Annotated in this window: 203 protein-coding genes, 8 tRNA genes, 3 rRNA genes, 1 pseudogene and 1 riboswitch (2 of these 216 running past the window's edge); of the genes and pseudogenes, 136 read left to right on the top strand and 79 right to left on the bottom strand. The window is 40.7% G+C overall.

What is annotated here, in order from left to right; genetic code table 11:
* Positions 1-237, top strand: partial view of a DUF1049 domain-containing protein gene (locus CKV81_RS07100; protein WP_095071854.1) — the 3' portion only. It extends 87 nt beyond the left edge of the window; 237 of the gene's 324 nt are visible here — the last part of the coding sequence; its start codon lies beyond the left edge, outside the window; its stop codon occupies positions 235-237.
* A 33-nt stretch (positions 238-270) separates the two neighbouring features.
* On the opposite strand, the gene CKV81_RS07095 is transcribed toward CKV81_RS07100, so the two are convergent.
* The 9 genes from CKV81_RS07095 to lon all read right to left on the bottom strand — a co-directional run bounded on the left by CKV81_RS07095 (position 271) and on the right by lon (position 10,913).
* Complete coding sequence (locus CKV81_RS07095) at positions 271-897, bottom strand: outer membrane beta-barrel protein (protein WP_095071852.1); 627 nt, start codon at positions 895-897, stop codon at positions 271-273.
* The gene (locus tag CKV81_RS07090; RefSeq protein ID WP_095071850.1) at positions 881-1,699 is read right to left on the bottom strand and encodes an ABC transporter ATP-binding protein; all 819 of its coding nucleotides are present in this window, start codon (positions 1,697-1,699) and stop codon (positions 881-883) included. Before CKV81_RS07090 ends, CKV81_RS07095 begins: the two co-directional genes overlap by 17 nt.
* The gene (locus CKV81_RS07085) at positions 1,699-2,451 is read right to left on the bottom strand and encodes an MlaE family ABC transporter permease (RefSeq protein WP_095071848.1); all 753 of its coding nucleotides are present in this window, start codon (positions 2,449-2,451) and stop codon (positions 1,699-1,701) included. Before CKV81_RS07085 ends, CKV81_RS07090 begins: the two co-directional genes overlap by 1 nt.
* Positions 2,452-2,488: 37 nt before the next feature.
* The gene (locus tag CKV81_RS07080; protein WP_095071846.1) at positions 2,489-3,853 is read right to left on the bottom strand and encodes an exopolysaccharide biosynthesis polyprenyl glycosylphosphotransferase; all 1,365 of its coding nucleotides are present in this window, start codon (positions 3,851-3,853) and stop codon (positions 2,489-2,491) included.
* Between the two features lie 9 nt (positions 3,854-3,862).
* A complete protein-coding gene (locus tag CKV81_RS07075; RefSeq protein WP_095071844.1) occupies positions 3,863-4,495 on the bottom strand; it encodes a 7-carboxy-7-deazaguanine synthase QueE in 633 nt (210 codons plus the stop codon).
* Positions 4,495-5,379 (bottom strand): bifunctional methylenetetrahydrofolate dehydrogenase/methenyltetrahydrofolate cyclohydrolase FolD, encoded by an 885-nt coding sequence (folD, locus tag CKV81_RS07070; protein ID WP_095071842.1) that lies wholly within the window; start codon positions 5,377-5,379, stop codon positions 4,495-4,497. The genes CKV81_RS07075 and folD overlap by 1 nt, the downstream gene beginning before the upstream one ends.
* A gap of 40 nt (positions 5,380-5,419) precedes the next feature.
* Positions 5,420-7,060: a glucose-6-phosphate isomerase gene (pgi, locus tag CKV81_RS07065; RefSeq protein WP_095071840.1), complete on the bottom strand. Its 1,641-nt coding sequence runs from the start codon at positions 7,058-7,060 to the stop codon at positions 5,420-5,422.
* 135 nt (positions 7,061-7,195) lie between these two features.
* Positions 7,196-8,083 carry a DUF4349 domain-containing protein gene (locus CKV81_RS07060; RefSeq protein ID WP_095071838.1) on the bottom strand — a complete coding sequence of 296 codons (888 nt, stop codon included), beginning with the start codon at positions 8,081-8,083 and terminating at the stop codon, positions 7,196-7,198.
* 424 nt (positions 8,084-8,507) lie between these two features.
* Entirely contained in the window at positions 8,508-10,913 is a 2,406-nt protein-coding gene (gene lon / locus CKV81_RS07055) for an endopeptidase La (RefSeq protein ID WP_095071836.1), read from the bottom strand.
* A gap of 265 nt (positions 10,914-11,178) precedes the next feature.
* Between lon and CKV81_RS07050 the strand changes: the two genes are divergently transcribed.
* The 11 genes from CKV81_RS07050 to serS all read left to right on the top strand — a co-directional run bounded on the left by CKV81_RS07050 (position 11,179) and on the right by serS (position 23,885).
* The gene (locus tag CKV81_RS07050) at positions 11,179-13,326 is read left to right on the top strand and encodes a peptidylprolyl isomerase (protein ID WP_095071834.1); all 2,148 of its coding nucleotides are present in this window, start codon (positions 11,179-11,181) and stop codon (positions 13,324-13,326) included.
* A 128-nt stretch (positions 13,327-13,454) separates the two neighbouring features.
* Complete coding sequence (locus tag CKV81_RS07045) at positions 13,455-14,402, top strand: MlaD family protein (RefSeq protein WP_095071832.1); 948 nt, start codon at positions 13,455-13,457, stop codon at positions 14,400-14,402.
* Between the two features lie 14 nt (positions 14,403-14,416).
* Positions 14,417-15,751, top strand: coding sequence for a (Fe-S)-binding protein (locus CKV81_RS07040; protein WP_095071831.1), 1,335 nt, complete (start codon positions 14,417-14,419; stop codon positions 15,749-15,751).
* Positions 15,752-15,761: 10 nt separating this feature from the next.
* The gene (locus CKV81_RS07035; protein WP_095071829.1) at positions 15,762-16,382 is read left to right on the top strand and encodes a hypothetical protein; all 621 of its coding nucleotides are present in this window, start codon (positions 15,762-15,764) and stop codon (positions 16,380-16,382) included.
* Positions 16,372-17,151 (top strand): (Fe-S)-binding protein, encoded by a 780-nt coding sequence (locus CKV81_RS07030; RefSeq protein WP_095071827.1) that lies wholly within the window; start codon positions 16,372-16,374, stop codon positions 17,149-17,151. The genes CKV81_RS07035 and CKV81_RS07030 overlap by 11 nt, the downstream gene beginning before the upstream one ends.
* Before the next feature lie 57 nt (positions 17,152-17,208).
* Positions 17,209-17,700 carry a hypothetical protein gene (locus CKV81_RS07025; protein ID WP_095071825.1) on the top strand — a complete coding sequence of 164 codons (492 nt, stop codon included), beginning with the start codon at positions 17,209-17,211 and terminating at the stop codon, positions 17,698-17,700.
* 77 nt (positions 17,701-17,777) lie between these two features.
* Positions 17,778-18,908 carry a glycosyltransferase gene (locus CKV81_RS07020; protein ID WP_095071823.1) on the top strand — a complete coding sequence of 377 codons (1,131 nt, stop codon included), beginning with the start codon at positions 17,778-17,780 and terminating at the stop codon, positions 18,906-18,908.
* A complete protein-coding gene (locus tag CKV81_RS07015) occupies positions 18,905-20,173 on the top strand; it encodes an oligosaccharide flippase family protein (RefSeq protein WP_095071821.1) in 1,269 nt (422 codons plus the stop codon). The genes CKV81_RS07020 and CKV81_RS07015 overlap by 4 nt, the downstream gene beginning before the upstream one ends.
* Positions 20,174-20,235: 62 nt before the next feature.
* Positions 20,236-22,035 (top strand): asparagine synthase (glutamine-hydrolyzing), encoded by a 1,800-nt coding sequence (gene asnB / locus CKV81_RS07010; protein WP_258453842.1) that lies wholly within the window; start codon positions 20,236-20,238, stop codon positions 22,033-22,035.
* A gap of 17 nt (positions 22,036-22,052) precedes the next feature.
* The gene (locus CKV81_RS07005) at positions 22,053-22,544 is read left to right on the top strand and encodes a hypothetical protein (protein ID WP_095071817.1); all 492 of its coding nucleotides are present in this window, start codon (positions 22,053-22,055) and stop codon (positions 22,542-22,544) included.
* A 69-nt stretch (positions 22,545-22,613) separates the two neighbouring features.
* Positions 22,614-23,885: a serine--tRNA ligase gene (serS, locus tag CKV81_RS07000; RefSeq protein WP_095071815.1), complete on the top strand. Its 1,272-nt coding sequence runs from the start codon at positions 22,614-22,616 to the stop codon at positions 23,883-23,885.
* Positions 23,886-24,031: 146 nt separating this feature from the next.
* On the opposite strand, the gene CKV81_RS06995 is transcribed toward serS, so the two are convergent.
* From CKV81_RS06995 to CKV81_RS06955, 9 genes are all read right to left on the bottom strand, one after another.
* Positions 24,032-24,829, bottom strand: a complete 798-nt coding sequence (locus CKV81_RS06995) for a hypothetical protein (protein ID WP_095071813.1) — start codon at positions 24,827-24,829, stop codon at positions 24,032-24,034.
* Between the two features lie 78 nt (positions 24,830-24,907).
* The gene (locus CKV81_RS06990) at positions 24,908-25,651 is read right to left on the bottom strand and encodes a sulfite exporter TauE/SafE family protein (protein ID WP_095071811.1); all 744 of its coding nucleotides are present in this window, start codon (positions 25,649-25,651) and stop codon (positions 24,908-24,910) included.
* Positions 25,642-26,097, bottom strand: coding sequence for a FixH family protein (locus CKV81_RS06985; RefSeq protein WP_095071809.1), 456 nt, complete (start codon positions 26,095-26,097; stop codon positions 25,642-25,644). The genes CKV81_RS06990 and CKV81_RS06985 overlap by 10 nt, the downstream gene beginning before the upstream one ends.
* A gap of 4 nt (positions 26,098-26,101) precedes the next feature.
* Positions 26,102-27,559, bottom strand: a complete 1,458-nt coding sequence (gene ccoG / locus CKV81_RS06980) for a cytochrome c oxidase accessory protein CcoG (protein ID WP_095071807.1) — start codon at positions 27,557-27,559, stop codon at positions 26,102-26,104.
* A 155-nt stretch (positions 27,560-27,714) separates the two neighbouring features.
* Positions 27,715-28,593, bottom strand: coding sequence for a c-type cytochrome (locus CKV81_RS06975; RefSeq protein ID WP_095071805.1), 879 nt, complete (start codon positions 28,591-28,593; stop codon positions 27,715-27,717).
* A gap of 13 nt (positions 28,594-28,606) precedes the next feature.
* Positions 28,607-28,717: a cbb3-type cytochrome oxidase subunit 3 gene (locus CKV81_RS13695; protein WP_407641684.1), complete on the bottom strand. Its 111-nt coding sequence runs from the start codon at positions 28,715-28,717 to the stop codon at positions 28,607-28,609.
* Positions 28,718-28,825: 108 nt separating this feature from the next.
* Positions 28,826-31,087 carry a cytochrome-c oxidase, cbb3-type subunit I gene (gene ccoN, locus CKV81_RS06965; protein ID WP_095071801.1) on the bottom strand — a complete coding sequence of 754 codons (2,262 nt, stop codon included), beginning with the start codon at positions 31,085-31,087 and terminating at the stop codon, positions 28,826-28,828.
* Positions 31,088-31,094: 7 nt separating this feature from the next.
* Positions 31,095-31,286, bottom strand: a complete 192-nt coding sequence (gene ccoS, locus CKV81_RS06960) for a cbb3-type cytochrome oxidase assembly protein CcoS (RefSeq protein WP_095071800.1) — start codon at positions 31,284-31,286, stop codon at positions 31,095-31,097.
* Between the two features lie 111 nt (positions 31,287-31,397).
* A complete protein-coding gene (locus CKV81_RS06955; RefSeq protein ID WP_095071799.1) occupies positions 31,398-33,785 on the bottom strand; it encodes a heavy metal translocating P-type ATPase in 2,388 nt (795 codons plus the stop codon).
* Positions 33,786-33,877: 92 nt separating this feature from the next.
* Between CKV81_RS06955 and CKV81_RS06950 the strand changes: the two genes are divergently transcribed.
* From CKV81_RS06950 to CKV81_RS06930, 5 genes are all read left to right on the top strand, one after another.
* Complete coding sequence (locus CKV81_RS06950; RefSeq protein WP_095071797.1) at positions 33,878-34,591, top strand: Crp/Fnr family transcriptional regulator; 714 nt, start codon at positions 33,878-33,880, stop codon at positions 34,589-34,591.
* 89 nt (positions 34,592-34,680) lie between these two features.
* Positions 34,681-35,496, top strand: a complete 816-nt coding sequence (panB, locus tag CKV81_RS06945; protein ID WP_095071795.1) for a 3-methyl-2-oxobutanoate hydroxymethyltransferase — start codon at positions 34,681-34,683, stop codon at positions 35,494-35,496.
* Entirely contained in the window at positions 35,496-35,822 is a 327-nt protein-coding gene (locus tag CKV81_RS06940; protein WP_095071793.1) for a hypothetical protein, read from the top strand. The genes panB and CKV81_RS06940 overlap by 1 nt, the downstream gene beginning before the upstream one ends.
* Positions 35,823-35,884: 62 nt before the next feature.
* Positions 35,885-36,658, top strand: coding sequence for a sulfite exporter TauE/SafE family protein (locus CKV81_RS06935; protein ID WP_095071791.1), 774 nt, complete (start codon positions 35,885-35,887; stop codon positions 36,656-36,658).
* 3 nt (positions 36,659-36,661) lie between these two features.
* A complete protein-coding gene (locus tag CKV81_RS06930; protein WP_095071790.1) occupies positions 36,662-37,363 on the top strand; it encodes an RluA family pseudouridine synthase in 702 nt (233 codons plus the stop codon).
* Positions 37,364-37,484: 121 nt separating this feature from the next.
* Here CKV81_RS06930 and CKV81_RS06925 read toward each other — a convergent pair whose 3' ends face one another.
* Positions 37,485-39,602 carry an outer membrane beta-barrel protein gene (locus tag CKV81_RS06925; protein ID WP_095071789.1) on the bottom strand — a complete coding sequence of 706 codons (2,118 nt, stop codon included), beginning with the start codon at positions 39,600-39,602 and terminating at the stop codon, positions 37,485-37,487.
* Positions 39,603-39,756: 154 nt separating this feature from the next.
* Positions 39,757-42,030: an aconitate hydratase gene (locus CKV81_RS06920; protein ID WP_095071786.1), complete on the bottom strand. Its 2,274-nt coding sequence runs from the start codon at positions 42,028-42,030 to the stop codon at positions 39,757-39,759.
* A gap of 174 nt (positions 42,031-42,204) precedes the next feature.
* On the opposite strand from CKV81_RS06920, the gene CKV81_RS06915 reads away from it, so the two are divergent.
* From CKV81_RS06915 to CKV81_RS06880, 8 genes are all read left to right on the top strand, one after another.
* Entirely contained in the window at positions 42,205-42,960 is a 756-nt protein-coding gene (locus CKV81_RS06915; protein ID WP_095071784.1) for a WG repeat-containing protein, read from the top strand.
* Between the two features lie 221 nt (positions 42,961-43,181).
* Entirely contained in the window at positions 43,182-45,284 is a 2,103-nt protein-coding gene (locus CKV81_RS06910) for a TonB-dependent receptor (protein WP_095071782.1), read from the top strand.
* Between the two features lie 105 nt (positions 45,285-45,389).
* Positions 45,390-46,175, top strand: coding sequence for an HU domain-containing protein (locus CKV81_RS06905; RefSeq protein WP_095071780.1), 786 nt, complete (start codon positions 45,390-45,392; stop codon positions 46,173-46,175).
* Entirely contained in the window at positions 46,142-46,657 is a 516-nt protein-coding gene (locus tag CKV81_RS06900) for an acyl-CoA thioesterase (RefSeq protein WP_095071778.1), read from the top strand. Before CKV81_RS06905 ends, CKV81_RS06900 begins: the two co-directional genes overlap by 34 nt.
* A 2-nt stretch (positions 46,658-46,659) precedes the next feature.
* Complete coding sequence (locus CKV81_RS06895; RefSeq protein WP_095071776.1) at positions 46,660-47,589, top strand: NAD(P)-dependent oxidoreductase; 930 nt, start codon at positions 46,660-46,662, stop codon at positions 47,587-47,589.
* Positions 47,590-47,667: 78 nt separating this feature from the next.
* Positions 47,668-48,933, top strand: a complete 1,266-nt coding sequence (locus CKV81_RS06890) for a serine hydrolase domain-containing protein (RefSeq protein ID WP_095071774.1) — start codon at positions 47,668-47,670, stop codon at positions 48,931-48,933.
* Positions 48,934-48,959: 26 nt separating this feature from the next.
* Complete coding sequence (locus tag CKV81_RS06885) at positions 48,960-50,630, top strand: Ig-like domain-containing domain (RefSeq protein WP_095071772.1); 1,671 nt, start codon at positions 48,960-48,962, stop codon at positions 50,628-50,630.
* Between the two features lie 2 nt (positions 50,631-50,632).
* Positions 50,633-51,091: a heme-binding domain-containing protein gene (locus CKV81_RS06880; RefSeq protein ID WP_095071770.1), complete on the top strand. Its 459-nt coding sequence runs from the start codon at positions 50,633-50,635 to the stop codon at positions 51,089-51,091.
* Here CKV81_RS06880 and CKV81_RS06875 read toward each other — a convergent pair.
* Genes CKV81_RS06875 through CKV81_RS06860 form a run of 4 tightly spaced genes read right to left on the bottom strand, consistent with a single transcriptional unit; the run spans position 51,085 to position 53,786 of the window.
* Positions 51,085-51,603, bottom strand: coding sequence for an NUDIX hydrolase (locus CKV81_RS06875; RefSeq protein ID WP_095071768.1), 519 nt, complete (start codon positions 51,601-51,603; stop codon positions 51,085-51,087). The genes CKV81_RS06880 and CKV81_RS06875 overlap by 7 nt on opposite strands.
* Positions 51,604-51,659: 56 nt before the next feature.
* Positions 51,660-52,559 carry a site-specific tyrosine recombinase XerD gene (gene xerD / locus CKV81_RS06870; protein ID WP_095071766.1) on the bottom strand — a complete coding sequence of 300 codons (900 nt, stop codon included), beginning with the start codon at positions 52,557-52,559 and terminating at the stop codon, positions 51,660-51,662.
* 15 nt (positions 52,560-52,574) lie between these two features.
* Entirely contained in the window at positions 52,575-52,964 is a 390-nt protein-coding gene (locus CKV81_RS06865; protein ID WP_239285904.1) for a deoxycytidylate deaminase, read from the bottom strand.
* A gap of 51 nt (positions 52,965-53,015) precedes the next feature.
* A complete protein-coding gene (locus tag CKV81_RS06860) occupies positions 53,016-53,786 on the bottom strand; it encodes an enoyl-CoA hydratase-related protein (protein WP_095071762.1) in 771 nt (256 codons plus the stop codon).
* Between the two features lie 179 nt (positions 53,787-53,965).
* Between CKV81_RS06860 and CKV81_RS06855 the strand changes: the two genes are divergently transcribed.
* From CKV81_RS06855 to CKV81_RS06835, 5 genes are all read left to right on the top strand, one after another.
* Positions 53,966-54,913: a hydrogen peroxide-inducible genes activator gene (locus tag CKV81_RS06855; protein WP_095071759.1), complete on the top strand. Its 948-nt coding sequence runs from the start codon at positions 53,966-53,968 to the stop codon at positions 54,911-54,913.
* A 248-nt stretch (positions 54,914-55,161) separates the two neighbouring features.
* Positions 55,162-56,442 (top strand): methionine adenosyltransferase, encoded by a 1,281-nt coding sequence (gene metK / locus CKV81_RS06850; protein ID WP_095071757.1) that lies wholly within the window; start codon positions 55,162-55,164, stop codon positions 56,440-56,442.
* 108 nt (positions 56,443-56,550) lie between these two features.
* Entirely contained in the window at positions 56,551-57,045 is a 495-nt protein-coding gene (locus tag CKV81_RS06845; protein ID WP_095071755.1) for a hypothetical protein, read from the top strand.
* A gap of 177 nt (positions 57,046-57,222) precedes the next feature.
* Positions 57,223-57,813 carry an RNA polymerase sigma factor gene (locus tag CKV81_RS06840; protein ID WP_095074334.1) on the top strand — a complete coding sequence of 197 codons (591 nt, stop codon included), beginning with the start codon at positions 57,223-57,225 and terminating at the stop codon, positions 57,811-57,813.
* A 201-nt stretch (positions 57,814-58,014) separates the two neighbouring features.
* Positions 58,015-58,707: a YjjG family noncanonical pyrimidine nucleotidase gene (locus CKV81_RS06835; protein WP_095071752.1), complete on the top strand. Its 693-nt coding sequence runs from the start codon at positions 58,015-58,017 to the stop codon at positions 58,705-58,707.
* Between the two features lie 102 nt (positions 58,708-58,809).
* Here CKV81_RS06835 and trpS read toward each other — a convergent pair whose 3' ends face one another.
* The 7 genes from trpS to CKV81_RS06800 all read right to left on the bottom strand — a co-directional run bounded on the left by trpS (position 58,810) and on the right by CKV81_RS06800 (position 65,877).
* Positions 58,810-59,778, bottom strand: coding sequence for a tryptophan--tRNA ligase (gene trpS / locus CKV81_RS06830; protein ID WP_095071750.1), 969 nt, complete (start codon positions 59,776-59,778; stop codon positions 58,810-58,812).
* Between the two features lie 96 nt (positions 59,779-59,874).
* The gene (locus tag CKV81_RS06825; protein WP_258453832.1) at positions 59,875-60,207 is read right to left on the bottom strand and encodes a HepT-like ribonuclease domain-containing protein; all 333 of its coding nucleotides are present in this window, start codon (positions 60,205-60,207) and stop codon (positions 59,875-59,877) included.
* 7 nt (positions 60,208-60,214) lie between these two features.
* Complete coding sequence (locus CKV81_RS06820; RefSeq protein WP_095071743.1) at positions 60,215-60,514, bottom strand: nucleotidyltransferase family protein; 300 nt, start codon at positions 60,512-60,514, stop codon at positions 60,215-60,217.
* Positions 60,515-60,606: 92 nt separating this feature from the next.
* The gene (locus CKV81_RS06815; protein WP_095074332.1) at positions 60,607-61,248 is read right to left on the bottom strand and encodes a lipoprotein signal peptidase; all 642 of its coding nucleotides are present in this window, start codon (positions 61,246-61,248) and stop codon (positions 60,607-60,609) included.
* 90 nt (positions 61,249-61,338) lie between these two features.
* Complete coding sequence (locus CKV81_RS06810; RefSeq protein WP_095071739.1) at positions 61,339-61,719, bottom strand: TraR/DksA family transcriptional regulator; 381 nt, start codon at positions 61,717-61,719, stop codon at positions 61,339-61,341.
* A 75-nt stretch (positions 61,720-61,794) separates the two neighbouring features.
* Positions 61,795-65,274 carry an isoleucine--tRNA ligase gene (gene ileS, locus CKV81_RS06805; RefSeq protein WP_095071737.1) on the bottom strand — a complete coding sequence of 1,160 codons (3,480 nt, stop codon included), beginning with the start codon at positions 65,272-65,274 and terminating at the stop codon, positions 61,795-61,797.
* 114 nt (positions 65,275-65,388) lie between these two features.
* Entirely contained in the window at positions 65,389-65,877 is a 489-nt protein-coding gene (locus tag CKV81_RS06800; RefSeq protein ID WP_095071734.1) for a DUF2062 domain-containing protein, read from the bottom strand.
* Positions 65,878-66,140: 263 nt separating this feature from the next.
* Here CKV81_RS06800 and topA point away from each other — a divergent pair, with 263 nt between their 5' ends.
* The 21 genes from topA (at position 66,141) to rrf (ending at position 90,981) form a co-directional block, all read left to right on the top strand.
* On the top strand, positions 66,141-68,678 hold the full coding sequence (gene topA, locus CKV81_RS06795; protein WP_095071732.1) for a type I DNA topoisomerase: 2,538 nt from the start codon (positions 66,141-66,143) through the stop codon (positions 68,676-68,678).
* Between the two features lie 99 nt (positions 68,679-68,777).
* A complete protein-coding gene (locus CKV81_RS06790; RefSeq protein ID WP_095071731.1) occupies positions 68,778-69,860 on the top strand; it encodes a formimidoylglutamase in 1,083 nt (360 codons plus the stop codon).
* Positions 69,861-70,847 carry a glycosyltransferase family 2 protein gene (locus CKV81_RS06785; RefSeq protein ID WP_095071729.1) on the top strand — a complete coding sequence of 329 codons (987 nt, stop codon included), beginning with the start codon at positions 69,861-69,863 and terminating at the stop codon, positions 70,845-70,847. It abuts the gene before it with no gap.
* A 16-nt stretch (positions 70,848-70,863) separates the two neighbouring features.
* Entirely contained in the window at positions 70,864-71,994 is a 1,131-nt protein-coding gene (locus CKV81_RS06780) for an EpsG family protein (protein WP_095071728.1), read from the top strand.
* Between the two features lie 3 nt (positions 71,995-71,997).
* The gene (locus CKV81_RS06775; protein WP_095071726.1) at positions 71,998-73,110 is read left to right on the top strand and encodes a glycosyltransferase family 4 protein; all 1,113 of its coding nucleotides are present in this window, start codon (positions 71,998-72,000) and stop codon (positions 73,108-73,110) included.
* 31 nt (positions 73,111-73,141) lie between these two features.
* Positions 73,142-73,996, top strand: coding sequence for a polysaccharide biosynthesis/export family protein (locus CKV81_RS06770; protein WP_095071724.1), 855 nt, complete (start codon positions 73,142-73,144; stop codon positions 73,994-73,996).
* Between the two features lie 3 nt (positions 73,997-73,999).
* Positions 74,000-76,486, top strand: coding sequence for an exopolysaccharide transport family protein (locus CKV81_RS06765; RefSeq protein ID WP_095071723.1), 2,487 nt, complete (start codon positions 74,000-74,002; stop codon positions 76,484-76,486).
* A gap of 169 nt (positions 76,487-76,655) precedes the next feature.
* A complete protein-coding gene (gene porG, locus CKV81_RS06760) occupies positions 76,656-77,573 on the top strand; it encodes a type IX secretion system protein PorG (RefSeq protein ID WP_309300009.1) in 918 nt (305 codons plus the stop codon).
* Positions 77,574-77,578: 5 nt separating this feature from the next.
* Positions 77,579-78,322 carry a polyprenyl diphosphate synthase gene (gene uppS, locus CKV81_RS06755; RefSeq protein WP_095071721.1) on the top strand — a complete coding sequence of 248 codons (744 nt, stop codon included), beginning with the start codon at positions 77,579-77,581 and terminating at the stop codon, positions 78,320-78,322.
* A gap of 33 nt (positions 78,323-78,355) precedes the next feature.
* Positions 78,356-80,902 carry a BamA/OMP85 family outer membrane protein gene (locus CKV81_RS06750; protein WP_095071719.1) on the top strand — a complete coding sequence of 849 codons (2,547 nt, stop codon included), beginning with the start codon at positions 78,356-78,358 and terminating at the stop codon, positions 80,900-80,902.
* Positions 80,903-80,914: 12 nt separating this feature from the next.
* On the top strand, positions 80,915-81,436 hold the full coding sequence (locus CKV81_RS06745; protein WP_095071717.1) for an OmpH family outer membrane protein: 522 nt from the start codon (positions 80,915-80,917) through the stop codon (positions 81,434-81,436).
* A 78-nt stretch (positions 81,437-81,514) separates the two neighbouring features.
* Positions 81,515-82,015, top strand: a complete 501-nt coding sequence (locus CKV81_RS06740) for an OmpH family outer membrane protein (RefSeq protein WP_095071715.1) — start codon at positions 81,515-81,517, stop codon at positions 82,013-82,015.
* 62 nt (positions 82,016-82,077) lie between these two features.
* Positions 82,078-82,566 (top strand): acyl-CoA thioesterase, encoded by a 489-nt coding sequence (locus tag CKV81_RS06735; protein WP_095071709.1) that lies wholly within the window; start codon positions 82,078-82,080, stop codon positions 82,564-82,566.
* The gene (rfbD, locus tag CKV81_RS06730; protein WP_095071706.1) at positions 82,563-83,429 is read left to right on the top strand and encodes a dTDP-4-dehydrorhamnose reductase; all 867 of its coding nucleotides are present in this window, start codon (positions 82,563-82,565) and stop codon (positions 83,427-83,429) included. The genes CKV81_RS06735 and rfbD overlap by 4 nt, the downstream gene beginning before the upstream one ends.
* On the top strand, positions 83,426-84,085 hold the full coding sequence (locus tag CKV81_RS06725; protein WP_095071704.1) for a hypothetical protein: 660 nt from the start codon (positions 83,426-83,428) through the stop codon (positions 84,083-84,085). The genes rfbD and CKV81_RS06725 overlap by 4 nt, the downstream gene beginning before the upstream one ends.
* Positions 84,086-84,405: 320 nt before the next feature.
* Positions 84,406-85,395: an IS110 family RNA-guided transposase gene (locus CKV81_RS06720; protein WP_095071656.1), complete on the top strand. Its 990-nt coding sequence runs from the start codon at positions 84,406-84,408 to the stop codon at positions 85,393-85,395.
* Between the two features lie 461 nt (positions 85,396-85,856).
* Positions 85,857-87,373 (top strand): 16S ribosomal RNA (locus tag CKV81_RS06715).
* Positions 87,374-87,567: 194 nt separating this feature from the next.
* Positions 87,568-87,641, top strand: a tRNA-Ile gene (locus tag CKV81_RS06710).
* Positions 87,642-87,731: 90 nt separating this feature from the next.
* Positions 87,732-87,805: transfer RNA gene (locus CKV81_RS06705), tRNA-Ala, on the top strand.
* A 160-nt stretch (positions 87,806-87,965) separates the two neighbouring features.
* Positions 87,966-90,711, top strand: a 23S ribosomal RNA gene (locus tag CKV81_RS06700).
* Between the two features lie 162 nt (positions 90,712-90,873).
* Positions 90,874-90,981 (top strand): 5S ribosomal RNA (gene rrf, locus CKV81_RS06695).
* Together the 16S, 23S and 5S rRNA genes with 2 tRNA genes alongside form the textbook arrangement of a ribosomal RNA operon.
* A gap of 533 nt (positions 90,982-91,514) precedes the next feature.
* Here the strand turns inward: rrf and CKV81_RS06690 are convergent.
* The 5 genes from CKV81_RS06690 to CKV81_RS06670 all read right to left on the bottom strand — a co-directional run bounded on the left by CKV81_RS06690 (position 91,515) and on the right by CKV81_RS06670 (position 97,057).
* On the bottom strand, positions 91,515-93,059 hold the full coding sequence (locus CKV81_RS06690; protein WP_258453824.1) for a BamA/TamA family outer membrane protein: 1,545 nt from the start codon (positions 93,057-93,059) through the stop codon (positions 91,515-91,517).
* A 90-nt stretch (positions 93,060-93,149) separates the two neighbouring features.
* The gene (locus CKV81_RS06685; protein ID WP_095071698.1) at positions 93,150-93,944 is read right to left on the bottom strand and encodes an SDR family oxidoreductase; all 795 of its coding nucleotides are present in this window, start codon (positions 93,942-93,944) and stop codon (positions 93,150-93,152) included.
* Positions 93,945-93,950: 6 nt separating this feature from the next.
* Positions 93,951-95,180: a 3-phosphoshikimate 1-carboxyvinyltransferase gene (locus CKV81_RS06680; protein ID WP_095071696.1), complete on the bottom strand. Its 1,230-nt coding sequence runs from the start codon at positions 95,178-95,180 to the stop codon at positions 93,951-93,953.
* Between the two features lie 33 nt (positions 95,181-95,213).
* A complete protein-coding gene (locus tag CKV81_RS06675) occupies positions 95,214-95,543 on the bottom strand; it encodes a nucleotide pyrophosphohydrolase (protein WP_095071693.1) in 330 nt (109 codons plus the stop codon).
* 122 nt (positions 95,544-95,665) lie between these two features.
* Entirely contained in the window at positions 95,666-97,057 is a 1,392-nt protein-coding gene (locus CKV81_RS06670) for a hypothetical protein (protein ID WP_095071691.1), read from the bottom strand.
* 178 nt (positions 97,058-97,235) lie between these two features.
* On the opposite strand from CKV81_RS06670, the gene CKV81_RS06665 reads away from it, so the two are divergent.
* The gene (locus CKV81_RS06665) at positions 97,236-97,487 is read left to right on the top strand and encodes a type B 50S ribosomal protein L31 (RefSeq protein ID WP_002662609.1); all 252 of its coding nucleotides are present in this window, start codon (positions 97,236-97,238) and stop codon (positions 97,485-97,487) included.
* Positions 97,488-97,536: 49 nt separating this feature from the next.
* Here the strand turns inward: CKV81_RS06665 and CKV81_RS06660 are convergent, their stop codons facing one another.
* The gene (locus CKV81_RS06660; RefSeq protein WP_095071687.1) at positions 97,537-98,754 is read right to left on the bottom strand and encodes a DUF2142 domain-containing protein; all 1,218 of its coding nucleotides are present in this window, start codon (positions 98,752-98,754) and stop codon (positions 97,537-97,539) included.
* 122 nt (positions 98,755-98,876) lie between these two features.
* Between CKV81_RS06660 and CKV81_RS06655 the strand changes: the two genes are divergently transcribed.
* The 7 genes from CKV81_RS06655 (at position 98,877) to CKV81_RS06625 (ending at position 105,280) form a co-directional block, all read left to right on the top strand.
* Positions 98,877-100,040, top strand: a complete 1,164-nt coding sequence (locus CKV81_RS06655; RefSeq protein ID WP_095071685.1) for a GlmU family protein — start codon at positions 98,877-98,879, stop codon at positions 100,038-100,040.
* Between the two features lie 110 nt (positions 100,041-100,150).
* Positions 100,151-100,660: an RNA polymerase sigma factor gene (locus CKV81_RS06650; protein ID WP_095074327.1), complete on the top strand. Its 510-nt coding sequence runs from the start codon at positions 100,151-100,153 to the stop codon at positions 100,658-100,660.
* Entirely contained in the window at positions 100,635-101,315 is a 681-nt protein-coding gene (locus CKV81_RS06645) for a hypothetical protein (protein WP_095071683.1), read from the top strand. Before CKV81_RS06650 ends, CKV81_RS06645 begins: the two co-directional genes overlap by 26 nt.
* Positions 101,316-101,328: 13 nt before the next feature.
* A complete protein-coding gene (locus CKV81_RS06640; protein ID WP_095071680.1) occupies positions 101,329-102,600 on the top strand; it encodes a DUF4252 domain-containing protein in 1,272 nt (423 codons plus the stop codon).
* A 13-nt stretch (positions 102,601-102,613) separates the two neighbouring features.
* The gene (locus CKV81_RS06635; protein ID WP_095071678.1) at positions 102,614-103,135 is read left to right on the top strand and encodes a DUF4252 domain-containing protein; all 522 of its coding nucleotides are present in this window, start codon (positions 102,614-102,616) and stop codon (positions 103,133-103,135) included.
* A gap of 189 nt (positions 103,136-103,324) precedes the next feature.
* On the top strand, positions 103,325-104,785 hold the full coding sequence (guaB, locus tag CKV81_RS06630) for an IMP dehydrogenase (protein WP_095071676.1): 1,461 nt from the start codon (positions 103,325-103,327) through the stop codon (positions 104,783-104,785).
* Positions 104,786-104,851: 66 nt separating this feature from the next.
* Positions 104,852-105,280, top strand: a complete 429-nt coding sequence (locus CKV81_RS06625) for a DUF6759 domain-containing protein (protein ID WP_157727385.1) — start codon at positions 104,852-104,854, stop codon at positions 105,278-105,280.
* Positions 105,281-105,333: 53 nt separating this feature from the next.
* On the opposite strand, the gene CKV81_RS06620 is transcribed toward CKV81_RS06625, so the two are convergent.
* Positions 105,334-106,437, bottom strand: coding sequence for a DUF4407 domain-containing protein (locus CKV81_RS06620; RefSeq protein WP_095071672.1), 1,104 nt, complete (start codon positions 106,435-106,437; stop codon positions 105,334-105,336).
* 155 nt (positions 106,438-106,592) lie between these two features.
* Positions 106,593-107,150 (bottom strand): crossover junction endodeoxyribonuclease RuvC, encoded by a 558-nt coding sequence (gene ruvC, locus CKV81_RS06615; protein WP_095071669.1) that lies wholly within the window; start codon positions 107,148-107,150, stop codon positions 106,593-106,595.
* A gap of 112 nt (positions 107,151-107,262) precedes the next feature.
* On the opposite strand from ruvC, the gene CKV81_RS06610 reads away from it, so the two are divergent.
* The 3 genes from CKV81_RS06610 (at position 107,263) to CKV81_RS06600 (ending at position 109,059) form a co-directional block, all read left to right on the top strand.
* Positions 107,263-107,586: a PadR family transcriptional regulator gene (locus tag CKV81_RS06610; RefSeq protein WP_095071667.1), complete on the top strand. Its 324-nt coding sequence runs from the start codon at positions 107,263-107,265 to the stop codon at positions 107,584-107,586.
* A 68-nt stretch (positions 107,587-107,654) separates the two neighbouring features.
* Entirely contained in the window at positions 107,655-108,302 is a 648-nt protein-coding gene (locus tag CKV81_RS06605; protein ID WP_169842771.1) for a hypothetical protein, read from the top strand.
* 43 nt (positions 108,303-108,345) lie between these two features.
* Complete coding sequence (locus CKV81_RS06600; protein WP_095071662.1) at positions 108,346-109,059, top strand: hypothetical protein; 714 nt, start codon at positions 108,346-108,348, stop codon at positions 109,057-109,059.
* A gap of 40 nt (positions 109,060-109,099) precedes the next feature.
* Here the strand turns inward: CKV81_RS06600 and CKV81_RS06595 are convergent, their stop codons facing one another.
* Positions 109,100-110,218 (bottom strand): serine hydrolase domain-containing protein, encoded by a 1,119-nt coding sequence (locus CKV81_RS06595; protein WP_258453811.1) that lies wholly within the window; start codon positions 110,216-110,218, stop codon positions 109,100-109,102.
* 78 nt (positions 110,219-110,296) lie between these two features.
* Between CKV81_RS06595 and CKV81_RS06590 the strand changes: the two genes are divergently transcribed.
* From CKV81_RS06590 to CKV81_RS06580, 3 genes are all read left to right on the top strand, one after another.
* A complete protein-coding gene (locus CKV81_RS06590; RefSeq protein WP_095071660.1) occupies positions 110,297-111,226 on the top strand; it encodes an MBL fold metallo-hydrolase in 930 nt (309 codons plus the stop codon).
* Between the two features lie 11 nt (positions 111,227-111,237).
* On the top strand, positions 111,238-111,564 hold the full coding sequence (locus tag CKV81_RS06585; RefSeq protein ID WP_095071658.1) for a four-helix bundle copper-binding protein: 327 nt from the start codon (positions 111,238-111,240) through the stop codon (positions 111,562-111,564).
* A gap of 309 nt (positions 111,565-111,873) precedes the next feature.
* Entirely contained in the window at positions 111,874-112,863 is a 990-nt protein-coding gene (locus CKV81_RS06580; protein ID WP_095071656.1) for an IS110 family RNA-guided transposase, read from the top strand.
* Between the two features lie 136 nt (positions 112,864-112,999).
* Here the strand turns inward: CKV81_RS06580 and CKV81_RS06575 are convergent, their stop codons facing one another.
* Entirely contained in the window at positions 113,000-116,380 is a 3,381-nt protein-coding gene (locus CKV81_RS06575; protein ID WP_095074322.1) for a methylmalonyl-CoA mutase family protein, read from the bottom strand.
* Between the two features lie 104 nt (positions 116,381-116,484).
* Entirely contained in the window at positions 116,485-116,874 is a 390-nt protein-coding gene (locus CKV81_RS06570) for a hypothetical protein (RefSeq protein WP_095071654.1), read from the bottom strand.
* Positions 116,875-116,934: 60 nt separating this feature from the next.
* On the opposite strand from CKV81_RS06570, the gene CKV81_RS06565 reads away from it, so the two are divergent.
* The 6 genes from CKV81_RS06565 to CKV81_RS06540 all read left to right on the top strand — a co-directional run bounded on the left by CKV81_RS06565 (position 116,935) and on the right by CKV81_RS06540 (position 121,361).
* Positions 116,935-117,267 (top strand): hypothetical protein, encoded by a 333-nt coding sequence (locus CKV81_RS06565; protein WP_095071652.1) that lies wholly within the window; start codon positions 116,935-116,937, stop codon positions 117,265-117,267.
* A gap of 201 nt (positions 117,268-117,468) precedes the next feature.
* Complete coding sequence (gene rplM, locus CKV81_RS06560) at positions 117,469-117,924, top strand: 50S ribosomal protein L13 (protein WP_095074320.1); 456 nt, start codon at positions 117,469-117,471, stop codon at positions 117,922-117,924.
* A gap of 5 nt (positions 117,925-117,929) precedes the next feature.
* On the top strand, positions 117,930-118,316 hold the full coding sequence (gene rpsI, locus CKV81_RS06555) for a 30S ribosomal protein S9 (RefSeq protein WP_095071650.1): 387 nt from the start codon (positions 117,930-117,932) through the stop codon (positions 118,314-118,316).
* A gap of 181 nt (positions 118,317-118,497) precedes the next feature.
* Positions 118,498-119,262 carry a 30S ribosomal protein S2 gene (gene rpsB, locus CKV81_RS06550; RefSeq protein WP_095071648.1) on the top strand — a complete coding sequence of 255 codons (765 nt, stop codon included), beginning with the start codon at positions 118,498-118,500 and terminating at the stop codon, positions 119,260-119,262.
* Positions 119,263-119,474: 212 nt separating this feature from the next.
* Positions 119,475-119,654 carry a hypothetical protein gene (locus CKV81_RS06545; RefSeq protein ID WP_095071646.1) on the top strand — a complete coding sequence of 60 codons (180 nt, stop codon included), beginning with the start codon at positions 119,475-119,477 and terminating at the stop codon, positions 119,652-119,654.
* A 185-nt stretch (positions 119,655-119,839) separates the two neighbouring features.
* A riboswitch (SAM riboswitch) is annotated at positions 119,840-119,944 on the top strand.
* A 127-nt stretch (positions 119,945-120,071) separates the two neighbouring features.
* A complete protein-coding gene (locus CKV81_RS06540) occupies positions 120,072-121,361 on the top strand; it encodes an O-acetylhomoserine aminocarboxypropyltransferase/cysteine synthase family protein (RefSeq protein WP_095071644.1) in 1,290 nt (429 codons plus the stop codon).
* A 57-nt stretch (positions 121,362-121,418) separates the two neighbouring features.
* On the opposite strand, the gene CKV81_RS06535 is transcribed toward CKV81_RS06540, so the two are convergent.
* The 4 genes from CKV81_RS06535 to tsf all read right to left on the bottom strand — a co-directional run bounded on the left by CKV81_RS06535 (position 121,419) and on the right by tsf (position 127,215).
* Positions 121,419-122,773, bottom strand: a protein-coding gene (locus tag CKV81_RS06535) for an IS3 family transposase (protein WP_095071642.1) whose coding sequence is annotated in 2 segments (ribosomal slippage) — positions 121,419-122,299 and positions 122,299-122,773 — 1,356 coding nt in all. Because the reading frame shifts where the segments join, the coding sequence is not laid out codon by codon here.
* A 62-nt stretch (positions 122,774-122,835) separates the two neighbouring features.
* Positions 122,836-123,513, bottom strand: coding sequence for a tRNA (guanosine(46)-N7)-methyltransferase TrmB (gene trmB / locus CKV81_RS06530; RefSeq protein ID WP_095071640.1), 678 nt, complete (start codon positions 123,511-123,513; stop codon positions 122,836-122,838).
* Between the two features lie 77 nt (positions 123,514-123,590).
* On the bottom strand, positions 123,591-126,305 hold the full coding sequence (locus CKV81_RS06525; protein ID WP_095071638.1) for a T9SS type B sorting domain-containing protein: 2,715 nt from the start codon (positions 126,303-126,305) through the stop codon (positions 123,591-123,593).
* 88 nt (positions 126,306-126,393) lie between these two features.
* Positions 126,394-127,215 (bottom strand): translation elongation factor Ts, encoded by an 822-nt coding sequence (gene tsf, locus CKV81_RS06520; RefSeq protein WP_095071634.1) that lies wholly within the window; start codon positions 127,213-127,215, stop codon positions 126,394-126,396.
* A gap of 136 nt (positions 127,216-127,351) precedes the next feature.
* On the opposite strand from tsf, the gene CKV81_RS06515 reads away from it, so the two are divergent.
* The gene (locus tag CKV81_RS06515; protein ID WP_095071632.1) at positions 127,352-127,918 is read left to right on the top strand and encodes a DUF6759 domain-containing protein; all 567 of its coding nucleotides are present in this window, start codon (positions 127,352-127,354) and stop codon (positions 127,916-127,918) included.
* A 53-nt stretch (positions 127,919-127,971) separates the two neighbouring features.
* Here CKV81_RS06515 and CKV81_RS06510 read toward each other — a convergent pair whose 3' ends face one another.
* From CKV81_RS06510 to CKV81_RS06500, 3 genes are all read right to left on the bottom strand, one after another.
* Positions 127,972-128,928 (bottom strand): acetyl-CoA carboxylase carboxyltransferase subunit alpha, encoded by a 957-nt coding sequence (locus CKV81_RS06510; protein ID WP_095071630.1) that lies wholly within the window; start codon positions 128,926-128,928, stop codon positions 127,972-127,974.
* Positions 128,929-128,974: 46 nt separating this feature from the next.
* Positions 128,975-130,486, bottom strand: coding sequence for a glutamate--tRNA ligase (gltX, locus tag CKV81_RS06505; protein WP_095071627.1), 1,512 nt, complete (start codon positions 130,484-130,486; stop codon positions 128,975-128,977).
* Between the two features lie 70 nt (positions 130,487-130,556).
* Entirely contained in the window at positions 130,557-131,351 is a 795-nt protein-coding gene (locus CKV81_RS06500; RefSeq protein WP_095071625.1) for a glycosyltransferase family 2 protein, read from the bottom strand.
* Between the two features lie 51 nt (positions 131,352-131,402).
* Here CKV81_RS06500 and CKV81_RS06495 point away from each other — a divergent pair, with 51 nt between their 5' ends.
* A complete protein-coding gene (locus CKV81_RS06495; RefSeq protein WP_095071623.1) occupies positions 131,403-132,563 on the top strand; it encodes a glycosyltransferase in 1,161 nt (386 codons plus the stop codon).
* Here CKV81_RS06495 and CKV81_RS06490 read toward each other — a convergent pair.
* The 7 genes from CKV81_RS06490 to pdxA form a co-directional block, all read right to left on the bottom strand.
* Complete coding sequence (locus CKV81_RS06490) at positions 132,553-133,584, bottom strand: hypothetical protein (RefSeq protein WP_095071618.1); 1,032 nt, start codon at positions 133,582-133,584, stop codon at positions 132,553-132,555. The genes CKV81_RS06495 and CKV81_RS06490 overlap by 11 nt on opposite strands.
* Before the next feature lie 7 nt (positions 133,585-133,591).
* Positions 133,592-134,842, bottom strand: a complete 1,251-nt coding sequence (gene rocD, locus CKV81_RS06485) for an ornithine--oxo-acid transaminase (protein ID WP_095071616.1) — start codon at positions 134,840-134,842, stop codon at positions 133,592-133,594.
* Positions 134,843-134,915: 73 nt separating this feature from the next.
* Positions 134,916-136,268 (bottom strand): acetyl-CoA carboxylase biotin carboxylase subunit, encoded by a 1,353-nt coding sequence (gene accC / locus CKV81_RS06480; RefSeq protein ID WP_095071614.1) that lies wholly within the window; start codon positions 136,266-136,268, stop codon positions 134,916-134,918.
* A 93-nt stretch (positions 136,269-136,361) separates the two neighbouring features.
* Positions 136,362-136,850, bottom strand: a complete 489-nt coding sequence (gene accB, locus CKV81_RS06475; RefSeq protein WP_095071612.1) for an acetyl-CoA carboxylase biotin carboxyl carrier protein — start codon at positions 136,848-136,850, stop codon at positions 136,362-136,364.
* 111 nt (positions 136,851-136,961) lie between these two features.
* A complete protein-coding gene (gene rpmF, locus CKV81_RS06470; RefSeq protein ID WP_095071610.1) occupies positions 136,962-137,165 on the bottom strand; it encodes a 50S ribosomal protein L32 in 204 nt (67 codons plus the stop codon).
* Between the two features lie 65 nt (positions 137,166-137,230).
* A complete protein-coding gene (locus CKV81_RS06465) occupies positions 137,231-137,758 on the bottom strand; it encodes a YceD family protein (protein WP_095071608.1) in 528 nt (175 codons plus the stop codon).
* Positions 137,759-137,857: 99 nt separating this feature from the next.
* A complete protein-coding gene (gene pdxA, locus CKV81_RS06460; protein WP_095071606.1) occupies positions 137,858-138,946 on the bottom strand; it encodes a 4-hydroxythreonine-4-phosphate dehydrogenase PdxA in 1,089 nt (362 codons plus the stop codon).
* 57 nt (positions 138,947-139,003) lie between these two features.
* Between pdxA and CKV81_RS06455 the strand changes: the two genes are divergently transcribed.
* Genes CKV81_RS06455 through CKV81_RS06445 form a run of 3 tightly spaced genes read left to right on the top strand, consistent with a single transcriptional unit; the run spans position 139,004 to position 141,742 of the window.
* Positions 139,004-139,606: a riboflavin synthase gene (locus CKV81_RS06455; RefSeq protein ID WP_095071604.1), complete on the top strand. Its 603-nt coding sequence runs from the start codon at positions 139,004-139,006 to the stop codon at positions 139,604-139,606.
* Positions 139,590-141,047, top strand: a complete 1,458-nt coding sequence (locus tag CKV81_RS06450; protein ID WP_095071602.1) for a sensor histidine kinase — start codon at positions 139,590-139,592, stop codon at positions 141,045-141,047. Before CKV81_RS06455 ends, CKV81_RS06450 begins: the two co-directional genes overlap by 17 nt.
* Positions 141,047-141,742 carry a tRNA1(Val) (adenine(37)-N6)-methyltransferase gene (locus CKV81_RS06445; protein WP_095071600.1) on the top strand — a complete coding sequence of 232 codons (696 nt, stop codon included), beginning with the start codon at positions 141,047-141,049 and terminating at the stop codon, positions 141,740-141,742. Before CKV81_RS06450 ends, CKV81_RS06445 begins: the two co-directional genes overlap by 1 nt.
* 47 nt (positions 141,743-141,789) lie before the next feature.
* Here the strand turns inward: CKV81_RS06445 and CKV81_RS06440 are convergent, their stop codons facing one another.
* Positions 141,790-142,500 carry a cell division ATP-binding protein FtsE gene (locus tag CKV81_RS06440; RefSeq protein WP_095071598.1) on the bottom strand — a complete coding sequence of 237 codons (711 nt, stop codon included), beginning with the start codon at positions 142,498-142,500 and terminating at the stop codon, positions 141,790-141,792.
* Between the two features lie 139 nt (positions 142,501-142,639).
* Positions 142,640-142,798 (bottom strand): 50S ribosomal protein L34, encoded by a 159-nt coding sequence (gene rpmH, locus CKV81_RS06435; protein ID WP_040997588.1) that lies wholly within the window; start codon positions 142,796-142,798, stop codon positions 142,640-142,642.
* Between the two features lie 387 nt (positions 142,799-143,185).
* Here rpmH and CKV81_RS06430 point away from each other — a divergent pair, with 387 nt between their 5' ends.
* Together CKV81_RS06430 and CKV81_RS06425 are read left to right on the top strand one after the other, a co-directional pair.
* The gene (locus CKV81_RS06430; protein WP_095071596.1) at positions 143,186-144,193 is read left to right on the top strand and encodes a DHH family phosphoesterase; all 1,008 of its coding nucleotides are present in this window, start codon (positions 143,186-143,188) and stop codon (positions 144,191-144,193) included.
* An 11-nt stretch (positions 144,194-144,204) separates the two neighbouring features.
* The gene (locus CKV81_RS06425; RefSeq protein ID WP_095071594.1) at positions 144,205-144,738 is read left to right on the top strand and encodes a hypothetical protein; all 534 of its coding nucleotides are present in this window, start codon (positions 144,205-144,207) and stop codon (positions 144,736-144,738) included.
* 91 nt (positions 144,739-144,829) lie between these two features.
* Here the strand turns inward: CKV81_RS06425 and CKV81_RS06420 are convergent, their stop codons facing one another.
* The 5 genes from CKV81_RS06420 to tilS form a co-directional block, all read right to left on the bottom strand.
* Positions 144,830-145,612: an alpha/beta fold hydrolase gene (locus CKV81_RS06420; RefSeq protein WP_095071592.1), complete on the bottom strand. Its 783-nt coding sequence runs from the start codon at positions 145,610-145,612 to the stop codon at positions 144,830-144,832.
* 15 nt (positions 145,613-145,627) lie between these two features.
* Positions 145,628-146,176 (bottom strand): hypothetical protein, encoded by a 549-nt coding sequence (locus tag CKV81_RS06415; RefSeq protein WP_157727383.1) that lies wholly within the window; start codon positions 146,174-146,176, stop codon positions 145,628-145,630.
* Between the two features lie 68 nt (positions 146,177-146,244).
* Positions 146,245-146,751 carry a hypothetical protein gene (locus CKV81_RS06410; RefSeq protein ID WP_095071588.1) on the bottom strand — a complete coding sequence of 169 codons (507 nt, stop codon included), beginning with the start codon at positions 146,749-146,751 and terminating at the stop codon, positions 146,245-146,247.
* A 76-nt stretch (positions 146,752-146,827) separates the two neighbouring features.
* The gene (locus tag CKV81_RS06405) at positions 146,828-148,906 is read right to left on the bottom strand and encodes a thioredoxin family protein (protein ID WP_095071584.1); all 2,079 of its coding nucleotides are present in this window, start codon (positions 148,904-148,906) and stop codon (positions 146,828-146,830) included.
* A gap of 36 nt (positions 148,907-148,942) precedes the next feature.
* Positions 148,943-149,851 (bottom strand): tRNA lysidine(34) synthetase TilS, encoded by a 909-nt coding sequence (tilS, locus tag CKV81_RS06400; protein ID WP_157727382.1) that lies wholly within the window; start codon positions 149,849-149,851, stop codon positions 148,943-148,945.
* A 130-nt stretch (positions 149,852-149,981) separates the two neighbouring features.
* On the opposite strand from tilS, the gene CKV81_RS06395 reads away from it, so the two are divergent.
* From CKV81_RS06395 to CKV81_RS06380, 4 genes are all read left to right on the top strand, one after another.
* A complete protein-coding gene (locus CKV81_RS06395) occupies positions 149,982-150,818 on the top strand; it encodes an OmpA/MotB family protein (RefSeq protein WP_095074318.1) in 837 nt (278 codons plus the stop codon).
* Between the two features lie 101 nt (positions 150,819-150,919).
* Complete coding sequence (locus tag CKV81_RS06390) at positions 150,920-151,567, top strand: O-methyltransferase (RefSeq protein WP_095071578.1); 648 nt, start codon at positions 150,920-150,922, stop codon at positions 151,565-151,567.
* Between the two features lie 34 nt (positions 151,568-151,601).
* Complete coding sequence (locus tag CKV81_RS06385; RefSeq protein WP_095071576.1) at positions 151,602-152,324, top strand: C40 family peptidase; 723 nt, start codon at positions 151,602-151,604, stop codon at positions 152,322-152,324.
* Positions 152,325-152,333: 9 nt separating this feature from the next.
* On the top strand, positions 152,334-153,593 hold the full coding sequence (locus CKV81_RS06380; protein ID WP_095071574.1) for a 3-deoxy-D-manno-octulosonic acid transferase: 1,260 nt from the start codon (positions 152,334-152,336) through the stop codon (positions 153,591-153,593).
* Here the strand turns inward: CKV81_RS06380 and CKV81_RS06375 are convergent.
* On the bottom strand, positions 153,586-154,338 hold the full coding sequence (locus tag CKV81_RS06375; protein ID WP_095071572.1) for a glycosyltransferase family 2 protein: 753 nt from the start codon (positions 154,336-154,338) through the stop codon (positions 153,586-153,588). The genes CKV81_RS06380 and CKV81_RS06375 overlap by 8 nt on opposite strands.
* Before the next feature lie 122 nt (positions 154,339-154,460).
* Here CKV81_RS06375 and leuS point away from each other — a divergent pair, with 122 nt between their 5' ends.
* The 9 genes from leuS (at position 154,461) to CKV81_RS06325 (ending at position 164,254) form a co-directional block, all read left to right on the top strand.
* On the top strand, positions 154,461-157,265 hold the full coding sequence (gene leuS / locus CKV81_RS06370) for a leucine--tRNA ligase (RefSeq protein WP_095071571.1): 2,805 nt from the start codon (positions 154,461-154,463) through the stop codon (positions 157,263-157,265).
* 257 nt (positions 157,266-157,522) lie between these two features.
* A complete protein-coding gene (locus CKV81_RS06365; RefSeq protein ID WP_095071569.1) occupies positions 157,523-158,392 on the top strand; it encodes a MotA/TolQ/ExbB proton channel family protein in 870 nt (289 codons plus the stop codon).
* A gap of 60 nt (positions 158,393-158,452) precedes the next feature.
* The gene (locus tag CKV81_RS06360; protein WP_095071567.1) at positions 158,453-159,061 is read left to right on the top strand and encodes a biopolymer transporter ExbD; all 609 of its coding nucleotides are present in this window, start codon (positions 158,453-158,455) and stop codon (positions 159,059-159,061) included.
* Between the two features lie 8 nt (positions 159,062-159,069).
* Positions 159,070-159,639 carry an ExbD/TolR family protein gene (locus CKV81_RS06355; RefSeq protein WP_095071566.1) on the top strand — a complete coding sequence of 190 codons (570 nt, stop codon included), beginning with the start codon at positions 159,070-159,072 and terminating at the stop codon, positions 159,637-159,639.
* A gap of 18 nt (positions 159,640-159,657) precedes the next feature.
* Positions 159,658-160,500, top strand: coding sequence for an energy transducer TonB (locus CKV81_RS06350; protein WP_095071564.1), 843 nt, complete (start codon positions 159,658-159,660; stop codon positions 160,498-160,500).
* Between the two features lie 246 nt (positions 160,501-160,746).
* A complete protein-coding gene (locus CKV81_RS06340) occupies positions 160,747-161,622 on the top strand; it encodes a PstS family phosphate ABC transporter substrate-binding protein (RefSeq protein WP_095071560.1) in 876 nt (291 codons plus the stop codon).
* 71 nt (positions 161,623-161,693) lie between these two features.
* Positions 161,694-163,361 carry a tetratricopeptide repeat protein gene (locus CKV81_RS06335; RefSeq protein WP_095071558.1) on the top strand — a complete coding sequence of 556 codons (1,668 nt, stop codon included), beginning with the start codon at positions 161,694-161,696 and terminating at the stop codon, positions 163,359-163,361.
* Positions 163,362-163,424: 63 nt separating this feature from the next.
* On the top strand, positions 163,425-164,144 hold the full coding sequence (gene bshB1, locus CKV81_RS06330; protein ID WP_095071556.1) for a bacillithiol biosynthesis deacetylase BshB1: 720 nt from the start codon (positions 163,425-163,427) through the stop codon (positions 164,142-164,144).
* A 36-nt stretch (positions 164,145-164,180) separates the two neighbouring features.
* Positions 164,181-164,254: transfer RNA gene (locus CKV81_RS06325), tRNA-His, on the top strand.
* 222 nt (positions 164,255-164,476) lie between these two features.
* Here CKV81_RS06325 and CKV81_RS06320 read toward each other — a convergent pair.
* Together CKV81_RS06320 and CKV81_RS06315 are read right to left on the bottom strand one after the other, a co-directional pair.
* Positions 164,477-164,812, bottom strand: a complete 336-nt coding sequence (locus CKV81_RS06320; RefSeq protein WP_095071554.1) for a DUF3276 family protein — start codon at positions 164,810-164,812, stop codon at positions 164,477-164,479.
* Between the two features lie 116 nt (positions 164,813-164,928).
* Positions 164,929-166,590: an ABC transporter ATP-binding protein gene (locus tag CKV81_RS06315; RefSeq protein ID WP_095071552.1), complete on the bottom strand. Its 1,662-nt coding sequence runs from the start codon at positions 166,588-166,590 to the stop codon at positions 164,929-164,931.
* Between the two features lie 155 nt (positions 166,591-166,745).
* On the opposite strand from CKV81_RS06315, the gene CKV81_RS06310 reads away from it, so the two are divergent.
* The 3 genes from CKV81_RS06310 to yajC are packed head-to-tail and all read left to right on the top strand — an operon-like array spanning position 166,746 to position 168,501.
* The gene (locus CKV81_RS06310; protein WP_095071549.1) at positions 166,746-167,654 is read left to right on the top strand and encodes a transcription antitermination protein NusB; all 909 of its coding nucleotides are present in this window, start codon (positions 166,746-166,748) and stop codon (positions 167,652-167,654) included.
* A gap of 4 nt (positions 167,655-167,658) precedes the next feature.
* Positions 167,659-168,171: a DUF1573 domain-containing protein gene (locus CKV81_RS06305; RefSeq protein WP_095071547.1), complete on the top strand. Its 513-nt coding sequence runs from the start codon at positions 167,659-167,661 to the stop codon at positions 168,169-168,171.
* Between the two features lie 6 nt (positions 168,172-168,177).
* On the top strand, positions 168,178-168,501 hold the full coding sequence (yajC, locus tag CKV81_RS06300; RefSeq protein WP_095071545.1) for a preprotein translocase subunit YajC: 324 nt from the start codon (positions 168,178-168,180) through the stop codon (positions 168,499-168,501).
* A gap of 69 nt (positions 168,502-168,570) precedes the next feature.
* Here the strand turns inward: yajC and CKV81_RS06295 are convergent, their stop codons facing one another.
* Together CKV81_RS06295 and CKV81_RS06290 are read right to left on the bottom strand one after the other, a co-directional pair.
* Positions 168,571-169,227: a DUF937 domain-containing protein gene (locus CKV81_RS06295; protein WP_095071543.1), complete on the bottom strand. Its 657-nt coding sequence runs from the start codon at positions 169,225-169,227 to the stop codon at positions 168,571-168,573.
* Positions 169,228-169,315: 88 nt separating this feature from the next.
* Complete coding sequence (locus CKV81_RS06290; RefSeq protein ID WP_095071541.1) at positions 169,316-169,825, bottom strand: DUF2480 family protein; 510 nt, start codon at positions 169,823-169,825, stop codon at positions 169,316-169,318.
* A 115-nt stretch (positions 169,826-169,940) separates the two neighbouring features.
* Here CKV81_RS06290 and lpxB point away from each other — a divergent pair, with 115 nt between their 5' ends.
* The 15 genes from lpxB (at position 169,941) to CKV81_RS06215 (ending at position 193,105) form a co-directional block, all read left to right on the top strand.
* Positions 169,941-171,050, top strand: coding sequence for a lipid-A-disaccharide synthase (lpxB, locus tag CKV81_RS06285; RefSeq protein ID WP_095071539.1), 1,110 nt, complete (start codon positions 169,941-169,943; stop codon positions 171,048-171,050).
* A 48-nt stretch (positions 171,051-171,098) separates the two neighbouring features.
* Positions 171,099-172,874, top strand: coding sequence for a ComEC/Rec2 family competence protein (locus CKV81_RS06280; RefSeq protein WP_095071537.1), 1,776 nt, complete (start codon positions 171,099-171,101; stop codon positions 172,872-172,874).
* Between the two features lie 570 nt (positions 172,875-173,444).
* A complete protein-coding gene (locus CKV81_RS13350) occupies positions 173,445-173,648 on the top strand; it encodes a hypothetical protein (protein ID WP_157727381.1) in 204 nt (67 codons plus the stop codon).
* A gap of 140 nt (positions 173,649-173,788) precedes the next feature.
* On the top strand, positions 173,789-178,222 hold the full coding sequence (locus CKV81_RS06270; protein WP_095071533.1) for a S8 family serine peptidase: 4,434 nt from the start codon (positions 173,789-173,791) through the stop codon (positions 178,220-178,222).
* 207 nt (positions 178,223-178,429) lie between these two features.
* Positions 178,430-179,101, top strand: coding sequence for a succinate dehydrogenase cytochrome b subunit (locus tag CKV81_RS06265; protein ID WP_095071531.1), 672 nt, complete (start codon positions 178,430-178,432; stop codon positions 179,099-179,101).
* A gap of 55 nt (positions 179,102-179,156) precedes the next feature.
* Positions 179,157-181,169, top strand: coding sequence for a fumarate reductase/succinate dehydrogenase flavoprotein subunit (locus tag CKV81_RS06260; RefSeq protein ID WP_095071529.1), 2,013 nt, complete (start codon positions 179,157-179,159; stop codon positions 181,167-181,169).
* Between the two features lies 1 nt (position 181,170).
* Positions 181,171-181,770 (top strand): hypothetical protein, encoded by a 600-nt coding sequence (locus CKV81_RS06255; protein WP_095071527.1) that lies wholly within the window; start codon positions 181,171-181,173, stop codon positions 181,768-181,770.
* Between the two features lie 21 nt (positions 181,771-181,791).
* Positions 181,792-182,559 (top strand): succinate dehydrogenase/fumarate reductase iron-sulfur subunit, encoded by a 768-nt coding sequence (locus CKV81_RS06250; RefSeq protein ID WP_095071525.1) that lies wholly within the window; start codon positions 181,792-181,794, stop codon positions 182,557-182,559.
* 149 nt (positions 182,560-182,708) lie between these two features.
* Positions 182,709-184,280: a TlpA family protein disulfide reductase gene (locus tag CKV81_RS06245; RefSeq protein ID WP_095071523.1), complete on the top strand. Its 1,572-nt coding sequence runs from the start codon at positions 182,709-182,711 to the stop codon at positions 184,278-184,280.
* 76 nt (positions 184,281-184,356) lie between these two features.
* Positions 184,357-184,671, top strand: a complete 315-nt coding sequence (locus CKV81_RS06240; RefSeq protein ID WP_095071521.1) for a hypothetical protein — start codon at positions 184,357-184,359, stop codon at positions 184,669-184,671.
* A complete protein-coding gene (gene rlmD, locus CKV81_RS06235; protein ID WP_095071519.1) occupies positions 184,672-186,081 on the top strand; it encodes a 23S rRNA (uracil(1939)-C(5))-methyltransferase RlmD in 1,410 nt (469 codons plus the stop codon).
* 84 nt (positions 186,082-186,165) lie between these two features.
* On the top strand, positions 186,166-188,679 hold the full coding sequence (locus CKV81_RS06230; RefSeq protein ID WP_095071517.1) for a zinc-dependent metalloprotease: 2,514 nt from the start codon (positions 186,166-186,168) through the stop codon (positions 188,677-188,679).
* A 58-nt stretch (positions 188,680-188,737) separates the two neighbouring features.
* Positions 188,738-189,208, top strand: a complete 471-nt coding sequence (locus CKV81_RS06225) for a DUF6452 family protein (RefSeq protein WP_095071515.1) — start codon at positions 188,738-188,740, stop codon at positions 189,206-189,208.
* Entirely contained in the window at positions 189,174-189,830 is a 657-nt protein-coding gene (locus CKV81_RS06220; RefSeq protein WP_095071513.1) for a DUF6048 family protein, read from the top strand. Before CKV81_RS06225 ends, CKV81_RS06220 begins: the two co-directional genes overlap by 35 nt.
* A gap of 350 nt (positions 189,831-190,180) precedes the next feature.
* On the top strand, positions 190,181-193,105 hold the full coding sequence (locus CKV81_RS06215) for a reprolysin-like metallopeptidase (protein ID WP_095071511.1): 2,925 nt from the start codon (positions 190,181-190,183) through the stop codon (positions 193,103-193,105).
* A gap of 28 nt (positions 193,106-193,133) precedes the next feature.
* Here CKV81_RS06215 and coaE read toward each other — a convergent pair whose 3' ends face one another.
* The 3 genes from coaE to ruvB form a co-directional block, all read right to left on the bottom strand.
* Positions 193,134-193,775: a dephospho-CoA kinase gene (gene coaE, locus CKV81_RS06210; RefSeq protein ID WP_095071509.1), complete on the bottom strand. Its 642-nt coding sequence runs from the start codon at positions 193,773-193,775 to the stop codon at positions 193,134-193,136.
* Between the two features lie 106 nt (positions 193,776-193,881).
* Positions 193,882-194,748, bottom strand: coding sequence for an MBL fold metallo-hydrolase (locus CKV81_RS06205; RefSeq protein ID WP_095071506.1), 867 nt, complete (start codon positions 194,746-194,748; stop codon positions 193,882-193,884).
* A 317-nt stretch (positions 194,749-195,065) separates the two neighbouring features.
* Complete coding sequence (ruvB, locus tag CKV81_RS06200) at positions 195,066-196,088, bottom strand: Holliday junction branch migration DNA helicase RuvB (RefSeq protein ID WP_095071504.1); 1,023 nt, start codon at positions 196,086-196,088, stop codon at positions 195,066-195,068.
* A 174-nt stretch (positions 196,089-196,262) separates the two neighbouring features.
* Between ruvB and hutI the strand changes: the two genes are divergently transcribed.
* The 3 genes from hutI (at position 196,263) to CKV81_RS06185 (ending at position 199,806) form a co-directional block, all read left to right on the top strand.
* Complete coding sequence (gene hutI / locus CKV81_RS06195) at positions 196,263-197,510, top strand: imidazolonepropionase (protein ID WP_095071502.1); 1,248 nt, start codon at positions 196,263-196,265, stop codon at positions 197,508-197,510.
* The gene (gene hutG, locus CKV81_RS06190; RefSeq protein WP_258454580.1) at positions 197,482-198,432 is read left to right on the top strand and encodes a formimidoylglutamase; all 951 of its coding nucleotides are present in this window, start codon (positions 197,482-197,484) and stop codon (positions 198,430-198,432) included. Before hutI ends, hutG begins: the two co-directional genes overlap by 29 nt.
* 78 nt (positions 198,433-198,510) lie before the next feature.
* Positions 198,511-199,806 (top strand): aldehyde dehydrogenase family protein, encoded by a 1,296-nt coding sequence (locus tag CKV81_RS06185; protein ID WP_095074312.1) that lies wholly within the window; start codon positions 198,511-198,513, stop codon positions 199,804-199,806.
* 54 nt (positions 199,807-199,860) lie between these two features.
* On the opposite strand, the gene pyk is transcribed toward CKV81_RS06185, so the two are convergent.
* From pyk to CKV81_RS06160, 5 genes are read right to left on the bottom strand one after another with little or no spacing between them, the layout of a single operon-like run.
* Positions 199,861-201,306 (bottom strand): pyruvate kinase, encoded by a 1,446-nt coding sequence (gene pyk, locus CKV81_RS06180; protein WP_095071500.1) that lies wholly within the window; start codon positions 201,304-201,306, stop codon positions 199,861-199,863.
* Positions 201,299-201,769 (bottom strand): IPExxxVDY family protein, encoded by a 471-nt coding sequence (locus tag CKV81_RS06175; RefSeq protein ID WP_095071498.1) that lies wholly within the window; start codon positions 201,767-201,769, stop codon positions 201,299-201,301. The genes pyk and CKV81_RS06175 overlap by 8 nt, the downstream gene beginning before the upstream one ends.
* Positions 201,744-202,505, bottom strand: coding sequence for a ribonuclease III (rnc, locus tag CKV81_RS06170; protein ID WP_095071496.1), 762 nt, complete (start codon positions 202,503-202,505; stop codon positions 201,744-201,746). The genes CKV81_RS06175 and rnc overlap by 26 nt, the downstream gene beginning before the upstream one ends.
* 10 nt (positions 202,506-202,515) lie before the next feature.
* Entirely contained in the window at positions 202,516-203,760 is a 1,245-nt protein-coding gene (gene fabF / locus CKV81_RS06165; RefSeq protein WP_095071494.1) for a beta-ketoacyl-ACP synthase II, read from the bottom strand.
* 26 nt (positions 203,761-203,786) lie between these two features.
* The gene (locus tag CKV81_RS06160) at positions 203,787-204,026 is read right to left on the bottom strand and encodes an acyl carrier protein (RefSeq protein WP_002976354.1); all 240 of its coding nucleotides are present in this window, start codon (positions 204,024-204,026) and stop codon (positions 203,787-203,789) included.
* Positions 204,027-204,211: 185 nt separating this feature from the next.
* Between CKV81_RS06160 and folE the strand changes: the two genes are divergently transcribed.
* The 8 genes from folE to CKV81_RS06120 all read left to right on the top strand — a co-directional run bounded on the left by folE (position 204,212) and on the right by CKV81_RS06120 (position 213,551).
* Positions 204,212-204,874, top strand: coding sequence for a GTP cyclohydrolase I FolE (folE, locus tag CKV81_RS06155; protein ID WP_095071492.1), 663 nt, complete (start codon positions 204,212-204,214; stop codon positions 204,872-204,874).
* A gap of 94 nt (positions 204,875-204,968) precedes the next feature.
* The gene (cysS, locus tag CKV81_RS06150; RefSeq protein ID WP_095071490.1) at positions 204,969-206,462 is read left to right on the top strand and encodes a cysteine--tRNA ligase; all 1,494 of its coding nucleotides are present in this window, start codon (positions 204,969-204,971) and stop codon (positions 206,460-206,462) included.
* A 163-nt stretch (positions 206,463-206,625) separates the two neighbouring features.
* Positions 206,626-209,283, top strand: a complete 2,658-nt coding sequence (locus tag CKV81_RS06145; RefSeq protein ID WP_095071488.1) for a 4-alpha-glucanotransferase — start codon at positions 206,626-206,628, stop codon at positions 209,281-209,283.
* A gap of 155 nt (positions 209,284-209,438) precedes the next feature.
* The gene (locus CKV81_RS06140; protein ID WP_095071487.1) at positions 209,439-210,494 is read left to right on the top strand and encodes a hypothetical protein; all 1,056 of its coding nucleotides are present in this window, start codon (positions 209,439-209,441) and stop codon (positions 210,492-210,494) included.
* Positions 210,495-210,644: 150 nt separating this feature from the next.
* A complete protein-coding gene (locus CKV81_RS06135) occupies positions 210,645-211,031 on the top strand; it encodes a hypothetical protein (RefSeq protein ID WP_095071486.1) in 387 nt (128 codons plus the stop codon).
* A 286-nt stretch (positions 211,032-211,317) separates the two neighbouring features.
* Positions 211,318-212,307: a glycosyltransferase family protein gene (locus tag CKV81_RS06130; RefSeq protein WP_095071484.1), complete on the top strand. Its 990-nt coding sequence runs from the start codon at positions 211,318-211,320 to the stop codon at positions 212,305-212,307.
* Positions 212,308-212,394: 87 nt separating this feature from the next.
* Complete coding sequence (locus CKV81_RS06125) at positions 212,395-212,889, top strand: hypothetical protein (RefSeq protein WP_157727380.1); 495 nt, start codon at positions 212,395-212,397, stop codon at positions 212,887-212,889.
* Positions 212,890-213,041: 152 nt separating this feature from the next.
* Positions 213,042-213,551, top strand: a complete 510-nt coding sequence (locus CKV81_RS06120; RefSeq protein ID WP_095071482.1) for a ferritin — start codon at positions 213,042-213,044, stop codon at positions 213,549-213,551.
* Positions 213,552-213,582: 31 nt separating this feature from the next.
* On the opposite strand, the gene CKV81_RS06115 is transcribed toward CKV81_RS06120, so the two are convergent.
* Complete coding sequence (locus CKV81_RS06115) at positions 213,583-216,738, bottom strand: UvrD-helicase domain-containing protein (protein ID WP_095071480.1); 3,156 nt, start codon at positions 216,736-216,738, stop codon at positions 213,583-213,585.
* 201 nt (positions 216,739-216,939) lie between these two features.
* On the opposite strand from CKV81_RS06115, the gene rpsU reads away from it, so the two are divergent.
* From rpsU to nusG, 11 genes are all read left to right on the top strand, one after another.
* Entirely contained in the window at positions 216,940-217,137 is a 198-nt protein-coding gene (gene rpsU / locus CKV81_RS06110; protein ID WP_095071478.1) for a 30S ribosomal protein S21, read from the top strand.
* Between the two features lie 74 nt (positions 217,138-217,211).
* Complete coding sequence (locus CKV81_RS06105) at positions 217,212-218,120, top strand: tyrosine-type recombinase/integrase (RefSeq protein ID WP_095074307.1); 909 nt, start codon at positions 217,212-217,214, stop codon at positions 218,118-218,120.
* Positions 218,121-218,142: 22 nt separating this feature from the next.
* The gene (locus CKV81_RS06100) at positions 218,143-218,433 is read left to right on the top strand and encodes an HPF/RaiA family ribosome-associated protein (protein ID WP_095071476.1); all 291 of its coding nucleotides are present in this window, start codon (positions 218,143-218,145) and stop codon (positions 218,431-218,433) included.
* A gap of 101 nt (positions 218,434-218,534) precedes the next feature.
* Positions 218,535-218,608: transfer RNA gene (locus tag CKV81_RS06095), tRNA-Thr, on the top strand.
* A gap of 14 nt (positions 218,609-218,622) precedes the next feature.
* A tRNA-Tyr gene (locus tag CKV81_RS06090) sits at positions 218,623-218,703 on the top strand.
* 66 nt (positions 218,704-218,769) lie between these two features.
* Positions 218,770-218,842 (top strand) — tRNA-Gly (locus CKV81_RS06085).
* A 45-nt stretch (positions 218,843-218,887) separates the two neighbouring features.
* Positions 218,888-218,959: transfer RNA gene (locus CKV81_RS06080), tRNA-Thr, on the top strand.
* 311 nt (positions 218,960-219,270) lie between these two features.
* The gene (gene tuf, locus CKV81_RS06075; protein ID WP_095071474.1) at positions 219,271-220,458 is read left to right on the top strand and encodes an elongation factor Tu; all 1,188 of its coding nucleotides are present in this window, start codon (positions 219,271-219,273) and stop codon (positions 220,456-220,458) included.
* A 51-nt stretch (positions 220,459-220,509) separates the two neighbouring features.
* A tRNA-Trp gene (locus CKV81_RS06070) sits at positions 220,510-220,580 on the top strand.
* Between the two features lie 12 nt (positions 220,581-220,592).
* Positions 220,593-220,799, top strand: coding sequence for a preprotein translocase subunit SecE (secE, locus tag CKV81_RS06065; protein WP_095071472.1), 207 nt, complete (start codon positions 220,593-220,595; stop codon positions 220,797-220,799).
* 15 nt (positions 220,800-220,814) lie between these two features.
* Positions 220,815-221,357: a transcription termination/antitermination protein NusG gene (gene nusG / locus CKV81_RS06060; RefSeq protein ID WP_095071470.1), complete on the top strand. Its 543-nt coding sequence runs from the start codon at positions 220,815-220,817 to the stop codon at positions 221,355-221,357.
* A 74-nt stretch (positions 221,358-221,431) separates the two neighbouring features.
* Here nusG and CKV81_RS13585 read toward each other — a convergent pair.
* A pseudogene (locus CKV81_RS13585) lies at positions 221,432-221,566 on the bottom strand (aquaporin); the annotation flags it as partial.
* 78 nt (positions 221,567-221,644) lie between these two features.
* On the opposite strand from CKV81_RS13585, the gene CKV81_RS06050 reads away from it, so the two are divergent.
* The 4 genes from CKV81_RS06050 to CKV81_RS06035 all read left to right on the top strand — a co-directional run bounded on the left by CKV81_RS06050 (position 221,645) and on the right by CKV81_RS06035 (position 227,527).
* Positions 221,645-222,388, top strand: coding sequence for a DUF4230 domain-containing protein (locus CKV81_RS06050; RefSeq protein ID WP_095071468.1), 744 nt, complete (start codon positions 221,645-221,647; stop codon positions 222,386-222,388).
* A 218-nt stretch (positions 222,389-222,606) separates the two neighbouring features.
* Positions 222,607-224,577 carry an ATP-binding cassette domain-containing protein gene (locus CKV81_RS06045; protein ID WP_095071466.1) on the top strand — a complete coding sequence of 657 codons (1,971 nt, stop codon included), beginning with the start codon at positions 222,607-222,609 and terminating at the stop codon, positions 224,575-224,577.
* 20 nt (positions 224,578-224,597) lie between these two features.
* Complete coding sequence (locus CKV81_RS06040; RefSeq protein ID WP_095071464.1) at positions 224,598-225,326, top strand: phosphatase PAP2 family protein; 729 nt, start codon at positions 224,598-224,600, stop codon at positions 225,324-225,326.
* A gap of 62 nt (positions 225,327-225,388) precedes the next feature.
* Positions 225,389-227,527, top strand: a complete 2,139-nt coding sequence (locus tag CKV81_RS06035; RefSeq protein WP_095071462.1) for a S9 family peptidase — start codon at positions 225,389-225,391, stop codon at positions 227,525-227,527.
* A gap of 347 nt (positions 227,528-227,874) precedes the next feature.
* Here CKV81_RS06035 and CKV81_RS06025 read toward each other — a convergent pair whose 3' ends face one another.
* Complete coding sequence (locus tag CKV81_RS06025) at positions 227,875-230,022, bottom strand: M3 family metallopeptidase (protein WP_095071457.1); 2,148 nt, start codon at positions 230,020-230,022, stop codon at positions 227,875-227,877.
* A 79-nt stretch (positions 230,023-230,101) separates the two neighbouring features.
* Here CKV81_RS06025 and CKV81_RS06020 point away from each other — a divergent pair, with 79 nt between their 5' ends.
* Positions 230,102-230,686 carry the 5' portion of a head GIN domain-containing protein gene (locus CKV81_RS06020; RefSeq protein WP_095071455.1) on the top strand. 225 nt of this gene lie beyond the right edge of the window, so the window shows 585 of its 810 coding nt (coding positions 1-585); it begins with the start codon at positions 230,102-230,104; its stop codon lies beyond the right edge, outside the window.

The following is a 230,686-nucleotide window of genomic DNA, read 5'->3' as shown; positions in this document are numbered from 1 at the left end:
ATTAAACTTTCGCATATTATGGGCATTATGGCGGGAGTTGGCCTAGGGCTGATACTTGGAAGTATGGTTGGTTATGTAAGCAAAGGCAGCGCAATAAAAGCTGAGCAAAAAAGAAGGGAATTTAAACAGTTGCAGAAAGAAAAAGAAGAACTGGAAAGACAGGCCGCTGAACTTGCCCGTCAGAATGAAGCTGCTGCAAAGGCGCTTCCTAAAAATGACAATACCCAGAATTATTAGTTCCGGGTATTTTTTAATTAATTCAAATTATTTTTAAAATTCGTAACCTAAACCTAAGATCAGTAAACCTGGCCTGTTGTCATATTTTACTGTGTAGGTTTCGCCCATTACATTTTTGTTGATGAAGTCTCTCTGATCCTTTGTGAAAGCTCCTTCATAACGGGCGTTTATGATAAGCTGCTTTAGCTTCGCCTGCGCTCCGAACTGGTAACCGAGGGTGAAGTCATTCTTAGCATTCTCCTTGAAACCATTGTACTGATTGTCTGCGCTTAGGTTATAACTCGCCACCGGCCCGACAAATATTCCCAAAGTTTCACCAAGCACATTTTTACCTACCAAAACGGGCATATCTACACGGTTGCTTTTTGCCTCAATTTTTGTGTTTGTGGTTGGATCCGTAAATTCATTTTTAAAAGTTGTGTAATAAAGTTCGGGCATTAGGAAGAACGAAGTTGGCAAATCAACTTTTACCGATATACCGAGGTTATATCCTACGCTGTTTTTTCCTTTCTGGTCATAAGTGTTCTGCCCGCTGGCTTTAATGTCCTTCCATGAAGGTGAAGATGACGGAAACAGCATATTTGCCCTGCCCGAAACTGAAACCTGTGCTGCTAAAATTCCCGCGATGCCGATTGCAGCGGTACTAAATATCTTTTTCATTTTGATCTTGTTTAGTAATAATATTTTCGATTGATGTCTTGTCTGTTTGCAAAAAGTATTCCCTTAACTCTTTGAACAGTTCGGAAGAATAAACGAAATCTATCAGGTTTTTATTGCGGGCGGTGATCACCTTGTCCTTGTCGCCTTCCCATTCCAGCAGTCCGTTTCTAAGATAGATGATTTTTTCACCAATCGTCATCACCGAATTCATATCGTGGGTATTGATAATCGTGGTGGTGTTGTATTCCTTGGTGATTTCCAGGATCAGGTCATCAATAACGTTGGAAGTATATGGATCGAGCCCGGAGTTCGGTTCATCACAAAAAAGATATTTCGGATTATTTACAATAGCCCGAGCAATGGCAACACGCTTTTGCATACCACCGGAAATTTCTGAAGGATATTTTTTGCCTGCTTTTTCCAGGTGCACACGGCCCATTACTTCCATAGCCCGCCTTTTTTTCTCCCTGAAAGTTAAATTGGTAAACATATCAAGGGGAAATGTTATATTTTCTTCAACAGTCAGCGAGTCGAAAAGGGCACTTCCCTGGAATACGGTTCCGATTTCTGAACGAAGCGTTTGTTTCTCGTCGCGGCCCATTTTCATAATATCCCTGCCGTCAAAAAGAATAGTTCCGCTGGTAGGTTCGTGTACGTTGAGCAATGATTTCAGGAATACGGTCTTACCCGAACCGCTCTGCCCGATGATGAGGTTCACCTTTCCGGTATCGAATGTGGTGGTGATGCCCTTTAGGACTTCTACATTGTCAAAGCTTTTTTTCAGATCTTTTACCTCTATCATCAGCTTAAAATCATTTGAGTTAAAATTAATTCTGAAATAATAATAAATACCATCGTCCAAACTACGGCTTGCGTACTTGCACGTCCCACTTCGAGAGATCCGCCTTTCACGTTATAGCCAAAATACGATGGAACTGTAGCGATAATGAAGGCAAAAACAATCGTTTTCACAAAAGCATAGGTGAAGAAAAGCGTTGGCATATACATCTGAACACCGGTTATGTAATCTGCAGAGGTCCAGTTTCCTGTAATTTCACCGGCTAAGTATCCTCCGAAAATCCCAACGACAATACTCAAAGCAATAAGCAAAGGATTGAAAATCACGCAGGCTAAAATTTTAGGCAAAATCAAAAAATTGGAAGAGTTTACGCCCATAATGTCCAGTGCGTCAATCTGTTCAGAAACCCTCATTGTTCCGATACTGGATGCAATGTATGAACCTACTTTACCTGCAAGGATCAAACTGATAATGGTTGGAGCAAATTCCAGGACCAAAACCGCTTTTGTTGCATAACCCACGAAAGTTGTAGGGATCGGGAAACTTGAGGCGCTGAAGTTATTATACATCTGAATTGCAACTACCGCCCCCACGAAAACAGAAGTAAAGACAACAAGCCCGAACGAATTCACCCCCAGGTCATTGATTTCCCGCATAAACAGTTTCCAGAACACATTGGCTTTTTGCGGACTTCTGATGGCTTTTCCCATGAGGATAAAATATTCGCCTAAAGCCGTAAGAAACTTTCTTATCATACTGCGAAAATAGTATTATTATTTCAATTATTTTTTATCAGTGGGCATTTTTATCGCCTTCAACAAGCAGGACAAGGGTTTTAAAAATGATAACCAAATCCAGCATGAAACTCCAGTTTTTCACGTAAAATGAATCCGCAAGTACCCGCCTTTTCATCTCCAAATCCATATTGCCTTTGTCACCACGAAGCCCGTTAACTTGCGCCAAACCGGTAATTCCAGGCTTCACAAGGCTTCGTAGGGCATACCGCCTTATTTTTGGTTTATACAAATTATCTACCAAAATCATATGCGGCCGCGGCCCAACCACAGACATGTCGCCTAATAACACATTAAAAAACTGCGGCATTTCATCCAAACTGGTTTTTCGGAGGATTTTTCCAATTTTGGTAATTCGCCTGTCATTCTTTGCAGTAGTTTTGGTAGCAGAATCACCATTCACATACATTGTTCTGAATTTGAAGCAGTTAAAAACTCTGTCATGGAAGCCATATCTTTTCTGAATGAAAAATACCGGGCCTTTACTGTCGCTCTTTATAAGCAGGGCTAAGATCGGAAACAACCAAATTCCAACGCCCGCTAAAACCAAGACTGAGAATATAATGTCAAAAATCCGCTTTAAAACTGAATTTGTATAAGATTCTAAGGGAAATTTGATTGGCAAAAGAATCGGTTGCGACTGGATGTAGCTTAAATTATAGGAGAAAAACTCATTTTGGATGCTGTTCGGGATTAAGGATATTTTTACTTTATGAGCTTCAGCTTCTTCAAAGATTTTTGTTTCTAAATTGCTGGGCAGGTGATTTTGGGATGAGATAAAAATTGTGTGGATTCCGTTTTTAATCCAAAACTCTTTTAATTCGTCAACATCAATTTTATCAAGCTGATAATCAAAAATTTTGTATCCGTAATCTTTACGTTCCGAAATGATTGCTTTTAAAACGTCCACCGATGAGTCCTGGCTCAGGAACATGATATTCCTTACATTTAAACCTTTAGAGCGGATGTATTTTAAGAAGAAAAAAATCAGTGATTTTAGAAAAAGCAGCAGGAAGAACAGGATTGCCACGATAATAGACCTTTCTTCTTTCAGAACATCGTTTTCCAAAATTCGTGAGAATAATAGAAAAACCGCTGAGAAGATAAATATTTGTGCAAAAACCTTTTGGAGATAAGTGGTATAGGTGGTGTTTCTCGGCACATAATATATTTGAGTTTTACTGCTCAGGAGCAACCAAAAGACAACCAGAAGAAAAACCGAAATCAGATTTTTTTCCTGATTTACCAAATCTAATACCGGATTTTTCCGGAGGTAAAAAAACAGCAAAACTGCAGCCACAACCGCGATGTCTAAAAGAATCACGGCAGTTTTAAAATACCGGGAGTACCGCAGTTTTTGCATGGATTAGATTTACGGAATATTCAAATATTTATGGGTTTGCACAGATGCCTGCCATTTCGGGTTGGCAAGAATGAAATCGGTGATTTTGGGGTACATCGCATCACGTTTGCTCCATTCGCTTTGGAGGTAAAGTTTACAGTTTTCAGACACCTTTGCGGCCTGTTCTTCCGCAAACTGGAAATCGTGGTTATTGAAAATAATCACCTTCAGTTCCTGCGCTTTTGAATAAATTTCATCTAAAGGCAGTCCGGTTTTTTTGGGGGAAAGCGTAATCCAGTCCAACTGGCCGCTCATGGGGTATGCTCCGGAAGTTTCGATATGAATTTGGCAGCCCAGTTCCTTTAATTTTGAGGTTAAAACATCCAGATTCCACATTAGCGGTTCGCCGCCGGTCAGCACGATGGTTTTGCAGTAGCTTGCTGCAGTTTCTGCAACCTCTTCCACATCCATCAGCGGGTGCAGGTCCGGGTTCCAGCTTTCTTTCACATCACACCAGTGGCAGCCCACATCGCAGCCGCCAAGCCTTATGAAGTAGGCGGCTTTTCCGGTATGGGCACCTTCTCCCTGTATGGTATAAAAATGCTCCATCACCGGGAGTATTTTTCCTTCTTTTAATAAAATATCCTGTTCTTCTTTTGTCATTAATCTTTATAAATGGTATGTTTATAAGCCAGCAGCGTGTTTTTCATCAGCATGGCTCGCGTCATTGGGCCTACACCTCCAGGTACCGGCGTGATCCAGCTTGCTTTTTCGGCGCAGCTGTCGAAATCTACGTCGCCTGCAAGATGGTAGCCCTTTTCTGAATCATCATCAATTCTTGTTATTCCCACATCGATCACTACTGCACCTTCTTTAATCATATCCCCTTTCAGGAAATGAGGGTCTCCCAAAGCGGTGATCACGATGTCAGCAGCTTTTGTAAACTCTTCAATATGAGGTGTATAGCTATGTGTTAAAGTTACGGTTGAATTTCCCGGGAAATCTTTCCTGCCCATCAAAATACTCATCGGCCTGCCTACGATACGGCTTCTGCCAATGATTACGCAGTGTTTTCCTTTGGTTTCAAGATTATATCTTTCCAAAAGAGTTAAGATTCCAAAAGGAGTTGCCGGGAGGAATGTGCTCATCTCCAGTGCCATACGTCCGAAGTTTTCAGGATGAAAGCCATCCACGTCCTTATGCGGGTTTATTGCCATAATTACCTTTTCCTGATCCATCTGTTTTGGTAAAGGCAACTGCACGATGAAGCCGTCAATTTCCGGATCATCATTCAGCTCGGCAATTTTTTCTAAAAGTTCAGCTTCGGAAACCGTACTTGGCATCTTGATCAGTGACGATTTGAAACCAACTTCAGCACAGTCTTTCACTTTGCTGTTCACATAAGCTTTGCTGGCGCCGTTGTTTCCTACAAGGATTGCAGCAAGATGTGGCACCCTTTTTCCGGAGGCGATGATTTTGTCTACATCAGCTTTGATTTCATTTTTAATGTCCTGTGAAACTTTCAGTCCGTCTAGAATTTGAGCCATTTTATTTTCTTTTTTTACTTAATCAGATTATACGTTAAAATTACTTATGTTTTTTGAAATAATTGATCAAACCGTTGGTCGAACTGTCGTGCGTGGAAATTTTATCATCCGAAACCAGTTCTGGAAGAATTTTTCCTGCCAAGACTTTCCCCAGCTCCACACCAAACTGGTCGAAACTGAAAATGTTCCAAATGACACCCTGAACAAATATTTTATGCTCATAAAGTGCGATCAGCTGTCCTAATGAGAATGGGGTTAATTCATTGAATAAGAACGAATTGGTCGGTGTATTTCCGTGGAAGACTTTAAAATTTAAAAGCCGTTCTGTTTCTTCTTCAGATTTTCCTGAAGCTTTTAATTCTGCTTCGGCTTCATCTTCAGTTTTTCCGAAAGCCAAGGCTTCTGTCTGTGCGAAGAAATTTGCCAACAGTTTCTCCTGATGATCAGAAACCTGGTTGCAGGATTTTACATAGGCAATGAAATCTGCCGGAATAAGCTCCGTTCCCTGATGTATCAGCTGATAAAAAGCGTGCTGACCGTTAGTTCCTGGCTCCCCCCAGATAATAGGCCCGGTTTCATACTGTACAAATTCACCGTTTCGGTCCACGCATTTTCCATTACTTTCCATGTCACCTTGTTGCAGATAAGCCGCGAAACGGTCAAGATATTGAGAATACGGCAAAATAGCGTAAGTCGGCGAACCGCAGAAATTACGGTACCAGATTCCTAAAAGCCCCATCAAAACAGGAATGTTTTCAGCAAAATCCGCATCTTGGAAATGTTGGTCGGTATCAAAAGCGCCCTTCAGTAAATTTTCAAAGTTTTCGTAGCCAACCGCAAGAACGATACTTAAACCAATCGCACTCCAAAGAGAATATCTTCCACCAACCCAATCCCAGAATTCGAAGATGTTCTCTTCTGCAATTCCGAAGGTTTTAACTGCTTCAATATTAGTTGATAAAGCCACAAAATGCTTTGCTACGTCCTCCTGCTTTCCGGCCTTCAAAAACCAGTCTTTCGCAGAATGTGCGTTGGTCATCGTTTCCTGAGTGGTGAATGTTTTCGAAGCCACAATAAACAGCGTAGTTTCCGGATTTAAGTTTTTCAACACTTCGGCGATGTGGTTTCCGTCCACGTTTGAGACAAAATGAACATTCAGTCTCGTTTTATAATGTTTCAGCGCCGAGACAACCATCACCGGACCGAGGTCTGAGCCGCCGATTCCGATGTTTACGACATCCGTAATTTCTTTTCCAGAAAACCCTTTGTGTTCGCCTGAAATCACTTTTTCGGAGAATGATCTCATCTGCTCCAGAACTTTCTTAATTCCCGGTTTGATGTTTTCGCCGTCAACCAGTATTTCTTTATCCGAAAAATCCCTCAAAGCCGTATGCAGAACTGCTCTTCCTTCGGTTTCATTAATTTTCTCTCCGGAAAACATGGCGGAAATTGCTTCCTTCAACTGGCATTCTTCTGCCAGGTTTATGAGAAGTTCCTTTGTTCTCCCGTCAATTAAATTTTTGGAGTAATCGAAAAGGAAATTCTCTCTTTTTATGGAGAATTCGTCGAAACGGTTCGGATTGTACTGAAATAGTGTGCGTAGGTCAAAATCATTTTTTTCGAAATGGGCATAAAGCTCGCCCCACGCCTTGGTTTGTTCCGGATTTATTTTTGGTAGCATAAATGATTTGAAATTTGAGATTTGAATTTGAGATTGTGAGCATCCTCAATCTTAAATTTTGGCAAATTTACGCAAAATAAAAACCTCCGAAAATCTCGAAGGTTGTCTTTTTATTAAATGTAAGATTATTCATTTTCAGGTTTCTGAAAGACCACTTTTTTTTCTTCTTAAAAAGTAAACCATAAAACCCAGAATTAGCATCAAAGGCCAAATTGTAATTAAGCCCACCAGTAATCTCTGAATGATATAAAATCCTTCCACAAAAGCATTTTTAGCATCGTAAAAGAAAGTGAATTTATATTTATTATCGATGTTTTTGGTATTGGTTACCAGGATTTCGGCTACACGTATTTTGGGTTCTTTGATGTAAATGTCTACGGTACTGTAATTCAGGTCATCAGCAAGGGTGATGTCTGCAATTTGCTGCTGGTTGTGTTGTTCCAGGTTATTTTCGGTGCGGTCTACTTTGTCGCCGCTGTTTTTCATTTTGCCGATAACCTCACCGGTTTTTTCGAGTTTTTGTTTCTCCAGTTGCGCAATTTTCGCATTGTTGGTAACATCTTCCGCCAGAATTGTTCTGGAATTCAGAAACATTTTTTTATCATTAATGCGCGTTAGGAAATCGCCCAGTTTTTCACTCGGAACACGGGCCTGGATCCTGTTTTCGGTTTGATATTTTTTCACCAAAGTTGCTTCGGAATCTGATGTTTCAAAAGTATCTTCCGAAATCACATTGCTGTTAAGTCTGCTCACGGTCACAAATCCGCCCAATTCTTTCAATTGTTTCTCAATAAAAATTGTGGCCTCGTAAACATCTTTAACTTCCATATTAATGTCGGCAGTTTTTACAAATTTCCGGTCAGCAACCTGTTGAGTGGCGGCCATAGAAACACTGTCAGAAACTACGGCGTAATCAGCAGTTGAGGTTTGAACTGCATTCGCAGCAACTTCACCTTTTTTACATGAAAAAACTGCAGAAAGAAGAATGGCGGAAGCGGCCAGCTTTAAATGAATTGATTTCATAACGGTAAATTTTAGGGGTTTTATTGAGTCAAAGTTCCGCTTGAAATTCCTGTAATGCTTGTAAAAGGATTTTTTAGTTCTTGTAAAGTTTATTTGCAATACAAGTTCCTGATTGTCTTTATTTTGTAAAAAAGAATTGACCTGAATTCACGAGTAGATCTAAATGTTTTACCCGTTTGATAGCAATGTCAGAATGAAAATTACGGTTTTAAGATATTATGTTTTTGAATTTTTGGCTAAAACAATGATTTCCACTTCGGGAGCAGCGAAATCTTCGGATATTTTAATTTCCTGGGTTTTTTCTTTTTTATGAAACGGCGATTCAAAAAAGTTTTATCAAATACCTTAAAGATTGCATGATAAAAAAACATTGCCAAAATTTGAAACTTTGGCAATGTGGTATTCTTTTGTATAATTATAAAAATTAATTCTCAATCGCTAAATCAATCACGTCGCTCATCCTTTTTACATAGCTGATTTTCAGATTCTTCAGATAATCTTTTTTTATTTTTTCGACATCCATTCTGTTCGCGTCGCACAAGATTACTTCTTTAATCCCGGCTCTGGTGGCGGCCAAAAGTTTTTCCTTGATTCCGCCTACAGGAAGCACTTTGCCACGCAGTGTGATTTCGCCCGTCATCGCCAAATGCGGTTTTACTTTTTTGTTTTTAAAACTTGAAACCATCGAAGTCAGCATCGCGATTCCGGCAGATGGACCGTCTTTCGGGGTCGCGCCTTCCGGAACGTGAACGTGGATGTTGTGTGTCTCAATATCTTCTTTGGAAATTCCCAAATCTTCGTGTTTCGCCTTGATGTATTCCAAAGCAATTGTTGCAGATTCCTTCATCACGTTTCCGAGATTACCGGTCATCGTAAGGTTTCCTTTTCCGCTGCTTAAGATACTTTCAATAAAAAGGATATCACCGCCAACAGAAGTCCACGCCAAACCGGTTACAACGCCCGGAACCCCAGTGATTTCAGAAAGACTTCGAGGCCTTGGAACACCCAGGATTTCATCAATTTTTTTGACGGAAATTTTTGGGTCATAATCTTTTTCCATTGCGGTTTGCAGCGCAACCCAGCGTGAAATAGCGGCAATTCTTTTGTCTAAAGTCCTTACGCCGCTTTCAGAAGTATGTGCATCGATGATATGTTTCAGTTCGGGATTTCCAAGTTTGAAGGAAGTCCTGTTCAGGCCGTTCTCTTCCTGCTGTTTTTTGATGAGGTGGCGTTTGGCAATTTCGATTTTTTCCTCCAAAGTGTAACCGGCAATTTCAATGATTTCCATCCGGTCCAAAAGCGGTCCCTGAATCGTTGAAAGTGTGTTCGCTGTCGCGATGAACATCACTTTTGAAAGGTCGTAACCCATTTCCAGATAATTGTCGTAAAAAGCGTTATTTTGCTCAGGATCAAGAACCTCTAAAAGTGCCGAACTCGGGTCGCCGTGAATTCCCTGTCCGATTTTGTCAATTTCGTCCAAAACAATTACCGGATTCGAGGTTCCGGATTTTTTGACGGACTGCAAAATTCTTCCGGCCATCGCACCGATATATGTTTTTCTATGGCCGCGAACCTCGCTTTCATCGTGCAAACCACCGAGAGAAACCCGAACATATTTCCTGCTCAATGCATCTGCAACAGATTTCCCCAGCGACGTTTTTCCAACTCCTGGAGGGCCTACCAAACACAAAATGGGAGATTTCATGTTGTTTTTGAGTTTCAGCACGGCCATATGTTCCAAAATTCTTTTTTTGATGTCCTCAAGACCAAAATGTGCTTTGTCCAGCACTTTTTCAGCTTTTACGATATCAAAAGTGTCTTTTGAATAATTTCCCCACGGCAAATCTGTGAAGAAATCCAGGTAATTGCGCTGAACATTGTAATCCGGGGAATTCGGATGCTGCCTTTGCAAGCGGGCAAGTTCTTTTTCAAAATGGTCCTGAACTTCCGTCGTCCAATGTAGTTTTTTGGCTTTTTCACGCAGTTCGTCGGCATCACTTTCGGCACCGCCGCCCAATTCTTCCTGAATGGTTTTCATCTGCTGATTCAGGAAATACTCGCGTTGCTGTTTATCTAAATCCTTGGAAGTTTTCTGATGAATCTGGTCGCGCAGCTGAAGTTTCCTGAAATCGTCGTGCATCAGTTCGTAGCATTTCTGGGCGCGTTTCATCAAGCTTTTTTCTTCGAGTAAATTTTGTTTTTGAAGTGAAGAAAAGTTGGCGTTGGTACAGATGAAATTCAGCAGATCCTCATTATTGCCCATATTGTTTATGGCAAAGTTGGCCGCATTCGGGATGTTGGGATCCAGCTTGATGATTTTCAATGCTAAATCCTTGATGTTTTCCAAAAGCGCTTCGTATTCGTCCCTGTTTTTGGTTCCGGAATCCTTCAATGTATCGATTTCAGCAGTAAAATAAGGTGAAGAGCTGACGAATTTTTTGGTTTTAAACCTTTGAATTCCTTTGGTTATGGCTGTGATATTTCCTTCCGGTAAAACAATGATTTTTACAATTCGCGCGAGTGTACCCACTTTAAAAAGATCATTTTCCTCCGGATTTTCAACATTTGAATTTTTCTGGCTGATGATGCCTATGATATTATTGTTTTTCTGCGCTTCTTCGAGCAGTTTTTTACTTTGTTCGCGGCCCGCAGTAATCGGTATCACCACATTAGGGAACATCACCATATTTCTTACAGGCAAAATTGGAAACACCTTTTGTGTATCGCTCTGCTGTTTATCCTCTGTGTCAGATAAGTTTAATTCCTCAGCTACAATACTGAATTCTGCATCCAGCATTTCTCCTAAATCAATATCTTCAAATTCAATCATAATATATTAATGACAGAATGTCATTTTTTAAGTTAAGAAAACAAGAGATACAACACAGAAAAAGTGTGATATTCCCCGTAAACATTTGTTTTAATTAAAACTTTTCTCAATTCCTGTGCCAAGGGGAAATGCGTTTATTTATCTGACAAAATTACCTTAAACCGACTGTCTTAGCCCCATGCGGTGGATTAAAAAAATATTGAAATCTTTTCTTAATATGTTAAAAATGTGTATTTTCGCAGACTGATAAAAAAGATAACAGATAATGGCGATTTTAGGGGAAATTAGAAAGAGATCCTGGTTAATGGTTGGTGTGATTGCGTTGGCGCTTTTGGCGTTTCTTGTAAATCCGGACACATTTGATCAGGTTTTCGGTAAAAATCCAAATATTTTAGGAAAGGTTAATGGTGAGGAAATTACCAGGGATGAATATAATGATCAGCTTTTTATTCTTCAGCAACAGGCGCAACAGCAGGGACAGCCTACAGCAGGCCTTGAAGAACAGGCGTGGCAGATGATGGTGCAGAGCAAACTCATCAAGCAGCAGTTTGAGAAAATGGGCCTGAAAATGACGGATGATTTCTTTTGGAGCCAACTGCAGTACGACCCAATGTTTGCCCAGAATCCACAATATTTTGACGAAAAAGGAAATTTCAAACTTCAGGAAGTAAGAAAATTTTACGAAGGACTAGAAGGCAGCGGAAACGTACAGGAATACAACCAATGGCTGAAAACCAAACGATCCATCGAATACAGGATGATGGCAAGACAGCTTTTTGCCAATGTTTCTTCCGGAATTACAGTTAGCAAGAAAGAGGCGGAAGAAATGATGAGGCAGAGAGACCAGGTTGCCGATATCGATTATGTTAAAGTGGATTATGCTGCTTTTTTAGCAAAAAATCCGGTAAAAGTAACTACTGAAGATCTTGCGGCGTACATCAAACAACGTCCGCATACTTTCAAGGGACAGGCAAGCAGAAACATTGGTTTGGTTTATTTCCCGGCAACTCCAAGTGCACAGGACGATGCCAAAGCACAGGCTGAACTTAATAAACTGTTCACCCAGGGAACTGATGCGAGCGGTGGCAAAGAGAACTTCCAGAATACAACCAACGACTCTATGTTCGTTACTCTGAATTCTGATTTGCCATTCAATCCAATGTACTTCAAAAAAGAACAGCTTCCGCAAACCATTGCAGATAAAGTGGCTGCAGCGCCTCTGGGCCAGGTTTTCGGACCTTATAAAGAGCAGAATTTTTACGTAGTGTCTAAACTTTTGGATAAGAAAACCTCAGATTCTACACTCTCCAGACATATCCTTATTGCTTACAAAGACAGTCCGGCGGGACAGGGCGTTACCAGATCAAAAGATCAGGCCAAAAAATTAGCCGATTCGATCGGGGCAGTGGTAAAGGCAAATCCTGCAAAATTCACGGAGTTCCTTAATCTTTCTAATGATCCGGGTTCAGCGGCACAAGGCGGGAGTTTGGGGTGGACTACACCTGAAACACCATTCGTGCCTGAATTCTTAGCTTACCTGAACAGCAACCCTAAAGGTGCGACAGGTGTTGTGGAAACGCAGTTCGGTTATCACATCATCAATATTCAGGATAAAAAAGCCGGAGCGATGGGCTATAAAGTAGCCAACCTTGTTAAGGCGATAAAACCTTCAGAAGCAACTGAAAACGTGATTGATAAAAATGCGAGAAGATTCATCCAGCAAACGCAGGGTAAATCCTTCAACGATTTTGCAAATATTGCTAAGAAAGGAAATTATCAGTTTTCAAATCCAAAAAATGTTAAGCGTTTCGACGGGCAGCTGCAGGGACTTGGGACGGATAAAGATGAAGCAATCATTGCATGGGCATTTGATAAGAAAAGAGAAAAAGGAGATTCTGAATTTTTTGTTGTGGAAGGTACCGGCGACAGAATTGTGGCTTACCTGAACGGCAAACAGGACGAAGGACTTGTAGATCCGGAATCTGTGAGAGATCAGTTGGAGCCGGTTGTAAAAAATCAGTTGGCAGCTAAGAAAATTGCTGAAAAAATAACGGCTGCGAAAGCCACTTCGCTGGATGCGGTTGCAAACCTTTTCGGAACACAAAAACAGTCCGGACAGGTAAATCTTCTTAGCCCTGCATTGGGTATGGCGATGGAACCCAAAGTTGCCGGAGCAGCGTTTGGCGTTCAGAAAGGTAAAATGTCAAATCCTGTAGAAGGGATGACCGGAGTTTATGTTTTGGTTAAAAAATCTGAAACTGTAAACAAGCAGCCGGGTGATGTGAAGCAGATTTCTGAAGCTATTGCCGCACAAAACGCACAGATGTTTGGCCAGCAACTGATGAAGAGCCTGCAGGATAATGCAGACATCAAAGATTACAGAATTGAAGTGTGGAACAAAACTGCACAGTAAAATATTGTAAATAATTTATGAAAAGCGGCAGGATTTTTGCCGCTTTTTGCATTGCTACAACGGTTTAATTTATATAGCCTTTACGTATATTTGTTATATATTTGTGTAATAAAATCATATTTTTTAAAGTGAAGTTTTCTAAAGAAATAAAAGCAGGTGCCATTGCGGTAATATCCATCATAGGTTTTGTAATTCTTTTTCAGTTTATGAAGGGGAAAAGCCTTTTTACGACCGATAATATTTTCTACGCAAAGTACGATAACGTAGAAGGTCTGGAGCCTTCCAGTCCAGTCTCGATCAATGGATTAAAGGTTGGTCATGTTGATAAGATTATACCGATTACGGATAAAAGCGGTAAAATCCATTTTGTACTCAAAGTTCTTGTGGATGACGCTTTTGAATTCTCAAAAAAATCTCAGATTGAAATTTTCGAACCGGGATTGATGTCGGGAAAACAGGTTAGAGTAAATTTGGCATATGGTGGAGAAATGGCTAAAGACGGCGACACGCTTGCCGGAAGCTACAGGGAGTCGATGATGAACAATATTTCATCTCAGGTTGGCCCGGTGAAGGATCAGTTGCAGGAAGTTTTGAAAAGAGCAGATTCACTGATGCTTAATGTCAATGCTATTACCGATGCTCAAAATCAGGCGCAGATCCGGGCATTGCTGGCGAGCTTAAACAGGACTGTCTCGTCGTTCGAGAGTACTTCTCAACAGACAAACCGTTTGCTTGCAAACAACGATCCAAGAATTCAGCAGATGTTGGATAATGCCAATCTCGCGACCATAAGTGCCAGGACTGCGATTGATAAATATGGAAGAGTAGCAGAACAGGTAGATGTTCAAAAGCTGAACAATACCATCGATAAGTTGAGCCTCACTTCTGATAAGCTTAATAATGTTATTTCTGGAATACAAAATGGTGAAGGTTCTCTTGGTAAATTGGCAAAAGATGAACAACTTTACCAAAACCTAAATGAAACATCAGCCAATCTCAATGAGCTGGTGAAAGATATGAAGGCCAACCCGAAACGATACGTCAATTTCTCAGTTTTCGGTAAAAACAGTAAATAAAAATCATAATCATAATGCAGTATATCGACAATATTCTTTTTGTTGTTCTGCTTGTTGCAGGTATAGGGCTTTTTGTAAAAAGTTTAAAGGAAATCTACCGGAATATCAAACTCGGTAAAGAGATCAACCGGTCCGACCGTCGCAGCGAACGCTGGGCTATGATGACGAGTGTAGCTCTTGGGCAAAGTAAAATGGGTGCCAGGCCAATTGCCGGAATGCTGCACGTTTTTGTGTATGTGGGTTTCGTGATCATCAATATTGAACTTCTAGAAATCATTGTTGACGGTATTTTCGGGACGCACCGGTTTTTAGCTTCAGTTCTGGGGGAAACGCTTTATAAGGCATTTACGGCGACGCTTGAAATTTTGGCACTTTTAGTTGTTATTGCGGTTGTTATTTTCTTTATCCGACGAAATTTTTACGGTGTTAAAAGGCTCACCATGAAAGAACTCTTCGGCTGGCCTAAAAATGATGCCAACTGGATTTTAGTGATCGAATTTGCCCTCATGGCCGCCTTCTTCACAATGAATTCAGCTGATTTACTGTTGCAGCGTGCAGGTGTCTTTCCGGCACACGGTTATTTCCCAATCAGTCAAGCGGCGTTTGCACCGGTCATGGATTGGTTCAACTTCGGAACGCCATTTTTACAGTTTACAGAAAGAGCTGCGTGGTGGTTCCACATCGCGGGAATTCTGTTCTTCATGAATTACCTTTATTATTCAAAACATTTGCACATCATATTCGCTTTCCCAAACACCTGGTACGCGAAGCTTCAGCCTAAAGGAGAACTTAATAATCTGGAGTCTGTAACGAAGGAAATTAAGCTGATGATGGATCCTAACGCTGATCCTTACGCTGCCCCGGCAGATGCAGATCCCAATGCAGTTCCGGAAAAATTTGGCGCAAATGATATTTTTGATCTGAACCAGGTTCAGCTTCTCAATGCTTACACCTGTACTGAATGTGGACGGTGTACTTCGGTTTGTCCGGCAAATATTACAGGCAAAAAGCTTTCTCCGCGTAAAATTATGATGGACACCAGAGACAGGATTGAAGAAGTGGGCAGAAACATCAACAAAAACGGGAAATTCGTCGATGACGGCAAAAAACTTCTCGATGATCATATCAGTCGTGAAGAATTGCGCGCGTGTACCACTTGTAATGCCTGTACGGAAGCTTGTCCGGTTTTAATTGATCCGCTTTCCATCATTGTTGATTTGAGAAGATATATGATTATGGAGGAATCATCTATGCCACACGAATGGCAGCTGATGCTCAACAATATTGAAAACAATGCCGCACCGTGGCAGTATAATCAGAACGACCGCCTGAATTGGGCAAACGATTAATACATAAAAGATGAAAAAATTCCTTTTATTTTTCAGTTTATTTTTTTCGGCTGTTGTTTTCGCACAATCGCCTGAGCAAAAGCAGATTCTGAAAGAAACACAGTCTTTCATGACATTTTTGGAACAGAAAAACTATGATAAGATTCTGGAAATGTCTCATCCGGCACTTACGGAAAAGTTTGAAAAACAAATGATGATTGATGGTTTCAAAATGATTTTTGAAGGCAATGACCAGTTTAGTATGAAACTAAATCCAATCGCTGACAGTGCTTACAAAGTTTCGGATGTTTATAAAGACGGTACTTCGCAATATGCGTTCGTTTCATTCCCGATGAATATGGAGATGACTTTTAAAAACCAGAAATTTGATGCTGACACCAAAAAAATGATGGTGAATATGATGGAAGTGCAGGGGATGAAGGCAAAATTCGTAAACGATTCCACGCTCAATATCAGCAAACTGGCACTTACGGTAGCCCTAAAAGACCAATCCACAAATAACCAGTGGAAATATATCAACCATGATGAGAATAACCCTTTCTATACAACGATAGTTCCCGTGGAAATCATCAAGAGTGCGAAAAGTTATTACTCAGATTTACTACTAAAACAGAAGGAAAATGCAAATTAAAACGATGGCAGAATATGCTGCCGAAGGAAAATCGCCGGAAGTACTTTTCTGGGTGGGCTGTGCAGGAAGTTTTGATGACCGTGCCAAGAAAATTACCCGCGCCTTTTGCAAAATCTTAAATAAAATAGGTGTTGAATTCGCGGTTCTGGGACAGGAAGAAAGCTGCACCGGCGACCCGGCAAAACGAGCCGGAAACGAATTTGTCTTCCAAATGATGGCCCACACAAACATCGAAGTCCTAAATGCTTACGAGATAAAGAAAATAGTGACGGCGTGTCCGCACTGCTTCAATACGCTGAAAAATGAATATCCCAATTTGGGCGGAAATTATGAGGTGATGCACCACACGCAATTCCTGAAAGAGCTGATGCAGGAAGGAAGACTGAAAATTGAAGGCGGAAAATTCGACGGAAAGAAAATCACCTTCCACGATCCGTGTTACCTCGGCAGAGCCAATGATGAATATGAAGCTCCGAGACAGCTTCTGCAAAAACTGGATGCCGAACTGGTAGAAATGAAACGCTGCAAGCAAAACGGACTTTGCTGCGGTGCCGGCGGTGCCCAAATGTTTAAAGAACCTGAAAAAGGGAACAGGGACATAAACGTCGAAAGAACCGAAGAGGCCTTAGCTGAAAAGCCCAACGTTATCGCAACCGGCTGCCCGTTCTGTATGACGATGATCAGCGACGGTGTGAAGCACTTCAACAAAGAGGGTGAAGTACAGGTGAAAGATATTGCCGAGCTTCTGGCCGAAACTGAAGATTTATAATTAACATCCAATCCTCAGATGTTTGAAATCGAATTCTGACATCTGAAATCTACAAATATGAAAATAGAAGAATCCGAAATAGTAGAAACCAACGATTACAGAGTTTTAATTTATCCAGCATCCAGACCTTTCACATCCAAAGAAAGCAAGGTCATCGCTGAAAAACTGTATGATTTTCTTGGTGGTTGGGCTGCACACGGCAAACCGCTTTCAGCTTCTTTTAAAATAGAAAAAAACCAGTTCATTATCATCGCTGTAGATGAGGAGAAAGAAATGGCATCCGGCTGCTCAATCGATTCCCTTAACGGGTTGATGCGTGAACTGGACTCCGAGTTTCAGTTAGGTTTATTCGACCGGATGAAAGCCAGTTTTGTGGAAAATGGAGAGGTGAAAACCATGAAGCTCCAGGATTTCAGAAATGCGCTCAAAAACGGCGAAATCTCACATGATATCGAGGTTTTCGACTTTTCAAAATCAACTTATGTAGCTTTTCTTTCGGATTTCCTTTTGCCTTTGAGGAGAAGTTGGGCTGGGATTTATGTGGATTAATTTTAAAATACACGAAACCTCCTTTTCAATTAATTAGCAAACATTCTTTTTGGCTTATCTGCGCTATATTTGTATGAATGAACAAAAAGATACTGTTTCTTACCACTTCGCACCATTACGACGATGACCGGATTTTCTATCATCTGGCCAAAGAGCTTGTCGGTAAAGGTTTCACGGTAAAGATTTGCAGTTTATGTTCAGATTTTCAGGGAGAAATCGATGGAATTACGATTGAAGCTTGTACCATTATTGACAAATCTATCGAAGAAAAAAGGCGTTTCTTAGAGGAAATTTGCCAAAATTTCCACCCTCACACCATTATCTGTTCCGAACCCCTTGCGGTTGTTGCTGCAAGTAATTACAAAAAGAAAAGTAAGGTGAATATCGTCTATGATATTACGGAATGGTATCCTTCAAACTCGATGCTCAGTAAGCATAATTTCTTGCTAAGGCCTTTCTATACTTTATTTTACACTTTAATTCAAATTTACGCAGGATTTCTCTCGGACAGGTTTGTTTTCGGGGAGAAAACCAAAAGATTCCCGCTTTCCTATTTATTCTGGTATAAAAAACAGATTATTCTTCCTTATTACCCTTCAAAAAATTATACTCACGAATCATTTGTGCCCTTGCAAAAAGATAAAATATGTTTGGCGTACACTGGACAACTAAGCAAAGAAAAGGGGATTGGCAATTTTTTCAGAGTTTTAAATGAACTGCATAAAATACGACCAGAACTGCAAGTTTCAGCTTTAATTATTGGAAAACCCATCAGCAGTGAGGATGAAGTTTATTTTAAAAAGTTAATAAAAAGTTCTTCTGTAAAGGATATAAAAATATCAGAACCAGTTGATTTCAGAAACTTCACCCAGTCTTTCTCTGAAGCTCATCTCTGTTTTGATTTGCGGGAACTGAATTTTGAAAACCATCATTCACTGCCCATAAAGCTCTTTTATTATATGTCTTCGGCTAAACCGGTGATTTATTCCAGATTAAAAGCTATAAAAGACCATATTAACATTTCCGGTTTTGGTTATCTGGTAAATCCTAAAGATAGCTCTAAAATTTGCAGATACATTATTAACTATATTGAAAATCCAGAACTTTATCAGAAACAAGCACTGAACGCCAGAAGACATTTCGAGAAAAAATGCAACTGGGAGGCAATAAGTCAGGATTTTGTTGATTTTATAAAAATGAGCAGATGAAGACAAAATCTATTTTTCAGACATTTGCTTCGAGGTTACTGATCATGCTGCTCAATTTCGGAATCATCATTTTTTCCACCAACTTTTGGGGCGCTGAAGGTCGGGGAGTTATTGCCCTTGTAGTCGCGGATTTGGCTGTTATCGGTTTTTTTACCAATATCATCGTTGGCAGCAGTATCTCTTATTTTGCAGCAAAGCTTGCCCCGGGTGAAATTCTCACTTATGCTTATATATGGGCGGTTGTGTGCGGAATTTCACTGCCTTTATTTATGCTTTTTAATGAACACAGCAGGGAATATCTGCACTATCTCATTATTCTTTCTGTGCTCATTGCACTTTTTACAGCAAATATCAGTCTTTTTCTCGGTCAAAAGAAGCTTGAAAGATATAATGCATATTCGGCAATGCAGAACATTCTTCATTTCTTGGTAATTGGTATAATGGTTCTTGTTTTTAAATGGGAATCTGTGGAAACTTACTTCAAGGCTCAGATTTTCAGTTATTTAGTTCTGGTGCTGATAATGTTTGCGATTATTTGGCGGGAAATCAAATTCACCCGTCTGAATCTGTCTCAATCTACGGTAAAAAAACTTTTCAGCTATGGCTGGAAAACGCAGCTTAGTGCATTTCTACAGTTTCTTAACTACAGGCTGTCTTTTTATTTTTTAGAGATTTTCAGAGGCGTCGCAAGTGTTGGAGTTTTTTCAGTTAGTGCTGCATTTTCAGAATCGGTTTGGACTGTCAGCCGAAGCCTCGCTCTCGTATTGTACTCAGATGTTGTCAATAATGCCGATCATCATGATTCGGTTGCAAAAACCAAATTTTCAGTGAAACTTTGTTTTCTCGCTACAGTCCTACTCTTAGCGCTGATACTAAGCATCCCCACAAAAATCTATATGCTTATTTTTGGAGAAAGTTTTCATGAGGTAAAAAACGTGATCGTAGTGCTGTCGCCGGGTATCTTGATGATTGCAGTGAGTGACATTATCGGTTATTATTTTGCAGCGACACATCAACTGAAAATTTTAAATATAAAATCGGCTGTTGGCCTGGTAGTTACAGTGTTTTGTGGGCTTTACGCAATTCCCAAATGGGGGTTGATCGGAGCAGGAATCGTAACTTCACTGTCTTATTCGGTGTCCTCGCTTTTACTTTTTTGGAAATTTTATCAAAATGCTTCATTTAAAGGGAGTGATCTTTTTTTTACGCAAAGCGAATTTCAGCAGCTGCTGAATATGGTGAACCAAAAATTATTTAAAAAATAATTATGTGCGGATTTTGTGGTTTTCATTCAAAAGAAATACTGCCTTCAGAAATAATTTTGAAGATGAACCAGGCTATAAAGCACCGCGGTCCTGATGATGAAGGTTATTTCTTTGACGGAAGATCCTTCGCCGGAGAAGAAAGCATGCCTGAAATAAAAGCGACTCAAACCCCATTAGCGGCTAATGCACAGTCATCTTTGGCATTCGGATTTCGCAGGCTCAGCATTATTGAACTTTCAGAAAAAGGCCATCAGCCTATGATTTCTGAAAACGAAAATGTAATTACCTTCAATGGTGAAATCTATAATTTCAAGGAAATAAGGGCTGAACTTGAAGTCTTAGGAGTAGATTTTTTCAGTAACTCAGATACAGAAGTGATTTTGAAAGGTTATGAAGTTTGGGGAACAGATGTTATTGAAAAACTGGACGGTATGTTCAGCTTCTGCCTCTTTGACAAAAGCAATAACAAAATAATTTTTGCCAGAGATCGTGTCGGTCTAAAGCCACTTTTTTACTTTCGAAATGCACACGGACTGTTCTGGGCATCAGAAATTAAATCTCTTTTAAAAAGCGGAAAAATTAAACCGGAAATCAACTGGGAAGGCGTTCAGAGCAACTTTATATATCAAACAACCATAAGCCCGCAGACATGCTTTACGCAAATCTATTCCGTGGAACCGGGAACGTTTACAGTTTATGATTTGGATACCGAAAAATTTAGGTTTGACAAATACTATCAGATTCCTGTAAAAACAAAGTCTACTATTACTGAAAAAGTAGCTATTGAAAATGTTGAAAAACTAATAAAAAAGAATGTCCGGCAACAACTTTTCGCGGATGTTCCGGTAATATCTATGATGAGTGGCGGGATTGATTCCACATTAGTTACCATTCTGGCAAAGCAAAATCAGGATTCTTTAAAAGCTTTTACCCTTTCATACCATAATGCAAATGATGAAGTTTCAAATGCTGAACTAACTGCTAAAGAAAACGGAATAAAGCATTTTGTTGAACACATAGATGCTGATGACATTATTAAAAATCTCAAAGAAAATATAGCGCACTTTGAAGAACCGTACCTAGCGATAGAATCACTTCTTAATGCGACTGAGTTCTGCAAAAAGAACGGTTATAAAGTAGTTTTTTCAGGCAACGGCGCCGATGAACTTTTCGGGGGATATATGCATTTAATGAAATTTAAAACCTGGACGAAAATTAGGCGGTTTAGGTTTCTTAGACATTTTATAAAAGGAAACTCCCACAAAACCAAAAAAATAAAAAATTACCTTTCCCTTAAAAATTCACAGGATTTTTTCAGAAATGGGCAGGGTGGAATGAAGCCTTTTGAAATCGAAGAACTTTTTTTACATAAACCACCGGAAATCGGTTCAGCAAAAATTGATACCACCTATCAAAGTTATTTTCTGGAAGATATGTACAGGTCGTTGGCGTCTCATCATGCTTACCGGGACGATTTGAGCGCAATGAAAAACAGTGTAGAGTTCCGTTATCCGTATCTGAGCAATGATTTGATTGAATATGTTGCTCAAATCCCTGAAGAAATCCGATTTAATGGTAAAATCAATAAACCGCTTCTTCGGAAAATTGCCGAAAAATATGTGCCGGCGCAGGTTTTAGTAATGAAGAAAAAAGGGTTTACATTTCCGTTTTTCCAGTGGTATCAGGAAGATCAGCGTTTAAGGAATTTTATAAAAGAACATCTCGAAAGCTTAAAAAAGAGGAATATCCTCAACAACAGCACCATCGAAAAATGGCAAAATAGTATCCACAAACCCGAAGATTTAAACAAGATTTGGCAGCTGGTAACTTTTGAAGTCTGGCAGCAAACCTATTTTGATTAAATATTTATCTTTACGAAATGAAATTTCTGAAACTTTTAGGGCTTCTGATTTTTGTTTTCTCCTGCCGCGGAGAAAGCGTGGATGAGCTGCAAAAAATAGATCAGATTCTGCATATTTACATTAAAAATTCTGCGGGAACAGATCTTTTGAACAACAAAAATACAGAATCGTTTTACAGTGTAGAACTGAAGGATTTGGCTGCAGACCGTGACCGTGTTTCGGTTTCTGCGAACTCCAAAACAGATGGGGACGGTACTAAATTTCTAGAATATATCGCCGGCGCAAACCGTATTCTTCAACCAAATTCTACTGATGCACACCAAATTTATAGATCCGATATCGCGGTGCAGTATAAAACTTCTGATTCCGCTACTGTTGAGGAAGACCGGATGGAAATTTTTTACGATAATACGCCGCAAGTTTTCCAGATAAATTCTGTCATTTATAATAATGTCAAGATATTCCAGAAGGTTGAAGGCCAGCCCAACATCATTACAATCGTGAAATAAATTCGTAAATTTGTATTCTTAAAAAATCGGGCAGCCGTCCGTATTTTCAACTATTTCAAAACCATTACAATGTTACAGGTAAACTTTTTGCGCGAGAATAAAGATCGTGTTTTAGAAGGATTAAACAAAAGAAATTTCAAGCCGGTCAATTTGGTTGATGAAGCCATTGCTGCGGATGATGTAAGAAAAAAAATACAGTTTGAGCTGGATGAGAACCTATCTCAGATGAACAAAATATCCAAGGAAATCGGGCTTTTAATGAAGGAGGGGAAAAAGGAAGAAGCCGACGCTGCAAAAACAAAAACCGCAGAATTCAAAGAAAATTCCCAAACGCTGAAACAGCAGCTGGATGAGATTGAGACCAATCTTCAAAATATTCTTTATCAAATTCCAAACGTGCCTTTCCATTTGGTAAAGGCTGGAGTTTCTGCGGATGATAACGAAATCGTGTACCAGTCCACCGATGTAGAAGGCCTTGGCGAAGGTGCAATTCCACATTGGGAACTCGCAAAAAAATATAATTTAATTGATTTTGAACTGGGCGTGAAAATCGCTGGCGCCGGCTTCCCGGTTTATTTAGGAAAAGGAGCGCGGCTGCAGAGAGCGCTGGTTCAGTATTTTCTGGATAAGAATGTTGATGCCGGCTATATGGAAGTGAATCCGCCACACGTGGTGAATGAGGCTTCCGGTTACGGCACCGGCCAGCTTCCGGATAAGGAAGGGCAGATGTACCACGTCGGATTAGATGATCTTTACCTGATACCTACAGCAGAAGTTCCGGTAACGAATATTTACCGTGATGTCATTTTGGATGAAAAAGATTTGCCTGTAAAAAATACTGCATTTTCACAGTGTTACAGGAGAGAGGCGGGAAGTTACGGCGCTCACGTCCGCGGTTTGAACCGTCTGCACCAGTTCGAAAAAGTAGAAATTGTAAGGATTGAACATCCTGATAATTCCTACGCAGCTCTGGAAGAAATGGTGGAACATGTAAAAGGAATCTTGACAGACTTGGAACTGCCTTTCAGGATTTTAAGACTTTGCGGTGGAGATATGGGTTTCACGTCTGCGATGACTTATGACTTTGAAGTTTGGAGCGCGGCGCAGGAAAAATGGCTTGAAGTAAGTTCAGTTTCCAACTTTGAAACTTTCCAGGCCAACCGTTTGAAGTGCAGATATAAAGGCGGTGAAGGGAAAGCCCAGTTGGTACACACCCTAAACGGTTCTGCAATGGCCTTACCGAGAATCATGGCTGCGCTACTGGAAAACAATCAAACCGAAGAAGGAATCCGAATTCCCGGAAAAATCGCTGAGTATGCGAGATTTGATTTGATTAATTAAAAGTATCTTTAGGTCTAAAATAAAAGAAGCCGTTTCACGACCAGTGAAAACGGCTTTTTTGCGTTTTTTCTCGACCACTTTGTGGAAAGAGTTTTTCGTTAGATTATTATCAGCCGGCATCATCAGGTCTGTGTCAGTATCTTTTTCTATTCTGTAGTAATGATGATTTGCTTATCCTTATTTTTCAGCTTTTTGCCCTCATCCCACAAATCTGCGGTACGCACGTTGATTTTTACCGTGTTTTTGTCCACCTGTTCCACGAAATCGTGCTTTCCTTCAATCGATTTGATTGGTTTTTGGAATTTCAGCGTATTGGTAATATTCACATTAACCATCTTCATCATCCCGACCATTCCGGATGCCATCTGTCTTCCGTAGGCTTCTATAGAGTCCTGCTTGGTTTTTGGCTTTTCACTTTTGCCATCAGGTTTTACTTTCTGTATTTCCTGTAAAGCTTCTGCCACATTGAGTTTTTCGGTGTCAATTGTCAATTTATTCCCGTTCCATTTGGCAAAATCCTGTAAAGGCATTTTTTTCAGATGGCTGTTTTGTGCAAAAAGGCTCATCACCTCTTGAGGCATCAGTTTATCGTATTTTACCGAAACGCCCAACAGTTCACCGTTCGATTTATTCAGCTTCATAAACACTTTTTTCAAAACCTTCGCGGAGTCGGGATTCACTACTACTTTTCCTGTTTTTTGGATGTCGTAGAGGCTCTTCCACTCGGTAGTAAGGTTCTTGAAGTCTTCACCAGCGGTTTTTTTCACCGCATCGGATGCATCACCCATCATGCTCAACAATCCAAGCGTACTGCGGTCCATCAGGACATTCGATTCCATGCTGGTTGCGGAATCTTTGTAGTAAGTTGTTTCGGTATTTACAGAGCAGCTTTGGAGTAAAAGTGCCAAAAAAGCAGCGAACCAAAGCCCGAATTTTTTTGTCATTTTATAAATTTTTAAGGTCACCTTTTAGATTCAAATCTAAGTCCAAAGTTAAAATGACAGAAAAATCGAATTATGTAATTAATGGCAGGTAGAGTGGTTGCCGTTTTGATGTTCTTTCGAATCGTTGTGAATGACCTTCAGGGCCTCTTCTTTCGGAGAAAGGTAAGGAATTCCCAATTCAAGTCCTCTTACAATGAAAAGCCCGCCAAGAATGATCATCAGGAAAGGAATAATTTTTAAAACTCTAATTCTCAAGGCTTGCGTCATCATATTTCCAGCTAAAACCACGGCAAACATAAACGGAAGCGTCCCAAGGCCGAAAAGCGCCATGAAAGTCGCACCTTGCCAGATTCCACCGGCAGCAAGTGAAGCGGTGAGCGCTATATAAACCATTCCGCAAGGGAGAAAACCGTTTAGCAAACCAGTGAGAAAACGCGATTTGTAATCCGACTTCTGCAAAAGTTTGCCGAGAGACATCTTTATTTTGAGTAATATTTTAGAGACTAAAGGAATTTGAGAGGCGAAATCTTTTCCCCCGAAAGAAAATATTGCCATAACAATCAGCAAAGCACCGACGGCTATGGTAAGATATTTTTGTACGCCTGCCATTTCGAAACCTTCTCCTACAATACCGACAAGAGCACCGAGAAGCGCGTAGGTTAAAATACGCCCGAAATTATAAGTTAGGTTTTGCAGATGAAAATTGATGGACTGGCTTTTGGTTAAACCCAGCGACAGTGCGATAGGGCCGCACATTCCGATACAGTGAAATCCGGAGGCGAAGCCCAGACCAATTGCAGAGATGATGAGAGCTATTTCCATATAATATCGTAATCAACCTGGTAAGGTTTTTTGTTTTGTTCCCAATGAATTTTTAACGTGTAAGAACCTGGAAAAAGTACGTTTTTCGGAATGCTGATCGAGTGATCGGCATCCAAAGTCACTTTCTTATCTACATCAAGTTTAGCATCATCTGTACGGAATAGATGAAAATTGACTGTGGAATGATCAATTTTCAGATCTTTTGGAAAATCAATCCTGATCCCGGTTGCTGATTGTGAATACAGTGGTTTCTGGGACAGTGCATCTGCATTATTTTTTGCATTAATCACAGCCTGATAATGCAGTTCCTCCTCATAATAATTGTCTGAAACCATCTCGGCATTCTGCCACCCTCTCGTAAAAATAAATATCATTGAGAGGATGAATATCATGAAGGCGCCGAGAGCTACCAAAACCCCGTGCCCCCAAGTGAATTTTTTAAACATAATTTTAAAACTGAAGTTTGAACGGACCTTCAAAATAAGTTTCAAACGAATCCAGAAGTTTTCCTTTTTCATCGTAAACTCCTATGGTAACGTTCTGTTTTGAAAGTTTTATATCCTTTTCCGGGAAACTTACATTGACTGTACCTTTTGTAATCTGGTCTTTTTTAAGTTTGATTTTATCTGTATCACTGAAGGTGATGGTACCGCGTGCCGGCTCTACAACTTTGATCGTTACAATTTTGTCCTCATTGGTTTTGTTGAGCATGGTATAGTTGTAGATATTAGTGATTTTTCCGTCCTTCACAAAGAATGTGGAACCTGCAGGTTTTATGAATTTAGCTTCCATAGAACCTCTGTTGTAAAGCAAAAAGCCAAGGAAAATAACCAAGGCGGTCAATACTCCGGTATATGCCTTCATTTTCGCCGTAAACTTGAATGGTCTTTCCTGCTCGATCTCGTCTTCCGTGGCGTAACGTATGAGGCCTTTAGGCAGACCAACTTTTTCCATCACTTCGTCGCATACATCTATACATGCGGTACAGTTCACACATTCCAGCTGCTGTCCGTTTCTGATGTCTATTCCGGTAGGACAAACCACGACACACTGGTTACAGTCGATACAGTCGCCTTTTCCAGCAGCTCTTCTGTCTTCTCCTTTTCTCCATTTTGCCCGGTTTTCACCGCGTTTAAAATCGTAATAGACATTGATGGTCTGCTTATCGATGAGTACGCCCTGCAGCCTTCCGTAAGGACAAACGAGCGTGCAAACCTGCTCCCTGAACCATGCGAAAACAAAGTAAAACGCAGCGGTAAATAATATCATCACCAGGAAGTTTGACGGATGGGCAAAAGGTCCTTCCTTCATAATCCTGAAAACTTCTTCGTAACCCACAATATACATAAACATAAAGTGGGTAATGATAAGTGAAACCAGGAGGAATATCGTCCATTTAAGGCCTCGTTTCCAAATCTTTTCTGCGTCCCACGGCTGATTGTCTAGCCTTATCTGCTTGTTTCTGTCACCTTCGATGGCGTATTCTATCTTTCTGAAGATCATCTCCATGAAAATAGTCTGCGGGCAGATCCAGCCACAAAAGATCCTTCCGAAAACCACTGTAAACAAAATGATGAAGACGATGGATGTTATAGCTCCCAGTGCCAGGATAAAGAAATCCTGCGGATAAAACGGCTGCCCAAAAATGTAGAATTCCCTGTCCAGGATATTTAATAACAAAAAAGGATTTCCGTTGATCTTGATAAAGGGAAGAATAAAAAATACTGCCAAGAGAAATATGCTCACCAAAAGTCTGTAATTGGTATACCGGCCTTTCGGTTTTCTTGGGAAAACCCATTTCCGCTTTCCGGACTGGTCCATTGTATTTACGGTATCCCTGAATGTTTCAGGATCTACAACCTGACCTTGGCCTCCCCGAAAGGTAAACTCTTTTTCCTGTTGATCCATTTTTTATATATAGGTTTTAACTTTCACAAATTTAGCGAATTTAATATTGGTACAATGTAACAATTGTGCCGTTAAACTTTAGATCAATATGATATTTAACATAAAAAGCCATTTCAAAGAGATGAAATGGCTTTACCTACTAGTATGATTTTGAATTATTTCTCCCAGTTTGCAGGCGTTCCCTGTGGCGCAGCACCGCCTTCAGCCACCGTGATTGGCTTTTGCTCCTGGTTAATGTGGTAGATGTATGCAGCTACATTCTGGATGTCTTTACCGGTAAGCTGGCCGTTTTTGCCGAAAGCAACCATCGCCGGGTTATTTGGTGAACCGTTCCATACCACGTGGAAAACGTTTTTGAATAAGGTTTTCTCAGGCTGGTTGATCCAGGCGTTATCTGTCAGGTTTGGACCGATACCACCTTTACCGCCATCCATATGGCAGGAAACACAGTTTGTTTTGAAGACAATTTCACCTTCAGCGATGTTGTCTGCTGAGTATTCTGCGGTCTCAATCGTGATTTGTGGAGCAGTTTTTTCGTATTCCGCAATCGAAGCGATCTGTGCTTTGTACTCCTCATCATACTCTTTGAGAGGGTCTCCGAAATCTGTGAATGCATAAGCGAAGAGGTAAACGATACAGTAAGCTACCCCGAACCAGAACAATCCCAGCCACCATTTTGGCAATTGATTATCCAGCTCCATGATTCCGTCAAAACCGTGGTCGATAAGTATGTCTTTCTCTTCCTTAGCAGACTGTTTTTTGAAAGCGCTTTCCCAAAGCGTTCTCAAATATGGTCTTTTTTTGTTTACAAGATATTCTGCTTTTTCTTCAGCGGTCAGTTTCTGGAATTTGTTGTTTTCGATCAAATCTCCAATAGCCCCGTGGATGAGTGCCAGGATGCAGCTGATTACCACTGTTCCCCAGAAAAATGGTGAAGCCAGAAAGGAAGTATTCTGTACAAACATGTAGTATACAACGAATAAAATCACAAGTATAATCAGTATATTAACTACTACAGGTGTTCTTTGTTTCATAATATTTTAATTTTTATAAATTAAATGGTTTTTCATCGTCTTCAAGGGGCGTATGGGCAGCTTCATCGTAATGTTTTTTAGGTTTATTAAAAACATAAATAATTAATCCGATAAAGAAAAGCATGAATATGATCAGGGCAATGGTCTGAAATAGTCCAGTATACTGCTCATTTGATAATATGTCTCTTAGATTTTGAGGTATCATGCCTTTTACAACGCTCCTGATGAATTATTAATTATTACTTGCGGTTTGTACCTGAGTTGTTTTAATGTCGGTACCCAATCTTTGCAGATACGCGATCAAAGCCACAATCTCTTTCTTTTCCAGTTCCCCAGCCGGTCTGTCAGCATAAGCTTTCTTAAGGTCAGCGGCCTCGCTGAAGATTTGTTTCACGATATGTTTCGCCTGATTGTCTGCCCAGGTGTTTGCTGTATCAATTTCAGCTTTAGAATATGGTACATCATAAACGTCCTTCATAAACTGAATTTTAGCAACCATGTTGGATCTGTCCAGATCATTGGAAATCAACCAAGGATATCTTGGCATAATGGAACCTGCAGAAGTAGATCTAGGATTGTACATGTGTTTGTAGTGCCAAGAACTTGGATTTTTACCACCTTCCCTGTGCAAATCTGGTCCGGTTCTCTTTGATCCCCAAAGGAACGGCCTGTCGTATACGAACTCACCTGCTTTAGAATATTGCCCATTTTTACCGTTGAATCTTACAACCTCATCACGGAATGGTCTGATCATTTGTGAGTGGCAGGAATTACATCCTTCTCTGATATAAAGGTCTCTACCTTCAAGTTCAAGCGGAGAATAAGGTTTTACTGCAGAAATGGTAGGTACGTTGTCTTTCACGGTTAGTGTAGGGATAATCTGTACCGCCCCACCAATCGCTACTGCCACAAATGCTAAGATGGAAAGCAGGAATGGCATTCTCTCCAGCCAAAGGTGTGCACCTTCGCCTTCTTTTCTCGCGTTGCCAATATTGGCAAGGGCAGGGGCTTCGGCAGGAACATCTTTTTGGAATGATCCGCTTCTTACCGTTTTTACAACATTGATACACATTAATATGGCACCCGAAATATATAGCGCGCCTCCCACAAATCTCATAATATAATATGGGATGATCGCAGTAACCGTATCCAGCCAGTTTTTCCAAACTAATGTTCCGTCCGGATTAAACTGTTTCCACATTAATCCTTGGGTAAATCCTGCGATATATAAAGGAACTGCGTAGAAAATAATACCTAATGTTCCTAACCAGAAATGCCAGTTGGCAAGTTTGGTTGACCACAGCTTTGTTCTCCACATAACCGGAAGAAGGTAATAGATCATACCGAACGCCATGAAACCGTTCCAGCCTAGCGCTCCGATGTGTACGTGACCAATAACCCAGTCTGTGAAGTGACCGATTTTATTTAAAGTTTTTGTTGCTAACAATGGACCTTCGAAGGTTGCCATACCGTAACATGTAACTGCAACTACGAAGAATTTAAGGATTGGATCTTCTCTTACTTTGTCCCAGGCACCTCTCAGCGTCAAAAGACCGTTAAGCATACCACCCCAGGATGGTGCGATAAGCATGATCGAGAAACCTGTACCCAAAGCCTGTGCCCAAGCCGGAAGTGCAGTATACTGCAGGTGGTGAGGGCCGGCCCAGATGTATACAAAAATCAGAGACCAGAAGTGGATGATTGACAGTTTATAGGAGAACACAGGTCTGTCTGCAGCTTTCGGTAAGAAATAGTACATCAAACCAAGAATTGGCGTAGTAAGTACGAATGCCACCGCGTTGTGGCCGTACCACCACTGTACCAATGCATCTTTCACCCCTGCATAAGCGGAATATGATTTCCAACCGGTGAAGGACAAAGGAACTGCCAGGTTATTGAAGATGTGCAGCATCGCGATCGCAATCCACGTTCCGATGAAGAACCAGATCGCCACATAAAGGTGACGCACTCTTCTTTTGGCGATAGTACCGAACATATTGATACCGAATATCACCCAGATTACAGTAATTAAAATATCAATTGGCCACTCGTGTTCAGCATATTCTTTTGAGGTATTAATCCCCATAAGGAAGGTGATTACCACCGCCACGATCATCAGCTGCCAACCCCAGAAATGGATCCAGGAAAGGGTGTCGCTGAACATTCTGGCTTTCAGCAATCTCTGCATAGAGTAGTATGCTCCGGCAAAGAAACCGTTACATACAAAAGCAAAAATCACCGCACTGGTATGCAGCATACGAATACGGCCAAAGCCAAATGCACCCTGTGAGTTAATTAATCCCTCAATATTGCCGGCTGCCAAACTCTTGATGGTAGGGTCATCAGTTCCTAAAAAGAACTCCGGTAATTCGGGATAGAATAGCATAAGTGCAGCAGTAAGGCCAAGCAAAAATCCTACGACACCGAAAATAACGGTAGCATAAAGAAAAGCTCTTACAATACTGTTGTCATAACTAAACTTTTGTGTTTCCATATATAAATTAATTACTTTTTTCTTTTGATTGTTCCGTCTCGCCGGCGTCTTCGGTTTTTATCTCGTCATCAAAGAGAATCCTTACCGCTGGGGATTCATCGTCTTCAAACTGACCTTTTTTCGCATTGATTATAAAAATAACAAGGAAAACCACCGCTAAAGATACACTGCAAATAATCATTAAGTAGAGTATATCCATGTCTTGGCAAAGTTAATGTTTTAAGAGTTCAAATTTAGACAAAAAATATGATATTCGACAGATTATGTTAAAATTTGTTAATTTAAATCATTTCTAAATTAGCATTGAAAATTACCCATTAATACTGAAATATTTCGTGCTTCTTAACCACGTTGCAACTGTAGTAAACGCAACAACGGTGATTGAACTGATCGGCATCAGGATCGCAGCAAACAGCGGCGACATTTGTCCCATAACAGCATACGTTAAACCAATAATGTTGTAGAGGAAGCTGATGACGAAGGTGATTTTCACAATGGTGATGGCATCTTTACTCAGGTTAATGTATCTGTCAAGCAACGGAATTTTTGCCCCGTTCATAATGACATCGGAAGATGGCGTGAACGAGTTTGTATCATCCGCCACGGCAATTCCCACATTGCTCTGTTTCAGTGCTCCCGCATCGTTCAGGCCGTCGCCAAGCATGGCTACTTTTTCACCTTTGTCCTGGAGGGTTTTTATATAATTCAGTTTGCTTTCCGGATCCTGGTTGAAAGCCATCGCATCGATATGCGGAATTAGCTCCTCAAGCTTTTTTTTCTCAGATTCGTTGTCACCGCTCAGGATATGGATTCTGTATTCATCAAGGTGAGTGAAAAGTTGGCCAAGATTCTCGCGGTACTCATTCTTGAATATGAATTTACCCAAAAATTCTTCATTTTTACTGATATAAACTGCCGTTTCCAGATTTTTGGAAGTCTGGCTGCTGAAGCTTGCCGATCCTATTTTATATTTAGTACCGCGAACTTCGGAAGTATAACCCTTCCCTGGTGTATCAGCGAAGTTTTCTACCGGAAAATATTCATCTTCAACACCAATAAATTCATACAGGGATTTCGAAAGCGGATGGTTTGAGTTTTTAAGTAAAGTTTTGATGTTTTTTAAATCAAATTCCTGAATTTTAGCGCCTTCGTAGGAGATGTTTGATTTTTTTGAATGGGTGATCGTACCGGTTTTATCGAACACCAGGGTGCTCACCTTCGCCAGTTTTTCTATGGTTAAAGTGTCTTTTACATAAAATTTATTTCTGCCCAAAATCCGCATAATGTGGCCAAAAGTGAACGGTGCCGAAAGCGCCAGCGCACAGGGGCAGGCTACGATCAGAATTGCGGAAACCACCTGGAACATTTTTTCAAAGTCGATCCTCGCCCAATAGATTCCGGCCATTAAAGTTATTCCTAAAATAATGAAAGTGAAGTACTTGCTGATGGTATTGGTCAGCGTATCCAATCCGGTTTCGTGTTTTCGGAAAGCTTCCTTGTTCCAGAGCTGAGTCAGATAACTTTGGTCAACATTTTTAATGACCTCAAGTTCGAGGATTGAGCCAATTTGCTTGCCGCCGGCGAAAATTTTGTCACCCGGTTTTTTGCTTACCGCTGCACTTTCCCCTGTGATAAAACTGTTGTCGATATTCCCGTCGCCATTGATCAAAATCGCATCCACCGGGATAATTTCCTGGTTGCGAACCATGATTCTGTCACCAATCTTCAAGTCAGACAGAAGAATATTTTCCTGTTTGCCGTTGAAATCAATTTTAGTTACTGCAATAGGGTAGAAGGATTTGTAGTCGCGGTCGTATGACAGGGCATTGTAAGTCCTTTTCTGGAACGTTTTACCCAAAAGCATGAAAAACAGCAAGCCGCAAAGCGTATCGAAATATCCCGGGCCATAATCGGTCATCACCTCGTAAATACTTCTTCCGTACAAAACCAAAATTCCCAGTACAATAGGTACATCAATGTTTACAATTTTGTTTTTTAACCCGTAAATTGCGGATTTGAAGTAATCTGACGCGGAGTAAAACACAACCGGTGTGGCCAGCAGGAACATGATAAAACGGAAAAGATTCTTGTATTTTTCCATCCAGAAATCGGTGTACCCAAAAAATTCCATCGCGTATTCGGGATAGCTGAAAAACATGCCGTTTCCAAACGCAAATCCTGCCACTGCAAGTTTTATCAGCAGGGATTTATCAAGTTTTTCTTCTTTCCTGTCGGCGGTTTCCAGGCTGATGACGGGTTTGTAGCCCAGATTGGTTAGAAATTTAGCTAATTCGCTTAATTTCAGTTCATTGTGGTTAAATGAAACCTGCAGCGTTTTTTTGGTAAAGTGAACCTGCGAATACTTGATATTTGCATTTAAAGTATGGAGGCTTTCAAGCAGCCAAATGCATGAAGAGCAGTGGATTACGGGTATTTTGAAAGTGATCAGCGTCGTATCTCCTTCAGAAAAATCGGTTATTCTTTCAAAGATTTCCGGCGTGTCGAGATAATCAAACTGTGTGGAACTTTCATCCGGGCGTATTCCCGAATTTTTATTCAGTTCGTAAAAATTGCCCAGATTGTTGATGTTCAGGATCTCGTAAACAGATTTGCAGCCATTGCAGCAGAACTCCTTAGAATCGAAACTTATCCGCTCCTTGCCGATGGTCTGTCCGCAATGAAAACAATTGTCCGCCACTGATTTCTAGATTTTTTGACTTGCAAAATTATAACAAAAAACTTTGAGATTCGGTACAAAAAAGCCTATTTTTGCTGACAAATATCATAAACATGTCTGTAGAAAAACAAGAGCTCATCGAGAAGAATCTGTCGAGAGTTTTTAATGAAAATTACTTTAAAGCTAACCTTTCTACTGAAGATTTCGAAAAATACCAAAGCGTGAAAAAAGACGTTTCCATCCAAAAAGGCGACTATCTTTTTGATGAACACGAAACGGCGCAGGGTGTTTACTTAATCACAAAAGGAACTTTAAAGCTTTCTAAATCAGGTGTGTATGGTAAAGACCAGATTTTAAGATTTATAAAAGAAGGTGATCTGATCGGTTACCGTTCGCTGTTGATTGGGGAAGATTTTCAGGCTAAAGCTGAAGCAATGTCTGACGTGGACGCGAAATTTATTCCAGGCGATTTTTTCCTTCATTTACTGGAAGCTGATTCAAAATTATCCTTCGCGATGCTGCAGAAATTCGCCTATGAACTGGGTGAATCTTCAAATACAATTACGTTCCTTGCACAGAAAACCGTAAGAGAAAGACTGGCAGAAGTTCTCCTGCTTTTGGAACAGAAACTGGGCGCCGATCCGGAAGGTTTCATCAAAATTTCATTAACCAGGGAAGAAATTGCCAATTTAATTGGTACTGCCACCGAAAGCGCCATCCGCCTTATTTCAGAATTCAAGCAGGATCAGCTGATTGAGACAGAGGGCCGCAATATCAAGATCCTGAATCACGAAAAGCTGATGAAGCTGGGACACGTGATCATGTAACTTCTAAAAAAATCAATGATGAATAATTAATCAATTTCAGCGAGCACAAATTATTAATGATTCATCTCTTATTATTCATTTAAAAAACTATGTCTGTACACTCAGAAATCAAGAAAATCACCACCGAGACTTTGCGGAAAATGAAATTCGACAAAGAAAAAATCACGATGCTTACTGCGTACGATTTTACCACCGCGAAAATGGTGGATGCCGGTGGAACAGACGCCATTTTGGTCGGCGATTCGGCAGCAAATGTGATGGCTGGTTTTGAAACGACCTTGCCCATTACTCTGGATCAGATGATTTACCATACACAGTGTGTGGTTCGCGGTGTGAACAGGGCATTGGTGGTTGCAGATTTGCCCTTCGGGACTTATCAGAGCAATTCGGAAAAAGCCCTGGATTCGGCGGTAAGAATGATGAAAGAAGGCGGTGCTCACGCGGTAAAGATCGAAGGCGGCGCAGAGATCGAAGATTCAATACGAAAAATTGTCAACGCCGGAATTCCGGTGATGGGACATTTGGGCTTGACACCGCAGTCCATTTACCAGTTTGGAACATATAAAGTTCGTGCGAAAGAAGATGCAGAAGCGGAAAAATTAATAAAAGACGCCAAACTTTTGGAGGAATTGGGCTGTTTTGCATTGGTGCTGGAAAAAATTCCTGCAGATTTGGCAAAAAAAGTAACCGAAAGCATTTCAATTCCTACGATCGGAATCGGTGCTGGTGCTGATTGTGACGGGCAGGTGCTGGTTTACCACGATATGGTAGGAATGAATAAGGATTTTACGCCAAAGTTTTTAAGAAGGTACCTTGATCTTTACACCGAAATTACCGGAGCCGTTGCCCAGTACGTGAAAGATGTAAAAGAAGTGAATTTCCCAAACGATAAAGAAAGTTACTGATGAAAAATATGCAGACCATACAGGGTATTATTTCTCTGGCGGCGATTATTTGCCTGCTTGCGGGAATGTTCAATGTGTTCACGCCGGAAATCAACGGTTTTCTGTCGCGGAAACTTTTTTATATTCTAATTGGTGTCAGTTTTATCCTGATGGCGCCGTTTATGACCAATAAAAATTTTATTTATCCGATGTATGCGGCTGGGATTTTGTGTGTCGCCGGTGCATTTATTCCTGCGGAAAACCGGTTTTCAGCACTAAAGACCATCGGAATTCTTGCCGGAGTGATTTTGTCCTTTTCCAACAGATCAAGGCAAGTCAACCGATAAATTTTTAAAAATAATTCAGTCCTTTCAAATTTTATTTTTGAAAGGTTTTTAATTCTCAGGAAATGGAAGAAATCATTATCGCAATAGTGGCGCTTCTGGCTTCTGCACTTACATTTTTTTCTGGGTTTGGTTTGGGAACGGTTCTTATGCCGGTTTTTGCGGTTTTCTTTCCCGTCGACCTGGCAATTGCACTTACGGCGATTGTACACTTTCTGAATAATGTTTTTAAATTCTTCCTCACCGGAAAACATGTTGATAAAAGTATTCTGCTTCGGTTCGGTTTGCCGTCAATTGTTGCAGCATTCATTGGGGCTCTGCTTTTGAATTATCTTTCACATTTACAGCCTTTATTCCAGTGGGATTATTCCGGACAAACTTTTGAGATTACGCCAATCAAACTGATTATTGCTTTGCTGCTGATATTTTTTGCCCTGTTTGATATAATTCCAAAGCTAAAGAATATGCATTTCAGCAGGAAATATTTACCAACCGGTGGAGTGATCAGTGGTTTTTTTGGCGGATTATCAGGGCATCAGGGTGCATTGCGTTCAGCATTTCTTATCAGAGCCGGACTTTCAAAAGAAACCTTCATCGCGACAGGGATTGCAATCGCGTGTTTGATTGACATTACAAGATTAAGCGTTTACTCCAAAAATATCCTTGCGGTAAAAGACAGCATCGACTGGAAAATGGTAATCATTGCCACGCTTTCTGCCTTTGCCGGCGCAGTGCTCGGAAGTAAAATCCTGAAAAAAATAACCATTGACACCGTTCAGATGGTGGTTGCAGCTGCATTAATTGTTTTTGCTGTATTTTTGGGTCTTGGAATTATTTGAAAAATGGAAACCCGAACCCAGAAATTTGAAGCATCACAAATTGTTTACGAAGACAATCATCTTTTGGTCATCAACAAAAAAGTTGGACAATTGGTTCAGGGTGATAAAACCGGCGACGAATCTCTTTTGGAGTCCATCAAAAATTTCATCAAAATCCGTGACGAAAAATCGGGAAACGTCTTTCTCGGCCTCGTTCACCGTATCGACAGGCCTACTTCGGGTTTGGTGATTTACGCCAAAACTTCAAAAGCACTGTCACGCCTGACCCAAATGGTGAAAAACCGTGAAATCAAAAAAACATATTGGGCAGTGGTAGCCAAGGAAATGATTCCGCAAAGCCAGCGACTGGTTCATTACCTCAAAAAAAACGAGAAAAACAATAAAGCGGTTGTGTTTCCAAAAGTTACCGAAGGTGCAAAAGAGGCGATCTTAACTTATCAGGTTTTAAAGACTTTAGATCATTATCTTCTCCTTGAAGTTGATCTGGAAACCGGCCGCCATCACCAGATCCGTGCCCAGCTTTCCAAAACCGGGGTTCCGATAAAGGGAGATCTGAAATATGGTGCGCCGCGATCAAACCCCGATGGTGGAATTTCGCTGCACGCCAGAAAACTGGTTTTCGTTCATCCCGTAACTAAGGAGAATATTGAAATCATTGCTCCAGTGCCGAACAACGATGCAGTTTGGAGAGCTTGCGAAGCATAGTAACCGTTCAAATAGAGAATTTAATATGAAGTTTCCATTCACTTCCAAAAAATAATACTTGTTTCGTAATCCAGCCTCTTTTAAACTGAAAAAGTTGGAAAAAAATTCCAACTTTATAATATTACTGATTGTTGTCTTGCGGAAGAATTCCTCCGCTATCATCTTTTTTCTCCTGGTTCAGCATATTCGGTGCTTCTTTGGCGAGTTTGTTTTTAGTCGGAATTTTATAATTTAACGAAAACCCAAAACTACGGCTATCATTTTTATTGCTTAATCTTACATTTGGTGTTTCCACAGAGCGGAAAGCCATTTGCTGACCATTGAAAATATCGTTGGCAAAAACAGAAACGCTCAGTCGGTCTTTCATAAATTTTTTAGATAAAGTTAAATCTACAGAGTTCCCGATTGGTTTTTCTGAAACGAAATAGAAATAACTGGCGTTGGGCTGTATGTAGAAATAATTTGCGGTGAGTTTGATATCTTTCGGCAGGATCAGCTGCGACATCAGATTGAACATCCAAAACGACTTGGTGTCCAGATTTGGGATTACGTGTTTTTGATTCGCGGCGTAGATGTACAGGAAATTAATTTTATCCGGATTGAAATTGAATTTCATAATCTCACTCAGCGGTTTTGTGAAAATCATAAACGGAATCGGCAGCCCCACATTGAAATTCCGGATGTTCATTTCAGGAATATTCATCTGTTTATTGGTAATGATATCGCCGTTTCTTGTTACCATCTGTGCCAACTGATTTTTGGCGTGGCTCACGCTGTAACCTATAAATGCGTAATCGAAGGCAGAGATTTTCGCTTCGTAATTGTCAAAAATAGTAGGCTGCAAATTGGGATTTCCCGTTGAAACAGAATTTGGATTTTGGTAAGTCGTGTTATTTGGATTTAAGGCTGAAATGCTTGGCAAATTGATTTTCTTGTTATAATTCAAAGCAAAATAAACCTGTTTCATAAAGTTGTACTGCACACTGGCATTCGGAAAAAGTTTAAATTTTTTGAATGGTGTTAAGGCCGTATTTCCCGCATATCCGGAAATGTCGTAATCTTCCGCTCTGGTTCCCAACGTGAAATCGAACTGTTTTAGCTTTGCCTGAATTTCAGCGTATGAAGAAGCGGTTTGCCTTTGATAATCAAGGTTTTGTATGCCTTTGCTTGAGGTTTGGAAATTCTGCTTCTCATACAGTCCGCCAAGACTTATTTTGCCCTCATCCAGAATTTTCACGGGTTGGGAATAATCCACCTTGAAGGTAACATTATTCAAATCAGAATCGTTTTGCAGAACATTTTGATTGATATTGAAATTCTGCTGGTCGAAATCGGAATTAGCGCTGGTATAACTCAATTTAAAATCGAGTTTTTTATTCTTGTCGTCGAAGCGTTTTTGATAGGTAGCCACCGCTTCGTTTCTCAAATTTAAAGAATTCGCCAAATCGCTGGACTGGAAAGTATTGCCGTTGTATTTTCCGTGGCTTAAGGTGTAACTGTCATTATTATTGTGGTAAACATCATAATTCAGCAAAAGCCGGTCGTCGTTACCCAGTTCAAAGGTCATTCCTGCTTTGGCGAAATATCCTCGCCTGTAGAAATCGGTAAAGGTGCCGGAAAGGTCATCAATTGTTCCGTTCATCATACCTTCACGATAATTTTGACCGATATTCAGTTGCCATGCAAAAACCTTGTTTCTGGAATTTAAACTCAAGGAGTTATTGGTTCTCTGGCGAAATTTATCATAATTGGTAAAACTGTAATTCCCGGAATAGGTTGCAGTAAGATAATTTCTCGCTGTTTTTGAAGTAATAATATTAAGAATAGCACCGCCTGAAGTTGCCGGAAATTCCGCGCCCGGTTGTGTGATGATTTCGATGCGCTCCACGGCGTTGGCCGGCATTCCTTCCAAAAAGCTATTCAGTTCGTTGCTGGTAATGTTCAGGGGTCTACCGTCCATATATACATCCAGCAGTTTCCCCTGGTACATCATTCCGGCGATGTCGGTAACCACTAATCCCGGAAGTTTCTTCACGCCGTCCATCACCGTTCCACTGTTGAGGTGCGCCTGTTCGGAAAAATCGAAAATGGTACGGTCGGCTTTCTGTTCTACGGCTTTTTTGGTTTTTACAATGGTAACCTCGTCTATTTTGGTTTCTTTTTCTGTGGGTTTTTGTTGTGCAAAATAAAAATTGGCGGACAGAAAAAGTCCTGCTATCAGTAAATGTTTATGCTTCATAATTCTTTATATGCTGCATTAGACAACTGAAAACGGTTTTTGTTACTTTTCAAATAAACATTTAATATATTTTTAACAAAAAAACCGCTCAAAAAGAGCGGTCTGTTTCAGAATCCTTCAGCGATTAGAAATCTTTGAAGAATTGGTTTGCATTTTAGGAATTCTGAGCTTCCTGTGCGATCAGGTTAAGCGCAGATCCTGCTTTAAACCAGCCTATCTGCTGATCGTTATAAGTGTGGTTTGCAAATACGGTATCCTTTGTTCCGTCAGCATGCACGAATTCAAGTGTTAGTGGTTTCCCTGGAGCAAACTGATCAAGATCAAGGAAGTTTACGGTATCATCTTCCTGAATTTTATCATAATCTGCTTTATCGGCAAACGTTAAACCAAGCATTCCCTGTTTTTTCAGGTTCGTTTCGTGGATACGCGCGAAAGATTTTACCAAAACTGCTTTTACACCCAAATGTCTTGGTTCCATTGCGGCATGTTCTCTGGACGAACCTTCACCGTAGTTTTCGTCGCCCACAACAATCGAAGGAATACCGGCTGCCTTGTACGCTCTCTGTACTGTAGGAACTTCGCCGTATTCACCGGTCAGTTGGTTTTTCACTTTATTGGTTTCCATGTTGTAAGCGTTTACGGCGCCGATCAACATATTGTTGGAAATATTATCCAAGTGTCCGCGGTATTTCAGCCAAGGTCCAGCCATAGAAATATGGTCAGTTGTACATTTTCCGAAGGCTTTAATCAAAACTTTTGCACCTTCAATATTTTTGCCGTCCCAAGGTTGGAATGGCTCAAGCAACTGAAGCCTGTCTGAGGTTGGGTTTACAATAACCTGAACGTTACTTCCGTCTTCAGATGGCGCCTGGTAACCGTTGTCATCTACATCAAAACCTTTTTCAGGGAGTTCAGAACCTTTTGGCTCATCCAGTTTTACCTGTTCTCCGTTAGCGTTGGTTAAAGTATCTGTAATTGGATTAAAGTCTAATCTTCCTGAAATCGCAACCGCAGCCACCATTTCCGGAGATGCTACGAAAGCGTGTGTATTTGGGTTACCGTCCGCTCTTTTTGCAAAGTTTCTGTTGAAGGAGTGTATGATGGAGTTTTTCTCGCCTTTTTCTGCACCCTCTCTGTCCCATTGTCCGATGCACGGTCCACAGGCGTTGGTAAAGATTCTTGCGTTTTCAAATTTTCTGAATGAATTAAGGAATCCGTCTCTTTCAGCGGTGAATTTTACCTGCTCAGAACCTGGATTGATTCCTAAAATTGCTTTTGGTTTCACGCCTTTCGCCACAGCATCTTCTACGATAGAAGCCGCTCTTGATAAATCTTCATAAGAGGAATTCGTACAAGAACCGATCAGTGCCCATTCTACGTCCAGAGGCCAGCCGTTTTCTTCAGCCTTGTCACGGAATTCCGCAACAGGTGTCGCCAAGTCCGGTGTAAAAGGTCCGTTTAGATGCGGCGTCAATTCAGACAAATTAATTTCAATAACCTGGTCGAAATACTGTTCAGGGTTTGCATAAACTTCTGCGTCACCCGTTAAATGTTCAGCAATTTGGTCTGCAGCATCCACCACATCCTGTCTTCCGGTTGCAGCCAGATATCTTCTCATAGAATCATCATAACCGAAAGTAGAAGTTGTGGCACCGATTTCTGCACCCATGTTACAGATTGTGCCCTTTCCTGTTGCAGAAAGCGATTGCGCGCCTTCACCAAAATATTCTACGATACAGCCGGTTCCCCCTTTTACGGTAAGGATACCTGCAACTTTAAGAATCACGTCTTTTGCGGAAGTCCAGCCGCTCATTTTTCCGGTTAATTTTACACCGATGAGTTTTGGCATTTTCAGTTCCCAGGCCATTCCGGCCATTACATCCACAGCATCCGCGCCTCCAACTCCGATCGCTACCATTCCCAGGCCTCCTGCATTTACGGTGTGAGAGTCAGTTCCGATCATCATTCCGCCAGGGAAGGCATAGTTTTCTAAAACCACCTGGTGTATAATTCCGGCGCCCGGCTTCCAGAAACCGATTCCGTATTTATCGCAAACTGAACTTAAGAAATTAAAAACTTCTGAATTTTTATTGATACCTTCCTGCAAATCTGCTTCGGCACCTACTCTTGCTTGGATTAAATGGTCTGCGTGAGCGGTGGAGGGTACGGCAACCTTTGCTTTCCCGGCCTGCATAAACTGCAGAAGTGCCATTTGCGCAGTTGCATCCTGCATCGCCACCCTGTCCGGAGCAAAATCTACATAAGAATTTCCTCTTTCGTAAGCCTGTGTTGCATTGCCTTCCCAAAGGTGGGTGTAAAGGATTTTTTCAGCAAGTGTAAGCGGTTTTCCTACCACTTCGCGAGCTTTCGCAATGCGTTCCGGGTAGCGCTCGTACACTTTTTTAATCATATCAATGTCAAAAGTCATATTGTAAAATGTTTTTGATTATATAAATTGGAATTTTCAAATTTACGAAAAATTGCAGATTTTAAGAATGGTTTTCATCAAGTTTATAAATAAATCATATGCTGCAAATCTATTTTCAAAGTCTTAAACTTTTAATTTATTATTTTTGGCAGCGATTTTGAAAAAAGACAACTTATGAAGAAGATTTTGAGCCTATTATTTGCGTTGAGCCTTGTTATCAATATCGGTGCACAAACAAAATATGTCAAGAAGCCCGCGGCAAAGCCTGTGGCTAAAAAAACGGCAGTTCCGAAAGCAAATCCTGATCTTACTAAAGTAAATGATTCAATCCCGGCCCTTATTCCGCAAAAAAAGAATGGGAAATTTGGTTTTATCAATCAGAAAGGCAAAGTGGTCATTCCGCACCAATACAGCAATGTCGGGTTTTACGGTGAGGACTGCAACCTGCTGAATTCAAAGAATGAGAAGGCTAAAAAATATGGTACTGATAAATACGCGTCTGTAAGGCTTAACGGAGTGGACTACAGAATTGACTATACCGGAAAAAGGGTTTACAAATACCAGGATTCTGATTTGGCAAAATGTCCTTTCGAATATAAAAAGCAACTCTTTCATGCCTATAACAGGCAGGGCTACTACGGCGTTATTGAAGATTCCAGGTTTGAAAACGCGGAAGATTACCGCCATTATCAAATTTATCCTCAGTACGAGTACCTTCACATCATGGAGGGCGACGATTTGAAACATCCAATGATCATCGCTTCATACAACAATAAGTTTGGAGTTATTGATATTAATAATAAAGTCGTGATCCCATTCATTTATTCTGACATCAAAAGAAATTTCAGCTGGAAACTAGCGCGCCTTTTCGAAGTGACTACCGACGGAAAAAATTATTTTTATGTGGATGACAAGAATACGGCGTATTAAATAAAAATTTCATATTTTCGCGGTTAGAAAAAAGGGGTGCTGCAGTCGCGGCTGAGATTATACCCAATGAACCTGGAACAGGTAATGCTGTTTAGGGATGCGTTGCAAATGTACCAATCTAAAAATGTAGCAGTCTAACAATGGGTAAACTGTTCCATTGATAAATTGTTACATTAATTTAATCGCCCCTTTTATTCAATTAATTAAAAAAAATTAAAAGAATGAAAGGTTTGTTTTTTTTAGGACTGATCGGTCCTGCAATGCTGTACGCACAGGTACAGAACGACACAATCAGTGAGTCACAGATCGAGGCTATCAATTTCACAAAAAGGTTGCCTGTTTCCAAAGAAATCATCAATGTAGAAAAAGACCTTGGCAAGAAAAACCTTGGCCAGGATTTACCGGTTTTGCTCAAAAACCAAACATCGGTAGTTACGACTTCTGATGCCGGAAATGGCGTTGGTTACACAGGATTCCGCATACGAGGCGTTGGCGGAACTTCAATCAATGTGATGATGAATGGTGTACCTTATAACGATTCGGAATCGCAGGGAACATTCTTCGTTGATGTTCCGGACTTGGCGAGTTCGGCTTCGCAGATCTTAATTCAGAGAGGTGTGGGAACTTCTTCAAACGGTGTTTCCGCGTTTGGCGCCAGTGTAAATGTGATTTCAAAAAACCCTGAAGAAAAATTCTATATAAAATCCGATAACAGCTACGGCTCATTCAATACCTATAAATATTCCGCGGAAGTAGGTTCCGGAAAATTCTGGGACAACAGGCTTTCTCTTATGGGACGTTATACAAAAATCCACTCTGACGGATATATCGACAGGGCTTTTTCAAATTTAGATTCATACAATTTCACGGCTTTGTTTGAAGAAAATAGAACCAAATTGCGTCTGATGGCTTTCGGGGGTAAGGAAAAAACGTATCAGGCGTGGAACGGAATTGATAAAACAACATGGGAAACCAATCCTAAATTCAATAATTCAGGAGCGATTTATGACGCAAACTGGGAAAATATCGTGGATTTCTATGACAATGAAACCGATAACTACACCCAAAAACATTATCAGTTCCTATGGGAACAGAATCTGAACCCAAACTGGAATCTTGAGACAACCCTGCACTATACCGATGGCAAGGGCTATTATGAAAATTACAAGCAGGACGCTAAATTTTCAAAGTATAATTTACCAAATCAGGGAACAGCGACCAGGACAGATTTCATCAGAAAAAAATGGCTCGACAATGATTTCTATGGCGTGGTTTCTACCCTTTACGGTAAACTGAATAATGTGGACCTGAATTTTGGAGCTGTTGGTAACCAATATTTTGGAAGGCATTACGGAAATGTGACGGGCGTTTTCTTTCCCCAGATCCAGGAGCATGAATACTACAGAAACCGCTCGGTAAAAAATGAAGTTGCCGGTTTTGCAAAAGCGATTGTAAAACTGAATGCACTTGAAATTTTCGGCGATTTACAGTTAAGGAATATCAGTTACGATACAAAAATCCTTCAGCAGGGCGATGATGAAGGGTTTGATTTAAATAGAAAATGGACATTTTTCAATCCGAAAGCGGGTGTGAATTATAACATTCCGGCAGGGAAGTTATTTCTGTCCTATGCACAGGCGAGCCGGGAGCCAAACCGTGATGATTTGTTTGCAAACCCGGATATAAAGCCGGAAACACTGCACGATTTCGAAGCTGGAATTGAAAAAAATATCGGCAGCAATTTTTCTCTAGCGGCAAATGCTTATTATATGCACTATGTAAACCAGTTGGTACTGAGCGGAGAAATTAATGATGTTGGAGGTTTCATCCGTACCAATTCCGGTAAATCTTTCCGGACGGGGATCGAGCTTTCAGCACTGGCCAAAGTTTCAAAATTTCTTGAGCTTTCAGGCAATTTAAATTTAAGCAAAAATGAAAATATAGATTTTAGGCAGGAAGGCGCCAATGGTATCGAAAACCTTGGGAACACACCAATTTCTTTTTCGCCAAATACTGTTGCCAATTTATTGGTAAACATCAAGCCATTCAGTAATTTCAGTTTAGGAATTCAGAATCAGTATGTTGGTGAGCAATATCTGGATAACACCAATAATCCTGATTTGAAGCTTAATGATTATTTTCTGACCGACCTTAATGCGCAGTACGACTTGAAGTTAAACAGAACTGATGTAGCTCTTAAACTTTTGGTAAATAATCTTTTCAATCAAAACTACGTGAGCAACGGCTATGTTTGGGAGGGACCCGTTTATTATTCGCAAGCCGGCACAAATTTCTTGTTCGGAATTTCATTGAAATTTAGATAACAGATTAATTCAAGGATGTTAAAAAGAATCACATATCGGAAGCCATCAAACTGATGGCTTTTTGTATTTTGCAGCGTATATTTTTTAGTTAAATTTGCCCACATTATGAATATCGCATCTTACATTGTCGAATATTTAAAGGAAAATCAGCGGGTGGCGGTTCCGGGCTTTGGGGAATTTATTCTTAAAAATTCAAAGGCCGTTGTAGATGAACAGACCAAAAGCATCCTTCCGCCCGCCAAAGAAGTGGCTTTCAATGTAGATTATGAGATTAAAGATTCATATTTGGTTCAGTATATTTCACAAAAATCGGGTACAGGGAACGATGAGGTTCAGTCTCATATCGCAAAACTGACCGATTACTGGAAAAAGCAGCTTGCAGAAAACCATATTCTAAGCATCGAAGGGCTGGGCGAGTTTCATCAGACGGAAAATGATGTAAAGTTTTTGGGGAAAAGAATTGAAAAATCCGCTCCGGATTATTATGGTCTGGAGGAAATTAAACTGCAGAATCTGAAATCGCTACAAAATGCTGCGTCTAATGAAGGTGATTATAAATTCAACAGGTCGCTGCTTTGGATTTTTCTTTTAATCTTGCCAATAACGGGAATTATAGTTCTGGCTTTTACCCAGCGCGAGAGATTATTCGGTAAAAAATCTTTTGATGATTTGTCGGTCACCACTTCCACACACCGCATTACCACTGATTCAGTAAAACTAAAGCAGCAAAAACTGCAGCAGCTGAGAATTGACAGCTTAAAGCAGGACAGCATTACCAAAGATTCTATTGCTAATGCCGCACCTGTTTACAAAAAACCTTCACGAAAATACAGTTCTAAACAATACAATTCCAAAAAATGGCGCAAATCAAAAAAGCGAGCGAATCGTTAACCGTAATGACCAATATTGTTCTGCCGAACGAAACCAACTCGCTTAGAAACCTTTTCGGAGGTGAACTCTTGGCAAAAATGGACCGTTGTGCCTCTATTTCTGCGGCTCGCCACTGTGCAAGAAGAGTTGTTACGGCATCCGTAAACCACGTTTCTTTCAAGCATCCAATTCCTGAAGGCGGAATCGTCGTGTTGGAATCCAAGGTTTCCAGAGCGTTCTCCACTTCAATGGAAGTTTATGTTGATGTGTGGCTCGATGATCCTATTGCGGGTAAAAAAATCCATACCAACGAGGGTATTTACACGTTCGTGGCGGTGGACGAATATAACAAGCCTGTTCCAATTCCGCAGATGGAGCCGGAAACTGAAACTGAAAAATTAAGGTTCGATGCTGCGCAGCGAAGAAAAGAACTCTCCCTCATACTGTCGGGAAGAATGAAACCGCAGGAATCGGTAGAACTCAAAAAACTGTTCTGCGATTAATAATGAAGATCCTGCTGCTCGATAAAAATCATCCCCTGATTAACGCTCAACTTTCCGAAAAAGGCTTTGTGATCGAGGAAGATCATGTTTCAACTTACAGTGAAGTACTTGATAAGATCGGATATTTTGACGGTGTGATCATTCGCAGCCGCATCCCGATTGATGAAAGTTTTCTTTTGAAAGGCAAAAACCTGAGGTTCATTGCAAGAGTAGGGGCCGGGCTTGAAAATATCGATACTGAAAAAGCAAAGCAATTAGGAATATCCATCATCAGCTCACCGGAAGGCAACCGCGATTCTGTGGCAGAACATGTTGTCGGTATGCTGCTGGTTCTCACGAACCGTTTGTTCATTGCTTCCCAGGAGGTTAAAAATGGCATTTGGAATCGGGAAGAAAACCGTGGCGACGAACTTTTAGGCAAAACGTTCGGGATCATCGGCTACGGAAATATGGGTAAAGCTACAGCAAAAAGGCTTTCAGGATTTGGGTTGAAGGTAATTTTTCATGATATTCTTCCCAATCTTTCGGATGAATTTGCAACGCAGGTTTCTTTGGATGAGCTTAAAAATCAGGCAGATATATTAAGTCTTCATATTCCGATTACCGATGATACTTTTCATTTAATCGATGAAAAATTCATTTCAGAAATGAAGAAGGATTTTTACTTTGTGAACACAGCTCGGGGCAAAAATGTGAAAACCAAAGATTTGGTTGAAGCAATAAAATCGGGCAAAATAAAGGGTGCTGCACTGGATGTTTTGGAATTTGAAAAATCATCTTTTGAAAATCTTGATTACCAAAACAGCGATCTGGAATTTCTTTTAAATTCTGAAAAAGTAATTGTTACGCCGCACATCGCAGGCTGGTCTCATCAAAGTAAAGAAAAACTCGCGCAGGTGATTGTTGACAAAATACTGCGTGAGTTTGGTTAGGGTACTGATGACTAAGCCGTATTTATCCTAAATAAAAAATCCCCTATATTGCATAAATTTTTTTTCGAAGTAAAGATTATGAGGAACTTCCTGAGAAGCATCGCCTTCTGTTTTGTGGCTTTATCCATAATTTCCTGCAAAAAAAATGTTTTGCTGTTTCAAAAAGAATCCCAAACGGAACTTCCAAATTTTGGAAATGTAAATTTGGGCGATGTATTTCACTACAAGGAAAACAGGGTGCCCGACCACGATACATTAGAATCCATTCTTCATAATTACTACGAAAATGTTTGGGAAAAAGGTGACCTGTGGGGCGGGCTTTTAGTCGCAAAAGGGGATAAAATCATCTACGAAAATTACCGCGGTTTCGCACAGGACCACAATCAGCAACCTATAACAAAGGACACGCCCTTGCACGTGGCTTCGGTAAGTAAAACCATTACCGCAATGGCAACGCTGAAGCTGGTGGAAGCCGGCCAACTGAACCTGGATGATGATTTGATGAAATTTTTTCCGGGCTTCCCTTACGCCGGTGTTACGGTGAAAAGTCTTCTGAGCCAAAGAAGCGGCCTTCCGAAATACGAATATTTCATCGAGAAAATCACACCGCAGCCTGCTGAACTCTCCAAGAAATTCATTTCCAATCAGGATGTCCTGAACATGCTGATAAAATACAAACCGGAAGCCGCACGCGCGCCAGACACCGGATTTATGTACTGCAATACAAACTATGCACTTCTTGCACTCGTGATCGAGAAAGTTACCAAAACACCTTTTCCGGAAGCGATCAGGCAGATGGTTTTCAGGCCGCTAAAGATGGAACACTCATATATCTTCCAGGAAAAGGATACCGCAACTGCTGCAAAATCATTTTATTTTAAAGGTGCAAAACCACATCCGCTCGACAGGCTTGATTTAATTTACGGTGACAAAAATGTCTATACAACGCCGAGAGATATGTTCAATTTTTCCCGGGCAATGTTTTCTGAAAATTTCTTGAGGAAAGACCTGATGGAAAGGGTTTTTATCCCTTACAGTAACGAAAAACCGGGTATCAATAATTATGGTTTAGGTTTCCGGATGAAGATTTTTGATGAAAACAGCAAACTCACTTTTCACAATGGCTGGTGGCACGGGACAAACTCCGTTTTTGGACATTTACTGCAGTCAAAAGTCACAATTGTGGCCATAGGCAACAAGTTTTCAAGCAGGGTTTATACGGCCTTGGCCCTGTCTGCACTTTTTGAAAATTTCCCTTATGAAGCTGAAAAACTCAACAAAACTCTGGGCATTAAGGACTCCACAAATGCGAAAACTGACACGGTTGACGTTTATGAGGAATAAGTATTAAATTTGTGCAAATTTCCTCGATGAAGAAAGTTTTCCTGCTCCTAATCCTGAACATTATTTTGCTTTCGTGCGCCAGAGTTGGCTCGCCGGTGGGCGGTGCAAAAGATACGGTTGCACCAAAATTTGTTGGCTCAAATATCGATACGGCGAGGATCAATGTTCCGGTTGATACCAAAGAATTAAAGCTTTATTTCGACGAATATATCCAGCTGAAAGACATTCAGAAAAACTTGAATATCTCCCCGCCGATCCGGTACAAGAAGATTCTACCAACTACAATGGGAAACAAATATATCCTGATTCAGTGGGACGAAAACCTCCAGGAAAATACCACTTATAATTTCAATTTCGGAAACGCGATTTCTGATCTTAATGAGGGAAATGTACTTCCGTACTACAATTTTGCTTTTTCCACCGGTGAAAAACTGGACGATCTGTACATCAGCGGTGATGTGATCGACGGTATGGCGAAACCGGCCGCAAATACCGCAACACCAAGTACAGAAAATAAGAAAAATTACGTGGTTGGGCTTTATCAGGAGAAAGATACGATTAATTATTCTCAAAAACCATATTACATCACAAAAGCGGATCCTGACGGATATTTTGAGCTGAATTACCTGTCACCGGGCGAGTACAGAATTTTGGCTTTTGAGGATGAAAACCAGAATTCAGTCTATGAAGCCGGCAAAGAAAACGTGGCGTTTGCAAAAGATAAGATCGATCTGAAATCAAGCATTTCCGGGATGAAGCTCGTGATTTATCCTTCAAAAAAAGCTTTGAAGTATAAAGAAATGAAGGAGGCTACGGGTGGTGCAGTTATGATTTTTGAGGGCCATCCTGCGAAAGTTGATGTAACCGCACTCAGTGAAAAACTGAAGGATTATAAAGTCACTCATAAACCGTATTCAGGCTCCGTAAATATCTGGTTTGATGCAGTGAAACAGGACATCGGTATCAGGCAAAGTGAAAATTTAAAGTTTAAATACAGTGCTGACGGTAAGGAAGGCGAAGCATCTGTTTTTTACAGACTGAATTCTAAAAATGAGATGATTGGTTCATCCGTTGAAAGTAAAATCGCCCCGACGAAAAATTTTGAAATCCTTTGGAATTACCCTGTTCAGAACATTCAGACCGATAAATGGACTTTAAAAATTGACAGTGTGAATACGGTTCCGTTCACTGCGAAAATTTCGGCAGAAAAGCCAAATAAGGTGCAGGTGAGCGGTGATTTTCAAATTGGTAAGAAATATTCACTCACCGTTCCGAAAGAAACCGTGCAGTCTTATTATACCTCGAATCCTAAATCTTATCAGTTCAATTTTGAAATTGACCGCGCAGAGAATTATGGAAGCTTTAATATCATTATCGAAAATAAGCCCGATGCAAAATTCTGGATTCAGTTTCTAAATGAAAAAGGTGATGTTCAGTTCTCTAAATTTTCTGACGAGGCCAGCCACAATTTCAATGAGATAAAACCTGGAAAATATTTGCTGAGGATATTGGTTGACAATAACGGAAACGGGCAGTGGGACGGTGCAGACTTTACAAATAAAACTTTTGCCGAGGATGTATATATATTCCCGAAAGAGATTGAAATCCGCGAACTGTGGCAGAACAAGGAAGTCTGGAATTTGAAATCAAACAGCACGGAAACGCCTGTGTTGAACGCTCCCCCAAACGTAAATTAAAAATGAAAACCTTTCTCAATATTCTCTATTGGTTTTTGATTGCTGTTGCGCTGATCCAGTTCATTCCGGTGGACCGGACGAATAAACCGGTGGATCCGAAAGTGGATTTTGTAAAGGTTTTCAAAACGCCGCAGCATATCACGTCGGTTCTCAGAAAAGCGTGCTACGACTGCCATTCCAATGAAACGGTGTATCCGGATTATGCGTATGTTGCGCCGATTTCGTGGTCCATAAAAAACCACATCAACGAGGGCAGGGAACATCTTAATTTTTCAGAATGGGGAACCTATAACAAGGAATTGAAAAAAGGCATGCTTGAGAATTCTGCCGCGGACCTGAAACAAAACCGGATGCCGCTTGCGGGATACGTGGCGCAACACCCAGAAGCCAGGCTTACGGATGCAGAGAAAAAACGGCTCGTCAATTATTTTGAAGAAATTCTGAAATCAGGAAATTACTGATTTCTGTTCAGGTATTTTTGGAAGAATTTTTTTTGTGAATTAAAAGCGATTTCATTTAAATCGATTTCATTTTCGTAAATCCACGTGATTTCTGAGACTTCACTGATGTCCAGTTTTGCGTCGAATTTTTTATCAACCTGGTATTCAAAGAAAATGTCTAGGGTATTATAATCGATGTCTTTGTATCGGTAAATATTCGGAAGCGTAAGCAGAATCTTCAGGTTTTCAGGGATGATTTCGATGTCAAGTTCCTCTTTCAGCTCACGGGCACAAGCTTCTTCAGCACTTTCTTTAGGATCGGTGAATCCGCCGGCTAAGTCGAGCTTTCCTTTTCCCGGCTGCTGGTTTCTTTTGGTCAGCATGATTTCATTACCGCATCTGATTACGACCGCAACTGCTGCAGCACAGTTGTGATAAAGCACAAAGCTGCACTGGTTGCATGAAAGTTTTTTTTCGCCGTCCCAATTCAGCGTTTCCTCGCCGCATTTTGGGCAAAAGTGAAGTTCATCCATAAAAAAACCATTAAAAATAAAATCCCTAACGGTTTAAATTTACGAAAATTCTGTACTTATTTGTTTCTTGGATGATAATTCAGAATCATGTCACGCAATTCATCCGTTTTCAGATGTGTATAGATCTCTGTTGTTGTGATGCTTGAGTGTCCCAGCATTTCCTGGATATAGCGTAGGTCAGCGCCGTTCTGTAACAGATGTGTTGCAAACGAATGCCGGAATGTGTGCGGCGAAATCTTTTTTTTGATGCCGGCTTTTTCAGTAAGTTCTTTAATGATGATAAAAACAATTACCCGCGACATCGACGAGCCTCTGCTGTTGAGGAAAAGGAAGTCCTCACATTTTTTGTTGATTTTATAATGTGACCTTACGTTCTGGATATAATCTTTCAGTAATTCAGCTGTGTAATCTGCCAGTGGAACGAAACGTACTTTATCGCCCTTGCCTTCCACTTTCAGGAATTTTTCTTTAAAATTAATGTTAGAAATTTTAAGGTCGATAAGCTCTGAAACCCGCAAACCACAGCCGTAGAGAACCTCAATGATGCAGTAGTTCCGCTTGCCCAGATCTGTTCTGCGGTCTGCAGCGGCAACGATTTTTTCTACATCATCATAACTTAACGTGTCTGGGAGATAAAGGCCAAGTTTTGGGCCTTCAAGAAGAACGGCGGGGTTGTCTTCACGCAACTCGTCTTCCGCGAGAAATTTAAAAAAAGCCTTTGCCGATGAGACCCAGCGGGCTTGCGAGCGCTCACTGAATCTTTCTTTGGACAAGCGGAAAAGGTATTCCTGCAAGTGCTCATACGAAATCTCATCCGGGCCAACCTGCAGGTTTTCAACCGCATAATCCCGGATTTTTCTGATGTCCCGAAGGTAAGCATCGACTGTGTTATCGGAAAAATTTCTTTCAAATCTCAGGAAATTTTCAAAATCCCCTATTTTTTCATCCCAGTCCATTTGTGTTATTTTTTTTTATTGTAATTCTTCTCTGGATATTTTTACGATCTCGATATTATGGCCTTTTAAGAATGATATACCTTCGTTATCAGAATATTCATCAATATATACCAGTCTTGAAATTCCGGCCTGCAGGATCAATTTACTGCATTCTTTGCAGGGCGACAGCGTAATGTACAGTGTGGCACCTTTTGCAGATTGGGTGGATGCGGCGAGCTTCAGTATCGCATTGGCCTCTGCATGCAAAACGTACCAGTGGGTTTTGCCTTCTTCATCTTCACACTGATTTTCAAAACCTGAAGGCGTCCCGTTATAACCGTCTGAAATAATCATGCGGTCTTTCACAATCAGTGCGCCCACCTGTTTCCGTTTGCAGTAGGACAGTTTCGCCCATTCCAGGGCCATTTTCAGGTAGGCGATATCAAATTTAGTATAGATCAAAATCTTAATTTCAGTTTAAAATTCAGGTTTCCTTTTCTCTAAAAATGCTGCCACGCCTTCTTTTTTATCTTCAAGCTCGAAAAGTTCTCCAAAAGCTTTGATTTCAGTTTCAAAACCTTCGCTGCTGCCCGAAAGATTCACAGCTTTTATCGCTCTTGAAATTCCCAGCGGTGAATTTTTGGAGATTTGTACTGCCAGTTCCATGGTTTTCGGCAAAAGCTCTTCAAGGGTAAAAACCTCATTCACCAAACCGATTTCTTTTGCTCTGCCTGCCGAGATCATTTTAGCTGAAAAAATAAGTTCATTAGCAAGGCCTTTTCCGACAAGTTTTGGAAGCCTTTGCGTACCGCCATAACCGGGAATTAAACCTAACGTAACCTCTGGAAGTCCCAATTTGGCATTTTCTGAAGCGTATCTTATGTGGCAGCTCATCGCAAGTTCGAGCCCGCCGCCGAGTGCAAAACCGTTTACCGCGGCAATGACCGGCTTGCTCATATTTTCAATTTTGTTAAAAAGCGAATTTTGACCGTTTCTTGCAAGTTCTTCTGCTTTTTCTGAATTAAAATCGCTGAATTCTTTGATATCGGCCCCGGCAACAAAGGATTTTTCACCGCTGCCGGTGAGGATAACCACTCTACAGTTTCCGTCAGTATTCAGTTCATCAAGAGCAGTGCTCAGTTCGCTGATGGTTTGGGCGTTCAGTGCATTCAGGCTTTGTGGCCGGTTGATGGTTACGGTTGCAACTTTGCCCTCGTGCTCAACAATAATATTTTCGAAGTTTGACATTTGAGACGTAAATTATTTTTTATTTTTATGCAAAATAGTAAATTTTAGGATATAAATTAGATAGCAGGTGAATTTAATGTTATTAAAAAAAAGAATATATCGTCTATCAAATTTAGTTAAAAATTATAAGCCTTGTCCAGAAATCCTTTTTTATATTTGTAATAGATAAACTTAATTAAATGAACATTCAGCAATTGGAATATCTTATCGCCGTAGATAAGTTTAAACACTTTGGTAAAGCTGCTCATGCCTGCTTCATTACGCAGCCTACACTCAGCGCGATGATTCAGAAGTTTGAGGAGGAACTGGATGTGAAAGTTTTCGACCGTACAACACACCCGATCAGGACCACCGATGTTGGGGTACAGATTATTGAACAGGCCAAAAAAGTGATTGATTCTATAAACGAGCTGCGCAACAAAGCAGATTTGCTGAATAACGTTCTTGGTGGAAAAATAAATCTGGGGATCATCCCAACAGTTTCAACATACATTTTACCTGCGGAAATTTTTGATTTTCTGAAAAAAAACCCGAAGATCGAGATGAACGTTAAGGAAATTACTACCGAAAATGTGATCAAAGGTTTGAAATCCGGTGAACTGGATGCAGGTATTATTGCAACGCCTTACGATGCTGCAAGCGAGTTTTATCAGGAATTTCTGTTTAATGAAGAGCTGATGATATATACGAGCGATCCAAAATATAAAAAAGACACGTATGTCATTCCTGAAGAGCTCGATGTAGACAAGGTTTGGCTTTTGGAAGAAGGAAACTGCCTGCGCACCCAGTTTGAAAATATATGCAAGCTGAAGGAAAATTCAATGAAACCTAAAAATCTTGAGTTTGTATCGTCCAACATCAACACCCTCATTCAGATGGTGGACAAAGTGGGTGGCATTTCAATCATCCCGGAATTGGCACAGTCGCAGCTCTCCAAAGAGCAGAATGATAAAATCGTGCGCTTCCGCAAACCGTTCCCCTTCAGGGAGATCAGTATCATTTACTACAAGCCGACTTACAAGCAAAAAATTATTGATGAACTTTCCGAGTCCATCAGAAAATCTGTGGAAGGTAAGCTGAATTATAACCGCGAACCGGCTGATTTTGTGAGTATTAGGCCTCAGTAAGTTTCATTGGAATCAATTGGTTTATAAATGAGGTTTAATTGGGTAAAGACTCATTAAAATTTTACTGTTAAAAATCATTTTGATTACAAAAAAATTCTAAGTAAATTTGCACCGAAAATTAGAGGAAAAATTTGTCCTGATTGCAACCTCATTAAAAAATGCTAAAACAGAATTTTCTTTTTAGTTCTTTTTCGCTGCATTCCCGACCGGTTTTTTCAAATTGTTTTACCAAGTAGAAAAGAAATTTTATGCCTTATTTATTTACATCTGAATCCGTTTCAGAAGGACATCCAGACAAAGTTGCCGATCAGATTTCCGATGCATTAATCGATAATTTTTTAGCGTACGATCCCAATTCCAAAGTTGCATGCGAAACGCTTGTAACAACTGGACAGGTGGTTTTGGCTGGTGAAGTAAAATCCAAAACGTACCTTGATGTGCAGTCTATCGCCCGGGAAGTCATCAATAAAATTGGTTATACCAAAGGTGAATATATGTTTGCAGGCGATTCCTGCGGGGTGATTTCGGCTATACACGAACAGTCTCCGGATATTAACCAAGGTGTGGACAGGGTAACGGAAGATGCCGATTTTGAAACAAGAGCTAATGCACAGGGAGCGGGTGACCAGGGGATGATGTTCGGTTACGCAACCAATGAGACGGATAATTATATGCCTTTGGCGCTGGATCTTGCCCACGCAATTCTGAAGGAACTTTCTGCCTTAAGAAGAGAAAATTCTGCAATCCAGTATCTGCGTCCGGATGCGAAATCTCAGGTAACGATTGAATATTCTGATGACCACAAGCCAATCAGAATCGATTCTATCGTGGTTTCTACGCAGCATGATGAGTTTGGTAGCGATGAGGCCATGCTTGCAAAAATCAGAAAAGATATGATCGACATCCTGATCCCAAGAGTGAAAGCGAAGCAGAAACACGAAATTCAACTGCTGTTCAATGACGAGATTAAATACCACATCAACCCAACGGGTAAGTTTGTAATTGGCGGACCGCACGGTGATACCGGCCTTACCGGAAGAAAAATTATTGTTGATACCTATGGTGGAAAAGGTGCTCACGGTGGTGGCGCATTTTCAGGAAAAGATCCGTCAAAAGTTGACCGAAGCGCAGCATACGCAACGAGGCATATTGCTAAAAACTTAGTCGCAGCAGGTGTTGCAGATGAGGTTTTGGTGCAGGTTTCTTACGCCATTGGTGTTGCGGAACCTTGCGGGCTTTATGTCAATACCAACGGCACTGCAAAAGTGGATATGACTGATGGGGAAATCGCCAAGAAAGTTCTGGAAATTTTCGATCTTAGGCCTTACGCCATCGAGAAAAATCTGAAGTTGAGAAATCCGATTTACCAGGAAACTGCAGCTTACGGGCACATGGGTAGAGAACCGTACACAGGAAGCAAAACCTTCAACAAAGGAAAAGATAATGCACTGACCATAGAAAACCTCGAATTCTTCACATGGGAAAAACTGGATAAAGTTGATGAAATACGGTCTAAATTCGGACTTTAATCAATTTTTTTATAAATGAATTACTGCCCTGCTTGTTGAAGTGGGGCAGTTTTTTGTTTCTTACCATAAATGTTTTTTTAACTTTGCCTGGCAACGCAAATCAAAAAAATGAAAAAACAGAGCAGATATATTTTTGTGTTATTTTTAGTGTGTTTGGGAGTATGGTCGAAAGCGCAGTTTACCACGCACAAAATGCTGCATGCAGGATATGTTTATCAAAACCAGAGTTTTGGTGAACTTGGCGGCAGGTTGCTTTTTCTGGAAAATGATGATATGATCTACAGAGTTGGGGCAGCTGCCTTAATGGGTTCTGCAAACGGGGAATTTGCAATAATGCCCAAAGTACAGGGTGATATTTTATTGAATTTTGAAAGAGGAGTCGACTTCTACCATGCTTATTATTTTTTAGGCGGCATTGAGGCAACCAACAAATATTTTGCTCCCAAGGCTGGTGTTACACTGTTTGGAATTATTGATCTGACCGGAGGTTATGCTTTTCCTATGGATAAAAAAGGTATTAACGGAAAGGAATTAAAGGGCTTGAACATCAATTTTACAGTGAATGTTCCCGTTGTATTGCTGAGCGAATTGCTTAAAAAATGAGCAGACATCGCATTTTATTATATTTTGTTAATAAAAGTTAAAATATCAAAAATTTATATATATTTACACTTCCTAAAAAGCTGGTTATCGATTATATAATTACTTATTAAAAACACACTCCGGATCATAAAACTGCAGCACCACGGCTGTAGTGAGACGTGCAAATAAGTAATGGTTATGAACAGTAAATCCGACAGCCTGCTGATTTCGCAATACCAAAATGGTGATGAAAATTCTTTGGACTTCCTGATACAGAGGCACCAGAAAGAACTCTTTTCTTTTATTTATTACAAATTGCTTGATGACGATCTCGCCAATGATGTCTTCCAGGATACATTTATGAAAATAATCGTCACGCTGAAAGAAAAGCGCTACAACGAAGAAGGCAAATTCATTCTTTGGGCAAAAAGAATCGCGCATAACCTGATTATTGACCATTACCGGCTTAAAGCAAAAAATATCAAGGTTTCAGAAACTACGTATGAAAATGAAGAGTTTTCAATTTTTGATTTAATTCGGGAACCATCGGAAAATATTGAGGATCAGTTGGTTTTGCAGCAAATTAACAGCGATTTGGCAAGAATGCTGCAGTATCTTCCCGAAAACCAGCAGGAGGTCATTAAACTGCGTTTTTTTGACGGACTGAGTTTCAAGGACATCGCAGAACAGACCGAAACAAGCATCAATACCACGCTCGGCAGGGTTCGCTATGCCTTAATCAATTTAAGGAAAATAATGGAAGAAAATAATATAGTTTTAACCAGGTAACAATATTTAAAGAGCTATTCCGTTTTAAGGTCAATTACGTTTCGCCTATGAAAAACATTGACTCTTTAAAACAAAAACAGTTGAAACCCAAGAAACAGACCGTGGATTTCATCCTGAATTTTTCAAAAAGTATTGAAGTGGTAATAAGGTTAAACAAACCCTACACGCTTTCGAAAAATTAATTAATTACCTTTGTGCTGTATGATACAGCATATTTTTTTTGACCTGGACAACACGCTTTGGGATCACCGCAGAAATGCCAAACTGGCACTCGAAGACCTGTTCAGGAGAGAGCAAATACGGGAAAAATACAGCCTCACTTTCGAAGAATTTCATAAAGAATATTTTACCGTTAATGAAAATCTGTGGGCGCAAATCCGTGACGGTGCAATTGATAAAGAATACATCCGGAAATTCCGGTTTCACAATACCTTCCTGTTTTTTGGCATTGATGATTTTGAACTTGCGCAGCGTTTTGAAATCAATTTTTTAGATGAAATTGTTTCGTACAATCACCTTGTGGAAGGCGCTTTTGAACTTTTGGAATATTTATCACAGAAGAAATACCGGCTTCATGTGCTGTCCAACGGTTTCCAGGAAGTTACGTACCGGAAATGTGAGCTTTCCGGGATTAAAAATTATTTTGAAACGATTACAAGTGCAGACGAAATCAACATCAGGAAACCGCAGCCTGAAATTTTTGAGTATGCTCTCAATAAATCGGGCACCAAAAAGGCAGAAAGCGTGATCATCGGCGACGACTGGATTGCCGATATCGAAGGCGGCCTCGCATTCGGAATAAAGGCCATTTTCTTTGATGTTTTTAATGACAACTACACCGCAGAGAATGTGAAAACCGTGAAAAAACTTTCTGAGATCCACGAACTTCTTTAAAATAAATTTGCCACCAACACTGATAAAGAATGTGAATTGGTGGCAATCTTTTACTGTCCGCTGATGTAAATCTGTGCTGACTTTTAAAATCTGTGCAAAATTTTACATTCCCAAACTTTCCCGCACTCTTTTCAGGGTTTCGGCGGCAATTTTTCTGGTTTTCTCAGCGCCTTCCGCCAGTTTTGCGTCAAGTTCCGGCAGATTGTTCATGTAGTATTCAAATTTTTCTCTTTCAGTTTTAAACCTTTCAAGAATTAAATTCAGCAGCTCTGTTTTCGCATGGCCGTAACCGAAATTACCGGCAAGATACTTTTGTCTTAAAATTTCAGTCTGTTCAGGCGTTGCAATCAGTTCATATAAAGCAAAAACCTTGTCCGCATCAGGATTTTTAGGATCTTCCAGTGGCGTGGAATCCGTTTCAATTGACATAATCTGTTTTTTCAGCTGCTTTTCCGGCAGGAAAATATTGATGATGTTTCCTCGAGATTTAGACATTTTCTGCCCGTCGGTTCCGGGAACATATTTGGTGTCTTCCTGCAGTTCAGCCTGTGGCAGCACGAAAACTTCTCCCATCTGATGATTGAATCTTGCGCCCATATCACGCGCCATTTCCAGGTGCTGCAGTTGGTCTTTTCCAACCGGTACCACCTCCGCATCGTAAAGCAAAATATCTGCAGCCATCAAAACCGGATAGGTGAAAAGTCCCGCATTCACATCTTCCAGACGGTCGGCTTTATCTTTGAATGAATGTGCCAATGTAAGCCTTTGATAAGGAAAAAAGCAGGACAGATACCACGAAAGTTCACAAACTTCCGGGATGTCGCTTTGTCTGTAGAAATAGGTTTTATCCGTATCCAGCCCGCAAGCCAGCCATGCAGCAGCGATTTCATAGGTGTTTCTTTTCAGTTCTTCCGCATTTTTTATTTGCGTTAAAGAATGCATGTTGGCGATAAATAGAAAAGATTCGTTTTCAGTTTTTTTTGAAAGTTCGATGGCGGGAATAATCGCACCGAGCAAGTTGCCCAAATGCGGCGTCCCGGTAGCCTGTATTCCGGTGAGGATGCGTGACATTAGTTTATTTGAGATTTGAGATTTAAAATTTGAGATTTCAAATATATTGATGTGCAAAAATAGGGAAAAGAAAAACTTCAGACAATTTGCTGAAGTTTAGTTTTGAGTCATTAAATCCTGAATTTCACTTTTCAATTTTGGAAGATGATTAATTAAAACCGCCCAAATATTTTCGTCAGAAACACTGTCGTAAGCGTGAATAACCAAATTCCGTAAACCAATAATTGATTTTGCCTCTGTAATTTTATTAATATAGGCTTCGTCTCTTTTGAGTACCTTCTTTACCGCTTCGCCAATGATTTCAAGATTTCTTTCAACGGCTCTTTTGAGCATTGTGTTTTGTCTGTAACTATTGAATTCCTTCGGAATATTCTGAAAATAACCTTCGATTTCAGCGATTGAATTATCAATATCGATTAGGTATTTCATAACGCGCTCATCCATAAATCAATTCTTTATTTTTATTTATTGAATTGATAAGGAAAGTGTTTTTCAAGGTTTGTACCTCTACAAGATCTACATTTCTGCCGGTTAATCTTTCCAGATTTTCTTTTAGAGAAAGGTAATTTTCGAAATAATGAAACAGATCAATCGGAAGAAATTTAACCAGGAAATCAATATCACTTTCATCGGTAAAGTTTTTGTTCAGAACAGATCCAAAGAGATAAAGTTGGTCTACACTGTGCTGTTGACAAAGTGCTTTTAAATCGTGGATATTGATATTTAGCCGCTTCATTATCACAAAAATAATAAAATTATATAAAAGAAAAACTTCAGGCAGTTTGCTGAAGTTTAGAGTATTTTAAAAATTTCAAAAACGATTTTACCTTAAAAATCCAGCCCATTCGGAAAAGCCTTCTTTCTGAAAATCAAAAGTAAAGCAGCTCCAACTGTAATCGCGGAATCTGCAACATTAAAGATATATTTGAAAAATTCAATGTGTTTTCCGCCGATTAATGGCCAGTTTTCAGGCACGGTCCAGTCTACAAGCGGGAAGTGCAGCATATCGACCACGCAACCTTTCATAAACGAGGAATAACCTTCACCGAAAGGAACCACTTTTGAAACACCGCCATATTCAATCCAGCGGTCAATACTTTCGTCGTAAACTGTTCCGCTGTCGAAAATCATTCCGTAAAACATTCCGTCGATCAGGTTGCCAATGGCCCCGGCAAAAATCATTGCCATTGGAATGATGAGGTAATTGGTGGTTCGGCCTTCTTTCAGCCATTTATTAAAGATGTAAACCATTCCTCCGATCAGGAAAATCCTTACAATCACCAGGAAATATTTACCGATAAGGCCGCCAAAATGGAAGCCGTAAGCCATTCCCGGATTTTCCACGAAAGTCAGTTTAAAGCCCGGAAACACGTCCACGCTTTCACCCAGTTGGAAATGCGTTTTAATATAAAACTTCGAAATTTGGTCGATTAAAAGGATGAGGAGGGTAACGAGCGCTATTTTCTTCATTTTCAGGGTATAATGTAAAATGTACAAGGTACAATGTATCATAAAAACACATCATACATTGTACACTTCACGTTGTACTTTTTTACGTATTTATCTCTGCATATTTTTAGCCTCGATGCTCAGTGTAGCGTGTGGCACTGCCATTAAGCGCTCTTTCGGAATCAGTTTCCCGGTCACGCGGCACACCCCGTAAGTTTTATTTTCAATACGGATGAGTGCGTGCTTCAGGTCGCGCAGGAATTTTTCCTGGCGGCCAGCCAAAATGGCATTCTGTTCCTTGCTCAGAGTTTCGGCGCCTTCCTCAAAGGCTTTGAAGGTGGGGGAAGTATCGTCGGTACCGTTGTTCTGATCATTCAGGAAACTTTCGTTGATGAGCATCAAATCTTTCTCTGCTTTCGCAATTTTCTCCTGTATTACTTTTTTGAATTCCTGCAAATCTGCATCGCTGTATCGCTGTCTTTCTTCTGCCATAATCTTTAGTTTAAGATTCGAAATTTGAGATTTGAGATTCCTTGGACTGGAATATCAGGACTCATTTATCAAACTTCAAATTTTGTTCACATTCACTTTAAATTTCACATCATCAATCTCGATTTCATCAAAAATTGACAGTGAATTTACAACTTCTATTTTATCTGACAATACTTCGGTGGAAATATAACCGGTGTTTTTCAAAATTTCCTGCAAATATGGAGAATCTTCTGTTAACTCAATTTTAATTCTGTCCGTAAGTTCGAAATCTTTGTCCTTTCTTAAATTTTGAATACGGTTAATGAACTCTCTGGCAATACCTTCCGCTTTCAGTTCATCAGTCAGGGTGAGGTCAAGCGCTACAGTGATCTTCCCTTCACTCGTCACCGTCCATCCTGGAATATCTTTTGTTGAAATTTCCACATCCTCAAGCCCGATTTCGTGCCCGGCGACAGTCATTTTGCCGTCTTTTTCAAGATTGGCGATCTGCTCAGAATTCATCGCGCTGATTTCTCCAGCCACCGTCTTCATATCTTTGCCAAGTTTCGCTCCGAGCGATTTGAAGTTCGGCTTGATTTGTTTTACAATCAGATGTGAGGCTTCTTCAGCGTTAATCAATTGAAGTTCTTTCACATTCACTTCCTGCTTGATGAGCTCTGAAACGGCTAAAATCTGTTCCTCAGTTTTCTTGTCCAAAACCGGAATCATCACTTTTTGTAGCGGCTGGCGAACCTTGATATTTTCTTTTTTCCTCAATGAAAATACCATCGAAGTAATGGTTTGTGCCAAATGCGTTTTCTCCACCAAATCCGTATCGATCTTGCTTTCGTCGGCAAGCGGGAAATCGGTTAGATGGACGGAATGCTGCGGTTCTTTGCCTGTTACCGCATTCAAATCCTGGAATAACTGATCCATAAAAAACGGAGCAATCGGAGCGGAAAGTTTCGCAACAGTTTCAAGGCAGGTGTATAGCGTTTGGTAAGCCGAAATTTTGTCGTCGGAGTATTCTCCCTTCCAGAAACGGCGGCGGCAAAGCCTTACATACCAGTTACTTAAATTATCGTTTACGAACGTGTTGATTGCTCTCGCCACTTTCGTTGGTTCGTAATCTTCGTAGAATTCTTTTACTTCTTTGATTAAAAGATTCAGTTCTGAAAGGATCCAACGGTCAATTTCCGGGCGGTTTTCCACGTCTTTTTCTGAATAATTGAAGCCGTCAACATTTGCATAAAGTGCAAAGAAGGAATATGTATTGTAAAGTGTTCCGAAGAATTTCCGGCGGACCTCATCAATTCCCTCAATATCAAACTTTAGATTTTCCCAGGGATTTGCGTTGGAAATCATATACCAACGCGTCGCATCAGGACCGTATTTTGCCAACGTTTCGAACGGATCCACAGCATTTCCCAGTCTTTTCGACATTTTCTGTCCGTTTTTATCCAAAACCAAACCGTTGGAAACCACGTTTTTATACGCCACGGAATCGAAAACCGAAGTCGCAATCGCATGAAGTGTATAAAACCATCCGCGAGTCTGATCCACACCTTCCGCAATGAAATCTGCCGGAAAGGCTTTTTTTGAATCTATAAGTTCCTTGTTTTCAAAAGGATAATGCAGCTGCGCATACGGCATTGAACCGGAATCGAACCACACATCGATCAAGTCTGATTCTCTTTTAATCGGTTTTCCGGACTCTGAAACAAGGATGATTTTGTCGACAATGTTTTTGTGCAGATCAATCTGCGCGTAGTTTTCATCAGACATATTCCCGATTTCAAAAGATTTGAAAGGATTTTCTGACATTACACCTGCCGCAACAGATTTTTCAATTTCATGGTACAATTCCTCAACCGAACCGATGATTTTTTCTTCCTTTAAATCCGGTGATCTCCAGATTGGCAGCGGTATTCCCCAATATCTTGAGCGCGAAAGGTTCCAGTCGTTTACATTTTCAAGCCAGTTTGCAAAACGGCCTTCACCGGTGGATTTTGGCTTCCAGTTGATGGTTTCGTTCAGTTCTACCAAACGCTGTCTTTTCTCCGTCATTTTCACGAACCACGAATCCAGCGGATAGTAAAGTACCGGCTTATCCGTTCTCCAGCAGTGTGGATAACTGTGAACGTATTTCTCAACTTTAAAGGCTTTGTTGTCGGTCTTTAAGAGAATCACCAGTTCTACATCCCAGGATTTTTCGGGTGCGGTTCCCTCGTCGTAATATTCGTTTTTAATGTATTTTCCCGCAAAAATTTCCGGTACATTTTCTCCTTTTAAGAATCTTCCGGTCAAATCCACCAAAGGCACCAAATTATCGTTGGAGTCTTTTACCAACATCGGCGGAATGCCGTTTTCCTGAGCTACACGGTTGTCATCTGCACCAAAGGTCGGCGCGATGTGCACAATGCCGGTACCGTCTTCGGTTGTTACGAAATCTCCGATAATGACGCGGAATGCTTTTTCAGGATTTTCGGCAGGTGAAAACCACGGAATCAGTTGTTCATATTCAGTTCCGGCCAAATCTTCGCCGGTGAATTCTGATAAAATTTGATAAGGAATCGTTTTGTTTTCAGACTGATAATTTTTGAAATCGTCTTCAGTTCCTGCAAAATATTTTTTACCAAAATTTTTCTCCAAAAGCACTTTCGCCAAAATAATATTGATCGGCTCAAAAGTGTACTGGTTGAAAGTTTTCACCAAAACATAGTCGATATCGCGACCAACTGCAAGTGCGGTGTTTGAAGGTAAAGTCCATGGAGTGGTCGTCCAGGCAAGGATGCTCAGATTTGAGATTTCTTTATTTTCAGCATCAAATTCTGCCCAATGAAGCGCGCCGCCACAAGTGTTTGAAGCAATGTCGCAAGCTTCTGAACCGTTTGCGTCAAGTTTATTTTTTAATGCCTCAGAAAGTTTTTTCACTTTAAACTGCGCAACCACCGTTGTATCGCTAACATCACGGTAAGTTCCCGGCTGATTCAGTTCATGTGAAGAAAGTCCGGTTCCGGCTTTCGGCGAATACGGCTGAATGGTGTAACCTTTGTAAAGCAGATTTTTATCGTATAGTTGCTTCAAAAGCCACCAAACCGTTTCCATATATTTCGGTTCGTAGGTGATGTAAGGATCTTCCAAATCCACCCAATATCCGATTTTTTCGGTCAAATCATTCCAAACATCAGTGTAGCGCATTACCGCTTCCCGGCAGGCCTTGTTATAATCTTCAACGGAAATTTTGGTTCCGATGTCTTCTTTGGTGATACCCAATTCCTTTTCAACGCCCAGTTCTATTGGCAAACCGTGCGTATCCCAACCTGCTTTGCGAAACACCTTTTTACCATTTTGCGTTTGGAAACGGCAGAAAATATCCTTGATTGCTCTCGCCATTACGTGGTGAATTCCCGGCATTCCGTTTGCGGAAGGCGGTCCTTCGTAAAACACATATTCCGGCTGTCCTTCGCGGATTTCAACCGATTTTCTGAAGGTATTATTTTCGTTCCAGAATTTGGAAACACCGTCTGCAACGGCGGTTAGATCAAGGTTTTTGTATTCGTTAAACTTCTTCATCGAGTTCAGTTTCTGCTTTAAATTTCAAGAGTGCGAATATAATGAATTTTTGCAGAAAATTCTAATGATTTCTCGGTGGAATTGTTGGTTTTTAAGCAGTTATAAGTTTGAAAATCAGCGCTTTTTTTCAGGGCTAAAATTATTCAGAAAAAAATAGGAAACCGCTCCGAAAAACAGCGCTGAAAGGGTTGCAAGCAGAAAACTCCCAATGACGTACTGTATCAGGTTTTGCTTAATAAAATCGAAATCAAAGGAAGCATTTTCAAAACTTGCACGGTTGCTAACGAACGGCGCACCAACTTTCACGGAAAGGTAAATAATAAAAGGAATCAGCGGCGGGAAAGTAACCTGTGATGCAATGAAAGTCAGCATTTTATTCAGCCGGAAAAAAACCGACAGGGTAATCGCCAAAAAAGAATGGAATCCCCAAAACGGCGAAATCCCGATGAAGATTCCCAATGCAATAGATTTCGCTTTCGTTTTGTTGCTGCCTTCACTCTCCAGAATATTTTCTTTCAGAAAACGTTTCCAGCCTTTGCGGCGGAAATATCTGTAAAAGATTTTTTGGCTGTTGATGCTGTTCTGTATGAAATTTTTCATCATGGCTTCATCAGCAAAAATAACACCTTATTTATATATAGTATGTTAAATGATTTTTAAAAACCTATGTTCTATAAATGCTAATATTTTTAGGTAAACCATCCTTCATCCAGGACGAATTTTGATTAGAAGACTTCATCTGTGTGCATCCTTGGAATCGGTGCGAAATTAATTCTAATACCAAAAACTCCGTGCGCCCGGTGTTTAAAATTCAACAAAAATTTGCACTTTAAAAAAAACCTCTACTTTTGCAAAAAATTTCAAGGATGTCAAAAAATTTAGTGATTGTCGAATCCCCGGCCAAAGCAAAAACCATTCAGAAGTATCTCGGTAAAGATTTCGAGGTGAAGTCCAGTTTCGGACATATCCGCGATTTGCCGAAAAAAGGAATGGGGATTGATCTGGCAACTTTCACTCCGGATTATGAGGTTTCAGCAGATAAAAAGAAACTGGTGACCGAACTGAAAGCCGCGGTAAAAAAGGCCGAAACCGTATGGCTGGCTTCCGATGAAGACCGCGAAGGAGAGGCGATTGCATGGCATTTGGCAGATGAACTGAAACTGAAAGACGAAAATACGAAACGTATTGTTTTCCACGAGATTACGAAAAACGCGATCCTGAAAGCGATAGAAAATCCGAGAAAAATAGACCAGAATCTTGTGAATGCCCAACAGGCGAGAAGAATCCTGGATCGAATCGTAGGCTTTGAAATGTCGCCAGTTCTCTGGAAAAAGGTGAAAACCGGACTTTCCGCGGGAAGGGTGCAGTCGGTCGCGGTAAGACTGGTGGTGGAGCGCGAACAGGAAATCCGTGAGTTCAAACCCACTTCCACATTTAAAATTGAAGGCATTTTCCTGAATGAAACCAAGCAGGAAATTTCTGCGAAACTGAAAGGCGATTTTAAAGAGGAAAACGATGCGGAAGCATTTTTAAATCAGTCAAAAGATACAGAATTCAAAGTCCTGAACGTAGAAACCAAACCTGGAACCCGTTCAGCATCAGCACCTTTTACCACTTCCACACTCCAGCAGGAAGCCTCTTCAAGACTGGGTTATAACGTGACCACGACGATGCGTTTGGCGCAAAGGCTCTACGAAGAAGGTTACATTACTTATATGCGAACCGATTCTGTGAATCTTTCGCAGGAAGCGATCAACGGCGCGAAATCCCAGATTATTTCTGAATTCGGCGAAGAATATTCAAACCCAAGAAAATTTACCACCAAATCCGCATCGGCACAGGAAGCCCACGAAGCCATCCGTCCGACCGATTTTTCGGTGAAAAGTATTGGCGATGTGCAACTCAACAAGTTGTATCAGTTAATATACAGAAGGACCTTGGCTTCGCAGATGAGCAATGCGAAAATTGAGAAAACGGTGATTGAAATCGGAAACTCAAAACTGCCTTATCAGTTTGAAGCGCAGGGTGAGGTAATTGTGTTTGAAGGTTTCCTGAAAGCCTACGGAATCACCAAAAATGAAGATGAGGACGACGAAGAGAACGAAAAACTTTTACCGAAAGTTACAACCGGAGAAATTTTAACCTATAAAAAAATTGAAGCCACCGAAAAATTCACGAAACCAGCCGCAAGATATACCGAAGCCGGTTTGGTAAGGAAACTTGAGGAACTCGGCATTGGAAGGCCTTCTACGTATGCGCCGACCATCCAAACCATCCAAAACCGCGAATATGTGGATAAGCGCGAAATCCTTCCACAGGAGCGCGAAATCGTGAAGATGACTTTAACCAAAGATGTTAAAAAGCAGGTAGTAAACGAAAAATTCGGGGGTGATAAGAATAAATTTGTTCCCACCGATATCGGTGAAGTTGTAAATGAATTCCTGACCAATAATTTCGCTGAAATTCTGGATTACGGATTTACGGCAAAAGTAGAACAGGATTTTGATGACATTGCCAACGGTTCCGAAAAATGGAAAGAAGTTTTGGGCGAGTTCTACAAAGAATTTCATCCAAAAATAGAAGATGTGGAAGAAAATGCAGACCGTGCCACCGGTGAACGTTTGCTCGGAAAAGACCCAAAAACCGGCAAAAATGTTTACGCAAGAATGGGCCGCTACGGTGCGATGATACAGATCGGCGAGCAGGATGATGAGCAGAAAACTTTCGCTTCAATTATGCAGAATCAGAACATCGCAACCATAACTTTGGAGGAAGCGCTGGAACTTTTCAAACTTCCGTTTGATCTGCAGGATTTTGAAGGACAGCCGGTTTCTGTGGCGGTAGGACGTTTCGGACCTTATGTAAAATGGGGCGAAACATTTATCAGCATACCAAGAGGCGAGGATCCGCTTTCGATAAACCAGGAGCGGGCGGAAGAACTTATACGGGAGAAAAAGGCGGCCGATGCCCCGGTTGCCAATTACAAAGGAGAGCCGGTGACCAAAGGGAAAGGGCGTTTTGGGCCTTTCCTGAAATACAGGGATATTTTTGTAAATGTTCCGAAGAAATATGATTTCGATAATCTTTCGCAAAACGATATCAACGAACTGATTGAGGCGAAACTGGAAAAAGAAGCCAACCGCTACATCCAGCAGTGGGAAAAGGAAAAAATTTCCATCGAGAACGGCCGTTGGGGCCCATTCATCAAGTTCGGAAAATCAATGTTCAAGATTCCGAAAAACAAAAAAGACGAAAAATACACCGCCGAAGAACTGAAAGAAGTTTCTTTGGATGAGGTAAAAAAATGGATTACCGCGCAGGATAAAAATGCTTTTGCAGAGAAGAAAAAGCCTGCTGCGAAGAAAAAACCTGCAACAACCCGGAAAACAACAAGCAAAAAATAAATTTTCCGGTTTTGAATTATTAAATTCTGGATAATGAATATGAAAAGGCACGGGTAATTGTGCCTTTTTTGTTATTTTTAAAGCGTAAGAAAAAGAGTTATGAATTTTGAAGACTTTATCATTCCGCCTAAATTTTTAGTTACTGAGAAGTGGCAGCTGGGTTCACATTTTAAGGATGAGTTGCCGGAAGATGGTATCGCATTATTGTGGGTTTCAGATAACAAAGGTGCAGGCGGAAGTGCGGAGGTGCAGGATTTTCACAAGTTTCGACGGGAGCTGTACAAACTTTCGGCGCTGGATTTTGATGTTCCGGTTTACGATTTTGGGGATTTGGTGAGCGGTAAATCGGTGCAGGATACGCACTATATTTTGCAGGAAGTACTTTCTGCATGCCATTATAAACGCACCATCCCGGTAGTAATCGGGGGAAGTAATGATTTTTCTTATTCACTTTTTTCAGCCCTGAATTTTCATCAGAAAGACATCAGTTATACCCAGATTTCAAACGTGGTTTCGCTTTCAAACGAAGGCGAAGAGATCAACGAGAAGAATTTTCTCAGCCGGATTTTTTCATCAAAAAATTTCTCCATAAAGAACTATCACCATTTAGGTTACCAAAAACATTTGAACGAGGCTGACAGCGTTAAACTGATCAAAGAAGTTGAATTCGATGTGGTAAGATTGGCCGAAATGATGAACAGCACAGCGAAAACTGAACCTTACTTCAGGAATGCCAATTTGGTGACTGTAAACTGCGATGCCGTAGAAAGCATGAGTGAGCCATTTTCGTTGCATCCACAGGTGAACGGACTGAACCACAGAGAGATTTGTGCCTATATGAAGGAGGCGGGACTCAGCAGTAAACTGCAGTCAGTAGGGATCTTTAATCTTGATATTGAAACCGATCATGTGCTGAATCACCAGTTGTTGGCACAGATGGTCTGGTATCTTATGGAGGGAATAAATATCCGTAGAAGCCATCCGAAAGAGAAAAAACTGGAAACATTCTGGGTTTTGGTGGATGATTCGGAATATGCTTTTCAAAGAGACACTTTTAGCGGGCTTTGGTATTTCGGAGACAGCGGTAATCTTGAAGATTGCCTTCCGTGTTCCCAGGAAGATTATGACCAGGCGAAGAAAGGTTATCTGAACACACGTTTATTTAATTTTATTAACAGATAAGTGAAAGTTTCTGTTATTGTACCGGTATACAATGTAGAAAAATACCTGCGGAAGTGCCTTGGCTCTCTGGTGTCACAGACGCTGCAGGATATCGAAATTATTGTGGTAAATGACGGAAGCGGTGATCATTCACAGGAAATTATTGATGAATTCAGCGAAAAGTATCCTGAGAAAATCAGAAACTTTACAAAGGAAAACGGTGGGCTGAGTGATGCAAGGAATTACGGGCTGGACCGCGCCACAGGGGAATTTATCGGTTTTGTAGACAGCGACGATTATGTTACCGCAACGATGTTCGGGGAAATGTATGATCTTGCAAAAAAATATAATGCTGAAATGGTTGTCTGCAACCTTCAGAAAGTTGACGAACAGGGAAATGTTACTCAAAAACTCACCCAGATTCCCAATATGCCGGAAATAATTGATCTGAGGAATAATTTCACAGTTTTTTCCGATTTGAGCTATTTTGCCTGCAACAAGATTTTTCGAAAGGAGTTATTTGAGGAGGTCAGATTCAAAAAGGGAATTCATTTTGAAGATATTCAACTCATTCCGCAGCTGCTGCTGAAATGCACCACAATTGCACAAACTCAAAATTACCATTACCAGTATCTCGAACGCACAGATTCTATCACCAAAACACACACGGGAAAGGGCCTCGACATTTTAAATGCTGTGGAGGATGTAGAAAAAGCATTCCACAGTTCAAAATATTCGTATCAAAAGGATGCGCTCAAAGGTTTCCAGATTTTAGAAGGCATCTATACATTTTTGGCTTATTTGGCATTTGTAAAGGATAAGGAATTATTTTATAAAATGTCCCGTAAACTAAAGGATTTCAGAAAAGAAAGAAAAATTTCCACCGCCGAAATTATTTTATACAGAAGGTTTAATAAGAATTATCTTTTATCTTTGCCACTGAAAAAGCAAATTTATTATTTACTCTATTTTTTCGGTCAGGAAAAATTGATTAGGATAATAATATAAAAACACAAATGTTTAAATGCCGGTCCTGCATCCGATTTTCATTGCAATCTTCCTGATTCTTGCAACAGCAAGTTATATAGAGATTTTTAAAACGAAAAAAAAACAGAGCATTTTCCTGTGGGTAGCAGGCATTCTTATTGTTGTTGCCGTGGGCTTCCGTACAGATGTAGGGGCTGACTATCCGGTTTACCGCACCCTTTTTTCGGGATTTGCACTGTATACCTCTTATGGTGATGTTTTAGACAAGGCACTCTTCCAGCCAAATGCTGAGGAAATAGAGTGGATCTTTGTCTTCCTCAATAAAATAATTTTTGATGTAGGGTTACCTTTCTATTTTGTAACTCTGGTAATGGCAATTCTCGCTGTCAGCCTTAAATTTACTTCCATATACGAAAATGTGGAGTTTCCTGCTTTAGCGGCACTTTTCTATTTTATGCCGGTAATGTTTTTCGAAGACAGCGGCCAGATGCGGCAGGGTCTCGGCATTGCAGTAAGTGTTTTTTCTTTTAAATACATCAAAGAGCGGAATTTATGGATGTTCCTGCTATGTATGTATATTGCGCTGGGATTCCATAAAACTTCAATTGTGTTTATTCCGGCGTATTGGCTGGCAAAAATTCCTTTAAACAAGACCAGAATTTTTTGGATTCTGATAATTTCTCTGCTTATTTCACCCTTGGAGCTTTATAAGTTGGGTGGCTCACTGCTCGAGAATGTTACCCCTCAGGACGTGGGCGGTGCGTATACAGGGTATTTGAATGACCGGTACTATGGCAGTGAAGTGGATACAGGGTTGAACGACATTGTGAAATTGTTTTGGATCATTATTCTGATAAGGTATGATAATGAGGGCTGCGAGAAGGTGTGGTATTATGAATATATGCGCAATCTTGCGGTTTTTGGTTTGGCTATGTTCTATTTTTTCAGGACTAATGAGATTTTTGCAGTAAGGCTGCCCGGCGCTTATCTCTTTTTTTTAACAATGTTTTGTCTGCCAAATCTCGTTTATGCCGTGCGTGACAGTTTGAAGAGCATGCTGTATTTGGGCTTTATGACCTATCTAACCATGATGTTTTTCTATTTTGGGCAGGGTACTGCTGACCGTGGGCGCTTCACTGCCGGAAAATATCAAAATGTACTCTGGTAAATTATGGAACGTTTTGATATATTATTAAATGAATTAAATATCCCGGTATTTTACGTAAAGCTTGGATTAGGATTCCTGATTTCATTTCTTATTACATTTTACACGATTCCTACGATTATAAAAATCTCCCATAGAAAAAACCTGATGAATGAACCGGAATTTAGAAGTTCACATCTGCGAAAAATTCCAAATCTTGGCGGGATTGCAATATTCTATTCCATTGCCGTATGTCTTCCGGTGTTTGCTTATGAGCTGTTTGATCTCTACAAATTTTTATCGGCTTCGCTTGTTATTTTGCTGTTCATAGGTGTTATGGATGATATTGTTGTTATGAGAGCTTATAAAAAACTTATCGCTCAGATACTTGTTTCTGCCTTAATTGTAATCGGTTCAGATGTTCGGATCAGGAATCTTTTTGGTGTTTTTGGTATTTATGAACTCAATTACGTCTTCAGCATCCTTTTTAGCATCGTAACTTTCATCATTATAATAAATGCGTTTAATCTTATTGATGGAATTGATGGTTTGGCAGGAAGTTACTCAATGATCTGCAGTGCTCTCTTTGGAATAAGTTACTTCAGGCTTGGCGATTATAATTATCCGCTTGTAATCTTATCAGCAGTTATTGTGGGTGCACTGTTGGCCTTCCTTTATTATAACCTTTCAAACTATCGAAAATACAAGATTTTTATGGGAGACACGGGTTCCATGATTTTAGGTTTTTTGCTGGCTTTTACCGCCATATGTTTCATTGATATTTTTATTGATAAAAAAATGCCTGGTATCCCGCGTTATCATTTAAAGTCCGCTCCTGTAATCGCTGTAGCGATACTTGCGTTACCAATAATTGATACTCTAAATGTAATTATCTTAAGACTTCTGAATAAACAAAGTATTTTTCAGGCAGACCGCAACCACATCCATCATAAATTGCTGGATCTAGGACTAACACACCGCAGGTCAACTTTTTATATTATTTTATATTATCTTTTTATAATAGTTACTGCTTATTTTTGTAGACATATCGATAACAATTTTTTACTAGTTATCATACTTGCCTTAGGCTTTATTGGAGCTTACATTCCCGTGGTGATCAGAAAATTTCGTGGTGTCTAAAAAATGTTATTTTTGTATCCAATTTTAAAAAATGATGAAAAATTTTCAATTCGCACTATTTATTCTCACATCCTTTCTCCTCACATCATGTATGACGACCCGTGATGTGCGTTATATGCAGCCTAATGAGAGCCTTGTGATAAATGAGGAAGGTTTGGTTCCGTACAATATGCAGGAGTACAGAGTGACCAAAAACGATATCTTCCATTTAAATATCATCACGACACCTAAAGGCGATGCAGCGCAATTTTATTCAGCGCTAAATGCACAGCCATCTTCCGGTGGAAGTGGTGTGATAAGTGGCGGATCCTCAGTTGGAAGTGGAAGTGCAAACGGAAATGAAAGATTTTATTTTCAGGGTATCAGGGTCGATTCCAAAGGTGACATCTATGTTTTCGGGATTGGATATTTAAAAGCTGAAGGCAGAACGGTAGAGGATATACAGCAGGAAATTCAAAGCCATGTTGACAAAAATTTTGTCGAAGGGAAATCTGAAGTACGATTGTTTTTGGACGGTATAAAATACTATATACTGGGTGATATTGAGACCACTGGATTGACGGGCGAAAAGAAATCGTACACCAATACGCTGAATATAATGGAGGCCATTGCACAGAACGGTGGGCTTAACAGAACCATTGACAGGAAGAATGTAATGCTCCAAAGACGTTATCCGGAAGGTATAAAGACCGTAAAGCTGGATCTTACGAGAGAAGATGTGATGAACTCGCCTTATTACTGGATCCAAAACGGTGATATCATCTACCTAAACACCCGTAATAAGAGTTTTTACGGGTTTGGTAAAGATCCATTGCAGACCCTTACTACCGGAGTTTCTTTGCTAACTACCGCTATGTCAATCTATTTACTAATCACGAGACTGTAAGAGATGATTCCAGATAAAAATACACCGGGAAAAAACAACCTCGCCGAAAAATACGGGAGTTTCTCCTTATTTGATCCAGAGCATTTTATACGCCGTGTCATAAAGAATTGGTATTGGTTTGTACTGATGGGGTTGTTGGGATATGGCATTTATTATATATACAATAAGTATTATGCACAGCGAATCTACTCCTCCAGCCTTTCATTGAGTATTTCTAAAAATACCGCCAGCTATTTTACACCCAGTCAGTCGATCAATTTTATTTGGGGTCAAGATTCAAACCGGGACGGCGTATATCTTAAAAAGATGATCCTGTCGCGTTCCCACAATGAATATTTGGTAAATAATCTGGATCTTTTTGTAAACTATGCTACAAAGGGCGCAATAAAGCAAACTTATCTGGATAAATACGATTCACCGGTGTTCCTTGTGATTGACCGGACCCACTTACAGCAGGTTAATTTTCCGATTACCCTCATTCCTAAAGGAGCAAATACTTACGAAGTACAGCTCCCCGAAGAAGGGCGAAGCACAAATCTTTACAATTATAACACGGAGGCGTTCGAAAGGATAAATACCTATGCACAGCCAAAGAAAACCAATATTTCAGTCGGCCAATGGTATACCACACCGAATTTTAGGTTTAAACTGGTCAAGAACCCGGTGAAGCCGTCTATTGAATTGGATAACATTATCATTACTTTAAGTACGGTAAACGACGCGGTAAATAGTATAGTCAATAACATCGCAGTTGATTTCGACAAAGAATTGCCTACCATTATGATCATAACCAAAAGAGGTTATAATCTGAACGGCACCGTACAGTTCCTTAATACTACAGTGGACGAACTCATCAAAAAAAGACTTCGCGATCAAAATGTTGTAGATAAGAACACTTCTGAATACCTTGCAGAAAACCTGAAGTCCATCAGAAAGAAATTAGACTCCGCATCCCAAAAGCTTAATCAGGTCAAAATCACAGAAGGATTATTTGATGTAGAAGGTAAAGATGCTAAAACCGTCGAGAAAATTGCCACTTTGGAGGCGAAACGTGCAGACCTGCTTACAAAAGTGAACTCGCTGAATGCGGTAAGAAACTCTTTAGCAACCGCAAATTTAGACCGAATGATCAGTCTGAATGCCGCAGGAATTGAAGATGGAATGTTTAATGCCACAGTAAGTGACTTGAAATCTCTATATGCTAAAAGAAGAGAGCTGGCGCAGATCTATACGCCGAATTCTGAACCAATGCGTGAGATCAACCGACTGATTAATGAAGCCAGTGGAAACTCTCAAAACAGTCTGCGCAGATATTACGCAGGATATTATGATGAAATTAATAAAATAAACCGCGAAATAAGTGCCGCAGAAAACCAGCTGATAAAACTCCCTGAACAGCAGCGCAGATATTTTGACGTAGAAAGAGGTTACAACATCATAGAAAGTACATATAATGCACTACTTACCAAACAGGCAGAAACCGATATGCGCATGCAGACCAGCCGTTCTGACCTGCAGGTTATAGACCCGGCTAAAAATACGGGGCAGGGGCCTATAGCCCCAAATGTGACCAGAGCTAAATATACAATTATCGGGGGGCTTTTGGCTTTACCTCTGTTATTTCTCATTATTGGGGAGCTTTTAGACAACAAGGTCAGGAACATCAGGGAGCTACTCAGCGCTACCAGGATTCCACTTTTGGGTGTCATTGGTAGAAATAATTATGAAAATAACCTCACGGTTTTACATCAGCCCAAATCATCGATCGCAGAAGCGTTCCGTGGTATCAGAGCCAATTTACGATTTCTCTACAATGAAGACGGGACAAGCAAGGTGATACTCGTTACATCCTCTGTAGGCACAGAAGGCAAAACATTTACTTCAATTAATATTGCATCAGTTTTGGCATTGAGTGGGAAGAAAACCATTTTGCTTGGAATGGATCTTAGAAAACCTAAAATTTTCGGTGATTTTAATATAAATAATAAATACGGCATCTCTAATTTTCTTACCGGTGAAGTGAGTATGGAGCAGATAATTAATGAAACTGCCGTTCCTTCTCTTCATGTGGCAACATCAGGCCCAATTCCGCCAAATCCGTCGGAATTGCTTATGAGCCAGAGAAATATCGATTTTATAAACCAGCTGCGCCGCGAATATGATTTTGTTATCTTAGATTCACCACCGGCTGGGTTAGTCGCAGACTCATTTGAGTTGATGAAGCTTGCTGACGCCAATGTGTATGTGGTTCGGCATGAATATACCGAAAAGTATATGCTGAAGATGATCACCGAAAAATACCATAAACACGAGGTTGAAAACTTAGGGCTTGTGTATAATGATTACCTGGTCAATCAGGGATACGGCTATGATTATGGTTATGGCTATGGGTACGGTTATGGTTACTTTGATGAAGATAAAAACTACGAAGAGCCAACTTTGGTGAAACTGAGAAACTGGCTAAGCAAAATTTTCAACAGAAATTCTTAAATAGATTAAAATCCCTCGAAAGAGGGATTTTCTGTTAAGGGAAAAATTTGATTAGAATAAAAAAATAGTTTCGCCGTTTCAGTACTGAAAATTATGGTTTTTTAGTTTTATTTAACTAATTATTAAGAATTTCCCTAATATAAAAATGTTTTATATTTGCACAAATTTTATGGAAAGTTTCACAGCGCATTTCTTGTTTTCAATGAAAAGGATAATCGGTTTATTCCTTTTATTTTTTGGGTTTGCGAATCTTTCTTCCCAGCGCCACGAGATTGGCCTCAAAGCTGGTATGAGCAATCTTGTAGGCGATATTGGCCGCACCAATTACATCCTTCAAAAACCTTTCAACAGAAGCATTTCCGAGCACGGAGTTCCGTTTTATGGCGGCTTGATTTACCGGAGGAATTTCAATCCGTATCAATCTGTCAGATTGGACGTTGGGTTTAGCCATGTGCAGTTTGATGACCGTTATGCGCAGGAAAATTATCGTAAGCAAAGAGGTCTTTTTGGAACCAATTCCGGTGCAGACGCAGATGTGGTTTTCGAATATAATTTTTTGCCGGTAAATAATGAGCAGAAAAGTATGCTTAGCCCTTACGTTTTTGGCGGAATTGGCGCTTTGGTGTATTCGGTAGTGCGGGTAACATTTGATAATAATTTCTATAGGAACGATGCCGGCGAAGCAATTACGCCTACGTCAGCGGGGGATTTTATCCAAACGGCAACCTACGAATCCGGGAAAAAAATTATAATTGCTATACCTTTCGGTGCCGGACTTAAATATAAATTCAATTACAATTGGGCGCTGTCCGGTGAATTTAAATTCAAACCAACTTTTTCTGACGGCATCGATTACAGTATGATTGATGACAAAGATATTCGCCACCGCTATAATAAAGATTTAAAGCAGCCAAATTCCACAAAATCTTTGTTACAGCAGGAACCGTATATAACTCAGGCAAAACTTTGGGCAGAAGAAACCCTGAAAAACAGGACTTACGGAAATACCAACTCAAAAGACTGGGTAAACAGCATGACGCTTGGATTAACGTACTCTTTCGGGAGGCCGCCATGCTACTGTGATTAATAAATATGAAGTCATATAAAGAAGAAATAAATCTGGATAAACTGCCACAGCACGTCGCCATTATTATGGATGGTAACGGCAGGTGGGCAAAGTCGCGTGGCGAAAAAAGGACCTTTGGGCACAGAAACGCTATCAAAGCGGTGAGAAATGCTATCAATGCCTGCAACGAGGTGGGAATCCCATACCTTACACTTTACACGTTTTCGTCAGAAAACTGGAGCCGCCCCGCAGAGGAAGTCAGTGCACTGATGACGCTTCTTTCTGAAACACTCATCATCGAGGCTGAAGAAATTTTTTCAAAAGGGCTCAGGCTGCATGTGATAGGTGATATCGAAAGTTTGCCCGTTTTGGTGCGCGACCAGTTGCTGAACATGGTGGATCTAACAAAAGAACATAAAAACGGCAACCTGATATTAGCCTTAAGTTACGGGTCGCAGAAAGAGATTTTATCAGCTGTAAAGAAAATCAGCGAGAAAGTAAAAAGTGGCGAACTGAATTCAGAAGATATTACAGAAGAAGTTTTTGAACAGCACCTTTATACAAAAGATTACCCACCGGTGGACCTTATGATAAGAACAAGTGGCGAAGTGCGCATCAGTAATTTCCTGCTTTGGCAAATCGCTTATGCAGAACTTCAGTTTTTGGATATATTGTGGCCGGATTTCAGCAAGGATGATTTTTTTAAGTGTATTGTTGATTTCCAGAATAAGGAGCGCCGCTACGGTAAAACCAGCGAGCAGCTTCAGTAGATTATAAATAAGATAAGAACGTATATATAGAAGATGAGATTAAAATTCATACCCATCATCATGTTTGCAGCCTCGGCACATTTTTATGGCCAGGTTACACCACAACAGGGAAATACTCAGGAAAACAAGGCAGTTTATGCAGAAAACCAAACCGGAACCTATTTCCTTAAAGACATCGTGATTGATGGTGTTAAAAAATATTCGCCGGCACAGATTTTAAGGTTTACAGGCCTTAATAAAAATGAACAGGTTGAAATTCCGGGACAGAAAATCAGCAACGCCATCAAAAAACTTTGGGAACAGAATATCTTTTCTGTGGTGGAAGTTTATGTAGAAAGTATCGAAGGTGAACAGGTGGTTCTGAAATTCAGGCTGGAAGATCTGAAAGAACTGGGCGAAATAAAATTAACCGGGAAAGGTGTAAACAAGAGCAAACAGGAAAAATTTGTAAAAGATTATGACCTGAAGCCGGGTAAAAAAATCACCAACGATTTGGTTTCTACACTTAAAACCAAAATTCCGCAGGAGTACGTGAATAAGGGTTATGCAGATGCCAAAATCTCAATTCAGGATAAAGTCAACGCCAATGATCCGAACCTTGTGGACTGGACCATAGATGTGGACAGAGGCAAGCGTATAAAAATCGATTATATCGAGTTTGAAGGCAATGAAAGCGTTTCCGACAGCAAGTTGAGAAAAAAAGGTTTCAAGGATACTAAGCAGAAGCGTTTCGGCATCGGCGGAATTATGAAGCCTTCAAAATTCATCAGGGAAAAATATGAAGATGACAAGCGCAACCTGATCAGCTATTACCAGTCACTTGGATTCAGGGATGCAGCCGTGGTTTCAGATTCTGTTTGGAGAAATAAAAACAACAATTTCGAAATCAATGTAAAACTGAACGAAGGTAAAAAATATTACATTGGTGATATAACCTTTTTAGGAAATACAACTTATTCCACAGAGGTTTTACAGAAACTTTTAGGTTATAAGACCGGCGATATTTATGATGCGGTTGGCTTCAACAAAAAAGTTGGTGAAGACGGCGGTAAGGAAGATGATACCGATATCAAATCCCTTTATCTCAACAACGGATTCCTGTTTTCACAGGTAGTTCCTGTTGAAAAATCTGTTGTTGGCGATTCCATCAATCTTGAAATCAGAATCAACGAAGGCGAAAAAGCAACCTGGAACCGTGTAACGTGGTCGGGTAACACCACCACGCACGACCACGTAATTTTAAGGTCACTTTATACAAGGCCGGGCGATTTATTTTCGAAATCTGAAATCAAGAGAACCTACTTCACGCTTGCCGGTTTGCCGTATTTCGATCCGCAGCAGATCGGGCAGGATGTCGTTCCTCAACCGCAGGATAATACAGTGGATATTCACTGGTCAGTGGTAGAGAAGGGTTCTTCCCAGGTAAATCTTCAGGCTGGTTATGGTGGTAATTCATTCATCGGAACGCTTGGGCTTACCTTCAATAACTTCTCTTTGAGGAATTTCCTTAAATTTAAAGACTTCAAACCTGTTCCGCAGGGTGACGGGCAAACCTTCTCGATTACTGCTCAGGCAGGCCAGAATTTCCAGAATTACGGAATTCAGTTTGTGGAGCCGTGGTTATTTGGCAGCAGACCAACAGCACTGTCCGTGGGCGCGAATTATTCCCGGGTTAAATATAAAGATCAGTATGGTGAAGACATGAAACTTGGTATCTTCTCAGCAAGTGCCGGGCTAAACCGTCAGCTGAGCTGGCCGGATTATTATTTCTCGCTGTACACAGGTGTTCAGTATCAGAGCTATGATTTTAAAAATTATCCGTTCCAGTTTGGTAACACCAGTGAAAGTAACGGATCTGCTAAAAACTTCTCATTCAATATAGGTTTAAGCAGAAACTCGGCAGGGACAAACCCAATTTTCCCGACTTCGGGATCAAATATAGAAGCGTCGCTGAAATTTACACCGCCATATTCTTTATTTAGTAACAAAGATTACTCCACCATGACACCGGTGGAGAAGTACAAGACTATGGAATTCTACAAAGTAAAACTTAAAGCCGATACATACAACTCGATTGTAGGGAAACTTGTTTTGAGAAGTACTGCTGAAATGGGCTTTATGGACGGTTATAACAAAGAACTGGGTGCGCCGCCTTTTGAGCGTTTCTATGTAGGTGGTATCGGTTTATTTGGTGGCAGATATGATGGGCGCGAACTTATTCCTTTAAGAGGTTATGAAAATGCATCACAAACCGGATATACTTTAGGGTCTTCCGACATTACACCTTATGGTGGAGCAACAATTTATAACAGATTCTCCCTGGAACTTAGATATCCAATTTCACTCAATCAAACTGCGAATATTTTCGGTTTAGGTTTTGTGGAAGGTGGTAATGCCTGGAACAGCTGGGGCACATACAACCCTTTCCAGCTGAAGAGATCGGCAGGTGTGGGTATCCGTGTACACATGGCAGCATTTGGATTGATTGGATTTGATTTCGCTTACGGATTTGATAAACCAATTGGCGGTACTGAACCTTCCGGATGGAAAACGCACTTCCTGATGAACCAGTCTTTATAAAATTTAGTTAAGATGAATATTAACAGAATCATTTTATTTCTGGCTTTGGCCCTCTCCAATATGATCTGGGCACAGAAGATCGGAGTTGTAGATACCAATTATATTTTGGGTAAACTTCCCCAGTACAGGGAAGCAGAAAGCAGGCTCAATTCCCAGATCCAAACTTGGGAAAAAGAAATTCAGCAGATGCAGACCGAGTATAATGATAAAAAAGCTGCCTTCGAAAATGAAAAAGTTCTGCTGGTCGGCGATCAGTTGAAGCAAAGAGAGAAAGAAGTTCTGGAGCAGGATGCCAAAATTAAAAGCTTGATCAATGCGCGGTTTGGTACCGACGGGGAAATCAATAAAGCCCGTGCTACACTCACCAAACCCTTTCAGGATTTGATATGGAATGCCATAAAAACTGTATCCGAGAAAAACACATTGGGTATTGTTTTAGATAAAAGCAATAACATCAGCGTACTGTATCTCGACAAAAGATACGATTACACAGACAAAGTGCTGGATCTGCTCCTCAAAAATCAAAATAAGTAAAAATTAATTTAACTTTGCCCAAGTGTGGCAATCAAACAGACAGTAAAAATTTAAAAAGAATAATTTAACCAATCTATTATGAAAAAACTAAGTGTATTATTTGCAGCAGTAATGATGTTTTTAGCTGTAGGAGTTGCAAAAGCTCAAAAAGTGGCATCCCTTGATGTGGCTGCAGTTTTGAACCTAATGCCTGAAAAAAAGAAAGCTGATGATCAGCTTACCGCGCTTTCAAATTCAAAAAGAGCAGAAATCGAGAAACAGATGCAGGCTGCACAGGCTAAGCTAAAACAGTACTCTGAAGAAGCTCCAAAACAAACTCAGCAAGTTAATGAACAAAGAAATGCTGAACTGCAGAAACTTCAGCAACAGATTGAGCAGATGCAGATGGCAGCTCAGAAAGATATCGCTGAAAAAACAGACGCAGCTTTCCTTCCAATCGAGAAAAAATTCAACGATGCTGTAAACAGAGCAGCTAAATCAAACGGTTGGGATTTTGTATTTGATGCCAATGCTTCAGGATTAATCTATAAAGGTGGTCCGGATGCAACAGCAGCCGTTAAAAAAGAATTAGGACTTTAATTTAACGAAGTTTTATAAATCAAAACCATCCTTCATTAGGGTGGTTTTTCTATTTTTGCACCATGACTAAAGAAATATCCACAGTTGTTAAAGTGCGTTTCAGCGACTGCGATCCGATCGGGCATCTGAACAATGTAAAGTATCTGGAATATATGCTCAACGCCCGCGAAGACCATGTAGAAGAGTTTTATGGGTTTACATATGAAGAATATACCCGGAAGACCGGCTGCACCTGGATCACCATTCAGAATGAAATTGCCTACCTGCAGGAAGTTCGCTATAATTCCAGAGTCGTTATTTCCAGCAAAACAATTGAAATTCAGGACAGGATTTCAAAAGTAGAAATCCTGATGAAAAGCGAAGACGGAACTAAGATCTTTGCAGTTTTGTGGATCACGGTCATTTATTTCAATATGAAAACCCGTAAATCCGAGGTTCAACCTCCTGAGACCATTCAGCTTTTTAACAAATATCTTGTCAACCTGGAGCAGAAAGACTTCCAAAGCCGTGTAGAATTTCTTCGCCACCAAAACAAATCCTTAAAATCATGAAAAAAATTCTCGTCACAGGCGGTTACGGACAGTTGGGAAATTGCTTTCAGAAATTATCGTCCGATTTCGCAGACCGGTTCACTTTTGAATTTACAAACTCCGAAGCTTTAGATATTACGGATTCGTTTGCTGTTCTCGATTATTTTGATGATTTCAGACCGGATTTTTGCATCAATACTTCCGCCTACACCGCTGTTGACCTGGCAGAATCTGAACCCGAAAAAGCATTTGCAGTAAATGCTGAGGGCGTAGCAAACCTTGCCGAAGCTTGTAGGGACCATAATGCTGTTCTCATCCACGTTTCCACAGACTATGTTTTCGACGGCGAAACCAATTTGCCTTACGAAGAGGACAACTTTACCAATCCAGCTGGTGTCTATGGAGCTTCCAAAAGAAAGGGCGAAGAACTGGCTCTGGAAATTAATCCCAAAACGGTCATTCTGCGGACATCATGGCTTTATTCAGAATTCAATAAGAATTTTGTGAAAACCATGCTGAACCTTTTTAGCACCAAAGACGAACTCAATATCGTATCAGATCAGCACGGGCAGCCAACCAATGCTAATGATCTTGCCGAAGCTATCATGAAGATCATCGAATCAGAACATAAAACTTACGGCATTTTTCACTTTTCAAACCAACCGGAAACAACCTGGTATGCTTTTGCTACTAAAATAGCTGAGTTTTCAGATTCTAAAATAAAACTTAATCCAATAACAACCGAGCAGTACCCCACACCTGCAAAAAGACCGGCTCGAAGCACGATGTCGCTCGATAAAATAGAGAACATCTATCACATCCAGCCAAAACATTGGGAACACAGTTTGCAGGACTGCATCAATATTTTACAGAACAATAAATGAAAAAATACAGCGCATTAATCCTTATATTTTTGCTGAACGGTCTGTCAGCACAGTATATCACCCTAAGCAAAGCCATAAAAACCAGCGACAACAAAGACCGGTTTTTCTACAGGATTGATCCGGCAACTGCAAACGCTGAATACTTGGGCGAAGTGGAAGTGCAGGGTTTTTCCAACAACGACGCCGAAATTTTCCGTCAAATCTATACTAAAGCAAAAACCATCGGTGCCAACTCTTTTTCACTAAGAAAATCAGAAAATCTTGATGGGCAAATCACGTTCAATCCTGCACACTACTTTCTCGACCTGTATTACACAGCTGATATCCCTCGCCAGGAAAATCTCATTTATGTCATTTCATCGGCTTCCAAACCACAGAACATTAAATTCAATAATAAAACTGTGACTTTGCTGCCTCGCACCTATGTCAGACATTCTTTAACCGAAGGCTTGTCACTGTCAGTGGGCCGCCTGCTTGGCTCCAGGATCACACTTTCGCCCAAGCAAAACCAGCCCGAGCAGTACTTTCAGGTTGTTCCCGCAGGCATCCGTGCAGACCAGTCCGGTCCCGGTGGGCTCAATCTCAAGTCCGGCGATATTATTCTCCTCGAAAAATCTTACGCAGGATTTCTTACCACAATTTATCAGGAGCATTAGTAAATTTTTTTCAGGAGCTTTTTCCCGCTCTACGCTCATACTCCTCGCTCATTCATTCCGCTGGCTCCATTCATTCGCTGTGGGGTAACCGCTGCTATGGTAAGTTTGCACTAGAATAATTAATGAAGTAAATTAGTTGATAATATTAACTAGAAAGAAAAACAGCAGGAGTAAGGCAGACGCTGCGTTGATACTTAAGATATCGCCCCTGATTTTATCCCCCTGCTGTTGTTTTCTTCCAAATCCGGATAGAACATTGTTGGTAAGAACTTTTACCATGATGGATCAGAAGAAAACGTTCTTTCCAAAAAAAAGAATTGATGTCAAATTTATTGAAAAAAGTAATTGGTGTGGACGTTGGGTCCAAATTTTTAACGCTTAGTTTCCTGGACGATGAAAAAGGAGAACAGGTTTTGAATTTGCCAAATAATGAGCGCAGCATTTTGTCGTTTCTGTCTAAAATCTCTCCAAGCGATTATTGTTTTGTGATTGAGGCAACCGGAAACTACAGCAGCCGCCTGCTTCACCTCTCTATAGGAAAAGGATTTGAAAGCAGTCTGATCAACTGTATGTCTGTGAAACATTTTGCAAGGATGAAAAACATCATCACGAAAACCGATGCGGAGGATGCAAAACTGATCAGGAATTACGGAGAGATGTTCCGTCCGGAATTTTATATTCCAAAAACTCAGGATATTGAATATCTGGATCAGGAAATAAAGCTTCTTAATGATCTGGAAGAAGAAAAGCGTCGTTACGCGGTAAAGCTAAAAGCCTTAAGATTCCATTCCGTTGTTAATCCTTCAACAGAGAAACATTATGAAAAACGTTTAAAGCAACTGGAGAAAGAAATCAAGGAAGTTGAGGCCAGATTGCCGCAGTTGCAGGATGAGGAATTTACAGAAACTAAAAACCTGCTGCAGTCTGTATCGGGAATTGGCGAAAAGACGTCACTCCAATTAATGACTGCCACCTCAGGATTTAAAAATTTTCATTCTTCAAAATCTCTGGTAAAGTATTTTGGTCTGGCTCCAAGAATTTACCAATCGGGAAAGAAATCTTATTCACCAGGAAAATGCCGAACTTCAAAAACTTATATCCGAAGTATTCTCTATGTCTGTTCCTGGACGGCGATAAAGCACAACCAAAAATGTAAAGAGCTCTACTTACGGCTGCTTGAGAAGGGCAAGGCAAAAAAACTGGCTCTGATTGCCGTATGCAACAAACTTCTACGAATATGCTTCAGCGTAGTAAAAAACAAAACACCTTTTCAACAGGATTTTCAAAATAAATTAAAAATTTCAACCTGAAAAATTTGCAGATTAACATAGAACATCGGGGCTATTCTAGATTTCACATCTGCAGGCGGTAAAAATTTTTGTAGCTAATTACCAAAAAGTTACATAATTCCCACTAAATTTTTTCAGACAAAATTTGGAAGATTAAGAAAAGTCCGTATCTTTGCAGTCCCAATTCGAGAGAAGGGGAGCGCAGAAGAGGAGTTGATAATTAGAGAAGATGTTTAGGGGATTATACTTTTAAAATTTTTCTTTCTGAAAAGAAAGCAGTTAGATAAAATTTTAAATTTTTTTTCAAAAACATTTGGTCAATTAAAAAATACTTTATACTTTTGCACTCGCAAATCAGACGAAACGACAGAAAGTAGTTTGAAGAGCGGGAAGAGAAACAGATCATTGAAATAAGATATAACAACCAAGTAAGGAAAAAAAACCAAAGCGAAGTCAAACTTTGAGTGGGTCAGAACAAACATACAATGGAGAGTTTGATCCTGGCTCAGGATGAACGCTAGCGGGAGGCCTAACACATGCAAGCCGAGCGGTAGAGTTCCTTCGGGAACTTGAGAGCGGCGTACGGGTGCGGAACACGTGTGCAACCTGCCTTTATCTGGGAGATAGCCCTCCGAAAGGGGGATTAATATTCCATAATATATCAGTTGGCATCAATTGATATTGAAAGCTCCGGCGGATAGAGATGGGCACGCGCAAGATTAGATAGTTGGTGAGGTAACGGCTCACCAAGTCTGCGATCTTTAGGGGGCCTGAGAGGGTGATCCCCCACACTGGTACTGAGACACGGACCAGACTCCTACGGGAGGCAGCAGTGAGGAATATTGGACAATGGGTGCAAGCCTGATCCAGCCATCCCGCGTGAAGGATTAAGGTCCTATGGATTGTAAACTTCTTTTATACAGGGATAAACCTACTTACGTGTAAGTAGCTGAAGGTACTGTATGAATAAGCACCGGCTAACTCCGTGCCAGCAGCCGCGGTAATACGGAGGGTGCAAGCGTTATCCGGATTTATTGGGTTTAAAGGGTCCGTAGGCGGGCTCGTAAGTCAGTGGTGAAAGCCTGCAGCTTAACTGTAGAACTGCCGTTGATACTGCGAGTCTTGAGTAAATTTGAAGTGGCTGGAATAAGTAGTGTAGCGGTGAAATGCATAGATATTACTTAGAACACCAATTGCGAAGGCAGGTCACTAAGATTTAACTGACGCTGATGGACGAAAGCGTGGGGAGCGAACAGGATTAGATACCCTGGTAGTCCACGCCGTAAACGATGCTAACTCGTTTTTGGGTTTTCGGACTCAGAGACCAAGCGAAAGTGATAAGTTAGCCACCTGGGGAGTACGTTCGCAAGAATGAAACTCAAAGGAATTGACGGGGGCCCGCACAAGCGGTGGATTATGTGGTTTAATTCGATGATACGCGAGGAACCTTACCAAGACTTAAATGGGAGTGGACAGGCTTAGAAATAGGCCCTCCTTCGGGCCGCTTCCAAGGTGCTGCATGGTTGTCGTCAGCTCGTGCCGTGAGGTGTTAGGTTAAGTCCTGCAACGAGCGCAACCCCTGTCACTAGTTGCTACCATTCAGTTGAGGACTCTAGTGAGACTGCCTACGCAAGTAGAGAGGAAGGTGGGGATGACGTCAAATCATCACGGCCCTTACGTCTTGGGCCACACACGTAATACAATGGCCGGTACAGAGGGCAGCTACACAGCGATGTGATGCGAATCTCGAAAGCCGGTCTCAGTTCGGATTGGAGTCTGCAACTCGACTCTATGAAGCTGGAATCGCTAGTAATCGCGCATCAGCCATGGCGCGGTGAATACGTTCCCGGGCCTTGTACACACCGCCCGTCAAGCCATGGAAGTCTGGGGTACCTGAAGTCGGTGACCGTAAAAGGAGCTGCCTAGGGTAAAACAGGTAACTAGGGCTAAGTCGTAACAAGGTAGCCGTACCGGAAGGTGCGGCTGGAACATCTCATTTTAGAGACTATACGTCAAAACAAAACAAAAAGAACTTGCTTAAAGTTTTGCTTTGGTTTTTTTTACTCGGTTGTATATTAAAAAATAAAACCCACTAGAAATTAGTACAGGGAAAGAGATACAAGAGCCAAGAGCCAAGAATCAAGACGATAGAGTCTTGTATCTGGAATCTGGAATCTAATTGTCTAAGCAGACAGTCTCGTAGCTCAGCTGGTTAGAGCGCTACACTGATAATGTAGAGGTCGGCAGTTCGAGCCTGCCCGAGACTACTAATTGAACAGATTGGGAGATGCCCGAACCAGGAACCAGGACGGTCTTAAGTCTTGAATCTCGGATCTGGGTTCTCAAAGTCTACTAGAGGGGAATTAGCTCAGCTGGCTAGAGCGCCTGCCTTGCACGCAGGAGGTCAAGGGTTCGACTCCCTTATTCTCCACAGTTTTGGAAGACTGGTTTAAAAGTTACGGACGGAGCCAAAAACAACGTCTGTTCATCAGTTTGAAGAGAAGAAAAAAGATCATTGACATTAACGGTAAAGACATCACAAAGAGAAAACCGAGCACTTTCGAGTGCTTTAGGAAACTAACAAAAATAGGAAAGAAATCGTTAAGGGCGTATGGCGGATGCCTAGGCTTTCAGAGGCGATGAAGGACGTGGTAAGCTGCGAAAAGCTGCGGGGATTGGCACACACGAGTTGATCCGCAGATGTCCGAATGGGGCAACCCGGCTGGTTGAAGGCCAGTCACACCGCAAGGTGAGCAAACCCGGAGAACTGAAACATCTAAGTACCCGGAGGAAAAGAAATCGAAGAGATTCCGTAAGTAGTGGCGAGCGAAAGCGGATTAGCCCAAAAGCTTTTATATGTTTAATAGAACGTTTTGGAAAGAACGGCCATAGAGGGTGATAGCCCCGTATATGAAAGGCATACATAAGTGATAAATGAGTAGGGCGGGACACGTGAAATCCTGTCTGAATATGGGGGGACCATCCTCCAAGGCTAAATACTCCTGAAAGACCGATAGTGAACAAGTACTGTGAAGGAAAGGTGAAAAGCACTTCGAATAGAAGGGTGAAAGAGAACCTGAAACCGTACGCCTACAAGCGGTCGGAGCCCACAAGTTGGGTGACGGCGTGCCTTTTGCATAATGAGCCTACGAGTTAATTTTACTAGCGAGGTTAAGTAATTAAGTTACGGAGCCGAAGCGAAAGCGTGTCTGAATAGGGCGAATAGTTAGTAGGATTAGACGCGAAACCTTGTGATCTACCCATGGGCAGGTTGAAGCTTTGGTAACACAAAGTGGAGGACCGAACCGGTTGACGTTGAAAAGTCTTCGGATGACCTGTGGGTAGGGGTGAAAGGCCAATCAAACTGGGAGATAGCTCGTACTCCCCGAAATGCATTTAGGTGCAGCGTTGCGTTAGTTTATTAGAGGTAGAGCTACTGATTGGATGCGGGGGTTTCATCGCCTACCAATTCCTGACAAACTCCGAATGCTAATAAATGATGCGCAGCAGTGAGGGCATGGGTGCTAAGGTCCATGTCCGAGAGGGAAAGAACCCAGACCAACAGCTAAGGTCCCTAAATATATGCTAAGTTGAAACAACGCGGTTGGACTGCATTGACAGCTAGGATGTTGGCTTGGAAGCAGCCATTCATTTAAAGAGTGCGTAACAGCTCACTAGTCGAGCGGTCCGGCATGGATAATAATCGGGCATAAGCATATTACCGAAGCTATGGCAGTATTTATACTGGGTAGGGGAGCATTCTATCGGCGCAGAAGCAGTACCGCGAGGTATTGTGGAGCTTATAGAAAAGAAAATGTAGGCATAAGTAACGATAAAGGGGGCGAGAAACCCCCTCACCGAAAGACTAAGGTTTCCTCAGCCATGCTAATCAGCTGAGGGTTAGTCGGGGCCTAACGCGAACCCGAAAGGGGTAGTGGATGGACATTAGGTTAATATTCCTAAACTTGCTCTCGTTAAAAGGGGACGGTTCACTGTAGTTGCTGAAGACTGACGGAATAGTCAAGGCCTAGCCTTCGGGCGAAGCTGCTGTAATGAAGGTGGATCCAAGAAAAGCCGAAGAGAAGCAACCCGTACCAAAACCGACACAGGTAGTCGAGGAGAGAATCCTAAGGTGCTCGAGTGAGTCGTGGCTAAGGAACTAGGCAAAATAGTCTCGTAACTTCGGAAGAAGAGACGCCCCGAGCAATCGGGGCCGCAGTGAAGAGGCCCAGGCGACTGTTTATCAAAAACACAGGACTCTGCTAAATCGAAAGATGCTGTATAGGGTCTGACACCTGCCCGGTGCTGGAAGGTTAAGGAAGGCGCTTAGCGTAAGCGAAGGCGTTGACTGAAGCCCCAGTAAACGGCGGCCGTAACTATAACGGTCCTAAGGTAGCGAAATTCCTTGTCGGGTAAGTTCCGACCTGCACGAATGGTGTAACGATCTGGGCACTGTCTCAGCCACGAGCTCGGTGAAATTGTAGTATCGGTGAAGATGCCGATTACCCGCAATGGGACGAAAAGACCCTGTGAACCTTTACTATAACTTCGTATTGACTTTGAGTAAGCAATGTGTAGGATAGGTGGGAGGCTTTGAAGCCGGTACGCCAGTATCGGTGGAGCCGACGTTGAAATACCACCCTTTGCTTACTTGGAGCCTAACTTCTTTAGGAAGGACACTGCGTGGTGGGTAGTTTGACTGGGGTGGTCGCCTCCAAAAGAGTAACGGAGGCTTTCAAAGGTACCCTCAGCACGCTTGGTAACCGTGCGTAGAGTGTAATGGCATAAGGGTGCTTGACTGTGAGACCTACAAGTCGATCAGGTGCGAAAGCAGGACATAGTGATCCGGTGGTTCCGCATGGAAGGGCCATCGCTCATAGGATAAAAGGTACTCCGGGGATAACAGGCTAGTCTCCCCCAAGAGCTCACATCGACGGGGAGGTTCGGCACCTCGATGTCGGCTCGTCACATCCTGGGGCTGGAGAAGGTCCCAAGGGTTGGGCTGTTCGCCCATTAAAGTGGCACGCGAGCTGGGTTCAGAACGTCGTGAGACAGTTCGGTCTCTATCTATTGCGGGCGTTAGATGTTTGAGAGGGCTTGAATCTAGTACGAGAGGACCGATTTGAACAAACCTCTGGTGTATCTGTTGTGCCGCCAGGCGCACCGCAGAGTAGCTATGTTTGGTAAGGATAAGCACTGAAAGCATATAAGTGCGAAACCTGCCTCAAGATGAGACATCTTTTAAGGGTCGTTGGAGATGACGACGTTGATAGGCTACAGGTGTAAAGCTGGTAACAGCATAGCCGAGTAGTACTAATTACCCGTAGATTTATAGCCTATTGGTCCGGCACTCGGAAGTGCAACTCAAGGTTTTTTCTTTGTGAGCGTTTTTATCGATAAATATTGTACGAAGTACAATGTACAATGTACAAAGTATTGATGGTGCATCATAACAAGAATGTACATTATACATTTTACATAGTACAGCAATACAATATTTAGGGTGGTTTTAGCAGAGGGGCTCACCTGTTCCCATTCCGAACACAGAAGTTAAGCCCTCTAGCGCCGATGGTACTGCTAACGCGGGAGAGTAGGTCGCCGCCAGTTTTTTTGAAAAATCCTTCATTCGAAAGAGTGAAGGATTTTTTTGTTTTATACCCAGGGCTTAAAGGAGCCCGAAAGGTTAGGTGGTGTTCGATAAAGTACTGCGAAGGAGGCTTGAATATGATTTTGCCGGTCATCGTTCTAAATAGTTGTTAGCCTATTCACCATTCATCATTCACCATTCATCATTCATCATTTATTGCTCTACCGGGTCCCGCCCGCCCTTATAGCCCCGATGGAAGCGGCATCCTTTTGTGATGAGCAGGGCGAAGAGCAAAAGATACAGCGAACAGCGGGGGGGAAAGAAATGAGAAAGGGCTTCACGAAATGCTCCCAAAAAAGAAACTTATACCTACATAATAAATCGCTATTCTGAAGCCTAATTTTCTTTGGCAAGTATTTCTATCTTATCATTTACTGTTCTTTCTCCAATAAGAACGCTTATTTCTGTCCTTTCAATTGCTGCTCGCTTACCATGTAGAATTTGATTAACTAAACTTCAGGTGATCGCTGTTCATGAAATTTTTAGAGATAAATTAAAACCTCGTAAGAATTCCCCAATGGATTTTTGTATTTCTGAAGGTAAACGGCTCACCAACCTGATTACCGTTTGATATCTGAAAGGACATCAGACCCACCGGCAAAATGAAATTAAAACCGGTACCAAAACTGTAGAATTTAGAATTTGAAAGATTTTTATTATTCACAAATGCATATTGTGCAAAAACATCGAAGAATGCCTGATTACTGATCAGATAGCGGTATTCTGGACCCGCGAAGGCATAGAGCTCTCCCAGTATTGAATTTTCATTAAATCCGCGCAGAGAGTTCCAGCCGCCTATTCTGAAAATTTCATTTTCAGAGAGGGAATTTTTTGCAATATGCGAGGCGGACTCTGCTTTGAGATTGAGATAATGATTTCCTTTTAAATGCAGGTTTTTTTCTCCTGAAATAAAATATCTGAATTGTGTGGCTTTCAGATCGTCCGTCTGGTAATTGGTATTAATAAAATCAGTTTCAGCACGCAGCCATATGTCATTTAAAAACAGATCAATTTCGGTCGGCTTTGTATATTCATACCATATTCCGACGCCTTTTCTGCTGAAATCTTTTGCATTGGTATATAAAGAATCCAGAACCGAAGAAAGTTCAAAATTACCTCTGATCCCAAATTTCTCACGGGAGGAAAGGTGATAATAAATTCCGGGTAATATTTTCACTGTAGCATAATCCGACTCCTGGCGGTAAATGTGGACCTCATTCCGAAAACCTAAGTTGGATTTAAATAAATAGGGGATGTCGGTCAACAGGTCAAAAGTCTGCCCACGGTTCGGATTGCGCTGCCAAAACAGGCTGATGGTTTCAAAACCATTAAATAAATTCCTTAAATTGACATTCAGCGTTCCGTTTAAAGTGAACTTTTCATTTTCGTCATTTCCGAAACCCAAAACACCGTCGAAAGTATTTGATTTTTTCTTTTGGGCAAAAAGATAAATTTCCGTAGAATCTTTTGTGAACAGTGTTTGCGGTGGCTTTTCCAGAGAAATATAAGGATGGTTCTGCAGTTGGCTGTTAATCAATGAAAGATTTTTTTCGCTGTAAACTTGGCCCTTATATTCTTTTTCAAGATTTTTTACAAATCTCGCCGGAAGCTTGTCATAACCTTTGATAACAAACCGGTTAATTTTTCTTTTTTCGGTAGGAATTACTGAAATTTTTACAGAAGGAGATCCGTTTTTTAAACCGTCATACTTAGTTTTAATACGGCTAAAGGAATAGCCTTTTTGAATATATTTCTGATTAATGCTTCGCCTGAGCGAATCCAGGTTTTTGAAATAAAATTCCTTTGGAAGTTTTAAATCTGCGGCAATTGTATCTGAAACTGTAACCCAACCTTCATTGAAATTCTTACCCTTATCAAAATAAATCTCAGTACTATTTTGATTTTGTTTAACAGCTTTAAGTTGTGTGAAGAAATAATTGTTTTGCGAAAGGGAATCCAGAAATTTAACCGCAGATATTGAATCTTTTTTAAGGTAACGCCTGTCATCCTGTACATCGATTAAAACAAATCTTTTCACCTGTGCTGGGAATAAGGCACAAATAAGTAATAAAAGAAATGTGAACCGCAAACTCAATCCCGTACGTTTTATGATTTATTAAACTGAAATTCAATCCAGTTTATTATACTTTTTCATCAGGTTTTCATAGAAATTTTGCGGGAGAAGCCATTTTAAAGGCACGCCGATTTTTTGCCCGAATTTTCCAAAATAATAATGCGCTTTCCAGTTATTTTTTTTGAGAAGGGTTTCAATATACCTGGCCACATCCACAGGTTCCGTACCTTGATCTACATGAGCATTCATCAGCGAATAGACTTTATCAAATACTTTTTTGTAAGGTTCAGAAACTTCGCTTTTTACCCTGTGGTCCGCAATATTGGTTTTTATGTCACCTAAATGCAGTGTACAAACCTGGATATTCCACGGCGAAACTTCATAGCGAACGGCTTCAGTTACCTTATCCAACGCAGATTTGGATGCTGAATAGAATCCACGAAACGGTAAGCCCATTTCTGAACCGATGCTTGAAATATTGATGATCTGCCCGGATTTCTGGTCCCGCATTTTGGGCAAAACCCCAGACATCATTTGCACGGAACCGACCAGATTGAGATTGAAAAGTTTAAGAATTTCGTCCTGAGTAGCATCTTCCACGGGGCCGACCATTCCCATTCCGGCGTTGTTTATCAGGACATCGATACGGTTTTCAGTATTTAAAATTTCAACTATTGCATTCTTTACCTGAGCCTGATCTGTAATATCAGTCGGAACCGTTTTGAAGTGTGGACTTTCCACATTTTTTCTGCTTAAGCCATAAACTTTATGGCCTTTTTTACCGAAATATTCTGCTAAGGCAAAGCCAATTCCGGAAGAAGTACCGGTTATGATGATGGTTTTACTCAATTTGTTTTAATTAATGGGTTCTGTAACTTCATTAAAATCTTCCCAAAATTTTGGATAAGACTTTTCAACCACAGTTTCGTCTTCAATTTCAAGATTCTGGATCAAAGAAAAAGGTGCAAAACTCATCGCCATTCTGTGGTCGTGGTAGGTTTTTATGACAATATTTTCGTCCGGATCGGTGAAATTTACTGATTTTATCGCATCATCAGAAATTTCGGTTTCGCAGCCGATTTTTTTCAACTCATTCTGAAGCGCAAGAAGCCGGTCGGTTTCTTTCACCTTCAAGGTCGCAAGTCCTGTAAGTTCAAACGGAACTTTTAGGGCAGTCGCGGTTACACAAACGGTTTGCGCGATGTCCGGGCAGTCATTCATATTGAGTTTTATACTGTCAGGATAGATAAAGGTCTCCGGAAAAAGACTGATTGTATGTTCCTGGATATCAGTCACTGTATTGACTCCGAAACACTCCCAGTAAATTTCTTTAAGCGCTGAATCGCCTTGGTAGGAGTGGTTATTAAAACTTTTTAAACTAATATTTTTCCTCGAAATTGCGGATAAAGAGTAGAAGTAAGAGGCGGATGACCAGTCGCTTTCAACCACATAATGGAATATATTTGATTTTTTATCGTCAAACGTATGGTTTTTGATCGAAATTCTGTTTCCGGAAAATTCTGTTTCAATGCCGATGATCTTTAAAATTTGTAAAGTCATATCGATGTAGGGCCGTGATGTAATTTTGCCGCTAAGTTCGATATTCAGGCCGTTCGGTAGTTTTGCTCCGATGAAAATTAGTGACGTAATAAACTGGCTGGAAACGTCAGCCGGAATTTTCACATTGCTTTTCACGATGTTTTTCCCTCTGATTTTCAGCGGAGGAAATCCCTTGTTTCCCAGATATTCAATCTCAGCACCCAAATCTCTCAACGCATCAACCAAAAAACCGATTGGGCGCTGTTTCATCCTTTCAGAACCGGTTAAGACAACATCTTTTCCCGGCTGGATCGCAAAATAAGATGTCAGGAAACGCATCGCTGTACCGGCGTGATTGATATCGATGATTTCAGAATCGCTTGCCAGCGCTTCCTGCAAAAGCCTGGTGTCCTGCGAATCCGAAAGATTATTGATTTTCACGTTCTGAAAGAGCGCATTTAGTATGAGCAAGCGGTTCGAGATGCTCTTCGAACCGCAGATTTGTATCGTTTTATTGGCTATGTGAGTTCTTTTTTCTAAAGTCATAAATCAATTCTATGGTTTTACAAAAAGTCAAACCTAATCTTTTAATTTTTCGTTGTTTTGATGGCGTTCCTTGTCGCGCTCGGTTTTCAGCTTCATTTTTTTATCGAAAGCTTCCTGCAAGTCCGTCCCGGTTTGGTTCGCGAGGCATAACGTCACAAAAAGAACATCCGCAAGTTCCTCACCTAAATTTTTAGACTTGTCGCTGTCCTTTTCGCTCTGTTCGCCATATCTGCGGGATATAATGCGTCCCACCTCACCTACTTCTTCAGACAAAATGGCCATATTCGTAAGCTCGTTGAAGTAGCGCACACCAACGGTTTTTATCCATTCATCAACCTGTTTCTGTAGGTTTGTGATTTCCATTTATCTTATTTTTTTTTCGTATTATTTGACTTTAAAAGAAAAAACACCGCCACCATCGTGATGATAAATGGTGCCAATATCAACAGAAGTTCTTGAATTCCCAGTTTCATGGTTTAAAATTTTTATTGATATGCACCAATGGTAGGAGCGGTTGTTCTTGAAATTTTAACAATATCTAATGGGATGCTTTGCGCATACGTCAGTTTTGCCTTTCCTTTTGCCGGCGAATCATTGGCGAGGCGAAGGTTGGTTTTTGCCAGATTGTAATTCAGGAATTTCGGATCCTGATTTTTTATTGAATTCACAATCATTGCGTTACCGTCAAAATTGAAACCGGCATTGTTTCCATATTTAAGCAAGGAAGAATCAATCAAATAAGTAAAGATCTGTCCGGATGTCGGTTTGAAAATCATAGCATTATCCCGGCTCGTATGGATGATTGAATTTTTTATATTCAGTGTCAGTGGCGCCTGTTCTACAGTTCCAGAAGCATTTTTAAATTCATTGGTCGCATAAAGCGCAAGCCCCGGCATTGAGGCGTTTAGACTCCAGTAATTGGTTAAGGTGCAGTGAGTCAAATCAATATTTCCACCTTTAAAAATCCCAAAACTGCTCTCACCGCAGTTGTACATCACCGTATTTATTGCTGTAACTGAGGAATTTACTGCCAAAATCCCGTAATTCTGAAAGGTGTGAATCTGTGTGTTGCGAACGTTTGCGGTACCTTTTACCATTTCAAGCCCGGAAGTTCCACCAAATATTTTAGCATAATTGATATTCGCTGTCGCACCTTCTTCCATTTTAATGCTGTTCCAGTTCACAGGAATTGTGTCGTAACGGGTTTCATTTCTGTCACCACGGAAAATCACTTCTTCATTCAAATCTCCGGAAACATTTAAGGTGGCATTTTTAGAAATTTTCAAGCCGCTGTTTTTGGAAAAATAGATTTTGGTACCTTTTTCTATGTTCAGGGTTTTGCCTTCAGCAAGCGTAAGATCACCGTATATTATTTTTGCTTTATTGCTTTGCCACGTCGTATTTTGAGCAATGATATTTGGGTTGGCCGACGTCTTCACGAAAAACTCGGCATCCTGAACGACAGAAAGCAGTGTCACATGCTGATTGCTGCTGAAATTGATCCGGTCTTCGGCGATGGCTTCTTTAGAATTGGCTATGGGTGCAATTTCAACGAAGATAAAAAGGCTGTCTTTTTTCCGTAGCGGAATATCGGTGAATTCAGTGCCGGATTTCCCGTCGACATTTAATCTGTATGGAGAATTGCTGCCGCCCTGAAGGGAAATTTTAGGGATTTTGATGTCTTTGTCTTCCTGGTTGTAAACTTTCACAGCGTAAGTTTCAGATCTTACCTGATTGTAAACAGTATCCAAAACCAGTGTATCCTGAGAAAATCTAAGTTCTTTAGAAGGTGCGTGGAATGAGATTTCATCCCGGTTGCAACCAGTTATAAAGAGGAACGCCATTAATAGTGAGGCAATAAATATATTTAATTTCATCAAAGGCAGATTAGTATTCAAATTTAACCAATTTTCGGGAATATTATTGTTGTAAAATTTTCTTTATCATAAGTTTGCTGAATTAAAAAATATTATTAATTTTGCAGTCTAAAATTTAGCAGAGGAATATCCATTACTATTTCTGAAGCAAAACTTTAATTTTTTAAATTTTTAAATTATGAAACAAGGAATTCACCCAGAAAATTATAGACTTGTTGTTTTCAAAGATATGAGTAACGACGAGATGTTTCTTTGCAAATCTACTGCAGAAACTAAGGACACTATCGAATACGAAGGAGAAACATACCCATTGATCAAAATGGAGATCTCTTCAACTTCTCACCCGTTCTATACAGGTAAAGTAAAACTTGTGGATACTGCCGGTAGAGTAGACAAATTCATGAACAAGTACAAAAAATTCGCTAAGTAATTTTTTATTTAACTTATATTAAAGCCTTTCAAGTTTTGGAAGGCTTTTTTTATTGTATTAAAACACTCTGTTTCGCCATTACTAATAGGCCTTCCTTTTTATGCTTTTCAAACTTTAAGATTGTAAATCCATATCCCAGTGAGAAAAAAAGTATTAGGATTACAAGGCTTACTTTTTTATTAATCGAAAATTTATCAATTAAAAACTTATAACTAAAACTGAATATGATGGCAATGAATATAAGGGATGGAAATAGAAATCGGCCTTGCGACTGATAATATTTATAACCAAAATAAATCGACAACAAAATATTTATGCCAAGTGTAAAAACCGCAGTTAACAAAAGTAAGCTTCTGTGTTTTTTTAAAATTATTGTAGTTCCTAAAATTAGTCCTAATAAAAGGAGATATGAAAAGGGATATATTATTGGCCGTATATCATTAATGATTCCCGCAACAGCAAAAAATGACCATATCAAAGTATGAACGATGTAACCTAGTGCTTTAGAAAAACTGTCCCAGTTTTCCCCTATTGCATGTGCTTTACTAAATCCTAAAACAGAATCGTACAAAGCTAAGTTCCTTAAAAAGAATACTGCAGAAAGTATTGCTGTAAATAAGCCGATTAAGAGTAATTGATATAAATTTTTGAAATTTCTTTGCTTCACAAATTGTAACAGAAAATAGGCTGTAACAAAAAAGACAATAACAGATGCTGAGTATTTTGTAATGATTGACAAAGTTATCCAAAGGGAAACTGAAAATAGGTCTTTTATTCGATTAAAATTAGAGTGGAGGAGAATATAAAAGGTTACAACACTAACCGGAATAATGAGATTGTCATTATTTATGGAAGAAGAGACAAAAATATAAGTAGGAAGAAGAGACAAAAATATTAAAACAACAGATGTTCGGAAGTCTCCAATCGCAAATTTGTCCAAAACTTTTTTAGAAAAAATGAAAGTAATAATGAATAAAATCACTGAAAAAAAACGAAATAGATAAAACGCTGTAGTAATTGATTTTACATTGAATAAAGATAAAATAATATAATAAAGAGGTGGCTGGTGAAATTCCCAATCTTTTGTCTCGCTTCCCGTTACCGAATAGGCAATTGGGAGATGTTTATTTTCTGAAATATACCGTATATACTTAAAATGAGCCTCTTCATCAGGAGCATAAAACATCGGAATATAAAACAGAGTGAATAACCTAACAAGAATTCCTATAATAAGTAAATAAACAAAGAATAATGAAGAGTTTTTCATCTGGCTATTTTCTAGCTTTAACAAAAATATTAAAACTTTAATTTTACTTTTATAATATGCGATTTTTTTTATTGTATTTTTGAATAACGTTAAACATTGAACTTTTTTAAAACCCTGAATGAATGTTGCAACTCGTTTTTTCAGACGCACAATATTGGGAAGATTTTCTTCCGCTTACGTTTACAAGGCCAACAGCAGAGATGCGCTGCGGAATACTCACATTCGCCGAACGCTGGCAGAAACTTCTAGAAATTCAGGAAATTTCTTTCATTACGGAAGATTACCTTCAGGAGAAATTTAAAAAACCGGAAGGGAAGGAAAGCCTTTTCATCGTTCCGAATTTTCTCCCAACGGAAACAGTTTTGGAGCAGATCAAAAATCTGCATCAGGGCGAAGCGTTGGTTTATGAGAACGAACTTTTGGCTGCGCGAGTGAATATGGAAAGTTTCAGTCTCAACCAGATTGAAAAAATGACCGACATCACCGAGGAACTTCTCTTCTTCAAACAGCCGACCGATTTATTTTCTTATAATGATAAAGCGATTGATTTCGATTTTGAACTTTTGACTAATGGCAGAACTTCACAACCGCTTTCTGAAACCAACGGCCTCCTTGGGAATAAGGAAGATTTGTTTATCGAAGAAGGCGCACAGATTGAATTTTCGACATTAAATACGAAATCCGGAAAAATCTACATCGGAAAAAATGCCGAAGTGATGGAAGGCTGCAACCTTCGGGGGCCGATTGCGCTTTGCGACGATTCTAAATTTAACCTTGGAGCAAAAATTTACGGCGCGACAACCATCGGGCCACATTCCAAAGTTGGTGGCGAGGTGAATAATATCGTGATTTTTGGTTATTCTAATAAAGGCCACGACGGTTTTGTCGGAAATTCTGTAATCGGCGAATGGTGCAATCTTGGCGCAGACACCAATTCATCAAACCTGAAAAACAATTACGCTGAAGTAAAACTGTGGAACTACCGCCTGAAACGGTTTGCCAATACCGGGCTTCAGTTTGCAGGGCTGATCATGGGCGACCATTCAAAAACTGCGATCAACACACAGCTCAACACCGGGACGGTTGCAGGCGTAGCGGCCAATATCTTCAAAAGCGGTTTCCCGCCGAATCTGATTGATAATTTTTCGTGGGGCGGAATGAAAGGCGATGAAAAGTTTAAACTCGAAAAAGCGTATGAAGTGGCAGAAAAAGCCATGGCAAGACGCAAAGTTCCTTTAACAGAGGCTGATAAAGATATTTTGAAGTATATTTACGAAAATTATTGATTTTAATTAAATCATTAAAAAATAATCCGTTAAAAAATTTTAGCGGATTTTTTTATTTCCAGTGTAATATAATTCCGAACTTGGTTGTCTTACCATTAGAAACGAAAACTATGACTCACGAAACTTTCAGGGATACGGTATTTATTCTCAAAGATGAGATGTTCCGTTTTGCAAAAAGATTCGTGATGAGCAGTGATGAAGCCGAAGATGTGGTGCAGGACCTGATGATGAAGTTCTGGCAGACCAGGGAAAAGCTTTCAGAGTATGGCAACCTGAAATCATTTGCCATGAAATGTGTAAAAAATGAATGCCTGAACCGCCTGAAACACGAGGATGTAAAGCTGGGTTTCGCAAATATCCAGCTTCATCAAAGCGAGCTTTATAAACCGGATATCAATAATTTAAAAGATGAAATAATCAAATACATCAGCGAGCTTCCCGAAAAACAGAAAACGGTAATTCACCTGAAAGATGTAGAGGAATATGATGTAAATGAAATCGCAGATATGCTCGAGATGGAAGAAAATGCAGTAAGAGTAAACCTGATGAGGGCAAGGCAAAAAATAAAAGAACGGATCACACAACTGATGAGTTATGAGCAACGACAAATTACAGGATAAATATAACCAAGTCTTCCAGGAAATGAAGGACGAAAAGATGAACTGGGATTTTGAGGACTTTCTGAAGCAGGCTGAAGAGCAAAAAAATGATGGGAAAATAATCCCACTTAAAGCTTTGGAAAAAAAACCAACCATACCGAAATTTTTCTGGTTGGCGGCAAGTATCGCACTTATATTGGGCGTATTTTTCTTAACCAAAACCTTTAATAATAAGCCTTCGGTGGAGGAACAGGATGCTTTCGTGAAAAATCAGATTATGATGCAGAAGCAGGAAGAAGATTTATTGGCTGTAAAGGAAATCAAAAGCCAGGATTCTGTAGCTGCCAGAAAAAAAGATTCCGTCGTACAAAATATATCTGCGGAAAAGGAAGCAGAAGAAGTGATGAATAAGATTCTCTCGAAAAAAAGCCGGATGAAAAAAGCGGTAAGACAAAAATGTGTTTCTGCCGAACCTAAACCAGCGCAGCAAGAAAACACAACCACTCTAAAACAACATAAAACTGAATATCAGGATAATTTCGTGATCATTAATGGCCAGAAAATCGAAAGCGAAAAAGAAGCGATAGATATTGCAAAATACTCCCTGCAAATGCTCTCGAGCCAGGTCTCGAAAACTGTAGCAAAAGCAGAACCTTTAACAGATTTTACAGAGTAAAAAGCTAATTACAATGAAAAAAATATTTATAATCCTCGCCCTTACTTTCAGCTGGTTAACCAAGGTATCAGCCCAGAGAGAGAAACTTTACAGCCTGTTTGACAAATATCAGGAAACCGAAGGCGTCACCAGCATCAAGATTGCAAAACCCATGTTCAGCATGCTGAGCAAACTAGACATTAAAGATGCAGAACTCGACAATATAAAACCGGTGCTCGACAAGATTCAGGGGTTAAGGATTTTGGTGATTGAAAAACCTGAATCCGACTCCATAAACAAGAATGTTTCTAAAGCAATGCTGAATTTCAATTCGCTGCAAAAGGACATTTCAAGTTCATTAAAAAACCTCAATTATGACGAGCTAATGACGGTAAACAGCAAGGACGCAAAAGTAAAATTCTTGGCAGCAGACGCGGCAAACGGGGTTTTGGATAATCTCTTGCTGAGCGTAAACTCCGAAGGAAACCAGGTGCTGATGATGCTTGACGGTAAAATTTCGATGGATGATGTAAATAAACTGGCCAACGAAACGCAGACACCAACCAGAACGGCACCAAAAAATTCTACAGCCACAGGCAGCAGTTCATCTGCAGTTACCGAAGAACAAAGGAATGTTGGGAGATTCAGTGGAATTAAGGTTTCGTCCGGAATTAAACTGAGCTTTACGCAGGGCAATAATCAAAGCGTAAAAGTCATCACCGACAGTGATAAAATGGAATATATAAAAACCGAACTTCAGGGTGATATTCTGAATGTTTATGCCGATGCGCCGAAGGGTAAAAACCTCAATTTCAAGATGATCCAGGTGAAAATTACGGCGCCGGAACTTAGCAAAATTGCGGTGAGTTCAGGAGCAAGCTTTACCACTGAAAATACAGTAAACAGCAGTTTTTTCCAAATTGCGGTGTCCTCCGGTTCGCACATCAGTGCCGAACTCAACACGAAAGGAAAAGTGGAGCTTTCCACCACATCCGGTTCCAACGCAAAACTGAATATGAATGCTAAAACTCTGGAAATGAGTGCAACCAGTGGATCAAATGCGAATTTGGCTGGTGCAATTGACGAAACTTCTTTCCAGGTTTCCAGTGCTTCCAGTGTGAATGCACAGGATCTGATTTCAAAAAATTCTACGGTCAGCGCTTCATCTGCAGCAGATCTTAAAGTGAATGTCAGCGGAAATCTGACGGTTTCAGGCAAATCGGGAGCGACGGTACGGTACAGGGACCATGCGACTGTTCGGCGCAATACAGCGCTTTCAAGCGGAGCCACCGTGAAATCATTCTAAAAAATCAGTAACCTTGAGAAATTTCATAATTATTCCTGTTGCGACTTTGCTTTTGTGTTTGCAGTCTTGTGTTGTGTCTAAGCATCCTAATATGGCGTTTTTCGACAATCCGTACTATGATTATAAAGATGCGAAATTTACCAGCGTGAACGTTCCGATGTGGATTGCGAAGCCTTTTATCAAAAAGGCAGTAATGGAAGAGGAAAACAGCGAAGTTCTGCTTGCGCTCATTAAAAAAATCAGTGATGTGAAGGTTTTAACCATTCAGAATGGTGAACAGAATATGCTTGCAGATTTTTCAAGTTATCTTGCTAAAAATAACTTTCAGGACTGGATGACCGTGAAAAAAGACAGCGAAACCATCAACTTCCAGGCAAAGCAAAATGGAGACGTGATCAGAAAACTGCTTATTACGGTAAAAGCCGGGAACGAGATTGTTTATGTGGATATTAGTGGAAAATTTTCTCCGGAAGATATCTCGGGAATCATCAATTATACTGAAAAGGGAGGTTCAAAAAAGTTTGTTTCCCATTAAATTAAATTCTTTGTTTTTCTGGACCGCCCTTGTCTTTCGGGGCGGTTTTTATTGGCGACAGGCAATTATTCAACATGAAATCGTGCATACGTTGCGAAAATTTACTTTGGAAAAAATTAAATTTCATTAACACAAAAACAAAATTTTCAGATTTAAAATAAATCCTTTAATTTTGCAAAGAAAGTAAAGATGTCTATTCACAACAAAATCGTAGAGACAGCCATCACCTTCGATGACGTGCTTCTAATCCCTTCTTACTCAGAAGTTCTACCGAATCAGGTTTCCCTAAAATCCAGACTTTCAGATAAAATTACCCTTAATGTTCCAATAGTTTCTGCGGCCATGGATACCGTGACCGAAGCAGAAATGGCAATTGCATTAGCCAGAGTAGGCGGTTTGGGTTTCATTCACAAGAATATGCCGGTTGCCGAACAGGCCGCACAGGTGAATAAAGTAAAACGCTCTGAAAACGGCATGATTGCGGATCCGGTTACCCTTTCAAAAGACCATACCTTGGGTGAAGCGAAAGACTTAATGTCGGCTTTCAAGATTTCCGGACTTCCCGTCGTTGATGCAGATAATGTTTTAATCGGAATTATCACCAACCGGGATGTAAAATATCATGAAAACCTTGACATGAAGGTTGAAGATCTGATGACCAGGGAAAATCTGGTGACTTCCGGAAAACATACAACGCTGGAAGATGCCAAGAAAATCCTGCTGGAGAACCGTGTTGAAAAACTTCCGATCGTTGACGACAGTTTTAAACTTGTAGGCCTGATTACGATTAAGGATATTGATAATCAACTCGAATATCCTTTCGCAAACAAAGACGCCCACGGCAGGCTGATCGTTGGTGCGGGTGTTGGCGTGGGCGATGACACTATTGAAAGAGTTACTGCTCTAGTGGAGGCCGGGGTTGACATTATCGCTGTAGATTCAGCTCACGGACATTCCAAGGGTGTGTTGGAAAAAGTAAAAGAAATCAGAACCGCGTTTCCGGATTTGGATATCGTTGGCGGCAATATTGTAACTGCAGATGCTGCAAAAGATTTGATTGAAGCGGGTGCAAATGTGCTCAAAGTCGGCGTAGGGCCAGGCTCCATCTGTACGACCAGAGTGGTAGCCGGTGTTGGTGTACCGCAGCTTTCCGCAATTTATAATGTTTTTGAATATGCTAAAACGAAAAATGTCGCTGTAATCGCTGATGGTGGGATTAAACTTTCCGGAGACATCGTGAAAGCCATTGCCAGTGGGGCAGGAGCTGTGATGCTTGGTTCACTTCTTGCAGGAACCGATGAAGCGCCGGGCGAAGAAATCATTTTTCAGGGTAGAAAATTCAAATCTTATCAGGGAATGGGCAGTTTGGCAGCGATGAAGCGCGGAGGAAAAGAAAGATATTTCCAAAGTGAAGCCAAAAAATTTGTTCCGGAAGGTATAGAAGGCCGAGTTCCGCATAAAGGAAGGCTGGAGGATGTGGTATTCCAGTTAACCGGCGGCATCCGTGCAGGTATGGGTTACTGCGGTGCGAAAGACATTACAGCCCTTCAGAATGACGCAAAAATGGTAATGATTACCGGCTCCGGACTGAAAGAATCGCATCCGCATGATGTAATTATCACCCAGGAGGCGCCGAACTATTCTCTTTAAAATTTCATAAAAAAATATTTCCCAACTTTGTCAGAGATCAAAATCTTTGACAAAGTTTTTTATTTAATGATGAAAAAAATACTTTCTTTTCTTAGTCTTGTTCTGATTTTTTCGTGTCAGACCAATCCTGTAATTTCCAGAGTGCCGGCAAAACAAACTGCTGAACAAATGGAGAAACAGGAATTCGAAATGCTGATGAAGCAGGATTCCATCCATAAGCACCAAACGGCAGCAGAATCATTAGATGTTCTGCTGAATGAAAATCCTGATGACAGGAGGGTTTCCCTCATTATTAATAATAATTCCAACTGTAATATTATCGTCAGGTTTGCCGGCGAAAAATTTTATAACCTCCCGATTTACAGACACAGCAAAAATTTTATTGTGGTTGAAAAAGGGACTTATTCCTTGGGAGCCAATCTCTGCAACGCGAGATATTCCGCAACCAAAACTTTTGATGACAGCTCAACGATGACGCTGACTGAAAATCAGTAAGTTTTTTGCGCCTGATACCTGAGGAAAGAACTGTAGCGACCGGGTTTTTTCAGTTATTGTGAAAATCCATCACCGCTGTCGTTGGTTTTTCGGAGCTGGTCCTTAAAGTCCTCAATCCGCCAATCGGTCGCGGCATTGCCTTTCTCAATTTTTTCCTTCGAATAAAGGCGGAAATCATTTTCGGTTTTTTCGAGGAGATGGTCGTAAGGTCCAACGGTGGAAATCAGTTTTACCAAAACCGGAGAAATTTCCAGGGCGATAAATAATCCCATGATGAACATCGCGGCAGTTGCCATAATTGCGGAGTTTTTCCCCAGTTCGTCCAAAGCCTGAAGGCGAGCGGCAAAACCGTTGAATTTGTCCTCGAAAGTTTCGGTTTTGTTGCGTTCTGTTTCGATATTGGTGTACACTTTTGAGATTTCTTTGACGAGGTATTGCAGGCGCGGCTGCATCTGTTTCTGGTAATTTTCCAGGTCGAGGCGGCGCTGTTCTTTTAATTCAGATTTTCTTTTCGCGTTGGAACCGAAACCCACTTTTCCCGAAGTAAGGCCCGATGGCTTACCTAAAATTTCCTTCTCCAGTTCCACACTTGCCGAATCGTAGGCTTTTTGGTATTCGAGAATTTTCGCATTAATCTGCTTTTTTTCAGTTTCAAAAGGTCCGCTTTGCTGCATAATCCTGTTGTTCATTTCAGCCTGCAGCTGGGTTTTATTTCTTTGAATAATCGTATTCAGCTGTTTATTGACTTCCTTTTCGAAAATTTTGAGTTCCAAGGGTTTAGAAATAATGATTCCAAGAAAAGTGGCCAAAATAAGCCTGGGAATTGCCATCAGAATCTGGTTCCATACCGTGCCGGTTTTTTTGATGGAGGAAACAATGTACCGGTCGAGGTTAAAAATCATCAGTCCCCACAAAACTCCGAATCCTACTGAAATCCAAAGATCCTCGAACACCGTGTACATGGCGTAACCCGCCGAAAGCGTCGCAAATACCGCCGTGAAAAGCACGATGCCGCCAATTCCGGCAAACTTGTTCCATTCACTGGGTGTTTTTCTTAAAATATGGATGTTGGAACCGGAACAAACCATCAGGAATTGCTGAAACCAGTTCATTTTATGATTGACTGGATTTATAGGATTAATTTTTTTCGATTTCATCTTTTCGCAGTTTTTTTTGAGTGTTCTTCTTTACTCTGTTTTCTGTCTACTATTCGTCTTAATAAACGCAACAATGTTACAGATAGTATTAGGTTTTACCAAGTAAAATGGTTGTAATTACTTTACAATTTTTTAATCTGTAAATCAAAGTGTTATTATTTTTTTAACCGGTCCGGATTTTGTTTCAAAAAGCTTTCCCACCCGGAATAAGATTTTTCCGAAACCGCATTTCCGGAATTAAAATAATGGCACACCGCCACCGCCAAACCATCGGACGCATCTAAATATTTCGTGGGAAACTCCCTTAAGTTAAGAAGATTCTGCAGCATTCCGGCGACCTGTTCTTTGCTGGCATTTCCGTTTCCGGTGATGGCCATTTTTACTTTTTTCGGTGAATATTCGGTAATTGGAATGTTTCGGTGAAGTGATGCAGCCATGGCCACACCCTGCGCACGCCCCAGTTTCAACATACTTTGTACATTTTTCCCGTAGAATGGAGCTTCCAGGGCGACTTCATCGGGATGAAACTCATCAATCAGAGCTAAAGTCTTATCAAAAATATATTTGAGTTTGGTCTCGTGATTGGGATATTTTTTAAGAATTAGTTCGTGGATGGAAACCAATTCCATCTTTCCTTTTTTAATAGAAATAAGTCCGTAACCCATTACAGTTGTGCCGGGGTCAATTCCAAGGATGATTTTTTCGGTTTCCATTAGTGCAAAAATAACTGTTGTGTTTCGAAATCTGTCACTAAATTTTTTTTTCTTAAATATTGAATACATAAGAAAATTATGTATACATTTGTAATGCATAAGTAATTTAGGTATGAAAAAAAATGCGCTTTACAAAGGCACACTTCAAAATATTATTCTGAAACTGCTCGCTTCGGAAGTTAAGATGTACGGCTACCAGCTCACGCAGCGCGCCAAAGAACTCACAAAAGGTGAACTGGAAATGACGGAAGGAGCGTTGTATCCGATTCTGCACAAGCTGGAATCCGACGGAATTATTTTCTCCGAAATTCAAAACGTTAACGGGCGCGACAGAAAGTACTATCTGCTCACTGAAAAGGGAAAAAAGCAGCAGAAAACGAAAGAGGCGGAAATGAAAAGTTATATTTTAAACCTTAATTCCATTTTCAATATATGATGACATGGGAACAAAGACAAAGACTGATTAACAGATTAAAGGGCCGGAATTTGCCTCTTGATCTGTTTGTGGAAATTGAAGACCATATGTCTGAACAGATTGATTATAAAATGCATTTCGGCAATAAAAATTTTGATAGTGCATTTGATCAAACATTTGCAGAATGGAGTAGTGAACTTGAAATGAAATCTGTTTTCTGGGCAGGTGAAAAAAGAACGAAAATACATCGCCAAACCATTAACCAAACGCAGAAAAATTTATTCTTACGATCACTGAAGTATTTTGTAATTCCATTTGCAGTATCCATCGCTTTGCTTTTTGTTAATAAAACTTGGGCAGAATATTTTATACTTTTACTTAACTGTTCAGCGCTATTAGCAGGAATCGCGATCACATTTTTTGATTTTAAAACAATAAAATCCACTTATAATTTTTACAATCAAAAAAGAATCAGTTACTTACAAAAAGGTGTTGGGATGATGACAACTTCAATTTTTGTAATTCTGGCTTTTCTTCTAACAAGTTATGAAAACTGGTTCGAAAGACTTTATGTAGGGTTTTCTGAAATGCTTTCTTTTAATATTTCATTTGAAGGTTTTTTTGCTTTTTTAATGCTTTTTGGATATTTTCTTTTAGCCATCAACGGCTTTCTGTATTATTTGGAATACAGAAAAACTATTAAAGTCTTACAACAAAAAACAAATTTGAAACTTTAGAGAATTCTTTCTTTTATTACTGAATGTAATTTATTAGCTGCCGATGACCGAACTTCAACTCACCCAAATCCGCAACTATCTCTTAGAAAAAAAACTTCCCATTGATATTCTGTTAGAAGTTCAGGATCATTTTGTGTCGCAGATTAATGATTTGCAAAAGGAAGAAAATTTGTCTTTCGATGATGCTTTAACAAAGACGAAGAACTCCTGGCAAAATGAACTGAAACCTTATTGGAACGGTGAACTGGATTTGCAGGACAGGAGCAAACTTTTAAGGAACATTAACCGAAATAATTTTTGGAGCCTCACAAAAAAGAGTGTTTGCTATACATTACCGATTATTTTCCTACTTTTTGTCTTATCACAAATAATAGCCTTTACTTATTTTAAGTTTATTTTTGTGATCCTGGTTTTCCCAATGATTTTTATCCCAATAGTAAATTACTTAGTACACCGAAAAAATTTCAATTTATTTAGAAAGTACAATAATTATATTTTGGTTTCTGTACAGGAATATACCATACTTTTCTTTGGTGGTGCTTATTTCTACCTTAGGTTCTTTGCGGAAGGTTTCATCGTTGCGGAACAGTTCCCAATGTTCTTTGTAGCGCCTGATTCAAAAAATTTAATTCTGGGTTTTATTTTTGTGTTTATTTTAATTTTTGCAAGTTTCCTGGCGATTTTTTCTCAAAAAATTTATTTACAGAAAATCCAAAAAGTAAAGCCTTTTTTACAATACCTTAAACCGTCGAACTAAGAATTGCACCCATTGCAACCTGCACCACTTGCATCACTTATTATCTTATCATTTCTTTTCGCAGTTCCACCACCGTACTTTCCACCGCATCCGTAATATCTTTCACCCGGCGGTGCGGAACAAAAATAGATTCTTTGCCTCTGCTTTCATTGGCAAAATTGGATAAAATAACCACTGACGTATTGGTCCCCGGATAATAAATCAGAAGCGACGGCGCGCCCTTCACATAACCGGTGTGGAAATACGCCTCAGGCTTCCCTATGTTCGACATGATGCCGTAGCCGTAGCCCACATTGCCCAGAACATAATGTTCACGAGTCACATAATTTTTCTTAAAGGCGGCTAAGTTTTCAGGTTCCAGTATTTTTCCGCTGTACAGTGCAGCATTCCAGCGGTGCAGATCGTTGATGGTAGATAAAATTCCGCCGGCAGCCGTCCCAATTGATTTTTCTGCCAAACGTTTGGGCATGTTTTCTACTTTTTGGGCATTCTCCAGCGTGCCAATGTTGGCACCTGCCAAATCTGTCCCCTGAAACAATCCTGCGGTGGAAGAATGCTTCATGCCGGCTTTCTGAAAAAGTCCCTTTACGTTCTGATCGAAGGATTTTCCGGAAACTTTCGCCACAATTTCACCCAGATAATTATACCCTTTGTTGGAATAGCTGTAATCGCTTCCGCTTTCAAACTGCAGATTTTCCCCGAAATCATTCAGTCCGGATGTGTGGTTCAGCAGTTGGTGAATGGTCACTTTTTCAAAATTTGGTTTCTGAAAATCGGCTAAATATTTCGAAACTTTATCGTTCACATTCAGTTTTCCCGCTTCCTGCTGAAGGAGGATCAAAACCGCGGTAAACTGCTTGCTCACCGATGCGATTGCAAAAACAGAATTGCTGTCAAGTTTAGATTTTGTTTTAAAATTCTCAAAACCATTTTCCTTTTCATAAATTTTTTCACTATTCTGTTCCACCGAAATCGTTCCGTTAAATTGTGTGCTTGTAAAAACCGAATCCAGTTGATTTTGATAATATAATTTTTGGAAAGCCGTTACTGTAGAATCCACAACAGCATTACGTTCTTTTATTTTTTCAGCTTCGGATTTACAGGAAATATTGAATAATAAGATAAGAAGGAAGGAGAGTTCAAAATTTTTCGGCATCATTAAAGTTTTGATAAAAATAATGAAAAGTAAGAACTGCAGCGAGGTTTTTCTCTGTAAATTAGATGAAAATTTTCTGAAATGAACCGCAAAGATTTTCTTTTCAAAACGGGAATGGCAACTTTCGGACTCGCCCTTGCTCCTAATTTCATGTCCTGCGTTTCTCAAAGAATGCTTTTCCCACCAATGACGCTTTCCGGTGGTGATTTAAAAAATGTAAGAGGAAATATCTCGCGTTACACCAACAAAGGCGGAACCGTTGGAATTTTCGAAATAAAAGATGGTTTTGTGATCGTGGATTCTCAGTTTCCGGACTCCATTCAACCGGTTTTGGACGGAATTTCTTCGAAGAACAAGCCGGTTTTGTATCTCGCGAACACGCATCATCATGGTGATCATACTTCAGGAAATATTTCTTTCAAAAATTTAACAAAAAACGTCGTCGCACACACCAGCGTTCCTGAATTACAGCGAAAAGCGGCCGAAGAAAAGAAAAATTTAGACCAGCAACTCTACGCCAATATTTTATTTGAAAACGAATATAAATTCGATCTAGGAAACGAAAAAGTGACAGGAATTCGTCTTGGAGCGGGACATACTTTCGGCGATGCGGTATATTACTTCGAAAAAGACAATGTCGTTCATATGGGCGATCTGATGTTCATCAATATGATACCTGTTTACAGAACCAAAGACGGCGCAAATTCCTACGGTTGGATTAAAGCGTTGGACCGTGCTATTGCAAAGTTCGACGACGACACATTATTTATATTCGGACACGCCGATAAACCTGAAAACACCGTCGGGACCAAAGAAAACCTCCGTGAGATGAAACAGTTCCTCGAAGCCGCGAACGATTTTGTTAAAGGTAAAATGCTTGCCGGACTTTCAACGGAAGAAATCCTAAAAACCAACCAGTTTATTCCTGGTTTTGCGCACAGAACGTCCCCCGAGCGCTTTTCTGATTTCCTAAACGGCATTCGCGAAGCATTAAGACACCTCAACCTATAAAATATTTTAAAATGAAAAACGAAAATCTGATCCACGCGCTTGGAAAGTGCATCAACGCCTGTAACTACTGCGCTGACGCCTGTCTCGATGAAGACGATGTGAAAATGATGGTAAACTGCATCCGTACCGACCGCGTGTGCGCTGAAATGTGCTCTACAGTCACCCAGGTACTGTCAATGAATTACCCAAATATGAAAGATCTGCTATTGGTGTGCATACGCATTTGCGAAGAATGCGCCACCGAGTGCGAAAAGCACGCGCATCACATGGATCATTGTGCGGAATGCGCCAAAGCCTGTCGTGAGTGCGCCGAAGCCTGCAAAACGTATATGAATTAATTTTTTTAGGAGCCGGGAACCTGCTTTCCACTGCAATCTTTTGCTTTTCCTTATATGGAAGAAAAGCAAAAGGATTTCCGTTGCAATGGTAAGTTTGCACTAGAATAATTAATGAAGTAAATTAGTTGATAATATTAACTAGAAAGAAAAACAGCAGGAGTAAGGCAGACGCTGCGTTGATACTTAAGATATCGCCCCTGATTTTATCCCCCTGCTGTTGTTTTCTTCCAAATCCGGATAGAACATTGTTGGTAAGAACTTTTACCATGATGGATCAGAAGAAAACGTTCTTTCCAAAAAAAAGAATTGATGTCAAATTTATTGAAAAAAGTAATTGGTGTGGACGTTGGGTCCAAATTTTTAACGCTTAGTTTCCTGGACGATGAAAAAGGAGAACAGGTTTTGAATTTGCCAAATAATGAGCGCAGCATTTTGTCGTTTCTGTCTAAAATCTCTCCAAGCGATTATTGTTTTGTGATTGAGGCAACCGGAAACTACAGCAGCCGCCTGCTTCACCTCTCTATAGGAAAAGGATTTGAAAGCAGTCTGATCAACTGTATGTCTGTGAAACATTTTGCAAGGATGAAAAACATCATCACGAAAACCGATGCGGAGGATGCAAAACTGATCAGGAATTACGGAGAGATGTTCCGTCCGGAATTTTATATTCCAAAAACTCAGGATATTGAATATCTGGATCAGGAAATAAAGCTTCTTAATGATCTGGAAGAAGAAAAGCGTCGTTACGCGGTAAAGCTAAAAGCCTTAAGATTCCATTCCGTTGTTAATCCTTCAACAGAGAAACATTATGAAAAACGTTTAAAGCAACTGGAGAAAGAAATCAAGGAAGTTGAGGCCAGATTGCCGCAGTTGCAGGATGAGGAATTTACAGAAACTAAAAACCTGCTGCAGTCTGTATCGGGAATTGGCGAAAAGACGTCACTCCAATTAATGACTGCCACCTCAGGATTTAAAAATTTTCATTCTTCAAAATCTCTGGTAAAGTATTTTGGTCTGGCTCCAAGAATTTACCAATCGGGAAAGAAATCTTATTCACCAGGAAAATGCCGAACTTCAAAAACTTATATCCGAAGTATTCTCTATGTCTGTTCCTGGACGGCGATAAAGCACAACCAAAAATGTAAAGAGCTCTACTTACGGCTGCTTGAGAAGGGCAAGGCAAAAAAACTGGCTCTGATTGCCGTATGCAACAAACTTCTACGAATATGCTTCAGCGTAGTAAAAAACAAAACACCTTTTCAACAGGATTTTCAAAATAAATTAAAAATTTCAACCTGAAAAATTTGCAGATTAACATAGAACATCAGGGCTAGTTTATGATTCCCCTTAAAACAAAATCCCCCGACACTTGGGAGATTCTGTCTTATTCGCTGCATTTTATTCTTTCCTCTCGGCTCTCGGCTCTACAAGCTTGCTACATATTCCTCCTGTACTTGCCGCCCACTTCAAACAGCGCATTGGTAATCTGACCGAGTGAACAGTGTTTTCCGGCTTCCATCATCACTTCGAATAGATTTTGCTGATTGATGGCGGCTTTTTGAAGTTCGGCAAGCATTTCCGCGGATTTGTCGGCGTGAGCCTTTTGGAAATTCTCCAGATTGTGAATCTGCAGCTGCTTTTCTTCTTCGGTGGAGCGGATTACTTCGCCCGGAAGCACCGTCGGTGAACCGTCTTTTCCAAGGAAAGTATTCACGCCGATAATCGGGTACTCGCCGGTATGTTTCAGCCATTCATAGTGCATACTTTCTTCCTGGATTTTCGACCGCTGATACATTGTTTCCATCGCGCCTAAAACACCACCTCGTTCCGTAATTCTGTCAAATTCAGCATAAACGGCTTCTTCCACCAAATCCGTCAGTTCCTCTATGATGAAAGAACCCTGCAGCGGATTTTCGTTTTTCGCCAAACCAAGTTCTTTGTTGATGATCAGCTGAATCGCCATTGCTCTTCGCACGGATTCCTCGGTTGGCGTCGTAATCGCCTCGTCGTAAGCGTTGGTATGAAGGGAGTTGCAGTTGTCATAAATGGCATAAAGTGCCTGAAGCGTCGTTCTGATGTCGTTAAAATCAATTTCCTGCGCGTGAAGGGATCTTCCGGAAGTTTGGATGTGGTATTTCAGCATCTGGGAACGTTCATCAGCGCCATATTTGTACTTCATCGCTTTGGCCCAGATTCTTCTGGCAACGCGGCCAATCACCGCATATTCGGGATCGACGCCGTTGGAGAAAAAGAAGGAAAGGTTCGGTGCAAACGCATTGATATCCATTCCTCTCGACAAATAATATTCCACATAAGTGAAACCGTTTGCCAATGTGAACGCCAACTGAGAAATCGGATTGGCGCCGGCTTCTGCAATGTGATACCCGGAAATGGAAACGGAGTAGAAATTTCTCACTTTTTCTTTGATGAAATATTCCTGAACGTCGCCCATTAATCTCAACGCAAATTCCGTGGAGAAAATACAGGTGTTTTGTGCCTGGTCTTCCTTCAAAATATCGGCCTGAACGGTTCCACGAACGGTGGCGATGGTTTCAGCCTTAATTTTATTGTAAACTTCCGCGTCCAAAACTTCATCACCGGTAATTCCCAACAATTTTAAACCCAAACCGTTGTTGGAAGGCGGCAATTCACCGTTATAGGAAGGTCTTTTTAAACCTTTATCGTCGAATTTTGCTGTTAATCTGGCCTCAACTTTATCCCAAAGATTATTTTCCTCGATGTATTTTTCACAGTTCTGATCGATGGCGGCATTCATAAAAAATGCCAGAATCATCGGCGCCGGTCCGTTAATCGTCATTGAAACAGATGTCAAAGCATTAATCAAATCAAAACCGGAATAGAGTTTTTTGGCATCGTCCAAAGTTGCAATGGAAACTCCGGCGTTACCTATTTTTCCGTAAATATCCGGCGGAAGCGCAGGATCCTGGCCGTAAAGTGTTACCGAATCAAACGCGGTGGACAATCTTTTCGCAGGCATTTCCGCAGAAACGTAGTGAAATCTTCTGTTGGTTCTTTCAGGACCGCCTTCGCCGGCAAACATTCTGGTAGGATCTTCTCCGGTTCGTTTGAAAGGGTAAATTCCGGCGGTATAGGGAAATTCTCCAGGCACATTTTCCTGACTTTTCCAGCGGATGAGGTCGCCCCAATCCTGGAATTTCGGCAAAGCAATTTTTGGAATTTTCAGTCCGGACAGCGATTCTGAAGTGGTGCTTACTTTAATTTCCTTTCCACGTACGAAATAGGAATATGTTTCCTGCTTCATTTCCTCCTTAAACTGATGCCACCCGTGAAGGAATGCGGTATTTTCGTCGGTTAAATCTTTTTTGGTTTTAATGAAGAGTTTTTCCAGTTCTTCGGCGGCCGCAGAATTATTGGCGGTAAAATTTTTAGCACCGTCGAGCATATACAGTTTCTGCGCGATTTTCGCCTGTTCCTCCGAGGTTTGGTCGTAGGCTCTGTTATTTTCCACAATTTCAGAAAGATAACGCACGCGTTTTGGCGGAATCACGGTGGTGTCATCGGAAACATTTTGTTCTTCATATTCATTAAACTTCACAGCGCGGTCGCCCTGGGCTTCTCGCAGGGTGTCATTAACTTTTTGAATTAAAGAATTGTACAATTCCGTCGTTCCCCAATCGTTGAACTGGCTGGCTTTTGTGGAGAAAACCGGCATCTCGTCCAGATTTTGGTCGAAATACTGATGGTTTCTCTGATATTGTTTTTTCACGGCCTGAAGCGCATCCAAAGCACCGCGTTTGTCAGATTTATTTAAAGCAATCAAATCCGCATAATCCAGCATGTCGATTTTTTCCAGCTGTGTGGATGCACCGTATTCCGGCGTCATCACATACATCGAAACATCGGCGATGTCGGTAATTTCTGAACCGCTTTGTCCAATTCCCGAAGTTTCCAAAATAATCACATCCGGTTTGGCGAGTTTCAAAACGTTTAGTGCAGAGTGAATATAGGGCGAAACGGAAACATTATTCTCGCGCGTCGCCATAGAGCGCATATACACACGACTGTCGTTGATGGAATTCATCCGGATTCTGTCTCCCAGCAACGCGCCGCCAGTTTTCTTTTTCGAAGGATCGACAGAGATAATCGCAATTTTTTTATCCGGATTTGCTCGTAAGAATCTGCGGACAATTTCGTCGGTTAAAGATGATTTTCCGGCACCTCCGGTTCCGGTAATTCCGATTATTGGAATTTTTGAATCTTTGGCTTTATCATCAATCGCTTTTACTAAATCTTCTTTTTCATCAGAAAAATTTTCAACCGCAGAAATGACCTGCGCAATAGATTTTGAATCCTCAAAAGAAATTTTGTCCAAATCTTCAACCGTTACGCCAGCGCCAGTTGCAAAGTCAGATTTTTGAACCAAATCATCGATCATGCCCTGCAAACCAAGCTCACGTCCGTCGTCGGGAGAATAAATGCGGTCGATGCCGTATTCCATCAGGTCTTTAATTTCTTCCGGCAAAATAACACCGCCGCCGCCGCCAAAAATTTTGATCTGTGGCGCACCTTTTTCACGCAAAAGGTCATAAATGTATTTAAAATATTCGTTGTGGCCGCCCTGATATGACGTTAGCGCAATAGCATTCGCATCTTCCTGAATTGCGGTATTTACCACTTCTTCCGCAGATTTGTCGTGCCCGAGGTGAATGACTTCGCATCCTGTTCCCTGGATGACACGGCGCATGATATTTATCGCGGCATCGTGCCCGTCGAAAAGTGATGCGGCGGTAACGATTCTTACTTTGTTTTTGGGTTCGTATTTGGAGGTTTCCATAGAAAATTTGGGGAAATTTTTGAAATTTCTCAAAGATAAGAATTTATGAAGTACCTGTCAAATACCCGTGATGCTGCCGTGAATAAGGGAAAAATGTGTGAGAATCACTGTTTTGTGACGCTCCAGGTTCCTGAAATTCCGTTTTGGCTCCAGTTCCCGGTGAACGTTCGGGTCTGGGAAATGAATGAGCCTGTAACTGTAAAGCCACTTTCCCTGGAACTGACCTGATGAAGTGCGGGGCCAATCATGCCACCGTATAAGTTTTCTTCCATTTTAAAGACCGTAGAGTATCGGGTGGCCGTAACGATGTCTTTGGAGTCCACTGTGATTTTTAAAGTTCCGGAATCCTGTCCGGAATAAGTGCCGATGTAAGTACCCGCATATGGCGATGTGTAATTGTCATATTCGATATTATTTGCTATATTTTCAATAAGTGTTTCGCAGGAAACCAAAGACAGCAACAGTAAAAGGAAAACAAATATTCTGCAATACATAATAAGAGTGTTTTCCAAATATACAAATCGTTTACTTTATCTTTGCAAAAATTACAGGCCATGCAGCGAGGTATTCTCTATTTATTTGCCGGAACATTAATCAGCTTCTTACTCAACCATTATATATTGGGTAGCCAGGGGTGGCAAATTGATCTGTACAACGGATTAGCATTTGGTCTGGGATGGGCAATGGCGTATTTTGTGGATCACCCGGAGTGGGCGCTTTCCAGAAAACTGGGGATTTCTTTTATTGGGATTGCTGTAGTTGTTGTTTTAGGATTGCTGCTGTTCAATTTTGAAACGGCGGTGCCTTCCATCATTAAGTTTTCTACTGTTTTTGTGGCTTACTATATGATTGCGAGTTTCAGGGCGAGTAAATCATTAAGAAAATAAGCGTAACCTGAAAATTCATACCTCTTCGTAAATCTCAGTGTAATTTTTTATTAAGGTTAAAAGTTTCGCTCATTTCAGTCAATAATTTGAATTCCAGAATATTTCTGCTTTATCTCTGCAGAAATTTTTTCATTCCGAAAAAAAACCATACCTTTGCACACCCTTATTGGGAAAATTATGTTTAACCGTAAACGAAAAAGTGTGAATACATTAAGTTACAAAACCGTTTCAGCTAACAAAGCTACCGCTAATAAAGAATGGGTTGTGGTAGACGCTGAAGGACAACCATTGGGAAGACTGGCTTCCACGGTTGCGAAGATTTTGAGAGGTAAGCACAAGACGAACTTTACACCACATGTTGACTGTGGCGATAATGTAATCGTTTTGAATGCTGGAAAGATTACTCTTTCAGGAAACAAGTGGGCTGACAAGACTTACATCTGGCATACAGGATATCCTGGCGGGCAAAAGTCGCAGACTGCTGAAGAGCTATTGAAAAAAGATCCTATGAAAGTTTTGGAAAAATCCGTAAAAGGTATGCTTCCGAAGAACAGACTGGGTGCTGCTATCCTTAAGAACCTTTATCTGTATGAAGGTACTGAGCACAAGCACGAAGCTCAACAGCCAAAAACTATTAATGTTAACGAATTTAAATAATTAATATGTCTACAGTTCATAAAATTGGAAGAAGAAAAACTTCAGTAGCAAGAGTTTACGTGAAGCCAGGTTCTGGTAACTTCACCGTAAACGGTAAAGATGCGAAAGAGTACTTCTCTACAGATGTTATGGTTTACAAATTAAACCAGCCTTTCATTTTGACAGAAACTGCAGGGCAGTACGATGTTACCGTAAACGTATTCGGTGGCGGTAATACTGGACAGGCAGAAGCAATCAGACTGGGAGTTTCCAGAGCACTTTGCGAAATCAATGCAGAATTCAGATCAGCACTTAAACCACACGGTTTGCTAACGAGAGACGCAAGAATGGTGGAAAGAAAGAAACCAGGTCAGAAGAAAGCAAGAAAGAGATTCCAGTTCTCTAAACGTTAATTCGAAAGATTCGAGATGCCAGACGCGGGATTCTACACTTTCAGAAATCTTGGTTCTTGGCTCTTGGTTCTATTATCTAATCAAAAAATGCCCCGTTTAGTTTAGCATCCAAACTCTTCTCCCATCTATCGACGAGTTGATTGCAAAAAAGCGGAACGTAAACTAAAAACAAAAAAGAGACATGGCTAAAGCAAATGTTAAAGACCTTTTAGAGGCAGGTGTACACTTCGGTCACATGACCAGAAAGTGGAACCCAAATATGGCTCCATACATTTTTATGGAGAAAAACGGTATTCACATTATCGACTTACATAAAACAGCAGTAAAACTGGACGAAGCTTGCAACGCTTTGGAAAAAATTACTTCTGCAGGCAAAAAAGTTCTTTTCGTAGCTACTAAAAAGCAGGCTAAGGAAGTTGTAGCAAAACACGCTGCAGAACTTAACATGCCTTATATTACTGAAAGATGGCCGGGTGGTATGCTTACCAACTTCGTAACCATCAGAAAAGCGGTAAAGAAAATGAATGCGATCGACAAAATGAAAAAAGACGGGACATTCGAAACTTTATCCAAAAAAGAAAGACTTCAGGTTGACAGACAAAGAGCAAATCTGGAGAAAAACCTTGGATCTATCGCTGACATGGTGAGACTTCCTTCTGCACTTTTTGTAGTGGACATCTTGAGCGAACATATCGCAGTTACTGAAGCTAAAAAATTGGGTATCCCGGTTTTCGCTATCGTAGACACCAACTCGGACCCAAGAAAAGTAGATTACGTCATTCCAGGAAACGATGATGCTTCCAAATCAATCGATATGATTCTTTCTGTAGTATCAGATTCCATCAAGGAAGGACTTTCTCAAAGAAAAGCAGACAAAGAAAAATCTAAAGAAGAAGGCGAAAAAGTAACTGCAGAAGCAGATGCTGATTTCGATACAGAAGCTTAATTTTTTAAGATTTCAATACAATAAAACCGGTTCTCACTATCAGAGCCGGTTTTTTTATTTGTTTTACGTTATTAGCCAGTATTGAGCCTTTGAATCGCTCCCGATTTTTTGCCGCGCTACAGTGCACAATAACAGGCATTAATGTTAACAAAAATTAATATTGTGATTTAAATAAATTTTTTATACATTTGAAACAAGCAAAACTTTTTCATATGAAAACAAAAAACTTTTTCCAATTAGTGCTGCTTGCCCTTACGATCATAGGCTGTACAAGCAGAGAAGATGAAAGTATTTATCATCCAACCGATCCTTTGCGACCAGCGAACAGTGCAGAGCTTAATAATGGCAATCCTACTCCGCCTCCAGGTGGTAGAATACCAAATAATCCATAAAATTAAAATATCTCTAAAAGTCGTCAATTTGGGCGGCTTTTTCCGTCTTCCACTCCCGCTTTTTTATTCCACTTCGTTTCATAAAAAGAGCTCCGTTCAAGCCGGGCCGCGTTTAATTCGCATAAAAATTTGCAAAATCCAAAATCATCCCTATATTTGCATTGTTGAAACGCAAGTTTCAGCGCAGCTTATTCAGAAAGGTGGAGGGACTTGACCCTACGAAACCTTGGCAACCTGCCCAGTGCGGTAAGGTGCCAATTTCAACCCGACAAAGGCGGGAAAAATAAGTCGAAAGTCAGTTTGTAAGGATTTTTTATTCTATAGAACTCTTCCGGCTTGCCGGAGGAGTTTTTTGTTTCCGGCAGGCTTCTGATAAGTTGCTCCCTTTTAATTTTTAATTTTTAAAACAATAAAGAAATGAGCAATTACAGATTTGAAACCCTGCAGGTTCACGCCGGCCACGACGTAGACAAAGACACCAATTCCCGCGCCGTTCCGGTTTACCAAACCACATCCTACACCTTCAACAGTGCGGAACATGCCGCCAATCTTTTCGGGCTGAAAGAATTCGGAAATATCTATACCAGGCTGATGAACCCAACCACCGATGTTTTCGAGAAGCGTATTGCGGCGCTTCACGGCGGCGTTGCGGCTTTGGCGGTTTCTTCCGGCCACGCGGCACAGTTTATCGCGCTTACCAACATTCTGCAACAGGGCGACAATTTTGTGAGTTCGCCGTATCTGTATGGCGGAAGCTTCAACCAGTTTAAAGTAAGTTTAAAAAGGCTGGGCATTGAAGCCCGTTTTTCAAAAGATAATGAGCCTGAAAATTTCGAAACACTGATCGATGAAAATACCAAGGCTCTTTACCTGGAAACCATCGGTAACCCAACACTGAATGTTCCGGATTTTGAGAAAATCGCTGAGGTGGCTAAAAAACACAATATTCCCCTGATCGTGGATAATACATTCGGTGCAGGCGGCTATCTCTTTCCTCCATTAAAACACGGCGCAAATATCGTGGTAGAATCAGCTACAAAGTGGATTGGCGGCCACGGAAGCAGTCTCGGCGGTGTGATTGTTGACGGCGGAAATTTCGACTGGAGCAACGGAAAATTCCCAAGCCTTTCTGAACCAAACGAATCTTACCACGGAATGAAATTTACTGATGTTTTTGGCGTGGGAAGCCCGTTTGGGAACATTGCTTTCATCATCAAGGCGAGGGTAGAAGGTTTGCGTGATTTTGGTTCCTCGATTGCACCTTTCAATTCATTTTTATTAATTCAGGGCTTAGAAACGCTGTCCCTGAGACTCGAAAGAACTGTGGAAAATGCCCATAAACTCGCAGAATATCTTGAGCAGAATGAAAATGTGGAACGCGTCCTTTACCCCGGACTTGAAAGTTTTCCCGGACATGAAACCGCAAAAAAATATTTTAAAAACGGTTTTGGAGGCGTCTTGAATTTTGAAATTAAAGGCGGAAAAGAAGAAGCCATCAAATTTATTGACAAACTAAAACTGGCAAGCCATGTAGCAAATGTGGGCGATGTGAAGACTTTGGTCATAAATCCGGCTTCAACTACGCATGAACAGTTAAGCGACGAGGAAAGATCGGCTGCGGGAATCCAACCGGGACAAATCCGGGTGAGTGTCGGAATAGAGCATATCGACGATATCATTGCAGATTTCGAGCAGGCTTTTGCTTAAAATTTTAAAATGAAGAATCCTGCTGTTTTTAGACTGCACCCAAAAGTTTAGACAAAATTAAACAATATTCTCAAAGGAAAGAGTTCGGTACTGTACCGGACTCTTTCCTTTGAGATTGAGTCTTATTCTATCATTGTTGTAATAGTGAATGTACTTCACTATTTCCATCTTAAGTTCCTGAATGGAACCAAACTTTCTGGTATAAAACATTTCTGATTTTATTGTTCCAAAAAAGTTCTCTATCACCGCATTGTCCAAACAGTTTCCTTTTCTGGACATACTTTGAATAATGCCTTTTTCTTTTAACAAGTTTTGGTAATGTTTCATTTGATACTGCCAACCTTGATCAGAATGTAGAATGATGTTTTGTGTAGATTTTACTTTTCTGAATGATTTCTTTAGCATCCTGATGATTTGGCTGAACACAGGTCTTTCAGATAGGTCAAAACTGACAATTTCACCATTAAATAGATCGATGATTGGAGATAGGTAAAGTTTATTACCCGATACATTAAACTCTGTAACATCGGTTGCCCATTTCTGATTAGGAGCGTCCGATTTGAAATTCCTCTGTAGAACATTGGGCGCAATTTTCCCTTGCTCTCCCTTGTAAGATTTATATTTCTTCACTCGGATAATACTCTTTAAACCTAATATTTTCATAAGTCGTAAAACAGTTTTGTGATTAATCAAAATTCCTTTTTCTTTCAAAAGCAAAGTAATTCTTCTATAGCCCAACCTTCCTTTGTGACGATGATAAATCTGCTTAATCATTTCTTTTATTTCCGCATATTTATCTTTCATTTGAAAGCGTTTTTGATAGTAATAAAAACTGCTTCTTGCCATCGATGTACAATCCAGCAGTACTGCTAAATCAAAGTCCTGCCTTAACTCTTCGATGGCTTTGGATTTTTCCTTTCCTGAATTAAGGCGTCTAACTTTTTTAAAATGGCGTTCTCGGCTTCTAAATAATAAATCCTCTCCAACAGTTCTTCCTCCCTTGTTAAGGGTTTGCCTGTTTTCTTTTTTTTTCGCTTGTAATTACTCATGGTTTTAGGTCTTCCCCTGGGTCTGTTTTCTAAACCTAAAATACCATTTTTTTTGTAATTACGCTGCCAACTAAGAATACTGGACTCCGCAGGAATATTAAACCTTCTCGACGCTTCTTTTAAACTTAAATTCTCTTTCTCAATTACTGATAAAATCTTTAATTTAAAATCTTTTGTGTAATGCCTATTGGAAAGCCGAACAAGTCCTGAAACTCCATAAAGTTCATAAAATTTTATCCATTTACGAACCAATGAACCACAAACTCCAATGCGTTTTCCTAAATCGTCTGTTCCAATGTCACCTTTGTGATATCTCTTTATAGCTTTTAATTTAAAGTCTGCTGAATATTTACTTTTCCCCATAAAAAATGCCCCTAAAAAGTGTCTAACTTTTTGGGGGCAGTCCATTTTCTGCAGGATTTTTTTTATTTAAGTCTAAATTTAATATAAGTAATCGTCTTGCCTTTTGCGGAAAAAAGTTCTTCATAATAGGTACGGACTTCCCGCAGGAGCGGCGTTCCCGGTTCGTACTCCAGGGCTCCGTAAATGTCGTGGTGGGCAGTAATAATTTCGTGTCCGGCTCCCTGAAGGTAGCCTAAAGTGTAACCGTGAAGAAATTCCGAATCTGTTTTCAGGTGGATGATGCCGCCGGGCTTCAGTATTCTTTGGTAACGCGCCAGGAAATCAGGATGTGTAAGGCGGTGCTTTGTCCGGCGGTATTTAATCTGTGGATCCGGGAACGTGATCCAGATTTCATCTACTTCATTTTCAGCAAAGAAGTAATCAACCAGTTCAATTTGCGTACGCAGGAAAGCGGCGTTTTTCAGATTGTTTTCAACCGCTTCTTTGGCACCAAACCAAAATCTTGCACCTTTGATGTCAATACCAATAAAATTTTTTTGTGGAAACGCTTTCGCCAGTCCAACCGTATATTCACCCTTTCCGCAGCCCAGTTCCAGCACGATCGGATTTTCATTTTTAAAAACTTCACTGTGCCACTTTCCTTTCAGTTCAGAACCTTCCAGAGCTTCTTCTCTGGTTGGCTGATAAACATTCGGTAATATTTTGTTTTCCGCGAAACGCGCTAATTTGTTTTTTCCCATTTAATTATAAAAGTCTGCAAAGTTAAGAAAAAACAAAACTTCGGAAAGTAGTAGAACTTTCTTTAAATTTTTAAGCATCAGTAGTTTTTAAGCAGGATCCAACCCTGAAGTGAATCATTTTCAGCCCCGTCATAATCCTGCCAGGTCATGTAGTACCAATACGTTCCGGTCGGAAGGTTATAACCTCCTGATTTGCCCGTCCAGGTGAAATTGTTCAGGGTATTTCCTTCAAACACTTTTTTGCCATAACGGTCATATATCTGGAATACCGGATTTATTTTATTGTGCAGTTCCGGGACTTCCACGGAATCGTTGTAGCCGTCTCCGTTTGGTGTAAGTACATTATTTACAGCAATCACCGTAAAATAGCTTATCACCGGGAGACAGTTATCAGCAGATTTTATAAATACGGTGTAGAACCCTCTTCCGCCATTTATTTCAATGTTTGCCCGGTCTGTATTAAACTGCTGATAAGCAAAATCGGGCGGCAAATCGTTTTGCGTATGTTTGCCTTTTTTTACGGCGATAGAATAGAGCTTTCTTCCCTTTTCAATTTCTATAATTGCCGAAGTTTCACCTTTTACGTCAATGGACTTTACTTGTGGCAGTTCATAAGTTTTTAACTGAATTTTTCCGGGGTTGAGGCGGTTGTCGCAGCTGTAAATATCTGAGATTTTTACATAAACAGTTTTGCCCGGAGCCGAGTAATAATTTGAAATCTCACTGTCGGGAATCCTGCTTTGCGGCGAAAATGCAGCATCGGTATAATATTCAAAACCGGTATAATTTGAGTTGACATTGGCTGGTTCAAAAGATTTTTTCAGGTTAAAATATCCTTTCCCGCTATAATCAATACATTCAGTAATTTCCGTGTTTTTCGGCTTTATCTGGAAGATATTTACCGTAACAGTTATTTCTTCATACTCAGGGAATTCCGTGCCTTGCTGTTCCAGATAATATGTGAATTTCACCTGTTCGTCGGTGGTGTTTTCAGCTTCAAAATAAATTTTGCCATCTGCTCCGACATAAGCCTTTCCAGAAGAAGGCTTCATAATAATAGCCGTTTTGGTGGGATCTGCCTTCCATGTAGGATTTTTGGTAAAAATCGGTTCAATCGTGATCGTGTTGCAGGCGCCAGCAGTAAACTCAGAATTGCTGTAGGTCGGGCATTTCAAGTATTTAAAATTTTTTGTGGTTTGTGCCGGTAAACATGAAAGTTTAGTTACTGTAACCCTGTAATAACCAAAGTTTTTTCCGGGATTGATCTGGTAGCCGGTATCCGGTAAAATAGTCCAGTTTATTTGATCAGTACTGTATTCCCATTTGTATTCATTATAAAAATCATCAACTTCAAGCATCTGCCCCCGGGCACAATCGCCAATTTTTGAAATAGAAGGAATGGAGCTGAATCCCGCAAAATAGCCTCCAAACCCTGCAGGACCGGAGCCTCCGGCAATTCCTGCAGTAATCGCTTTGTCATCAGTTGTTTCAATGGTTTGGTTTCCTGAAGCACCGGACAAAGTGAAAACTTCCCAGTCTGCAGAACCATCCACCTTGAATGGCCCTAATAAACCGGAAGTAGACCCGTTTACGTTTACAGATGCTCCCTTTTGCGCTAAAATATTAAGTTTTACATTGTGATATTCTTCAGACCGAACACTGCTTTGGGGCCCAGTATAAGTTAAAGGCAGACGGTTGACCTCACTCAATTCATCTATTTTTGAAGGTAGAAAGCAGGAAAGTGCAGGGATAAGATTCATTCCTCCAGAAGGCATTTCCTGATCGCGGCTGCCCGCTAAAATACCGTAAACATAGACATTGTCCGTACTTTTAACATACAGCGCGTAGATGTTGTTGGCGCCATCCAAATCCTGATATTTATCGCTTGGAATGAAGATATAGCCTCCTGCTTTTGGAATATTGGCGTATTTTGTAGTTTCATTATTCAGGTAAACATCGGTATTGTCTTTAGTCGCAATGATGAGCGTGGATTCAATTTCTGACTTCGGAAAATTGCCGTTTCCGCCCATTATTATAAACTCTTTTCCGGTTTTCTCAACGGGCACTGACTGGTCCATGAAGATATCAACTCCAGTTTCGGCCATTCTCCCGCTGAAACTGCCGTTGGAAACTGAGATTGGCTTATCTGCAGTAATTTTAGCGCCAATCAAACCATCCAATGCTTCATTTGTTCCTTCATCAACATCAAAAATATAAGACTCGCCACTGTTGAGGGTTACGGTTTTGGTGCTGCTGATGGTGCTGTCATTGGTAAAAATTAGTCCGCTGAGGTATCCTGAAAGCGTAACGGTAGTGCCATTTTCAACTGCTAAGATGTTCGCTGTATAGTTGGATGATACCGTTGCATTGAGTCTCGGCATACCAATAAAAAATTCCTGCCCGAGTGCAGCTTTTCCTTTTGAAGTAACAATTTCTGCGTGATTGTGAACAGAAAATCTTAAAGTTGCAAAATATTTTTTGTCACCAACCAAATGCAATCCCTTTTGTTGAATCGTGGAAACTTCGCTTACATCTTCAGTGATGATATACTGCCTCGGAATTTCGAAAATTTGTGGTGCGCCTTTACTTAAGCTGACTGTTCCGAGGAGGTTGTTGCCACTGTAGATTTTAACCGGGAAAGGTGTAGTTTCCGAGGTGGAAAGGTAAACCGCCTGATAGTTCGCAGCTGATTTATAATTGCTGAACATAGGTGCAAACCAATGCTCCGTATCCATCTGTGCAGAGGAAAACAGGGAAAACAGAATCAGGAAAAAAGTAAAAATATTTCTCAAGTTCAAAATATTTGGGGAAGCAAAGTTAGGTTATTAAAACAAAAAAACTCTGCCCGAGGACAGAGTTTAATAAATATTTTCAGAGAGATTAAGCTAATGCAACTCTTACGAAACCAACAACTTTCAGGTCGCCGTTTACGGTTTTAACGTAGTCAGCTACAGACTGGTTTCCGTCTTTGATGAATGCCTGGTGTACCAAGGTGTTTTCTTTATAGAACTTCTGCATTTTACCTTTCAGGATGTTGTCGATGATGTTCTCTGGCTTCCCTTCCTTAATCAAAAGATCTCTTTCGATTTCAAGTTCTTTGTCAATAGTGTCCTGTGATACTTTAGTTTCATCAAGAGCGATTGGGTTCATCGCTGCAACCTGCATTGATACTGCTTTTGCAGCTTCTTCAGCACCCGCTACATTGTCGGAAAGGGAAGTGATCGCAGCAATTTTGTTACCTGCGTGGATGTATGAACCAAGGAACGGACCTTCGATAGTTTCGAATGAACCAACCTCGATTTTTTCACCGATTACACCTGTTTGCTCAGTAAGTTTATCAGCAACGCTGATTCCTTTGTAATCAGAAGCCAGGAATTCTTCTTTAGTTTTTCCTAAAGCCAGTTCTGCAAGGTCGTGAGCCAGTTTTACGAAATCTTCGTTTTTCGCCACGAAATCGGTCTCACAGTTTAGGGCGATGATCACACCTTTAGTGTTATCAGCATTTACTTTAGCGATTACTGCACCTTCAGTAGATTCTCTGTCAGCTCTGTTGGCAGCAACTTTCTGTCCTTTTTTTCTAAGGATTTCAATTGCTTTCTCGAAATCTCCCTCGGCTTCCACTAAAGCCTTTTTGCAGTCCATCATTCCTGCACCTGTTGTGTTTCTTAATTTTGCTACATCTGCAGCTACTGGTGTGTACATATTTTAGATTTTTTTATTGAAAGTTTTGGTATATTGGCTCTGTTTTTGAGCCTTGCAAAGATAATAAATTCTGTGTAAACTAAAAGGGTGCTTTTTGCGTTATTTAATTATAAAATTTGAACAATTAGACCTTGTGATGAAGAAAATTTTTTACGTTCCTACCTTTTTCTTAAGCCTTCATATTACTGCTCAGAACTACACTGTAGCGCAGGTTGAAAAGACAGATGACCCGAAAGTTGTCGCTAATTTCATTAAGTATAATCCTAACCATCAGAGAACGCCGGAGTTTAAGCGGAAGCTCTACGCAATGATCAACAGCGATAAACCTGCAGTTGCAAAACCGACCGTGCAGCCCATCAATAAAAAGGAGGTGGCGACAGCCATAAAAAAAGACGTAGCGAAAGATGGAACTGTAAGCGAAAAAAATAAGAAAACCGCGGAACTGCTGACGCATCTCTTCAATAACGATCCCAATAAAAAAGATGCCTACATCCACATCAGGAACAGATCGAAATGCAACCTGATCGTAAAAATCAGCGGGAGAAAGTTCTATAACCTTACCGTGCCTGCGAACAATGACAATTATATTCTGGTTCCGAAAGGTACATATACTCTGACGACTTCGGTCTGTGATGCCAAATATTCATCGGTCAAAAATATCCAGAAAGATACGGAGATTACCCTGAACACGCGAACTAAATAAAACAAAAACGGCGCAGAAATTTGCGCCGGTTTTTATATTAATGATAATTGATCTTAACCTTTAAATTCGCCCATAGCGATAAATTTTTCCTGTCTTTGCTCTATCAGTTCCCGCTCTGTAAATTTACTGAAGGCCTTGATATTGTGAAGAATAGACTGCTTCACATTCTGGTAAGCAACTTCCGGATCGTATTGTGCGCCGCCAAGCGGTTCCTCAATAATGCCGTCAATGATCTTGTTTTTCAGCATATCGGCCGGTGTTAGTTTCAGCGCATTGGCAGCATCTTCTTTATGGTCCCAGTTTCTCCAAAGGATTGATGAGCAGCTTTCCGGAGCAATTACCGAATACCAGGTGTACTGAAGCATATAAACTTTGTTCCCAACACCGATTCCCAGTGCACCGCCACTGGCTCCTTCACCAATGACATAAGTGAAAATCGGAGTTTTCAGCTTCACCATTTCGTAAATATTTTTGGCAATGGCTTCACCCTGGCCTCGCTCTTCAGCCTCTAAACCCGGATAAGCACCCGGAGTATCCAGAAATGTTATTACCGGAATTTTAAATTTTTCAGCCAGCTGCATCAGTCTCAGAGCTTTTCTGTAGCCCTCAGGATTTGGCATCCCAAAACGCCTGATCTGCCTTTCTTTGGTGGTGCGCCCTTTTTGAGTTCCGATGAACATGACATTTTTCCCGTCGATCTTAGCAAGTCCGCCAACCATCGCCTGATCATCTGCGTAAGACCTGTCACCGTGAAGCTCGAGAAAGGTTCCTTTATCTGCAATCCCGTTTATAAAGTCCAAAGTATACGGACGGTCCGGATGTCTTGATAGCTGCACCGTCTGCCATGGTGTAAGGTTTCCGTAGATCTCTTTCTTTTTTTTATTAATCTTGTCTTCGATCTGGCTGCAGGCCAGTTTCACATCTACACCACTTTCTTCACCAACCATTGAGCAGGTTTGGTACTGCTCCATCAGTTCTTTTATGGGTTGTTCAAATTCTAAATATTCCATCTGTTTCTTGCGAAATTATCCTTCAAATTTATAAAATAATGCTGAATTAGCCCATATGATTAACGGTATTTTTAATCCGGGTAAGGCTTTCATCCTTACCTAAAATATGCAGGATATCGGGAACATCCGGACCTTTCAGTTCGCCAACCAAAGCCAGACGCAAAGGCATCATCACTTTTCCCATACCCAAGGATCTGCTTTCCGCAAAATCATGGATGTTTTGCTTCAGAGTTTCCGGTTCAAAGTCCCACTTTTCCAGTTCTGCAGAAAGAGCTGTCATAGTTTCAGAAGTTTCGGTGCCCCAAGCTTTTTTTGATGCTTTTTCATCATAATGAACCGGTCGCTGAAAGAAGAATTTTCCGCTTTCAAAAATGTCCTTCACGAAAGTGGCTCTTTCCTTCATCAGTGAAATGATTTTCAGAAGCTTTTCGTCTGAAATTTTTGTGTTTTCAAGTTCTTCAAAATTTTTCAAAAGTTCCAAAATTTCCTCATCAGATTTCCTTTGAAGGTACTGGTGATTGAACCATTCTGCTTTCTCTTTGCTGAAACGTGCCCCGGCTTTATGAACTTTATAAAGATCAAATTCTTTCGCCATTTCATCCAAAGTCAGGATTTCTTTATCATCAGAAGGCGACCAGCCCAGCAGTGCCAGAAAGTTGATAAATGCCTCCGGGAAATATCCTTCTTCCCTGTATCCTTTGGAAACAGCACCAGTTTCGCTGTCAGTAAAATTCAGTGGAAATACCGGGAAACCGAATTTGTCGCCATCCCTCTTACTCAGTTTTCCTTTGCCTTCCGGCTTCAAAATCAGGGAAAGATGTGCAAATTGTGGAGCTTCCCAGCCCATCGCTTCGTAAAGCAAAGTGTGTAATCCTAAAGAAGGAAGCCATTCTTCGCCGCGAATCACATGGGAAATTTTCATCTCGTGGTCATCGATAATATTCGCAAAATGGTACGTCGGCATACCGTCGTTTTTCACCAAAACTTTGTCATCCAGTGTATTGGTATTTACGGAGAAATTTCCTCGGATAATATCCTCAAGCTGCAGAATCCTGTCTACCGGCATCTTGAAGCGTACCACATAAGGCACTTTTTTTTGCAGAAGTTCACCAACTTCTTCCTCCGATAGCGTCAAACTGTTTTTCAGGCGGTTTCTGGTATAATTGTTATAGGCGAAAACTTCGCCTTTTTCTTCATATTCCTTACGGATTTCATCCAGTTCTTCCGGAGTGTCGAAGGCGATGTAGGCGTAATCGGTTTTTAAGATTTGCTCGGTGTATCTTTCGTAGATATCCCGTCTTTCACTTTGTCTGTACGGGCCATAGTTTCCGCCGTGTTTAGGGCTTTCATCGGGTATAATGCCGCACCATTCCAGCGCTTCCATAATATAATCTTCGGCACCTTCCACATATCTTGCAGTATCGGTGTCTTCAATCCTCAAAATAAATTCACCACCTTTATTTTTTGCAAAAAGGTAATCATACAAAGCAGTCCTCGCTCCGCCTAAATGCAAAGGTCCCGTAGGACTCGGCGCAAAACGCACCCTCACTTTACCCATACTTAAAATTTTAAGCAGCAAATTTAAGAATTATTGATTTTAAAAACTTTAGAACTGTGAATGAAATTGTTTAAAGTTTTTCAATGCCGTTTCTGGTGGTAAAAGCTTTCATTTTTTTCGCTTCGTTTAAAAGCTGATCGTTGAAAGGCAGTTGATTTTTTGGCGCTTCCTTATGATGAAGGTGATATTGGATGGCAGCGTTCTTGATTTTCTTGAACCCAACGCCTTTTTTTAACAGTCTGAGTGCTATTTCTGAATCTTCACGGCCCCAGCCTCTGATGTCTTCATTGTAGCCATTGACCTCCAGCAGGTCTTTTTTCCAAAAACTCATATTGCAGCCACGCACTTGGAAGATCAGTTTTTCCAGAGGTTCGTTTTTTGGTTTTCTGAAAACATTTAACAAAGGAAGATAAGTGGCATTAAACCGGTTTTTAATGCCTTTGGAAAATGGTGAAAATTTTATCAGGATTTCCTGTTCAGCAATTTTACTCACTTCTTCACTTAGCAAAACCCTTGAACCTGAAAGAAAAGTGTTTGTTTCTGCCAGATGCAGATGGTTTTTCACGAAATCTGGATGAAGAACTGTGTCGCCGTCAACCTGTATAATGTAGTCGCTTTTAGCAGCTTTTATGCTTTTGTTCCTTATTTCTGAGAGCCTGAAACCATCATCTTCATGCCAAATGTGGTGTATGGGCAATGATGTTTTTTGCTGAAATTCCTCAACTAAATTTTTAGTTTCTGAGGTTGATCCGTCATCTGCAATCAGTATTTCATCCGGCAGAACAGTTTGCTTTAAGGCACTTTCCAAAACCAGCTTTAAAGCACGGGGCCAGTTGTAAGTTGCGATAATCAGCGATGCAGTCATGAGGTAAGTTTAGGCAAAAATATTTATTTTTGATTCAATTTAAAATTTTAAATGGATTTAAGCCGGCATAAGAATGTAAACATCGGTTTTTTCGTGATAGATTACTCGGCAGCTGGCGGAGTAGAACGTGTTACGGCAAATCTTATGTCGCAATTTCTGGTGAACGGAATTCAAAACCTTTATCTGCTTTCGCTGAAATCAGGAATTGGGAAACCATCAATGAATTATCCTGAAAATTCTGAATTAAAAATCTTCGATAAAAATAATACGGGTAAGAAATTTTTTGCTGATGAGCTGATAGCTTATCTTAAGCAAAAGGATATTAAGCATCTTATTTTTCAGGCCGATAATATGACCATAGCACTGGAGGTTCTGAGAGGCGCAAAAGCTGCTGGCTGCAAAGCATACCCACAGTATCACGGTTCGCCTTACGCATACCTCAGGAAATATTCTGAGGCGAACAAACCAAATTTAGAAAAAGTTCTTTTCGCAAAAATCACTTACCCTTTCAAGAAAAAAAAGATTAAAAAATTCATTCAAAATTCTGAAGAAGGAGTATTTTGCGTAAGTCACGGTTCGGCAGACGAAATGAAATTTATTTTTAAAAATGATGAAAATATTGCAAAAAAATTAAAAGTCGTTCGTAATCCAATCATTTTAAACGGTACTGTTTCTGCAAAAGAAAAACTCATTACATTGGTCTCAAGGCTTGAGAACAAACATAAAAATGCCTTCCTGGCGGTGAAAGCCTGGGCTTTGATAGCCAATAAATTTCCTGACTGGAAACTCGTTATTCTGGGCGACGGAAGTTTAAGACAAAAAATGGAAAACTTCTGCAAAGAACAAAATATCAATAATGTTGATTTTCCGGGTTTTGTGTCGAACGTGGACGAGATACTTGCAAGAAGTGCAGTATCCCTTAACGTTTCAAATTGTGAAGGTTTCCCGATGGGCGTTGCCGAGGCAATCGTCCAGAAAAATGTAATGGTGATCACCGACAGCGATGGTGGCGCAAAAGATATGGTGATTCATGGTAAAACCGGTCTTGTGTCACCAAAAAATGATGCAGAGAAACTCGCTGCCAATATTGAAAAAGTAATTCTTAATGAAAATCTTCGAAACGATTTAGCAGAAAATGCTTTCCAGAGGCTGGAGAATATGGCAGCAAATGACAATTTTCACACTTGGACAAAAATCCTTTTTAAGAATTGATCAGCTCGGCAGGGAATTCGATTCTTTGATGAGGTCCAATCTCGAGAATATAATTAATCCAGTTCGTAAAGCCATACTTCTTAACAATCTGTTCAGGCAGTTTTTCGTATGGTTTTTGGAGGAATTCTTCGATGCCGTAAGGATTTTCACCATCCCAGACAAAAATATTTGCAGGATTGTAGAAATCGTAATATTTAACGGAAGGATTGTTGGTTACGAGTTTTTTACCAAAACCGACAGCCTCAAAAGTCCTTAGTGAAAGTCCGCCATGTGAACTGTCAAGAAAATCCAGAATGACTTTTGAGTTCATCATGCTTTCCAGGTTTTGCTGATAAGTCATCGGTTCAGTAAAGAAATTTATGTTTTTATTTAATCCCGAAGTGCTTGCTAAATCCTTCGTCAACAGGTTGACGTCGAGCTTTAGATTCAGCGGCTCAATTTTTTCAAGCAAACGCAAAATCGACGGCATCCGCTTCTTCATCATGAATCCGATGTAGTAGATATCGTTTTCGGGGTTTTCCTTTGTCTTTACATGATCAATGTAGAAATTTGTTGTCGGTTTTACATTAGGGAATTCCGGATGCGGATAATCTTTCGGATCAAAGACATAAAAGCTGTCAAAATAAGGAATTACATCTCTGGTAAGCGGATAAAGCGCCAGCCCGTCCCAATGATAACCATACATTTTACCCACTTTTTGTTTGATTTTTTCCAGGAACTCTGTGGGATAAATGTCCGGTCTGATCAGGAGTGCATAATCCGCCTTAGGATGTAAATGGTTTAGCTGATTTTCCAGTTCTTGCCTGTGATTATTGTATTTAAGTCTTTTTTTGAAATTTTTGTCTTTCAAAAATGTTTTCCTGAAAAAATTGTGAATTCTTTGGCCGAAATTTTTGTATTTAAAATTTGTAATGTCAAAACTTACGTTAATTACCTCGAAATCAAGGTTTTCTAAGTTCGACTGTATTGCGGAGTTTATACTGTTGTCTGTCGGTAAACCAAGAATAATTCTTTTTTTCATCCGGGAATTACTTCTTAAACTCCACAATCGTTTTTTCAAGGATTGCTACACATTCCATCAGTTGTTCTTCAGTAATTACCAAAGGTGGTGCAAGGCGGATGATGTTGCCGTGGGTAGGTTTTGCCAATAGTCCGTTTTCTTTTAAAGCGAGGCAAAGGTTCCATGCTGTTGGTGAGTGCTGTGAATCGTTGATAATGATGGCGTTAAGCAAACCTTTCCCGCGAACCGAATGAACCAGATCCGATTTTTCAATGACTTTTTTGATTTCATTTCTGAACTTTTCACCCAGCTTTTCAGCTCTTTCTGAAAGGTTTTCTTCTTCTACCACATCCAAAGCGGCAGTTGCGACAGCGCATGCTAAAGGATTTCCACCGAAAGTGGAACCGTGCTGTCCAGGATGGATCACTTTCATGATATTGTCATTAGCCAAAACTGCAGAAACAGGGTACATACCGCCAGAAAGTGCTTTTCCTAAAATCAGAACATCCGGCTGCACATCTTCGTGGTGGCACGCAATCAGGCGTCCGGTTCTGGCGATGCCGGTCTGTACTTCGTCAGCGATAAAAAGCACATTATATTTTTTACAAAGTTCTGACGCTTTTTTCAGGAAACCTTCATCAGGAACGTAAACTCCCGCTTCACCCTGAATTGGTTCTACCAAAAACGCTGCGATGTTTTCGGCATCTTTTTCCAGTACGGTTTCAAGCTCCTTTAAATCATTGTAGGGAATTTTAACGAAGCCAGGTGTGAATGGCCCGTAGTTGTTGTGCGCATCCGGATCATTTGAGAACGACACGATTGTTGTTGTTCTGCCGTGGAAGTTGTTTTCGCAAACAATGATTTTAGCGTTGTTACCGTGAACGCCCTTCACTTCGTAAGCCCATTTTCTGGCAAGTTTTATCGCGGTTTCAACGGCTTCTGCACCGGAATTCATTGGTAAAACTTTATCAAAACCGAAAAGAGAAGTGACTTTTTTCTCGTATTCACCTAATTTTGAGTTATAAAAAGCTCTTGAAGTCAGCGCTAAAGTTTGTGCCTGCTTCACTAATGCGTCCACAATTTTAGGGTGAGAATGCCCTTGATTTACAGCAGAATAAGCTGATAAAAAATCGTAATATCTTTTGCCTTCCACATCCCAAACGTACACGCCTTCACCCCGTTCCAAAACTACCGGAAGTGGATGATAATTGTGGGCGCCGTGTTTATCCTCTAAATCAATAAAATACTGTGCGTTTTTTTGCTGTGTTTCTGCTGACATCTTTTTGCTTTTTACTTTTTGACAAATTTAAGGTAAATGATTAAAAAACCGCCTTTTGAAAGACGGTTTTTATTTAATGGTCGTATTTTCTGTCCATCACGAAAGTTTCCATGAACTTCGTGGTATAGTTTCCGGCAACGTAATCCGGATCTTCCATCAGCTGCCTGTGGAACGGGATCGTGGTTTTTACACCTTCTACATAAAACTCCTCCAACGCGCGTTTCATTTTAGCAATCGCTTCTTCTCTGGTTTGCGCTGTGGTAATTATTTTTGCGATCATGGAATCATAGTTTGAAGGAATAGTGTAACCACTGTAAACGTGAGTATCTATACGGATTCCGTGTCCTCCGGGAATGTTCAGACTTGTGATTTTCCCTGGGCTTGGCCTGAAATCGTTGTAAGGATCTTCCGCATTAATCCTACATTCGATGGAATGTAGTTTTGGGAAATGGTTAATTCCTGAGATTGGGGTTCCTGCTGCAAGCAAAATTTGTTCTCTAATTAGGTCATAATCAATAACCTGCTCTGTGATCGGGTGCTCTACCTGGATTCTGGTATTCATCTCCATGAAATAGAAATTCCTGTGCTTGTCCACCAGAAATTCTATGGTTCCAACACCTTCATAGCCAATAAATTCCGCAGCTTTTACTGCAGCGTCGCCCATTTTCTGACGAAGTTCATCAGTCATGAACGGAGAGGGAGTTTCTTCTGTAAGTTTCTGATTTCTACGCTGTACGGAACAGTCTCGTTCTGAAAGGTGGCATGCTTTCCCGAACTGATCGCCGGCAATCTGAATTTCGATGTGGCGCGGTTCTTCAATCAGTTTTTCCATATACATACCGCCGTTTCCAAAGGCTGCTACAGCTTCCTGTATTGCAGATTCCCAGTGGTCCTTAAGGTCTTCGGCTTTCCATACGGCTCTCATACCTTTACCGCCGCCGCCTGCAGTGGCTTTGATCATTACCGGATAACCGATTTCTTCGGCAATTCTTGCTGCGTCTTCGTATGATTCAATCAGCCCGTCAGAACCTGGAACACACGGAACGCCGGCCGCTTTCATAGTTGCTTTCGCGTTGGCTTTATCGCCCATCTTTTCGATCTGTTCAGGAGTTGCGCCGATGAATTTAATGCCGTTTTTCTGGCAGATTCTGGAGAAATTGGCATTTTCTGAAAGAAAGCCGTAACCCGGATGTATTGCGTCTGCATTGGTGATTTCCGCGGCAGAGATAATGTTTGGAATTTTCAGATAGGAATCCTTGCTCATTGCAGGGCCTATACACACGGCTTCATCTGCAAATCTTACGTGGAGGCTGTCTTTGTCGGCAGTGGAATATACCGCTACGGTCTTTATTCCCATTTCTTTGCACGTGCGCAGTACACGCATCGCAATCTCACCACGGTTGGCAATTAATATTTTTTTGAACATCTTTTTAGAAATTTTAAATTGTAAATTTTGAATTTTAAATTGATTTTAAATGCATTACATTCAAAATCTATAATTTATAATTTAAAATTCCGATTAAGATGGATCTACAAGGAACAGTGGCTGGTCATATTCCACAGGCGTAGCATCATCCACAAGGATTTTTACGATTTTACCGGAAACCTCGGACTCAATCTGGTTGAAAAGTTTCATCGCTTCGATGACGCAAACCACTTTTCCTTCAGTTACAGAATCGCCTACGTTTACGAAAACGTCCTTGTCTGGGGCTGGTTTTCTGTAGAATGTACCGATCATTGGTGATTTGATGGTGATGTATTTGCTTTCATCAGCTGCTGCCTCAGCTTTTTCTGCTGCCGGAGCCGCTGCCTGCGGAGCTGTAGGCTGAGCCGGAGCTGCTGCATATGGAGCAGTTTGGTATACTGCCGGTTGTGGAACGTAGCTTACCGGGTCGTTGCCAAGCGGAGTTTTAATCGTGATTTCGAAATCTTTCGTTTTGTATCTTACTTCAGAAACTTCTGCTTTAGACACAAATTTGATTAAATTTTGTATGTCTCTAATGTCCATAATTTGTTATTTGAATATTCTTCAAAATTACAAAAAATCAACAAAAAACCACTCAAATTTTATAAAAATGAGTGGTTTTTTGTATGAAAATGAAGGTTTTCTAAACTATTTCTAGTTCTCCTCGCTAGTTTCAGTTTGTTTTTCCATTACTACTTTTCCTCTGTAATAAAGTTTTCCTTCGTGCCAGTGTGCTCTGTGGTATAAGTGCAGCTCACCTGTTGTTGCATCTTTGGCCAATTGAGGAACTTCCGCTTTATAGTGAGTTCTTCTTTTGTCTCTTCTTGTGCTCGACTGTCTTCTCTTTGGATGTGCCATTTTTAATAATTTTTTTGATGAGCGATGAGATTCATCATCTCACCATATTTAAACTATTTTTTTTTTTAATTTTTGTCTTTTAATTTCTTTAAGGCTTCCCAGCGCGGATCAATTTCTTCTTCACCGGCTTGATCTTCTGTCTCTTTTGGACTGTATTTTTCCAGGATTTCCAAATCTTCGTTATCTACATTTGGCGACACTTTCTTCATCGGGATCGACAAGCTTACATCTTCATAAATCAGCTGCGCAACATTGAATGCGTGGTCTGTACTTGGTATGGTGATCACATCTTCGTCACTGTCGTCATACACTTCACCAAATTTCACCAAAACTTTGATTTCGTTCTCAATCGGGTGGTCGAATTCTTCATTCGTGATGTCGCAAACCAGCGTTACCACGCCTTCTGTTTTAATCCAGAATTCCAGAAACGTGGAGTGTTTATCCATCAGCACTTCGGCTGTAATCCTGGGATTTGTGAAGTCCTGTTCAGTCTCAAAAAGTTCAAAGAACGCTTTATTTATCTCAAATTGGAACTTGTGCTTCCCTTCCTTCAGTCCGGAAAATACAACTTCGTAGTTTCTAAACTTGTCCATAAAATGAGGTTGCAAAAATATGCATTTTTTTTGAATTAGCAAATAATTTTTGTTTCAAGTTTCAGGTTATAGGTTTCAGGTTGGTTTTTTAAACCGTTATCACTCTGTTTCTTCCGGCAGATCTTCATCAATTCCGTTTTCTGAAACCATTTTTTTCGGTTGAAGGCGGTTAGTCATCAAATCTTTATAATCGCTCCGGTTTTTGAAAATTTTAATTCCCATAAAAATCGCTTCGCTGAAGCTTCTCTCATCCGCAATATTTTTCCCGGCGATGTCGTAAGCAACTCCGTGATCCGGTGAAGTTCGTATAAAGGGCAGGCCAGCGGTATAATTCACACCTTCTTCGTAAGCGAGCGTTTTGAAAGGTGCAAGCCCCTGATCGTGGTACATTGCTAATACAGCATCGTAATTTTTGTATTTATTGGGCTGGAAGAAACTGTCTGCCGGAAACGGACCAAACGCCATAATGCCGTTATCGAAAAGTTCTTTTATTGCAGGCTCTATGATCTCAGTTTCCTCTTTTCCGATGGCGCCGCCGTCTCCGGCATGGGGATTAAGCCCTAAAACCGCGATTTTCGGTCTTTGAAGCTGGAAATCTTCTATCAGGCACTGGTTCAGTAGCTTAATCTGTTTTTTTATCTTTTCCTTAGAAATATTTGCAGCCACTTCTGAAATTGGAATGTGATGGGTGGAAACGGCTACCTTTAAATCATCGGTTACCAAAAACATCAGCCCTTTTTTACCGAATTTTTCTTCAAGATAACCCGTGTGTCCAGCGTGTTTGAAACCTTGCTTAAGCATTTCATCTTTATTGATTGGAGCCGTAACCAATACGTCGATGTCGCCTTTCACCAAGGCTTCTGTTGCGGCTTCCAGAGAATCAATCGCCATTTTTGTGGATTCTTCCGTAGGTTTTCCCAAATCTACATTCACGTTGTCTTTCCATAAATTGACCATATTGAGTTTCCCGGGCTGTGCCTGCGAAGCTTCAGTGATATAATTAAAATTTACCGGAAGTTTAAAAATATTTTTCTGATAGGTAAAAAGCTTGCCCGAACCAAAAATAACCGGCGTGAAGAAATCTGTAATGGACTTGTCATTCAGCGATTTCATTATGATTTCCGGGCCGATCCCGTTGAAATCTCCTACAGAAATGCCGATTCTCACTTTTTGATGTTTAGAACTCATAATTATTGGTTATCTTTGAAAAATTGATGAATTTACAAATTTAGTAAAAACTATCTTATGTTCACGGGAATTATTGAAGCTGTAGGGAAAGTAGAAAACATAGAAAAATCGGGTTCTAACATAAATTTCACTTTGAGCTGCCCTTTCACCGGGGAACTGAAAATCGATCAAAGCCTCGCACATAACGGATGCTGTCTCACAGTTGTTGAAATAAACGGTGGTAGTTATGTTGTGACGGCCATCGATGAAACTTTAGAAAAAACTAATCTTGGAAATTGGGAAGTGGGAACGGTCGTTAATTTGGAGCGTTGTATGAAAATGGACGGACGGCTGGACGGGCATATTGTGCAGGGACATGTAGATAAAACTGGCGAGGTTATTGCTGTCGAGGATAAAGATGGGAGTTACTTTGTTACCGTTCAGTACGATGCAGGCGGCGGTTTTATAACGGTTCCGCAAGGTTCCGTAAGTGTGAACGGAATAAGCCTTACCGTGGCAGACAGTGGAGAAAATCAGTTTTCTGTAGCCATTATCCCTTATACGTGGGAATTTACCAATATGAATTTCCTGCAGGTCGGCGATAAAGTAAATCTTGAATTCGATATCATAGGGAAATATATTGCTAAATTAATGTCAAAGCAGAATGCCATTAAGCCATAAGTACAAAGGTTACAGTTTAAGGAACAGGATTTTCTGGGGATTTTTGATCATATGCCTGCTGAGTATTCTAGGCTCATCAGTGCTTTCGTTCATTATCCTGAAAAACAATGCCATACAGCAGAGCAGAACAGATCAGCAGAAAAAATCCGATGCGCTGATGGCGTCGTTGGATTATGCGGTAAGTCATGAGCAAATGTCGTCAGAGGATCTTCCGAGAGTTCTCGCCAATAAAATATATGAAATCTCAGATATCAGTAAGGCTGACGTTATTATTTATGATTTGGAAGGCCGTTATCTTGTTTCCAACAAAGACCCGAATCTTGTCTCACAAAAAAAACTTCCGATAACAGTCATTAACGATGTTCTCGGCAGCAACAAACGGGTGGATTTCCAGACGTTCGATGAAAATCTTCAGGCCAACGTTATGTCATCTTATATGGTGCTGAAAAACAATTCGCTGGAGCCCATTGGTATCGTTTATTTTCCTTACTATCACAGTGATGATGTTTATCTGGAGGTTTTTAATAAATATGTTCTGTACATCATTATTGTTAATCTTTTTATCATCGCATTTGCGGTTTGGCTGAGCTGGATAATTTCTAAAAACCTCACCAATGCCTTAACAAAGTTTTCAGAATTAATCAACCGTCTTACACTTTTTGATAGGGATATGAAACCTATCCGTTATTATAAAAATGACGAATTGAGCTCGCTGGTGAAATCTTACAATAAAATGATTCTGCAGATCCAGGATCAGAAGGAACGATTATCTTTTACAGAAAAAGAGCAGGCATGGCGCGAAATGGCAAAACAGGTCGCACACGAAGTGAAAAATCCCCTCACGCCGATGAAGCTCACCATTCAGAATTTCAAAAGAAAGTTTAATCCCAACGATCCGGATATCATTAATAAGGTCAATCAAATGTCGGATTCTGTAGTAGAACAGATTGATATGATTGCTACGGTGGCTTCGGCATTCTCGCAGTTCGCACAGCTTCCGGAAAAACACAATGAAGTTTTTAATCTGAATAAGGAGATGGCGAGTATTGTCCGCATTTTTAATGATGAAAATATTTTCGTGCACGCTAACCGCGAAGATATTATGATCAATATGGACAAGATTTACCTGAACCGAATACTGACCAATCTGATAACCAATGCGCAGCAGGCAGCGGATGAAAGCCGCAAATCGATGATTAATGTAGATATGGAGCAGAAGCACAAGCGCGTAGTGATTACTGTGGAAGACAATGGGGTTGGAATTCCTGAGGAAATGTATGACAGGATTTTTGAGCCGAATTTTACTTCCAAAAATTCGGGAATGGGGCTTGGGCTCACTATGGTTCGCAAAATGGTGGAAGATTACAAAGGTGAAATTACCGTGATATCAGAGGTTGGTAAAGGCACCAAATTCACCATTACTCTACCTGCTAATATTTAATGAAACCTTTCACATTTCAGCAATTTACCGTCAATCAGTCTGAGGATGTATTCCGTGTTGGCACCGATGGCGTTTTGCTGGGAGCCTTAGCAAATATTTCAGATAAAAAAAGAATTCTTGAAGTGGGTACCGGCAGCGGATTAATTTCCCTAATGCTCGCCCAGCGAAATCCCGATTGTCAGATTACCGCGATTGACATCAACGAAAAAGCAGTTCTGCTGGCGAAAGAAAATTTTGAAAATTCACCGTTCTCAGACAGGCTTTCGGTCATGCAAAGAGATTTCAAGAATTTTCATAATGGTGAACCTTACGATTTAGTCGTTTCAAATCCGCCATATTTCGACGAAAATTCTTCTGCCAAAGACGCCGTTGCCAGACAGAAAATCGAACTTGATTTTAGTGATCTGATCAGGAAATCTTCACAATTAATTAGTGATGAAGGCACTTTTTGTGTCATAATTCCTTTCGAATCCGGACCTGAATTCATCAGTGAAAGCCGTCTGCAACAATTTCAGTTAATCAGAAAAGTAAACATCGCAGGGATTATAGGCTCAAAACCCAAACGTCTTATCCTCGAATTTTCAAAAACCGAAAAAGTTTTAATAGAAGAGCACTTGACGATTGAAAAAAGCCCGCGGCAATATTCCGAACAGTATATTGAACTTACAAAAGATTTTCACGTCTTTGGCAAATAAAAAAGTCCCGCACTGCAGGACTTTTGATGTTTTTTTAAATCTTAATCTTATTCAAAAAGTTCGGTCGTTTCCATTACGGTTACTGCGCCGTCTTCACATTTAATCGCTTCGCCCGGGAAGTTGTGGATCATATGGTAATCATGAGTCGCCATCACCACTGCTGAATTACCTTCCTGCGCCACTCTTTTAAGCAAAGTCATAATTTCGTTGGAAGTTTCAGGATCCAGGTTTCCGGTAGGTTCGTCGGCCAAAATCAGGTCCGGATGGTTCAAAAGCGCTCTCGCAATGGCTACACGCTGCTGTTCGCCCCCGGAAAGTTCATGCGGCATTTTGTGCTTTTTGCTTTTCATCCCGACACTTCCCAGAACTTCATTAATCCTATCATCAATTTTTATGGAATCTTTCCAGCCGGTCGCTTCCAGAACGAATTTAAGATTTTTTTCTACCGTTCTGTCCGGCAAAAGCTGGAAATCCTGGAACACAATTCCAAGTTTTCTTCTCAGATCCGGAATTTGCGAAGTTTTCAGGGTTGCAAGGTCAAAACCGGCAACGTTTCCTTTACCGTCCTGCAGCGGGATATGTCCGTAAAGTGTTTTCAGAAGCGAACTTTTGCCAGAACCTGTTTTTCCGATCAGGTAGCAGAAGCGCCCTTTCTTGATGTTCAGGTTCACATTGGTAAGAACCGTGAAGTTTTTCTGCGCAATTCTTGCATTTTGCAGGCTAATGATGTTGTCTCCCGAAATATTACTGTGTGGCATTTTTATAAAAAAAAAAAAATTGGATAGCTTCAAAAGTAAATAAAACTTTACTTTTCACCTAATTTTTATCACTTTTTAACAACAAAAAATGCCTGAAAAATCTCTTTTTCAAGCACATTTGTATATGATAATAAAAGAATTATCTCTTAGCGCGGGATGCACTAACGGTCAAACTCTTTCTGCCTTTTGCTCTTCTTGCAGCCAAAACTCTTCTACCGTTTGGCGTAGACATTCTTTCTCTGAAACCGTGTTTGTTTCTTTTCTTTCTTTCTGATGGTTGGAATGTTCTCTTGCTCATTTCTAATATCTTTAGTGTAAAACTGTATCTTGATTTTCAGACTGCAAAAATACAAATAATTTTAAACCTCACAAATTAATTTTCAAAAAATACCTTCAACTTTTCTGCACACGGGACCCTCTGTATTGCAATTAATTATGGCGTGCACTCGTTTCCTCTCTCCGGCGCTCGCTGCGCTCGCGCCTCCGTTCGGTCACTCGCACCGCGCTATCCGCTCATACTCCTCGCGCCAGGGCTTTGTCCCACGCCTGCTGTGGGGTAACCGCTACTATCGCTCACGCAGTGGATGCCGTGTACATTTAAATTCTATTATCCACTACAAAATTCTGACGTCTGACCTCTGAAATCTGACATCTTAAAACTACCTTTGCAAAAAACCAAAAATTTATGTTCACAGCCTCCGAACTTCTCGATATCAACCAGCTTTTAATCCCGGAAAATAAAATTGTCATCATCACCCATTACAATCCGGATGGTGATGCCATTGGCTCTTCGCTTGGACTGAAACATTATCTGAAAGCCAAGGGTTTGGATGCGGAAGTTGTGGTGCCCAACGATTTTCCGAAATTCCTGAAATGGATGCCGGAAGCCAAAAAAATCACGATTGCCGATTACAAGAGAAAAAAAGCATGGGAAATTATAGACGCTGCGGATGTCATCTTCATCCTTGATTTCAATGCATCACACCGTGCAGGAAATCTGGTGGGCCCGTGGATTGAACGTGCAGAAGGCGTAAAAATCCTGATCGATCACCACCAGCAGCCGGAAAATTTTGATTTTGTGTACTCCGATACCACAATTCCGGCGACATCACAAATGGTTTGCCATTTTATCGATGCGATGGATGACCGCGAACTTGTGAATAAAGACATCTCAGAATGCCTCTATACGGGAATTATGACCGATACCGGCGGTTTCCGTTTCCGTTCCACTTCGGCTGCGACGCATCATATCATTGCAGATCTTATTGAAAAAGGAGCCGATCCGGCGATGATTTCAGCAAGTACATGGGATACCAATACAGTTTCAAGGCTGCATTTGCTGTCGCTCATTTTGTCAAGAATAGAAATTGTAAAAGACGGCAAAGTCGCCATTCTCTATCTGAAGCGCGACGAACTCAAGGAATTCGGTTTTGAAAAAGGAGATACCGAAGGATTTGTAAATTATGGACTGAGCGTTCTCGGAACCAGAATGTCTGCCTTTTTTATGGAGGATCTGTATGAGGATTTCATCAAAATTTCTTTCCGCTCAAAAGATGATGTGGATGTGAACCAATTCTCACGAAAATATTTCAACGGAGGCGGTCACATTAATGCAGCAGGAGGAAAATATTTTAAAAACATTTATGAGACCATAGAAGATTTTAAAGAAAAAATTAAAGAAGAAAATTTCTAATATAAGTTAAAATGAAAAAAGTTTTATTTCTATCGCTGTTAGCACCTATGTTATGGTTTGCGCAAAGCAATGATTTGTCCCAAAAATTTAAAGTAGAAGTAGGATTTCAAGGTCTTAATTTTGGTTTTGAGCAACCTTTGTCCAGAAAGATGCTTTTAGATATTAATGCCGGAATTGGAGGGCGTGTAAATATTCCTGCTGGGAGTTCTATTGAGTACAGACTTGGCGTTACTTCGTCGGAAACTTATTTATCTCCGTTTTTTAGAACGCAGCTCCGTTATTATTTTAACAGAGATGCAAGGGCAGCAAGAAATCACAGTTTAGAAAACAACTCAGGAAGTTTTATAGGTTTTCAAACCAAAATGGTTTTTAATAAAAGTGTTGATGATGTTTTGGTTAGCGATGTTCATTTTGGCCAGCAACTTCCTTTGGGTAAGCATTGGATTTACAGATATCATTTAGGAGTTGGTTTAGGGTTTAATTTGGCACAAGGGATGGGTGCTTTTTATCCTGCTGTAGGTTCTACTTTTGGGTATGTTTTTTAAAAAAAATAACAACCCTTCAATTTGGGTTGTTTACTTTTAATAGGCTGTTAATTATGAAAATGTTCAGTCAATTTTTTAATGAATTAATGGATTAAAACACAAAATGTTTCGGCAAATTATGCAGCAGTTCCGTATTGATAATCGCTGCGCAAACTTCCGGTTTTTCCCAATGTCCGTTGTGCCCGCAATCTAAAATGTAGGATTTAATATTGGTTTTGTCGGGCAGATTTTTAATCATCACCTCGGTTTTTACGGCGTTGTCGTGTTTCCCGGCAATAACTAAAATTTTCGCATCCAGATTTTCGAGAACCTGTTTTTTGTCAGTCCGCTCGATCATTCCTTTCACGCAGGCTAAAGCACCTTCCGGTTTTGTAGAAAGTGCTATGTCCTTCGCGAGTTCTATCTTGCCTTCCAAAATATCTTTTTCGTTGGGATTAAAAAGGTTGGGAATTCCGGCAGCGACGTACGTCCTGAAATTTTCCAGAATAATCCTGAAACTTTTGCGGCGCTGCTCCTTCTTTTCTTCATCATCAGAAAAAAAAGTTGAAAAGAAAAGGGTGACTGATTTCAGGACTTCCGGATATTTTTCGGCGAAGGCGAGTGAAGTGTAACCGCCCATCGAATGGCCCAGAAGATGAAAATTTTCCAGTTGCAGTTTATCCGTAACTTCCTTCACTTTTTCTGCCATCAGTTCCATCGTGTGCACTTCACCGTAAATATCGGAACGGCCGTGTCCCGGGAGATCAATTTTTATCAGACGGAATTTTTTTGAGAGATATTGCTCCATATCATCCCAAATCAAGAGGTTCTCCATAAAGCCGTGAAGCATTACAAGATTTTCAGATCCGTTTCCGGTAATTTCGTAATTGAGCATTTTTTTTAATTTAATTCAGAAATAAATGTCCACATAATCAGTCAGGCCGAAACATTCAACCATATTCTGCATTCGCCAGTATTTCCGCTTCTGGGTCGCCAGAAACGTTTGTGGCCCGGTGCGCAGGCATTTTCCGCCGTTGGATTTTATATTAGTTTCTACAGTGCCTTCGAAAGCAAGTTCTTTCCCGGAAATCTGTATCACTTTACCTTCAATTTTCAGATAGTCTGATCCGCGTTTTTGGCTGCCGGAGACTTGATATTCATTTTCGGCGGTCTTTTTAAAATTAATGCTTCCGGGCTTATCCCAGCTGATCCACTGAAGTGTCAACGGATGTTTTCCGCTGAGGTCTTTCAGGCCGCTGTCTTCATTTTTGCTGTCCAAACTGGTCCCCTGCGGAGTTGAACTCTGGTTCGGTTCATTCTCAGGATTTATATTCTCCACCGGCTTCTCAACAAAAATGGTTTCTTTTTCTACCGCAGTTGGTTGTGTAGTAGTGGCTGATTGTTTTTTTGAACAGGAAAAAACCATCATCGCCATGCCCAAGATAAGATACTTTTTCATCGCATTGATTTGTAAACAGCTCAGAAACATACAAATATTATGCAAAGGCCGGTATTTGTTTTTCCGGATTAACAGCTGATGTCGATATAATCTACAAATCCGTCGCCATTTATTTTATCCTGCAGACGCCAGAAATTGCCTTTCCCTTCATCAAAAAATGTGGTTTTATTCGTGCGGTCATAGCGTGATCCGCTGATCTTTTGGGAAATCTTTCCTTCAAAATTCAAATGTTTTTCAGAAACCCTTTGTATGGTTCCTGTTATCGATAGATTATTGTGGCCAGCCTTTGCCTGCCCGGCAACGTCATATGTGTCGCGGCCTTTTTTCTGGAAACTGATGGACCCATTTAGTGCCGGGACGCCATCAGTACTGAACTTCAGGTTGTGGCTTCCGGATAAATCTGCGAAACGGTTTTTATCGTTCAGGGTTTTTATGCTGTCGTTGTATTTGGTTCGTGCAGCATTTATGGAATCGATGCTCGCCAATGTGTCCTTCAACGCCTTATTTTCTGTGGGACTATTCTTTTTACAGGAAAATAAAAGCGCAACAATTGCAATAGGGACCAGTATTTTCATTGGTGTATGTTTTCAACAAATATAAAAAATGAGGCTGAAGTTTTTAACAGTCTCATTTTAAAATTCAGCATTAAAATTATTTTTTTGATTTATAGTAATTCACTCCGCATTCCAGGAATTTTTTGAAATCTTCCTTAGGCATGTATCCTGAAACCGGAGTATTGATCACCTGGCCTTCGGGAGTCACCAAAACATAATGCGGTTGCGAATTATTATTGAAGTTCACCTGCTGAAACATACTCCACCGGTCGCCAATCGTCTTGATTTTTTTCATTTGCCCGCCGCCCATATCGATTTTCGTTTGCTGGTCTGCGGGAAGCTCTTCTTTATCATCAACATACAGCGAGGCTAGTACCACATCATTTTGCAAAATCGGTAAAATATCGGGTTCGCTCCAGACAAATTCCTCCATTTTACGGCAGTTTTCGCAGCCATAACCGGTAAAATCTATGAGAATAGGTTTGTTTTCCTTTTGAGCCAGCTGTACAGCTTCAAAATAATCGTGCGAGGGATGCATACCTAAAATTCCGTCGCCTTCTTTGTGGAAATAGCTCACGTTGATTGGAGGCAAAATTCCGGAAAGCATCTGCAGTTTTGGTCTTTCGGACGGGAATAATCCCTGAATCAGATAGATTAAAAATCCAATTCCTGCAACTCCAAAAACCTTTCTCGTTAAAGAAATCTTTGGTTTTTTATCATCGTGTGGAAACCTGATTAATCCGAATAAATAAAGAATCAAACCGATTGTGATGATGATCCACAGTACAATGAACAGTTCTCTTTTCAGCAGGAAGGTTTTTGAAACTAAATCTGCTTTTGACAAAAATTTTAAAGCCAAGCCCAGTTCGATGAATCCTAAAACTACTTTCACGGTGTTCATCCAGCCCCCGGATTTTGGCAAACTTTGTAAAGCCTGAGGAAACAGTGCGAGCAAACCGAAAACGATTGCCCAAGCCAAACCGAAACCGGCAAGTGCAAAGGTGAGGAGCATCGGAACATTAGAGGAGCCTGTAACCGCACTTCCCAGTAAACTTCCTAAAATCGGGCCAGTACACGAGAATGAAACGATCACCAAAGTAAGTGCCATGAAGAAAATCCCGATCAGTCCGCCGGCTTCTTCCGCTTTTGAGGATTTGTTGGCAATGGAACTTGGCAATGTGATGTCGTAATATCCGAAGAAACTTCCCGCGAAGAATAAAAATATCAGGAAAAATGCGATGTTCAGCCAAACAGAAGTGGAGATTTCATTGAAAATATTACCGGCGATTCCATCGATTAAATGGAACGGAACACTCAACAAAACAAAAATTAAAAGAATAAAAAATCCGTAAATTATCGCATCACGCCTTCCTTTAGCCTTATCTTTTGATCCTTTTGTAAAGAATGAAACCGTAAGCGGAATCATCGGAAATACGCACGGTGTAAGCAACGCAATCAGCCCGCCTAAAAATCCGAGCAAGAGGTAGGTCCAGTAATTTTCGCTGTGTTTTTCTTTTACGGTTCCGCAGTCTGTTAGGGGATTGTTAAAGTCAAGCGAATTGATTTTCAGGTTTTTAGGATCAAGTTTTTGAATTGAAGCAGCTCCTGCTGAAGCTGTGCTTGCGCTATCGGCCGCAGCGGTTATAAGTGCACTCGCAGAATCTTTTTGTGGAGTTTCTGCTGCAGTTTCTGCTGTTTTGCTTTCTTCAATTTTTCCTGTCGGGGAAACAGATTTTTCAAACTCTAAAGTATTGGGAGCCAGGCAAACCCGGTCGTCACAGGTTTGGTAAGTAATTTCCACCGCAGCAGTTCCGGGTTTTGCCGGATCTTTTAACTTAAATTTTCGTTTAAACAGTGCTGAATTGGAGTAATAAACGATCTGTGCACCAAACGCTTCAGAATATTCATCGTGTTTTTTTCCGACTTCCACCGTTCCGCCAACCGGTACGATGTTATCACCAGAAATTTTCATTTCTGTGGGAATTCCTGAATCCGGAGGTAAATCTTTGGAATAAATATGCCAGCCGCTTTCCATCGTTGCCGTGAGAATGGCTTCATATTCGCCGTTGGCAAGTGGCTTTATGTCGTATTTAAATTTTACAGGATCTTTAATCTGCGCTGAAAATGCGGTAAAAAATAAGGTCAGAATCAGGATAAACCAACTTCTAAATTTCATGTTCACTTTTTTAATAAGCCCCCAAAAATAAAGAATTTATTTTTGCTTTCCGGGACGTTTACGGCAAATGATTTGGGAGCGTTCAAACGAAATTTCGTGGGTTTTGCTCCGGAAAAACTTCCCGGTTTCGGCTGTTCGTACCTTTCCGATTTCGGCGCCCGAAAACCCGAGTTTCCGGATAATTTCAGTGACAATAAAAGGTTCTAAAGCAAACAGTTTTTTCCGGTTTAAAGTGAATTCAGTATCAGGTTCCCCGGTGCACAGTTCTTTAAAACTCTGTTCCACAATATTTTGTAAAAAATCGCTGGCCGATTTCATATAAGCGAGGGAATCGCTGAAGTTTTTCAGAAAATTATCATTGGTTTCCAGTAATTTAGGCACAATTTCGTTGCGGATTTTATTTCTTAAATATTCATTTTTTTGATTGGATAAATCTTCCCTGAAAACAATACCTTTTTCTTGTGCAAAGCGGTAAATTTCATATTTAGGGTAATGCAGAAGCGGCCGCAGAATTTTGTGGTCATTCTCCGGAATTCCGCTCAAGCCTTTAATGCCTGAACCTCTTGATAGGTTGATTAAGAAGGTTTCCAACTGATCGTTCAGATGGTGCGCGGTTACCAGATATTCAAGATTTTCTGTTTCCTGAATATTCCGGAAAAATTTATAACGCAGTTCCCTTGCCCAAAGCTGAATTGAGCCTTCTGGTTTTTCATCTTTTTCGGAAACTTCATAAAGATGAATTTTAACCTGATTCTTATCGCAAAAGTCCTCAACCAGTTTGGCATCAAGGTCAGAATCACTACCTCTCAGTTTGTAATTGATGTGCGCAATCTGGAATTTTATACCGGAATTAGCGAACAGATGCGCCAAAACCATGGAATCTGCACCGCCGCTTACGGCTAACAGAAAATTTTTCGCCCCGTAATTTTCGAGAAGATTTTCCATTGATTTTTTGAAAGCTGAAAGCGAAAGCTGGCCCACGAAATCGAGTGTTTACGCAAATATAAGGCACTTTTTCAAAATGAATTTTGTACTTTTGGACATATCTATAGCAAAAAATTTAAAATTTATGGTAATGAAAGCAGGTAAATTTTTGGCAGTCGCCATTACAGCGCTTACGCTCACCAGCTGTGTGAGCCGGAAGCAGTACGATGCTCTGAATCTGAATTACAAACAGAGTATTGAAAATCTCGCTGAAAGACAGCGCGAAATCCAGGATTTGAAATCTGTAAATTCCGGTTTGACGAGTGAAAACTCCCTTCTTAAAGATCAGAATAATGCCCTGAAATCTTCCCTTGATGCCTGCCTCTCTAACGCAGGAAAAGGTTCGGCAAACATCGACAAACTAATTGGAGAGATCAATGCGTCAAACAAATATATCAAGCAGCTGATTTCTACAAATGCGAAAAACGACAGCCTGAATCTTGCGCTTTCAAACAAACTTAAGCGTTCGCTGGATAATGTTGCCGATCAGGATGTACAGGTGAAGGTGTTAAAAGGTGTTGTAATGATTTCATTATCAGATAAAATGCTTTACAAAACGGGTGATTATAATGTGCTTCCGGCGGCCCGTGAAGTGTTGGGTAAAGTTGCTGCGGTAATCAAGGATTATGACACTTATTCAGTTCTTATTGAAGGAAATACAGACAATGTACCGCTGAATTCTGCAAATCTTCCGCGTGACAACTGGGATTTATCAGCACTTAGAGGAACTTCTATTGCAAAGATCCTTCAGAATGATTTCGGTGTAAATCCAAACCGTATTACTGCCGGCGGTAGAAGCGAATATAATCCGAAAACCACCAATGCGTCAGTTTCCGGAAGAGCTGAAAACCGTAGAACCGAAATCATCATCATGCCTAAATTGGATGAGTTCATGAAGTTGATGGACATCGCTCCGGTTAAAAACTAGTTTTTTAAAAATTTAAATAATGGCGTTGCCGGTGTTTTATGCATTGGCAACGCTTTTTTATTCAGGCTAAATTCTTATTTTCGTTTGAAATTTGTGAGTTTATGAGTTTTTTTGAAGAAAATTGTCCCGAAATGGATCGCTACCTTGAAAACAGTGCTTCGGATGAGCCTGAAATTTTGAGGAAACTGCGCCGGGAAACTTACCTTAAAACCACGCAGCCGCATATGATTTCCGGGTATCAGCAGGGAAGGCTTCTGACGATTATTTCTAAAATTCTACAACCGTCAAATATTCTGGAAATCGGGACCTTCACAGGTTACGCCGCACTTTGTATGGCCGAAGGTTTGGCAGTTAACGGCAAACTTACAACACTGGATATCAATGAAGATCTGGCTTACATCCCAAGAAAATACTTTGCTGAAAGCGGATTTTCAAGTAAGATCAATTTTTTAATTCAGGATGCCAAAGAATTTCTGAAACAGAGCGATGAAGTATACGACCTTGTATTTATTGACGCAGATAAAGAGAATTACGTTCAGTATTTCAAACTGATAAAACCGCGCCTGAAATCAGGCTCTGTGGTGATGTTCGACAATGTTTTGTGGTACGGAAAAGTGCTCGAGGACAACCCGAAACAGACTTCAACCCAAAAAATAAAAGAACTGAACGAAATGATCGCCAAAGATGCTGATTTTGAAAATCTTATTTTACCTTTGCGCGATGGCCTCAATGTGCTTCGCAGGAAGTAAAGAAATTGATGCACAACATCTGAAACCTTAATTTATGGATAAAGCAGTTTGCGTAGTAATGGCGGCTCCCGTTCGCGAAGTGGCCGAGGAACAGGCAGAAATGGTAACACAGATTCTTTACGGCGAATCGATGGATGTGCTGGAATCCGGAAAATACTGGTCGAAAATCAAAATGCATTTCGACGGGTACGAAGGTTGGGTTGACAGCAGGCAGATAAGGCCTGTTTCTGAACAGGACCTTGCCACCAGAAAAGTCAGTACCATTACAGAGAATTTCCAGACTGTGATTATGAAACAGGGCAGGACGCTTCTTTCTATGGGTTCTGAAGTAGAATTTCCGACAGTTGTGAGCAGAAGAAGCCACGATTTGCGTGAAAGCATAGTGCTGACGGCGCAGGAACTTCTAAACATCCCTTATTTGTGGGGCGGAAGAAGCTTTTTTGGGGTCGACTGTTCTGGTTTTGTGCATCTGGTTTATAAAATCAACGGTATCAAGATGCCCCGCGATTCTTATCAGCAGGCTGAAATTGGTACGCCATTAACTTTTCTGGAGGAAAGCCGACCAGGAGACCTTGCATTTTTTGAAAATAAAGACGGAAGGATTATTCACGTAGGAATCATGATGGAAAACCAGAAAATCATTCACGCTTCCGGAAAAGTAAGGATCGACACGCTGGATTCACAGGGTATTTTCAACAAAGAGATTAATGAGCATTCTCATAAACTGCGTTTTGTGAGGGATGTAATAGGATCGTAAAGTATCAAATTGCAGTTTCTCTACAACATATTCATCAGTTTGATGGTTTTCGGCTTTAAAGTCGGAGCGGCATTCAATTACAAACTGAAGCGCGGTTTGGCAGGAAGAAGGCAAAGCTGCGAAACTGTAAAGTCGAAATTTTCAAAAACAGATAAAGTGATCTGGATGCACGCGGCAAGCCTTGGAGAATACGAGCAGGGCCTTCCGGTTCTGGAACGGCTCAAAGAAAATCTCCCCACGCATAAAATTTTAATCACTTTTTTCTCACCTTCCGGTTATGAAGTGGTGGTAAAGAAAAACCACATCGCTGATGCGGTTTGCTATCTTCCCTTTGACCTGAAGAAATGGGTGAGCGAATTCGCAAACCATTTTCATCCCGATATTTTCTTTACTGTAAAATACGATTACTGGTATAATCTTTTGAATGAACTCAGGCGAAAGGGCGTTAAAACCTATGTGGTTTCGGCGCTGTTCTATGAACGTCAGGTATTTTTCCGCACCTACGGCGAATGGTTCGTTGCAAGCCTTAAAAAAAATATTGATTGGTTTTTTCATCAGACTAAAAGCTCCTATGCGTTAGCTAAAACCATTCATCTTGATAACTCCTCAATTGCGGGCGATACGCGTTTTGACCGTGTAAAACAGATTAAAGTCCGCTGGACACCTGTGGAAGGTATTGATGAATTCAAGGGCAATAAAAAGCTGGTGGTATTTGGCAGCACCTGGGAAGCGGAAGAAGCTGTTGCGAGAATTGTCTTAAAAGGAAACAAGGATATAAAGCTGATTTTAGCGCCACATGATTTAAGACGGGTAGGAAATCTGAAAGAAATGTTCCCGAATGCGGTCCTGTATTCAGAAATTATAAATCGTATTCCCGGGAATCCAAATATAAACCTGATTGATCCTGCGGTTTTGATCGTTGACAGCATCGGCCTTTTGGCAAGACTATATTCTTACGCTGACCTGGCGGTTGTTGGTGGCGGATTTCATTCTGCAGGGCTTCACAACATTCTTGAAGCGGCTACTTTCGGCGTGCCGGTTATTTTCGGGAATCATTACAGAAAAAACCCAGAAGCTGACGCGCTGATCGATGCTGGTGGCGGAAAATCTTTTGCTGATGAACATTATGCCGCAAATTTCATTCTTAAAATTCTTCAGGATGATGCCGCACTGCAGAAAATGGGAAAAAATGCCGGATATTTTATTCAGTCACAGCCAAATGCCACTGAGATTATCCTCAACAAAATTTTAGGACAGTATCTCAATTAAAAAACTTTGAATATTTTATGAAGCCGTTCAAAGCCCAGGTTGCGGTGTAATACAGCGATTTAACCGTGGAAAATTCCAAATAGTCTTTGTAGACGAGATATTGGTCGATCAAAATATTTTTCTTTTTTCTGGAAATACTTGTAGAATGCATCCTGTATTTGGCCATCGTTTTGGGAAGTGGCTTTCCGACGGGGATTTTCTTTAAAAGGTTCAGCCACATGACGTGGTCTTCGCGTTTGCTTCCTTCCGGAAAATATTCTTTACCTACCCGCTGCGAATCATACATTGACGAAAGAAGCGATAACCTGCAGGTTTTTAATAAATTATTGAATGTTACTTCTTTGTCGGCTTTGAAATCTTTTATCTGTGGAATCAGGTTTTCGTTACAGCGTGCATAACTGGAGTAAGCGAGTTCCGAATTTTCTTTTTTCATGAATGCGATCATTTCTTCCAGGAAATTTGGTTCCCAAAAATCATCTGCGTCGAGAAAAGTTATGTATCTTCCCGTAGCCTTCCGCAGCGAAAGGTTTCTGGCGTGCCCCGCACCTCCGTTTTTATCAGCGACGGTCAATTTAATCCTAGGGTCTGAAAGTGTCCTGATGATTTCAACCGAATTATCCGTGGATTTATCATCGGTGATGAGCCATTCCCAATCTGTAAAAGTTTGATTCAAAACCGAACCGATGGTTTCTTTCAAAAATTTTGAAGAATTGAAACAGGGCGTAATGATCGAAACTTCAGGCATTCAAAAGTGTTTCTGCAAAGATAACCAATCAGCTTTCAAATTATTAATATATTAAATTCAAAACCTTAAATTTGTCCGTTACAAAGATTTATTCAGTTTAATTTTCAACTATTCATTATAAAATGTTCTACGACCATAAGCAGATTGACCAAAAGTGGCAGAAATACTGGGAAGAAAACCAGACGTATAAAACCTTAAACGATACTTCAAAACCGAAATTTTATGTTCTGGATATGTTCCCTTATCCGTCCGGTGCGGGGCTGCACGTGGGGCATCCGCTGGGTTATATCGCTTCAGATATTTATGCCCGGTACAAGAGGCATCAGGGGTTCAATGTTTTGCACCCGATTGGTTATGATTCTTTTGGGCTTCCTGCAGAGCAGTACGCGATCCAGACCGGTCAGCATCCGGCGGTTACCACAGAGCAGAACATTAACAGGTACGAACAGCAGATGCGCCGCATCGGTTTCTCTTTCGACTGGAGCAGGGAAGTGCGCACTTCCGACCCTTCTTATTACAAGTGGACACAGTGGATTTTTATAGAATTATTTCATTCCTGGTATAATAACTCTACGGACAGAGCTGAGCCAATTTCTTCACTGATAAGTTATTTCGAAGAATTTGGAACTGAAAATCTCAATGCCGAACAAACTGAAGAATTGAATTTTACAGCTGAAGAATGGAAAAATGCTTCAGAAGACGATAAACAAGACATCCTACTAAACTATCGATTAGCCTTTCGTGCAGAAACTACAGTGAACTGGTGTCCGGAACTGGGTACCGTTCTGGCCAATGATGAGGTGAAAGACGGCAAATCCGAACGTGGCGGTTTTCCGGTCTTCCAAAAGAAAATGATGCAGTGGAGCATGAGGATCACGGCTTATTCGGAAAGATTGCTGCAGGGACTGAATGATATCGACTGGCCACAACCGCTTAAAGATTCGCAGCAGTACTGGATTGGAAAATCACAGGGCGCTGCAGTAAAATTTGAAACAGAAAATGGTGAAGAGATCGAGGTTTTCACCACGCGTCCTGACACCATATTCGGGGCAACCTTCATGGTTTTAGCACCTGAAAATCCTTTGGTGGTAAAACTGACCGCAACTGAGCAGAAAGCCGAAATTGAGAATTATATCGAAGAAACTTCCAAAAAAACAGAACGCGACAGGATGGCCGACGTGAAAAACGTTAGCGGTGCTTTCACAGGAAGTTATGCGGTAAATCCTTTTACAAACAAAAAAATACCGGTTTATATTTCAGATTATGTTTTGATGGGCTATGGAACCGGTGCTGTGATGGCGGTTCCGGCACACGATGAACGCGACCACCGTTTTGCCAAAAAGTTTGGGCTGGAAATCGTAAATGTGATCAAAAATGAAGTAGACATTCAGGAAGAATCCTACGACACTAAGGATTCCGTTTGTGTGAATTCCGAATTTCTGAATGGTTTGAATTATGATGACGCCAAATCCAAAATTATTTCAGAAATAGAAAAACGGGGAATCGGACACGGAACTACGAATTACCGCCAGCGCGATGCGATATTTTCCCGTCAAAGATACTGGGGCGAGCCGGTTCCGGTGTATTATAAAAATGAAATGCCTTATACGCTGCCGGTTTCGGTGCTGCCTTTGGAACTTCCGGAAGTTGAAAAATATTTGCCAACCGAGGACGGCGATCCACCATTGGGGAACGCAAAAAACTTTGCCTGGGACGATATAAACCAAAAGGTGGTTTCTGTAGATTTAATTGATAATAAAACAGTTTTTCCGCTTGAGCTTTCCACCATGCCGGGTTGGGCAGGAAGTTCATGGTATTTCCTAAGATATATGGATCCGAATAATGATGAGGTTTTTACCGATAAAAAACTTTCAGATTATTGGGGCCAGGTTGATCTGTATATCGGCGGCAGCGAACACGCGACGGGGCATTTGCTCTATTCCCGTTTTTGGAATATGTTCTTAAAGGACAGAGGTTATATCAGCCAGAACGAGCCGTTCAAAAAACTGATTAACCAGGGAATGATTTTGGGGATGAGTGCGTTTGTGTTCAGAATTGCGGGTACAAATACATACGTATCCAAAAACATGGCTCATGAGCATCAGACTCAAAAAATCCACGTTGATGTATCATTATTAAAAGGTGATGAACTTGACACCGAAGCCTTTAAAAATTGGCGTCCCGAATTTAATGATGCGGATTTCATACTTGAAGACGGTAAATATATTACCGAGCGCGAAGTGGAAAAGATGTCCAAATCCAAGTACAATGTCGTAAATCCGGATGACATCTGCGAAGAATACGGTGCCGACTGCCTGCGCCTTTACGAAATGTTCCTCGGCCCTTTGGAGCAGTCCAAACCCTGGAATACACAGGGATTGTCGGGAGTTTACGGGTTTTTGAAGAAGTTCTATAATCTTTATTTTGACGGTGATGCGGTTTCTGTTTCCGATGATGAACCTACGAAAGAAGAATATAAAATCCTGCACACTCTCATTAAAAAAGTATTTTACGATTTAGAGAATTTTTCTTTCAATACGTCGGTTTCTTCATTTATGATCGCTGTGAATGAATTACAGAAACTGAAATGCAGCAAAAGGAAGATTTTGGAACCATTGGCAATCATCGTTTCCCCTTACGCACCTCATATTTGCGAAGAGCTGTGGAGTGTTTTGGGACACAGCGAATCCATCGAATTTGCGCCGTTTCCCAAACTGGATGAAAAATATCTTGCTGAAGATGAGATAGATTACCCCGTGAGTTTCAACGGAAAATTGCGGTTTAAGCTTTCGCTGCCTGCTGATCTGGAGGTAACACTGATTGAGGAAGCGATCCTGAAGGACGAAAGAACCGTAAAACAACTGGAAGGAAAATCTCCTAAAAAAGTCATCATCGTTCCGAAAAAAATCATTAATATTGTAATCTGACATTAAGATTTATTGAAAAATTAATTAAAGATTTCATAAAAATTGAGGTTGAATTTTTTAATTATCTAAGAGTCCCTGTTAATTTGAAAAATATATCTAAAAATCAAAAAATATTTTGACAAATCAACAATGTTAACAGCTGTTAACACTGAAAAATTTTGTTTAAGAATGGTTTAAGTTCTTGCATAAATAAAATTTTAACCTTTATTTTACGGCTTGAAAATATTAAAAAAATAATAATTATAATTTAGTTTAATATGGAAATGAATGTTTCAAACACAGAGGAGCAAGTAGTTGCTAGAAAGTCGGGAGGTCTTAATCCTGCAATCATTTTACCAATTCTTTTAGTAATTGGTTTCCTAATTTATTATTTCGTTCTTGGTAATCCCGGAAACTTCAAGGAGGATGCTAGAATTGCAGGACAGGCTTCTGTAGCTATGGCAGACATACCAACGAAAGAGCTTCACCCGGAATCTTTCATGGGAATTGTTTACATGGGAGGTATTATCGTACCAATCCTGATCACCTTCATGATCACCGTAATTGTATTCTCAATTGAGCGTATGATTGTTCTTGGCAGAGCTAAAGGGAACGGAAACCTAGATAATTTCGTATTAAAAGTAAGAAGCCTACTTAACCAAAACAGAATTGATGAAGCTATCGAAGAGTGCGACAGACAAAGAGGTACTGTAGGTAATGTGGTAAGAGAAGGTCTTACAACTTATAAAATCCTTGCTAACGATACCACTATGGATAAAGAACAGAAAATGGCTGCTCTTAACAAGTCTATCGAGGAGGCAACAACTCTTGAGATGCCAATGCTTGAAAAGAATATGATGATTCTTTCTACTCTTGGTACAGTGGCAACGCTGGTAGCGCTTCTTGGTACCGTAATCGGTATGATCAAGGCGTTCTTCGCACTTGGTTCTGGCGGTGGTACTCCGGATTCAGCTGCACTTTCTATCGGTATTTCTGAAGCTCTTGTAAACACGGCTTTAGGTATTGGTACTTCAGCAATCGCGATTATCCTTTATAACTTCTTTACTTCAAAAATCGACGGATTGACGTACAAGATCGATGAGATCGCAATGTCTATCCAGCAGTCTTTCGCTGAATTCAACAAATAATTCTCGGCAGGAGATTTGTATTTTTCAAAAAGAAGTTTAATAAAAAAATATTAATAAATAATGGCGAGAGTCAAACCAAAAAGACACCCGGTAGTTGTAGATATGACTGCGATGTGTGACGTTGCATGGTTGCTTCTTACATTCTTTATCTTGACGACGCAGTTCAAGAAACCGGATGTGGAGACCATCAAACCGCCATCTTCCATTTCAGAAAAACTTTTACCGGATGCCAGTCTTATGACTATAGATGCAACCAAAGACGGTAAATTTTATTTCACACCTGTAGAAAATGGTTCAGAAAGGCTTCAGTTGCTTGATAACATGGGGCAGAAGTACGGAATGAACTTTACAGACCAGGAAAAAGCAGCATTTACAAAAGTTCAGGCAGTGGGCGTTCCTATGACGCAGCTGAAGAGCTTCCTGAAAATGCCGGAAGAGGAGCAAAAAGCGTATAAAAGTCCTACAGGTATTCCGATGGACTCTACAAAAAAGGAATTAATTGACTGGGTACAGCAGAGTCTTGCAGTAAATCCTGATTACAAATTGGCAATTAAGGGCGACGTAGACACTAAGTATCCGAAAATTAAAGGCCTGTTTGAAGGTTTAAGAGATATTGATTTTCTTAAATTCTGGCTTATAACATCACAAGAAGTTGGACCAACAGAATAACCTAAATAATGGCAGAAGTACAAGTACAGGAAAAAGGCGATAAGGGCGGGAAGGTCCGCTCGAAAAAGCAGAGTACGAGGGTAGATATGACACCGATGGTGGATTTGGGTTTCCTTTTGATAACCTTCTTCATGTTTACCACTACATTCAGTAAACCGAACGTAATGGATTTGGGGCTTCCGGCAAAACCGAAAGAAAACCAGAAAGCTCCGGATACAGAAATTAAACTTTCTAACTCAGTCTCAATCCTTATCGGAAAAGATAACAGAGTATTTTGGCATCAGCAGGATAACACTTCCCTTACCGATGCTAACCTAAACGAAACTACTTTCGACAGAGAAGGGATTAGAAAAGTAATTCAGCAGGCAAAAGCAAATGCGGCAGATCAAAGTAAATTTACTGTGATCATTAAGCCGACTGACGATGCAGTATATAAAAATTTTGTTGATATTCTTGATGAAATGGCTATTACCAAAAGTGAACAATACGGTGTAACCGATGTGAAGCCTTGGGAAAAAGCTGTTTACGACAGGAAAGTAGCCGGTGCAGCAACACCTGCGCCTGCAGCAACAAACTAATTTTTAAATAATTAAGAAATGGCAGACGAAACAACATACAAGGATAATCTTACTTTAGATGAAATTGTATTTGAAAACCGTAATAAAGAATACGGTGCCTATGATTTAAGATCAAAATATCCTAAGATATTAACTAAGGCTTTCATTATCGGTACTCTTCTTTTTATACTTTTAGCTGTTGCTCCATTCATCGTAATGAAGATTCAGCAAATGAACAAAGAAGCAACAACCGAAGTTGATGCGAAGCTTGTGGAGGTACTTCAGGAGGATAAGATCATAGAGCCTGAGGAAAAAGAAGCTCCACCACCGCCACCGCCGCCAAAAGTAGAACCTCCGAAAATTGAGGTGATCCAGAACGTGGTGCCGGAACCGAAAAGAGCGCCAAAAGTGGAAACTCCACCGCCGCCAATTACCGAGCAGCTGAAAACTACTACCGGTTTGCAAAACCAGGAGGGCGTGAAAGCTCCGGCTTATACACCACCGCCGCCACCACCATCAACAGGTACTAAGGTTGCGACTGTAGAAGCAAAACCAGCTCCAAGTACTACTGAAATTTATGCAGAAGTAGAACAGCAGGCGGACTTCCCAGGAGGTATCAACTCTTTCAGAACCAAGGTAGCAGACAATTTTGACTCTGGTGCAATGGAAGGAGGCGAAGGAACTCTGAGAACAGAGATTACCTTCGTAGTTGAAAGAGACGGTTCTTTAACTCAGGTAAAAGCTACAGGTCCTAATGCAGACTTCAACAGGGAAGCTGAAAGAACTGTAAAATCTATCAGAAACAAGTGGACTCCAGCCAAGATCAATGGCCAGCCCGTACGTTACAGATTCAGATTACCGCTTACAATGAACTTTGAATAAAAGTCATAAAATTTATTAAAAAAAGAGAAGCATTGCTTCTCTTTTTTTATATTTGCGATATGATGTTTAATTGGCTTTCACTGGTTACCGGTTTTTTTTATATTGTTATGGGAATTTTTGTAATCATTTACAAATTTTTCGTAATAACACTTGATCCGACGGTTTCCTATCTTTTAGGAGGCCTTATGATTGTTTACGGCTTTTTTCGTATATTTCGAGCTGTATACAGATTACGAGAAAATAAAAATGAAGACTAAATTACTGCTTTTTCTTTTAGCAATAGTCCTTATATCCTGTTCAAAAAAAGAGAAACAACCCAAAGAAAAGATCGGGTATAATAAAGGATCAGTCGCTATTGTTACAGATGATTCGTTCAAAAGTGTAACGCAGGCGATGGCTGATGCGTATATGATTAACTATCCTGAAACCTCTGTGAGCGTAAAAGTGCAGAAAGAAGACATGGCTTTTCTGGATTTGCTTAAAAATAAATCCAAACTTATTGTAATGTCCCGTAGTCTTTCACCGCAAGAGATCGCTGAATATGAAAGGGTAATCGATTTAAAGTTTAATCCGGCAAAATTTGCTGCAGACGCCGTAGTTTTCGTGGCGCCGATAAATTCTTCCAGGACAAGCGTAGATGTGAAGGAAATTGAACAAATGCTTAGTTCCACGGAAAAGCAGATTATATTTGACGGAACCAACTCCGGGAATCTAAACTTTGTAGCTCAGAAATTCAACAAAAAACCTTCTGATCTCCAGTTTTCTATCATCAGCGGAAATGCTAATGTCATTAGAGAACTGAACAAATATCCCTCAAAAGTTGGTGCGATAAGCCTGAACACGATTAGCAGGCCATACGGAACCGATGCACAGAACTTAAGGAAGATGGTTAAAATACTTCCTGTAACAGAAAACGGAAAAATGTTTGAGCCAACTGCTGAAAATTTAAGGCAGCTGCAGTATCCTTTTACCCGAATTTTATACCTGCTTACCAACGAAGGAAACTTTGGTATTGCGAACGGCATCATTCGCTTTGCGTGCACACAGCTTGGGCAGATGGTCGTAGAAAAAGAAGGGCTTCAGCCTTACAATATTTTCCGCAGAGAAGTTCAAATGAATTAATAGTTAATTTTAACTTTTTGGAACGGAAATTGTCTAATGAATGAAACAAAATTTTAAATAAAAAAAAGTAAATGAAAAATATGATCAGTTTATCGAAGAAAATTGTTTTAAGCGCCGGGGTTGTTTTTGCAAACTTTGCGTTTGCACAGACGGTACAGGAGGGAATTGCCAATGTAGACAGCCACAAATACGCCAAAGCAAAACAGATTTTTGGCGATATGATTACAAAAGCACCGAATGACGCATCCAACTATTTCTATTTAGGTAACTCATATCTTTCTCAGTTTGATCCGAACTTTGAAAAGGCAGAAGAATATTTCAAGAAAGGTTTAGCACTGGACAGCAAAGGCTACCTTAATAAAATCGGTTTAGCTTCAGTTAAATTAGCTAAAGGTGACAAATCCGCAATCGCGGAGATTCAAAAAATTGTAACAGACTCCAGAGAGAAAGATCCTGAAGTACTTTACAGAGCGGCAGAAGCACTAACAATGTTTGAAAAGGCAAGCTCACCTGATTTAGCGATCGGTTATCTTACAAAAGCTGTGGAAAAAGCTCAGAAAGGTGGTGTGCCAGCTTATTACTACTATTCTCTTGGTGATGCATACAGATTGAAAAAAGATCCTGGAAATGCAATGACAGCCTATGACAAAGCATCTGCGGTTGCTAAGAATAAGGCTTCTGTTTTCACAAGAATGGGTACGCTTTGGATGGCAGCTCAACAATGGAAGCAGGCAAAGGAAAATATCGATAAAGCGATTGCAGTGGATCCGACTTACGCACCTGCTTACAAAGCTTTGGCGGCGTACAACTTCAGATTTCAGGAGAATGCGAAGGTAACGCAGAACCTTATTGATTATACCAAATATGCTGATGAAGACGGTTATACAATGCTTGAAATTGCAAAACTTCACTTCATTAACAATGACTACGATAATGCTAAAACCGTTTTAAACAAAGTTTTTGACAAAGTTGATGACCCAATCAAATACAAACTGAAAGCATATCTTGATTACAGTGCGGACGGAAATTATGCCTCAGCACAGGAAAACTTAAATAAATTCAATTCTTCTGTAAAAGATAAAGAAAGAATACAGCCCGCAGACCGAGGTTTAGAAGGTTTGATTATCGCAGCTTTGGCAAAAGATGAAAAAGATGCAGCCAAAAAAGCTCAGATGATGTCGGATGCTACTGCTAAAGTTGCCATTGCAAAAAATGCTAAAGACCAAACTATGGACTGGGATGCAGAACTTTCAAAAATTCAGAGCGGCGGTGCCATTAACGCAGCTTCTGTAGATGCTGGGCCAACAAGCCCTAAGGTTGAAGGTTTGAAAGCTAAAATAAAAGCCAATCCAAAAGATGTTAATGCTTTGGTAGAGCTTGGTACAGCTTATCAGGAAGTTCAAAACTGGAACGGTGCCATTATGACCTGGGACAAAATGATAGCCTTGTCACCAAACTGGGCTTACTCCCACTATGCAAAGGGATCCGCGTACCAACAGCTTGGTAACCACGATATGGCGGAAGCGTCTTACGAGAAATTCATTGCCGTGGTAAAAGGACAAACCGCTGAAGAACAGGCGCAGAATAAAGAAACAATGTCTTACGCTTACTATTTGGTAGCTTTCTACAACCAGGATAAAAATATCGCAAAAGCTAAAGAATATGCGGCGAAAGCAGTGGAACTGAACCCAGCTTATGCAGATGCAGTGACGCTTAACAATCAGTTGATGAAAAAGTAATTTTCAGAAATATAAATGAATCCCTTTCGAAAGAGAGGGATTTTTTTTCACTAATTTTGAAATATGAAAGTAGATATACTCGCAATCGGCGCACATCCCGATGATGTGGAACTGGGATGCGGCGGAACCATCGCAAAGATGATTTCCGAAGGGAAAACTGTTGCAATTATCGATCTCACCAAGGGCGAACTCGGCACGCGCGGAACTGATAAAACCAGAAAACAAGAAGCTGCTGATGCCGCAAAAATTTTAGGGATTTCTGCACGAGAGAATCTTGAGATGAAAGACGGTTTCCTGCAAAACTCAGAAGAATATCAAATGCGAATCGTAAAAATGATCAGGAAATACCAGCCAGAGATCGTACTGGCCAATGCGACAGATGACCGCCATCCGGATCACGGCAAAGCTGCAAAGCTGGTATCGGATGCGTGTTTTCTCTCAGGATTAAAGAAAATTGAAACGGCACTGGATGGCAAAAATCAGGAGTTTTGGCGTCCAAAACACGTTTTCCATTTTATCCAGTGGAAGGAAATTGAGCCTGATTTCGTGATTGATATCTCGAATTTTATGGAAAAGAAAATTGAAGCATGTATGGCATACAAAACTCAGTTTTACAATCCGGAATCTAAGGAGCCAGTGACACCGATTGCGACCAAGGATTTTCTGGAAAGCCTTACATACAGAGCTCAGAACCTCGGCCGCTTATCCGGCTGTACCTATGCAGAGGGCTTTACTGCGGAAAAAATGATTGCCCTGAAAAATTTCGAGGGAATAGTTTTGTAATTATTCTAAAAACATTATATTTGCACCCACAAAACGGTGGCTATAGCTCAGTTGGTTAGAGCGTTAGATTGTGGTCCTAAAGGTCGCCGGTTCGATCCCGGTTAGCCACCCAAAAACGTACTGAAATTCAGTGCGTTTTTTTTGTTTGAATTTTTTCTTCCGATGGCTGCTGCAATAGCGATGGTAACGGAAAGCCCGCAGTTTGCGATGGCCTAGCTGCTGCACGAGGACTTGCAGTGGACGTAGCGACCCGCGGTGCTGGCTTCAGGCGAGGCGAGGGGATTGCCCAAATAAAAAAAAGACACTCCTGTGAATGTCTTTATTGTCCTTTATTAAAATTCCTCGTCCGACTCTATGGTAAATGAACGGGATTTGAAATCTTTGTCGTGCTTTTCTGAGATTACATCTTCACCTTTTTCGTTTACAATGAAGTCCGTAGATTCGTTGAACATCTCCTGAAACGCTTTGAAATCTTCTTTGTAGAGGTAAATTTTGTGTTTCTCGAAGGTTGCTTCCCCGTTTTCTCCGAAGTTCTTTTTGCTCTCGGTAATGGTAAGATAATAGTCTCCTGCTTTGGTCTCGCGCACGTCAAAAAAATACGTCCTTCGCCCTGCTTTTAACACCTTTGTGAATATCTCATTCTCGTGTCGCTCCTTGTAATCACTCATTTTGTACGATGTTTTAGAAATCTTATTCTAACAAATATAAAAGAATTCTTTTAATCTCAAAATAAATTTTTCATAATCAGGCAGCTGGTGGTGGACATTGAAACGAATCTGATCATTTACGCAGATTTGATATCCTTTATTTCGCTGAGGTTCAGAACTTTATCGGCGCGTTTTGCGCTGCTCTCGCGATGGGTGATGATGATGGAGGTTGCGTTTTTGAGGTCTTTCTCGATGTTTTGAAGGATATTTTCTTCGGTTTCCGTATCCAAAGCAGACAGTGAGTCGTCGAAAATAAGGATTTCAGGCTGTTTGATTAAGGCTCTCGCAATGCATATTCTTTGTTTTTGCCCGCCGGAAAGCATCACGCCCCGTTCGCCGACCAGGGTTTGATATTGTTCCTTGAATTCTACGATATTCTTGTGGACATCGGCTTTTTTGGCATATTCGACGATCTGTTCTTCGGTGGGGTTGTCGATTGCAAATCCAATGTTGTTGGCAATGGTGTCGGAGAACAGGTAGCTTTCCTGTGGGATGTAGCCGATATATTTTCTGTAGTTCTGAAGATTGTGGTCTTTCAGGTTTTTGCCGTCAATAAGAATTTCACCTTCGGTTGGATCGATCAAACGGGCCAGGAGTAAGGCGATGGTGGTTTTTCCGCTGCCGGTTTTGCCCATAATTGCCAAAGTTTCACCGGCATTGATTTTAAAGCTGACATTATCCAGAGCTCTAATTCCGGTATTGGGATACACGTACGAAACATTGCGGAATTCGATGTCGCCTTTGATTGGGTATTCCTCAAGGTTGTGATTGGCGATCTCAGATTTTTTACCCAAAAACTCATTAATCCTGCTCATAGAAGCCTCTGCGCGCTGATTGACGGAGGTAACCCAACCCACCATAGAGAAAGGCCAGATCAGAATATTGATGTAAAGAAAGAAATCCGCGATTTTACCCACCGAAATTTCATTTGCCAAATATTTTTGCCCGCCAATAAGGAGTATCGCAACATTCAGAAGGCCTATTACAAAAAGGATTATGGTGAAAAAATAGGCTTCGGTTTTTGCTAAATCCAGCGCTTTTTCCTGATAGTCTTTTACCCTGATGCCGTAATTTTTGGCAATATATTTTTCTTTCGCAAAATATTTCACCACCCGGATTCCCGAGAAACTGTCCTGCACGAAGGTCGAAATGGCCGACTGGCTTTTCTGCATGACTTTAGACTTTTTGTTGATGATCGAGCTTACTTTATAGATGATAAAGGAAAGGACCGGCAGCGGGATCAGGGTCCACAATGTCATTTCAACATCCGTTTTCAGCATATAAATACTGGTAATGATCATCAGCACCAGCAGATTCACCACGTACATCACTCCCGGACCGAGGTACATTCTCACAGCAACGACATCTTCGCTTAAACGGTTCATCAGGTCACCAATCGTCGTTTTTTTATAATCTGTGAGCGAAAGTTCCTGGTAATGGCGGTAGATCTTGTTTTTTAGTTCATATTCAATCCTGCGGGATGCTACAATGATGGTCTGGCGCATCATAAATGTGAAAAATCCGGTTAGCAGTGAAGATCCCACGATAATTCCAACATAAATCAGAACCTGTTTATTGAAGCCCAAATGTCCGTTTTTGGAAAGTTCGTCTACTGATTTTCCTACGAACTGAACTTTATAAATATTAAAAAAATTACTTGCGACAATAAACAGGAAACCCCAAAACAACAGTAATCTGTGTTTCCAGAAATAGGGATTGAGGGTTTTCAGTGCGTTCATGTTTCAGCTTTTCAGTTATTTGCTGCGCTGCAAAAATAGTGATTTGTTGATAGATATTATCTTTTACCTGATAAAGAAAGTTATCCTGCTAACACTCACCACTAAAAGTAGTTTGCCAAAAAAATATTATCTTTGCCGCAATAAAAGTTCTTTGAATGCTAGGAAGAAGACAAATTCGTGAGAAAGTGATAGAAAGCCTGTATGCTTACCATCAAAATCCTATTCAGTACGAAGTTTTGGAAAAAAATATGTTTTCCGACATCGAAAAAATATACAATCTTTATGTTTATCAGCTCAATTTTCTGGTCGCACTAAAGGACCTTGCTGAAAAGCAGATTGAAATCGGTAAGCAAAAATATATAAAGAGCGATGCGGATTTGAATCCTAATCAAAAATTCATCAACAATCAGATTTTAAAGCAGCTAGAGCAAAATACAGAGCGCCTGAATTTTACTTCCAAACATAAAGAGCTGAAATGGGAACTCCATGATGAGCTTTTGGTAAAAACGTTCCAGAGAATCGTAGCTGGAAAGCGCTACCAGGACTATATGATGGAGGATGGCCATTCTTTCGAAGAGGATCAGAAATTCATTGGAAAGCTTTTCCTCCGGTATGTTGCTGAGAATGAAGATTTCCACGACAGGCTGGAAGAAAAGGAAATGAGCTGGGCAGACGACTTACATATCGGAAATTCGATGGTGCAGAAAACCATTGGCTTTATGAAAGAGAATGAGCCGAGCCACACGCTGATCAGAATGATTAAGGATGAAGACGATAAATCTTTTGCCAGAAAACTCCTTTGGGAAGCCATCAAAAACTGGGATAGTGCCGAAAAGAAGATCGAGGAAAGGCTGCAAAACTGGGATTTGGACAGGGTCTCTTTAATGGATAAAATTATCCTGATTGCAGCGATTACAGAATTTGATTTCTTTAAAGCAACCGCTTCAAGAATCATTATCAATGAATATGTTGAGATCTCAAAAGTGTTTTCTACAGATAAATCCAACATTTTCATTAACGGAATTTTAGACAAATATTCAAAAGATACTAACAGAATAAATTAGAAATATGAAAAAAAATATCTTAATCCTTTCGGTTTTGGCTTTGGCTTTTTCTTCATGCAAGAAAAATGAGCAAGCTGATGTACTGGTTGAGGAGACCGCTACCACGCAACCGGTGACACAAGCGTCAGGTGATGTACTAATGCCGGGGGCAGCGCCGGAGATCATGTCTCAGGAAAGTTTGATCCAGGAAACTAAAAATAAGCCGCAAACCTCTTTAGCATTGTCCGAAAATCACTGGGATTTCAAGGATGTAAAAAAAGGTGAATCTGTAGAGCATGTTTATGAAGTTACAAACACGGGAAGCAATCCGTTGGTGATTTCTCAGGTGAAGCCAGGCTGTGGCTGTACTGCGCCGGACTATACCAAAGAACCGATTATGCCCGGGCAAAAAGGCCAAATTACTTTAAAATTCGACTCCTCCAATTTTGACGGACTGCAAAACAAGCAGGCAGAGGTGTATGCTAACGTAGAAAAGGCGCCGATCGTTCTCACATTTTCAGCTAACGTAGTAAAATAAACTGTTATGATGACTATATTATTGCAGGCTGCTGCAGGAGATTCGATGATGCCAACGCTTTTAATGTTCGGCCTTTTCTTTGTTTTTATGTATTTTGTAATGCTGCGTCCGCAAATGCAGAAGCAGAAAAAAGAGCAGAATTTTCAGGGTTCACTAAAAGTTGGGCAAAGGGTAGTGACGACCTCAGGAATGCACGGCAGAATTGCCCAGATCCACGAAGACGGTGTAGTAATTGAAACGCTTTCAGGAAAACTGAAGTTTGAAAAAGCCGCTATTTCCAGAGAATTCACAGCGCAAAGATTTCCGGAATCTGCTGAGGAGAAGAAATAAGAATTTTCACTTTATAAAAAAAAGTACCGATGAATTTTTCAACGGTACTTTTTTATTTATTTTAAAGAATTATCTTCCTCCAAGAATAGAACCCAGCAATCCGCCAAGTCCGCCCTGTTGCTGCTGTTGCTGTCCGCCACCCAGAACCTGGCCAAGGATATCATTCAAAGGATTTCCGGATGACTGCTGTTGCTGCCCGCCACCCAGAACCTGACCAAGAATGTCATTGATTGGATTTGAAGGCTGAGCCTGAGCTTGGTTTTGAGCGCCGCCCAAAATTCCGCCAAGTAAATCACCCAAACCTCCGGAATTTACTCCGTTAGACTGTTTTTCTCTACCAATGTAACCCATGATCAGCGGAGCCAGCATCCCCAGGATTGGACCGATTTTATTCATGGAAATTCCGGTCTGTTCAGAAAGAGAATTTTCTACCTGTGCTTTTTGCCCACCGAAAATATGGTCTAGGATTGATCCGCCTTCCTGCTGTCTTGCTTCCAGTTGTGAAGGATCGTTCAGAACAGAACCGTCGTGGTCTCTGTCAAGCGCCTGGTTCAGAGCTTCAGCTTCATTAGCGTCCTGAGATTTATTTCTAAGATAAGAAATTACCAGTGGTGCCGCCACTGCCAAAAGTGCGATCACCTGATTTTTCTGAATTCCGAATTTGTTTTCTGCCTGCTCAGCTACCTGTGTGCCGGCATTTCCTGTGATTAGATCAATTAAACTCATAGTTTGTTTATTTATTTTTTAAATGAACTATAAGGTTATCAAAAAACGTTCCTTCTGTCACCCCCAGAACTTATAAAGTTTTGTTAAACTAATTCTTAAAAATCGGCACATTAGAACACGCCTCCCCAAACATCAGCGATTTTACCAGTGGTTTCAGCTGTTCCACCAGTTCGATATAGGCATTTTCCGGAATTGATTCGTCGCTGCAGCCTTTTACCAAGACTCTTTTTCCTTCCAATTCAGAAAAATCATGGGTTTGCATTACACTGTGCATCAATAAAACTTCCAGATCTTCACGGTTGCCGAAAACCACTTTTTTTGCGCTGTCCGTAAGTTTTGCGGTTAGCAGAAAGTAAGCCCAAAGCGGGACGATTGCTTCTGCAGAGTTGTAAATGTATACGTAAGCCCCGTTATAATCTTGGGAATTAACCGCAGCTACTTTTTCACGAAAGTCCTTTTCCTTTAAAATCAGGCCTTCGTACAGAAAATCTTTCAGGTCAATACCTATTCTTTCCCCTTTTGGTACGAGAGAAGAGAGGTCGAAATTTATTAAACCGCTCTCAGCCACTTTATTTTTTATTTCAAAATCTTCAGACATTTTATAATTATATTTGAAACAAAATTAACGAATTATAATTTGAGATTTCGGAGATGAAAATTGAGTGTGAAAATCACACCCATATCATCTGTCAATCAATTTATCGCTGTCCTTTATGAAATACTACATCATCGCGGGAGAAGCCTCCGGAGATCTGCACGGAAGCAATCTAATGAAAGCCATTAAAAATCAGGAGCCAGAAGCCAAGTTCAGATTTTGGGGCGGCGATTTAATGGCTGAAGTTACCGGCGAAAAGCCCGTAAAGCACTACCGTGATCTTGCATTCATGGGCTTTCTGGAAGTGGCGATGAACCTGAAAACCATTCTCACAAATATAAAATTCTGCAAAGAAGATATTAAGAATTATAAGCCTGATGTTTTGGTATTGATTGACTATCCGGGATTTAATCTTCGCATTGCCAAATTCGCCAAAGAATTGGGAATAAGGGTAGTTTATTACATTTCACCGCAACTTTGGGCCTGGAAAGAAGGCCGCGTTGAAATCATCAAAAAATACGTTGATGATATGCTGGTGATTTTGCCTTTTGAGAAAGATTTCTATAAAAAACATGACGTTGATGCGCATTTTGTGGGACATCCGTTGCTGGACGCGATTTCAGATTTGTCGGAAATTAATGCTGAAAAATTCAAAAAAGAAAATAGTCTTAACGATAGGGAAATCATCGCATTACTGCCGGGTTCCCGAAAGCAGGAAGTTGAAAAGATGCTGGAAATAATGCTTTCGGTCCGTCCATATTTTGGGGATTACCAATTTGTGATTGCCGGCGCGCCAAGTTTGCCAAAAAGTTTTTACCAAAAATATGTGGATGAAAACGTGCATTTTGTTTCCAATAAAACGTACGATTTATTAAGGTGTTCCAGGGCAGCGCTCGTCACTTCGGGAACAGCGACATTGGAAACCGCTCTGCTGAACGTGCCGGAAGTGGTTTGCTATAAATCCAGCAGAATCTCCTATGAAATCGGTAAACGCCTGGTGAAAAATATCAAATTTATTTCTCTCGTCAATTTAATTATGGACAGGGAAATTGTGACGGAACTGATTCAGAATGAATTAAATACAAACCGCCTGGTCGGTGAATTAAAATCAATACTTGACGGAAGCCGCAGGGGACAGATTTTGAACGATTATCAGCAACTCCGCGAAAGGCTCGGTGGACAAGGTGCCAGCGAAAATGCTGCAAAAATTATCACCACAAAAAAATAATTGTTTCCGTTTCAGAAAAATATCTAAATTTATCTGAAAACTAACAATTTGCGAAAACAACCTCTACTCATTTCTTTGGTCAGCTTTATTGTCGGGATTCTTCTTTACGACAGGTTTCCGGTGGATTCGCTTTACATCTATAATGCGCTGGCTTTATCGCTGATCACTTTAGGATTCGCAATTTTCCAGTTCAAAAAATTCAGGAGCTTTGCGGTAGTTGTTTTCTTCTGTGTTTTAGGAGCCTTTACACATTTTTTGAATTTTAAAAAGCCACAGATCCCTACTTTTGACGGCAAACAAAACATGGTTTTTCAGCTGCGGAAAAAACTGAATTCCAGTGAGAAATACAGAAGATACGAAGTGGAGATCTTAAAGGTTGTAAATTCTGACTCAGCGCCGTTCAATGCCGTTGTTTCAGTTCCGAAAGCCGACGAGCAGCTGGATTTTACAAAATATTATCAAACGGAAACCTATATCAACAGGGTTGAGCCGCCTAATAACAATTTTCAATTCAATTATGCCAAATATTTAAGCCGGAAAAACATCTTCCATCAGGCGTTTATCAATGGTGAGCTTATTACAGTTCCCAAAAAAACCCTCACCGTTTCTGAAAAAATAAAGCAGCAAAGGCTGAATGCTCTTCAGAATATTGATCACTCATCCCTTCAGCCAAGAAATAAGGAATTTTTAAAGGGAATCATTCTCGCTGACCGGACGGAGATGGACGACGAAACAGTTTCGGATTTCAATAAGTCTGGCTTGGTGCATCTTTTGGCCATTTCGGGAACGCATATGGTGATTATCTTTTGGCTGCTGATATGGGTTCTAAGGAAATTAATCCCATTGAAATTCAAGAATTTATCAATAATTCTAGCATTGGTTTTCATCTGGTTTTTTGCCATTTTTATTGATTATGGAAGTTCGGTTTTGCGCAGCTGCATTATGATTACGGCATATTACGTGTTTGTGCTCCTGCAGCGAAAATCGGATCTGCTGCACGCTTTGGCGTTGGCTGGATTTATGATTTTAATTTTTGATACCAATCAGATTTATGATGTCGGTTTTCAATTGAGTTTTCTGGCTGTTTTAGGGATTTACTGGCTCAATCAGCCGATCTTGAGATATCTGCCTAAACCCAAAAACAATTTCCAGAATTTTTTAGTGAATATTCCTTCAGTCAGTTTGAGTGCACAGCTTGCCACCCTGCCGCTGGTGATCTATTATTTCCATCAGTATTCTCTGGTTTCAATTTTGGCGAACCTGATCATTATTCCGTTTTCGGAAATTATTATCATTTCTTCGCTCGTTATGACCGTTCTGTTAGTTTTTAAAATTGATTTTTCATTATTTAATTTGATTTATGATTTTATGGTGAATACGCTTCTTTCAGCGATAAAATGGTTTGCGAATCTCGATTTTGCTTTCTTTAAAAATATTCCGATGACTTTGCTGGAAGCGTCTTTATTGCTGCTGTCCTTTTACTTTTTAAGAGATGTTTTATTGAAAAAAGATTTTAAAAGTGCAGTACGTTTCAGTTATGGCATGCTCATATTTTTTGCCTTAAGGATTTCCCTGAATTTTTATCATTACCAAAGGGATGAAGTATTGGCAACAAGTTATTTTCGGGATATTGTTCTAGTCTCAAAACATCATGGCGAGGCTGTCTTTTACATTAGGGAAAAATCGAAACCGGACAAAATTGAAAAGTATATCGTTGAGTCGTATTTGAATTCACGCCGGATTAAAGATTTCAAAATTGAAACAGTAAAGCCTAATGTTTCAGCTGTAAAAATTGGAAAAAAAGTCTATAAATTAGATGATTAATACCGACAGGACACTGCTCAAAAACCCCAATGTGCTTAATCCTAAATAAGCAAAAATTTTGGTTTTTACTCAAATATTAATATGAATCAGTACAGTTTACATGAAAAAAAGGGAAAATTAACACTGTTTTTTTTGCGTTTTCTTCTGAATTTTAGCGTGTTTTCTCATAAAAACTTTTGGCAAAAACAAAGAAAATTCCACTTAATTGCTTTTATTAATTATCAAATATTGATTATTATTTTTGTAAAAAATTTGTTAATTTGGCATCAATGTTTAAGTTTGTACTGTGTACCCATGTTTTAAATTAATAATTAGGTAATAATATTTATTGCGAATATAGTGGTCATTTTCTATTTTGTATAAGAAAAAATTGGTTACTAGGTTTATTTATTATTATATTTCCGGAAAATTAAATAATTTTTTAAGACTGTAATACTAATCACCGATTTTATGACATTGAAAAAATCTATTTTTTTATTCTTACTACTAATTCTCACTGCTGCCTGCCAGCAGCCTCCCAAGAAAGAAGAGGCATCCCAATCAGAGCCTGATAATAAATCTGATAAAGTTTTGGATTACTTCAAATCTCGCCAGCCTACCAAGGAACAGCTGATGGCTGAAGCCAAAAAAAGGAATATTCCCTTCAGAAAAGAAGAGAACGGGGTGATGTATGAGCTCCACAGCTTCGATGAGCATACGGGGATGCCTATCTATTACACAACAAAAGATATTCAGGGTCAATCTCAGAAAGTGTCTGTAGAAGAGCGGAAATAATTCTCAGCTCAATGATTACTTTGTAGTAATTACGATTCTATTTTTCTGCCTTCTTATTTCTATTTAAGTGAAATACCTGAAGGCAACTAATCATTAAATAATTTAAAAGAATTTTTATTAACCATTAAAAATTAAATTTTATGACAAACTCTACTCTGGGTATCATCAAGGTAAGAAAAAGAGGATTACTGCTTGCCAGCTCTCTTCTTTCTGTAGTGATGTATGCACAAACTGAAACCGAAGCAAGGAAAATTAGGAGCCTTAGTAATACCGCGGAAACGGTTAATTTTCAGAAAATTAGGGAAAAAGAAATGCCATCACCACAAGAGCTGATGGCAAAAGCTAAACAAATGAACATTAAATATTCTGATGAATATAATGGGAAAATGTTTCAGCTGGTTGGGTTTGATGAGAAAGGAATGCCGCTTTATTATGAAACCACAAATGCCGGTGCAGCCGCCGGTACTGGTGCCGATGTACTTAATGATCTATCGGGGCCCTATAAATTGGATGGGGAAGGAGTAAATGTCTTTGAGTGGGATGGCGGCGCAGTGCGCGTAGCCCACCAGGAATTTGGAGGACGCGCCAAACAGATGGATTCTCCCTTAAGCACAAGTGACCATGCTACACACGTTGCGGGAACCCTTATTGCAGCCGGTGTGGACAAAAAAGCAAAAGGAATGGCTTACAAAGCTAACTTAAAGGCTTATGACTGGACTTCCGATTTAACGGAAATGGCGGCAGCAGCGGCAAACAACGCTATGTTAATGTCTAACCACTCCTATGGATTTACCGGAGGGTTTTCTTACGGTTCTAGTTCCGGGAATACAGGTTGGCATTGGATGGGAGATGATTCCGAAACTGAATTTATTGGCTTCGGACAATACCGGACTACCGACGGGGACTGGGATTTTCTACTTACCCGGAATCCTTATTATCTACCTGTAAAAGCAGCCGGAAACCCAAGAGGAGACGGCCCCGCACCAGGAGGTCTGCATTATGTAAGGATTTTAGAGAACGGTAAATACGTATGGAAAACCTCTACTAAAGTAAGACAGGTAAACGGCGGTGTAGATGGATTTGATACAGTAAACCAAGGCGCAACTTCTAAAAACACCTTAATTGTAGCAGCTGCAGAAAAGCTTCCCTACGGCTACAGAAATCCGCAAGATGTGAAAATTGCCTCTTTCAGTGCATTTGGGCCCACAGATGACGGACGTATAAAACCGGATATTACAGGTATTGGTGTTGATCTATATTCCACCAATTCCACCGGAAATGCAGATTATTTTTCGATAAGCGGCACGTCTATGGCATCTCCAAATGTTACAGGAAATATCGCTTTGTTACAACAGCACTTCAACAGACTAAATGCTTCGTTTATGAAGAGTGCAACTACAAGAGCTTTGGTAATTCATACGGCAAAAGAAGCGGGAGATGCCCCGGGGCCAGATTATAAACATGGTTGGGGTTTATTAGATTCTAAAAAAGCTGCAGAAGTTATCTCTGTAAGAAACAAATATTCATTACTAAGAGAAGAAACATTGGAAAACGGAAGCTTGAAAGAGATAGATTTAGTGGCTTCCGGAAATGAACCATTAAAGGTGACGATTGCTTGGACGGATCCAAGACCTGCAGTATTATCTAATCCAAGTGTTTTGGATGACCCTGCCAAAATGTTGGTAAATGATTTAGATATAAAGATTACCGATGGAACCAATGAGTACAGGCCTTGGGTTCTGGATCCCGCCAATCCTGCTGCACCAGCAACAACGGGTGATAACGTAAGAGACAATGTGGAGCAAATCGTCATTAATAATCCTACGCCGGGAGCAACTTATAAACTGGTGGTTTCTCATAAAGGGATATTAAAGAAAAACGAGTTAGGCACACTAAACACTGTGAAATTAGTAGATGCAGCTTCGCAAGATTTTTCTTTAGTAGCATCCGGAATTAAAAAAGATGTCCAGAAGGATTTGGCAGTAAGCGAAGTGAAAGTGTTAGCAGAAAGTACTGAGTATTCTACTAAAACGCCGGTTCAAATTTCGTACGCTAATATTGGCGCATTGCCTGTACAGGAGGCAAACATTATTACAACTCTAAAAAATAAAGCAAGTGGTGAGGTTTTGGCAACCATCACTTCACCAGTCGCTAATTTGGCTGCTGGCGAAAAACAAACTTTAACGATAGAGCTGGATCTTTCAAAGCCGTTCATTGCCTATGAAATTCAGACAAAAGCAGAGTTTGCAAATGATGAAGTGGAGGTGAATAATTACGCAAATACGTCCGCATATACCACAGTAGTAGATTTAGTTCCTCAAGGCACAATGCACACTTTCGGTTTTGAAGATGATTTTGTTCTGAATGGATGGACTTCGGAAGATATCGATGGAAACGGAAGAACATGGTATAAGTACAATGGAGCTTCATTTGCTAAAAATGGAAGCAGTTTTGCAATAAATTTTGCCAACCTAGCCAAAGGCAGCAACGACTGGTTGTTCTCTAATCCATTGAGATTGAAAGCTAATACTAAATACTTGATTTCTTTCCACGCAAGTAAGTTGAGAGATATGGCGGAACCGCTTCAGGTTTTCTTCGGTAAAGAAGCGAAAAGCGCCGCAATGCTTACGGCGGTAAGTCCGGTTATTCAGGCACAATCAACCTATAAACAATACATTTATGAGGTTATGCCTACGGAAGACGGGGTTTATCACTTCGGATTCCAGCAGAAAGTAGATACAAATGTACAGTCTTATGCTGTTTTTGTAGATGATGTAGTGGTTAAAAGAGCTGAAGATAAGCCTACCGCCGCCTTTACTGCAAGCAAAACAAATCCAACGTCATTCGAAAATATCATTTTGAATAATGAAACTGTAGTATCGCCTTCGTTGGCAACAAGCTATAGCTGGACGGTTGCACCTGCCACTTTCGAATATATTACTGGTAATGCAAATACAGCATCGCCAACGATAAAATTCAACGCAGAAGGGGTTTATGCTGTTACACTAAAGGCAACTAATTCATTTGGAAGCGATGAGTTAACCAAAACATCCTATATAACGGTAAAAAATACGGCGACCACGGCTGGTTTTTCTGCGAACAAAACTTATCTGTTTGAAGGAGAGCAAGTAGCCTTCAGCAACAGCTCCGCGGGAAATCCTGCACCTACGTCATACGTTTGGAATATTACTCCATCCACAGGATTTACTTATGCTGCGGGCTCATCTTCAACATCTAAAAACCCAACTGTAGTGTTCAATAAAAAAGGTGTTTATACAGTGAGTCTTACTGCAAAATCCTTAATGAACGAAGACACCGTGGAGAAAAAAGACTATATCACCGTAGATTCTTATAATAGCCCGGTGAGAAACCTGTCGCACGTATTGGATTCATCTACAAAAGATGTAAAACTAACCTGGGTAAGACCGGAAATGTTGAATAATTACTTTGAAAGCTTTGAAAATGCAGGAGCGGTCACGCCGGGCTATACTTTCTACGATGAAAATAAAGACGGTAAAAACTGGGTGGTCAGAGCTAATACTGTAAGTGGGGGCCTATCCTTTATTTACTCGAAAACAGGAACCTACGGGATGGTGTCTTATTCTTACTCCGGAGGCTTAGCCATTGATGCAGATAACTGGATGATAACAGATAAATTGAAAAAGGGTTCAGAGATATTGAAATTCAGTGCTTATGCTCCGTTTCCTGAAGACGTAGAAGTTTACGTGGTGCCAGCACCGGCTTCTGGCAGCGCCCCAACGCTGGACGAGGTAAAGGCGGGACATAAAGTATTGGATCAGAGATTTGAAAATGAGAATTTTGAAGATGTAACGGTTAATATCAAATCGAAGACGGGTTCAGATTTCTTCCTAGCCTTCTACCATAAAACCAAAAAGGAGGCAGACGCTTGGTATTTGGCGGTGGATGATATTACACTAGGCTATGATAATTCTCTTCCGGCAACTGGGGCTTCTAAAAACGCAAAAAAAGTTGTGGAACAGTTGAATGAAACGAAAGCTGAAATGAAAAAGGTAAAAGAAGGAATTACACTGTCGGCCGACGAAAAATTTGTTCAAAATAGCCAGAATAGCCAGCCAGTAACCTTCGCAGCCACAAAATATCCTGAACTTCTTGGATATGATGTGAAGAAAAACGACGTTACTATACAAGAAATTCGTGATATCAGCACTACAGTTGCAACTGATAATGTTAATGGAGCGCAGGGGCAAGTGAAATATGATGTTTATGCGGTATATTCCGATGGAAAAACATCTGTGCCACAAACTGTTATAGTGGATTTAACCACACTTGCGGCCGATGATATTAAAGTTGATAAAGCGGGCCTTGTAGTATATCCAAACCCGTCTTCCGGATTATTTATTATTGATGGAGGTGCAAGTGTTACAGCGTTAGACGCTAAAGTTTACGATATGGGTGGAAAATTGATCTTGGACAAAAAATCCAAAGAAAGAAAACTCGATCTTGATCTTACCCGTTTTGGAAAAGGAGTTTATATATTGAATGCTGTTGATCAAAATGGAAAGCGCGTTTCTGTGAAATTAATCGTTAAATAGTATTAAAATTTCAGTCGCTTTTATAGCAGCTGTTTCTTTGAAGCAGCTGCTTTTTTATGTATTTTTAAAAACTACATCAAGGCTTCATTTATTCTTGTTATTTAGAAAGATTACAAACTATCAAATTCTGATAATTCTCACTTTTGGGTATATTAACATTTCTTTAACTTTGTGAAAATTCAAATCTAGAATAAAAATCAAATATTTATGGCAGGTTTAACGAGTTCTACTATCGGTAGAAAGTATGCAATGGCATTGTCTGCAATGTTTTTGCTGATTTTCCTTGTGATGCACCTTTCGGTTAATATGCTTTCCGTTTTTGGGGAAGACGGACCGTTTAATGCGGCATCCTATTTTATGGGCTACAATCCCGCAGTCCAGTTTCTGATGCAGCCGATCCTGATTTTCGCTGTATTTTTCCATTTCATTATGGGCTTTATCCTCGAGACGAGAAACAACAAAGCAAGACCGGTAAAATATGCCGTGAACAACGGTAAGGCCAACTCTACCTGGATGTCGAGAAACATGATAATTTCAGGAGCTGTAGTTTTGGCATTTCTGGCGCTGCACATGTACGATTTCTGGATGCACGAGATGACGTACAAATACGTGCCGGGCGAAGGTGATCCTACAGATATGACACGTTTCTGGGGCGAACTTCACGAGAAATTTGCGGATCCGCTACGAGTTGGTTTCTATGTGATTTCGTTTGTGCTTTTAGGGCTTCACCTGGCGCACGGTTTCCAGTCGTCGTTCCAGTCCATCGGGGCAAGACATCCAAAGTATACGCCGGTGATTAAAACTTTAGGAAACTGGTATTCAATCCTTATTCCTGCAGGTTTTATCTTCATCGCACTGTTTCACTTTTTAACTCAGTAATTTTAAGTTTTAATTTCACTTAAAATCTAAAATTCAAAATTTAAAATTTCAAAAAATGAGCAAATTAGATTCAAAAATTCCACACGGTCCTTTAGCGGAAAAGTGGACTAATCATAAAAATCATATGAACCTGGTTGCGCCCAACAACCGTGACAAGATCGACATCATCGTTGTAGGAACAGGTTTGGCGGGTGGTTCTGCTGCAGCAACTTTGGCTGAGCAGGGCTATAACGTAAAAGCATTCTGCTACCAGGATTCACCGAGAAGAGCGCACTCTATTGCGGCTCAGGGTGGTATCAATGCTGCTAAAAACTATCAGGGTGACGGCGACTCCACTTACAGGTTATTCTACGATACTATTAAAGGTGGCGACTACCGTGCAAGAGAGGCGAACGTTTACCGTTTGGCAGAAGTTTCTGCAAACATCATAGACCAGTGTGTGGCGCAGGGCGTTCCGTTTGGTAGAGAATACGGCGGACAGCTGGATAACCGTTCATTCGGCGGGGTTCAGGTTAAAAGAACTTTCTATGCTAAAGGTCAAACCGGACAGCAGCTTTTACTTGGAGCATATTCCGCAATGAGCCGCCAGATCGGGAAAGGCCGCATCAAGATGTATAACCGTCACGAGATGATGGATTTAGTCATTGTTGATGGTAAAGCAAGAGGTATTATCGCCAGAAACCTGGTTACCGGCGAAATCGAAAGACATTCTGCACACGCTGTAGTCATAGCATCCGGTGGTTACGGAAACGTTTATTTCCTATCAACCAATGCAATGGGATCCAATGTTTCTGCGGCCTGGAAAATTCATAAAAAAGGAGCGTATTTCGCAAATCCTTGTTTCGTACAGATTCACCCGACCTGTATTCCTGTTCACGGTACGCAGCAGTCGAAACTGACTTTGATGTCTGAATCTTTAAGAAACTCCGGAAGAATCTGGGTTCCTAAAAATATTGAAGATGCAGAGGCTATTCGCGCAGGTAAGCTGAGACCAGAAAATATTAAAGAAGAAGACAGAGATTATTATCTGGAAAGAAGATATCCTGCCTTCGGAAACCTTGTTCCCCGTGACGTGGCTTCCAGAGCGGCAAAAGAAAGATGCGATGCCGGATACGGAATCGAAAATAATGATACCAAAGAAGGTGTTTACCTCGATTTCTCTACAGAAATTATGAAAAAAGGTAAAGAAGCCGCGATTGAAAAGAATATTCACAATCCGTCGCAGCAGCAGATTTATGATTTAGGAAAAGCTTGGGTTGAAGAAAAATACGGAAACCTTTTCGTGATGTACGAAAAAATTACCGCAGACAACCCTTATGTGACGCCGATGAAGATCTATCCGGCAGTTCACTATACGATGGGCGGTATTTGGGTTGATTATAATTTACAGTCCACAATTCCAGGATGTTTCGTGATTGGTGAAGCGAATTTCTCCGACCACGGTGCGAACAGACTGGGTGCTTCCGCATTAATGCAAGGTTTAGCCGATGGTTATTTCGTATTGCCTTATACAATTGCAGATTATCTTTCTGCAGACATCAGAACCGGTGCAATCCCGACCAATTCTGAAGCATTTGATGCTGCAGAAAAAGAGGTGAAGGAGAAAATCAATTTCTTCCTTACCAACAACGGTAAATATTCTGTGGATCATTTCCACAAAAAATTGGGCCACATAATGTGGAACAAGGTTGGAATGGGCAGAACACCAGAAGGTTTAAGAGAAGCGATTGCGGAAATTGCCCAGGTTCGCGAAGAATTCTGGAGAGATGTAAAAGTTCCGGGAGATGCCAACGAGATGAATATGGAACTGGAGAAAGCATTCAGAGTTGCCGATTTCCTTGAATTGGGCCAACTGATGGCGAAAGACGCTTTGGAAAGAAACGAATCCTGCGGCGGACACTTCCGTTGGGATCACGCCACTGAAGAAGGCGAAGCCGAGAGAGATGACGAAAACTACATGTACGCCGCCTGCTGGGAATACCAGGGTGCAGACATCAATGCTGAGGTAATGCACAAGGAACCTTTGATCTATGAAAATATTGAAGTGAAACAAAGAAGTTATAAATAAAATGGAAAATAGATTAATGAAAATTATTGGTGTTTTTTTGTTTTTTTGTGCTTTCTTGTTTTCCACTGAGTTAAATGCACAAAAACAGAGTATCGAGATACCTACAGATGGAACAGTCAATGTTTACATTGTTAACGGTTCGACAAGGAAATTCGATATTTACGATGCGGAAAAACGAATAACGAACCTTAAAGCCGGATATTACACTATTTATAATGTACAACCCGGCGAACATATTTTTTGGACAGCAGAAAATCCTGTTAACTTTCTTAAAGGAAATTTCGAAGGAAATTCAACCTATGTTGTAGCATTGGAGGCGCAGGATTCAGCGTTGATGTTTGGAGTTGTTGGCGCACTGACTGCTGGTGCAAAAATGATGGTTTTTAATCCAAATGAGTTCCGTGACAAAAAACTGTTTTATCAGGTGGTTAAAAGATTTAAAAAAGTAGATGCTGATGGAGTCATTCTTGAAAATGATAAAGAAATGGTAAAAAAAGCAATGGAAAAATATCAGAAGTTTTCTAATGATAAGGAAAAGAAAATACTTGTTGTTACTCCTGATATGAAGTTTTTTGATGCTGATAAACCCGTAAAAAATTAATCTCCAAAAACAGTAAAGAAAATGAGTGCAAAAAAAGGACTTAATCTGACTCTGAAAATTTGGAGACAGAAAAACAATAAAACAAAAGGACAGTTCGAGGTATATAAGATTTCTGATGTTTCTACAGATTCATCATTTCTTGAAATGTTGGACATTCTAAACGAAAACCTGATCAATGACGGTAAAGAACCTGTCGCTTTCGATCACGACTGCCGTGAAGGGATCTGCGGTATGTGTTCACTGTACATCAACGGACGTCCCCACGGTCCGGATACAGGAATTACCACTTGTCAGCTTCATATGAGAATGTTCAGAGATGGTGAAACCATAACCATCGAACCTTGGAGAAGTGCCGCTTTCCCAGTGATTAAGGATTTGGTTGTAGACAGAAGTGCTTTCGACAGAATTATGGCTGCAGGTGGATTTATTTCAGTAAACACTTCCGGAAATACTTTGGACGCCAACGCGATTCCGGTGCCGAAAGATGATGCCGACAAAGCAATGGATGCTGCAGCGTGTATCGGCTGCGGTGCGTGTGTTGCAACCTGTAAAAACGGTTCTGCGATGTTATTCGTAGGGGCAAAAGTTTCGCAGTTCGCATTACTTCCGCAAGGTAGGGTAGAAGCGAAAAGAAGAGTTCTGAACATGGTGAGAACGATGGACGAAGAAGGCTTCGGAAACTGCTCCAACACCGGTGCCTGCGAGGTGGAATGCCCGAAAGGAATTTCTTTGGAAGTAATCGCCAGAATGAACCGCGAGTTTATGGCTGCTAAAGTAGATCAGGGATAACTTTTTACTCTAGATTTATTTTAAAATATAAATGAAACGCTTTCCAGTTCGGAAGGCGTTTTTTCGTGTTAATCTTTTCACAAATTATAGTTTTAAATTTCGTTTAAATGCTTGAATAACTTATTTTTGCCAAGTTTTAAAATCAGACAATGAAATCGCAGATTCAATCATTCCAAAAAAACAACAAACAAATTAAGGTTAAAAAGTTTTTTTTACTGTTCATACTGGCATTTTTTGCAGTATCATGTTCGAAAAAGGTTGAAATAAAAGGACGGGTTTCCAACGGCTCGCCACTTGAAAGGATTGAAATTATTGAAGCATCGGGAGTTGGCACTTTACCGCTTGTCAACCTTGGTGTGAATAACAAAGGGGAATTTAACGGAAATTTTGAAGCGCCGAAAAACGGACTTTATGTGGTTACTTACGGCGGAAAATCTAATATGGTTTACCTAAAAGGTGGACAGGCACTTAATATTTCAGGGAATGCGCAGAATTTCCCTGCAGAATTCACTATTACAGGCGATGCCAAGGCGAACAACGATTTCCTGAAAGACTCGCAGAAAGCTTTTGAAACGTATGCTTCAAAAATTCAAATGCAGGATTTAATTTCTAAAGACGAGGCTGCTTTCCTTGCTCAGTTCAAAAAAATTCAGGAAGATGTGAACAAACTTCTTGAAACCAGTGCCAAAAAACTGAATGCAGACGGCGATGCTCTTGATTATAAAAAAGATGAAGCAACCGCAAGGCTGATGGGCCTTTTGGATGCTTACGAGGAGCAGCACGCTGCAGCTACGGCAAAACCAGGCTTCAAAGTGAGTGAAAACTTCAAGAAGGTTCAGAAGGATTTACAAAAAAATGATGACAGGCTCATCAGGGATTTCCCGATGTACAGGGAGTATAAACTTTCAAAAATACAGCCTGATTTCCAGAAATATTTGGCAACATTGCCGCAAAACCAAAAGGAACAGCCTATGATTTCTGAGGTTTTCGCCAATTACCTTAAAACAAGAAAAGACTTGTCGAACACTGCGAAAGATTACTTCTTTGGGTACGTTTTGGCACAGGGCGACCTGAATTTTATGAATGCTAAAAACTACGACAAGCTTACAAAACTGATCGACAGTAATGTGACTGACGGCACCGTAAAAAAAGACCTGAAAGAGCTTCAGAAGGTTTTGATGGGCTTCAGAGCAGGAACGGCACCCGATATGAAAATCGTTTCTAAAGACGGCAAAGTTCAGTCGTTGTCAGATTTCAAAGGTAAGCCCACTTTGGTGACCTTTTATGCATCCTGGAACCCGAATATTGCCTTAATGACCATCCCAGTTTTAAAGGAAGTGACGGAATTCTATAAAGCAAAAATGAATTATGCTTACGTAAACCTTGATGATACAAAAGAGCAGTTCACCAAAACCAGCGCTGCTTTGCTGAAAGGTTTCAATGGCGGCCACTATTGGGTTGACGGTGGAATCAATGCTGCTGAAGCGAAGAAATTCGGACTTTACGGATTCAAAATTCCAAGCTATATCATCGTAGACAAAGACGGTAAATTGCTCGGAAGACCATATTTCAATCTTGGTGACCCGGAATTCGTGGAAACTATGACCAAGCTCACCGGTATCCAGGCACCACAGATGCAGCCTCAGGCACAGCCACAGCCACAAATGGAAATAGCTCCACAAGAGAAGGCTCCCCAAGTGGATTCTGCTGCTGTGAAATAATTCCTTACAGACAAAAATTTAAAACCTTGTCATTTTTTAAGACAAGGTTTTTTAATTTTGAAAATAAACTTTAAAAATGTACCCGTTAATCATTCCCAGGAAAATCCTGTTGCCACTTGCAATCATTTGTTTTGTAATGATGGTTACTGGTGGATTTTTCAAGATCAGTCATCAGGATTTTTTCGGAATTTCATCAAATATTATTTTAGGAATTGGGACAGGAGTGCTGCTTTTCGTCTGGTTTATTGTAGTAGCGGACGCATTACGGAACCGCGTGAAAAACCCTTTTATGTGGATAATTGCTTTCCTGTTTTTTGGCAATGTAGCCTCCATTCTTTATCTGTTTTACCGGGATCAAATTATCATCAAAAAAGAAAAAAATAATTTTTAAATGTCAAAGAGAAGAAGAAATCTCATTCTTGAAAATATAAAACTCACTTCTGCGGGCGCGAAAGGTGTTGCAGTGGGAAAAACTGAAGAAGGAAAAACCGTTCTGGTTTCCGGAGCCGTGCCGGGCGATGTGGTGAATGCACGGGTTAAGAAAGCAAAATCAAAATATTTTGAAGCTGAAGCCGTAGAAATTTTAGAAAGATCGCCTTATAGAGTTGAGCCAAAATGCATCCACTTTGGAGTCTGCGGCGGTTGCAAATGGCAGAATCTTTCTTATGAAAAACAGCTTGATTTCAAGGAAAGTGAAGTGGTGAACAATATCCGCAGAATAGGTGGTGTTGACGGTTTTGAAACATTGCCGATTCTGGGTTCAGACGAGCAGTATTTTTACAGGAATAAGATGGAATTCTCTTTTTCAGATTCACGATGGCTGACTTTGGATGAAGTAAATTCTACAGAAAATATTGATGATAAAAATGCCCTTGGGTTCCATATTCCCGGCATGTGGAGTAAAATTTTAGATTTAAAGGAATGCTGGTTGCAGGAGGATCCGTCCAACGAAATCCGCCTCGCTGTAAAACAGTATGCTGAAGAAAATAACCTCGAGTTTTTCGATGTTAAAAATCAGGAAGGTTTTTTGAGGACTCTGATGATGCGCCAAACGTCACAAGGCGAGTGGATGGTGCTTTTCCAGCTGTTCCGGGAAGAAAAGGAAAACCGCGAGAAACTTTTTGATTTTCTGCTTCTTAAGTTCCCGCAGATCAAGACATTAGTGTATGCCATCAATCCAAAACAGAACGATTCTATCTACGATCTGGAGGTGCAGACCTATTTTGGCGAAGGCTTCTTAATGGAAGAGATGGATGGCTTGAAATTTAAAATCGGCCCAAAATCATTCTTTCAGACCAACTATAAACAGGCGCTCAATCTTTACCGCAAAACCCTCGAATTTGCTGATCTTAAAGGTGATGAAGTGGTTTACGACCTTTACACCGGAACTGGAACCATTGCTCAGTATGTTGCCAGAAATGCAAAACAGGTCATCGGAATCGAATCTGTGCAGGAAGCGATTGATGCAGCCACTGAACATGCCAAACTCAACGGGCTAACCAACTGTACGTTCTATTGCGGCGATATGAAGGAAGTTTTCACGGAAGAATTCCTTGAAAGCCATCCAAAAGCTGATGTACTGATCACCGATCCCCCAAGAGACGGAATGCACCAGAAAGTAGTAGATCAAATCCTGACACTTGCCCCGGAAAGAATCGTTTATGTAAGCTGTAATTCAGCCACACAGGCGCGCGACTTGGCTTTGATGAAAGATATGTACCGCGTGGTGAAAATCCTTCCGGTTGATATGTTTCCGCAAACGCATCACGTGGAAAACATCGCACTTTTGGAGCTGATATAAATCTTGATTTTTTAGGTTTAAGTTCTTCTGTAAATGTCGAAAAACAGGTTTTTTTGTTATCTTTAAACAAAATTTACCTGTGATATGAAGAAACTTAATACTCTGATGGCGGTACTGGTGCTTGCTGTAGCTTCGCCGAGCGCTTTTGCGCAGACTGAAAAATCAAAAACAGATACTGTAAAAGCGAAAACTCCAGACGCTGCTGCAAAAGACAAAAAGCCTGAAAAGATTAAGCCTTATAAAGAAATCATCACCGCAAAAACGGTGAGCGACCAGGGCGTAATTACCGTTCATAAGGTTGAGGATAAATACTATTTTGAAATTCCGGACAGCGTTCTGAAAAAAGATTTTCTGGTTGTGAGCAGGCTTACGAAAGCGGCCGCAGGGATGCGCTCGGGATTCATCGGTTATGCAGGAGACCAGATTTCTCAAAGTGTAGTGGTTTTCGAGAAAGGCCCTCAGGACAAGATTTTCATACGGTCTATTTCCTACGACGATTATGCTGCTGATTCGAAATCGGAAATGTACAATTCTGTGATGCGGAACAATACGCAGGCAATTGTGCAGGTTTTTGACATCAAAGCGTACAACGATGACAAAAAATCTTCGGTCATAGAGGTTTCAGATTTTGTAAATGCTGATAATGAACTGGTTTCCTTTGAAGCCGGTTACAAGAAAAGTTTCAAAGTCGGCGCATTTCAGAAAGATAAATCCTTTGTAAATTTCATTAAATCCTTTCCGAATAACCTTGAAATCAATACCACAAAAACATTTGCCAAAACGCTTGGTAATGTGACGTTTCCGCCGGGCGTAGAAAAACCGGAAGTCAGCGGAAATTATACTGTGGAAATCAACTCGTCCCTGGTTCTTCTTCCTGAAAATAAAATGCAGGCGCGGTATTATGATCCTCGCGTGGGATATTTTACTGTAGGTTATACCGATTTCGACCTTGATCCTCAAGGCGTAAAAAAAGTATCAGTGATCAAAAGATGGAGGCTGGAGCCAAAGCCACAGGATTTAGAAAAATATAAGCGCGGCGAACTGGTAGAACCTGCAAAACCGATTGTTTTTTATATAGATCCGGCAACACCAAAAAAATGGGTTCCGTACCTGATGCAGGGCGTGGATGACTGGAAGTCCGCTTTTGAAAAAGCAGGTTTCAAAAATGCAATTTATGCTAAAATCCCAAACGCCAAAGACGATCCTGAATGGAGCCTTGAAGACGCCAGATTCTCAGCAATCGTTTACAAACCGTCCGATGTGCCTAATGCGTCCGGACCGTCAATCGCAGATCCACGAACTGGTGAAATTCTTGAAAGCCATATCAACTGGTACCATAATGTGATGAATCTTTTGAGAAACTGGTATTTCATCCAGGCTTCGCCAAGCGATCCCAGAGCAAGAAAAATGGAATTTGATGAAAAGCTGATGGGCGAACTTATCCGGTTTGTTTCCTCACACGAAGTGGGGCATACGCTTGGTTTAAGGCATAATTTCGGCTCCAGCTCAACAGTTCCTGTGGAAAAATTAAGAGATAAAAAATGGCTCGAGAAAAACGGGCATACGCCGTCAATAATGGATTATGCACGTTTCAATTACGTTGCGCAACCGGAAGATAAGATCCCTGACAGTGGAATGATGCCCCGAATCGGCGATTACGACCACTGGGCGATTGAGTGGGGCTACAGAAGATTCCCGCAGGACAGTTCGCCGGAAGCTGAAAAGGCTCATCTCAATAAGTGGGTCATCAACAAACTTGAAAACCCACGCCTCTGGTTCGGTACGGAAAGCAATCCGTTCGATCCCCGTTCCCAAAGCGAGCAAATTGGTGACGATGCGATGCTTGCCGGAAATTACGGCATCAAAAACCTTCAGAGGATTGTAGATCACCTTGATAAATGGACAGAACGGCCAAATGAAAACTACGACGATTACTCCACAATGTATGATCAGGTTACCACGCAGTTTGCGAGATATTTAGGCCACGTTTCAAAATATATCGGCGGTGAGATGGAAACGCCGAAAACAACCGATCAGTCAGGTGTAGTTTATGAGGTGGTTTCAAAAACTGAGCAGAAAAGAGCGCTCGATTTCTTAAACAGAAATATTTTTGAAACACCGACCTGGTTGCTTAAAAAGGATGTTTTCGACAAAACAACAAAATCACCGGTTCAGGTGGTTGAAAATTTACAGAATGGTGTTCTCAGCAGGATTTTGAGCCCGATGGTTCTTCAGAAAATGTATGTTTCGCAGTCGGTTGAGCCCAATGCTTACCAGCTTTTCGAATATATGGACGATTTGAAAAACGTTATTTTCGTGGGCTCAAATCCTGATATTTACAGAAGGAATTTACAAAGGAATTACATTAACGATATGGTTGCCTTACTTGCCCCAAAACCGACTGCACCTGCGGTTACTGGCAGAGGAATGTCACTTTCAGTTTCTGAAAATTCTGATGTTCAGGCAGTTGTGCGCGGTACACTGAGAGATTTGCAGGCTGAACTGCAACAGAAAGCCGCTTCATCTGATCAGATGAACCGCTACCATTACGATGATCTGAGTTATAGAATTCAAAAAGCACTGGATCCTAAAATTTAATTCTGAATACTAAAATCTAATTCCTGTGGTTATAATCACAGGAATAATTTTAAACAATATGAAAAATTTCCGGTTACTGTTAATCACTTTAATATTGGCTGTCAGCTGTAATTCTGATGATGACATCTGCGTAAGCGGCGAGGCGACACCAAGACTGAAAATGAAATTTAAAGAAAGCCAAAACAACAAACTTTTGAAGCTTAATAAACTGATTGTAGGCGTAGATTATGGTGAAGGCGAAAAAACGGTTCTGAGCACAACCGCAGTAGATTCGGTGCTGATTCCTTTGCGGGTTGACAATAATCTCTACACGGATATTTTCATTCAAACAGAAGAAAAAGGTCCGAAATCAAAAATCAGGATCAATTACACATCGGAGTCGCAATACGTATCGCCGGCCTGTGGTTTCAAAAAACTTTACAAAGACGTTTCTGCTACTTTGGTTACGCCAAATCCAGTGACATCGAGCGAACAAATTAAAACCGAAATCATCAATGAAAACCCTACGCATTTATACCTTATTTTTTAGTTTTCTGTTTTCGGTGTTTTCTGCACAGGATTCAGATTCGGTAATCACAAAACCGAAATACGAACCGAATTTCATGGTGGGCTTTGATGTGCTGAATGCTGGTTTGGGGGTATTCTCCAAACGAAAAGTCTTTCAGGGATTTGTTTCTTCTAAAATTAAAAAAGACCTTCATGCCGTGGCTGATCTTGGTTTTGAAAGCAATGTTTACCAAAAGAACGGTTACGATGCCAAAGCCAGCGGTTTGTTTGTGAAAGCCGGCGGATTTTATATGCTGATGAAAGATCCTGAGAATGAGCTCAACGGTTTCTACGCCGGGCCAAAAATCGGAGCGGCATTTTATAATCAGGAATATATGCAGGTTCCGGTGCGTGGGCAGCAGGGCGGTGATTCTTATCTGAGTTTTCCGGGTTCTACGCAGTCATCGTACTGGTTGGAAGCGGGAATTGGCGGCAGAGTTCAGCTTTTCGGCAGCAATTTCTATATCGATGTGAATGTGCAGCCTAAATATTTGGTTTACACCAAAAAACAGGAGGATATAAAGCCCATGATCGTGCCTGGTTTTGGGCGTGCGTCGGCTAAGTTCAATATGGGATTTGCATGGAACATTGCTTATCGGTTTTAATTAAATGAAATTATCAAAAATGTCTGTGCTGTTTTAAGGTTTTGTAACTGTGATGCCGCTGTAGCAGTTTTATAAATTTAGGTTTTTGCACCGGATTATAAGTGCTTTTCTAAGACTTTTTGCGATCCATATTTCGTCTTTTTTCGGCTGGGATATAATTTATTTTAATTATTTACGGAACGGAACGTCTAAACATTAAAAATTTATGAATCAGTATTCTGAGGTTATTTCTGGCCGGTGTTTATGCGGGATACCTTGTTTCTATGTTTAAGAGAAAGGAGCCTCAACAAAGTATATAATAATTAAACCATTCAACGGAATAAATTAATTTTGCAACTAAAAGCCAGTAAGTGAATCAACAGTTGATCAGTTTCCTTTTCGTTTTTGTTTTCGGCGTTTCATTTGCGCAGTGGAATCCTGTTGCAACCAGCACAGCGAAAATGCGTCAGGAGATAAATGTAAAGAAATTTTACTCCCTCGATGTTTCTCAATTAAAAGCCAAACTAAAAAATGCCTCTGAAACCGGTAGAAATGCAAAACCGGTTGAAATTCAAGTTCCGACTTTGGAAGGTTCTGTAGAGCGTTTCGCGGTTTACAGTGCGCCGGTGGTCGTTCCTTCTTTGGCAGAAAGATATGACTTGGGTTCTTATGTTGGCGTTGGGATAGATGATCCCGGAAAATATATCCGTTTCAGTATTTCGGGAAAAGATTTCCAGTCAATGGTGATTAAAGACGGGCAGTACGAATTTATCGAGCCTGTAGATCAGTCGAAGACTGTCTTTGGCGTTTATCCCAAAACTTCAAAAACCGGTTCCGGGAAACCTTTTGTCTGCTCCACGAATGAATCGGTTCTTTCCAAGCAACAGCTTAATAATTTATTTTCCGGTAATAAGACGGCAAAACTCGAAAGCACAAATTTTGCGGCAACTTCCGACAGAAAATTCCGAACTCTGAGACTCGCAATTTCCACAACTGCCGAATACACCAACTATTTTGGCGGCGTTCCGCAGGCTATTGCAGCCATTAACGCCACACTGACCACCGTTAATGGAATTCTTGAAAGGGACGTGGCAACAAGGCTTATTCTTCAGGATTTGCCGCAGATTATCTTTACCGATCCGGAAACTGATCCGTATTCAGCGGCTTCTACGGGAGTCACAGGTATCTGGTCCACGGAACTGATGAACACGCTGCACAACAGCGTGGGTGATGATAATTTCGATATAGGACATCTTTTTGGGGCAAGCGGTGGCGGCGGTAATGCGAGGTGCATCGGCTGTATCTGTACCAACGATTTGAGTGTAGACGGCAACGGATATCCTACCAGTTACAAAGGCAGTGCCTACACTTCACCGGCCGATGGCAAGCCGTTTGGTGACGTTTTCAATGTCGATTATGTCACTCACGAGATCGGGCACCAGCTTGGAGCGACGCATACATTTTCGCACCAGCTTGAAAGTTACGGTTCCAATATCGAGCCGGGTTCTGGTTCCACGCTGATGGGATATGCTGGAATTACCTCTGCGGATGTGCAGAAGAATACCGATCCTTATTTCCATGGATTCAGCATTTCACAGATTCAAAATAATTTAATATCAAAAACCTGCGATGTGGAAACGGCCATCGCCAACAGTCCGCCCGTTATTTCAGCGATGCCGGATTATACTGTCCCAAGGTCCACAGCGTTTGTGCTTACAGCTAATGCCACCGATGCGGAAAACGATCCACTCACCTACACTTGGGAACAGGTTGATGATGCTGCTTCACCCATAATCACTACTACGGGAAGCAATGTGACCGGAGCACTTTTCAGGTCTTTGCCGCCTGTAAGTAATCCAACGAGATATTTTCCTAAATTTTCATTGGTCATGGCCGGAATTTTAACCAGCCAAAGCGATTGGGAAAGTGTATCAAATGTAGCGAGAACCAGCAACTACAGAGTCACGGTACGGGATAATCATCCGGTTAAGGAGCAGCAGCAAACAAGTTTTGCCAACCAAAAAATCGCTGTTGGAAGTGATGGACCTTTTAAAATAAATATTGTAAGCGGCGAAAACATCTACGGCGGCGCAGCTACCAAACTCACTTGGGATGTGGCAAACACCAATGCAGCGCCGTATAATGTTGCTAATGTGAAAATTAGCTACACAGTTGATAATGGTGCTGCTTGGGCAGACTTGGCAGCCAGCACGCCCAATGATGGCTCTGAAACTGTTGTTGTTCCGGTTTCTTTAGTTGGGCAATCAAATTTACAGTTTAGGGTAGAGGCTTTGGGGAATGTTTTTTATGCAGTTTCGCCGAAAGCCAATGTTGTCCTTGAATCTTCCTGTACTGCAGCCGTTCCTCAGAACATCAAAATTTCAAATATAAATTATACCGGAGCCACGGTTTCCTGGGAAGCCATCCCAGCGATAAATTCTTATTTTTTTGAATATAAAAAAGCGGATGATCCGGCTTTCTCGGTAATGGAACTAAAAACAAATTCTGTTACGCTTACCAATCTGGAACCGGGGACAACTTATGAATTCAGGGTTAAAAGTTCCTGCTCTGCGTCCGTATCCGCTTACACCGCTAATTTTTCTTTTACTACACTTTTTGAAATTAACTGCGCATCATCGTCAACCAGCGGAACTAACGAATTTATTCAAAAAGTAGAAGTGGACCGGTTTGAAAATGGTTCGGGTGCATCTACTTATTCGGATTTTTCAGATTTAAATCAAAATTTTATTTATCTGAATCAAAATCAGAAAACTTACAGCATTCGTGTAACGCCGAAATGGATGGGCGATCCAGCGCCTGTAAGTGTCGCTGCGTGGATTGACTATAATGGAGACGGGGTTTTTTCGTCCACTGAACAGATTTTGGCTGAAGCAAATACAACAGCGTCAGAAGTCGTGGGAACATTTACAGTTCCAGCCACCGCTTTTCTTGATCCGGGTGGAGTACGAATGAGGGTTTCTTTAAAAGCAGAACCGTCAATCCCGTTGCCGTGCGAAAAGTTTGCCTTTGGTGAAGTTGAAGATTATAGAGTTGTTATCAGCAATACCCCGTTATTTTATCAGGATCAAGTAATTGCTTACCCAAATCCGTTTACCGATTATATCTACACGACTGAAATTGATAACGGTACCCCGTACAAAGTTTATGATATGTCCGGAAGGCTGATCAGGTCTGGGGAAATAATGCTGAATAAAATTGACCTGTCTGCGCTGCTGCCTGCAACGTACTTGCTGACGGTTACGGGACAGAAAGCAATTAAAATCATAAAGAAATAAACAAAAAAGCCTCCGTTATGGAGGTTTTTTATGCAGTTTCTTCCTGCCTTATTAATTTGTTGATTACCTTTTCTGTTTCTGTACGGAGCTCTGCAAGCCCGTCATTATTGTAAATGATGAAAACGGTTTTCCGGATTTTGTCTTTTTCCGGCATTTGCTTGTCCATTATGGTTTCCACTTCGCGGTAGGTTTTTCCGTCGCGGTCCATCACACGCTTGATCCGCAGATTGTCCTCCGCCGTCACCAGGATAGACTGATGACATTCCTTATCTAAACCCAACTCGAAAAGCAGTGCGGTTTCCTTAAAAACAAATTCAGAACTCTGTCGGCTTACCCAGTTTTCAAAATCTGCCCGTACTGCAGGATGAATCGTTTGATTGAGTTTTTGTAAAAGTTCATCATTCCCAAAAACCAGGCTTGCTACATATTTACGGTTGTAATTGCCGTTTTCATTGTAAGCTTCGGAGCCCAGAAGTTCCACAATTTTTGATTTGAGGATCTCGTTGTCGTTTACGATTTCTTTGGCGCGGATATCCGAGTAATATACCGGAAACCCCATATCCTCGATAAATTTTGCAACTGTTGATTTTCCGGAGCCGATTCCTCCGGTGAGACCGATGATCCTCGGTTCGGGCTCAGGCGATGTCGTCCCGCCTTCTGTTGTGTCCATAATTTTGATTAATTAATGCCTCAAAGATAATAATTTTGCCAGAAGTCAAAATTCGCTAAACCTGCAGCGGCCGTACAACTCCATCTTCCGCCTTCTGCTTCCCATCTTAATACCCAAAAACTTCATTAAAACTGAAAGTATCATCCAGTTTTACGCCTTTCTCTGTCATTTTCACGCTCGCAAGTTCGTGGTGCGCATCGTGTTCCAGGAACAGCAGATATTCATTGTCCACGCACTGTTTCAGGAATTTTTCTTTTTCTTCCATCGTCAGCAGCGGGCGCGTGTCGTAGCCCATCACATACACCAGCGGAACGTGTCCCGCGGTTGGAATTAAATCCGCCGCAAAAACAATCGTTTTCTCCTGGTACTGAATGACCGGAAGCATCTGTTTTTCAGTATGGCCGTCCACGAAAATTATATCCATTTTCAGGTCCGGTGCAAAGCCGTAATTGCCTGTTGTCGGCAAAGGAACAAAGTTCAGCTGGCCGCTTTCCTGCATCGGGAAGATATTTTCTTTCAGAAAACTTGCTTTTTCCCTCGGATTAGGCTCTGTCGCCCATTGCCAGTGGTTTTCATTCGTCCAGAACTGGGCATTTCTGAAAGCCGGCCTGTAACCCGTTCGGTCGTCATTCCATTCAATCGCGCCGCCGCAATGGTCAAAATGCAGGTGCGTCAGGAAAACATCGGTGATATCGTCTTTTACAAAACCATACCTGGAAAGATTTTTCTCCAGCGAGTCATCGCCGTAAAGCGAATAATGGCCGAAAAATTTCTCATCCTGTTTTTGTCCGAGCCCGCAGTCAATCAGGATCAGTTTTTTGCCGTCTTCGATGAGCAGGGAGCGCATTCCCATTTCGATGAGATTTTTTTCGTCTGCCGGATTGGTCTTCTGCCACAAAGATTTTGGTACCACGCCGAACATCGCGCCGCCGTCCAGTTTAAAGTTTCCGCACTGTATGGGGTAGAGTTTCATATCGAATATTTTCAATAAAATTAATAAAATTTCTTAAAGATACGATTGTGAGAACGGTTTTTTGGGCGTGTCCCTCACTCGGTCACTCCGGCGCTGCGCGCCTCCGTTCCCTCGTTCGGGCCGGGCTGTTCAGGGCTTCACTTCGTTTCGGTGCTCCGTTTCACTGCGCACCGCTCCCTTCGGTCGCGCCCTTACCATCCCTCACGCGGTGTAGAGCATGTAAAAAAAGCATCAATCTCACTTTACTGCCCAACTAAAAAACTCAACCACTCAACCACTAAACTACTCAACCACTCAACCACTAACCACTAACCCCTCTAAAACAGTTCCCCAGGATTCCGCGGCCTCGAAATCCCCAAATGCTGATACGCTTTCTCTGTCACTTCTCTTCCTCGCGGAGTCCGTATGATAAAACCTTCCTGAATCAAAAACGGTTCGTAAACTTCTTCCAGCGTTTCGGGATTTTCGCCGATAGACGTTGCCAGCGCCGAAATTCCCACAGGTCTTCCCCGGAAATTTTCAATCATCACCCGCATGATTTTATTGTCCATTTCATCGAGCCCGAACTCGTCGACGTTTAAAGAGTTTAAAGCAAATTTCGTGATGTTGATTTCAATCTCGCCGTTGCCTTTTATTTCTGCAAAATCGCGGACTCTCCTCAACAGTGCATTGGCGATTCTCGGGGTTCCGCGGCTTCTTCGGGCGATTTCAATAGCTGCATCCTCGTAGATTTTCACGCCTAAAACCCTGGCACTTCTTTGGATAATCGTAGAAAGCAATTCGACCGTGTAGTATTCCAGTCTGCTTTGTATTCCGAACCTGGCGAGCATCGGTTTGGTCAGCATTCCGCTGCGGGTTGTCGCACCCACTAAAGTAAAAGGATTCAAACCGATCTGTACCGAACGTGCGTTGGGCCCTGTTTCCAGCATGATGTCGATCTTGTAATCTTCCATCGCAGAATAAAGGTATTCTTCCACAATCGGGGAAAGCCGGTGGATTTCATCGATGAAGAGCACATCGTTTTCTTCCAGATTCGTGAGCAAGCCTGCTAAACTTCCGGGTTTATCCAAAACCGGCCCCGAAGTGACCTTGCAGTTCACGCCCAGTTCATTGGCGATGATGTGGGCTAAAGTTGTTTTTCCCAATCCCGGTGGCCCGTGCAGAAGGGTATGGTCCAGCGCATTTCCCCTTTTTTTGGCGGCCGCAACAAAAACTTCAAGATTATCCAGCGTTTTTCGTTGTCCGGCAAAATCATCAAAACTTTGCGGGCGGATTTTTTCTTCCTGCATCAGCTCATCATCGGAGTAATTCTCCTTATCTGGGTGTAAAAAATCAGGCATTTAATCGGTGTTCTTTTGTCAAAGATAATAAAAGGTAGATGTTGGCGCAAAGGTAAAGCGAAGAAACAGACGGTTTGCTTAATCTGCGGAATTAAGTTAATTTTGTTAGCATAACCCAAAGGCATTTTGAGCAGTTGTTATGCTTAAACTCACCCTTAACTCCAACCTCAAACTATGAAACTAATCGGACCTTTCAAGCAAATTGTCACCCTCGCAAACCTGCCTTTACGCGGAAAACTTTCAGATGACCAACTGGAGATCATCCAAGACGGCGGTATTTTATTTCACGAAGATAAGATTGAGAAAATCGGAAATTTTGAGGAGCTGGAATCGGTCTTGATGAACAATGGCCAGGAATCTCAAGTCATCCGTATGAAAGAGGAACACGTGGTTTTACCCGCTTTTACCGACTGCCATACCCATATCTGTTTCGGTGGAAACCGCGCCAATGATTTTGCGATGCGGAATGCCGGCAAAACCTACCTCGAAATCGCGGCGGCCGGCGGTGGCATCTGGAGTTCCGTAGAGCATACCAGAAATGCTTCAGAAGAAGAATTATTGAATACTTTGCTGGAAAGAATTGATTATTTAATATCATTGGGGATAACCACGATTGAAATAAAATCGGGATATGGGTTAAATGCTGCTCAAGAGCTTAAAATGTTGAGAGTCATTCAGAAAGCAAAGGAAAAAACCAGCGCGACAATCATCGCGACCTGTCTGGCAGCGCATATGAAGCCAAGAGATTTGGAGGGTTCCGGTCAGGAATATCTTGATTATATTTTAAATGAGATTTTACCAAAAGTTAAAGCAGAAAATTTAGCCAAAAGAGTTGATATTTTCATTGAAAAATCTGCCTTTCAACCCGGGGAAAGTAAAGATTTTCTGCTTAAAGCCAAAGATTTAGGTTTCGAAATTACAGTTCATGCAGATCAGTTTACGCCGGGCAGTTCGAGAGTGGCTGTCGAAGTTGGTGCCAAATCTGCAGACCATCTGGAAGCGACCGTTGACGAAGATATTGAAATTTTAGCGCAATCAGACACTGTTGCCGTTGCCCTTCCGGGAGCGAGTTTAGGTTTAGGCGAACCTTTCACTCCGGCGAGAAAACTTTTGGATGCTGGAGCTATTTTGGCAATTGCCAGCGACTGGAATCCGGGCTCGGCGCCTATGGGAAACCTGATGACACAGGCCAGCATTTTGGCAACATATGAGAAACTTTCTACGGCAGAAATTCTGGCGGGAATTACTTTCCGTTCGGCATATGCTTTAGGTTTGGAAGACCGCGGGATTTTAGCACCTGGCAGGAAAGCCGATTTTGTAACTTATAAAACCAATAATTTCCAGAATGTGCTGTACAAACAGGGTACTTTGGCGCCGGAAGCAGTTTATATTAATGGAGAAAAATCTTATGGAAGATTATAAAAATATTTGGAGCGGAAGATTCGATGGGGATGAGGCTTTACACCACCGAGTTTTCCAAAGAATTAGTTTTGATAAAAATATTTCACCTAAAGATTTCGTTTTGCACGGTTTCGCCGTAGATGAAGGTGTTAAGAGAAACAAAGGAAGAGTCGGGGCAAAGGATGCTCCGGACATTATCCGAAAAAACATGTCCAATTTCCCGGTAGTATTTCCCGATTTTATCTTAAGGGATTTTGGAAATGTCTATTGTGCGAATCAGAATCTGGAAAACGCTCAACAGGAGTTGGCGGATAAAGTAACTGGTATTTTAGGTAAAGGTGGAAAGTCGGTGGTGTTGGGTGGCGGGCACGAGGTTACTTTTGCGCATTATTCAGGCATTAAAAAAGCTTTTCCCAATCAGAAAATTGGAATTATCAATCTCGATGCCCATTTCGATAACCGTGAGCCCGAAATTGGAGTTGGAGCCTCCTCCGGAACCGGTTTCTGGCAAATTGCGCAGGATGGACAAATTTACTCGCTGCATATCGGAATCCAGCGAAATTCAAATACTTTGAAACTGTTTGATACGGCGCATCGCTACGGCATGAAATACATTCTGGCCGACGAACTTTTCTTTGAAAATCTGCCTTCGGTTTACCAAAGGATTGATGAACTTTTTGCTGAGGTCGATGTGATGTACCTTACGGTCTGTATGGATGTTTTCAATGCGTCAATCGCGCCGGGAGTTTCTGCGCTGGCATACAACGGGCTCTTTGCCGATACGGTTTTTACGCATTTTTTTAGGCATATCCTTAAGAATGAAAAGTTGGTTGCCATGGACGTTGCGGAAGTAAACCCAGTTTACGACATTGGTGAACGGACTGCCAGACTGGCCGCAAGCCTTGTCAATGAATGGTTTATGAACCATTATCGTGAATCATAGTTTTGTCAAATGACTTGTAAAGACGCAATAAATTGCAAGCATTCCAAAAAGGGTGCTTTTTTTGTTAATTTTACAATTATGAAAAAATCAATAGAGACTCAACTTTTAGAATCAGATAAAACATTTAAAAAATGGAAAAACGTTCCTTTTGCGGAATGGCAGGAACTTTTGAGCAAACTTTCAAAAACTTTATTGGAAAAAAAAGAAGTCTTTGCAGAAATCATCACCAAAGAAATGAATAAGCCGATTGCGCAGTCGGTTTCCGAAATTGAGAAATGCGCCGGAATGTGTGATTTCTATGCCAAAGCAGCAAACGTGTTGAAACCTGAGCAGGTAGAAACCGGACATGAAATTTCAGAAATCCACCGCGAACCAATGGGTGTTATACTCGGGATTATGCCGTGGAATTTTCCGTTTTGGCAGGCACTGAGATTTGCGGTTCCTGCAATCCTTGCCGGAAATGTAATTGTGCTGAAGCACGCTTCGATCTGCTATAAAAGTGGCGATACCATGGAGAAACTTTTTGTGGAAGTGGGTTTCCCGAAAGGTATTTTTACTCACCTCAAAGTATCGCACGATGAGGTTGAAGAAATGATTGCGAACCCGGTCATCAAAGGAGTTTCGTTAACGGGCAGCGAAGGTGCCGGAAGGAAGATCGCCGAAACTGCCGGAAGAAACCTTAAAAAATGCGTCCTGGAGTTAGGTGGAAGCGACGCGTTTATCGTTTTGGAAGATGCCGAATTGGATACTGCAGCAAAAGATGCCGCGCAAGCCAGGCTTCAGAATTGCGGGCAAACGTGTGTTGCCGGGAAACGCTTCATCATTCATTCAAAAATTTATAAAGAATTTCTGGAGAAATTTATTGCAGAATATAAAAAGTTCCAGCCTGAAAATCCGCTGGATAAGGAAACGAAACTCGGACTCATGGCGCGCGAAGATCTGGCTTCGGATTTAGAAAAACAGTATAAAAAAGCCCTCAAAAGCGGTGCAGAAATTTTGCTTCCGTTAACCGCTGTTGGAAATATGGCTTTTGAACCTGGTTTAATAGAAATGAATGAAGGAAATCCCGTACTTCAGGAAGAACTTTTCGGGCCGCTCGGAATGGTTTTTAAAGCAAAAGATGATGATGATGCCCTAAAAATCGCGAATGATACGATGTTTGGACTGGCAAACGCCGTGTACACCAAAGACAGAAAAAGAGCGATGTACTTTGCAGAAAACCTTGAAAGCGGAAGTGTAGCCATCAACCAGATTTTCCGGTCGGACTGGCGGATGCCTTTTGGCGGCAGAAAGAATTCGGGGTATGGGACGGAACTGTCTCTTTATGCGTTGGACGAATTTACCATAAAAAAATCCATTATTGGTGAGATTTAAAAGCAAAAAGTTCTCTGGAAAACACAGAGAACTTTTTATTGGGTTGATTGTTGCCTAAATCGTGGTGAGCCTCAATGTATTGGTCTTTCCGAACTCATCCGCAGGTGTCGCATTAAGGTTGATTACAAAATCTTCTTCCTCAACATAACCCAGTTCTTTGGTCATCTTATTTACCTGAATAATGGTTTCGTCTGTCGATTTGTCGCTGTCGTAATAATAAGCACGCACGCCCCAAAGCAGGTTCAGCATGGTAATGACGCGCTTGTTGGAACTAAAAACGATGATATGCGAGTTAGGCCTGTGTGCAGAAATCTGGAATGCCGTATAACCGGAATGTGTTAATGTAATGATCGCTTCCACATCGGTGGTCTTGGCAATTCTTACTGCCGCCAGACAAATTCTGTTGGTGATGAAACGGTCGTCGATACAGTTGAATTCCTTTTCAATAGGTGCATTTTTGTTTTGGTAAAAATGTGTGCTTTCAATGTTTTTTACAATCTTCGACATATTTTTCACCACATCCACCGGATATTTTCCTACAGAAGTTTCACCGGAAAGCATTACGGCATCAGCACCGTCCAGCACCGAGTTAGCAACGTCATTCACTTCTGCTCTGGTTGGTGTAAGGCTGGTAATCATCGTTTCCATCATCTGGGTCGCAATAATCACTGGCTTCGCGTATTTTCTTGCAATTTCCACAAGATTTTTCTGGATTGCCGGCACTTCTTCCATCGGAACTTCAACACCCAAATCGCCGCGGGCAACCATTAAGCCATCGCATTCCAGAAGGATTTGCTCGATATTTTTTACACCTTCCGGCTTTTCAATTTTAGCGATGATAGGTGTTTTTTGTTTATTGGTCGGGTGGTTTGCAATGAGCTTTTTCAAATCTTTAATGTCCTGAGCATGCCGCACGAATGAGAGCGCAATCCAGTCCAGTTCCAGATCAAGCATAAAATTCGCATCCTGAATATCTTTTTCAGTAAGCGCCGGAAGTGAAACATTGGTATTCGGAAGATTGACACCTTTTTTAGAACTAAGCGGGCCTCCCTGAATGGTCACTGCTTTTACTGTGTCTTTTTCATTGGTTTCAAGGACCTGGAGTACCAGTTTACCGTCATCAATCAGTATTCTTTCACCAACTTTTACATCATTCGGGAATTCCTGGTAAGTCATATAAACTCTCGTGGAATCGCCTTCGATCTTTTCATTGGTAAATGTTAAAATATCACCGGGATTGAGGTAGGAACCCTCTTTCACAACGCCAACTCTCAGTTTTGGGCCCTGCAAATCTCCAAGGATCCCAACGTTGGTTCCAAGCTCTTTATTGACTTCGCGGATGGTGTTTACATTGGTTTTTACAAGATCGTAATCGGCGTGCGAAAAATTTATTCTGAAGATGTCTACACCCGCTTTTATCAGTTCTGTAATGGTTTCTCTGTTAGAAGAAGCCGGGCCGAGTGTAGCAATGATTTTAGTCTTTTTTAGATATTTATTCATAATATTGAATTAATTGGAAGAGCTCATCTTGTGAACTCAACTCGTATTCCTGCGTTTGGAACATCAGGCTTTCAGGGAGCAAAATTACGGAAAAATCAACAAATGAATCGCTGCTTTTCAATAGGTAATCTACATCTTTATCATTTGGTAACAGATAGTTAACATTCTCCTCGTCCGCAAAAAGTTCCGTTACTTCCTGTTTTTGTTTGCTTTGTACAGATTTGTTTGCGATAAACTGTATGCAGGCTTTGGTTTCTTTATGATAAGCCTCAAAACGGGGATGATAGTAATCGTAATATGTTCCGATTTTTACGATATCCGCAATCCGTTTAAATTCCGAATCATTAATCCTGTTGATATAGTAAAAAAGCTCGTAATCAGGTATTTCTTTGGCAAGCCGGATCAGTCCCAGAGTGAGGTCGTCCTCATCAGCAGTATCAAGAAACAGTTTTAGGCTTTTCAAGAATATTTTCTTTTTTGTTTAAAGTGTAAAATGCGCGCTGAGCTGCTTTTTCTTCCGCTTTTTTCTTTGAAGTTTCGGTAGCGTTTGATATTTTTTCATCGCCAAGCCAAACGAAGCTGCGAAAGACGGTGTTTTTATTTCCATGTTCTTCCTCGCAAGTTTCGTAGCGAAGCTGTACCTTACGTTTCTGCGACCATTCCAGAAGTAAACCTTTGTAGCTTACGATTTTATTTTCAAGTTTAAGGATTTCATCCGCTGTAAGAAGCTTTTGCAGAACAATATTCTCGCACGCTTCATAACCGATGTCCAGATAAACCGCACCGATCAGCGCTTCAAACAGGTTGCCTGAAATATTCTCGCTCAGGATTGATGAACCTTCATTCTGAATGAAACTTGTCAGTTTCAGGTCGTCACCGATTTTATTCAGATTCTTTCGGTTTACGATTTTCGATTTCATCTGCGTGAGGTAACCCTCATTTGCCGCCGGATAAGCCTCAAAAAGATAGCATGAAATAATAGATCCTAAAATGGAATCCCCTAAAAACTCAAGCCTCTCGTAGTTTTTTGCCTTTTTGGAAGAAGAAACCTTTAAAGAAAATGCTTCCTGATAAAGAGTGATGTTCTGAATATTTTGACCGATGATTTTAGAAATCCCGGTGCTCAGCATCAGGTCTTTTTCAGAGAGGTATTTTCTTCGTTTTAGGAGAAATTTAGAAAAGTATTTCTGCAACTCCATTCAGAGGAATTTAGATTTTCTTAAAAAGTACACAGGCATTGTGCCCGCCAAAACCGAAAGTGTTGCTCATGGCGATGTCCACTTGCTTTTCTACAGCTTTATTGAAGGTAAAATTCAGCCTGCTGTCGATATTTTCATCATCAGTGAAATGATTGATGGTTGGTGGGACGATCCCGTGTATGATGGTGTGCAGTGCTGCAATAGCTTCGATCACTCCGGCGGCACCAAGTAAGTGGCCGGTCATAGATTTTGTGGAATTGATCTGAATGTCGTAAGCATGCTCGCCCAATAATTTTGAAATTGCATTGGATTCTGCAATGTCGCCTAATGGCGTAGACGTACCGTGCATATTGATATGGTCTACTTCATCAGTAGTTACACCGGCATCTTCCAGACAGTTTTTCATTACCAGGTATGCGCCCAAACCTTCGGGATGCGGTGCCGTCATATGGTACGCATCAGCGCTCATACCGCCTCCTTTCAGTTCTGCATAAATTGTAGCTCCGCGCTTTACAGCGTGTTCGTACTCTTCTAAAATGATACATCCGGCGCCTTCACCCAGAACAAAACCGTCACGGTCTTTATCAAATGGCCTTGAGGCCGTTTGCGGATCATCATTTCTTGTGGAAAGGGCCATCATTGCGTTAAAGCCTCCAACACCGCTGGCGGTTACGGCAGCTTCAGAACCTCCGCAAACGATAACATCAGCTTTTCCGAGTTGGATCAGCATTTTGGAATCGATTATAGCGTTGGCAGAAGAAGCACAGGCAGAAACGGTGGTGTAGTTTGGCCCGTGGAAACCATATTCCATAGAAATATGGCCAGGAGTGATGTCAGCGATCATTTTTGGGATAAAGAACGGGTTGAAACGCGGAATCTCCGAATTTGCCCAGCCCAGAACTTCGGTTTCAAAGGTTTCAAGGCCTCCGATTCCTGAGCCCCAAATCACGCCGACTCTGTTTTTGTTCAAATCGCCTTCGAGGATTTTGGAATGTTCCACTGCTTCGCGGGCAGCTACGATCCCAAGTTGGGTATTCCGGTCCATTTTCTTAGCCTCTTTCTTGTCGAAATGGGCAAGCGGATCGAAATTTTTTACCTCGCAGGCAAATTTGGTTTTAAAGTTTGTGGCATCAAAAAGAGTAATTGGAGCTGCACCGCTCTTGCCCTCTACAAGGCTTTCCCAGTATTCTTTTGCATTATTACCAATCGGTGTTACTGCACCAAATCCTGTTACAACTACTCTCTTTAATTCCATAAATTTTTTTAATGATCTAAAATAGATTATTTGTTTACTACTTCCTCGATGTAAGCGATAGCGTGACCTACAGTAGTAATTTTTTCTGCCTGGTCATCAGGAATCTGGATGTTGAACTCTTTTTCAAATTCCATGATAAGCTCTACAGTATCTAGTGAATCAGCTCCTAAATCGTTTGTGAAGCTAGCCTCTGGAGTTACTTCTGTTTCCTCAACGTCAAGCTTATCAGCGATGATAGCTTTTACTCTTGATGCAATGTCTGACATAATATTCAAATTTTTAATTATTGTTTAAGTTGGTGCAAATATAAAAAAATCTTAACGATTTATACTTTTTTCCATATTTTTTGAAAAATTAAAGATATAAAAAAAACTTATTGTTTGATAATGAATTTGAAATCTGCGAAGTGAATTTTTAAATCCTTATTTTTGCCTCTAAATAATCATTAAATATGACTGATTTTGAAAACGACGACGATGTTTTCACAGGTAAAGACCATACACCACTGAGAAGTGACGCTTTTAACATGTCGCCTTCTGCGAAAGTTGAAAAAATAGAGAAACTTTTTGGTGAAATTATGGAAACACTTGGCCTTGATATGACTGATGATTCCCTTAAAGATTCACCAAAACGTGTAGCCAAAATGTATGTAAACGAAATTTTCGGCGGGCTGCTTCCTGAAAATAAACCGGGAATTTCAACCTTCAGCAATAAGTATAAATACCGCCAAATGCTGGTGGAAAAGGATATTACAGTATATTCTTTCTGTGAGCATCACTTTTTGCCAATTATAGGCAGGGCACACGTGGCTTATATTTCCAATGGCGAAGTGATAGGTCTTTCAAAAATCAACAGACTGGTTGATTATTATGCAAAAAGGCCGCAGGTCCAGGAAAGATTGACCATGCAGATCGTAGATGCTTTGAAGGAAGCGCTCGGAACTAAAGATGTTGCCTGTATCATTGATGCGAAACACCTTTGCGTAAACTGCCGCGGAATAAAGGACACTGCAAGCTCCACCATAACCGCAGAATTGAGCGGAATTTTCCGCACCAATCCGATTACGCGCCAGGAATTTCTGCATTATGTGGGCAGCCACGCAAAATTGGATTAATTATCTGTTCAATATTGTTCAACGGTTCAAATGTTCAATACTGTTGAATGAGATTTGAACTTTTTCACCACTTTAACCAATTGAACTTATCAACATGCAACTCAAAATATACAACTCTCTATCCGGCGAAAAAGAAGATTTCAAACCCATTCTCGATGGCAATGTTGGGATGTACGTTTGCGGGCCGACGGTTTACAGCAATGTTCATATGGGGAATGTGCGGACGTTTATGTCTTTTGATTTTATTTACCGCACGCTTCAGCATTTGGGTTATAAAGTAAGATATGTAAGAAACATTACCGATGCCGGGCATTTAACGGATGACGGTGATGTGAACAACGACCGGTTCGTAAAACAGTCGCGGCTTGAGAAGCTGGAACCGATGGAGATCGTGCAAAAATACACGGTGGACTTCCATAAAGTTTTGCAGATTTTCAACCTTTTACCGCCGAATATCGAGCCGACAGCAACCGGGCACATCATCGAGCAGCTGGAGCTTACGAAGCTTTTGCTGGATAAAGGTTATGCCTATAAAAGTAATGGTTCGGTTTATTTCGACGTACGCGCTTATAATGAAAAAGGCGGAAATTACGGCGAGCTTTCCAAAAGGAATATTGATGAACTGATGGCCAACACCAGAGATCTGGATGGGCAGGACGAAAAGAAAAATCCGCAGGATTTTGCCCTGTGGAAAAGTGCATCGCCTGAACATATTATGAAATGGCCTTCGCCTTGGGGTGAAGGGTTTCCGGGTTGGCATTTGGAATGTACAGCGATGAGCACCAAATATTTAGGTGAAAAATTTGATATTCACGGAGGTGGTATGGATTTGAAATTCCCGCATCACGAATGCGAAATTGCCCAGGGTACGGCCTGCAACGGAACCGCGCCGGTAAACTACTGGATGCATGCTAATATGCTGACCATGAACGGACAGCGGATGAGTAAATCTACCGGAAACTTTATTCTGCCAATGCAGTTGATTACCGGTGAAAATGATTTTTTTGAAAAGCCATTTCACCCGGCAGTAGTGCGCTTCAATTTTCTGCAGGCGCATTACAGAAGTGTGCTTGATATTTCCAACGAGGCTATGGTTGCCAGCGAGAAAGGATTCCAGCGATTGATGGAAGCGGTGAAGTTGCTTTCAACAATCAGTCCGGCACAACCCACTACAAATGTGGTTTTTAGCGATGGAGAAGCGTCTCAATTTGATCTGAAAACCTGGAAAGAAAAATGTTATGATGCTTTGACGGACGATTTCAATTCTCCGATTTTGATTTCGCATCTATTTGAAGCGGTGAGTTTTATCTTTAAACTGAAAATCGGGAAGGAGCAGATTTCTGGGGAGGATCACGACGATTTAAAATCTACTTTAAATGCTTTTGTATTCGATGTTCTTGGCCTTCAGCAACCGGAAGAAAGCAACAGCGAAAAGCTGGATTCTACACTACAGGTTTTAATTGAGCTGAGAAACCAGGCCCGTAAGGCAAAAAACTTTGAACTTTCTGACCAAATCCGCGATAAACTGCTTGCTGAGGGAATTGAACTTAAAGATGGTAGAGAGGGCACGAGTTATGTGATTAATTAAAATAAGATTAATATCAGATTGAATATAAAGCTTCAGCGTGTGCTGAAGCTTTGCTTTTGTAATGTATTGAAAATTAACTGATAAACTGTTTAAAATCATTTGAAAAATCATTTGCTTTCTTGGAGTTTTTTGGTAAATTGCAGCTCCTTAATAAAACAATGTTATGAAGCTTTATTTTAGCCTGAATTTCAACACAAAAGTTGGTGAAAAACTGCAGCTTTTGATCTTTGAACATAATCAGGAGCCCAAAATTCACTTCCTGCATTACACTGAAAACGGGAACTGGAAAGCAGAAGTCGATTATTTTTCAAAATCAATTTCTTACAAATATCAACTGACGGACGAAGGTGGAAATATCCTGGATCAGGAGTTTTCGCTTCACCATTTAAATTTGGTTCACAGCTACAGCGAATACCGGATCTACGATGTTTGGAACTTGAAAAATTTCCCGGAAAATTATCTCAACAATAAAATTCTAAAAAATAAGTTGAGCGGTTTTAAACCCGAGAAAGTTGCGGTGTTGAAAAAGCATACACATTTGTTCAGAATTGAAGCACCACTTTATAATCCGGACTGGAGATTGGTACTTCTGGGTAATGTTGAGGCACTTGGTAACTGGGAATATCTGAGAACCATACCAATGATCCAGACTGATTTTGGCGTTTGGGAAGTGGCGGTTGAAATGCCTGGAGACCAATTTATTCAATATAAATATGGTGTCATGAGTACTTCTACAGGCGAAGTTTTCGATGTGGAATACGGGAATGACCGCTTGGCTTTGCCAAATACGGATAAAAACATATTGCAGATTCAGGCAGATCATTTCTTCAGATTCAAATCTTTTGAAATGTATCACGCCGCTGGAGTTGCAGTTCCGGTTTTTGCGTTGAGAAGTGAAAACGGTTTCGGCGTGGGTGAATTTGCAGATATGAAAGCACTCGCAGACTGGGCAAAGGCAACCAATTTGGGAATCATTCAGATTCTTCCGATCAATGATACCACTGCGAATTATACCTGGACGGATTCATATCCTTACGCCGCGATTTCGGTATACGCACTTCACCCACAGTATTTGTCGATTGACAGTCTTGAATATTCTTTGCCGAAAAATCTAGTTGATGAATTCAATGCTAAAAAAAAGGAACTCAACAAACTCGATCTTATCGATTACGAAAAGATGATTTCCGGGAAATGGAAATATATTCGCGCAGTATTCAGGGAAAATAAAGATAGAATTTTAAAGGACAGAAACTTCAAAAAATTCCAGAAAGAAAATGAAGAGTGGCTTTATCCGTATGCGGCATTTTGTGTGCAAAGAGATAAATATAAAACACCGAATTTCAACAACTGGAGAACCCATAAAAAATACATCGCCGGAAAACTCACTCCTATGTTCGCTGCTAAACACAAGGACTATTCTGAAGCGATGCTGCACTGTTGGGTGCAATACCAGCTTCATTTGCAGCTGAAAGATGCCATTGATTACACGCACAGTTTGGGGGTTTCTGTAAAAGGCGACTTGCCAATCGGTATTTACCGCCACTCGGTTGAAGCGTGGACGGAGCCGGAACTGTTTGGTATGGATTTTCAGGCCGGTGCACCGCCGGATCAGTTTACAGATTTAGGGCAGAACTGGGAATTCCCGACCTACAACTGGGAAGCGATGAAGGCAGACGGTTACAAATGGTGGAAAAACCGTTTCAAAGCCCTGGAACAGTATTTTGATGCCATGCGTATTGACCATATTCTTGGATTTTTCAGGATTTGGAGAATGCCGGTTTCTGCAACCCAGGGGATTTTGGGATATTTTTACCCGGCAATTCCGGTTAGGATGGAGGAATTTCATTCGAGAAATATTCCGTTCAACTTCGACCGATACTGCAAGCCATATATCAACGAGGAGATTCTTTGGGATTATTTTGGGCATGAGAGAGATACCATTCACAACCATTTTATGAACAATCATTTCAATGGAACTTACTCTTTCAAAGAAGAATTTGATACCCAAAGAAAATTACGTGATTATTTCGATAAGCATCCGCACGACTGGGCAGAAGATAAGCTGATTTCACTTTGCGCTAACGTTCTGTTCCTGCAGGAAGACAAAGGCGGAGGCGAATACGTTTACCACCCAAGATTTAATGTGCATAAAACCGATTCCTACAAATACCTGTCTGATTGGGAAAAGAAAGCGATCTACGAACTTTATGTAGATTATTTCTTCAGGCGTCAGGACGGTCTCTGGTACCAGAGCGCGATGGAGAAGCTTCCGGTAATCCTGAATTCTACAGATATGCTGATTTGTGGTGAAGATTTAGGCCTGGTTCCGGATTGTGTGCCGCAAGTGATGGACAGGCTGGCCATTACGGCGTTGAAAGTTCAGAGAATGCCTTCAGAAAATATCCTTTGGTATGACCCGAAAAATGCCGGTTATATGAATGTGGTTACCGCGTCGTCACACGACAGTTCTACCCTTAGGCAGTGGTGGTTCGAAGACCGTGGACTAACCCAAAAGTATTTCAATGACCAGCTGAAACAGTATGGAACAGCACCCGGCGAACTTCTTCCGGAACTTGCAGAAATCATCATGCTGCAGCACTTTTATAATGATGCTATGCTGGCGATTTTCCCTCTTCAGGAATTCCTGGCTACAGATTACAGCTTAAGGAATGATCATGTTGATAATGAAAGAATCAACAACCCGGCAGTATTCCCGCATTACTGGCGTTACAGAATGCATCTGAATGTAGAAGACCTGAAAAACCAGACGGATTTTAATAATAAAATCGCCTATTGGGTGCAGGATTCCGGTAGGAGATAGAATTTTTGAATTTGATATTCAATATGATATCAAAATGTATGTAAAGAAGTTGAGTCTGCGGATTTAACTTCTTTTTGTTTTATATATCCAAATGGCAGATAACAAATAAATATGAAGGCGGATCAAATGATGTTTAAATTAAAAGCAGAGTAGTAATGAAAAATTTAATTTTATTTTTGGCTTTGGGGCTTTTTTCAGCAAGCTGCACAGCTCAGTACTATCCGAACAATAACGACGGATATTACAGCAACACCAGCGGTTGGTATGGCGACGACAGCTATTACTTTCCGGATGATTATTATTACGAATATCCGTACGATTATTATACCGATGATTATTACCGCAGTTTCTACAGCGATTACCGCAGGAGCATCGATATGGTGAACTGGTACCGGTTTTTCCGCGAAATGAATCTAAACAGATGGCAGATTGAAGCCATCAGCGATTTGAATAATCAGTTTCCAAGTTTCTACATCTGGAGCGATTATTACAGAACTAACCCAAAACGCTGGTACTACGACAGATTTTATGCACTGGAAAGAATTTTGGGATCAAGAGTATTTGCGCTTTATCAAAATTCCTATTACAACGGTTACAATCCTGTAAGTTATTATAACAATTATTGGAGAGATTATTACAGGCCAAAATATTACAGCTATTATGTAATTCCGAGATACAGAAACGTCAATGTAAATGTTTACCGCGTTGACAGATCCGCTTATCACAGGTCGGTTGGAAATAAATACGGTTGGAACCAGCCAAGAAATCCCCATAATCCGGGCGTTATAAGAGACAGTAACAATTCTGGAAGAAACGGAAACACCTCAAATGGAAATACCAACACACAAAGGGTAGGAGGAATCAGGGAGAATAACAATACAGTCCGCAGAGTTGACTCACAGAGTTCAGCCAACAGAAGTGGTGGCTTAAGAAATCAGACTCCGGAAAGGATTCAGAGAAATGATGTTGGCAGAATGCCGGAAAACAGTGGAATGAGAACTTCCGAAGTACGCAGGGAATCGAACCGGGTTTTTGAAGACAGAAGCTCAAACACAGGCAGAGTACAGAATGAAGGTTTCAGAAATATTGAACCAAGAAATGAGGGCCGCACAATGCAGATGCCAAGGCAGGAAACACGCGTTCAAAATAATTCAGGGAACGGTAACAACAGTTCCGGGCGTTCATCAGGTATGAGAACCGGAGGAAGATAATAAAGTTCTTTAGTGTAATTAAGTGATTGAGAGCAGGTTAATATCTGCTCCTTTTTTTGTTAAAATGCGTTATTTTCTGTTAAAGCCACTACAGTTGATCTAAATGGCGCAAAGATTGAAAATCAGTTATTAACACTTAAATTTAAAGTTATGAAAAAGATATTTTTCGGCGCCCTCGTGGTGGGTGCTATTACATTTGGATATTCGCAATCGTCATACTATAACGATTACAGAAGCAGTATTTCAGGTATCAACTGGCAGACAATGGCCGCAGAACTCCTGCTGACACCATACCAAAAAGAACAGCTTTTTGCCTTAAATAACAGATCTGATAACTATGATGACTGGAACCGTGTTTACGGTAACAGTCCGGACAGATGGAGAACTGACAGATACGGGGAGCTGGAAAGAATTTTAGGTCGGGAAAAATATACCAAATTCAAAAACAGGTATTACAAAGGCCAAAATCCGGTAGCAGTTTACAACAGAAATAAAAACAATAATAAACCGTACGAGAACAAAAAGTTACAACTCTGATAACAGAAATGTAAAAAGTAAATCGGCTGTAAAAAGCAGATCAACCGCTGCCGAAAGATACCAAAACAAAAAATACGGAAATTCAGCAGCAGTAAAAGCTAAAGGGAATCAGGGGAATAACGGTAAAGCAGTTTCTCACGGCAAAGGAAAAAAATAAAATCTTCAATATATTTTATCGAAACCGAAAGGCGGGGGAAAATTTTCTCCGTCTTTTTATTTAAACGTTTTGTTAATTATTGGTGAATTGAAAACGGCTTGATATTTTTTGTAATAACTTCGTGATACTATGAAAATTCTCTACGCAATACAGGGTACTGGAAACGGACACGTGAGCCGCGCCCGTGAAATCATTCCCCACTTAAAAAAATACGGAGATGTGGATCTGCTGGTCAGTGGAACTCAGGCTGAGGTGGATCTGGACGATGAGGTAAAATACAGGTTCCATGGCTTCGGGTTTGTTTTTGGGGAAAAAGGCGGCGTTGATTTCCTTAAAACCTGGAAACAGTTTAATACGGCCCAGTTTTTAAGTGATGTTAGAAAACTTCCGGTAAAGGATTATGATCTGGTGATCAATGATTTCGAGCCGGTCTGTGCGTGGGCTTGTAAGCTGAAAGGGAAAAAAAATGTCGCACTCAGCCATCAGTCCGCGTTTGTTTCGGATAAAACACCGCAACTGAAAGGCTTCCACTGGGGAAAGATCATTATGAACCACTACGCTCCCACCAATGCACATGTGGCATTTCATTTTGAGCGTTATGATGATTTTATCAACACACCGGTCATCCGTTCAGAAATCAGGAATTTAAACACTGAAAATCTTGGGCATTACACAGTCTATCTTCCGGCGTATTCCGATGAATTTATTATAAATCAGGTTAAAAAATTCAGCAATATCAAGTGGCAAATCTTTTCTAAACATTCCAAAAATTCTTATTCCACGGATAACGCGGAAATTACTCCAATTAACAACGAAAAGTTTCAGAAATCACTCGCTTCGTGTGAAGGATTGCTCACCGGAGGAGGTTTTGAAGGCCCTGCAGAAGCTTTATTTTTAAAGAAAAAAGTTCTGGCTGTTCCAATGAAAAACCAGTATGAGCAACAGTGTAATGCGTTGGCAATGGAAAATATGGGTGTTCCTGTGATCTGGAACGAGCGCGAATTTGCCCCTAAACTTCAGAACTGGGTTCAAGGTGATAAAATCATTGAGGTAAATTTTCCTGATGAGACTGCTCAAATCATTGAAAGACTGATCAATACCTACGGAAACAAATTTTAACAAACTTTATGACTTTTTCATTTAACTATAATATTTATTCTTTATCCAAAAGACAGAAACAAAGGTTTCGCAATTTATAATATAGATATGAAAAAGATAGTTTACACGTTAGCATGCATGGCAATAGGTACTTTTGCAATGGCACAGAAAAGTGAAATGCCGCCAATGAGAGACCAGCAGGAAAGAAAAGAAATGATGGAGCAGAAGAGAGTTCAGCATATGGCGAAAATGGAGCAGGAACTGAACCTTACCAAAGCACAGGTTTCCCAGATCAAAGCGATCCAGGACAGGCATCAGGCCCAGCGCGAGCAGGAGAGAATTAAGAACCAGGAGCTGAGAAAGCAGAAAATGGAAGCCTATAAGAAGGATAAACAACAGATGGATGACGAAATCCGCAAAGTTTTGACTCCTGAGCAATATGCAAAATGGCAGGCTAAAAAGCAGGAAAATATGCAGAAAAAACAGGACATGATGCAACAGAGAAGAAAACTGATGGAGACCGGGAAAGACAGGAAATGGGGACAGCATTCTGCGCACGGCGGCCAAAAAATGGTACAGCCACAAAAAGAAAAAAACAAATAAGCATTCTTTGCTAAAATCAAGTTCATAATTTTATTTTTTTAATGGTTTGAAGGGCGGATTTTCTCCGCTCTTCTTTTTTTTTGTGATCAGTTATTATGTTTTTGGCAGACATCAAATTTTTAAGTACTTTTAAAAGTTAGAAAAAATGAATTATGGTAAGTGAAAAAATAGCCCAGCTAATCAATGAACAGATTGCAAAAGAACAGTATGCAGCACAATATTATCTCTCAATGTCGGCGTGGTTCAACAGCCGTGATCTGGAAGGAATCGCCAATTACTTCCGGGTGCAAAGCAAAGAAGAGCTGATGCATGCCGACAAAATGTTTGACTACCTGGCCGATGTAGGCGGTGAAATTGTAATCGGTGAAATCCCTAAACCACCGCATACTTTTGCAGATGTGCAGGATGTTTTCGAAAAAGCCCTGGAACACGAAAGAGTGGTAACCAGAAGTATTTTTAATATTGTAAAGGCTGCCAATGATGAAGGCGATTTTGCTACAACGTCGTTCCTGCAGTGGTTTATCAACGAGCAGGTGGAAGAGGAATCTTCGGCATCGCTTTTGGTTTCCAAAATAAAAATGGTGAAAGACAATCCGTCTGCGCTTTACCTGTTCGATCAGGAGCTCTCACAGAGGGTGTTTGTGCCGGAAAATGGAAAATAATAGGAAAACGCTCCAGTCGCGGAGCGTTTTTTTAAACATATATAATTTCGGTTCCGGCGACTTTCTTGCCCAGTTTTTCCAATACTTCACGATAGGCGCTCACCTGTTTTTCATACTTTTCGCGCTCGGCTCCGGTTTTGAAATCAATGATGACCAGGCCGTTTTCGGTCTCTACAAGGCGGTCGATACGATAGGTTTCGGTGCTGCCGTTTTCGGTGATCATCATTTCTTTTTCGTTAATCACTTTCAGGGTTTCATCGAAATACTGTGCATATCTTTCATTACGGAGCACTTTAAGAAGGCGTTCCACGATTTCAATTTTTTCATTTTCGGTAATGATGCCCTCCAGAATGTACTGCTGCAGAACATTTTCAATATCCTTTTCAGAGTTGATTTTTTCTAGAATTTCATGCACAAAAATCCCGATTCGTACGGACTCGTTCGTATTCTGGTAACTTTTTGAAGGCGTCGCAATTTTAATATTGCTGATATGTTCAGTGTTCTCAGAAAGAGAAGTGATGTCCAAAGTTTTACGGTCTGCGGTTTCTTCCGTTCTCTGTTTTTTGAACGATTCGTTTTCCTCCGGATAAATATCAAATTCATCCAGGTTTTCCGGATTTTTTGTTTTGATAAAATCAAAAATTTCGAGATTGTTGCTCGATGCGCTCGGCCTTTGGATATATAAAAAAAGCTGCTCTACCGGACGCGTAGTTGCCACGTATTGAATACAAAACCGGTCGATTTTATTTTTGTAGGAATTCTCCTCATTGAAGCTGGCTAAATCCTTATCATAATTGGCCATTTCTTTTTTGAAGCCTTTGATATTTACGGATTTCAGTTCGCCCAGATTTTCCAGATCGAACCACTCGTGAAATTCAGCGTCTTTATTGGCATTTTTCATCGGCAGGAAAACTACAGGGAACTCCAGTCCTTTTGCGGCGTGAATGGTCATCATATTGACAGCATCCACATTTTCACTCGCCTGAATCGAAATTTTGTGCGCTTCCTCATCCCAAAGTTTTACAAAATCCTTCACCGTCATGCCGGCATTTTGCGTGAAATTGTACAGGTTTTCCAGAAAGTTCAGCAGGTAATCGGTTTCCTTATTTTTCACCGAAAATTCATGTACAAAAAATTCGATGTAATTGTAAAGATTAAGGCGTGGAATACCTTTTTGACTTAGTTTTAATGAAAATCTTTCCTCAATAGTATTAATCAGTTTCTCGTGGTTTTCGATTTTTAGCAGCGCCATGATTTCATTGGAAAATTCAGGGATATCTATGCGGCCAAGCTCATTCAGGTAATAAAGCATTTTCACCATAAACTGCCTGTTCTTTGGTTGGATTTCCCAGTTCAGAAATTCAATCAATGCCTTTAAGGTGTAAGACAAATCCAGCGTCAGCCCTTTCTCCGAAATGGTTTTGATATAAGTTTCCGTACCATTGTAAATCACTTTTTCCCTGCCGAGAAGCTGGGCATATTTTTGGATTTCTTTCGCGCTGCGGCACAAAATCGTGATATCGGAAAATATAAATCCGTTATTCAGACACTCCTGAATATTCCGGTGCATTTGCCCGGCAACTTCCGTGAAATATTCTTCGTTTCCCTTGGTATAAGGCGCAAGATTTACTTTCACCCTTCCGGCAAATTTTTTCTGCGGAATCTGTCTGGCTTTTTCCGAGAACAGTTCGCAATGTTCGGTATTCAAACCTTTAGAAAGGAAATCATAAAGCTCATTGTTGAAATTCACGATGTTTTTTGCGCTTCGCCAGTTGCTGCCGAGCACTTCTACAAAAACTTCTACCGGGCTTTCATCTTTTTTGTTTAAAACATTCAGCATCAGCTCACTGTCGCCGCCCCGGAAGCGGTATATGCTCTGTTTGGGGTCGCCTACGAGTGTAAAAGAATTACCTTCAGAGGCAACCGTGTGGTCTTTCAGTGGTAACAGGTTGTTCCACTGCATTTTAGAAGTGTCCTGAAACTCATCAAAAAAGAAATGCTGATACCGCGTCCCTATCTTTTCATAGATAAAACTCGAAGGCTCATTCCGCAGGTTTTCATTAATGATGACATTGAATTTCGAGAGCAGCACCACATCGTTTTCTTCCTCAATTTCATTGAGCTTTTCCTGGATTTCTTTATTTATTTTTAAAGGTAAGAGTTCTGAGAGAATCGCTGATTTTCTCTCCGCCGAAATAAAATTTGAAATTACTGATTCCCGGCTTTCAATCATAAAGTTTAAGACTTCATCTACCAACTGTTCCTTTCCTTTGCCACTTCCGGAGGTGCCTTTTCTGAAATTCTGGATGGCTTTTTCTTCATCCGCCGGAAATGGGAAGACATCTCTCTTACCACTAATGAACTTTAAGTATTCATAAAAAAACTTAGCAATACTGTTGGAGTTTCCTCCGGCAAAATCTGAAATTTCCAGTCCTTTTTCTTGTAAAATTGTAATGATGTTTTGTGCCGTTTCTTTTGCCGTTTTTCTATGCTTAAGGATTTCCTGTCTCAGTTTTGTTTTTGCTTTTTCATACGATTCCCAGTCGAACTCCGAATTTTTTTTCAAATCTTCGTAATGGATGTCGCTGATGAAATTTTTTGCCTTTTTATAAAGCGAATTGTTGAGGTTCACCCGTTCGTCATTATCCAGATTATAATTGATGAAATCCATGAACGCCTCAGAAATTTGCTCGTTTTCCCCGATTTCGTCAAGCATTTTATCGACCGCTTCAATCAGAAAAGGTTCACTTTGAATTTCAAGATTGAACTGATGCGCCAGGCCTAACTCGTAAGAAAAACTTCTCACAAGCCTCGCATTAAATTTATCAATCGTCCCAATACTCAGGGTAGAGTAGTTGTGCAGAATATAATCCAAGACCTTCTGCGAGCGGCGGTGTAGATCCTCCAGGGTCACCATAATTCCCTGGCCGCGCAAAGCAGTTTGAATGTTTTTCAAATCACCGTTGTTTTCGTAATCCGGTTTGGTGAAATTTTTCAGCCACTGCAAAATTCTTTCCTTCATTTCATTCGCAGCTTTATTGGTGAAGGTCAGCGCCAAAATATGTTTGATGGCATCATGCTGTCTTTCGTAGCGCAGACATATCATCAGCACCCGCAGCACCAGGGCATAAGTCTTCCCGGAGCCGGCAGACGCGTTGATGGCGGTATATTGTTTAGTGTTTTCCATAGGTTCTGCAAATTATGGAAATTTGCCCGAAAACGGAAGCGGGATTTTACTTTGTTTTTAAAACGAAATGTTGCTTTTGTAGAGGTTTTTTTATGCTGCCATTTCACTGCTTCCCGACTTGATCTTAATCTTCAGTCAAAAAACATTTTGCTGGTTTAAAAAATTATTTTTATTTTTGCAGTCCAAAATGAGATGTAAAATATGTTAATAATTCCAGTAAAAGATGGCGAAGCTATCGACAGAGCACTAAAAAGATACAAAAGAAAATTTGACAAAACTGGTGTTGTACGTTCACTAAGAGCAAGACAGCAGTTCACAAAACCTTCTGTAACCAAAAGAGCTAAAATAGCAAAGGCAGCTCACAAACAGAGAGTAGCCAGCAGAGAGGAGCAGGCATAAGCCGTCTTTTGCAGATCACTTATACTAAAATCACTTTCTAAATGTTATATTTGGGAAGTGATTTTTATTTTTATATGACTGAGAAATTTCTGGAATACATCGCCATAGAAAAACGCTACACCCAAAATACCCTGATCAGCTACAGAAAGGATCTGGAAGACTTTTTGAAGTTTATTATTGAAACGGAAGGCCATGATGATCTGATGAAAATTGACAAAAAAGTGATCCGGAATTTTATGGTGAGGCTGAGCCAGGAAAAAATGGCTAAACGCAGCATCAACCGCAAACTTTCTACGCTAAGAAGTTTCTACCTGTATCTGCTCAAAATTGGTGAAATAAAAACTTCGCCGATGGAAAGCATTCAAGCATTAAAATTTTACGCCGAGAAACAAATTCCGTTTTCTGAGGATGAAATGAATGCGCTGCAGGAAACAGATCTTTATAATTCCGAAGAAAATTTCCTTAAGAAAACAATTATAGAAACGCTTTACCAAACCGGTATGCGAAAGGCGGAGCTTTGTAATCTGCTTCACGAAAATGTAGATTTTTCCAAAAAGGAACTGCGCATAACTGGTAAAGGAAATAAAACCCGAATTGTTCCCATCTTGGATAGCCTCCTTGAATTTTTAGAAAAATTTAACGCGCTTCGCAAGCCCGAAAAAGAGGCGGAAAAGTACTTTTTTGTCTCGAATAAGGGTAAAAAACTAGATCCGAAATTTGTTTATTTAACCGTAAATAGCTACTTTAGTACTATAACTTCGAAACAGAAAAAAAGCCCTCATATCTTAAGACACAGTTTTGCAACACACGTTTTGGGAAATGGGGCTGAAATTTCTAAAGTGAAGACGGTTCTTGGACATTCGAGTTTGGCGTCAACACAGGTTTATACCACTGCCAACATCGAACAGTTGAAAAAAGTATTCAACCGGGCTCACCCCAGAGCCAAAAAAAATGGAGCGGACGGGAGCGGTCCGGAGGTTTAAATTTATTTTAAAAAAAATCATTATGAAAATTACAGTTCAGGCGATAGGATTAACGCCGCACCAACCATTAGAAGAGCATATCGATAAAAAAGTAAGCAAGCTGGATACGTTTTATGACAAAATCCAGGAGTGCAAGGTTTACCTGAAAGTAGAGAATATTTCCGGAAAAGAAAATAAAACATCAGAGATTAAGCTCGTGGTTCCGGGTGATGATATCGTGGTGAAGAAGACATCAGCCACTTTTGAGGAAAGTTTGGACCAATGTGTGGATACTGCTAAAAAGCTGCTAATCAAGAAAAAAGAGCTGGCTTAAAATTTTTTTAAAAAAAATTGATTAAATAATTTGTAGATTTCAAAAAAACAACCTTATATTTGCACTCGCAAAAAGAGAAAGAGTTCTTTTGAAATCTATTTGCCTCCTTAGCTCAGTTGGCCAGAGCACGTGATTTGTAATCTCGGGGTCGTGGGTTCGAATCCCTCAGGAGGCTCATTTTGTAAAATTGGGGAGATTCCAGAGCGGTCAAATGGGACTGACTGTAACTCAGTTGCTTCGGCTTCGTAGGTTCGAATCCTGCTCTCCCCACATTTTATAAAGCTAGATTTCAGGAAATTTAGTAGATTTGCAAACCGTTTACCAACAAACAAAAATGCGGAAGTAGCTCAGTTGGTAGAGCGTCAGCCTTCCAAGCTGAATGTCGCGGGTTCGACCCCCGTCTTCCGCTCTAAGAAATCACACCAAGCGGCTGTGATTTTTTTATTTAAATTTTGCCGACGTAGCTCAGGGGTAGAGCGTTTCCTTGGTAAGGAAGAGGTCGTGAGTTCAAATCTCATCGTTGGCTCTTGAAAGTTTCTCAGTTTCTGGGAAACTTTTTTTGTTTAAATAAGGTAAAGAGTTGGAGCACGTGAAAATCGGCTTTTAAGCCATAATGAAGCAAAAGCGTTAAAACATTTATAAAAATAAAATCAGGATTTTCGCAAAAGAAAAATTATTGTAATTTTGCATTCCACTTTCATAATAGATTAGCGGCGCTGCAAGTTGCTGAAATTGATGTTAAAACAATTTTTAATTAAAATAGTTTTGATTTTCAAAAAAACACTATATTTGCACACCGAAAATTTTAAATAATTAATTAAATAAATAATTTAAATCATGGCAAAGGAAACGTTTAATCGTAACAAACCGCACTTGAACATTGGTACCATCGGTCACGTTGACCATGGTAAGACTACCTTAACTGCTGCTATCTCTAAAGTATTATCTGATAAAGGATTAGCAGAAAAAAAAGATTTCTCTGCAATTGACTCTGCTCCGGAGGAAAAAGAAAGAGGTATTACAATTAACACGGCTCACATTGAGTACGAAACAGAAAACAGACACTACGCTCACGTAGACTGTCCTGGTCACGCCGACTATGTGAAAAACATGGTAACCGGTGCTGCTCAGATGGATGGCGCTATCCTTGTGTGTGCTGCTACAGACGGACCAATGCCTCAAACTAGAGAGCACATCCTTCTTTGCCGTCAGGTAAACGTACCAAGAATCGTTGTTTTCATGAACAAAGTGGATATGGTAGATGATGCTGAGCTTCTTGAACTTGTTGAGCTTGAATTGAGAGATCTTCTTTCTACTTACGAATATGACGGTGATAACTCTCCTGTAATCCAGGGTTCTGCACTAGGAGCGCTAAACGGTGAGGAAAAATGGGTTAAAACTGTTGAAGAATTGATGGATGCAGTAGATACTTGGATCGAGCAGCCGGTAAGAGATTCTGATAAGCCATTCCTTATGCCAATCGAAGACGTATTCTCTATTACTGGTAGAGGTACTGTAGCAACTGGTAGAATCGAGGCTGGTGTTATCAACTCTGGTGATCCTGTAGATATCGTAGGTATGGGTGAAGAAAAACTGACTTCAACTGTAACTGGGGTAGAGATGTTCCGTAAGATCCTTGACAGAGGTGAAGCTGGGGATAACGTTGGTCTACTTCTTAGAGGTATCGAAAAAACTGATATCAGAAGAGGTATGGTAATCGCTAAGCAAGGTTCTGTGAAGCCACACAAAAAATTCAAAGCAGAGGTTTATATCCTTTCTAAAGAAGAAGGTGGCCGTCACACTCCATTCCACAACAAGTACCGTCCGCAGTTCTACGTAAGAACTACTGACGTTACTGGTGAGATCTTCTTGCCAGAAGGTGTAGAAATGGTAATGCCAGGTGATAACCTTACTATTACTGTAGAATTGCTTCAGCCAATCGCTCTTAACGTAGGTCTTAGATTTGCGATCAGAGAAGGTGGTAGAACAGTTGGTGCAGGTCAGGTAACTGAAATCTTAGACTAATCGTCTTAAAATAAATTAAAGTTCCGTAGGGAAACTGCGGAACTTTTTTCTACGGGCATCGTCCAATGGTAGGATACCGGTCTCCAAAACCGTTGATCTGGGTTCGAATCCTAGTGCCCGTGCAAAAAGCAATTATGAGTTCATTTGTAGATTTTATAAAAGGTTCCTATACTGAATTTAAAGATAAAGTGGAGTGGCCGAAATGGCCAGACCTGCAGTCTTCTACTATTGTAGTTGCTGTAGCAACTGTACTTTTATCTATCTTTCTTTTTGGTGTAGATACCTTGTTCAGTAAGTTTATCGAGAACGCTTTAGCAATGTTAATTAACCTGTTCAACTAATAAAAACCGACGGCAATGAGTGATTTGAAGTGGTATGTATTGAAAGCCATCAGCGGACAGGAAAACAAAGTGAAGTCCTATATTGAAAACGAAATCCAGCGTTTGGGTTTCGAACAGTATGTGACGCAGGTGGTAATACCTATGGAGAAGGTAATACAGCTGAAGAACGGTAAGAAAGTTCCAAAAGAAAAACCTTATTACCCAGGTTACCTGATGATTGAGGCTGACCTTATGGGCGAGATACCTCACGTCATTAAAAACATTCCTGGGGTAATATCTTTTCTAAGTTTAACTAAAGGTGGCGACCCTGTGCCAATGCGTAAATCTGAAGTGGACAGGATGCTGGGCAGAATGGATGAGCTTTCAGAATTCGCGACAGATATGGCAATTCCGTACGTGGTTGGTGAAAGCATAAAAGTAATCGACGGACCTTTCAACGGATTCAACGGAACGGTTGAGAAAATACTTGAAGACAAGAAAAAGCTGGAAGTTTCAGTAATGATTTTCGGTAGAAAAACACCGATGGAGCTTAACTTCATGCAGGTTGAGAAAGTTTAAGATTTTTAAAGATCAGATAGTAAAAATACCGGAGCGAGATGCTCCGGTATTTTTATTTTAGCCAGCAGTTTCATTTACGCGGCAACTTCGTGCTCGTCTCGTTGCAAAAGGCATTTATAAATCAGTCCGCCAACAAGACCACCTAAAACCGGAGCAACCCAAAATAGCCAAAGCTGTGATAATGCAGCACCCCCGACAAAAATGGCCTGATGTTTTATTTTTATAAGTGAAAGATGGAAATTGCATTAAATTTGCTAATAATAATTCACCCATTAAACCTATAAAAAATGAATCCCCGCAAAGTAAAAACCATTCTCTGGTCGGTCGGAATTTTAGGCGTTCTCGTACTCGCTTTCTTTATCTATCAAATGATGCAGCCCAGTTCCGGGACTAACGGAGTGATGATTGTGGTGATGCTGGTTCTCGGCCTTTTATTGGGAGGTGTGATCGCTTTTTTGGCAGGAAACAAACTGAAACCGGAACCGCCGGTGGTGAAGGAAAGTTCGCACACCATTGCCGAAAGTATGCGAAAGGTTTTTAAAATAGTGTCTGCGGAAGGCCATTTCAACGAGATATATAATTATGAAGAGTCTTCCAAACTTTTCAATTTTATACCTCAAAAGAAAAAAGCTTTGGTCATCGTTTCTGCAAAAGTTTTGGTCGGCTACGATTTTGAAAAACTGAAATGGGAAGTGGATGAAATTAACCGTAAAGTAAGGCTTACCGAATTTCCCGCTCCGGAAATTCTTTCTACGGAGACGGATTACAAATACTACAATATCGAAGAGCAATTCTTTAATCTTTTCAGTAAAGATGATTTAGCACGGATACAGCAAAACAGCAAAAAGCAGGTCATTGAAGCAGCGAAGAAATCCCACCTTCCCGAAGTTGCAGCCGAACAAATGCGCACGCTGATGACCGAATTGCTGAACTCAAAAAATTTCCTTTTGGAAAACCCAACGGTGATCACCGATTCACAAAAGCAGCTTGAAATGAAACCGGGCAATTTTGAAGGACCAGTTTCATCATAATTAAAATTATTGCTGGGTCAGCCTGAAACTTTTCAAGACTTTAAATATCAAAACCTATAAATTTTTTTTCGCGGATCACGCGTAGAAATATCAGTGCATTAGGGGCTGCTTTTTGATTAAATACGAACAATTTGGAGGCGCTTTACTAATTCAAAATCATTACTTTTGCAGCCAGTAAAAGCACATAATACTCATTCATCAATATACTTTTTTATAAAATGCTATCAGTTCAGGGACTTGGCCTACACCACGCAGGAAACTATCTTTTCAGAGATGTGAATTTTACCATTAAAAGAGATGATAAAATCGGTCTCGTAGGGAAAAACGGCGCCGGAAAATCTACACTTTTGAAAATACTTTCAGGCGAAATCAATTTCTATGAAGGCAATGTGGTTCCGGAGGGCAATATCACCATCGGATTCCTGAAACAGGATTTGGAATTTGTGAAAGGCAGAACCGTTTGGGAAGAGACTAAACAGGCTTTTGAGCAAATAAACAGTTGGAAAAATGAACTTGATGATGTGAATGACCAGCTTGCTACAAGAACCGACTATGAAAGCGACTATTATCATAACCTGATACACCGCATGACGGATCTGAACGATTTGCTGCACCACCACGATGCCTACAATCTGGAAGGCGACATGGAAAAAGTGCTGCTCGGTTTAGGTTTCAAAGCTGATGATTTTGACCGGTTGACTGATGAATTTTCAGGTGGATGGAGAATGCGGATCGAACTGGCGAAACTTCTTTTGCAAAACAACGACCTGATGCTTCTCGATGAGCCTACCAACCACCTCGATATGGAGAGTATCATCTGGCTTGAAAACTTTTTAAAAGATTATAATGGCGCGATCGTCCTTGTTTCGCACGACAAGCAGTTTATGACCTCGGTGTGTAACCGTACATTCGATGTGAACAATAAAAAAATCGACGATTACAAGGCTAATTACACCAAATATCTTGAACTGAGGAAAGAGCGCCGGGAAAAGCTGGAACAGGCGAAGAAAAACCAGGATGCGGAAATTAAGCAGATGGAGGATAATATCAACCGGTTCCGTGCATCTGCAACCAAGGCGTCTTTTGCACAGTCTTTAATTAAAAAGCTTGAGAAAATTGAAAGAATCGAGATGGATAATGAGGATGTTTCCAAATTCAATATCCGTTTCGTACAGTCGGTGGTGCCTGGCAAAGTGATTTTCGAGGCTGAAAAATTAGGTAAAGCCTACGGTGAAAAACAGATTTTCGATGATGTAGATTTCTTCGTAGAACGTGGCGACCGGATTGCTTTGCTTGGACAAAACGGTCAGGGAAAAACCACTTTAGCCAAGATTTTGACCGGCCAAATAAAGGATTATTCAGGGACCTGGAATCTTGGGCATAATGTGAATATCGGTTACTTCGCACAAAACCAGGAAGAAGTTCTCACGCCCGGAAAAACCGTGTTGCAGGAAGCTGAAGATGCTGCAACCGAAGAAACACGGCCGAGGGTCCGTGACCTTTTAGGAAATTTCCTTTTTTCGGGAGAAGATGTACAGAAAAAAACGCAGGTGCTGTCTGGTGGCGAGCGTAACCGTTTGGCTTTGTGTAAATTATTGCTTCGTCCTTTCAACGTTTTGATCATGGACGAACCTACTAACCACCTCGATATCCAGTCAAAGGAAATCATCAAGCTGGCTTTAAATAAATTTGAAGGAACGCTGATCGTAATTTCCCACGACCGTGAATTTTTGCAGGGGCTGGCAGACAAGATTTTTGAATTCCGCGACGGAAAGATGAGAGAATTCCTGGGAAATATTGATGAGTATCTGGAATACCGTCAAAAAGAAAGTATCAGGGAAATTTCCGCAGAAAAATCAAAACTGGATAACAGAAAAGCTCAGGCTGAAGTAAAAGTTGAGGAGTTAATCCAAACCGAGCCTGAAATTCAAACGACTTCAAGTGAAACCAGACAAAATCAGGACCCTTCAAACACCTTCATCACCAAAGAGCAAAAACAACTTCAAAACAAACTGAAAAAAGCTGAAGAAAAAATTGACGGTTACGAAAAGGAAATCCAGTCGCTGGAAGAAATTTTTGGTAAAACCAATCCTACTGATGCTGAACTTGCAAAGTATGATCAGTTGAAAAAGGAACTGGAGGAAACCCTGCAACTTTGGGAAGATCTGGCGTTGCAGCTTGAGGATTAAATCGTTCATTCTAAAATTAAATGAAAAGTTTCTTCATCGCATTACTTACCTTTTCCAGCTTTTTTGGTGTTAAAAGCCAGGTTAACGATACTTTGGTCTTAAAAGAAATTCATAACAAACGGTTTGAATTTGCGCCAAAAAAACTTTACGTACCTGCGGGTCTGATGGTTGGTGGCCTTTTAACAGACCTGGGAAAAAGTAAGAGCATCGAAAAAGAAATTGTAGAGGAACGCAACGAGCATCTCTTTGGGTTTACCAATCATATTGATGATTATGCCCAGTTTGCCCCGTTTGTGGCATTATACGCTTTCGAGTGGGCCGGAATGATACCTCGAACCGATTGGCAAAACCGTACTGCGATTATGATAAAAGGGCAGATTCTCAACCTTGGAACTGTTTATATTCTGAAAAAAGCAATCAGTGAAACCCGGCCAGACGGTACTCAATACTCGTTTCCGTCGGGGCACACCGCAAACGCTTTCGCTGGCGCAACGCTGCTTGCGATAGAGTACGGGCAGAATCATAAATGGGTGCCATACGCGGCTTATGCGGTGGCGGGCGGTGTCGGCGTAATGAGGATGGTCAACAACAAACATTATATTTCAGATGTATTATTCGGTGCGGGATTAGGAATTCTTTCAATCAAAACGGCATATTGGACGCACCGTTACCGCTGGGGAAAACGCAAATCTGATATCGGTGCGTTTGCTGAAATTTATAATGATCAGAATTCCAGTCTTATAAAATAAAAATTAACATTTCTTTAACGATTGAAATAACTTTTTTAAATTTGACTATTCAAATTTGAAAAATGAAACTACATAAACTTTCTTTACTTCTGATTGTTGCTGCGCAGTTTGCCTTCGCACAAAAACAAAAATTCACTATGGCCGAAGCGGTGAACGGCCTTCGAAGCAATCTCGCCATTAAAAATATTTCACAGTTTTCGTGGTCAGATGACGGCAAATCGTTCATTCAGGCAGTGAAAGATGGATATACGGTGACAGATATTCATTCAATGAAGGCGGATACGCTGGTATCGCTCCATCAGATCAACAAAAATATCGCAGGCGAGAAGCTTAAACGGTTTCCACAGATTACTTTCCTTAGCAGTAAGACCGCTTATTATAAACACGGAAACTCCTACTATAAAATAGAGAGAGGCAAATCTGACTGGACCGTAAAAAAATGGCTCGAAATTCCTGCGGATGCTGAAAATCTTAAATTGATTTCCGGTAAAAACGCTTTTGTTTACACTGTTAAAAACAACCTTTACTATTACGAAAATGGAAAAGCAATCCAGATTACCAATGATGATAATGAAAATATCATCAATGGGCAGGCGGTTCACCGGAACGAATTTGGTATTAATGAAGGGATTTTTGTAGCGCCGGATCAAAACAAAGTAGCGTTTTACAGGATGGATCAGACGATGGTGAACGATTACCCGATCATCGACTGGTCGGTTACTCCGGCAAAAAATACCAATATAAAATATCCAATGGCCGGCGGAAAATCCCACGAGGTGACCTTGGGAGTTTACGATATCAAGAACAACTCGAAAAAATTTCTTAGAATCGATGGGGACAAAGAGCAGTATCTTACCGCGATTACCTGGAGCCCCGATTCAAAATCTATTTATGTAGGCGTACTAAACCGAGATCAAAACCACTTGCGAATGAACCAGTACGATGCAGTTTCAGGAAATTTCATTAAAACATTATTCGAGGAGAAAAGCGAAAAATATGTGGAGCCGCAGCATCCGCTGACATTCTTCCCAAATTCTGCGAAAGATTTTATTTGGCAGAGCCAGAGAACCGGGTTCAATCATCTGTTTCATTATAATGTGGACAAAGGTCTGGTCTCGCAGCTTACGAAAGGCGAGTGGCTGGTAAACGATATTCTTGGTTTTAATGAAAAAAGAAAGGAAATTTATTTTACCTCGACTAAAGAAACACCTTTGGAAAAGCATATCTACCGGGTAAACTGGAATAATTTCAAAATGGAGCGCCTGGATACTTCTGAAGGAATGCACACCGCAACGCTTAGTAAAGACGGCAACTGGCTTTATGACTCTTTCAGCAATGCCAGTACGCCCCGCCAAATCAATTTAATCAATACTCAGAACCTTAAAACTCAGAAGATCTTCCAGGCAGAAAATACGCTTAAAAGTTACGACCGTCCGGAAGTAAAAAACGTTACCTTAAAAGCTGACGACGGGACGCCGCTCTATGCAAAACTCATTTTGCCGACAGATTTTGATGCCAGCAAAAAATATCCTGTGATTGTGTATCTCTATAATGGCCCACATTTGCAGCTGATTACCAATTCTTTCCCGGCTTCAGGAAATCTTTGGTACGAATATATGGCGCAGAACGGCTATGTGGTTTTTTCTATGGACGGGAGAGGTTCCAGCAACAGAGGGATGAAATTTGAATCTGCCGTTTTCAGAAATCTGGGTGAGACTGAAATGAAAGACCAGCTGAAAGGGGTGGAATACCTGAAATCACTGCCTTTTGTAGACGCGGAGAGGATGGGCGTTCACGGCTGGAGTTTCGGAGGTTTTATGACGACCAGTTTAATGCTGAAACACCCGGAAGTTTTCAAAGTGGGTGTTGCCGGCGGGCCGGTTATCGATTGGGATATGTATGAAATTATGTACACCGAACGGTATATGGATACGCCGCAAACCAATCCGGAAGGTTATAAAAGAGCCGGGCTTTTGGATAAAGTTCAGAATCTGAAAGGCAAATTACTGATGATCCATGGTGCGCAGGACGATGTCGTGGTTTGGCAACATTCCGTAAAATTTCTGAAAGCCGCAGTGGATAACGGAATTCAAATGGATTATTTCGTGTATCCGGGACACGCACACAATGTTTTGGGTAAAGATCGGGTGCACCTGATGCAGAAAGTGACCGATTATTTTGACCAATATTTAAAAAATTAAAATGAAGAATAATTTCAATTTTTTATTTGCTTCTTTTCGCAATGTTGGCCTTTTGCAGTAGAAAATTAATTTTGCTAAGATCAGGAAAAATGTGACCGATTCTGCTTCTCCTTAATATTACGAAAAGCGGGTTGTGAAGTTCCCTTTCAGTCCACTTTCTGGCGATTCTCTGGAAGTTGAGTACCTTTATTACAGGAAGCATTAACAGCGAAGGCGTAGCCGATATATGGAGCGCATTAGGACAAATAAGATTAGGTTTAATGTAATTTACAATCAAGATTGAGTTAAATAAAAATAAAAAACCGCCAGAATTTCCGGGCGGTTTTTAATTGAAAGTTGCTTACAGATTATTTTATAAATCCTTTATTTTTAAGCAAAGGCTTAATGTCCGGATCTTTTCCTGTGAAATCTCTGAAGGCCTGGTTCAGGTCAACAGAATTCCCGACAGAAAGAATATACTGGCGGAAACGGTCACCGTTTGCTCTGGTCATCCCACCATTGTTTACTATATAATCCCATGCTGCAGCGTTCAGGACATCAGCCCACATATAAGCGTAGTATCCTGCAGAATATCCACCGCCCCAAATGTGGGCAAAATATGGCGAATGGTATCTTGGTGGCACTTCGCTCAGTGTAAAACCAAATTTATTCAGCCAGTACTTTTCAAAATCCAGAGTTGGTTTAAATTGTGACTCATCAGTCACTGAATGCCATGCCATATCCAGTGTAGCCGCAGAAACCGTTTCTGTGGTAGAATAACCCTGGTTGAATGTTTCAGCTTTTTTAATCTTGTCAACCAGAGATTGCGGCATGGGTTGTTTGGTTTCGTAATGAAGCGCGTAGTTCTTCAAAACTGCCGGTTCAAGCGCAAAGAATTCATTGATCTGTGAAGGGAATTCCACAAAATCCCTTGGCGTATTGGTTCCGGAAATCGAGATGTATTTTTGGTTTGCAAAAAGCCCGTGCAGTGTGTGTCCGAACTCATGGAACATCGTAGAAACGTCGTCGTAAGAAATCAAAGAAGGTTTCCCCGGAGCCGGCTTCTGATAATTAAAAACGTTTACAATAACCGGTTTCTGGCCAAGCAGATGCGATTGTTCTACATAATTGCTCATCCACGCACCGCCGTTCTTGTTGCTTCTGCTGTAGAAATCAAGGTAATAGATTGCGAGTGATTTTCCGTCTCTGTCGAAAACTTCGTAAGCCACTACATCCGGATGGTACACAGGCAGATCCGTTCTTTTTTTGAAAGTAATTCCGTAGAAATTTTCTGCTGCAAAAAATACCCCTTTCTCCAAAACGGTATTTACCTCAAAGTATGGTTTGATCTGGTTTTCATCCAAATCGTATTTTGCTTTTCTTACCTGCTCTGAATAATAGTTCCAGTCCCAAGGCGCCAGTGCAAAACCTGCTTTTTGTGCATCGATGAGCGCCTGAATTTCGTCTCGTTCACGTTTTGCGGTTTCTACTGCCGGCGCGGCAAGCTGCGCGAGAAGGTTCATGGCCTTATCCGGTGTTTGTGCCATTTGATCCTGAAGTTTCCACTCTGCAAATGATTTTTTACCCATCAGCTGAGCTTTTTGCAGCCTCAGTCTTGCCTGTCTTTCTAGGGTTTCGCGGGTATCGGCATCATCGCCTTTTTCCGCTCTGTACCAGGATGCTTTGAAGAGTTTTTCTCTCGTCGCACGGTTTTTCAGGTTTTGAAGAAGCGGCTGCTGAGTCGTATTCAGTAATGCCAAAAGATATTTTCCAGGTTGTCCTGCTGCCTTTGCATCAGCTGCTGCGGCTGCGATTTCGTCTGCCGAAAGCCCGTCGAGTTCTTTCACGTCAGAAATCAGTACACCACCTTTTTTCCTGGCTTCAAGTAACTTGTTTGAAAACTGGGTGGAAAGTGTCGCCAGTTCGGCATTTACTTTTTTAAGTTCTTCTTTTTTGTCTTTTGTTAAATCTGCTCCTGCAATTTCAAAATTTTGTTTGTAATATTCATAAAGCCTCTTGCTTTCCGCATCCAGTCCGTCAGTTTTAATGGCTTTTATTCTTTGCCAAAGCTTGTCATTCAGATACATCTTATCAGAATGGCTCGCGAAAATCGGTGCATATTCTTCCTCAAGCTTCTGCAGTTCAGGATTAGTATTGGCGCTGGTTAAATTAAAGAAAACGATTTGAGCCCTTTTCAGAACTTCGCCGCTGTTTTCCAGTGCTACGATGGTGTTTTCAAAGGTTGGCGCTGCCGAATTGTTGGCGATCTTTACAAATTCTGCCGCCTGCACCTTCAATCCATAATCAAATGCCGGTTTGAAGTGCGAATCTTTTATCTTGTCGAATTCCGGAGCCTGATATTGCAGGCCGCTCTTCGTCATGAACGGGTTTCCGGCCAGGGATGCATCGGCCACAGGAATTTCCTGGGTGTGGTTGGTTTCTGTATTGTTCATTGTAGTACAAGCAGTACACACTGCGAGGGATGAAATTAGAAATAGCGATGTAATGTTTTTCATTGCTCAATTGTTATTATAAAATAGCGAGATAAAGATACTTTAAAATTATTAATTTTGAAAAACCACTAATTCACCAACTATGAAAATCCTGATCACCGGCGCGCTTTCTCTTACAGTTTTATTTTCTTGCTCCACAAAAGACGGACATGTAAATCCCACCAGTTATTTTTCGGTCAATACTAAGAAACCAGGTTTAAATACTGCTGAAAGGGAGTATGAATTCGCTTTTGACCAGATTCAGGTTTCCACCGGAATTGATGCTGAGGTCATAAAATCCGATGTGGAGAAAGTTATAATTTTCGCGCCCGACAATATCATAGACGATGTGGAAGTTCAAAACGCCGGGGGCAAACTTCATATCAGGATGAAACCGGGATTGCGTTTTAATCTTTCGGGTAACTTAAACGTGAAAGCGAAAATTTTTGCCAAAGATTTTAATTCAATAAAGGCAACATCTTCCGGAAGCATTACGGTTAACGACAAATTTATTCAGGAAAAAATGGCGGTCTCCGTTTCAAGTTCAGGGAGTATAAATGGTGATTTTGAAGCCAATGATTTTTCAGTTGCCGCCTCCAGCAGCGGTGATTATTCCGGTAAAATCTGGACAATCAGCCTGAATGCGGAAGCATCATCTTCCGGGGAAATTGATTTGAAAGGAAAAGCC

This window comes from Chryseobacterium taklimakanense (assembly GCF_900187185.1).
GTDB lineage: Bacteria > Bacteroidota > Bacteroidia > Flavobacteriales > Weeksellaceae > Planobacterium > Planobacterium taklimakanense.
Note: the sequence above shows the minus strand (reverse complement) of the source record. Positions and strands in the feature narration are given on the sequence as shown.

Excerpts from the sequence above, each read along its gene's own strand:
- CKV81_RS07095 (WP_095071852.1), bottom strand. The coding sequence starts at position 897 with ATGAAAAAGATATTTAGTACCGCTGCAATCGGCATCGCGGGAATTTTA.
- CKV81_RS07090 (WP_095071850.1), bottom strand. The coding sequence starts at position 1,699 with ATGATAGAGGTAAAAGATCTGAAAAAAAGCTTTGACAATGTAGAAGTC.
- CKV81_RS07085 (WP_095071848.1), bottom strand. The coding sequence starts at position 2,451 with ATGATAAGAAAGTTTCTTACGGCTTTAGGCGAATATTTTATCCTCATG.
- CKV81_RS07080 (WP_095071846.1), bottom strand. The coding sequence starts at position 3,853 with ATGCAAAAACTGCGGTACTCCCGGTATTTTAAAACTGCCGTGATTCTT.
- CKV81_RS07075 (WP_095071844.1), bottom strand. The coding sequence starts at position 4,495 with ATGACAAAAGAAGAACAGGATATTTTATTAAAAGAAGGAAAAATACTC.
- folD (WP_095071842.1), bottom strand. The coding sequence starts at position 5,379 with ATGGCTCAAATTCTAGACGGACTGAAAGTTTCACAGGACATTAAAAAT.
- pgi (WP_095071840.1), bottom strand. The coding sequence starts at position 7,060 with ATGCTACCAAAAATAAATCCGGAACAAACCAAGGCGTGGGGCGAGCTT.
- CKV81_RS07060 (WP_095071838.1), bottom strand. The coding sequence starts at position 8,083 with ATGAAATCAATTCATTTAAAGCTGGCCGCTTCCGCCATTCTTCTTTCT.
- lon (WP_095071836.1), bottom strand. The coding sequence starts at position 10,913 with ATGATTGAATTTGAAGATATTGATTTAGGAGAAATGCTGGATGCAGAA.
- CKV81_RS07050 (WP_095071834.1), top strand. The coding sequence starts at position 11,179 with ATGGCGATTTTAGGGGAAATTAGAAAGAGATCCTGGTTAATGGTTGGT.
- CKV81_RS07040 (WP_095071831.1), top strand. The coding sequence starts at position 14,417 with ATGCAGTATATCGACAATATTCTTTTTGTTGTTCTGCTTGTTGCAGGT.
- CKV81_RS07035 (WP_095071829.1), top strand. The coding sequence starts at position 15,762 with ATGAAAAAATTCCTTTTATTTTTCAGTTTATTTTTTTCGGCTGTTGTT.
- CKV81_RS07030 (WP_095071827.1), top strand. The coding sequence starts at position 16,372 with ATGCAAATTAAAACGATGGCAGAATATGCTGCCGAAGGAAAATCGCCG.
- CKV81_RS07025 (WP_095071825.1), top strand. The coding sequence starts at position 17,209 with ATGAAAATAGAAGAATCCGAAATAGTAGAAACCAACGATTACAGAGTT.
- CKV81_RS07020 (WP_095071823.1), top strand. The coding sequence starts at position 17,778 with ATGAACAAAAAGATACTGTTTCTTACCACTTCGCACCATTACGACGAT.
- CKV81_RS07015 (WP_095071821.1), top strand. The coding sequence starts at position 18,905 with ATGAAGACAAAATCTATTTTTCAGACATTTGCTTCGAGGTTACTGATC.
- asnB (WP_258453842.1), top strand. The coding sequence starts at position 20,236 with ATGAACCAGGCTATAAAGCACCGCGGTCCTGATGATGAAGGTTATTTC.
- CKV81_RS07005 (WP_095071817.1), top strand. The coding sequence starts at position 22,053 with ATGAAATTTCTGAAACTTTTAGGGCTTCTGATTTTTGTTTTCTCCTGC.
- serS (WP_095071815.1), top strand. The coding sequence starts at position 22,614 with ATGTTACAGGTAAACTTTTTGCGCGAGAATAAAGATCGTGTTTTAGAA.
- CKV81_RS06995 (WP_095071813.1), bottom strand. The coding sequence starts at position 24,829 with ATGACAAAAAAATTCGGGCTTTGGTTCGCTGCTTTTTTGGCACTTTTA.
- CKV81_RS06990 (WP_095071811.1), bottom strand. The coding sequence starts at position 25,651 with ATGGAAATAGCTCTCATCATCTCTGCAATTGGTCTGGGCTTCGCCTCC.
- CKV81_RS06985 (WP_095071809.1), bottom strand. The coding sequence starts at position 26,097 with ATGTTTAAAAAATTCACTTGGGGGCACGGGGTTTTGGTAGCTCTCGGC.
- ccoG (WP_095071807.1), bottom strand. The coding sequence starts at position 27,559 with ATGGATCAACAGGAAAAAGAGTTTACCTTTCGGGGAGGCCAAGGTCAG.
- CKV81_RS06975 (WP_095071805.1), bottom strand. The coding sequence starts at position 28,593 with ATGAAACAAAGAACACCTGTAGTAGTTAATATACTGATTATACTTGTG.
- CKV81_RS13695 (WP_407641684.1), bottom strand. The coding sequence starts at position 28,717 with ATGCTTTTCTTTATCGGATTAATTATTTATGTTTTTAATAAACCTAAA.
- ccoN (WP_095071801.1), bottom strand. The coding sequence starts at position 31,087 with ATGGAAACACAAAAGTTTAGTTATGACAACAGTATTGTAAGAGCTTTT.
- ccoS (WP_095071800.1), bottom strand. The coding sequence starts at position 31,286 with ATGGATATACTCTACTTAATGATTATTTGCAGTGTATCTTTAGCGGTG.
- CKV81_RS06950 (WP_095071797.1), top strand. The coding sequence starts at position 33,878 with ATGTCTGTAGAAAAACAAGAGCTCATCGAGAAGAATCTGTCGAGAGTT.
- panB (WP_095071795.1), top strand. The coding sequence starts at position 34,681 with ATGTCTGTACACTCAGAAATCAAGAAAATCACCACCGAGACTTTGCGG.
- CKV81_RS06940 (WP_095071793.1), top strand. The coding sequence starts at position 35,496 with ATGAAAAATATGCAGACCATACAGGGTATTATTTCTCTGGCGGCGATT.
- CKV81_RS06935 (WP_095071791.1), top strand. The coding sequence starts at position 35,885 with ATGGAAGAAATCATTATCGCAATAGTGGCGCTTCTGGCTTCTGCACTT.
- CKV81_RS06930 (WP_095071790.1), top strand. The coding sequence starts at position 36,662 with ATGGAAACCCGAACCCAGAAATTTGAAGCATCACAAATTGTTTACGAA.
- CKV81_RS06925 (WP_095071789.1), bottom strand. The coding sequence starts at position 39,602 with ATGAAGCATAAACATTTACTGATAGCAGGACTTTTTCTGTCCGCCAAT.
- CKV81_RS06920 (WP_095071786.1), bottom strand. The coding sequence starts at position 42,030 with ATGACTTTTGACATTGATATGATTAAAAAAGTGTACGAGCGCTACCCG.
- CKV81_RS06915 (WP_095071784.1), top strand. The coding sequence starts at position 42,205 with ATGAAGAAGATTTTGAGCCTATTATTTGCGTTGAGCCTTGTTATCAAT.
- CKV81_RS06910 (WP_095071782.1), top strand. The coding sequence starts at position 43,182 with ATGAAAGGTTTGTTTTTTTTAGGACTGATCGGTCCTGCAATGCTGTAC.
- CKV81_RS06905 (WP_095071780.1), top strand. The coding sequence starts at position 45,390 with ATGAATATCGCATCTTACATTGTCGAATATTTAAAGGAAAATCAGCGG.
- CKV81_RS06900 (WP_095071778.1), top strand. The coding sequence starts at position 46,142 with ATGGCGCAAATCAAAAAAGCGAGCGAATCGTTAACCGTAATGACCAAT.
- CKV81_RS06895 (WP_095071776.1), top strand. The coding sequence starts at position 46,660 with ATGAAGATCCTGCTGCTCGATAAAAATCATCCCCTGATTAACGCTCAA.
- CKV81_RS06890 (WP_095071774.1), top strand. The coding sequence starts at position 47,668 with ATGAGGAACTTCCTGAGAAGCATCGCCTTCTGTTTTGTGGCTTTATCC.
- CKV81_RS06885 (WP_095071772.1), top strand. The coding sequence starts at position 48,960 with ATGAAGAAAGTTTTCCTGCTCCTAATCCTGAACATTATTTTGCTTTCG.
- CKV81_RS06880 (WP_095071770.1), top strand. The coding sequence starts at position 50,633 with ATGAAAACCTTTCTCAATATTCTCTATTGGTTTTTGATTGCTGTTGCG.
- CKV81_RS06875 (WP_095071768.1), bottom strand. The coding sequence starts at position 51,603 with ATGGATGAACTTCACTTTTGCCCAAAATGCGGCGAGGAAACGCTGAAT.
- xerD (WP_095071766.1), bottom strand. The coding sequence starts at position 52,559 with ATGGACTGGGATGAAAAAATAGGGGATTTTGAAAATTTCCTGAGATTT.
- CKV81_RS06865 (WP_239285904.1), bottom strand. The coding sequence starts at position 52,964 with ATGGCCCTGGAATGGGCGAAACTGTCCTACTGCAAACGGAAACAGGTG.
- CKV81_RS06860 (WP_095071762.1), bottom strand. The coding sequence starts at position 53,786 with ATGTCAAACTTCGAAAATATTATTGTTGAGCACGAGGGCAAAGTTGCA.
- CKV81_RS06855 (WP_095071759.1), top strand. The coding sequence starts at position 53,966 with ATGAACATTCAGCAATTGGAATATCTTATCGCCGTAGATAAGTTTAAA.
- metK (WP_095071757.1), top strand. The coding sequence starts at position 55,162 with ATGCCTTATTTATTTACATCTGAATCCGTTTCAGAAGGACATCCAGAC.
- CKV81_RS06845 (WP_095071755.1), top strand. The coding sequence starts at position 56,551 with ATGAAAAAACAGAGCAGATATATTTTTGTGTTATTTTTAGTGTGTTTG.
- CKV81_RS06840 (WP_095074334.1), top strand. The coding sequence starts at position 57,223 with ATGAACAGTAAATCCGACAGCCTGCTGATTTCGCAATACCAAAATGGT.
- CKV81_RS06835 (WP_095071752.1), top strand. The coding sequence starts at position 58,015 with ATGATACAGCATATTTTTTTTGACCTGGACAACACGCTTTGGGATCAC.
- trpS (WP_095071750.1), bottom strand. The coding sequence starts at position 59,778 with ATGTCACGCATCCTCACCGGAATACAGGCTACCGGGACGCCGCATTTG.
- CKV81_RS06825 (WP_258453832.1), bottom strand. The coding sequence starts at position 60,207 with ATGAAATACCTAATCGATATTGATAATTCAATCGCTGAAATCGAAGGT.
- CKV81_RS06820 (WP_095071743.1), bottom strand. The coding sequence starts at position 60,514 with ATGAAGCGGCTAAATATCAATATCCACGATTTAAAAGCACTTTGTCAA.
- CKV81_RS06815 (WP_095074332.1), bottom strand. The coding sequence starts at position 61,248 with ATGAAGAAAATAGCGCTCGTTACCCTCCTCATCCTTTTAATCGACCAA.
- CKV81_RS06810 (WP_095071739.1), bottom strand. The coding sequence starts at position 61,719 with ATGGCAGAAGAAAGACAGCGATACAGCGATGCAGATTTGCAGGAATTC.
- ileS (WP_095071737.1), bottom strand. The coding sequence starts at position 65,274 with ATGAAGAAGTTTAACGAATACAAAAACCTTGATCTAACCGCCGTTGCA.
- CKV81_RS06800 (WP_095071734.1), bottom strand. The coding sequence starts at position 65,877 with ATGATGAAAAATTTCATACAGAACAGCATCAACAGCCAAAAAATCTTT.
- topA (WP_095071732.1), top strand. The coding sequence starts at position 66,141 with ATGTCAAAAAATTTAGTGATTGTCGAATCCCCGGCCAAAGCAAAAACC.
- CKV81_RS06790 (WP_095071731.1), top strand. The coding sequence starts at position 68,778 with ATGAATTTTGAAGACTTTATCATTCCGCCTAAATTTTTAGTTACTGAG.
- CKV81_RS06780 (WP_095071728.1), top strand. The coding sequence starts at position 70,864 with ATGCCGGTCCTGCATCCGATTTTCATTGCAATCTTCCTGATTCTTGCA.
- CKV81_RS06775 (WP_095071726.1), top strand. The coding sequence starts at position 71,998 with ATGGAACGTTTTGATATATTATTAAATGAATTAAATATCCCGGTATTT.
- CKV81_RS06770 (WP_095071724.1), top strand. The coding sequence starts at position 73,142 with ATGATGAAAAATTTTCAATTCGCACTATTTATTCTCACATCCTTTCTC.
- CKV81_RS06765 (WP_095071723.1), top strand. The coding sequence starts at position 74,000 with ATGATTCCAGATAAAAATACACCGGGAAAAAACAACCTCGCCGAAAAA.
- porG (WP_309300009.1), top strand. The coding sequence starts at position 76,656 with ATGGAAAGTTTCACAGCGCATTTCTTGTTTTCAATGAAAAGGATAATC.
- uppS (WP_095071721.1), top strand. The coding sequence starts at position 77,579 with ATGAAGTCATATAAAGAAGAAATAAATCTGGATAAACTGCCACAGCAC.
- CKV81_RS06750 (WP_095071719.1), top strand. The coding sequence starts at position 78,356 with ATGAGATTAAAATTCATACCCATCATCATGTTTGCAGCCTCGGCACAT.
- CKV81_RS06745 (WP_095071717.1), top strand. The coding sequence starts at position 80,915 with ATGAATATTAACAGAATCATTTTATTTCTGGCTTTGGCCCTCTCCAAT.
- CKV81_RS06740 (WP_095071715.1), top strand. The coding sequence starts at position 81,515 with ATGAAAAAACTAAGTGTATTATTTGCAGCAGTAATGATGTTTTTAGCT.
- CKV81_RS06735 (WP_095071709.1), top strand. The coding sequence starts at position 82,078 with ATGACTAAAGAAATATCCACAGTTGTTAAAGTGCGTTTCAGCGACTGC.
- rfbD (WP_095071706.1), top strand. The coding sequence starts at position 82,563 with ATGAAAAAAATTCTCGTCACAGGCGGTTACGGACAGTTGGGAAATTGC.
- CKV81_RS06725 (WP_095071704.1), top strand. The coding sequence starts at position 83,426 with ATGAAAAAATACAGCGCATTAATCCTTATATTTTTGCTGAACGGTCTG.
- CKV81_RS06720 (WP_095071656.1), top strand. The coding sequence starts at position 84,406 with ATGTCAAATTTATTGAAAAAAGTAATTGGTGTGGACGTTGGGTCCAAA.
- CKV81_RS06680 (WP_095071696.1), bottom strand. The coding sequence starts at position 95,180 with ATGACTTTAGAAAAAAGAACTCACATAGCCAATAAAACGATACAAATC.
- CKV81_RS06675 (WP_095071693.1), bottom strand. The coding sequence starts at position 95,543 with ATGGAAATCACAAACCTACAGAAACAGGTTGATGAATGGATAAAAACC.
- CKV81_RS06670 (WP_095071691.1), bottom strand. The coding sequence starts at position 97,057 with ATGAAATTAAATATATTTATTGCCTCACTATTAATGGCGTTCCTCTTT.
- CKV81_RS06665 (WP_002662609.1), top strand. The coding sequence starts at position 97,236 with ATGAAACAAGGAATTCACCCAGAAAATTATAGACTTGTTGTTTTCAAA.
- CKV81_RS06660 (WP_095071687.1), bottom strand. The coding sequence starts at position 98,754 with ATGAAAAACTCTTCATTATTCTTTGTTTATTTACTTATTATAGGAATT.
- CKV81_RS06655 (WP_095071685.1), top strand. The coding sequence starts at position 98,877 with ATGTTGCAACTCGTTTTTTCAGACGCACAATATTGGGAAGATTTTCTT.
- CKV81_RS06650 (WP_095074327.1), top strand. The coding sequence starts at position 100,151 with ATGACTCACGAAACTTTCAGGGATACGGTATTTATTCTCAAAGATGAG.
- CKV81_RS06645 (WP_095071683.1), top strand. The coding sequence starts at position 100,635 with ATGAGCAACGACAAATTACAGGATAAATATAACCAAGTCTTCCAGGAA.
- CKV81_RS06640 (WP_095071680.1), top strand. The coding sequence starts at position 101,329 with ATGAAAAAAATATTTATAATCCTCGCCCTTACTTTCAGCTGGTTAACC.
- guaB (WP_095071676.1), top strand. The coding sequence starts at position 103,325 with ATGTCTATTCACAACAAAATCGTAGAGACAGCCATCACCTTCGATGAC.
- CKV81_RS06625 (WP_157727385.1), top strand. The coding sequence starts at position 104,852 with ATGATGAAAAAAATACTTTCTTTTCTTAGTCTTGTTCTGATTTTTTCG.
- CKV81_RS06620 (WP_095071672.1), bottom strand. The coding sequence starts at position 106,437 with ATGAAATCGAAAAAAATTAATCCTATAAATCCAGTCAATCATAAAATG.
- ruvC (WP_095071669.1), bottom strand. The coding sequence starts at position 107,150 with ATGGAAACCGAAAAAATCATCCTTGGAATTGACCCCGGCACAACTGTA.
- CKV81_RS06610 (WP_095071667.1), top strand. The coding sequence starts at position 107,263 with ATGAAAAAAAATGCGCTTTACAAAGGCACACTTCAAAATATTATTCTG.
- CKV81_RS06600 (WP_095071662.1), top strand. The coding sequence starts at position 108,346 with ATGACCGAACTTCAACTCACCCAAATCCGCAACTATCTCTTAGAAAAA.
- CKV81_RS06595 (WP_258453811.1), bottom strand. The coding sequence starts at position 110,218 with ATGATGCCGAAAAATTTTGAACTCTCCTTCCTTCTTATCTTATTATTC.
- CKV81_RS06590 (WP_095071660.1), top strand. The coding sequence starts at position 110,297 with ATGAACCGCAAAGATTTTCTTTTCAAAACGGGAATGGCAACTTTCGGA.
- CKV81_RS06585 (WP_095071658.1), top strand. The coding sequence starts at position 111,238 with ATGAAAAACGAAAATCTGATCCACGCGCTTGGAAAGTGCATCAACGCC.
- CKV81_RS06580 (WP_095071656.1), top strand. The coding sequence starts at position 111,874 with ATGTCAAATTTATTGAAAAAAGTAATTGGTGTGGACGTTGGGTCCAAA.
- CKV81_RS06575 (WP_095074322.1), bottom strand. The coding sequence starts at position 116,380 with ATGGAAACCTCCAAATACGAACCCAAAAACAAAGTAAGAATCGTTACC.
- CKV81_RS06570 (WP_095071654.1), bottom strand. The coding sequence starts at position 116,874 with ATGTATTGCAGAATATTTGTTTTCCTTTTACTGTTGCTGTCTTTGGTT.
- CKV81_RS06565 (WP_095071652.1), top strand. The coding sequence starts at position 116,935 with ATGCAGCGAGGTATTCTCTATTTATTTGCCGGAACATTAATCAGCTTC.
- rpsI (WP_095071650.1), top strand. The coding sequence starts at position 117,930 with ATGTCTACAGTTCATAAAATTGGAAGAAGAAAAACTTCAGTAGCAAGA.
- rpsB (WP_095071648.1), top strand. The coding sequence starts at position 118,498 with ATGGCTAAAGCAAATGTTAAAGACCTTTTAGAGGCAGGTGTACACTTC.
- CKV81_RS06545 (WP_095071646.1), top strand. The coding sequence starts at position 119,475 with ATGAAAACAAAAAACTTTTTCCAATTAGTGCTGCTTGCCCTTACGATC.
- CKV81_RS06540 (WP_095071644.1), top strand. The coding sequence starts at position 120,072 with ATGAGCAATTACAGATTTGAAACCCTGCAGGTTCACGCCGGCCACGAC.
- trmB (WP_095071640.1), bottom strand. The coding sequence starts at position 123,513 with ATGGGAAAAAACAAATTAGCGCGTTTCGCGGAAAACAAAATATTACCG.
- tsf (WP_095071634.1), bottom strand. The coding sequence starts at position 127,215 with ATGTACACACCAGTAGCTGCAGATGTAGCAAAATTAAGAAACACAACA.
- CKV81_RS06515 (WP_095071632.1), top strand. The coding sequence starts at position 127,352 with ATGAAGAAAATTTTTTACGTTCCTACCTTTTTCTTAAGCCTTCATATT.
- CKV81_RS06510 (WP_095071630.1), bottom strand. The coding sequence starts at position 128,928 with ATGGAATATTTAGAATTTGAACAACCCATAAAAGAACTGATGGAGCAG.
- gltX (WP_095071627.1), bottom strand. The coding sequence starts at position 130,486 with ATGGGTAAAGTGAGGGTGCGTTTTGCGCCGAGTCCTACGGGACCTTTG.
- CKV81_RS06500 (WP_095071625.1), bottom strand. The coding sequence starts at position 131,351 with ATGACTGCATCGCTGATTATCGCAACTTACAACTGGCCCCGTGCTTTA.
- CKV81_RS06495 (WP_095071623.1), top strand. The coding sequence starts at position 131,403 with ATGGATTTAAGCCGGCATAAGAATGTAAACATCGGTTTTTTCGTGATA.
- CKV81_RS06490 (WP_095071618.1), bottom strand. The coding sequence starts at position 133,584 with ATGAAAAAAAGAATTATTCTTGGTTTACCGACAGACAACAGTATAAAC.
- rocD (WP_095071616.1), bottom strand. The coding sequence starts at position 134,842 with ATGTCAGCAGAAACACAGCAAAAAAACGCACAGTATTTTATTGATTTA.
- accC (WP_095071614.1), bottom strand. The coding sequence starts at position 136,268 with ATGTTCAAAAAAATATTAATTGCCAACCGTGGTGAGATTGCGATGCGT.
- accB (WP_095071612.1), bottom strand. The coding sequence starts at position 136,850 with ATGGACATTAGAGACATACAAAATTTAATCAAATTTGTGTCTAAAGCA.
- rpmF (WP_095071610.1), bottom strand. The coding sequence starts at position 137,165 with ATGGCACATCCAAAGAGAAGACAGTCGAGCACAAGAAGAGACAAAAGA.
- CKV81_RS06465 (WP_095071608.1), bottom strand. The coding sequence starts at position 137,758 with ATGGACAAGTTTAGAAACTACGAAGTTGTATTTTCCGGACTGAAGGAA.
- pdxA (WP_095071606.1), bottom strand. The coding sequence starts at position 138,946 with ATGAGTTCTAAACATCAAAAAGTGAGAATCGGCATTTCTGTAGGAGAT.
- CKV81_RS06455 (WP_095071604.1), top strand. The coding sequence starts at position 139,004 with ATGTTCACGGGAATTATTGAAGCTGTAGGGAAAGTAGAAAACATAGAA.
- CKV81_RS06450 (WP_095071602.1), top strand. The coding sequence starts at position 139,590 with ATGCCATTAAGCCATAAGTACAAAGGTTACAGTTTAAGGAACAGGATT.
- CKV81_RS06445 (WP_095071600.1), top strand. The coding sequence starts at position 141,047 with ATGAAACCTTTCACATTTCAGCAATTTACCGTCAATCAGTCTGAGGAT.
- CKV81_RS06440 (WP_095071598.1), bottom strand. The coding sequence starts at position 142,500 with ATGCCACACAGTAATATTTCGGGAGACAACATCATTAGCCTGCAAAAT.
- rpmH (WP_040997588.1), bottom strand. The coding sequence starts at position 142,798 with ATGAGCAAGAGAACATTCCAACCATCAGAAAGAAAGAAAAGAAACAAA.
- CKV81_RS06430 (WP_095071596.1), top strand. The coding sequence starts at position 143,186 with ATGTTCACAGCCTCCGAACTTCTCGATATCAACCAGCTTTTAATCCCG.
- CKV81_RS06425 (WP_095071594.1), top strand. The coding sequence starts at position 144,205 with ATGAAAAAAGTTTTATTTCTATCGCTGTTAGCACCTATGTTATGGTTT.
- CKV81_RS06420 (WP_095071592.1), bottom strand. The coding sequence starts at position 145,612 with ATGCTCAATTACGAAATTACCGGAAACGGATCTGAAAATCTTGTAATG.
- CKV81_RS06415 (WP_157727383.1), bottom strand. The coding sequence starts at position 146,176 with ATGAAAAAGTATCTTATCTTGGGCATGGCGATGATGGTTTTTTCCTGT.
- CKV81_RS06410 (WP_095071588.1), bottom strand. The coding sequence starts at position 146,751 with ATGAAAATACTGGTCCCTATTGCAATTGTTGCGCTTTTATTTTCCTGT.
- CKV81_RS06405 (WP_095071584.1), bottom strand. The coding sequence starts at position 148,906 with ATGAAATTTAGAAGTTGGTTTATCCTGATTCTGACCTTATTTTTTACC.
- tilS (WP_157727382.1), bottom strand. The coding sequence starts at position 149,851 with ATGGAAAATCTTCTCGAAAATTACGGGGCGAAAAATTTTCTGTTAGCC.
- CKV81_RS06395 (WP_095074318.1), top strand. The coding sequence starts at position 149,982 with ATGAAAGCAGGTAAATTTTTGGCAGTCGCCATTACAGCGCTTACGCTC.
- CKV81_RS06390 (WP_095071578.1), top strand. The coding sequence starts at position 150,920 with ATGAGTTTTTTTGAAGAAAATTGTCCCGAAATGGATCGCTACCTTGAA.
- CKV81_RS06385 (WP_095071576.1), top strand. The coding sequence starts at position 151,602 with ATGGATAAAGCAGTTTGCGTAGTAATGGCGGCTCCCGTTCGCGAAGTG.
- CKV81_RS06375 (WP_095071572.1), bottom strand. The coding sequence starts at position 154,338 with ATGCCTGAAGTTTCGATCATTACGCCCTGTTTCAATTCTTCAAAATTT.
- leuS (WP_095071571.1), top strand. The coding sequence starts at position 154,461 with ATGTTCTACGACCATAAGCAGATTGACCAAAAGTGGCAGAAATACTGG.
- CKV81_RS06365 (WP_095071569.1), top strand. The coding sequence starts at position 157,523 with ATGGAAATGAATGTTTCAAACACAGAGGAGCAAGTAGTTGCTAGAAAG.
- CKV81_RS06360 (WP_095071567.1), top strand. The coding sequence starts at position 158,453 with ATGGCGAGAGTCAAACCAAAAAGACACCCGGTAGTTGTAGATATGACT.
- CKV81_RS06355 (WP_095071566.1), top strand. The coding sequence starts at position 159,070 with ATGGCAGAAGTACAAGTACAGGAAAAAGGCGATAAGGGCGGGAAGGTC.
- CKV81_RS06350 (WP_095071564.1), top strand. The coding sequence starts at position 159,658 with ATGGCAGACGAAACAACATACAAGGATAATCTTACTTTAGATGAAATT.
- CKV81_RS06340 (WP_095071560.1), top strand. The coding sequence starts at position 160,747 with ATGAAGACTAAATTACTGCTTTTTCTTTTAGCAATAGTCCTTATATCC.
- CKV81_RS06335 (WP_095071558.1), top strand. The coding sequence starts at position 161,694 with ATGAAAAATATGATCAGTTTATCGAAGAAAATTGTTTTAAGCGCCGGG.
- bshB1 (WP_095071556.1), top strand. The coding sequence starts at position 163,425 with ATGAAAGTAGATATACTCGCAATCGGCGCACATCCCGATGATGTGGAA.
- CKV81_RS06320 (WP_095071554.1), bottom strand. The coding sequence starts at position 164,812 with ATGAGTGATTACAAGGAGCGACACGAGAATGAGATATTCACAAAGGTG.
- CKV81_RS06315 (WP_095071552.1), bottom strand. The coding sequence starts at position 166,590 with ATGAACGCACTGAAAACCCTCAATCCCTATTTCTGGAAACACAGATTA.
- CKV81_RS06310 (WP_095071549.1), top strand. The coding sequence starts at position 166,746 with ATGCTAGGAAGAAGACAAATTCGTGAGAAAGTGATAGAAAGCCTGTAT.
- CKV81_RS06305 (WP_095071547.1), top strand. The coding sequence starts at position 167,659 with ATGAAAAAAAATATCTTAATCCTTTCGGTTTTGGCTTTGGCTTTTTCT.
- yajC (WP_095071545.1), top strand. The coding sequence starts at position 168,178 with ATGATGACTATATTATTGCAGGCTGCTGCAGGAGATTCGATGATGCCA.
- CKV81_RS06295 (WP_095071543.1), bottom strand. The coding sequence starts at position 169,227 with ATGAGTTTAATTGATCTAATCACAGGAAATGCCGGCACACAGGTAGCT.
- CKV81_RS06290 (WP_095071541.1), bottom strand. The coding sequence starts at position 169,825 with ATGTCTGAAGATTTTGAAATAAAAAATAAAGTGGCTGAGAGCGGTTTA.
- lpxB (WP_095071539.1), top strand. The coding sequence starts at position 169,941 with ATGAAATACTACATCATCGCGGGAGAAGCCTCCGGAGATCTGCACGGA.
- CKV81_RS06270 (WP_095071533.1), top strand. The coding sequence starts at position 173,789 with ATGACAAACTCTACTCTGGGTATCATCAAGGTAAGAAAAAGAGGATTA.
- CKV81_RS06265 (WP_095071531.1), top strand. The coding sequence starts at position 178,430 with ATGGCAGGTTTAACGAGTTCTACTATCGGTAGAAAGTATGCAATGGCA.
- CKV81_RS06260 (WP_095071529.1), top strand. The coding sequence starts at position 179,157 with ATGAGCAAATTAGATTCAAAAATTCCACACGGTCCTTTAGCGGAAAAG.
- CKV81_RS06255 (WP_095071527.1), top strand. The coding sequence starts at position 181,171 with ATGGAAAATAGATTAATGAAAATTATTGGTGTTTTTTTGTTTTTTTGT.
- CKV81_RS06250 (WP_095071525.1), top strand. The coding sequence starts at position 181,792 with ATGAGTGCAAAAAAAGGACTTAATCTGACTCTGAAAATTTGGAGACAG.
- CKV81_RS06245 (WP_095071523.1), top strand. The coding sequence starts at position 182,709 with ATGAAATCGCAGATTCAATCATTCCAAAAAAACAACAAACAAATTAAG.
- CKV81_RS06240 (WP_095071521.1), top strand. The coding sequence starts at position 184,357 with ATGTACCCGTTAATCATTCCCAGGAAAATCCTGTTGCCACTTGCAATC.
- rlmD (WP_095071519.1), top strand. The coding sequence starts at position 184,672 with ATGTCAAAGAGAAGAAGAAATCTCATTCTTGAAAATATAAAACTCACT.
- CKV81_RS06230 (WP_095071517.1), top strand. The coding sequence starts at position 186,166 with ATGAAGAAACTTAATACTCTGATGGCGGTACTGGTGCTTGCTGTAGCT.
- CKV81_RS06225 (WP_095071515.1), top strand. The coding sequence starts at position 188,738 with ATGAAAAATTTCCGGTTACTGTTAATCACTTTAATATTGGCTGTCAGC.
- CKV81_RS06220 (WP_095071513.1), top strand. The coding sequence starts at position 189,174 with ATGAAAACCCTACGCATTTATACCTTATTTTTTAGTTTTCTGTTTTCG.
- coaE (WP_095071509.1), bottom strand. The coding sequence starts at position 193,775 with ATGGACACAACAGAAGGCGGGACGACATCGCCTGAGCCCGAACCGAGG.
- CKV81_RS06205 (WP_095071506.1), bottom strand. The coding sequence starts at position 194,748 with ATGAAACTCTACCCCATACAGTGCGGAAACTTTAAACTGGACGGCGGC.
- ruvB (WP_095071504.1), bottom strand. The coding sequence starts at position 196,088 with ATGCCTGATTTTTTACACCCAGATAAGGAGAATTACTCCGATGATGAG.
- hutI (WP_095071502.1), top strand. The coding sequence starts at position 196,263 with ATGAAACTAATCGGACCTTTCAAGCAAATTGTCACCCTCGCAAACCTG.
- hutG (WP_258454580.1), top strand. The coding sequence starts at position 197,482 with ATGGAGAAAAATCTTATGGAAGATTATAAAAATATTTGGAGCGGAAGA.
- CKV81_RS06185 (WP_095074312.1), top strand. The coding sequence starts at position 198,511 with ATGAAAAAATCAATAGAGACTCAACTTTTAGAATCAGATAAAACATTT.
- pyk (WP_095071500.1), bottom strand. The coding sequence starts at position 201,306 with ATGAATAAATATCTAAAAAAGACTAAAATCATTGCTACACTCGGCCCG.
- rnc (WP_095071496.1), bottom strand. The coding sequence starts at position 202,505 with ATGGAGTTGCAGAAATACTTTTCTAAATTTCTCCTAAAACGAAGAAAA.
- fabF (WP_095071494.1), bottom strand. The coding sequence starts at position 203,760 with ATGGAATTAAAGAGAGTAGTTGTAACAGGATTTGGTGCAGTAACACCG.
- CKV81_RS06160 (WP_002976354.1), bottom strand. The coding sequence starts at position 204,026 with ATGTCAGACATTGCATCAAGAGTAAAAGCTATCATCGCTGATAAGCTT.
- folE (WP_095071492.1), top strand. The coding sequence starts at position 204,212 with ATGACTGATTTTGAAAACGACGACGATGTTTTCACAGGTAAAGACCAT.
- cysS (WP_095071490.1), top strand. The coding sequence starts at position 204,969 with ATGCAACTCAAAATATACAACTCTCTATCCGGCGAAAAAGAAGATTTC.
- CKV81_RS06145 (WP_095071488.1), top strand. The coding sequence starts at position 206,626 with ATGAAGCTTTATTTTAGCCTGAATTTCAACACAAAAGTTGGTGAAAAA.
- CKV81_RS06140 (WP_095071487.1), top strand. The coding sequence starts at position 209,439 with ATGAAAAATTTAATTTTATTTTTGGCTTTGGGGCTTTTTTCAGCAAGC.
- CKV81_RS06135 (WP_095071486.1), top strand. The coding sequence starts at position 210,645 with ATGAAAAAGATATTTTTCGGCGCCCTCGTGGTGGGTGCTATTACATTT.
- CKV81_RS06130 (WP_095071484.1), top strand. The coding sequence starts at position 211,318 with ATGAAAATTCTCTACGCAATACAGGGTACTGGAAACGGACACGTGAGC.
- CKV81_RS06125 (WP_157727380.1), top strand. The coding sequence starts at position 212,395 with ATGAAAAAGATAGTTTACACGTTAGCATGCATGGCAATAGGTACTTTT.
- CKV81_RS06120 (WP_095071482.1), top strand. The coding sequence starts at position 213,042 with ATGGTAAGTGAAAAAATAGCCCAGCTAATCAATGAACAGATTGCAAAA.
- CKV81_RS06115 (WP_095071480.1), bottom strand. The coding sequence starts at position 216,738 with ATGGAAAACACTAAACAATATACCGCCATCAACGCGTCTGCCGGCTCC.
- rpsU (WP_095071478.1), top strand. The coding sequence starts at position 216,940 with ATGTTAATAATTCCAGTAAAAGATGGCGAAGCTATCGACAGAGCACTA.
- CKV81_RS06105 (WP_095074307.1), top strand. The coding sequence starts at position 217,212 with ATGACTGAGAAATTTCTGGAATACATCGCCATAGAAAAACGCTACACC.
- CKV81_RS06100 (WP_095071476.1), top strand. The coding sequence starts at position 218,143 with ATGAAAATTACAGTTCAGGCGATAGGATTAACGCCGCACCAACCATTA.
- tuf (WP_095071474.1), top strand. The coding sequence starts at position 219,271 with ATGGCAAAGGAAACGTTTAATCGTAACAAACCGCACTTGAACATTGGT.
- secE (WP_095071472.1), top strand. The coding sequence starts at position 220,593 with ATGAGTTCATTTGTAGATTTTATAAAAGGTTCCTATACTGAATTTAAA.
- nusG (WP_095071470.1), top strand. The coding sequence starts at position 220,815 with ATGAGTGATTTGAAGTGGTATGTATTGAAAGCCATCAGCGGACAGGAA.
- CKV81_RS06050 (WP_095071468.1), top strand. The coding sequence starts at position 221,645 with ATGAATCCCCGCAAAGTAAAAACCATTCTCTGGTCGGTCGGAATTTTA.
- CKV81_RS06045 (WP_095071466.1), top strand. The coding sequence starts at position 222,607 with ATGCTATCAGTTCAGGGACTTGGCCTACACCACGCAGGAAACTATCTT.
- CKV81_RS06040 (WP_095071464.1), top strand. The coding sequence starts at position 224,598 with ATGAAAAGTTTCTTCATCGCATTACTTACCTTTTCCAGCTTTTTTGGT.
- CKV81_RS06035 (WP_095071462.1), top strand. The coding sequence starts at position 225,389 with ATGAAACTACATAAACTTTCTTTACTTCTGATTGTTGCTGCGCAGTTT.
- CKV81_RS06025 (WP_095071457.1), bottom strand. The coding sequence starts at position 230,022 with ATGAAAAACATTACATCGCTATTTCTAATTTCATCCCTCGCAGTGTGT.